173 protein-coding genes, 1 tRNA gene, 1 other RNA gene and 1 riboswitch are annotated in these 214,387 nt (G+C 68.6%); of the genes, 94 read left to right on the plus strand and 81 right to left on the minus strand.

Features of this window, described 5'->3' with window-relative positions; translation table 11 throughout:
• The 7 genes from OSC30_RS09135 to OSC30_RS09165 all read left to right on the plus strand — a co-directional run.
• Positions 1-550, plus strand: a 550-nt coding sequence (locus OSC30_RS09135; protein ID WP_323374207.1) for a UDP binding domain-containing protein, incomplete at its 5' end; no start/stop codon positions are given.
• Positions 551-663: 113 nt separating this feature from the next.
• Positions 664-1,881: a polysaccharide pyruvyl transferase family protein gene (locus OSC30_RS09140; RefSeq protein ID WP_267171535.1), complete on the plus strand. Its 1,218-nt coding sequence runs from the start codon at positions 664-666 to the stop codon at positions 1,879-1,881.
• A 77-nt stretch (positions 1,882-1,958) separates the two neighbouring features.
• Entirely contained in the window at positions 1,959-2,810 is an 852-nt protein-coding gene (locus OSC30_RS09145) for a glycosyltransferase family 2 protein (protein WP_267171536.1), read from the plus strand.
• 4 nt (positions 2,811-2,814) lie between these two features.
• Positions 2,815-3,861: an EpsG family protein gene (locus OSC30_RS09150; RefSeq protein WP_267171537.1), complete on the plus strand. Its 1,047-nt coding sequence runs from the start codon at positions 2,815-2,817 to the stop codon at positions 3,859-3,861.
• Positions 3,862-4,084: 223 nt separating this feature from the next.
• A complete protein-coding gene (locus tag OSC30_RS09155; RefSeq protein WP_267171538.1) occupies positions 4,085-5,596 on the plus strand; it encodes an asparagine synthase-related protein in 1,512 nt (503 codons plus the stop codon).
• Positions 5,581-6,765: a right-handed parallel beta-helix repeat-containing protein gene (locus tag OSC30_RS09160; protein WP_267171539.1), complete on the plus strand. Its 1,185-nt coding sequence runs from the start codon at positions 5,581-5,583 to the stop codon at positions 6,763-6,765. Before OSC30_RS09155 ends, OSC30_RS09160 begins: the two co-directional genes overlap by 16 nt.
• 52 nt (positions 6,766-6,817) lie before the next feature.
• Positions 6,818-7,987, plus strand: a complete 1,170-nt coding sequence (locus OSC30_RS09165; protein ID WP_267171540.1) for a glycosyltransferase family 4 protein — start codon at positions 6,818-6,820, stop codon at positions 7,985-7,987.
• A gap of 223 nt (positions 7,988-8,210) precedes the next feature.
• Here the strand turns inward: OSC30_RS09165 and OSC30_RS09170 are convergent, their stop codons facing one another.
• Complete coding sequence (locus tag OSC30_RS09170) at positions 8,211-9,347, minus strand: right-handed parallel beta-helix repeat-containing protein (RefSeq protein ID WP_267171541.1); 1,137 nt, start codon at positions 9,345-9,347, stop codon at positions 8,211-8,213.
• A 428-nt stretch (positions 9,348-9,775) separates the two neighbouring features.
• Positions 9,776-10,855: a right-handed parallel beta-helix repeat-containing protein gene (locus OSC30_RS09175; protein ID WP_267171542.1), complete on the minus strand. Its 1,080-nt coding sequence runs from the start codon at positions 10,853-10,855 to the stop codon at positions 9,776-9,778.
• A 721-nt stretch (positions 10,856-11,576) separates the two neighbouring features.
• On the opposite strand from OSC30_RS09175, the gene OSC30_RS09180 reads away from it, so the two are divergent.
• Entirely contained in the window at positions 11,577-12,779 is a 1,203-nt protein-coding gene (locus OSC30_RS09180; protein ID WP_267171543.1) for a right-handed parallel beta-helix repeat-containing protein, read from the plus strand.
• Between the two features lie 852 nt (positions 12,780-13,631).
• On the opposite strand, the gene OSC30_RS09185 is transcribed toward OSC30_RS09180, so the two are convergent.
• Positions 13,632-14,699: a right-handed parallel beta-helix repeat-containing protein gene (locus OSC30_RS09185; protein ID WP_267171544.1), complete on the minus strand. Its 1,068-nt coding sequence runs from the start codon at positions 14,697-14,699 to the stop codon at positions 13,632-13,634.
• Positions 14,700-15,364: 665 nt separating this feature from the next.
• Here OSC30_RS09185 and OSC30_RS09190 point away from each other — a divergent pair.
• Positions 15,365-16,468, plus strand: a complete 1,104-nt coding sequence (locus OSC30_RS09190; protein ID WP_267171545.1) for a right-handed parallel beta-helix repeat-containing protein — start codon at positions 15,365-15,367, stop codon at positions 16,466-16,468.
• 199 nt (positions 16,469-16,667) lie between these two features.
• Here the strand turns inward: OSC30_RS09190 and OSC30_RS09195 are convergent, their stop codons facing one another.
• The 3 genes from OSC30_RS09195 to OSC30_RS09205 all read right to left on the minus strand — a co-directional run bounded on the left by OSC30_RS09195 (position 16,668) and on the right by OSC30_RS09205 (position 19,869).
• Positions 16,668-17,642 (minus strand): glycosyltransferase family 2 protein, encoded by a 975-nt coding sequence (locus tag OSC30_RS09195; protein ID WP_267171546.1) that lies wholly within the window; start codon positions 17,640-17,642, stop codon positions 16,668-16,670.
• Between the two features lie 199 nt (positions 17,643-17,841).
• Positions 17,842-18,801, minus strand: a complete 960-nt coding sequence (locus OSC30_RS09200) for a glycosyltransferase family 2 protein (RefSeq protein WP_267171547.1) — start codon at positions 18,799-18,801, stop codon at positions 17,842-17,844.
• 291 nt (positions 18,802-19,092) lie between these two features.
• Entirely contained in the window at positions 19,093-19,869 is a 777-nt protein-coding gene (locus OSC30_RS09205) for a class I SAM-dependent methyltransferase (RefSeq protein WP_267171548.1), read from the minus strand.
• A gap of 299 nt (positions 19,870-20,168) precedes the next feature.
• On the opposite strand from OSC30_RS09205, the gene OSC30_RS09210 reads away from it, so the two are divergent.
• The 7 genes from OSC30_RS09210 to OSC30_RS09240 all read left to right on the plus strand — a co-directional run bounded on the left by OSC30_RS09210 (position 20,169) and on the right by OSC30_RS09240 (position 29,634).
• Positions 20,169-21,677, plus strand: a complete 1,509-nt coding sequence (locus OSC30_RS09210; protein ID WP_267171549.1) for a lipopolysaccharide biosynthesis protein — start codon at positions 20,169-20,171, stop codon at positions 21,675-21,677.
• 147 nt (positions 21,678-21,824) lie between these two features.
• Positions 21,825-22,703, plus strand: coding sequence for a sulfotransferase family protein (locus OSC30_RS09215; protein ID WP_267171550.1), 879 nt, complete (start codon positions 21,825-21,827; stop codon positions 22,701-22,703).
• 26 nt (positions 22,704-22,729) lie between these two features.
• On the plus strand, positions 22,730-23,701 hold the full coding sequence (locus OSC30_RS09220) for a sulfotransferase family protein (RefSeq protein ID WP_267171551.1): 972 nt from the start codon (positions 22,730-22,732) through the stop codon (positions 23,699-23,701).
• A 19-nt stretch (positions 23,702-23,720) separates the two neighbouring features.
• Positions 23,721-24,794, plus strand: coding sequence for a sulfotransferase family protein (locus OSC30_RS09225; RefSeq protein WP_267171552.1), 1,074 nt, complete (start codon positions 23,721-23,723; stop codon positions 24,792-24,794).
• Between the two features lie 125 nt (positions 24,795-24,919).
• Entirely contained in the window at positions 24,920-25,903 is a 984-nt protein-coding gene (cysD, locus tag OSC30_RS09230; RefSeq protein ID WP_267171553.1) for a sulfate adenylyltransferase subunit CysD, read from the plus strand.
• A complete protein-coding gene (gene cysN / locus OSC30_RS09235; protein ID WP_267171554.1) occupies positions 25,903-27,807 on the plus strand; it encodes a sulfate adenylyltransferase subunit CysN in 1,905 nt (634 codons plus the stop codon). The genes cysD and cysN overlap by 1 nt, the downstream gene beginning before the upstream one ends.
• A gap of 387 nt (positions 27,808-28,194) precedes the next feature.
• Positions 28,195-29,634 carry a tyrosinase family protein gene (locus OSC30_RS09240; RefSeq protein ID WP_267171555.1) on the plus strand — a complete coding sequence of 480 codons (1,440 nt, stop codon included), beginning with the start codon at positions 28,195-28,197 and terminating at the stop codon, positions 29,632-29,634.
• A gap of 87 nt (positions 29,635-29,721) precedes the next feature.
• Here OSC30_RS09240 and OSC30_RS09245 read toward each other — a convergent pair whose 3' ends face one another.
• From OSC30_RS09245 to OSC30_RS09275, 7 genes are all read right to left on the minus strand, one after another.
• Positions 29,722-31,053 carry a glycosyltransferase gene (locus tag OSC30_RS09245; RefSeq protein WP_267171556.1) on the minus strand — a complete coding sequence of 444 codons (1,332 nt, stop codon included), beginning with the start codon at positions 31,051-31,053 and terminating at the stop codon, positions 29,722-29,724.
• Between the two features lie 47 nt (positions 31,054-31,100).
• Positions 31,101-32,006 carry an ATP-grasp fold amidoligase family protein gene (locus OSC30_RS09250; protein ID WP_267171557.1) on the minus strand — a complete coding sequence of 302 codons (906 nt, stop codon included), beginning with the start codon at positions 32,004-32,006 and terminating at the stop codon, positions 31,101-31,103.
• 44 nt (positions 32,007-32,050) lie between these two features.
• Positions 32,051-33,394 carry a lipopolysaccharide biosynthesis protein gene (locus OSC30_RS09255; RefSeq protein ID WP_267171558.1) on the minus strand — a complete coding sequence of 448 codons (1,344 nt, stop codon included), beginning with the start codon at positions 33,392-33,394 and terminating at the stop codon, positions 32,051-32,053.
• Between the two features lie 214 nt (positions 33,395-33,608).
• Positions 33,609-34,790 (minus strand): MraY family glycosyltransferase, encoded by a 1,182-nt coding sequence (locus OSC30_RS09260; RefSeq protein WP_267171559.1) that lies wholly within the window; start codon positions 34,788-34,790, stop codon positions 33,609-33,611.
• A gap of 233 nt (positions 34,791-35,023) precedes the next feature.
• Positions 35,024-36,841, minus strand: a complete 1,818-nt coding sequence (locus OSC30_RS09265) for an SLC13 family permease (protein ID WP_267171698.1) — start codon at positions 36,839-36,841, stop codon at positions 35,024-35,026.
• 427 nt (positions 36,842-37,268) lie between these two features.
• Positions 37,269-37,976, minus strand: a complete 708-nt coding sequence (gene trmB, locus OSC30_RS09270) for a tRNA (guanosine(46)-N7)-methyltransferase TrmB (protein WP_267171560.1) — start codon at positions 37,974-37,976, stop codon at positions 37,269-37,271.
• Between the two features lie 104 nt (positions 37,977-38,080).
• A complete protein-coding gene (locus tag OSC30_RS09275; protein ID WP_267171561.1) occupies positions 38,081-40,294 on the minus strand; it encodes a DUF6600 domain-containing protein in 2,214 nt (737 codons plus the stop codon).
• Positions 40,295-40,509: 215 nt separating this feature from the next.
• Here OSC30_RS09275 and OSC30_RS09280 point away from each other — a divergent pair.
• The 5 genes from OSC30_RS09280 to OSC30_RS09300 all read left to right on the plus strand — a co-directional run bounded on the left by OSC30_RS09280 (position 40,510) and on the right by OSC30_RS09300 (position 44,346).
• Positions 40,510-40,583 (plus strand) — tRNA-Gly (locus OSC30_RS09280).
• 119 nt (positions 40,584-40,702) lie between these two features.
• Positions 40,703-41,170: an ATP-dependent zinc protease family protein gene (locus tag OSC30_RS09285; protein ID WP_267171562.1), complete on the plus strand. Its 468-nt coding sequence runs from the start codon at positions 40,703-40,705 to the stop codon at positions 41,168-41,170.
• Positions 41,171-41,190: 20 nt separating this feature from the next.
• Entirely contained in the window at positions 41,191-42,066 is an 876-nt protein-coding gene (gene rimK / locus OSC30_RS09290; RefSeq protein WP_267171563.1) for a 30S ribosomal protein S6--L-glutamate ligase, read from the plus strand.
• Between the two features lie 311 nt (positions 42,067-42,377).
• Complete coding sequence (locus OSC30_RS09295) at positions 42,378-43,064, plus strand: response regulator transcription factor (protein WP_091340102.1); 687 nt, start codon at positions 42,378-42,380, stop codon at positions 43,062-43,064.
• Positions 43,048-44,346, plus strand: coding sequence for a sensor histidine kinase (locus tag OSC30_RS09300; RefSeq protein ID WP_267171564.1), 1,299 nt, complete (start codon positions 43,048-43,050; stop codon positions 44,344-44,346). The genes OSC30_RS09295 and OSC30_RS09300 overlap by 17 nt, the downstream gene beginning before the upstream one ends.
• A 109-nt stretch (positions 44,347-44,455) precedes the next feature.
• Here OSC30_RS09300 and OSC30_RS09305 read toward each other — a convergent pair whose 3' ends face one another.
• The 4 genes from OSC30_RS09305 to ahcY form a co-directional block, all read right to left on the minus strand.
• Positions 44,456-45,373 (minus strand): branched-chain amino acid transaminase, encoded by a 918-nt coding sequence (locus tag OSC30_RS09305; RefSeq protein WP_267171565.1) that lies wholly within the window; start codon positions 45,371-45,373, stop codon positions 44,456-44,458.
• A gap of 60 nt (positions 45,374-45,433) precedes the next feature.
• Complete coding sequence (locus tag OSC30_RS09310) at positions 45,434-45,997, minus strand: DUF4124 domain-containing protein (RefSeq protein WP_267171566.1); 564 nt, start codon at positions 45,995-45,997, stop codon at positions 45,434-45,436.
• A complete protein-coding gene (gene metF / locus OSC30_RS09315; RefSeq protein WP_267171567.1) occupies positions 45,981-46,805 on the minus strand; it encodes a methylenetetrahydrofolate reductase [NAD(P)H] in 825 nt (274 codons plus the stop codon). The genes OSC30_RS09310 and metF overlap by 17 nt, the downstream gene beginning before the upstream one ends.
• Before the next feature lie 268 nt (positions 46,806-47,073).
• On the minus strand, positions 47,074-48,528 hold the full coding sequence (ahcY, locus tag OSC30_RS09320; protein ID WP_267171568.1) for an adenosylhomocysteinase: 1,455 nt from the start codon (positions 48,526-48,528) through the stop codon (positions 47,074-47,076).
• Between the two features lie 49 nt (positions 48,529-48,577).
• Positions 48,578-48,653: riboswitch (S-adenosyl-L-homocysteine riboswitch) on the minus strand.
• A 153-nt stretch (positions 48,654-48,806) separates the two neighbouring features.
• Between ahcY and ppc the strand changes: the two genes are divergently transcribed.
• The 10 genes from ppc (at position 48,807) to OSC30_RS09370 (ending at position 66,980) form a co-directional block, all read left to right on the plus strand.
• Entirely contained in the window at positions 48,807-51,557 is a 2,751-nt protein-coding gene (ppc, locus tag OSC30_RS09325; RefSeq protein ID WP_267171569.1) for a phosphoenolpyruvate carboxylase, read from the plus strand.
• A gap of 140 nt (positions 51,558-51,697) precedes the next feature.
• The gene (locus tag OSC30_RS09330; protein ID WP_267171570.1) at positions 51,698-52,951 is read left to right on the plus strand and encodes an efflux RND transporter periplasmic adaptor subunit; all 1,254 of its coding nucleotides are present in this window, start codon (positions 51,698-51,700) and stop codon (positions 52,949-52,951) included.
• Positions 52,952-53,068: 117 nt separating this feature from the next.
• Positions 53,069-53,833: an ABC transporter ATP-binding protein gene (locus OSC30_RS09335; RefSeq protein WP_267171571.1), complete on the plus strand. Its 765-nt coding sequence runs from the start codon at positions 53,069-53,071 to the stop codon at positions 53,831-53,833.
• On the plus strand, positions 53,830-56,313 hold the full coding sequence (locus tag OSC30_RS09340; protein WP_267171572.1) for an ABC transporter permease: 2,484 nt from the start codon (positions 53,830-53,832) through the stop codon (positions 56,311-56,313). Before OSC30_RS09335 ends, OSC30_RS09340 begins: the two co-directional genes overlap by 4 nt.
• Before the next feature lie 63 nt (positions 56,314-56,376).
• Positions 56,377-58,833 carry an ADOP family duplicated permease gene (locus OSC30_RS09345; RefSeq protein WP_267171573.1) on the plus strand — a complete coding sequence of 819 codons (2,457 nt, stop codon included), beginning with the start codon at positions 56,377-56,379 and terminating at the stop codon, positions 58,831-58,833.
• Positions 58,834-58,838: 5 nt separating this feature from the next.
• The gene (locus OSC30_RS09350) at positions 58,839-61,277 is read left to right on the plus strand and encodes an ADOP family duplicated permease (protein WP_267171574.1); all 2,439 of its coding nucleotides are present in this window, start codon (positions 58,839-58,841) and stop codon (positions 61,275-61,277) included.
• 202 nt (positions 61,278-61,479) lie between these two features.
• A complete protein-coding gene (locus OSC30_RS09355; protein ID WP_267171575.1) occupies positions 61,480-62,865 on the plus strand; it encodes a sigma-54-dependent transcriptional regulator in 1,386 nt (461 codons plus the stop codon).
• Positions 62,855-64,234: a sensor histidine kinase gene (locus OSC30_RS09360; RefSeq protein WP_267171576.1), complete on the plus strand. Its 1,380-nt coding sequence runs from the start codon at positions 62,855-62,857 to the stop codon at positions 64,232-64,234. Before OSC30_RS09355 ends, OSC30_RS09360 begins: the two co-directional genes overlap by 11 nt.
• 255 nt (positions 64,235-64,489) lie before the next feature.
• Complete coding sequence (gene proB, locus OSC30_RS09365) at positions 64,490-65,674, plus strand: glutamate 5-kinase (protein ID WP_267171699.1); 1,185 nt, start codon at positions 64,490-64,492, stop codon at positions 65,672-65,674.
• Between the two features lie 25 nt (positions 65,675-65,699).
• A complete protein-coding gene (locus OSC30_RS09370) occupies positions 65,700-66,980 on the plus strand; it encodes a glutamate-5-semialdehyde dehydrogenase (protein WP_267171577.1) in 1,281 nt (426 codons plus the stop codon).
• Between the two features lie 237 nt (positions 66,981-67,217).
• On the opposite strand, the gene OSC30_RS09375 is transcribed toward OSC30_RS09370, so the two are convergent.
• Positions 67,218-69,083: an ATP-binding cassette domain-containing protein gene (locus OSC30_RS09375; protein WP_267171578.1), complete on the minus strand. Its 1,866-nt coding sequence runs from the start codon at positions 69,081-69,083 to the stop codon at positions 67,218-67,220.
• Between the two features lie 113 nt (positions 69,084-69,196).
• On the opposite strand from OSC30_RS09375, the gene OSC30_RS09380 reads away from it, so the two are divergent.
• From OSC30_RS09380 to OSC30_RS09390, 3 genes are all read left to right on the plus strand, one after another.
• A complete protein-coding gene (locus OSC30_RS09380; protein ID WP_267171579.1) occupies positions 69,197-70,270 on the plus strand; it encodes a glycosyltransferase family 4 protein in 1,074 nt (357 codons plus the stop codon).
• Positions 70,270-72,402 carry an amylo-alpha-1,6-glucosidase gene (locus tag OSC30_RS09385; RefSeq protein ID WP_267171580.1) on the plus strand — a complete coding sequence of 711 codons (2,133 nt, stop codon included), beginning with the start codon at positions 70,270-70,272 and terminating at the stop codon, positions 72,400-72,402. The genes OSC30_RS09380 and OSC30_RS09385 overlap by 1 nt, the downstream gene beginning before the upstream one ends.
• A gap of 236 nt (positions 72,403-72,638) precedes the next feature.
• Positions 72,639-75,518 (plus strand): serine/threonine-protein kinase, encoded by a 2,880-nt coding sequence (locus OSC30_RS09390; protein WP_267171581.1) that lies wholly within the window; start codon positions 72,639-72,641, stop codon positions 75,516-75,518.
• Positions 75,519-75,740: 222 nt separating this feature from the next.
• On the opposite strand, the gene metK is transcribed toward OSC30_RS09390, so the two are convergent.
• From metK to OSC30_RS09430, 8 genes are all read right to left on the minus strand, one after another.
• A complete protein-coding gene (metK, locus tag OSC30_RS09395) occupies positions 75,741-76,952 on the minus strand; it encodes a methionine adenosyltransferase (protein ID WP_267171582.1) in 1,212 nt (403 codons plus the stop codon).
• Between the two features lie 289 nt (positions 76,953-77,241).
• Entirely contained in the window at positions 77,242-78,228 is a 987-nt protein-coding gene (gene dusB / locus OSC30_RS09400; RefSeq protein ID WP_267171583.1) for a tRNA dihydrouridine synthase DusB, read from the minus strand.
• An 86-nt stretch (positions 78,229-78,314) separates the two neighbouring features.
• Complete coding sequence (locus OSC30_RS09405) at positions 78,315-79,256, minus strand: phosphatidate cytidylyltransferase (RefSeq protein WP_267171584.1); 942 nt, start codon at positions 79,254-79,256, stop codon at positions 78,315-78,317.
• Positions 79,253-79,852, minus strand: coding sequence for a lysophospholipid acyltransferase family protein (locus OSC30_RS09410; RefSeq protein ID WP_267171585.1), 600 nt, complete (start codon positions 79,850-79,852; stop codon positions 79,253-79,255). Before OSC30_RS09410 ends, OSC30_RS09405 begins: the two co-directional genes overlap by 4 nt.
• Positions 79,849-80,469, minus strand: a complete 621-nt coding sequence (locus OSC30_RS09415) for a CDP-alcohol phosphatidyltransferase family protein (protein WP_267171586.1) — start codon at positions 80,467-80,469, stop codon at positions 79,849-79,851. Before OSC30_RS09415 ends, OSC30_RS09410 begins: the two co-directional genes overlap by 4 nt.
• A 58-nt stretch (positions 80,470-80,527) precedes the next feature.
• Complete coding sequence (locus OSC30_RS09420) at positions 80,528-81,631, minus strand: PepSY-associated TM helix domain-containing protein (protein ID WP_267171587.1); 1,104 nt, start codon at positions 81,629-81,631, stop codon at positions 80,528-80,530.
• Between the two features lie 2 nt (positions 81,632-81,633).
• A complete protein-coding gene (locus OSC30_RS09425; protein ID WP_267171588.1) occupies positions 81,634-83,754 on the minus strand; it encodes a TonB-dependent receptor in 2,121 nt (706 codons plus the stop codon).
• 133 nt (positions 83,755-83,887) lie between these two features.
• Positions 83,888-85,156, minus strand: coding sequence for a nucleoside permease (locus OSC30_RS09430; protein WP_267171589.1), 1,269 nt, complete (start codon positions 85,154-85,156; stop codon positions 83,888-83,890).
• A 205-nt stretch (positions 85,157-85,361) separates the two neighbouring features.
• On the opposite strand from OSC30_RS09430, the gene rhtC reads away from it, so the two are divergent.
• A complete protein-coding gene (gene rhtC / locus OSC30_RS09435) occupies positions 85,362-85,985 on the plus strand; it encodes a threonine export protein RhtC (protein WP_267171590.1) in 624 nt (207 codons plus the stop codon).
• On the opposite strand, the gene OSC30_RS09440 is transcribed toward rhtC, so the two are convergent.
• From OSC30_RS09440 to OSC30_RS09455, 4 genes are all read right to left on the minus strand, one after another.
• Complete coding sequence (locus tag OSC30_RS09440; protein WP_267171591.1) at positions 85,963-86,574, minus strand: uracil-DNA glycosylase family protein; 612 nt, start codon at positions 86,572-86,574, stop codon at positions 85,963-85,965. The genes rhtC and OSC30_RS09440 overlap by 23 nt on opposite strands.
• Positions 86,575-86,885: 311 nt before the next feature.
• Positions 86,886-88,253, minus strand: a complete 1,368-nt coding sequence (locus OSC30_RS09445; protein WP_267171592.1) for an FAD-binding oxidoreductase — start codon at positions 88,251-88,253, stop codon at positions 86,886-86,888.
• Positions 88,254-88,380: 127 nt separating this feature from the next.
• Entirely contained in the window at positions 88,381-88,737 is a 357-nt protein-coding gene (locus OSC30_RS09450) for a YraN family protein (protein WP_267171593.1), read from the minus strand.
• The gene (locus OSC30_RS09455) at positions 88,737-90,695 is read right to left on the minus strand and encodes a penicillin-binding protein activator (RefSeq protein ID WP_267171594.1); all 1,959 of its coding nucleotides are present in this window, start codon (positions 90,693-90,695) and stop codon (positions 88,737-88,739) included. The genes OSC30_RS09450 and OSC30_RS09455 overlap by 1 nt, the downstream gene beginning before the upstream one ends.
• 85 nt (positions 90,696-90,780) lie before the next feature.
• Between OSC30_RS09455 and rsmI the strand changes: the two genes are divergently transcribed.
• From rsmI to lpxC, 17 genes are all read left to right on the plus strand, one after another.
• The gene (gene rsmI, locus OSC30_RS09460; RefSeq protein ID WP_267171595.1) at positions 90,781-91,611 is read left to right on the plus strand and encodes a 16S rRNA (cytidine(1402)-2'-O)-methyltransferase; all 831 of its coding nucleotides are present in this window, start codon (positions 90,781-90,783) and stop codon (positions 91,609-91,611) included.
• 93 nt (positions 91,612-91,704) lie between these two features.
• Positions 91,705-92,082, plus strand: an RNA gene (rnpB, locus tag OSC30_RS09465) — RNase P RNA component class A.
• A gap of 433 nt (positions 92,083-92,515) precedes the next feature.
• A complete protein-coding gene (gene mraZ, locus OSC30_RS09470; protein ID WP_267171700.1) occupies positions 92,516-92,962 on the plus strand; it encodes a division/cell wall cluster transcriptional repressor MraZ in 447 nt (148 codons plus the stop codon).
• Between the two features lie 47 nt (positions 92,963-93,009).
• Entirely contained in the window at positions 93,010-93,930 is a 921-nt protein-coding gene (rsmH, locus tag OSC30_RS09475) for a 16S rRNA (cytosine(1402)-N(4))-methyltransferase RsmH (protein WP_267171596.1), read from the plus strand.
• Complete coding sequence (ftsL, locus tag OSC30_RS09480; RefSeq protein ID WP_267171597.1) at positions 93,927-94,199, plus strand: cell division protein FtsL; 273 nt, start codon at positions 93,927-93,929, stop codon at positions 94,197-94,199. Before rsmH ends, ftsL begins: the two co-directional genes overlap by 4 nt.
• Complete coding sequence (locus OSC30_RS09485) at positions 94,196-96,001, plus strand: peptidoglycan D,D-transpeptidase FtsI family protein (RefSeq protein WP_267171598.1); 1,806 nt, start codon at positions 94,196-94,198, stop codon at positions 95,999-96,001. Before ftsL ends, OSC30_RS09485 begins: the two co-directional genes overlap by 4 nt.
• Positions 95,998-97,479 carry a UDP-N-acetylmuramoyl-L-alanyl-D-glutamate--2,6-diaminopimelate ligase gene (locus OSC30_RS09490; RefSeq protein ID WP_267171599.1) on the plus strand — a complete coding sequence of 494 codons (1,482 nt, stop codon included), beginning with the start codon at positions 95,998-96,000 and terminating at the stop codon, positions 97,477-97,479. The genes OSC30_RS09485 and OSC30_RS09490 overlap by 4 nt, the downstream gene beginning before the upstream one ends.
• Positions 97,476-98,843, plus strand: coding sequence for a UDP-N-acetylmuramoyl-tripeptide--D-alanyl-D-alanine ligase (locus OSC30_RS09495; protein ID WP_267171600.1), 1,368 nt, complete (start codon positions 97,476-97,478; stop codon positions 98,841-98,843). The genes OSC30_RS09490 and OSC30_RS09495 overlap by 4 nt, the downstream gene beginning before the upstream one ends.
• Entirely contained in the window at positions 98,833-99,915 is a 1,083-nt protein-coding gene (gene mraY, locus OSC30_RS09500) for a phospho-N-acetylmuramoyl-pentapeptide-transferase (protein WP_267171601.1), read from the plus strand. The genes OSC30_RS09495 and mraY overlap by 11 nt, the downstream gene beginning before the upstream one ends.
• Before the next feature lie 2 nt (positions 99,916-99,917).
• Positions 99,918-101,165, plus strand: a complete 1,248-nt coding sequence (gene ftsW / locus OSC30_RS09505; RefSeq protein WP_267171602.1) for a putative lipid II flippase FtsW — start codon at positions 99,918-99,920, stop codon at positions 101,163-101,165.
• Positions 101,162-102,238, plus strand: coding sequence for an undecaprenyldiphospho-muramoylpentapeptide beta-N-acetylglucosaminyltransferase (gene murG, locus OSC30_RS09510; protein ID WP_267171603.1), 1,077 nt, complete (start codon positions 101,162-101,164; stop codon positions 102,236-102,238). The genes ftsW and murG overlap by 4 nt, the downstream gene beginning before the upstream one ends.
• Entirely contained in the window at positions 102,235-103,680 is a 1,446-nt protein-coding gene (murC, locus tag OSC30_RS09515; protein WP_267171604.1) for a UDP-N-acetylmuramate--L-alanine ligase, read from the plus strand. Before murG ends, murC begins: the two co-directional genes overlap by 4 nt.
• Positions 103,680-104,696 (plus strand): D-alanine--D-alanine ligase, encoded by a 1,017-nt coding sequence (locus OSC30_RS09520; RefSeq protein WP_267171605.1) that lies wholly within the window; start codon positions 103,680-103,682, stop codon positions 104,694-104,696. The genes murC and OSC30_RS09520 overlap by 1 nt, the downstream gene beginning before the upstream one ends.
• Complete coding sequence (locus OSC30_RS09525) at positions 104,693-105,424, plus strand: cell division protein FtsQ/DivIB (RefSeq protein WP_267171606.1); 732 nt, start codon at positions 104,693-104,695, stop codon at positions 105,422-105,424. The genes OSC30_RS09520 and OSC30_RS09525 overlap by 4 nt, the downstream gene beginning before the upstream one ends.
• Positions 105,425-105,434: 10 nt before the next feature.
• The gene (gene ftsA / locus OSC30_RS09530) at positions 105,435-106,667 is read left to right on the plus strand and encodes a cell division protein FtsA (RefSeq protein ID WP_267171607.1); all 1,233 of its coding nucleotides are present in this window, start codon (positions 105,435-105,437) and stop codon (positions 106,665-106,667) included.
• A gap of 113 nt (positions 106,668-106,780) precedes the next feature.
• Entirely contained in the window at positions 106,781-107,962 is a 1,182-nt protein-coding gene (ftsZ, locus tag OSC30_RS09535) for a cell division protein FtsZ (RefSeq protein ID WP_267171608.1), read from the plus strand.
• A 407-nt stretch (positions 107,963-108,369) separates the two neighbouring features.
• A complete protein-coding gene (gene lpxC, locus OSC30_RS09540) occupies positions 108,370-109,284 on the plus strand; it encodes a UDP-3-O-acyl-N-acetylglucosamine deacetylase (protein ID WP_267171609.1) in 915 nt (304 codons plus the stop codon).
• A 223-nt stretch (positions 109,285-109,507) separates the two neighbouring features.
• On the opposite strand, the gene OSC30_RS09545 is transcribed toward lpxC, so the two are convergent.
• Positions 109,508-109,987, minus strand: coding sequence for a DciA family protein (locus OSC30_RS09545; RefSeq protein WP_267171701.1), 480 nt, complete (start codon positions 109,985-109,987; stop codon positions 109,508-109,510).
• Positions 109,988-110,015: 28 nt separating this feature from the next.
• Between OSC30_RS09545 and OSC30_RS09550 the strand changes: the two genes are divergently transcribed.
• Both OSC30_RS09550 and secA read left to right on the plus strand, forming a co-directional pair.
• Positions 110,016-110,945, plus strand: coding sequence for a peptidoglycan DD-metalloendopeptidase family protein (locus tag OSC30_RS09550; protein ID WP_267171610.1), 930 nt, complete (start codon positions 110,016-110,018; stop codon positions 110,943-110,945).
• 229 nt (positions 110,946-111,174) lie between these two features.
• The gene (gene secA, locus OSC30_RS09555) at positions 111,175-113,892 is read left to right on the plus strand and encodes a preprotein translocase subunit SecA (protein ID WP_267171611.1); all 2,718 of its coding nucleotides are present in this window, start codon (positions 111,175-111,177) and stop codon (positions 113,890-113,892) included.
• A 311-nt stretch (positions 113,893-114,203) separates the two neighbouring features.
• Here the strand turns inward: secA and OSC30_RS09560 are convergent, their stop codons facing one another.
• The 9 genes from OSC30_RS09560 to OSC30_RS09600 all read right to left on the minus strand — a co-directional run bounded on the left by OSC30_RS09560 (position 114,204) and on the right by OSC30_RS09600 (position 123,466).
• Positions 114,204-115,058: a symmetrical bis(5'-nucleosyl)-tetraphosphatase gene (locus OSC30_RS09560; protein ID WP_267171612.1), complete on the minus strand. Its 855-nt coding sequence runs from the start codon at positions 115,056-115,058 to the stop codon at positions 114,204-114,206.
• Between the two features lie 58 nt (positions 115,059-115,116).
• Entirely contained in the window at positions 115,117-115,500 is a 384-nt protein-coding gene (gene apaG, locus OSC30_RS09565; protein ID WP_267171613.1) for a Co2+/Mg2+ efflux protein ApaG, read from the minus strand.
• A 47-nt stretch (positions 115,501-115,547) separates the two neighbouring features.
• Positions 115,548-116,330 (minus strand): 16S rRNA (adenine(1518)-N(6)/adenine(1519)-N(6))-dimethyltransferase RsmA, encoded by a 783-nt coding sequence (gene rsmA / locus OSC30_RS09570; RefSeq protein ID WP_267171614.1) that lies wholly within the window; start codon positions 116,328-116,330, stop codon positions 115,548-115,550.
• A gap of 25 nt (positions 116,331-116,355) precedes the next feature.
• On the minus strand, positions 116,356-117,348 hold the full coding sequence (pdxA, locus tag OSC30_RS09575) for a 4-hydroxythreonine-4-phosphate dehydrogenase PdxA (protein WP_267171615.1): 993 nt from the start codon (positions 117,346-117,348) through the stop codon (positions 116,356-116,358).
• 7 nt (positions 117,349-117,355) lie between these two features.
• Positions 117,356-118,708 (minus strand): peptidylprolyl isomerase, encoded by a 1,353-nt coding sequence (locus OSC30_RS09580; RefSeq protein WP_267171616.1) that lies wholly within the window; start codon positions 118,706-118,708, stop codon positions 117,356-117,358.
• Positions 118,709-118,827: 119 nt separating this feature from the next.
• Complete coding sequence (locus OSC30_RS09585; RefSeq protein WP_267171617.1) at positions 118,828-121,272, minus strand: LPS-assembly protein LptD; 2,445 nt, start codon at positions 121,270-121,272, stop codon at positions 118,828-118,830.
• A gap of 106 nt (positions 121,273-121,378) precedes the next feature.
• Positions 121,379-122,296 carry a histone deacetylase family protein gene (locus OSC30_RS09590; RefSeq protein ID WP_267171702.1) on the minus strand — a complete coding sequence of 306 codons (918 nt, stop codon included), beginning with the start codon at positions 122,294-122,296 and terminating at the stop codon, positions 121,379-121,381.
• Positions 122,297-122,306: 10 nt separating this feature from the next.
• A complete protein-coding gene (locus tag OSC30_RS09595) occupies positions 122,307-122,867 on the minus strand; it encodes a cob(I)yrinic acid a,c-diamide adenosyltransferase (protein ID WP_267171618.1) in 561 nt (186 codons plus the stop codon).
• Positions 122,867-123,466 (minus strand): hypothetical protein, encoded by a 600-nt coding sequence (locus OSC30_RS09600; protein ID WP_267171619.1) that lies wholly within the window; start codon positions 123,464-123,466, stop codon positions 122,867-122,869. Before OSC30_RS09600 ends, OSC30_RS09595 begins: the two co-directional genes overlap by 1 nt.
• Positions 123,467-123,587: 121 nt before the next feature.
• On the opposite strand from OSC30_RS09600, the gene ubiH reads away from it, so the two are divergent.
• The 3 genes from ubiH (at position 123,588) to OSC30_RS09615 (ending at position 126,898) form a co-directional block, all read left to right on the plus strand.
• A complete protein-coding gene (ubiH, locus tag OSC30_RS09605) occupies positions 123,588-124,808 on the plus strand; it encodes a 2-octaprenyl-6-methoxyphenyl hydroxylase (protein ID WP_267171620.1) in 1,221 nt (406 codons plus the stop codon).
• On the plus strand, positions 124,805-126,043 hold the full coding sequence (locus tag OSC30_RS09610) for a UbiH/UbiF/VisC/COQ6 family ubiquinone biosynthesis hydroxylase (RefSeq protein WP_267171621.1): 1,239 nt from the start codon (positions 124,805-124,807) through the stop codon (positions 126,041-126,043). Before ubiH ends, OSC30_RS09610 begins: the two co-directional genes overlap by 4 nt.
• Positions 126,044-126,115: 72 nt before the next feature.
• Positions 126,116-126,898: a dienelactone hydrolase family protein gene (locus tag OSC30_RS09615; protein WP_267171622.1), complete on the plus strand. Its 783-nt coding sequence runs from the start codon at positions 126,116-126,118 to the stop codon at positions 126,896-126,898.
• Positions 126,899-127,012: 114 nt separating this feature from the next.
• Here OSC30_RS09615 and OSC30_RS09620 read toward each other — a convergent pair whose 3' ends face one another.
• Positions 127,013-130,093: a diguanylate cyclase gene (locus OSC30_RS09620; protein WP_267171623.1), complete on the minus strand. Its 3,081-nt coding sequence runs from the start codon at positions 130,091-130,093 to the stop codon at positions 127,013-127,015.
• Positions 130,094-130,175: 82 nt separating this feature from the next.
• Positions 130,176-131,177, minus strand: coding sequence for a polyprenyl synthetase family protein (locus tag OSC30_RS09625; RefSeq protein WP_267171624.1), 1,002 nt, complete (start codon positions 131,175-131,177; stop codon positions 130,176-130,178).
• A gap of 135 nt (positions 131,178-131,312) precedes the next feature.
• Here OSC30_RS09625 and OSC30_RS09630 point away from each other — a divergent pair, with 135 nt between their 5' ends.
• Together OSC30_RS09630 and ssb are read left to right on the plus strand one after the other, a co-directional pair.
• On the plus strand, positions 131,313-132,512 hold the full coding sequence (locus OSC30_RS09630) for an MFS transporter (RefSeq protein ID WP_267171625.1): 1,200 nt from the start codon (positions 131,313-131,315) through the stop codon (positions 132,510-132,512).
• Between the two features lie 170 nt (positions 132,513-132,682).
• Positions 132,683-133,207 carry a single-stranded DNA-binding protein gene (gene ssb / locus OSC30_RS09635; protein ID WP_267171626.1) on the plus strand — a complete coding sequence of 175 codons (525 nt, stop codon included), beginning with the start codon at positions 132,683-132,685 and terminating at the stop codon, positions 133,205-133,207.
• Between the two features lie 77 nt (positions 133,208-133,284).
• On the opposite strand, the gene ptsP is transcribed toward ssb, so the two are convergent.
• From ptsP to OSC30_RS09695, 12 genes are all read right to left on the minus strand, one after another.
• Positions 133,285-135,033, minus strand: coding sequence for a phosphoenolpyruvate--protein phosphotransferase (gene ptsP, locus OSC30_RS09640; protein WP_267171627.1), 1,749 nt, complete (start codon positions 135,031-135,033; stop codon positions 133,285-133,287).
• Between the two features lie 114 nt (positions 135,034-135,147).
• A complete protein-coding gene (locus OSC30_RS09645; RefSeq protein WP_267171628.1) occupies positions 135,148-135,417 on the minus strand; it encodes an HPr family phosphocarrier protein in 270 nt (89 codons plus the stop codon).
• Positions 135,410-135,802 carry a PTS sugar transporter subunit IIA gene (locus OSC30_RS09650; protein WP_267171629.1) on the minus strand — a complete coding sequence of 131 codons (393 nt, stop codon included), beginning with the start codon at positions 135,800-135,802 and terminating at the stop codon, positions 135,410-135,412. Before OSC30_RS09650 ends, OSC30_RS09645 begins: the two co-directional genes overlap by 8 nt.
• Positions 135,803-135,965: 163 nt before the next feature.
• On the minus strand, positions 135,966-136,883 hold the full coding sequence (rapZ, locus tag OSC30_RS09655) for an RNase adapter RapZ (protein WP_267171630.1): 918 nt from the start codon (positions 136,881-136,883) through the stop codon (positions 135,966-135,968).
• A complete protein-coding gene (hprK, locus tag OSC30_RS09660) occupies positions 136,877-137,779 on the minus strand; it encodes an HPr(Ser) kinase/phosphatase (RefSeq protein ID WP_425474740.1) in 903 nt (300 codons plus the stop codon). Before hprK ends, rapZ begins: the two co-directional genes overlap by 7 nt.
• Before the next feature lie 275 nt (positions 137,780-138,054).
• Positions 138,055-138,378 carry a ribosome hibernation-promoting factor, HPF/YfiA family gene (hpf, locus tag OSC30_RS09665; RefSeq protein ID WP_267171632.1) on the minus strand — a complete coding sequence of 108 codons (324 nt, stop codon included), beginning with the start codon at positions 138,376-138,378 and terminating at the stop codon, positions 138,055-138,057.
• A gap of 117 nt (positions 138,379-138,495) precedes the next feature.
• Positions 138,496-139,938 (minus strand): RNA polymerase factor sigma-54, encoded by a 1,443-nt coding sequence (locus OSC30_RS09670; RefSeq protein ID WP_267171633.1) that lies wholly within the window; start codon positions 139,936-139,938, stop codon positions 138,496-138,498.
• An 87-nt stretch (positions 139,939-140,025) separates the two neighbouring features.
• Complete coding sequence (gene lptB / locus OSC30_RS09675) at positions 140,026-140,745, minus strand: LPS export ABC transporter ATP-binding protein (RefSeq protein ID WP_267171634.1); 720 nt, start codon at positions 140,743-140,745, stop codon at positions 140,026-140,028.
• Between the two features lie 3 nt (positions 140,746-140,748).
• Complete coding sequence (gene lptA / locus OSC30_RS09680) at positions 140,749-141,360, minus strand: lipopolysaccharide transport periplasmic protein LptA (RefSeq protein ID WP_323374208.1); 612 nt, start codon at positions 141,358-141,360, stop codon at positions 140,749-140,751.
• Positions 141,326-141,928, minus strand: a complete 603-nt coding sequence (gene lptC, locus OSC30_RS09685; RefSeq protein ID WP_267171703.1) for an LPS export ABC transporter periplasmic protein LptC — start codon at positions 141,926-141,928, stop codon at positions 141,326-141,328. The genes lptA and lptC overlap by 35 nt, the downstream gene beginning before the upstream one ends.
• Complete coding sequence (locus OSC30_RS09690; RefSeq protein WP_267171636.1) at positions 141,919-142,470, minus strand: KdsC family phosphatase; 552 nt, start codon at positions 142,468-142,470, stop codon at positions 141,919-141,921. Before OSC30_RS09690 ends, lptC begins: the two co-directional genes overlap by 10 nt.
• Before the next feature lie 68 nt (positions 142,471-142,538).
• Complete coding sequence (locus tag OSC30_RS09695) at positions 142,539-143,546, minus strand: KpsF/GutQ family sugar-phosphate isomerase (RefSeq protein WP_267171637.1); 1,008 nt, start codon at positions 143,544-143,546, stop codon at positions 142,539-142,541.
• Positions 143,547-143,702: 156 nt separating this feature from the next.
• Here OSC30_RS09695 and OSC30_RS09700 point away from each other — a divergent pair, with 156 nt between their 5' ends.
• Together OSC30_RS09700 and murA are read left to right on the plus strand one after the other, a co-directional pair.
• Positions 143,703-143,960 (plus strand): BolA family protein, encoded by a 258-nt coding sequence (locus tag OSC30_RS09700; RefSeq protein ID WP_267171638.1) that lies wholly within the window; start codon positions 143,703-143,705, stop codon positions 143,958-143,960.
• A gap of 64 nt (positions 143,961-144,024) precedes the next feature.
• Positions 144,025-145,284: a UDP-N-acetylglucosamine 1-carboxyvinyltransferase gene (gene murA / locus OSC30_RS09705; RefSeq protein ID WP_267171639.1), complete on the plus strand. Its 1,260-nt coding sequence runs from the start codon at positions 144,025-144,027 to the stop codon at positions 145,282-145,284.
• 183 nt (positions 145,285-145,467) lie between these two features.
• Here murA and OSC30_RS09710 read toward each other — a convergent pair whose 3' ends face one another.
• The 3 genes from OSC30_RS09710 to purM all read right to left on the minus strand — a co-directional run bounded on the left by OSC30_RS09710 (position 145,468) and on the right by purM (position 148,024).
• A complete protein-coding gene (locus OSC30_RS09710; protein ID WP_267171640.1) occupies positions 145,468-146,175 on the minus strand; it encodes a DUF3108 domain-containing protein in 708 nt (235 codons plus the stop codon).
• A 37-nt stretch (positions 146,176-146,212) separates the two neighbouring features.
• Positions 146,213-146,878, minus strand: a complete 666-nt coding sequence (purN, locus tag OSC30_RS09715; protein ID WP_267171641.1) for a phosphoribosylglycinamide formyltransferase — start codon at positions 146,876-146,878, stop codon at positions 146,213-146,215.
• A gap of 102 nt (positions 146,879-146,980) precedes the next feature.
• Positions 146,981-148,024, minus strand: coding sequence for a phosphoribosylformylglycinamidine cyclo-ligase (gene purM, locus OSC30_RS09720; RefSeq protein ID WP_267171642.1), 1,044 nt, complete (start codon positions 148,022-148,024; stop codon positions 146,981-146,983).
• Positions 148,025-148,252: 228 nt separating this feature from the next.
• On the opposite strand from purM, the gene OSC30_RS09725 reads away from it, so the two are divergent.
• From OSC30_RS09725 to OSC30_RS09740, 4 genes are all read left to right on the plus strand, one after another.
• Positions 148,253-149,242, plus strand: coding sequence for a DUF2066 domain-containing protein (locus tag OSC30_RS09725; RefSeq protein WP_267171643.1), 990 nt, complete (start codon positions 148,253-148,255; stop codon positions 149,240-149,242).
• Positions 149,243-149,331: 89 nt separating this feature from the next.
• The gene (locus OSC30_RS09730; RefSeq protein WP_267171644.1) at positions 149,332-150,537 is read left to right on the plus strand and encodes an AI-2E family transporter; all 1,206 of its coding nucleotides are present in this window, start codon (positions 149,332-149,334) and stop codon (positions 150,535-150,537) included.
• Positions 150,534-151,229 carry a DnaA regulatory inactivator Hda gene (gene hda, locus OSC30_RS09735; RefSeq protein WP_267171645.1) on the plus strand — a complete coding sequence of 232 codons (696 nt, stop codon included), beginning with the start codon at positions 150,534-150,536 and terminating at the stop codon, positions 151,227-151,229. The genes OSC30_RS09730 and hda overlap by 4 nt, the downstream gene beginning before the upstream one ends.
• Positions 151,230-151,521: 292 nt before the next feature.
• Positions 151,522-153,726 (plus strand): reprolysin-like metallopeptidase, encoded by a 2,205-nt coding sequence (locus OSC30_RS09740; RefSeq protein WP_267171646.1) that lies wholly within the window; start codon positions 151,522-151,524, stop codon positions 153,724-153,726.
• A 192-nt stretch (positions 153,727-153,918) separates the two neighbouring features.
• Here OSC30_RS09740 and OSC30_RS09745 read toward each other — a convergent pair whose 3' ends face one another.
• A complete protein-coding gene (locus OSC30_RS09745) occupies positions 153,919-154,722 on the minus strand; it encodes an inositol monophosphatase family protein (RefSeq protein WP_267171647.1) in 804 nt (267 codons plus the stop codon).
• Between the two features lie 155 nt (positions 154,723-154,877).
• Between OSC30_RS09745 and OSC30_RS09750 the strand changes: the two genes are divergently transcribed.
• Entirely contained in the window at positions 154,878-155,636 is a 759-nt protein-coding gene (locus tag OSC30_RS09750) for an RNA methyltransferase (protein ID WP_267171648.1), read from the plus strand.
• Positions 155,637-155,704: 68 nt separating this feature from the next.
• Here the strand turns inward: OSC30_RS09750 and OSC30_RS09755 are convergent, their stop codons facing one another.
• Positions 155,705-156,304 (minus strand): hypothetical protein, encoded by a 600-nt coding sequence (locus OSC30_RS09755; RefSeq protein WP_267171649.1) that lies wholly within the window; start codon positions 156,302-156,304, stop codon positions 155,705-155,707.
• A gap of 22 nt (positions 156,305-156,326) precedes the next feature.
• On the minus strand, positions 156,327-157,271 hold the full coding sequence (gene oxyR, locus OSC30_RS09760; RefSeq protein ID WP_267171650.1) for a DNA-binding transcriptional regulator OxyR: 945 nt from the start codon (positions 157,269-157,271) through the stop codon (positions 156,327-156,329).
• Between the two features lie 188 nt (positions 157,272-157,459).
• Here oxyR and OSC30_RS09765 point away from each other — a divergent pair, with 188 nt between their 5' ends.
• The 3 genes from OSC30_RS09765 to prmC all read left to right on the plus strand — a co-directional run bounded on the left by OSC30_RS09765 (position 157,460) and on the right by prmC (position 165,353).
• The gene (locus OSC30_RS09765) at positions 157,460-160,141 is read left to right on the plus strand and encodes a M1 family metallopeptidase (RefSeq protein WP_267171651.1); all 2,682 of its coding nucleotides are present in this window, start codon (positions 157,460-157,462) and stop codon (positions 160,139-160,141) included.
• A 303-nt stretch (positions 160,142-160,444) separates the two neighbouring features.
• On the plus strand, positions 160,445-164,536 hold the full coding sequence (locus tag OSC30_RS09770) for a hypothetical protein (RefSeq protein WP_267171652.1): 4,092 nt from the start codon (positions 160,445-160,447) through the stop codon (positions 164,534-164,536).
• A complete protein-coding gene (prmC, locus tag OSC30_RS09775; protein WP_267171653.1) occupies positions 164,529-165,353 on the plus strand; it encodes a peptide chain release factor N(5)-glutamine methyltransferase in 825 nt (274 codons plus the stop codon). The genes OSC30_RS09770 and prmC overlap by 8 nt, the downstream gene beginning before the upstream one ends.
• 271 nt (positions 165,354-165,624) lie before the next feature.
• Here prmC and dxs read toward each other — a convergent pair whose 3' ends face one another.
• Entirely contained in the window at positions 165,625-167,514 is a 1,890-nt protein-coding gene (gene dxs / locus OSC30_RS09780) for a 1-deoxy-D-xylulose-5-phosphate synthase (protein WP_267171654.1), read from the minus strand.
• 129 nt (positions 167,515-167,643) lie between these two features.
• On the opposite strand from dxs, the gene OSC30_RS09785 reads away from it, so the two are divergent.
• Positions 167,644-168,180, plus strand: a complete 537-nt coding sequence (locus OSC30_RS09785; RefSeq protein ID WP_267171655.1) for a low affinity iron permease family protein — start codon at positions 167,644-167,646, stop codon at positions 168,178-168,180.
• Positions 168,181-168,206: 26 nt separating this feature from the next.
• Here the strand turns inward: OSC30_RS09785 and OSC30_RS09790 are convergent, their stop codons facing one another.
• A complete protein-coding gene (locus OSC30_RS09790; protein WP_267171656.1) occupies positions 168,207-168,803 on the minus strand; it encodes an HNH endonuclease in 597 nt (198 codons plus the stop codon).
• A 255-nt stretch (positions 168,804-169,058) separates the two neighbouring features.
• Between OSC30_RS09790 and OSC30_RS09795 the strand changes: the two genes are divergently transcribed.
• On the plus strand, positions 169,059-169,802 hold the full coding sequence (locus OSC30_RS09795) for a SapC family protein (RefSeq protein ID WP_267171657.1): 744 nt from the start codon (positions 169,059-169,061) through the stop codon (positions 169,800-169,802).
• Positions 169,803-170,032: 230 nt separating this feature from the next.
• On the plus strand, positions 170,033-170,380 hold the full coding sequence (locus OSC30_RS09800; RefSeq protein ID WP_267171658.1) for a GFA family protein: 348 nt from the start codon (positions 170,033-170,035) through the stop codon (positions 170,378-170,380).
• Here the strand turns inward: OSC30_RS09800 and OSC30_RS09805 are convergent.
• From OSC30_RS09805 to OSC30_RS09830, 6 genes are all read right to left on the minus strand, one after another.
• Positions 170,377-170,643 (minus strand): hypothetical protein, encoded by a 267-nt coding sequence (locus tag OSC30_RS09805; protein WP_267171659.1) that lies wholly within the window; start codon positions 170,641-170,643, stop codon positions 170,377-170,379. The two genes, OSC30_RS09800 and OSC30_RS09805, sit on opposite strands and share 4 nt — an antisense overlap.
• 70 nt (positions 170,644-170,713) lie before the next feature.
• Positions 170,714-171,187: a GNAT family N-acetyltransferase gene (locus OSC30_RS09810; protein WP_267171660.1), complete on the minus strand. Its 474-nt coding sequence runs from the start codon at positions 171,185-171,187 to the stop codon at positions 170,714-170,716.
• A gap of 310 nt (positions 171,188-171,497) precedes the next feature.
• Positions 171,498-173,453: a CocE/NonD family hydrolase gene (locus OSC30_RS09815; RefSeq protein ID WP_267171661.1), complete on the minus strand. Its 1,956-nt coding sequence runs from the start codon at positions 173,451-173,453 to the stop codon at positions 171,498-171,500.
• Between the two features lie 221 nt (positions 173,454-173,674).
• Positions 173,675-175,060: an alpha,alpha-trehalose-phosphate synthase (UDP-forming) gene (otsA, locus tag OSC30_RS09820; RefSeq protein ID WP_267171662.1), complete on the minus strand. Its 1,386-nt coding sequence runs from the start codon at positions 175,058-175,060 to the stop codon at positions 173,675-173,677.
• 69 nt (positions 175,061-175,129) lie between these two features.
• Positions 175,130-175,984, minus strand: coding sequence for a trehalose-phosphatase (otsB, locus tag OSC30_RS09825; protein WP_267171663.1), 855 nt, complete (start codon positions 175,982-175,984; stop codon positions 175,130-175,132).
• Positions 175,985-176,047: 63 nt separating this feature from the next.
• A complete protein-coding gene (locus OSC30_RS09830) occupies positions 176,048-177,370 on the minus strand; it encodes a hemolysin family protein (protein WP_267171664.1) in 1,323 nt (440 codons plus the stop codon).
• Positions 177,371-177,512: 142 nt separating this feature from the next.
• Between OSC30_RS09830 and OSC30_RS09835 the strand changes: the two genes are divergently transcribed.
• Positions 177,513-178,142: a DUF47 domain-containing protein gene (locus tag OSC30_RS09835; protein ID WP_267171665.1), complete on the plus strand. Its 630-nt coding sequence runs from the start codon at positions 177,513-177,515 to the stop codon at positions 178,140-178,142.
• Positions 178,143-178,152: 10 nt separating this feature from the next.
• Complete coding sequence (locus OSC30_RS09840; RefSeq protein ID WP_267171666.1) at positions 178,153-179,277, plus strand: inorganic phosphate transporter; 1,125 nt, start codon at positions 178,153-178,155, stop codon at positions 179,275-179,277.
• A gap of 15 nt (positions 179,278-179,292) precedes the next feature.
• On the opposite strand, the gene OSC30_RS09845 is transcribed toward OSC30_RS09840, so the two are convergent.
• Positions 179,293-179,697: a hypothetical protein gene (locus OSC30_RS09845; protein ID WP_267171667.1), complete on the minus strand. Its 405-nt coding sequence runs from the start codon at positions 179,695-179,697 to the stop codon at positions 179,293-179,295.
• 81 nt (positions 179,698-179,778) lie between these two features.
• Between OSC30_RS09845 and OSC30_RS09850 the strand changes: the two genes are divergently transcribed.
• Both OSC30_RS09850 and recQ read left to right on the plus strand, forming a co-directional pair.
• Positions 179,779-180,117, plus strand: a complete 339-nt coding sequence (locus tag OSC30_RS09850; protein WP_267171668.1) for an MGMT family protein — start codon at positions 179,779-179,781, stop codon at positions 180,115-180,117.
• A 150-nt stretch (positions 180,118-180,267) separates the two neighbouring features.
• A complete protein-coding gene (gene recQ, locus OSC30_RS09855; protein ID WP_267171669.1) occupies positions 180,268-182,103 on the plus strand; it encodes a DNA helicase RecQ in 1,836 nt (611 codons plus the stop codon).
• 54 nt (positions 182,104-182,157) lie between these two features.
• Here the strand turns inward: recQ and OSC30_RS09860 are convergent, their stop codons facing one another.
• On the minus strand, positions 182,158-182,511 hold the full coding sequence (locus OSC30_RS09860) for an MliC family protein (protein ID WP_267171670.1): 354 nt from the start codon (positions 182,509-182,511) through the stop codon (positions 182,158-182,160).
• 125 nt (positions 182,512-182,636) lie between these two features.
• Between OSC30_RS09860 and OSC30_RS09865 the strand changes: the two genes are divergently transcribed.
• Positions 182,637-183,161, plus strand: a complete 525-nt coding sequence (locus tag OSC30_RS09865) for an FHA domain-containing protein (RefSeq protein ID WP_267171671.1) — start codon at positions 182,637-182,639, stop codon at positions 183,159-183,161.
• A complete protein-coding gene (locus OSC30_RS09870; RefSeq protein ID WP_267171672.1) occupies positions 183,146-184,876 on the plus strand; it encodes a protein kinase domain-containing protein in 1,731 nt (576 codons plus the stop codon). Before OSC30_RS09865 ends, OSC30_RS09870 begins: the two co-directional genes overlap by 16 nt.
• Before the next feature lie 150 nt (positions 184,877-185,026).
• On the opposite strand, the gene OSC30_RS09875 is transcribed toward OSC30_RS09870, so the two are convergent.
• The 4 genes from OSC30_RS09875 to OSC30_RS09890 all read right to left on the minus strand — a co-directional run bounded on the left by OSC30_RS09875 (position 185,027) and on the right by OSC30_RS09890 (position 189,014).
• Positions 185,027-185,953, minus strand: coding sequence for a LysM peptidoglycan-binding domain-containing protein (locus OSC30_RS09875; protein ID WP_267171673.1), 927 nt, complete (start codon positions 185,951-185,953; stop codon positions 185,027-185,029).
• Between the two features lie 17 nt (positions 185,954-185,970).
• Positions 185,971-186,822, minus strand: coding sequence for a PP2C family protein-serine/threonine phosphatase (locus OSC30_RS09880; RefSeq protein ID WP_267171674.1), 852 nt, complete (start codon positions 186,820-186,822; stop codon positions 185,971-185,973).
• A 142-nt stretch (positions 186,823-186,964) separates the two neighbouring features.
• Entirely contained in the window at positions 186,965-187,387 is a 423-nt protein-coding gene (locus OSC30_RS09885) for a DNA polymerase III subunit chi (protein ID WP_267171675.1), read from the minus strand.
• Positions 187,388-187,520: 133 nt separating this feature from the next.
• A complete protein-coding gene (locus tag OSC30_RS09890) occupies positions 187,521-189,014 on the minus strand; it encodes a leucyl aminopeptidase (RefSeq protein ID WP_267171676.1) in 1,494 nt (497 codons plus the stop codon).
• Between the two features lie 91 nt (positions 189,015-189,105).
• Between OSC30_RS09890 and lptF the strand changes: the two genes are divergently transcribed.
• From lptF to OSC30_RS09915, 5 genes are read left to right on the plus strand one after another with little or no spacing between them, the layout of a single operon-like run.
• The gene (gene lptF / locus OSC30_RS09895) at positions 189,106-190,218 is read left to right on the plus strand and encodes an LPS export ABC transporter permease LptF (RefSeq protein ID WP_267171677.1); all 1,113 of its coding nucleotides are present in this window, start codon (positions 189,106-189,108) and stop codon (positions 190,216-190,218) included.
• Positions 190,218-191,315, plus strand: coding sequence for an LPS export ABC transporter permease LptG (lptG, locus tag OSC30_RS09900; protein WP_267171704.1), 1,098 nt, complete (start codon positions 190,218-190,220; stop codon positions 191,313-191,315). Before lptF ends, lptG begins: the two co-directional genes overlap by 1 nt.
• Before the next feature lie 46 nt (positions 191,316-191,361).
• On the plus strand, positions 191,362-191,829 hold the full coding sequence (locus OSC30_RS09905) for an OsmC family protein (protein ID WP_267171678.1): 468 nt from the start codon (positions 191,362-191,364) through the stop codon (positions 191,827-191,829).
• A gap of 5 nt (positions 191,830-191,834) precedes the next feature.
• Positions 191,835-193,010 (plus strand): RHS repeat domain-containing protein, encoded by a 1,176-nt coding sequence (locus tag OSC30_RS09910; protein WP_267171679.1) that lies wholly within the window; start codon positions 191,835-191,837, stop codon positions 193,008-193,010.
• The gene (locus OSC30_RS09915; protein ID WP_267171680.1) at positions 193,007-193,369 is read left to right on the plus strand and encodes a hypothetical protein; all 363 of its coding nucleotides are present in this window, start codon (positions 193,007-193,009) and stop codon (positions 193,367-193,369) included. The genes OSC30_RS09910 and OSC30_RS09915 overlap by 4 nt, the downstream gene beginning before the upstream one ends.
• Positions 193,370-193,440: 71 nt before the next feature.
• Here OSC30_RS09915 and OSC30_RS09920 read toward each other — a convergent pair whose 3' ends face one another.
• The 3 genes from OSC30_RS09920 to OSC30_RS09930 are packed head-to-tail and all read right to left on the minus strand — an operon-like array spanning position 193,441 to position 196,492.
• Entirely contained in the window at positions 193,441-194,160 is a 720-nt protein-coding gene (locus OSC30_RS09920; protein ID WP_267171681.1) for a TVP38/TMEM64 family protein, read from the minus strand.
• Positions 194,157-194,717: a nucleoside deaminase gene (locus tag OSC30_RS09925; RefSeq protein WP_267171705.1), complete on the minus strand. Its 561-nt coding sequence runs from the start codon at positions 194,715-194,717 to the stop codon at positions 194,157-194,159. The genes OSC30_RS09920 and OSC30_RS09925 overlap by 4 nt, the downstream gene beginning before the upstream one ends.
• A gap of 5 nt (positions 194,718-194,722) precedes the next feature.
• Positions 194,723-196,492: a glutamine--tRNA ligase/YqeY domain fusion protein gene (locus tag OSC30_RS09930; RefSeq protein WP_267171682.1), complete on the minus strand. Its 1,770-nt coding sequence runs from the start codon at positions 196,490-196,492 to the stop codon at positions 194,723-194,725.
• A gap of 141 nt (positions 196,493-196,633) precedes the next feature.
• Here OSC30_RS09930 and OSC30_RS09935 point away from each other — a divergent pair, with 141 nt between their 5' ends.
• The 6 genes from OSC30_RS09935 (at position 196,634) to OSC30_RS09960 (ending at position 203,887) form a co-directional block, all read left to right on the plus strand.
• A complete protein-coding gene (locus OSC30_RS09935) occupies positions 196,634-197,557 on the plus strand; it encodes a 2OG-Fe(II) oxygenase (RefSeq protein ID WP_267171683.1) in 924 nt (307 codons plus the stop codon).
• A gap of 70 nt (positions 197,558-197,627) precedes the next feature.
• Positions 197,628-197,903, plus strand: coding sequence for a putative signal transducing protein (locus OSC30_RS09940; protein ID WP_267171684.1), 276 nt, complete (start codon positions 197,628-197,630; stop codon positions 197,901-197,903).
• Complete coding sequence (locus tag OSC30_RS09945) at positions 197,900-198,799, plus strand: DMT family transporter (RefSeq protein WP_267171685.1); 900 nt, start codon at positions 197,900-197,902, stop codon at positions 198,797-198,799. The genes OSC30_RS09940 and OSC30_RS09945 overlap by 4 nt, the downstream gene beginning before the upstream one ends.
• Positions 198,800-198,902: 103 nt before the next feature.
• The gene (locus tag OSC30_RS09950; protein ID WP_267171686.1) at positions 198,903-199,421 is read left to right on the plus strand and encodes an adenine phosphoribosyltransferase; all 519 of its coding nucleotides are present in this window, start codon (positions 198,903-198,905) and stop codon (positions 199,419-199,421) included.
• A 116-nt stretch (positions 199,422-199,537) separates the two neighbouring features.
• Entirely contained in the window at positions 199,538-202,129 is a 2,592-nt protein-coding gene (gene clpB, locus OSC30_RS09955) for an ATP-dependent chaperone ClpB (protein ID WP_267171687.1), read from the plus strand.
• Between the two features lie 141 nt (positions 202,130-202,270).
• A complete protein-coding gene (locus OSC30_RS09960) occupies positions 202,271-203,887 on the plus strand; it encodes an NAD+ synthase (RefSeq protein WP_267171688.1) in 1,617 nt (538 codons plus the stop codon).
• 98 nt (positions 203,888-203,985) lie between these two features.
• Here the strand turns inward: OSC30_RS09960 and OSC30_RS09965 are convergent, their stop codons facing one another.
• The gene (locus tag OSC30_RS09965) at positions 203,986-204,813 is read right to left on the minus strand and encodes an outer membrane protein assembly factor BamD (RefSeq protein ID WP_267171689.1); all 828 of its coding nucleotides are present in this window, start codon (positions 204,811-204,813) and stop codon (positions 203,986-203,988) included.
• A 68-nt stretch (positions 204,814-204,881) separates the two neighbouring features.
• On the opposite strand from OSC30_RS09965, the gene rluD reads away from it, so the two are divergent.
• Together rluD and pgeF are read left to right on the plus strand one after the other, a co-directional pair.
• Positions 204,882-205,850: a 23S rRNA pseudouridine(1911/1915/1917) synthase RluD gene (gene rluD / locus OSC30_RS09970; protein ID WP_267171690.1), complete on the plus strand. Its 969-nt coding sequence runs from the start codon at positions 204,882-204,884 to the stop codon at positions 205,848-205,850.
• A gap of 156 nt (positions 205,851-206,006) precedes the next feature.
• A complete protein-coding gene (pgeF, locus tag OSC30_RS09975; protein ID WP_267171691.1) occupies positions 206,007-206,750 on the plus strand; it encodes a peptidoglycan editing factor PgeF in 744 nt (247 codons plus the stop codon).
• Between the two features lie 134 nt (positions 206,751-206,884).
• Here pgeF and OSC30_RS09980 read toward each other — a convergent pair whose 3' ends face one another.
• Together OSC30_RS09980 and OSC30_RS09985 are read right to left on the minus strand one after the other, a co-directional pair.
• Positions 206,885-208,660, minus strand: coding sequence for an acyl-CoA dehydrogenase C-terminal domain-containing protein (locus OSC30_RS09980; protein ID WP_267171692.1), 1,776 nt, complete (start codon positions 208,658-208,660; stop codon positions 206,885-206,887).
• 99 nt (positions 208,661-208,759) lie between these two features.
• Positions 208,760-209,239 carry a hypothetical protein gene (locus tag OSC30_RS09985; RefSeq protein ID WP_267171693.1) on the minus strand — a complete coding sequence of 160 codons (480 nt, stop codon included), beginning with the start codon at positions 209,237-209,239 and terminating at the stop codon, positions 208,760-208,762.
• 159 nt (positions 209,240-209,398) lie between these two features.
• Here OSC30_RS09985 and OSC30_RS09990 point away from each other — a divergent pair, with 159 nt between their 5' ends.
• Entirely contained in the window at positions 209,399-209,866 is a 468-nt protein-coding gene (locus OSC30_RS09990) for an SET domain-containing protein (protein ID WP_267171694.1), read from the plus strand.
• 204 nt (positions 209,867-210,070) lie between these two features.
• Positions 210,071-210,619, plus strand: coding sequence for a type 1 glutamine amidotransferase domain-containing protein (locus OSC30_RS09995; RefSeq protein WP_267171695.1), 549 nt, complete (start codon positions 210,071-210,073; stop codon positions 210,617-210,619).
• A 294-nt stretch (positions 210,620-210,913) separates the two neighbouring features.
• Here OSC30_RS09995 and fusA read toward each other — a convergent pair whose 3' ends face one another.
• Positions 210,914-212,953 (minus strand): elongation factor G, encoded by a 2,040-nt coding sequence (gene fusA / locus OSC30_RS10000; RefSeq protein ID WP_267171696.1) that lies wholly within the window; start codon positions 212,951-212,953, stop codon positions 210,914-210,916.
• 446 nt (positions 212,954-213,399) lie between these two features.
• Here fusA and OSC30_RS10005 point away from each other — a divergent pair, with 446 nt between their 5' ends.
• Positions 213,400-214,227 carry a hypothetical protein gene (locus OSC30_RS10005; RefSeq protein ID WP_267171697.1) on the plus strand — a complete coding sequence of 276 codons (828 nt, stop codon included), beginning with the start codon at positions 213,400-213,402 and terminating at the stop codon, positions 214,225-214,227.
• Positions 214,228-214,387 lie beyond the last annotated feature (160 nt).

The raw sequence follows: 214,387 nt of genomic DNA on the forward strand, positions 1-214,387 counted from the left end.
GCGCACGGTGGACTACGAGGCCAAGCTGCTGGGCGCGGTGGAGGCGGTCAACCACGCGCAGAAGGGCAAGCTGTTCGAGCTGATCGAGCGGCACTACGGCGGCCAGCTGCAGGGCAAGACCGTGGCGTTGTGGGGCCTGGCGTTCAAGCCCAACACCGACGACATGCGCGAAGCGTCCAGCCGGCGGCTGATGGAGCAGCTGTGGGCGGCCGGGGCCACGGTGCGGGCGTTCGACCCGGAAGCGCGCGCGGAAACCGTGCGCCTCTACGGCGAGCGGTCGGACCTGGTGCTGTGCGAGGACGCGTACGCGGCGCTGGAAGGCGCCGACGTGCTGGCGATCGTGACCGAATGGAAGGCGTTCCGCGCACCGGACTTCGCGCGCATCCGCGAGGTATTGAAGGAGCCGGCGATGTTCGACGGCCGCAACCTGTACGACCCGGTGCAGGTGGAGGAGGCGGGGCTGGCTTATTACGGCATCGGCCGCGGGCGTGCGCTCGCGGAAGCGTCAGCGGGTTTCGAGGCCGCGCCGCGCGTGTCGGCCACCGCCTGACGGCCGCCGCCGCGTGGAGCACGCGGCGGCTCCGGGTCACGGGCGACAGGGCCGGATCCAGCGGCCGCAGAGGTTCCCGTTCCACTTCGCCACACCAGACGCCAGGACGCACCGTGAAACGTTTCTACCTCTCCGGACAGCGCACCTTTCGCAACCGCGGTTGCGAGGCCATCGTGCGCAGCACGGTCGGACTGCTGAAAGACCAGTTCGGGGACGTGGATGTCATGGTGCCCTCGATCAACATCGCCCGTGACAGCGCGCAATGGCCCGATGCCGCCGACCACGGGGTGCGCTTCGTGCGCGCCTACCTGCCGCCTCCGGCGCGCTACTGGGTGCAACTGCAGAGCCTGCCGCTGCCGCTGATCAAGCGTGCCGCCTGGCCGTTCCCGATGCCGCGCTGGCTGCGCCATCAACTGGAGTCGGTCGATGCGGTGCTTGCCGTGGGCGGTGACAACTACTCGCTGGACTACCGCATTCCCTCGCCGATCATGAGCGTGGACAGCTGGGCCATGGACATGGGCAAGCCGGTGATGCTCTGGGGCGCGTCGGTCGGGCCGTTCGAGCGCGAGCCGGAGTTTGTCGAGCCGGTGACGCGGCACCTCGCACGCATGCATTTCGTGGCCGCCGGCGAATCGATGAGCCACGACTACCTGATCCACAAGCTGGGCCTGCGCAACGTGATCCGCATGGCCGAACCGTCTTTCATGCTCGGCAAGGAGCCGGTCGACCTCAAGCCCTTCTGGCCCAAGGGCGAAGGACACGTGCTCGGCCTCAACGTCAGCCGGCTGGTCGAGCGCCACAAGCGTCGCGACAAGGATGTGCACGCGGAACTGGAGGCGTTCATCCGCCACGCGGTGAAGGAACACCAGCTGGGCGTGCTGCTGATTCCGCACGCCGACCCGCTGCGCGGCGATGCCCACGGCGGCGATGCCGAATACATGGCGCCGCTGCTGGCCCGCGTGGCCGACCTGGGCGATGCGGTGAAGATGATGCCCAACACCTTCAACGCGGCGCAGACCAAATACGTCATCAGCTATTTGCGCTTCTTCATCGGCGCGCGTGCGCATCCGGTCATCGCCGCGCTTTCCAGCGGCGTGCCGACCGTGTCGATCGCCTACAGCGTCAAGGCCTGCGGCATCAACCGCGACCTCTTCGGCAGCCAGGAAACAGTGCTGCAGGCGCGCAACCTGACCTCGCGACGGCTGCAGGACTCGCTCGAACGCCTGGCGCAGCGCGAGGACACGCTGCGCCACCTGCTCGAGCACCGCGTCGCCGAGTGGCAAATGGCGGCCAAGGCGGCCACGGCGCGCATCTCGGACTGCCTTTGTTGAGACACCTTGGGAAACCTATGGACAACAGAACCGCATCTGACAAAAGGCAGACCGTCGACTCCCCGTACGTGGGCGCGGTGCCCGCAAGGACGCCCGACGCGAGGGTTGCGCCGGTCAGCGTGGTGGTGCCCTGCTACCGCTGTGCGGACACGGTCGGGCCGGCGGTCGCTTCGGTGGCCGCGCAGCTGCTGCGGCCGGCGGAGGTGATCCTGGTCGACGACTGCAGCGGCGACGATACGCTCGACCGCCTGCACGAGGTGGCGCGTGCGTACCCGCATGGCTGGGTCAAGGTTTTCTCGGTGCCCCGCAACGGCGGCCCGTCGGGGGCGCGCAACCTGGGCTGGGCGAATGCGCGACAGCCCTACGTCGCCTTTCTCGATGCGGACGATACCTGGCATCCGCACAAGCTGAAGATCCAGATGGACGTGCTCGCGTCCGATCCGGGCATCGCCCTGTTGGCCCACCGCATGAACGTGCAGACACGCGATGCGCCCGCGCCGAAGCTGCAACACCGCCAGACGGTCACGGTGGTGCCGCCGAGCCTGCTGATGCTGCGCAGCCCGTTTCCCACCGCGTCGATCATCGTCCGGCGCGATCTGCCGTTCCGCTTCGACGAACAGCGGCGCCGCTCGGAAGACTACCTGCTGTGGGCGCAGATCCTGCTGTCGGGCTACCGCTGCGCGCGGGTCGAGCAGATCCTGGCGTCCTGGCACAAGCCGCCCTTCGGCGCGGGCGGACTGAGCGGCGACCTGGCGGCGATGTACGCCGCCGGCGTGGATGCGCGCCGCGCGCTGCACGCGCAGGGCCTGCTGGGCGGGCCGCAGATGTACATCGTCCACGTACTCGGCCTGGTGCGTTACGCACGCCGCCGCGTGATCACCTACGCGCGCCGGTTCTCCAGCGCATCGCGCTCCCAACGCACGAGCTGAATCCATGGAACAGACGCTACCCCTGGTCGACACCCCGTCCAACACCAACGCCCGGGCCATGCTCGCGCTGATGGTGCTGGCCGCCGTCTGCCTGCTCATGGATCTGGTGGTCGGCTCGCGCAGCATCGATATCGGCACGGACACCTATGTCTACGCCGGCTTCTTCGATGCGCTGCGCCATCACGGGACGGTCAACAGCCGCTTCGAGCCGATCTTCTATTACCTCAGCATGGCGCTCGCCAACACCGGCATGGGGCGCACCGCGTACCAGAGCTGCCTGTTCCTGGTGATGATCGGCACCGTGGTGGTGGCCACGCGCAAGTATTACGACTACCTGCAGAGCGAAGGCAGCTACCTGACCTTCCTTACCGCCTCGCTGATGTTCCTGCTGCTTTCGCCGGTCATGAGCAACGCCTCGATCAATGTCGTGCGGCAGGGCCTGGCCTCGCTGCTGGTGTTCGCGGCCCTGATCGCGTTCTACCAGCGCCAGTGGCGCAGCTACCTGTTCTGGGGGTTGATGGCCACCGGCTTCCACTACTCGTCGCTGCTCTATCTGGCGTTCGCCCCAGTGCTGCTGCTGCGCGAGCGCACCCAGCGGCTGATCGCCATCGGCGCGTTCCTGGCCTATTGCAGCGGATTGACCATGTTGCTGGTGCAGGTACTGGCGCCCCCGGTGTACGCGATCGTCATGAAGTATGACGTGGGAGCGGCCTACCGGACCGGCGTGCGCCTGGATTTCGCGGTGTTCTCGCTGTTCTGGTACCTGCTGCCCTACGGCCTGGCGCCGCTGGTGCACGAGCCGGCGCGGCAGCGGATCAAGGACGGTACGGCGATCTACGCGGTCATGCTGCTGGCCTTCTTCGCGGTCGGCTGGGGCAACTTCTCCAACCGCTACCTGCTTTCCTCGTGGTTGTCGGTATCGCTGGTGCTGGCCGCGATCTGCTGCAACAGCCGCCTGACGCCGCTGCGCAACCCGCTGTTGATTCGCATAGGGCTGATCGCGGCCAGCGGCGTCTTCTATTTGTATGTCAGCCATGGATTCGTGATTTGAACCCGACGCGCCGCCCGACCGAAGGCAACCGTCCGATGCGCCCACTGGTGCAGCGTCCGGATCGGCCTGCGCCGGGACGCGAGCGCGATGGCGAAGGAGGTTTTTCATGTGCGATGGCGATCCACCCACTACAGGCGGCGGACCTTCAATCTGGTCCAGCGTTCCCGTTGCGATACCGGCCGGCGATTCTGGCTGGCAAGCGAACGTCCATGGAGGTGAGGCGATGACATCCGTGCCTGCACAGCAGGCGGCAGCGCCGCCCGCGGAACGCCACGTCCAGCTCGATCTGTCGCCCTACGGCGGCAAGGCGGACCTGTCGGCGCTGGATAGCGAGGGTGACCGCAACGACAGCATCGACGAGGTGTCCCTGGCGGACTTGCTGCGCAATTCGTTCGTGTATCCGCCGCACTCGATCTTCCGCGGCGTGAAGGTCGCCACCACGGGTTTCGATCCGGACCAGGATCTGCACGACCATCCGCGCTTCCATTTCCTGGGACAGGCCGCGGCGGTGACCAACCGGCCCCGCGCCGGCGAGGTGGACGAGGCCACCCTGGTGGACACCTACCATCGCCTGCTCAGCGAGGCGATCGAGCGCAGCACCCATGCCATCCGGGCGCCGTGGCTGCTGCAGAGCGGCGGCAAGGACTCCACCTCGATGGCCATCGCGCTGGCCGAAACGCGGCCGGAAACCACCTGCGTGACGTACCTCGGCGGTACCGAGGAAAACGAGGTGGAGTCGGCGCGGCAGGTGGCGGCGCAACTGGGGCTGAGGCATGAGTCGCTGATATGCGACCCGGCCCGCGCCTACGACCGCTACCTGGCCATGGTGCCGCGGATTCCGCTGCTCACGGCCGACTTCGCCGTGCTGTCCTACGCCGATCTCGTCACCGAGATCGCCTCCGGCGGCGGCGACGGCATCATCGATGCGCTCGGTTCCGACCCGTACTTCGGCGTGCCGCCGCACTGGCAGCAGCGCATGCTCGGGTTGCTGGCGCGCGGCGTGCGCCTTTCCCCGCGGTTGTTCGAGACCGACGTGCTGGGGCGCAACTTCAAGCTGTGCTACGCGCTGGGCACGCTGCAGATGAACGAGTTCGAACGCTTCTACGCCGGCTCGCGGTTCACCGACTCGGAGGTCGATGCGCTGTTCGGGTGCCCATTGGCGCGGCAGTCGCGCGCGCGGCTGGAAGTGTTCCGCGCCGCCATCGCCAAGGCCGAAACGCCCGAGGCGCGCCGCCGCGTGTCGGCCGCCATCGTCGAGGCCGCGATCTTCGGCAAGGGCATGTTCGCCGCGCCGGCGCTGGACCTGCGCCTGGCCTATCCCTATTGCGACGAACGACTGCACGACTGGGTCTTCCGCCACGTGCCGGACGAATACCTGATGGGCCCGGACGGCACCAACAAGGTACTGGTGCGGCGCCATATCGCCCGTCATTTCCGCAAGCTGCCCTACGTCCACGCCAAGGGCTCGTTCCGCTTCGACCTGTGTGGGCTGGCGCGGCAGCGCTTCGACCAGGTGCACGCTTTCGCCGTCCAGGCCAAAACGTTGCTGCCCGGCGCGCCGCGCTGGCTGGAAGTGCACCGCGGCCGGCTGGACAACAAGTACTACGCCTCGAAGTTCTACCTGCTGGCGATCACGTTGCCGTGGTTGCTCAGCCGCGTGCGGCCGGGACAGAACCTGGGCGCGGCCCACACACGCGGACCGAACAGCCAGGAGTCGACATGCGCGGCATCGTAGAGCCGGAACATGACGCGCAAACAGGCCACTGCCAAGCCGGTCCGGCGCCTGTTGCCCAGAGCACGCGGCGGACGTTCCTGCGCCAGGCACTGCTGATGGCACTGGCGCCGTTGGTGGCCTCGCACGCCCGGCCGGCGCACGCGGCGACCACGGGTGCGGCCACCGTCGACGTGCGCGACAAGGGCGCCAAGGGCGACGGCAAGACCGACGATACCTGGGCGATCCAGGACGCGATCGATGCCTTGCCCGAACAGGGCGGCACGGTCGTGGTGCCGGCCGGGCACTACATGGTGGACGCCACCCAGGCGCTGCGGCTGCGCTCCAACATGATCCTGCAACTCGACCCGCAGGCGACCATCGAGGCGATCCCCAATGCGCGCAAGCGCTCGCATGTGATCAAGGTCTGGCGCGCGGCCAACGTGGAGATCCGCGGCGGGCGCGTGGTGGGCGAGCGCGAGGGCCACACCGGCGAAGGCGGCGAGTGGGGATATGGCATCAACATCCAGGCGTCCCACAACGTGAAGGTTTCCGGCACCCACATCTCCAACTGCTGGGGTGACGGCATATGGATCGGCGCGCTGGGCAAGGGTGTCTTCCAGGTGGTCTCCTCGGACGTGACCATCGAGAACGTGGTGTCCACCAACAACCGCCGCCAGGGCATGTCGATCGGGCCGTGCAAGCGCGTGCGCATCATCGACTGCACGTTCAGCGACACCCACGGCACCAAGCCAGAATCGGGCATCGACCTGGAGCCGATGGCGCAGGGTCCCACCCGCGACGTGTTGATCCAGCGCTGCACCTTTACCGGCAACAAGGGCTGCGGCGTGGAGATCCACCACAACGTCGAGGGCGTGATCGTGCGCGACTGCACCATCGAGGGCAACGCCGGTTACGGCGTGTACGGCAAGAACGTCGTCGACCTGTGGATCGACGGCAACCAGATCCTGGACAACGGGCTGGTCGGCATCGCGCTGGTCAAGAAGACGCGCGACGTGCGGATCACCGGCAACACCGTGCGCCGCAACAGCGCCCGCTATGTCCACCACATGCTCAAGTCGATCAAGTCGATCGCCACCGGGAAACCCGACAAGGGCGACGGCAAGCCTCGCACCGAGGTGCGCATCGACGAAACCACCCGGAACGTCACGCTCTCGGACAACACGTTCTAAGCGCCGTGCGCCCGGAGCGCGACGCGGCGTACCCAACAAGGAAATCGTTTCGATGAAGTTCGTCTTCTACGCCAATACCGATTGGTACCTTTACAACTTCCGCCTGTCCACCGCCCGCCGGCTGCAGGCCGAAGGCCACGAGGTGGTGATGCTTTCGCCACCGGGCGAGTTCGGCGGCCGCTTTGCCTGCCTGGGTTTTCGCTGGGTCACGCTGCCGATGGACCGGGCCAGCCTGAATCCCTTGCGCGAGACCGTGACGCTGCAGTACCTGGTGCGCATACTTCGCCGCGAAAAGCCCGACCTGTTGCACAACTTCACCGTCAAATGCGCGGTGTACGGCGGGTTGGCGGCGCGGCTGGCCGGCGTGCCGGCGACGGTCAACGCCGTGGCCGGCATGGGCTACGTGTTTACCAGCAACAGTCTCAAGGCACGCTGCCTGCGTCCGCTGGTTCGCGCGCTGATGCGCGGCACGCTCGACCACCGCCAGTCGCTGCTGATCCTGCAGAACCCCGATGACGAGGGCATTTTCAGGCGCTCGCGGCTGGTGGCGCCGGCCCGGATCGAGGTCATCCGCAGTTCCGGCGTCGACACGGCGCGCTTCCGGCCCAGTTCGATGTCGGGACGCGACGGAAGGCTGCGCGTGCTGCTCGCCGCCCGGCTGCTGTGGGAAAAAGGCATCGGCGAGTACGTCGAGGCCGCGCGGCAGCTGAAAGGGCAAGGCAGGGACATCGAGTTCGTGCTCGCCGGCGCGCCCGACCCCGGCAACCCGCGCTCGGTACCGCACGACCAGGTACAGCGCTGGGCCGGGGAAGGCCTGGTGACCTGGCTGGGCCACGTGGAGGACATGCCGGCGCTGTTCGCCACCATCGACGTGATGGCGTTGCCGAGCTATTACCGCGAGGGCGTGCCGAAGAGCCTGATCGAGGGCGCCGCGGCGGGACTGGCGCTGATCACCACCGATCAGCCTGGGTGCCGCGAGGTGGTGACCCGGCACGGCGTCGACGGCCTGATGGTGCCGCCGCGCAACGCCTCCGCGCTGGCCACGCTGATCGCCCGGCTCGACGACGATCGCGCGCTGCTGCAACGGCTCGGTGCCGCCGCGCGCGAGAAGGCGGTGGCCGATTTCGACGAACGCATGGTGATCCAACGGACGATGGACGTGTACGCACGCCTGCTGGGGGGCGATGCCGCCGGACAATCGCTGGCGAGACCGGTTCTGTAGGGCCTGTCGCCTGGGAAGCTTCGACCAGCCGCAGGCCTGGTCGGTGTACGAGCGACCGTTTTTCGATGTCCCGCAAGAGATTCCGAAATCCCCGAAACGCCGGGCACGCGATGGCCGTGCGCGGATGAAAAACGCCGGGCCAGCCGCCTGGCCCGGCGTGATGCTGCGGTCCGTCCGGCGGCCCCAACGGCGCGCCGGTGCCGTCCTGCCGCTTGCCGCCCGTTTACCGCTTGGGCGAGAGGTGGTTGTCGGATCGCCGGATCCCATAGGTCGCGCGGCCGATCTTGAGATCGCGGGCCCTGCCGCCGCCCATGCGGTTGGGCGACATGTAGCGCGTGCTGTTGTACTGCAGCGTGTTGCCCACCAGCGATACGTCGTGAGCCCGGTCGGTCAGGCCCGCGCCGGCCAGCCCGTTGCGCAGGGCATGGTTGCGCCCGATGTTCAGGTGCGAGGCGCCGCACGAGAGCACACCGAAGCCACGGTTGCCCACCATCCGGTTGCCGACGATGGCGATATCCGAAATGTGCTTGTGCAGCTCGATGCCGTTGCCGTGGTTGCCCTTGAACGTGTTGTTCTCCAGGCGCACCCAACGGGTCGTGCCCTCGTTCTGCGGCTCGATGTCGATACCCGCCTCCGGCAGCGTGCCGCGGGTGTTGCTGAAGGTGCTGTTGACCACGTAGACGTGCCTGGCCGGGGTGATGGACAGGCCCTGGCGCCGGTTGTGGTTGGACACCACGTTCACGATGGTGACGTAGTTGGACGGCTTGCCGTGGCGGGCGCCGATATAGATGCCATCGCCCCAGAAGTTGGAAAGGTGCGTGCCCTTCACCACCACGTCCCTTGCGGCCAGGATGTCGATGCCCATGCCCCACTCGCCGCGGTTGCCCTTGTGCCGGACGCGGTCGCCCTTCATCTGGCCGCCGACGATGCGCACGTCGCTGACGTTCCACACGCGGATCAGCTGCGAGCGGCTGCGGCCGTTGGGGATCACCACCAGCTCGGCGTGGGTATCGAGCAGCAGGCGGGTGTGCGAACGCATGCGGATCGACTTGCGCGCGTCGATCATGTACGTGCCCGCCGGCACCACCACGGTGCCGCCGCTGGATGGCAGCGAGTCGATGGCGGCCTGGAAGGCGGCGGTGTCGTTATGGCGGCCATTGCCCCTGGCGCCCTTGTGGCGAACGTTGACCGTGGCTTTGCCGATGTCCAGTTGCGGGCGGGCAGACCACCAGTGACCGGCGGCAGCCGGCAGCGCAACGGCAGACAGCGCCAGCGTCATCATGGCGAGCATCAGCGGCCGGGTGAACCCGTGCCTGATGCGGGCGGATTTCGCGGAACGCTGGTTGTCGTGCAATTTCATCATCAGTTGTTGACCCTCTCGTCACGTGGAAGTGACAAACACCATGCAAAACCTTCACACCGGCTAACAAGCTCGGCCATTGGCTGGCATTCATGAAGTGGCGGGCTGGCGATGTCTTCCGGACCGCGCCCGAGCGCCGAAGCAGCGCAAGCGCCCGGAAAGTCGCCGTGCGATGGTGTCCGCAACGAGCCATGCCAGCCACGCCCAGGCCCCTGTAGGAGCCCACTGGTGGGCGATGCTCTTGATCGGCACCAGGCCAGGAGCACGCCCACAAGCGGGGCTTCTGCAGACGCGTGGCCTGATGCGCCAGCCGGTCAAGCCCCTTCGGCGGAGCGGAAAAAACCACGAGAAAAGCCGGGGCAGTTGCCTGCCCCGGCTCGGTTTGCCTGCAAAGAGCCGCGGTCGCCGGTTGCGGCCGCGCCTATGCCTCAGCGCTTCGGCGACAGCTTGTTGTTCGCCTTGGTGATGCCGTACGTGCTGCGGGCGATCTTGATGTCGCGCGCCTTGCCGCCGCCGACGCGGTTGGGCGACATGTAGCGGGTGCTGTTGTACTGCAGCGTGTTGTTGCGTACCGACGAGCTATGCGCCTTGCCGGTCAGGCCGACGCCTGCCAGGCCGTTGCGGGCGGCGTGGTTGCCGTTGATGTTCAGGAAGGAGCCGCTCACCGACAGCACGCCGAACCCGCGGTTGCCGGTCAGCTGGTTCCGGGCGATGGTGATGCCGGAAATGTGGTTGTGCAGCTCGATGCCGTTGCCCTTGTTGCCGGTCATCCTGTTGTTCTCGAGCCGGATGTTGGTGGCCTTGCCTTCGTTCTGCGGCTCGATGTCCACACCGGCCTGCGGCAGCGTGCCGTGGGTGTCCTTGAAGGTGCTGTTGACCACGTAGACATGCGAGGCCGGCGTAATCGACAGGCCCTGGCGACGGTTGTTCGAGGACACCACGTTGTTGATGGTCACGTAGTCCGAGCGCTTGCCGTGCTTGGCGCCGACATACAGGCCGTCACCCCAGAAGTTGGACACGTGCACGTCCTTCACCACCACGTTCTTGCTGCCCCGGATGTCGATTCCCATGCCCCACTCGCCGCCGCGGCCGCGATGACGCGAGCGCTCGCCGGTGATCTTGCCGCCAACGATCTTGACGTTGTTCACGCCCCACACGCGGATCGCGTAGTGCCAGGCTTCCTTGTTGGGGATCACGCGCAGCTCGGCGCCGTCCTGCAACTTGAGGCGGGTGTGGGAATGCATGCGGATCGACTTCTTCGCATCGATCATGTAGCGGCCGGCAGGCACCACCACCGTGCCGCCGCTACGGGGCAGGGCGTTGATCGCGGCCTGGAAGGCGGCGGTATCGTTGTGCCGGCCGTTACCCTTGGCGCCCTTGTGGCGCACGTTGATGGTGGTCGAACCGATCGACACATGAGGGTTGGCCGACCACCAGTGACCAGCTGCCGCCGGCAACGCTACGGCAGACAGCGTCAGCGACACGGCGGCAACCATCAAGGGCTTCATGAAGCATTTCCACTTGCGGGGGGCCGGTGTCACCGGAAGCTTGGTGTCGTGCAAATTCGTCATCAGGATTTGATCCTCTCGTCACGTGATAGTGACGGGGACCTTGCGGCACCTTCACAGAGCTAACAAGCTCGTCCATTGGCGGGGGTTCATGAAAAACCCAGGCTGGGGCGGCGCGCGTTTTCCGGCGTGGAAGAAGGCGTGATACCGCCATGGTGGCCGCGTGGCGCATGGCCATGGGACTTGCGGGCGCGCAGGTGAACGATGGCGCCCGCCGGTCGCGGCCGCTTGGCAGACACGCCCTCGGCCGCAAAAAAAAATCGCCGGCCGTACCGCAGCCGTTACAGCGCTGTCGACTTGATGTAAATTTGTCGTCAAGCGCCGCCGGCTCGGGATGAAGCTGCCGTGCAGGCATGTCGCCACTGGCAGCGCTCAAGCCGGCCGACGTCCGGCCGATAAAGTTGTTCGCCACCGCGGAGAATCCCCCGCGACCTGTCTCATGCACAGGCACCTGCACGAGCGCCTTGGTACGGCATCGTGGCCCTCCCTCCCGCACCGGTGAGGGGCAATACTTCCCGGATATGTCGACGTTGTGTGAACACGATCAAGGAATCGTGAAAGCACCGTTCCTGTCGAGCTTGCTTGGCTACGTGAAGGCTGCGCATTGTTTACGTGAGCTTCGCGTGACGAAGCCGCCTTCATGATTTCCTGGGATTCTGCCGTGCCAATTCAAAACCTGTTTGCCAATCAAACCCTTGCCTCGCGTTCGCCCTCCGTCGCCGCCGTGAAGCGCTCGACCGTCGGTGTGAAGAAGCCGTTGATTCTGGCGCTCGCCGCGCTGGCCTTTGCCGCGCCTGCCGTGCCTGCCTTCGCTGCGACCCAGTGGTGGAGCACCAAGCCGAAAGTCGAGATCGGGCACAGCGCCCAGATCAACGTGCGCGACAAGGGCGCGAAGGGCGACGGCGTGCACAACGATACCGCTGCCATCCAGGCCGCCATCAACGCGCTGCCCGCCTCCGGCGGCACCGTGAAGATTCCCGCCGGCCGTTACATGATCGATGCGGAGAAGTCGATCCGCATGCGCTCGCACACCCGCCTGCTGCTCGATACCAACGCCGAGCTGGTGGTCATCCCCAACAGCCTGAGCCGCTCGCGCCTGATCCGCGTGTGGAACGTGACCGACGTGCGCATCGTCGGCGGCAAGATGCTGGGCGACCGCGCCAAGCACAAGGGCACCCGTGGCGAGTGGGGCATGGGCATCGACATCATCGCGTCGAAGAACGTGGTGGTGAAGGGCACCCACCTGTCCGAGTTCTGGGGCGACGGCATCTACATCGGCGCCAAGGGCAGCGGTCGCTACCTGAAGGTCTCGGAGAACGTCACCATCATGAACGTGGTGTCCGACCACAACCGCCGCCAGGGCCTGTCCATCACCCCGGCCAAGCACGTCTACGTGGTCAACAGCACCTTCAGCAATACCCGCGGCACGCTGCCGGAAGCCGGCATCGACATCGAGCCGCAGGTGCAGGGTCCGACCAGCTCCATTCGCCTGGAGAACAACACCTTCGTCGGCAACCACGGTAACGGCATCGAGCTGCACACCAACATTTCCGACATCGCCATCGTCGGCAACAAGATGACCACCAACCGTGGCTTCGGCGTGCTGTCGGTCGGCGCCTCGAACCTGAAGATCCAGCGCAACCACGCCACGCTGAACAAGCTCGCGGCCGTGGGCATCACCCGCGCGGCGCACGACGTGCAGATCGTCGACAACGTGCTGCAGTTCAACAGCACGCGCTACATGTCGGCGACCAAGTCCGGTGGTGGCCTGGACCGTGACCTGCAGGTCGCCAGCGGCACTTACCGGGTGTCGGTGTCGGGCAACACGTTCTCGAACACCAAGTACAACAACTACACCCGCTGAGCCGTTGAGCGGTAAATTGAAAGAGGGGCAGCCATGGGCTGCCCCTTTTTTTGTTCATCGCGTTTCGTGTGAGGCTCTGCTGCTTGTTTCGACCGCCATGGGGCTTCGCTTCTGCAGGAGTGCACCTGCGCGATCGCCAGCCCAATCGGTGCCGCGCGGTCGCGCACAGGTGCGCTCCTACAAGGCGGGGAGCCCCTCGATGGGTATCCGCATATGCCTCCGGACCCGTGCCTTTTTTTGCTTCTGCCCCTTCCCTGTTTGCAGGGGAGGGCTGGGAGGTGTGCTCTTCGCCTGGACGGAAGACCGCAAGAAAAAAGGACGGCCGATCCACCCGCCGCACTGACAAGCACGGGGTTGCGCGGGAAGTTGGCGGCCGCGCGAAAGGCGCTCCGCGCCAGCTTCGATAAAGGGGACAGGCAGCCGCGTTGCGGTTTCCTTCCGCCGCTCGCCAGGAACAGCCGCCGTTCACTTCGAACCCGACGCCAGAGAGGCGCTTCTTTGAAGGCCCATGTCGAGACGAGGCGCATCAATGGCTCATGACGCGCCTGCGCCTGCCGCGCGTATCGCGCAGGGTGGCCGGTTCGTCGGGTAGCCGGGCTGGTGGGCTGAAGCCCACCCTACGATGTTGAGGCCGGGTGCGGGCTTGATGCAGGCAGACGGCTTCCCGTACGCAACCACCTTGCAAGTGCGTACGGGCGCGCTCCTGCAGAAGGCGAAAATGCATGGATGTGGGCGCCAAGGAACTGGGTCATCCCATTCCCCGGTAGAGCGCGATGAACCAAAAAAAGCCGGAGCAGGTGGCCTGCCCCGGCTTCCACGTGGCCATGGCCACGTGCTCTGCGTTCGCGTCGATTACCGCTTCGGCGACAGCGTGTTGTTGCTCTGGGTGATGGAGTAGGTGGTGCTGCTGACCTGGATGTCGCGGGTCTTGCCGCCGCCGGACTTGGTCGGCGACATGTAGCGGGTGCTGTTGTACTGCAGCGTGTTGTTGGCCACCGACGTGTGGTGCGTCTTGCTGGTCAGGCCGACGCCGGCCAGGCCGTTGCGAGTGGCCTGGTTGCCGCTGATGGTCAGGTACGGGGCGCTGATCGCCAGTACGCCGAAGCCACGGTTGTTGGTCAGCTTGTTTTTGGTGATCTTGATGCTCGAGATGTTAGCGTGCAGTTCGATGCCGTTGCCCTTGTTGCCGGTCATCGTGTTGTTCTCGAGGCGGATGTCGGTGGTCTTGCCCTCGTTCTGCGGCTCGATGTCCACGCCCGCCTGCGGGAGGGTGCCGTGGGTGTCGCTGAAGGTGCTGTTGACCACGTAGACATGCGAGGCCGGGGTGATCGACAGGCCCTGGCGGCGGTTGCCGGTGGACACCACGTTGTTGATCGTCACGTAGTCCGATCGCACACCGTTCTTGGCGCCGACATAGAGGCCGTCGCCCCAGAAATCGGAGACGCGCACGTTCTTCACCAGGACGTTCTTGCTGCCGAGGATGCTCACGCCCATGCCCCACTCGCCGCCTTTGCCGCGATGCTGGGCGCGTTCACCGACGATCTTGCCGCCGCTGATGACCACGTTGTTCACGCGCCAGGCGCGAATGGCGTAATGCCAGGCTTCCTTGTTGGGGATCACGCGCAGCTCGGCGCCGTCCTGCAGCTGCAGGCGGGTGTGCGAACGCATGCGGATCGACTTGACCGCGTTGATCATGTAGCGGCCTGCCGGCACCGTCACCGTGCCGCCGCTCTTGGGCAGCGAGTCGATGGCGGCCTGGAAGGCGGCGGTGTCGTCGTGCACGCCATTGCCCTTGGCGCCCTTGTTGCGCACATTGATGGTGGAGGAGCCGATCGACACGCTGGGGCTGGTCGACCACCAATTGCCGGCGGCGGCCGGCAACGCTACGGCAGACAGCGACAACGACGCGGCGGCAATCATCAGGGACCTCGTAAGGAGGTTCCGCTTGGAGGCCGGCTTCGCCGGGAGCTGGGTGTCGTGCAGGTTCGTCATCAGGGTTGGACTCTCGTCACGTGAAAGTGACGCGGAAGATGCAGGACCTTCACGGGGCTAACAAGCTCGACCATTGGCCGGTGTTCATGTAAATCGCACGGGCGCTGCCGGCCCCCGGCTGGGAGCGATCACCGCATGGCAAAAGCCCGCGACGGGCCGGCCGCGCTCCGCGCCTGGTTACCCGTCAAAGGGCCAGGCGCGCCGCGCGTGCCCGTGAGACGCGAGGGCTCGATCACCGGCTGGAAGCCCGCCCGGATGTGACGTCTTCATGCACGCATCATGCGTGGGCAGGCGGCTGCCTGTGTGCCCTGCCAGGCAATCTGTGATGCGCATCGCGCATGGGTTTGCGGCCCTTTCGGCCGTCCCGGGGTGTTTTGCCAACGTGGTCATAAATTCACCAGTTGGGGCTTCTTGTAGAGCTTGCTTAGGTGCGTGACGAAAGCGCATTTTTTGCGTGAGCTTCGCGTGACGAAGTTCTACCCGACAACATTCCGAGACCCCGCTCCATCATGAACATTTCCGCCAACAATCAGAAGCTTGCCGTTGCCTCCCCGCGCGCCGCCCGCGCCCTCGCTTCTGTGAAGAAGCCGTTGATGCTCGCGCTCGCCGCGCTCGCGCTTTCCGCCGTTGCCGTGCCTGCCTTTGCGGCCACCGAGTGGTGGAGCGCTACCCCCAAGGTGAACATCGGCAAGGACGTCACTGTCGACGTGCGCGCCAAAGGCGCCCTTGGTGACGGCGTGCACAACGACACCGCCGCGTTCCAGGCCGCGATCGACTCGCTGCCGGCCACCGGCGGCACGGTCAATGTGCCGGCGGGCCGTTACATGATCGACGCGGAGAAGTCGATCCGCTTGCGCTCGCACACGCGCCTGCAGCTGGACTCGAACGCCACGCTGGTGGTCATTCCCAACAGTGTCGGCCGCTCGCGCCTGATCCGCGTGTGGAAGGTGACCGACGTGCGCATCGTCGGCGGCTCGATGGAAGGTGACCGCATGCTGCACAAGGGCACCAACGGCGAGTGGGGCATGGGCATCGACATCATCGCTGCCAAGAACGTGGTGGTGAAGGGCGTCCGCCTGTCGAACTTCTGGGGCGACGGCCTCTACATCGGCGCCACTGGCAGCGGCAGCACGCTGAAGCGTTCGGAGTACGTGACCATCGTGGGCGTGGTGTCGGACAACAACCGTCGCCAGGGCCTGTCGATCACGCCGGCGTCGCACGTGTACGTGGTCAACAGCACCTTCAGCAACACCAATGGCACGCTGCCGGAGGCGGGTATCGACATCGAGCCGATGACGCAGGGCCCGACCGACAACATCCGCCTGGAGAACAACAAGTTCATCGGCAACCATGCCAACGGCATCGAGATGCACGTCAACATCTCGGACATCGCCATCGTCGGCAACACCATGAGCGGCAACCGCGGTTTCGGCGCGTTGGGCGTGGGTTCCTCGTTCATCACCTACACCGGCAACACCATGACCGAGAACGGCCTGGCCGCCATCGGCATGACCGGTGCCGCGCACGGCAACACGGTCACGGGCAACACGCTGCACTACAACAGCACCCGCTACATGTCGCCCACCAAGGCCGGTGGCGGCCTGGACCGCGACCTGCAGATCGGCGCCAAGACCTACGACATCTCGGTGTCCGGCAACGTGTTCTCCAACCCCAAGTACAACACCTACACCCGGTAAGCCTTACCGGCGTGGTTCTCCCCGGGGCAGCCATCGGCTGCCCCTTTTTTGTGGAGTATCGCCAACGGCCGCGCCCCGCGGTCGCCGCTAGGCATGCCATATCCCGGAACCGCGCACCTGTCGCGCCCGCCATGCCGCACAGCGTCGATCCATCGTGCATCCTGCACGGCACGGGAAGCCGTCGTGGCGTGTGCGCCACTTATCGCGCGACGCCCCATCGCTGGGAGATCGTCTTGTAGAACGCGGCCGGGCGCAGGAAGCGGTCCTTGATCTTGGACGACAGCCGGATCCCCAGGAATGCCGCGAGCAGCGAGGTCATGTAGCTGTAGCCCCTGGCGTTGAAGCCGTAGGACCGCGCCCGTGCCCGCCATTTCATGCCGACCTCGTTCTTGTCGTGCGCGAAGGCATTCCATGCCGTTACGCAGCAGTACCGGCCGAGCGCGTTCCGGTTGCTCTGCTGGATGTCCTTGCGCACGCCCGGGCCGGCCCATGGCTCCAGTTGCCGGAACACCACTTCGGTTGCGTGCAGCAGGTCGTCGATCTTGGCGATGCTGACGCGGTAGGGCGACGGGTGCTGCCAGTAGACGCCGTTGCCGACGCTCGATACCGACACGGCCAGGCCCTTGAGGAAGGCCCTGATCATGATCTCGCCGTCGTCGTTGGTCTTCAGTTGCTGGTCCCAGGCGCCGATGCGCCGCACGCTGGCGGTGTTCCACGCCACGCTGCAGGGCGGAAAAAACACCGGCCGCACCCAGTGGCAGATCCACTCGTCGTTGCTCAGCTTGTCCGGGATGCGCGCCACGCCCCGGCGGCGGCCCTCGCCGTCGTAACGCCACGGCCCGATCGCGATGTCCGAGCGCTCCTGTTCGAGCACGCGAACCAGCCCGCGCAGCAGGCCGTTTTCCACGTAGTCGTCGGCGTCGAGGAACATGACGTACCTGGTCGTGACGAGTTCCAGGCCGGCGTTCCTGGCCGCCGGAGCGCCCTTGTTCGTTTCGTGCGTCACCAGCCTCACGCCCTCGCAGGCGCGCACGACGCTCGCGGTGTCGTCGAACACGCCGTCCTCGACCACGATGATGTTGCCGGGGGCAACACCCTCCGCAATGGCCGAGTCGATCGTCCGTTTGATGGTCCGCTCGGATCGATACGAAGGAATGACGATACTCAGTTCCATGGATTACCTCGGCCCATGCGGCGTGTGGTGGATGTAGGGACCAGGCCCGGCCGGACCCGGCGATACCGCGTGCGCCGGAATGCCCGCGGCGCCGGTTGTCCAGCGGCCGCACGAAGGGGCCGTCCGCGCGTACTGCGCTGAAGCAGGTCGCGACACGGCTGGTGGGAGAACCGGCGCGCGAGGCCGGCGAAGCCGACCGTCATCGCTTGTATCTCAGCTTGTAGAAGATGCCCGAGCGCTCGAAGCGGGCGCGGGCCTTGGACGACAGGCTTACCCCCAGGAACGTCGCGAGCAGCGAGGTCTTGCTGTTGTAGCCCTTGTTGCGAAAGCCGTACGCCCGGGCCTTGGCCATCCACCGCATGCCGCTGTCCTTGCGGTCGTGCGCATAGGCGTGCCACGCCGTCACGCAGCAGTACCGCCCCAACGCGTTGCGGTCGCTTTCGGGAAAGTCATTGGCCGCGCGGGAGCCCGCCCAGGTTTCCAGTTGCCTGAAAATGATGTCGGTGGCGTGCAGCAGATCATCGATCTTCGCGTTGGTGACCCGATGCGGGGAAGCGTGCTGCCAGTAGACGCCCTGGCCGGCGTCCGAGGTCGAAACCTTCAGCCCGCGGACGAACGCCCGGATCATGAGTTCGCCGTCCTGGTTCTTTTTCAACCGCGCATCCCACGCGCCAATGCGCCGGATGCTGTCCACGTTCCACGCCACGCAACATGGCGGGAAGAAACGCAGCCGCGTCCAGGAGAAAATCCACTCGGCATTGCTGAGCCGTTCGGGCGTTCGCAGCATGCCCGGCTGGCGGTCCTCGCCGGCGTAACGCCATGGCCCGATCGCGAGGTCCGAGTGCTGTTGCTCCAGGGCCCGCACCAGGCCCGGAAGCAGGCCGTTTTCCACGTAGTCGTCGGCGTCCAGGAACATCACGTAGCGGGTCGCGACGTTCTGCAGGCCGACATTCCTGGCGTAAGGAGCGCCCCGATTGGTTTCCAGGGTGATCAGCCGGACCCCGGGGCAGTCCGCGACGACGCGTGCGGTGTCGTCGAACACGCCGTCCTCGACGACCACCACGTTCTCGGGGGAAACGCCCTCCGCAATCGCCGATTCCACGGCGCGCCTGACCAGCTTGCCGGATCGGTAGGAAGGAATGACGACACTTAGATCCATACGGTCCCTTTGTCACTGACTGGCCGGCATTTCCGGCCACTCGAGTCGCTCGCGACGCCGGCGGCCACCGCGCGCGGCGGCCGCACCGGATCGCGCTTGCAGCGGGATGGTGCTTCAGGGAACGACAAATCCAGGTAAAAAAAGCCGGTGCCGGTTCCGCATCGGCTGGCGGTGCGCGGGTGGGGCGCCGCGCACGTCGGGCGCCCGCGACGGAGCGCACTGGCCCGTGGCGTAGCGCTGCTCGGCGCCGCGGCGAGGCTCTCGACTACTCCGGCCGGGCTCGTTGCCGGCTCAGGCCTTGATCATCGTTATGGTTTCCACCGGCTTGCTCAACACCACGTAGCAGGCGCTGGTGAGCGTCGGGAACGGATGTTCGACCAGCCACGAGGAAAACCAGCGGTGCAGGTTGCGCATGCCCGGGATGCGCCGGTAGTAGGCGTGATGGCCAAAGAAGCCGATGTACTCGTCGACCACGTATCCCAGGCCCTGCAGGCGCGCGAACTGCCTGTGCGTCGGGCCGCGGCACCAGCTGTAGTAGGCGGGAAACTTGCCCTTGTTGCCGTCCTTTTCGCGACCCGGTTCGAGCCACTGCAGCAGGCGGTCGGCCACCCGCTCGGGCATGAGCCGGTTGGCCACGAACGGCGGTGCGTAAAGCGTGGGGAAATAGTGGATCGCCTTGCCGCCGGGGGCCAGCAGCCGGAACACGTTGCGGTGCATCTGCTCGCCGTTCTTCACGTGCTCGGCCAGCATCTTGCTGAAGACCAGGTCATGGCGCCCCTCGATGCCTTCGAACGCCAGCTCCGCCGCACCGATGTCGCCACAGACCTTGTGGTAGCCGGCCGGTGCCTTGGCCAGTTCGGTCGGGGAGATGTCCAGGACGGTGTATTCCACGCCGTGCTCGCGCAGGAATTCCAGCGGTATCGCGGGGTTGGCTCCGCCTCCCAACTCCAGCACATGCCGCGCTCCGGAGCGGATGATCATGTCCTGCACGTATCCGGGATAGCCCAGCCAGGCGTTCCGGGAGGTTGCGTAATGAACCTGCCCCAATGTTGCCGCCGATCGTTTCATGTCAACTCTCCTCTGGTTGACGGGCGTGAAACGCAAGCTAAGGCTTTAATACATATCTAACCTCCGGTGAAGCAAAGGTAAACCCCAGCTGACTGGCCGGCATGGTGTCCTCAGCCGGCCATCGGAGGCGGTTTGCGGGCGAGCATGGACGCCCGCCGAAACGGCTGGCGACGGCCCGGCTATACGGTCGTTTCACGTGCAGGCGGCCAACGTTTGCGGTCTCGACAATACCGCTCGAGCCTGCTTTTGCTGCGTTCCCGATATCAATGACAACCACGCGTGTACGCGGTGCCCACCGCATGTTCGATATGCAGCACGTCCACCGCGATCTTCGCCGCCACAGCGTGCGTGGCGCGGCCGCGACGCTGCTCAGCCAGGCTGGCCTTTTCTGCATTCAGGTGGTGGGCATGGCGGTGCTCGCCCGCTTGCTGCTGCCGGCGGATTTCGGCGTGTTCGGCAAGACCGTCGCGCTGACCGGCTTCATCACCGTACTCAGCTCGGGCGGCCTGTCGCTGGCCACCGTGCAGCGGGCGGAGATCACCCACGAACAGGTAAGCACGCTGTTCTGGCTCAACCTGGCGCTGGGGTTGGCGATCGGTGCGGCGCTCGCGGCGCTGGGTCCGGCCATGGCGTGGTTCTACCGCGATCCGCGGGTGCTGTGGCTGGTGGTGGCGTTGGCCGGCTCGGTCGTCGTCGACAGCCTGGCAATCCAACACACCGCGCTGATGCAGCGGCAGATGCGCTTCGGCACGATCGGCTCGCTCAACGTCACCGCGCGCATCGTCGGTTTCGTGGCCGCGATATGGAGCGCCTGGATGGGCGCCGGGTACTGGGCGCTGGCCATCCAGGTTTACGGCACCGGCGTGACCCGGCTGGCGCTGACGGTCTGGAGCTGCCGCTGGCTGCCGAGCCTGCCCAGGCGCAAGAGCGGCGTGCGGCCGATGGTGGCGCTCGGCGCCAACCAGACCGGCTTCTCGATCCTCAACTTCGCCAACCGCAACATGGACAACATCCTGATCGGCCGCTACGTGTCCGATATCGCGCTGGGCTTCTACAGCCAGGCCTACCGGTTGTTGCTTTTGCCGGTACAGCAGATCAACACGCCGATCTCCTCGGTGGTGATGCCGGCACTCAGCCGCCTGCAGGACCAGCCCGAGCGCTTCGCCCGCTTCTACTACCGGGCGCTGGGCACGATCACGTTCCTCGGCATGCCGGTGGTCGGCTTTCTGCTGGTGGACGCCCGGGCGATCATCGAAATCGTGCTCGGGCCGAAATGGCTGCCAGTGGTACCGATCTTCCAGGCGCTGGGCATCGCCGCATTCTTCGGCACCTTCAACGTGGCCGGCGGCTGGGTGTACAGCTCGCTGGGTCGCACCGACCGCCAGCTGCGCCAGCAACTGGTGGTCAGCCCGGTCACCATCCTGGCCTTCTTCGCGGGGCTGCCCTGGGGCGCCCTGGGCGTGGCGCTTTCCTACAGCGTGACGCGCGCGCTGATTTCCTGGCCGACCCTTGCCTACTGCTATCGCGGCACGCCGGTGAATACCGGCACCACCTTCGCCACGCTGGTGCGGCCGGCGGTGGCGGCGATCACGGCCGGCCTGGTGCTGTGGGCGATGCACCGGTTCGTCTGGACGGGCTGGCAGGCGAGCTGGGTGCTCGTGGACATGGCGCTCTACGGTGCGACTTACATGGCCCTGTGGTTCGTGATGCCCGGCGGTCGCGAGCGCCTGCGCCAGTTCCGCGAGATCGCGGACGAATTGAAGAACCGTGGAAAGCGCAAAACGGACGCCGTCGCGAGTCCGGATTGACGCATCCCATGCCGGACGCGCTGCAAGGAGAGAGTCAGTGGACATGATCGTATCTTGCCGACACGAGCTCGCCATCCCGGCAACCGGCACGGCCGCAAGCTGGCCGGCGCGGACGCGTCATCACGTCGACACGAGGAGTATCTGCGCATGACATCCACCCTTGCCGCCCCGGGACCGCGCCTGCGACGCTTCGCATGGGTCTGCCGGCAGCGTTATCGCCATCAGCGAGCCCGCGTTGCCCAGCGGCCCGTGATCGTCAGTGGCAACCAGAAATCGGGCACCACGGCGATCGCCGCCCTGCTGGCGCGCGCCACCGGTACCAGTTTCAGCAATGATCCGTTCTGGCAGATCGCACACTTCGACACCGGCACGCAGGTGGTTTCCGAGGTGCTTGGCGGACGGCTTGCGCTGGACCGGGTGATCGATCGCCACCGTGCCTATTTCGCCGCCGACGTCATCAAGGATCCCAACTTTTCCTTCATGCAGCCGCAGCTGCAGAAGCGGTTCCCCGACGCCCGACGCGTGTTCATCGTGCGCGACCCGCGGCAGAACATCCGCAGCATTCTCAACCGATTGCATCTGGACGGCCGCCTGGCCGAGCTGGGGCCGGCGCAGCGGGCGGCGCTGGCGCAGGTGCCCGGCTGGCAGGTGATCCTCGATGGCAGCGACCTGGCGCTTGCGGGCGCCGACCACATCGAAAGGCTGGCGCGGCGCTGGAACCTCGCGGTGGAGAGCTACCTCGCTCACGCCGACGGTGTCGTGCTGGTGCGCTACGAGGATTTCGTCGCCGACAAGCCGGGCCAGATCGCCAACCTGGCGCGCCGGCTGGGCATGGCCGCCACCGTCGACATCCGGTCCGAGCAGGAGCGCGCCTATCAACCGCGGGGCAATCGCAGCGTGGCGCCCGCCGAGTTCTTCGGCGAGCGCAACCTGGGCCGGATCGAATCGCTCTGCGGCCCCCTCATGCGCCGGTTCGGCTACATGGTCGGCGCGAACACGGGCGCGACCGACAGCGCCATGCCATGAGCGGACAGGATCCGGAGGAGTCAGGCATGAACGACACACCGATCGAACACGCGCTCGTCGTGGGCTGCCCGCGCTCGGGCACCACCTTGCTGCAATCGACGCTGGCCGCGCATCCGGACGTGTTCTCCACGCCGGAGACGCACTTTTTCGCGGACGCCATCGGACAGCGTGCCGAACGCCTGTTCGCGCTGCCGCCCAGCGGCTGGCGCGAGCGCCAACGCCGCCGGTTGCGCCAGTGGCGCGCACAGCTCGGTCTAATCCACCCGCGGGGCGCGCGCCGCCGGCTGTGCAGCTTCCTGCGCCACGGCGGCGGGGAAGACCTGTTGTTCCGGGTGCCCCCGATGCCGCTGTTCCTGGCGCCACTGGCACGGTTGTACGCCGAGCTGGGCGACGAACTGGCGCGCCGGGACGGGCGGCGCCTGTGGCTGGAAAAGACGCCGGGTCACCTGCACTACCTGGATGCGATCGAGCAGTACCTGCCGGATATCAAGGTGATCTGCGTGGTGCGTTCGGCGCCGGACAACATCGCCTCGATGTACGACGTGGCGACGCGCTATCCGGACCGGTGGCGCCGCGAATACCGCACCGTCGAGGGCTGCGTCGGCCGCTGGATCGCTTCCGCGCGCGCCGCCGAGGCGCAGGCCCACCGCGGCGGACGCATGTTTCTGGCCTACGAGGAACTGGCCGCGAATCCCGCTGGCACGCTGGAGCGCGTCTGTGCCTTCCTCGGGCTCACTTTCGAGCCGGCGATGATCGAGCAGCGCGGAGCCACCTACGACCGCATCGTGGGTGATCACGAACCGCACAAGCAGAACGTGCGCGAGACCATCGGGTCGCGCAACGGCACCAAGTTCTCGCGGCTGTTCACCCCTTCGCAGCAGGCGCACATCGTGGCCGCGCTCGGCGACTGGCCCGGGCGCATGGAAGCGTTGTGCCGCGGCCATCTCCACACCGTTTCCAACGGCGCACATCCTGCCATCCCGGCCGTGCGCGCCTGACCATTCGCAGGGATCGACGATGACGTACTTCCAGGGGGCCGCCCGCTGCATGCCTACCGCCCATGCCCCAACCGCCTCCGATGACGGCCTGCCGGCCGGCGCCTCCGCCATCGCGCTCGACCCGCCGCCGATATTCCTGCTCGGCTCGCACAAGAGCGGCAGCAGCCTGCTGCGCAGCCTGCTCGACGGCCATCCGTCGCTGGCCGTGTTGCCGAAGGAGACCCACCTGTTCCAGTTCACCAATCACTGGGTGGACTACCGCCGGCGGCGCAACCTGCCGCGGGCGATGGACCGGTCGGAGTTTTTCGATCAACTGCTCGGGCAGATCCGGGAGGACACCCGCGGCCACGACCCCTATGCCGATGCCCCCGGCTTCAGCTATCGCATGGAGATTCTGGAGCCCCGCCTGCGCGCGCTGGATCCGGCCGACATGCCGGCGTTCCTGCTCGGCTACATGCAGGCCGCCTACGAGGCGTCCTTCGGCCAGCCGCCGGCCGCGGGACGGGCGCTGGTGGAGAAGTCGGTCGAGCATGCCGAGTTCGCCTACGTGCTGGCGCGCTATTTTCCCGGCGCGCGCTTCGTCCACATCGTGCGCAACCCCTACGCCACACTGGTGGCGCTGCGCCGCATGCTGCAGAAAATGGCCGGGCGCTTTCCGTACCTGTGGCCGGTCGCCTCGTCGCTGCACAATTCCTACCACCAGCTGTTCACCAACCGGCTGGCGCTGCCCAACTACTTGTGCGTGCGCTTCGAGGACCTGGTGTCCGATACCGCCGCGACCATGCGCGACGTGGCCGGGTTCCTCGGCATCGACTATGACGAGGCGCTGGTGCATCCGACCTCGCAGGGCGAGCACTGGCAAGGCAACAGCACGAGCAACGAGGCGTTCGGCGGCATCTCGCAGCGACCGCTGGAGGCCTGGAAATCACAGATCACCGATTACGAGATCGCGCTGGCCAACCTGGTCGCTGCACCTGTTCTTGACGCTTTCGGCTACGAGCGACTGGAGCCGCGCCATCCGAACCGGTGGATCCGTGGCGAACGGCCGCGGGCCTATGCGGTGAACCGGCTGGCGCTGTGGCTCGGTCCCTGAACGGACGGCGCAAACGCGGGATATTCCGGCCGCGAATAACGCCCGCTTATTGATTTCTTTCACGAGTGCTTACCTAGATTGCACGATCGACGGTGCACTACGCCCTACAGAGAAGGAAAGACATTATGGCCTTGGCTGCTATGCCGGATCCGAACGGCATTCCGCGCAGTGATGCTGCGGACATCGGCAATACGGACGTCCACACTCTTGCCGCTTCCTCGCACCTGAAGCGCCTGGAGGCCGAAAGCATCCACGTCATGCGCGAGGTGGCCGCCGAATTCGCCAACCCGGTGATGCTCTATTCGGTCGGCAAGGATTCCTCGGTGCTGCTGCACCTGATGCAGAAGGCGTTCTTCCCGGCGCCCCCGCCGATCCCGATGATGCACGTGGATACCACCTGGAAGTTCCGCGAGATGATCGCCTTCCGCGACCGCCGCGCGAAGGAAACCGGTTGCCGGCTGATCGTGCACACCAACCAGGAAGGCGTGGCGCAGGGCGTGAACCCCTTCAGCCACGGCGCCAGCGTGCACACCGACATCATGAAGACGCAGGCGCTCAAGCAGGCCCTGGACAAATACAAGTTCGACGCGGCCATCGGCGGCGCGCGCCGCGACGAGGAGAAATCGCGCGCCAAGGAGCGCGTGTTCTCCTTCCGCAACGCCCAGCATCGCTGGGATCCAAAGAGCCAGCGCCCGGAGTTGTGGAACCTCTACAACACGCGCATCCACAAGGGCGAGAGCGTGCGCGTGTTCCCGCTGTCCAACTGGACGGAGCTGGACATCTGGCTCTACATCTATCGCGAGAACATCGAGGTGCCCTCGCTCTATCTCGCCAGGGAGCGCCCGGTGGTCGAGCGCGATGGCCAGCTGATCATGGTCGACGACGACCGCATGCCGCTAGCGCCCGGCGAGGTGCCGCAGATGCGCAAGGTGCGCTTCCGCACGCTCGGCTGTTATCCGCTGACCGCGGCGATCGAGTCGGACGCCGACACCCTGCCGGCGGTGATCCAGGAAATGCTCGTGGCGCGCACCTCCGAACGGCAAGGCCGCATCATCGACCAGGACGCCTCGGCTTCCATGGAAAAGAAGAAGCAGGAGGGCTATTTCTGATGGATCTCGAAACGACCGAAAACCAGTCGACCGCCGCCGTCACCGCGATTGACGATTACCTTCAGCGGCACGAAACCAAGAGCTTGCTGCGCTTCATCACCTGCGGCAGCGTGGATGACGGCAAGAGCACCCTGCTGGGGCGCCTGCTGTACGACACCAAGTTGCTGTTCGACGATCAGCTGGCGGCGCTCGAAGGCGACAGCCTGCGCCATGGCACGCAGAACGGCGAACTGGACTTCGCGCTGCTGGTGGACGGCCTTGCCGCCGAGCAGGAGCAGGGCATCACCATCGACGTGGCCTACCGCTTCTTCAGCACGGACAAGCGCAAATTCATCGTCGCCGACTGTCCGGGGCACGAGCAGTACACCCGCAACATGGCCACCGGCGCCTCCACCGCGGATCTCGCCGTGGTGCTGGTCGACGCGCGCAAGGGACTGCTCACCCAGACCCGCCGCCACACCTATATCTGCGGCCTGCTCGGCATCCGCCACGTGCTGCTGGCTGTCAACAAGATGGACCTGGTCGACTACGCGCAGGGCACCTTCAAGCGCATCGAGAGCGATTACCGCGTGGTGGCGGCGCAGATGGGCATCGAGCACGTCACCGCGGTGCCGCTTTCGGCGCTGCACGGCGACAACGTGTCCAGCCGCTCGCAGTCGATGGGCTGGTACAACGGCCCGAGCCTGCTCGAGCATCTGGAAACCGTGCAGGTGGAGCACGCCACCAGCAAGCTGGGTTTCCGCATGCCGGTGCAATGGGTCTGCCGTCCCAACCAGAACTTCCGCGGTTACGCGGGGCAGGTGGTGGCCGGCTCGATCGCGCCGGGCGACGAAGTCGTGGCCTTGCCCAGCGGGGTGCGCTCGCGCGTGGCGCGCATCGTCACGCCTGATGGCGATCTGACGCGCGCCGTCACCGGCGACGCGGTGGCCATCCAGTTGGAAGACGAGCGTGACATCAGCCGCGGCGACGTGATTGCCGCGACCTCCGCGCCGCCGCAGGTGGCCGACCAGTTCACCGCGCACCTGCTGTGGATGGACAGCGCGGCGCTGCTGCCGGGGCGCCCGTACTGGATGAAGGTCGGCGCGCGACTGGTCACCGCGCAGGTCACCGAGATCAAGCATCGCGTCGACGTGAACACGCAGGAGAAGCGCCCGGCCAAGCGCCTGGAGCTCAACGAGGTGGGGTACTGCAACCTCGGCCTGGACCACGCCATTGCGTTCGAGTCGTACGAGGATTGCCGCGAGCTCGGCGGCTTCATCCTGATCGACCGCCAGACCAACGCCACCGTCGCCGCCGGCACGCTCAACTTCGCCCTGCGCCGCGCCGACAATATCCACTGGCAACACACCGACATCGACCGCACCGCGCGCGCCCGCATCAAGGGCCAGATACCGGCGTGCGTGTGGTTCACCGGCCTGTCGGGCTCGGGCAAATCGACCATCGCCAACCTGGTCGAGAAGCGCCTGCACGCGATGGGTTATCACACCACCATGCTCGACGGCGACAACGTGCGCCACGGCCTCAATCGCGACCTGGGCTTTACCGAGGAAGACCGCGTGGAGAACATCCGCCGCGTGGCGGAGGTGTCCAAGCTGATGGTCGATGCGGGCCTGATCGTGATGGTGTCGTTCATCAGCCCGTTCCGCAGCGAGCGTGGCATGGCGCGCCGGCTCTTCGAGGATGGCGAGTTCCGCGAAGTGTTCGTCGACACGCCGCTGGAAGTCTGCGCGCAGCGCGATCCCAAGGGCCTCTATGCCAAGGCGCGCGCGGGCCAGATCCGCAACTTCACCGGCATCGACTCGCCATACGAGCAGCCCGAGCGGCCGGAGTTGCATCTGGAAACCGAGAAGGCCTCGCTGGACGAACTGGCGCAGCGGGTCATCGACAGCCTGCTCGCCCGCTGATCGGGCGTCGGCCCCTTCCCGCGGGAAGGGGCCAGCGGCAGGCGCGCGCGCCGGTGCTGCGGCCGCGCCAGAGAGCAATTCCTCCCGTCGCGCCATCGTCGCCCGCTGAACCGCGGCGTCAGTGCGCGATCGGCTGTATGGCCGTATGGAAGGCCATCTGAAAAGGCCGTCTCGAGCCTTCATTGCCACGTTGCTTGCGGTTGCCCTTCTTCGGCGACCAGAGCCCGCTTTGGGCGTTCGCCTTGCACACATCGTGCCTACCGACACAGTCCGGCTGAACGCCACGTTGACAGCAAGTGTGTTTCAAGTGTTAAGGCGATGTGTCACGAGTGCGCCTCTGAAGCATCGCAGGTTCCCGCTTTTTTTTGACTTTGTGAGGGATACGCCATGATTTCCCGCCGACGCTTCGTGCAGTCGTCCATGACGGCAGCACTGATTCCCCTGCTACCCAAGGCCGTGCTCACCGCCAGCGCCGCCGGCAGCGGGGACACCCCGGCGATCCGGCAGAGCTGGGAAGAGTTCGCCCAGGGCCCGCACCTGCAGCCGTTCATCGACGCGATCGGTTCGATGCGTGACAACAAGGACGAGACCGATCCCAACAGCTGGTACTACTGGATCAAGACCCACCAGGACCACTGCCCCCACCGCAAGCCCTATTTCCTGGCCTGGCACCGCGGCCTGCTCAAGCGCTTCGAGGGCCGGCTGCGCCGCGTCTCCGGCATTGCCGACTTCCAGCTGCCGTACTGGAACTACTACGCCAATCCACAGGTGCCTGCAGCCTTCCTGGTCGATCACTCGCCGTTGTGGCGCAACAAGCGCACGTCGTCGGACGTCACCGACGCGCTCAGCCTGGCGCCATTCGCCGACGACGTGACCAACTTCGAGCGAGGGCTGGAGGACGCCTTCGAACCGACCCTCGAGACCGCTCCGCACAACCCGGTCCACAATCTCATCGGCGGGGCGATGTCCAACATCACGTTCTCGCCGGCCGATCCGCTCTTCTACGTGCACCACGCCAATATCGACCGGCTCTGGGCCGCCTGGAGCGCGGCCGGCAACGGCCGCGAGATGCCGCCGGAAAACGATCCCTATTGGCAGGGCGACAATCTCGATTACGGCCCGGCGATCCGCTCGATGCCGAAGGTGTGGACCTACTCGACCACCAGCACCTTCCTGGGCTACGCCTACGACGACGAGACCATGCCGGCGAGCCTGCCGAGCTATCCGGCCTCGATGGCGCGTCCGGCCAGCCAGCCGGTGCAGCTGCTTTCGCCGGCGCATCTGGACGCCACGACGAAGCAGCTCGGCGGCACCGGGCAGTTCGCGCTCGACGAGCAATCCACCACCTTCGACATTCCGATGCCGGCCTCCAGCGCCAACCACATCCGCAGCCTGATGATCGGCAAGTCGTCGGCGACCCGTAACGGCGGTCCGCTCGAGCTGGTGCTGGAGAACGTGCGGCTGACTGGCCTCGGCGAGGAGGGCGGCTTCTTCTACAAGGTATTCCTGAACCTGCCCGCATCCGGCTCCGCCATCCGGCGCGAACGCGACTACCTGTTGGGCATGATCGGTCCCTTCGAGATCAGCGTCGCCCAGATGAGCGCACGCATGGCCGCGGGCAAGCCGATGCACGGCTCCATGGATGCCCACGCCAAGGGCCCGGTGCAGGCCACCATGCGCTTTCCCGTCATGGAGTCCCTGCGCCGGATCTGGCCGGCCAACCTGGACAAGCTGAGCGTGTCGCTCGTGCGCGTGGGGCGCCAGGGCCGTGCCGGGCGCGTGATCGTGGTCGACCGGATGCGACTGGAGGCGAGCGAGCCCAGGTAACCCACGTTCGGAGCGGACATGGGACTCTGCGCGAGCATGCTGACCCTCTCCCTGCGGGGAGAGGGAAGGGCCTGCCCTTATCGTCCGCTAGCGTCCTTCGCGCGCCGAACGCAGTGCCTGCGCGGCCATGGACGGATGGCTGAAGGCGTGCTGGTCGTAGAACGCTTCCAGCCGCGCCGTGCAGCCGCGGATATCCATGTTCTCGACCATGTGGCGCCGGCCGTTGGCGCCGAAGCTGCTCGCCAGCTCGTCGCTTTGCAGCAGCGCCCGCAACCCCTCGCGCAGCGCGGCCACGTCCTTCTCGGCGTGGGCGAAACCAGTGCTGCCGTGGACGATGCCTTCGGTGGCCCCGCCGCGCGCGGAGGTGATCACCGGCACGCCGGCGGCCTGTGCTTCCAGCAGCACGATGCCCATGCCTTCGGCGTCGCCGTTGTCGGCGGTGATGCTGGGCAGGCAGAACACGCGCGTCTGGTCCAGGCACTCGCGAACCTGCTCGGCCGGCAGCGCGCCGCGGAAGGTGGCACGCACGCCGCGCTCCCGCGCATAGGCTTCCAGCTCCGGTGCCAGCGGGCCGTCGCCGACGATCATCAGCCGCGATTGGGGGAACTCGTGCTGGATCTGCTCGAAGGCCTGCAGCAGGTAGCGGCAGCCCTTCTTTTCCACCAGGCGGCCCACGTAGAGGATGTCGCGGCGTGCTGCGATCGGGATGGGGCCGGGGGTGAAGCGTGCCGTGTCCACGCCGATCGGACGCACGGTGATCTTGTTCTCCGGAAGGCCGAACTCGATCGCCGATTCGCGGATCGCCTTGGAGACCGCGACGAAATGCACGCGGTGATCCTGCGCCAGCTTCAGCAGCCCGGCGGGGAACTTGCGCATGTGCCGCCCGCCGTTGCCCGCTTCCCACCAGCCGCGGTAGGTGGTGATGTCATAGCCGTGCAGGGTGACCAGCGTGGGCAGGTCGAGCTGGCGCGCGACCGGCCAGATCCGGTAGGCATCGGTGGCAAAATGGATGTGCAGCAGGTCCGCGCGTTCGGCCTTCAGCGCCTTCAGCCGGGCCCACGACCAGATCAGGTAGGGCGATCCCAGGTTGGCCATGCGCCGCGCGAAGCGGTGCCGGTAGCCCAGCACGCGCACGTCCAGGCCATCCAGCGCCAGCCCCTGCTTGACCATGCCGTCGCCCGCCAGGATCCCGCGCCAACCCGAGAGCATGCGCACCTGCTCGCGGATGAAGGTTTCGGAATAGGGCAGCAGGCGTGACTTGTAGACGATCACGGTCGGCCGGTGGCGCGGGTCTTTCGGGGCTTCGTTCATGGACGCGTGTTCGCTCCGGCTGACGGCAGGCTCGCGGGCGCATTCGGGAAACCCGCCGTCCACAGCGGGCGCCACGGCGGTCGCCGGGCGATGGTTCTGCACGATCATCTGACCTTCCTGTGTCATGGTTTGTGCGCTGTTCCAGTCATTTCGGTTCATGGAGCCGCGACGCGGGGCGCCGCCTCCGTCGTCGAGCCGTTGCCCGATGGCAGGCCGCGGGAAGCCAGCGGCTCGGGCCATCCGAACTTCGCGCCGAGGATCTCGTCCCAGCCCTTGGGGTCGAATATGTATCGCCCCGCGCCCGGGGTGAGCGTGAGTTCGCCCACGTAGATGCGTCCCTGGTGCAGGTACAGGTCCACCCGCATGTAGCCGAGCGGTTCGGCCAGCTTGCGCGCGATCTGCAGCATCTCGTCCAGTTGGACGGGCCGCGGCGCCGGCCGGCCGCTGGTCTTCTGGTTGAGCAGGCGGAACGGCGCCGGGCGCCAGTCTTCCTCGTAGAGATCCTGGGTCAGGTATTCGAAGCGTCCCTGCATGTGCTGGATGAAGATGTACGGCTTCTGGCCCGCGCCGGGATTGAACACGTTGAACTTGAAATCGGCCGGCGGGCGGCCGTTGGTCAACAGCGCCTGCTCGAAGATCACGCGGGGGCGGATGAAGCCGTAATGCTTTTCGCGCATCCGTGCCGAGAACTGGGAAGTCATCCAGCCGTTGGCCAGGCGCGCCAGTTCGACCGGGTCTTCGTCGCGCTTGTCCTGGACGATGCGCAGCTGGCTGAAGCTGTGGTTGGCCTTCATCACGAAACTCTCGGGCAGCGCGTCGAAGGTTTCCGGCGTGACATGTTCGGCGACCAGGTGGGCCGGCACGAGAAACTGGGTACCGACGGTGCCGGCGATGTAGCGGCGCACCTCGACCTTGTCCGCCAGCTGCGAAAACAGCGGCGACGGGTAACGCATGCGATGGAAGATCTTTTCCGAGAACCGCCGGGGGCGTTCGAAACGGCACAGCTGTCCGTGGATCCGCAGGTATTTGTAGTGATAGTAGGCGGCGTCGGGCAGTGCCATGACCAACGGCGAATCCACTTCCCTTGGAATTTTGGGTTTGTGCGTCATCTTGCTGCCTGTTGCGTAACTGCGCCTGCTGCCGTGCTTGCGTTGCGGCAGGCGACGATGGTGGCGGCCACGAGGAAAGCGTTCAGCAAGGCTCCGACGATGCAGAATGCGGCTACCGCAAGCATGTCGCTATGGAACCAGTGGAAAGCGCCCCAGATCACCGCGGCGCGCAACGCCACGCTGACCACCTCGAAGCCAAGGAAGAACCGCTGCATGCCCAGGGTCGCGATCGCCGCCACGCTGGGCCGGTTGAGGAAGCCGAAGTAGAGCCAGATCGCCAGCCAGCGTGCGTACTCGCCGGCGACCCGCCAGTCCTGGCCGAACACGAGCGCGAACAGCCAGGGACCAAGCGCGACCACGGCGGCGAACGGAACCAGCCCGGCCGCGGCGAGAAAGCCGGTGGCCTTGAGAATGAGCGAATCCAGCGGTTGTCCCTGGTGGGCCGCCTCGGTGAAACGCGGGTAGAACACGTCGCCCACCGACTTGCCGATCAACCGTATCGGGACCGACATCACCGTGCGGCCCAATGCATAGAAGCCCGCCGCCGCCGGTCCGAAGAAGCTGGCCAGCATCAGCACCGGCAGGCTCTGTGAGGCGGCGTTGAGGCACACCTGTGGCGCGCGGTAGAGCGGAAAGTCGTAATGGGCGCGCGCCAGCTGCGCCAGGCTGCGGCGAGGGGCTTCGTCGGCGTCCGCGGCCAGGGTGGCGCGCATGCCGACGCCGAGCATCAGCGCATACAGGCCGTTGGCCAGGGTGGCCAGCACGACCAGCACTGACGCGAACGGATGAAAGCTGCCGATGCCCACCTTGCCGGTATTGATGAGCACCGATTGCAGCACCGCCACGCGCGCGGTGGTCTTGAATTGCTTCTTGCGGATGCGCCACTGCTCGGCCACCTGCATCCAGGCGGACAGGAACACCGCCAGCGGCAGCAGCATCAGGTAGCCGCGGATGGTGCCCAGCCCGAGCAGGTTCGCAAGCGCATCGCCTGCCAAGCCGAAAGCCAGCATCAGCACGCCCGCGACCACCAGCGCGATCAGCAGCGACAGCTTGGCGATGCCTTTGGCGTCCGCGTCCGATCTGGGCAGCACCATCGCGATCGGATACGTCAGCGAGGCCACCGGCGCGAGCACGCCGAGCGCGGCCATGAACACGCCCAGGACGCCGAAGGCCGCCGGCCCGTACTGGCGCGCCACCACCGGCGCGAACACCATCGTCACCACCTGCGCCGCGGCGGTGCCGCTGGTCACCGCCAGCACGTTGCGCGAGAACGGCCGCCGCGTCAGCTGTGCCAGACGCGAGAACAGGCCGTCCTGCTTCGGGTAGGCGATCGAATTCACGCTTTGGCGGTCTCCACGGACGCGGGCGAAAGGGCATTGTTGGCCGTGCACGGTGGATGGTTCGTGCAGCAGCGCGCTTGCGCTTGGCTGTCCGGGCTAAACGCGTACCAAACCGTCGCGGTGCATGGACAAGGGCGGGCAAGGCGCGCCGCCCGCATGAATGGCGCCGCGCCGGTGACCGGCGGGACGGCGCAATGCCGCCCCGAAGGCAGCGCTACTTGGACGCCGAATTGCGCTTGGGGCCTTCGGTACGCTTGCCGTAGGAAGACAGAAACGTGACCGAGGACTGCAACCGCACCACATTACTGGGCAGTTCGGCCGCCTCCAGCGTGGGGCGTGGTTGCGGCAGCGAGGGTGCCGCCTGCTGCTTCTGCCAGATGCGCCCCATCGCCGTCACGTAGATCACCGTGAGAGCGCCGAAGGCGAGCAGGTTGCTGCCGGGCGCCAGCGAGTGGGTGAGCATGCCGGTCAGCGCCAGCCCGATCGCCAGCATCACCAGCGCCACCAGCGTGGTGCGGGGACCCAGACCAGCACGCAGCATCATGTGGTGGATGTGGCCGCGATCCGGCTTGAACGGGCTCTTGCCCTCGCGGATGCGCCGTACCATCACGGCAATCGTATCGAGCACCGGCAAGGCGACGCACCACAGCACGTCGATGGTCGACAGTTCATGTGTGTAGCGGTCCTGGCTGAGGTGGATCAGCGTCCAGGCCAGGATGTAACCGACCACCATGCTACCCGCGTCGCCGAGGAAGATCTTGCGCCCGACCAGGCCCAGGTTCGCCGCCAGGTAGGGCACCAGGGCGCCGGCCAGCAGCACCAGCACGACCACGCCGGGCCACTGCGGCTGGCCCTGGTACATGATGATCGCGCCGATGCTCACCAGCGCCAGCGTGCCGGCCAGGCCGTCGATGCCGTCCATCATGTTGAACGCGTTGAGCAGCCCGATCACCGCCACGACGGTCAGCGGGATGCCGAACACGCCAAGTTCGAATTCCTTGCCGAACAGGTGGCCCAGCGTATGGATCTGGACCCCGGTGATGGCGACCATGGCCAGTACCGCCGCGGTCTGCACCAGCAGCCGCGCGCGCACGCTAAGGTCGAAGCGGTCGTCCAGCGCACCCACCACCGCCAGCACCGCGGCGGTGGCCAGCAAAACGTTGGTGAACAGGTGCGCCTGCCCGTCGACTAGGGTGCCGGCGATCACGCCGATGAACGCGGCCAGTCCGCCGATCAAGGGGATGTGGCCCACGTGATGCTTGCGTTCATCCGGACGGTCAACCAGACCCCAGGATTCGGCGAAGCGATACAGAATGGCGATCGCCAGCGCCGAAACGCAGGCGGCCGTCAGACATGCAATGAGTATCCGGGAGTACTGCATATTGGCTAGTCCCATCGTCCTGATCAGGCCATGCCGGCAGACGGAACATCCCCGCCGCACCGCACACGGCACCACCTGCACACGCAGGCAAAACCGAATATCCCCGTTCCTTAGGCCTTGGGTGACAAGGCTTCGGCAGAGAGTAGGCAGCCACCAGTGCAATTGACGTCAATGGGAGGCAGGCGCCGGATGCCTGCAAGAAAGGCGCCCGGGTGCCTGTCAGGCTGCGCTGCGGTTCAGGTGAAAAATCAGTGGAACAGCAGGTTGATCATCACCAGCGTGGCCACCAGCATGGCCAGCGTCAGCGGTACGCCCACGCGCAGGAAATCCTTGCCGCGATAGCCGCCGGGGCCGGCCACCATCATCAAGGCCGGATGCCCCGAGCTCAGCAGGAAGGTGTTGGACGCCGACACCGCCACGATCAGCGCATAGGCCGACGGATTGCCACCGGTAGCCACCGCCACGCTGATCGCGATGGGCACCATCATCACCGTGGCGCCCACGTTCGACATCACCTGCGAGAACAGCAGCGTGAGCACCGCCAGGCATCCCTGAAGGATCCACGGCGAGGCGCCTCCGAGGTGATCGAGCACCACCTGCGCCAGCCAGGCGGCGGTGCCGGTGGCGTCCATCGACCAGCCCAGCGGAATGAGGCACGCGGTAACGAAAATCGTCTTCCAGTTGACCGCCTTGTAGGCCTCGTCCATGTTCAGCACGCCGGTCAGCAGCATGCCGATGGCGCCGGTCATCATGGCCACCGAAAGATCCAGGTGCGTGAACAGCGCCAGGCACTTGGCCAGCAGGAAGAAGCCGACCGCCTGCCAGATCTTGCCGGGGCGTTGTTCCTCCTTCGGGATGTCGGTGACGACGACGAGGTCCTTGTCCTCCGAGGCCAGCGCCAGGTCGCGCCAGCTCGAATGCAGCACCAGCGTGTCGCCGGCGCGCAGGCTTACGCCGCGCACATCGTCGCGGAACACCTGCTCGCCGCGATTGATCGCCAGCACCGAGATGCCGTAGCGCTTGCGCAGGCGCAGGTCGCCCACGCTCTGTTTGAGGAAGCGCGAGGAGGGCGGCAGCACCGCTTCGGAAATGCCCGCGCGGGTCGGGTTGAACAGTTCGCCCAACTGGCGCATGCGCGGCGAGACCTTGCACAGTTGGTTGTTGGCGAAGTGGTTGACCTGTTCGCGCGGCGCCAGCACGCCCAGGACCGAGCCGACCCAGATCACGTAGTCCACCGGCGGAGCCATGCGCGAATCGTTGCCGCTCTTGATCGCCAGGATCAGTGGCGCGCCGTGCAACTGCTCCACCTCGCCGATGCTCATGCCGACCAGCGGGCTCTCCGCGGTGACCGTCAGCTCGGCCGTCTCGCCGCCGATGCCGTAGGTCTCGGCGAAGTAGCTCTCGGTGCGGCCGGGAGTGACTTTCAGGCGATCGTCTTCGCGCTCGGGCAGCAGCTTGCGGGTGAACAACCAGAAATAGCCGATGCCCAGCAGCGCCAGCACCAGGCCCACCGGGGTCACGCTGAACAGGCCGAACTTCGGGATCGTGTGCGCGCCGGGCGGCAGGTTGGCATTGGCGCTGGCGATCAGGTCGTTCAGCACGATCAGCGGCGAGTTGGCGATCAGCGTGGTGTTGGTCGCCGTCAGGATGCAGAAGCCCATCGGCAGCAGCAGCCGCGAGATCGGCACGCCGGTGCGCGCGGACAGGCGGCTGGTCACCGGAATCATCAGCGCCGCCAGCGCCTGGCTGGGAATCACCGCGCTGAACAGGCTGGTGACCGAGTTGATCACCACGCCCAGGCGCGATTCCTTGCCCTGGGCCATGCGCATGACGAAGTTGGCGGTCAGCGAGAGCACGCCGGCACGGTCAAGCCCTGCGCCCATGATCATGATCGCGATGATCGCGATCACCGCGTTGCCGGCAAAGCCGTCGAACACGCGCTCGGAGGGAATCAGCCCGGTCAGGCCGATCACCACCACCACCAGCAGCGCCACCATGTCGGCGCGGATCCACTCCAGCACCAGCATCAGCATGGTGAAGCCCACCAGCCCGAGCACCAGGATCATTTCGGGGGTGAGCGCAAGGGCCACTAGCGAGCGTCCAGGAAAGGCTGGTGGTGGAAGCGGATGGGGTTGTGCAGTGGATGCCTCACGCGGCCGGGCCCGTCCCTGTTTGTCCGCAAGTATAAGCGGGGCATTGCAGCGGCTGGTGAATCCTGGTGCTTGCGGCAAGTGATTCTTGAGCTCTCCCATCGGGAGAAGGGAGGAGTGGCGGTCCCGAGGCGAACGCGACCCCTCGCCCGAGCCCCTCCCCGGAGGGGAATTCCGGTTAACCGCTGGCTCGAACCTTTGCAGGAGCGCAGGCTCACGGTCGCGCACGGGTGCGCTCCTGCAGGGGATCGAGCGTTTTCCGGGCGATCCCTGGACTGGCAGGGCGGGGCGGGGCAAGTGCGGCCCTCCTCCCGGGCCTCCTCCCGAAGAGGAGGGAAGGGCGTCAGGCTTTGCGGTAGAGCAGATCCCGGACACCGTGTCCGAGCTTCAGTCCGCGCCGTTCGAAGTGCGTCTCGATGCGCCAGGCCGGCTTCTCGGCGTACTGGCCCGGCGCGATCGCGTTGCGCCACGCCGGCGCGGCTTCCATCACCTCCAGCATGTGTTCGGCATACGGCTGCCAGTCGGTGGCCAGGTGCAGCAGGCCGCCGGCGGCCATGCGCGAGGCGAGCAGGGCGACGAATTTCGGCTGCACGATGCGGCGCTTGTTGTGGCGCTTCTTGTGCCAGGGATCGGGGAACCAGATGCGTGCCTCGGCCAGCGAGGCAGGGGCGATCTCGTGCTCGAGCACTTCCACCGCGTCATGCTTGTAGATGCGTACGTTGCCCGCATCGCGCTCGGCCAGGGCGTTCATCAGGCGACCCACGCCGGGGCCGTGCACTTCCACGCCGATGTAGTCGCGCAGGGGGTCGTGTTCGCTCGCCCAGGCCAGCGCCTCGCCGTTGCCGAAACCGATTTCCAGCACGCGCGACGCGGTGCGGCCGAACCGGCCATCGAGATCCTGCGCGGTGCCGCTGTAGTCGATGCCGAAGCGCGCCCAGTGCGCGTCGAAGGCGCGTTGCTGGGCAGTCGTCATGCGGCCCTCGCGCAGCACGAAACTGCGGATGCGGCGCAGGTGCAGGGAGGTGTCGGGATGCGGGTGCTGGTCGGTCACGGCGTGCGCCTGGATTGCGGGAGACGGCAGCGCGCGCGAGCCGCGCGCCCTGTCACGGGCGGCGCATTGTAGCGGCGGCGCCGGGTGGGCGCCGCCTGCGAGCATCAGTCTTTCCGGTCGAAGCGACGCGCCGACTCGTGCCGCGCACGCGCCGCCGGCGCGTGCGCGGGGGCGGAGTGCGCCCGGCCGGAAGACGGCGCGGGCGCGCGCGGCCTTGGCGCGGCATGCGGCAGCGGCCGGGCCTGGCGGTACTCCGGCGGGCGCGCGGAACGCTGCGGCGGAGACGCGCGGATGGGCCGTGGCGCAGCGAAGCCCGGCGCGCGCAGGTGTGCGGCGCGGTCGTTGCCGCGGGCCGGAACCTGCCGTGGCGGGGTTTGTCGTTGCCGCGCCGCCTCGATGCGCCCGGCGCGGGTAGCTGCCTCGATCTGCGGCGCGCGCAGGCGCGGACGGTTGCCGGCATCCGGTCGGCGGGCCGGTGCGCGGGGCGTGTCGGCAGGTTGCAGGCGCGACACGCGCGGCAATGTCGGCGCGGTCCGCGCCGCCCGCTCGCGGTCGCCTTCGGCGGTGGAGATGAAGCTCACTCCCGGGCGCGGTGGGGTCGCTTCGCGGGCGGCGTGTGCGCGCACGAAACGCGCCGAACGCAGCTCACCCGGGCGTAGTGGTACCTCGCGCGGCACCGGGCGGGAGCGTGCGTCGACGCCTTGCGTCCCGCGTCCACCGCTGCGCACTGCCGCGCGCGGCGCCTCCCTGGTGCCGGCGCGCGGGGCCGGCGCGATGCGCGCGACCGCCGGCAGCGTGTCGCCACGCGGCCGCAGCACGCGCACGTGCGGCGGCGCCGCGTGCGGCCCGGCGTGATGGGCGCGATCGGCGATGCGCACCGCGCGCGGCGCGTGCCGCGCCACCACTTCTCGCCGAAAGCCCTTCGCCGGCAGCGGCCGCGCCTTGGGCGAACGCGGTGGCGCGAAGCTGTGCGGTGTCGGTCGCGGTGTCGCGTTGCGGGTCTGCAGCGAGGCATCCCGGAGCCGGGCGGGATCGATCTTCAGGCGATGTCGCTGCACGCGGTCGGCGCCGACGAAATTGCGCGCCGGCATCGCGGTGAAGCCGCGCGGGCCATCGCGGTGCAGCGCGCGCACCGGCGGGGCGATGCCGCGGTGCCAGTTCCGGTAGCGGTGGTCGACGCGATCGACCACCACCGTGTTGCGCACGTGGATGTTGGTCACGTTGACCTGCGTGTAGTAGCGGTGGCTGCCGCGGTACCACGGGTCGTAGACCTCGCCCGGGCCGAGCGGGTACCAGCCGACCGGCCGGCTGCCCACCGACACGCTCCAGCGGTTGCCGCCGACGAAGGCGACCAGTGCCGGTGCGTACACGGGACGCCAGCCGGTCGGGCCCGGCACCCAGCACCAGCCGCCGCCGCGCCAGGCCCAGCGGCCGTAGTGGTAGGGCGCGAAGCCCCAGGGCGCGTCGTCCACCCAGGTCCAGCCCCATGGGCCGACCCAGGCCCAATGGCCGTTGCGGTAGGGCGCCCAGCCGGTATCGACGTGCGCCGGATACCAGACCTGCCCGTACTCCGGGTCGCTGCGCCAGTCGCCGTAGCGGTCCAGGTCCTGGTAGCCGATCACGTCCTCGGACACGTAGCGGCGCGATTCCGAATCGGCGTAACGGCGATCGCGCTCGTCGTTCCAGGCGTCGAAGTCGTCGCCGCCGGCGATGTCCTGCAGCGTCACGCCCGCGAGCAGGGAATCGGCGAAGCGGTAGCTGCGCCCGGCGATCACCCGCCGTTGCGCGTCGTTCTCGCCGTACACCGTGGCGCTGCCGTCGAAGGCGGTGACGCGGGTGGCCTGGCCGTCGGCATCGACGTCCACCCGGAAACGACCGGGTTGGTCGACCACCAGCGCCACGGTCGGCGTGTCGATCTCGTAGCTCTGGCCTGCATCGAGCTGGCGCACGGCGAGGCTGAGCGTGCCCTGGGTCAGCTCGAGCTGGGCCAACTGGCCGTCGAGCTGCAGGAAGCCGACGTCGGTGCGGCCATCCAGGCGCAGGGTGGCGCTGTCGAGCTCCAGTTCCGCACGCGCGCCATCGCTACTGGAGAGCCGGTCACCGGTGGTCAACGGACGATTGAGGCCGGCCTCGCCCCACTCCTGCGCGCCGGCCGGCAGCAGGCCGACGTCGCCGCCGAGCCAGGACAGGCGGGCGACCCGGTCCGGCGGATCGCCGCTGTCGTCCAGCGTCTCCGCCGGCAGTGCCCCGGCCATGCACAGCAGCACGGTGGCGACGCAGGAACGCCAGGTGAGCTGCCATTTCGAAGGTGCGTGCATGGGGTTTCCTCCGCGGTATCCCCGTTACAGAACGGCCCATGTCATGAGGCGATGACCGATTATGGACCCGCCTTGCACCCGGCACGGCGCCCGGTCGCCAACGGTTCAGCCGGCCGCCATGCCTGGTCCATGCTCCCCGGTGGGCCCGGCGTGCCTCGCCATGCGGCCTGCCCGTTCCCCAACTCCCGCCTCCCGGGTTACCATCCGCGGCGAGCGCGGGTGTAGCTCAATGGTAGAGCTGTAGCTTCCCAAGCTACTGACGAGGGTTCGATTCCCTTCACCCGCTCCATCCTGCAGCATGGTCCACCACCGTTCGTCGCCTCGCGATGGACGGGTCACGTCCTTCACTTTTCATTGAAGGTACGGCCCGCCCACGCTCCCCGGGCCTCCCGCCAGCACCGTGCAGCCATGACAGACCTGATCACTCTCGGTTGGCGGGAACGACTGGCGCTGCCGCAGTTGGGTATCGACATGCTCAAGGCCAAGCTGGATACGGGCGCGCGGTCCAGCTCGCTGCACGTGGATGCGCTGGAGGCCTTCGAGCGCGATGGCGCCACGTGGCTGCGCTTCTGCCTCACCCTGGGGCGGCGACAACGCCGCACGATGCAGTGCGAGGCGCCGGCGCTGGATCGACGCGTAGTGACCGACACCGGCGGGCACGGCACCGAGCGCTGGTTCGTGCGCAGCGACGTGCTGATCGCCGGGCAGCGCTTCCCGATCGACATCAGCCTCACCGACCGGCGGCATATGCTTTTCCCGATGCTGCTGGGGCGCAGCGCGCTGCTCGGCCGCTTCGCGGTGGATCCGTCGCTTTCCTACACCCAGCCGCGTCCGTTGCCTGCTTTCGCCGAACCGGCGGGGCAGGCCTCCCCGTAACGCCACCACGGCCCATCGTCATGAAGATCGCGATCCTCTCGCGCAACACGCGGTTGTATTCGACCCGCCGGCTGGTCGAGGCCGCGCGCGAACGCGGCCATGTGGTGCGCGTGCTCGACCCGTTGCGCTGCTACGTGCGCATCGCGCCCAACAATGTGGCGGTGCGCTACAAGGGCAAGCCGGTGCGCGACATCGATGCGGTGATCCCGCGCATCGGCACCACCGCCACGTTCTACGGCACCGCGGTGCTGCGCCAGCTGGAAATGATGGGCGTGTACACGCCCAATTCGTCCGATGCGGTGCTGCGCGCGCGCGACAAGCTGCGCGCCCTGCAGATCCTGGCTTCGCACGGCCTGGACATGCCGGTCACCGTATTCGGCGACAACCCGGACGACACCAACGATGTGCTGGCGATGCTGGGCGAGCCGCCGCACGTGATCAAGCTCAACGAGGGCAGCCAGGGCACCGGCGTGGTGCTGGCCGAGAAGCGCGGCGCTTCGCAGAGCGTGATCGAGGCGTTCCGCGGCCTGTACGCCAACTTCCTGGTGCAGGAATTCATCGGCGAGGCCAACGGCAGCGACCTGCGCTGTTTCGTGGTCGGCAAGAAGGTGATCGCCGCCATGCAGCGCGACGCCAGCCCCGGCGATTTCCGCGCCAACCTGCACCGTGGCGGCAGGGCCATGAAGGCCACCCTGAGCGCCGAGGAAAAGCGCATCGCCGTGCGTGCCGCGGGCGCGCTCGGCCTGGGCATCGCCGGTGTGGACCTGCTGCGCTCCAGGCGCGGTCCGCTGATCCTCGAGGTCAACGCCTCGCCCGGCCTGGAGGGCATCGAGGGGGCGACCGGCGTGGACGTGTCCGCCCACATCATCCGGCATCTGGAAGATCGGGCCGGCTGAGCTTTCCTTCACGCCGCTTGCCCTAGAACCGGTCGGCCGGGCGCGGCGGTTAACGAGGGCGTCAGTCCGGGTTAACTGCACCGTAACTGCCCGGGCCCTATAAAGGCTCCACTGCAATGTGCTGGCGCCGGCCCCTTGGGTCCGGAACCGGCAGATTCGGTATCGGGGCAGTAAGCTTGGGCCCAGGTGCAGCGACGACGAGTCGGGCATCTGGGCCTTTTTATTGGCCGCGGCCCGAACAGGCCGGCCACCCGATCGCAAGCTTGTTAAGCTTGCTTCCCTTGAACGGCCAGTGGCCTGTGGAGTGGCGCATGCGTGTCCTTGTGATCGAAGACAACAGCGATATCGCGACCAACATTGGCGACTATCTGGAAGATCGCGGCCACGTGGTCGACTTCGCCGGCGATGGCGTTACCGGCCTGCACCTGGCCGTGGTGCACGACTTCGACGTGATCGTGCTGGACCTCACCCTGCCGGGCATGGACGGCCTGGACGTGGCGCGCAAGCTGCGCCACGAGGCGCACAAGCAGACCCCGGTGCTGATGCTCACCGCGCGCGACGCGCTGGAGCAGAAGCTCACCGGTTTCGAATCCGGCGCCGACGACTACATGACCAAGCCGTTCGCGCTGCAGGAACTGGCTGCGCGGCTGGAAGTGCTGGCGCGTCGCGGCAAGGGCCCGCAGAGCCGCGTGCTCAAGGTCGCCGACCTCACCTACAACCTGGACACCCTCACGGTCAGTCGCGACGGCAAGTCGATCCAGCTGAATCCGATCGGCCTGAAACTGTTGCAGGCGCTGATGGAGGCCAGTCCGTCGGTGGTCACGCGGCAGGACCTGGAGCAGCGCGTGTGGGGCGAGGAACTGCCCGATTCCGATTCGTTGCGCGTGCACATCCACGGCCTGCGCGCGGCGATCGACAAGCCGTTCGACAAGCCGCTGATCCACACCCGCCACGGCATCGGTTACCGCATGGTCGAGCCGGATGCTGTCCAGGCGTAAGCTGCGGTTCCGCCTGATCGTCTCCTTCGCGCTGTTCGGCTTCGGCCTCAGCGCGTTGTTTGCGTTTGCGGCACTGAACATCCGCACGCGGGTGGAGGAGCAGCTGGTCAACGCCAGCCTGCTCGACGACGCCAAGTGGGCCAACCAGCAGGCGCGCGAACACCCGAACGAACCCGGCCCCGGCTCGCGCCTGCTCACCGGCGCCATCAAGAGCGAGCGCACGCTCTACAAGCTGCCGATGTCGTGGCAAAACCTCGCCCGGTCCAATGGCGTGCACGACATCTACGAACCGGCCGACGACGGCCAGACCCACCACTACAAGCTTGCCGTGTGGAATGAAGGCGGCGTGATCAGCTTCCTTCGCTACGACGTGTCGCGCGAAGAGCTGGGCAAGCAGCAGTTGCTGATCAGCGTGATCGGCGCGGTGTTCCTGTTCGGTCTGCTCTCGCTGGTGCTGGGGCTGTGGCTCTCGCGCAAGGTGCTCAAGCCGGTCAGTGAACTGGCCGCGCGCCTGCGCGACTTCCGCAAGGCCGGCAAGGCCGAGCCGCTGGCACCGCATTTTGCCGACGACGAGGTCGGCGAGCTGGCGCTGGCCCTGGACGAGTACGCCGCGCGGCTCACCGCCATGGTCGAGCGCGACCGCGAGTTCAACTCCGACGTCAGCCACGAGTTGCGCACGCCGCTGGCGGTGATCGCCAGCACCACCGAACTGCTGCAGGGCTCGCCGGACCTCACCGACAAGCTGCGCGAGCGTCTCAAGCGGATCGAGCGTTCCTCGCGCCAGGCCACCGAACTGATCGAGGCGCTGCTACTGCTCTCGCGAGCCGAGCGGCGCGGCCCCACGCGCGGCGAAACCACCGACGTGGCCAAGGTCGCCGCCGACGTGATCGAGAGCCAGCGCCCGCAGATGCGCGACAAGCCGTTGGACATCGAATTGGCGGTGCACGGGCCGCTCAGCGTCAACGCACCGGCGTCGGTGTTGTCGGTGGCGCTGACCAACCTGATCGGCAACGCGATCAAGTACACGCTGGAAGGATCGGTGCGGGTGCAGATCGGCGAGGGCCGCATCGAAGTGATCGACACCGGCCCCGGCATCAAGCCGGAAGATGCCGAACGGCTGTTCCAGCGCGGTGTGCGCGGCGAGGGCGTGGGCGGCAGTGGCGCCGGCCTGGGCCTGGCGATCGTGCGGCGGTTGTGCGACCTGTATGGCTGGCAGGTATCGATGCGGCCGCGCAACGATGCGAACGGGGCGATCGCCAGCCTGGTGTTCGAACCCGCCTGATCATCCGGCTCTTGCAGGATCCGGTAGGGTGGGCTTCAGCCCACCGTACTCGTTCGCGCGGCGGGTGGATGGTGGGCTGAAGCCACCCTACGCCCTCCGGCGATTTCAATCAGACCGGTTCCAGCCAGCCCCACTGGTCGTTGGTGCGCCCGTCGAACAGCCCGAAATACAGCTCCTGCAAGCGCCGCGTCACGCGCCCGGCGGTGCCGTTGCCGACCTGCTTGCCGTCGATCGAGCAGATCGGTGTGACCTCGGCGGCGGTGCCGCACATCAGCACTTCGTCGGCCAGGTAGAGGTACTCGCGCGGCAGGTCGCGCTCGACCACCTCGATGCCGTCCTCGCGCGCCAGCGCCTTCAAGGTGTCGCGGGTGATGCCGGTAAGGATCGAGGCGCTGGCCGGGGTGGTGTGCAGCACGCCGTCGAACACCAGGAACAGGTTCTCGCCCGCGCCCTCGCTGAGCAGGCCGGTGTTGGCCAGGGCGATGCCCTCGCCGAAACCGAGCCGGCGCGCCTCGCGCGCGATCAACTGGCCGGACAGATAGTTGCCGCCGGCCTTGGCGCCGGCCGGAAGGGTGTTGGGGGCAAAGCGCTGCCAGCTCGACACGCACGCGGTGATGCCCTGTTCCAGGGCCTCCGGCCCCAGGTACGGGCCCATCGGCCAGGCCGCCACCGCCACGTCGATCGGCGTCTCGGCGGACAGCCCGAAACCGCCCAGGCCGCGATATGCCACCGGGCGCAGGTAGGCGGCGGTCAGGTCGTTCTTCTTGATCACCTCGCGGCAGGCCGCGGCCAGCTCGTCCTGCGAGTAGGGCAGCACCATGTCGTAGATGCGCGCCGACTGATACAGCCGGTGCAGGTGGTCAGTGAGGCGGAAGATCGCCGCGCCGTCGGGCGTGGCGTAGCTGCGGATGCCTTCGAACACCGACGAACCGTAATGCAGCGCATGCGACATCACGTGGGTGGTGGCCTCGCGCCACGGCTTGATCGTGCCGTTCTGCCAGATCCACTCGGGGTATTGCTGCGCCATGACGGTTCTCCTCCAGGGGACCGCCCATGATAACCGCTGCGTGCCGTCGCCCGCGCGTGCCTATTCCTGGCGCAACCACAGGCAGCCGGCATGGCGCTCGATGGCGAAGCGCGTCTCGCCTGGGTCGTCGCTGCCATCCGGCGGAACCGTGCGCACCACCAGCGCCGCCGTTCCATCGCTTGCCGAACCGTCATCCGGCAGGTCGATGCCGACCAGCGGCCGTCGCATCAACCCGGCCAATGCGCGGATGTCGGCCACCGCGGCATGCTCGCCGTAGCCGGCCCACAGGATCAGCCCGGCCAGCCGGTTGGCATCGGCGTTGGCGAAGGCGTCGATCACCGCGCCGCGCAGCGCATCCACGTCGGCCGCGCAGGTGACGGCGGGCGGCCGCAGCGAGGGCGCGCTTGCCGAGGCGGCCGTCGCGGGCGCAGCCGTGGCCTGCAGGCTGCTGCAGGGCTGGTCGGTGAACACCGGATGCCCGTCGGCGGCGATGCAATGGTAGATCGGCGACTGCGCGTGACCGGGCAGGGCGGTCAGCGCCAGCAACAGCAACAGGACAAGGCGCAGCGTGGGCATCGGCCGAGCATAGCGGCCCGGCGCGAACGCTTCAGTGCAATTGCGCAAGCACCGCCTGCGTGGCCCTGGCCCGGTTCAGGGTGTAGAAATGCAGACCCGGCGCGCCGCCCTCGAGCAGGCGCCGGCACAATTGCGCCACCACCTCGGCACCGAGCGCGCGGATCGCGTCGGCGTCGTCGCCATGGGCCTGCATGCGCTTGACGATCCAGCGTGGGATCTCCGCCCCGCAGGCGTCGGAAAAACGCTTGAGCTGGCTGAAGTTGGTGATCGGCATGATGCCCGGCACGATCGGCACGGTGACGCCCAGCCGGCGCACGTCGTCGACAAAGCGGAAATAGGCGTCCGGGTTGAAGAAGTACTGGGTGATCGCGCCGTCCGCGCCGGCATCGACCTTGGCCTTGAAGTGGCCAAGGTCGCGCAGCGCGTCCTCGGCCTGCGGATGGATTTCCGGATAGGCCGCCACCTCGATGTGGAAGTGGGCGCCGGAATGCTCGCGGATGAACGCGACCAGCTCGGCTGCATAGCGGAAGTCGCCCGGCGAGGCCATGCCCGAGGGAAGGTCGCCGCGCAGCGCCACGATGCGCCGATAGCCGGCGGCGCGATAGCCGTCCAGCAGCGCGGCAATCTCCGCCCGCGTTCCGCCCATGCAGGACAGGTGCGGCGCCACGGCCAGGCCGTGGCGCCGGTCGAGCCGCGCCACGGTGTCGCCGGTGTAGCTCAACGTGGAGCCGCCCGCACCGAAGGTCACCGAAACATAGTCCGGCGCGTGCGCCTTCAGCGTCTGCGCGGCGCGGTCGAGCTGGGCGCGCTGCTCGTCGGTCTTGGGTGGGAAGAATTCGAAGCTGATCGCGGGCATCGTGGTTTCCTGCGGTGCGTGACGCGCATTGTATACATTCATCGCGATGAAGCGATAGATGTTGGTCCCGACAAGAGCGGCCCTTCATCCCAGCCCTCTCCCCCGCGGGAAGAGCGGGCAAAAGCGGCTTTCCCCGGACGCTTGCATGCACCACGGCCGGGCTCCCTCTCCCCGCCGGGAAGAGGGTTGGGCTGAGGGGCCGGGGCTCGCGGGGAACAAAAAAGGGCCGCATCGCTGCGGCCCTTTATCGTCACGAGGAGCAAATCGCTCAGTACCGGTAATGCTCTGCCTTGTACGGCCCTTCCACCGGCACGCCGAGATACGAAGCCTGCTCGGTCGTCAGCGTGGTCAGCTTCACGCCGATCTTCTCCAGGTGCAGCCGTGCCACTTCCTCGTCCAGCTTCTTGGGCAGGATGTAGACCTTCGGCTGGTAGCTGTCCTTGTGCGCCCACAGCTCGATCTGCGCCAGCGTCTGGTTGGCGAACGAGTTGGACATCACGAAGCTCGGATGGCCGGTGGCGCAACCGAGGTTCACCAGGCGGCCTTCGGCCAGCAGGAAGATGGACTGGCCCTGCTTTCCATCAGCATGTTTGAAGGTGAACTTGTCTACCTGCGGCTTGATGTTGGTGCGCTCGGCGCCGGAGGCGATCAGCGCGTCGACCTGGATCTCGTTGTCGAAGTGGCCGATGTTGCAGACGATCGCCTGGTCCTTCATCGCCCGCATGTGCTCCAGGCGGATCACGTCCTTGTTGCCGGTGGTGGTGACGTAGATGTCGCCGCGGCCCAGCGTGGATTCCACGGTGTTCACCTCGAAGCCTTCCATCGCCGCCTGCAGGGCGTTGATCGGATCGATCTCGGTGACCACCACGCGCGCGCCATAGGCACGCAGGCTGTGCGCGCAGCCCTTGCCGACGTCGCCGTAGCCGCATACCACTGCGACCTTGCCGGCCAGCATCACGTCCATCGCCCGCTTCAGGCCATCGGCCAGCGATTCGCGGCAGCCGTACAGGTTGTCGAACTTGCTCTTGGTGACCGAGTCGTTGACGTTGATCGCCGGGATCAGCAGCTTGCCTTCCTGCGCCAGCTGGTAGAGGCGGTGCACGCCGGTGGTGGTCTCCTCGGACACACCCTTCCAGTCCTTGACCACGGTGTGCCAGAACCCCGGGCGCTCGGCATGCACGCGCTTGAGCAGGTTCTTGATCACCTGCTCCTCGTGGCTGCCCGAGGCGGTGTTCACCCAGTCGCTGCCGTTCTCCAGTTCATAGCCGTTGTGGATCAGCAGCGTCACGTCGCCGCCGTCGTCCACCACCAGCTGCGGCCCCAGGAAGCCACCCTTGCCGTCAGGGAAGCTCAACGCCTGAAGCGTGCAGTCCCAGTACTCCTCCAGCGTCTCGCCCTTCCAGGCGAACACCGGCGTGCCGGAGGCGGCGATCGCGGCGGCAGCGTGGTCCTGGGTCGAGAAGATGTTGCACGAGGCCCAGCGCACGTCGGCGCCGATGTCCTTGAGTGTCTCGATCAACACCGCGGTCTGGATCGTCATATGCAGAGAGCCGGTCACGCGCACACCCTTGAGCGGCGCCTGCGGTGCGTACTTCTTGCGGATGGACATCAGGCCGGGCATCTCGTGCTCGGCGATGTCGATCTCCTTGCGGCCGAAGTCGGCCAGGGAGATGTCGCGGATCTTGTAGTCGTGGTTCTGTTGGGCCTGGATGGCGGCGTTCATGCTTGTCTCCGGTTCTTTGGGGAACCTTGCCGGTGCGGGCGAAGGTCCGCATGGGTGAGCGCCGTTGTTGCAGATGCCTGCCGAGCCTGGCCGTCGCGCGGACGGTCGCAGCGCCCCTCGGCGGACACGAAAGGCGCCCATTATACCGGCCGCGGAAAGCTTCTGTAGGAGCGCACCCGTGCGCGACCGCCTTGCATCCCGACGGCGCACGGGTGCGCTCCTACAAGGGATTCGCGGTCGATTCGCTAGTCTTGGGCCAATCCCCCGGAGAGCCGCCCATGGAAGCGAACCGCGATACCGACTACCTGCCGCACGACGGCCCCCTGCGCGAGGACGTCGGCCGGCTCGGCCGGCTGGTCGGACGGATGCTGGCCGAACAGGGCGGCGAGGCGTTCTTCCAACGGGTCGAGGCCGTGCGCCAGGCGTCCATACAGCGCCGCCACGAGGGCGAGCCGGTGGCTGCGCTGGCCCGTTCGCTCGAGGGCATGGACGCCGATCAGGCCGAAGCGCTGGCGCGCGCCTTCGCCACCTATTTCCACGCGGTGAACATCGCCGAGCGCGTGCACCGCATCCGCCGCCGCCGCGACTACCAGCGCGCGGGCAGCGCGCCGCAGCCCGAGTCGCTGCTGGACGTGCTCGGCCGGCTCAAGGCCGAGGGCGTGGGCACCGACGAATTGCTCGGCTGGCTCGAGCGCCTGTGGATCGAGCCGGTGTTCACGGCGCACCCGACCGAGGCGGTGCGCCGCTCGCTGCTGGAGAAGGAGCAGGCGATCGTGCGCGCGCTGGTCGACGGCTTCGATGCCAGCCGCACGCCGCAGGAGCGCGAGGAGGACGAGGACCGCATCTACATGGCGCTCTCCACCGGCTGGCAGACCGCCGAAGCCTCGCCGGTGCGCCCCACCGTGCAGGACGAGCACCACCACGTCGGCTTCTACCTCGCCAACCCGATCTATCGCATCGTGCCGGCGCTGTACGAAGCGCTGTCCGACGCGCTGCAGTCGACCTACGACGTGCAGGCCCGGTTGCCGCGCCTGCTTGGTTTCGCCAGCTGGGTCGGCGGCGACATGGACGGCAACCCCAACGTCGGTGCCGATACCATCGCCGCCAGCCTGGCTACCCAGCGCGCGCACGTGCTGGAGCACTACATTGCCGACGTCGCCGCGCTGGCACGCCTGCTCAGCCAGACCCAGGGGCGCGTGGCGGTCGGTGCCGAACTGGCCGCACGCCTGGCCGATTACCGCACGCGCTTCCCGCAGGCTGCCGCGCGCATCCGGCCACGCCATGCCGACATGCCTTATCGCTGCCTGCTCACGCTAGTCGGCGCGCGGCTGGAAGCCACCGGCGAAAACGGCCACGCGGAGGGCTACGGCTCGCCTGCCGAACTGCTCGACGACCTGCAACTCATCGACCGCAGCCTGCTCACCCACTGCGGTCTGCATGCCGGCGCGTATGCGGTGCGGCGGCTGATCTGGCGCGTGCGCACCTTCGGTTTCCACCTGGCGCGGCTGGACGTGCGGCAGGATTCGCGCGTGCATGACGACGCACTTGCCGCGTTGCTGGACGATGCCGGGTGGGCATCGCGCGACGAGGCCGATCGCGCGGCGTGCCTGCAGCCCTATGCGGGTGGCCGCACGCGCTTCGCTGCCTGCGACGACGCCAACGCCATCGCGTTGCGCGACGTCTTCGCCACCCTGCGCGACGCCCGCGCGCGCTACGGCACCAACGCCACCGGCCTGTACGTCATCAGCATGGCCCGCTCTGCCGCGGACGTGCTCGCGGTGCTGGCGCTGGCGAGGTATGGCGGCCTGCTGGCATCTGTTCCCTCTCCCCCGTCGGCTAGCCAGGATGGAGGCGGCGAAGCTGAAGGCGTCCCCCTCGACATCGCCCCGCTGTTCGAAACCATCGACGACCTCAAGCAGGCCCCCGCGACCCTGCGCGCGCTGCTTGCCGACCCGGTCTACCGCGCCCACCTGCGGTCCCGCGGCGATCGCCAGTGGGTGATGCTGGGCTACTCCGACAGCGGCAAGGACGGCGGCACGCTGGCCTCGCGCTGGGCATTGCAACGTGCCCAGGTGGAACTGCTGGACGTGGCCGGGTCTTCGGGCATCCATCTGGCGTTCTTCCACGGCCGCGGCGGCTCGGCCAGCCGCGGCGGTGCACGCATCGCGCCGGCGCTGATGTCCTCGCCGCGCGGTTCGGTGGCCGGCGTGTTGCGCGTGACCGAGCAGGGCGAGGTGATCCACCGCAAGTACGGCATCCGCGCGCTGGCCTTGCGCAACCTGGAGCAGACCACCAGCGCCGTGCTGCGCGCCTCATTGCGCCCGCGCGCCACGGATCCGCGCGAGGCCCGGTGGCGCGAACGCATGGAAACATTGTCCGCGCACAGCCGCAGGCACTACCGCGCGCTGGTCGAGCGCGACGGTTTCGTCGATTATTTCCGCAGTGCCACGCCGATCGACGTGGTCGAGCGCATGACGCTGGGCTCGCGGCCCGCCAGCCGCCGCAGCATGCGCGGCGTGCAGGATCTGCGCGCGATCCCCTGGGTGTTCGCCTGGACCCAGTGCCGCTCGATCATCACCGGTTGGTACGGCCTGGGCAGCGCGCTGGAGCAGGGCGCCGCGGACTTCGGCGAAGCGGCGATGATCGAGATGGCGCGCGACTGGCCGTTTTTCGCCAATGCGCTGGACGACGTGTCGATGGTGCTGGCCAAGTGCGACCTGGACATTGCCGAGGCCTTCTCGCGCCTGGCCGGGGAACTGCACGCGCCGTTCTTCGGCATGATCCGCGAGGAGTTCGACCGCACCCGTGGCTGGCTGCTCAAGCTCAAGGGCAGCGATGCGCTGCTGGCCGACAACCCGCGACTGGCCGTATCGATCCGCCTGCGCAACCCCTACGTGGACCCCATGAGCCTGCTCACCGTCGACCTGCTCGGCCGCTGGCGCGCCGGCGGCAGCCAGGAAGAGGCGCTGCTGCGCGCGCTGGTCGCCTGCGTCAACGGCGTCTCGCAGGGCCTGCAGAACACCGGCTGAGGTTGCGGCTTCCCCCCGGACGGCTGTACGCCGGCGGATAGCCGGCATCCGAAAGCGGACGCCATGGCTGCCAGCGCCGTCCCTGCCACGCGGCTTTCATGCGGTTTTCCGGTTGGCACGCCTGTTGCCAACTGTCCTCCATGGATATCGCCAACCCGCAACTGAAACTGCAACGCCGCCGGCGGAGGTTCTGGCTGACCGGGGCGGGCGTCGCGCTGGTCGCGCTGGCCGCGCTGGCGCTGGCGCGGCTGGGGCCTGCGCTGCCGACGGCCGAGCGCGCGAGCCTGTGGATCGATGCCGTGCAACAGGGCGACATGCTGCAGGAGGTGCGCGCCACCGGCACGCTGGTGCCGCGCTCCAGTCGTTGGCTGGCGGCCGCCACCGCGGCGCAGGTGCAGCAGATCCTGGTCTGGCCCGGCGCAACGGTGAAGCCCGATACCGTGCTGATGCGCCTGGCCAATCCTGAAGTCGAGGACGCCCTGCGCAACGCGCAGGCGCAGCTCGCGGCCGCCCGGGCGGAAGTGGCCGCCAAGCGGGCCGAGCTGCACTCGCAACTGCTGGACGAGCGCGCCGCGCTGGCCCAGGCGCAGTCCGACTACGCGCAGGCCCAGGTCAAGGCGCAGGCCGACGCCAAGGCGGTGCAGAAGGACCTGATCCCGCGCGTGCAGTACCAGCAGGGCCTGATCGCACTGAAGCAATTGAAGGCGCGCATGCAGATCGAGCAGGAGCGCGTGGACAGCTTCGCCGGCAGCATGAAGGCGCAGATGGACGCCGCCCAGGCGCGCGCGCTGCAACAGCGCAGCAACCTTACCCTGCGCCAGCGCCAGGCTGATGCCCTGAACGTCACCGCAGGCATCGCCGGCGTATTGCAGGAGGTGGCCGTGCAGGAAGGCGCACGCGTGGCCGAGGGTGCCAGCCTGGCGCGGGTGGCGCGGCCGGACGTGCTGATCGCCCGCCTGCAGGTGCCCGAGGTGCAGGCCAAGGATGTGGCGATGGGCATGCCGGTGGGCGTGGACACGCACAATGGCGTGGTGCAGGGCCGCGTCGAGCGGATCGACCCGGCCGTACGCAACGGCAGCGTGCAGGTGGACGTGGCGCTGGACGGCAAACTGCCCGCCGGGGCGCGGCCGGACCTCTCGGTCGACGGCCGCATCCGCATCGCGCGGCTCGACAACGTGCTCTCGGTCGGCCGCCCCGCCCTGGCCAAGGCCGACAGCGACCTCAGCCTGTTCCGCCTCGACCCGGCCGGCGACACTGCCACGCGGGTGCCGGTGCGCGTGGGTGCCGCCTCGGTCGACCGCGTGCAGGTGCTGCGTGGCCTCAAGGCCGGCGACCGGCTGATCCTGTCCGACACCAGCCAATGGGACGGCTATGACCGCATCCGCATCGAATGAACCCGTAGGGTGGGCTTCAGCCCACCACGCATGCCACCACCCATGCCGCCGTCCTGTGGCAGGGCAGATGGGCTCAAGCCCACCCTACGCGGCGGGACCGCTCTTCCAGGAGAACCGATGAACACGAACGCCAACGTCATCACCCTCGACGCCATCCGCAAGGTCTTCCAGGCCGACGAAGTCGAGACCCACGCGCTGTCCGACGTGCACCTGTCCATCGCACGCGGCGAGTACGTCTCCATCTCCGGCCCGTCCGGCTGCGGCAAGACCACGCTGCTCTCCATCCTGGGGCTGCTCGACACCGCCAGCGACGGCCGCTACGTGCTCAATGGCCACGACGTCGCCGCGCTCAACGGCGCCGAGCGCGCGCGCATCCGCAATGCCGAGATCGGCTTCATCTTCCAGGCCTTCAACCTGATCGGCGACCTCTCGGTGCAGGAGAACGTCGAGCTGCCGCTCACCTACCGCGGCGGTCTCGGCGCCATTGAGCGGCGCGAACGCGTGCAGGAAGCACTGGAGCGCGTCGGCATGGCCCATCGCATGCGCCACTATCCCGCGCAGCTCTCCGGCGGCCAGCAGCAGCGCGTGGCGGTGGCGCGTGCGCTGGTCGGCCGGCCGGCGATCCTGCTCGCCGACGAGCCCACCGGCAACCTCGACTCGCGCAACGGCGAGGCAGTGATGGCGCTGCTGGACGAGCTGCACAAGGGCGGTGCCACCATCTGCATGGTCACCCACGACGCGCGCTACGCGGAACTCGCGCAGCGCAAGGTCCGCCTGTTCGACGGCCGCGTGGTCGACGAGGAAACCTTCGACCGCCTGCGCCGCGAGGACGAGCAGCGGCTGGACGCGCTGATCGGCCAGCGCATCGAGATCGACGCATGAATGTCGGGTTCGCCGAGGTCTGGCACGCCTGGCGCGCGAGCCTGCGTCGGCCCGGCTTCCTGCTATTGGCGGCCGGCGTGCTGGCGCTGGGCGTGGCTGCCAGCACATCGGTATTCGTGCTGGTCGACCAGATCCTGCTGCGACCTCTGCCTTATGCGGCGCCCGAACGTCTGGTGGTGCTCGGCCCCGTGCAGGACGGCGAACTCCAGGGCGTCATGTCGCCACAGCAATACCAGCACGTGCAGTCCATTGACGGGATCGCGTCCATCGGCCTGATCAAGGGCGACCTGCAGGCCGTCAACGTGGCCGGCGACGGCGAGCCTGAACAGGTCGACGCGTTCCTGGCCGATCGAAGCCTGTTGCCCACGCTCGGCGTGCGGATGCGCCTGGGGCGCGGGTTCTCGGCGCAGGAAGACAGCCCCGGCGGTCCCAAGGCGGTGATTCTCGCCGAAGGCTTCTGGCGCCGCCGTTACGGCGGGCAGCCCGTGCTCGGTCGCACTCTGCGGGTCGAGGGCGCCGCGCGCACCATCGTGGGCGTGTTGCCCGCCAGCTTCGACCAGTTCGGCGCAGGCGACATCATGCTGCCGTTGGCATTGCCGCCTCACACCTACGATGACGGCGCCGATTTCCTCGCGATCGCGCGGCTTGCGCCCGCCAGTGTCGTCGCGGCGGTGAACGCGCGGGTGGATGGGGCCATCCACGCCATGTTTGCCGACATGCCCGGCGTGCAACGGGACTATCTTCAAAAGGTGCACATCGGCAGCGTGCCGCTGGCGGCCATGCTGCATCAACAACAACGCCCGGCGATGAGGCTGTTCCTGGCCGGCGCCTTGTGCGTGCTGCTGATCGCGCTGGTCAACCTGGGCAACCTCATGCTGTTGCGCACCCTGTCGCGTCGCCACGATGCGATCGTGCGCCATGCGCTGGGCGCGCCCGCCTGGCGCCTGGCGTTGCCGGCGTGCGCAGAGGGCGTGCTGGTCGGCGCCAGCGGCGCCATCGCGGGCCTCGGATTGGCCGCGATCGGCCTTTCTCTTTTCAGTGGTTATGTTCCGGCCGAGTGGACGCACGGGCAGTCGCTGCACATCTCCGGCCGCGTGGTGCTGCTGGCGCTGGCGATCGCCGTGCCGGGCGCACTGGCCGCGGCGCTGTTCGGTGCCTGGCGAGGGGCCGCCGCAACTTCGCTGCAGGAGGCACTCCATGAAGGTGGCCGCAGCCAGGGTAGTCGCAGCGGGCGCCTGGGCCGGGCACTGGTAATCGCGCAGATGGCGCTGGCGACCTGCCTGATGTCCGGCGCCGGCCTGTTCCTGCATGCGCTCTACGACGCGGCGCGCACGCCGCTGGGGTTTGTCAGCGACCACATCCTTACTTTCGACCTCGCGCCGGTGCGGGCCGACCATCCTGATGGTGCCTCCACGCAGGTTCTCGTGCAGAGACTGCTGCGCAGCCTTCGCGCCGTACCAGGCGTCGAGGGCGTCGCTGTCACCAATGGCCTGCCCGCGGGCACGTTCGAGCAGCAATTCAGCATGGGCGGCATTCACCTCCCCGGCGGCGAATATTTTCGGCCAAGTCCGCAGATACGCGGCGTCAGCGACGACTTCTTCTCGGTGTTCCGCATCCCCGTGCGCGAAGGACGTGCTTTCGAGGCCACTGACGTGGCCGGCAGCGAACCCGTCGCCATCGTGAACCGGACGCTGGCCGAGCAGCAGTATGGCGGCCATGCCGTGGGCAAGGAGATCGTCGTCAACGACTACAGCGGCTACGCGGCCGGCAAGGCCATGGCCGGCGATCCGGGCATGCGTCCGGTGACCGCGCGCATCGTCGGTGTGGTGGGCGACACGCGGCAGTTCGGCCCGCTGGATGGGTACAAGCGCGGGTTTCTCTATCTGCCGCTGGCGCAGGTGCCCGAACACATCGTGCGGGTGTTCCGCTCCTACCAGCCGTTGCGTTTCGCCTTGCGCGTGCAGGGCGACCCCAACCATTACCGCCGCGCCGCCCATGCGGCCGTCGCCGCCGTCGCGCCGGAGCAGCCGATTGCCAACCTGTCGACGATGGACGACGTCGTACGCGCCACCACCGGCGACACGCGCCGCGACCTGTTCCTGATCGGGCTGTTCGCCTTGCTGGCACTTGGCCTCGCCGCGACCGGCATGTATGCGGTCATGACCGTCGCGGTCACCGCGCGCCAGCGCGAATTCGGCGTGCGCATGGCGTTGGGCGCGCCGCCGGCGGGCATGGTCCGGCTGGTGCTGCGTGGCGGCGTAGGCCAGGTCGCGATCGGCATGCTGCTGGGCGTGGGCATCACGCTCGCCCTGTCGCGGGTGCTGGGCGCGGTGCTCGAGGAGATCGGTCGTTCTGTTCTGGATCCCCTCGCGCTGGCGGGCGTATGCGCGGTGCTGGCCGTGGCCGGCCTGCTCGCCTGCCTGTTGCCCGCCCTGCGTGCCGCGCGGGTACCGCCGATGCACGCGTTGCGCGGCGAGTAGGCGCGTCGCCATGACACCTCTGTCCATCCGCGCGCTGCACATCGCCTGCGAAGGGAATCACTCATGAACATATGGTTGGCTGAAATTCTCCAAGCCTGGCGCGCCAGCCTGCGCAAGCCCGGCTTCCTGCTGCTGGCCAGCGGTGTGCTGGCGCTGGGCATCGGCGCCAGCGTGGCGGTGTTCGCGCTGATCCAGCACACGCTGCTGCGGCCGTTGCCGGTGCCGCAGCCGGACCGGCTGGTGGTGGTAGGAAAGCTGTGGGAAGGCAGGGTGGGCGGCGTCTCGCCGCACGAGTTCCAGCAGCTGGACGCGCTCAAGGGCGTGGTCTCGCTGGCGCTCGAACAGGTGGGCATGTCCGCCAACATCGCTGGCGACGGGCAGCCCGAACAGGTGTCGCTGGTGCGCGCCGACCGGCAGCTGCTGCCGACGCTGGGCCTGCGCCCGGTGCTGGGCCGCAACTTCACCGCGCAGGAAGACCGGCCGGGCGGGCCGAAGGCAGCGCTGCTCAGCCACGGCCTCTGGCTGCGGCGCTACGGCGGCGACGCGTCGGTGATCGGCCGGCGCATGCAGGTCGAGGGCACGCCCACCACCATCGTGGGCGTGCTGCCGGCGAGCTTCGACGTGGTCAACCGCTTCGACATGTTTGCCGGTGGCTCCGGCATCGTGGTGCCGATGGCCCTGCCGGCGGTCAGCCACGACTACAACCAGAACGCCCACCTGGCGATCGCGCGCCTGGCCGAAGGAACCCGCGTGGCGGAGGTCGCCGCGCAGGCCGACGCACGCGAGCGCGCGATGTACCGCGACATGGCGATGGGCGGCGACTGGAAACAGCCCTGGTACGGGGCCGGCAGCCTGACCGAGATGCAGCACCGTACCGCGCGGCCGGTGCTGCTGGTGTTCGTCGCCAGTGCCGTGCTGGTGTTGCTGATCGCGCTGGTGAACCTGACCAACCTGATGCTGTTGCGCGCGTTGTCGCGCAACCACGATGGCGCCGTGCGCAGCGCGTTGGGTGCACCGGTGTTGCGGCTGATGCTGCCGGCGCTCGGCGAGGGGTTGCTGGTGGGGGTGTTTGGCGCGCTGGCGGGCATCGCGCTGGGCGCGGCGGGGCTGTCGGTGCTGCAGTCCCTGATCCCGGCGCAATGGCTGCATGGCGACACCGTGCGCCCCGGTCTGGCGGCATGGGGGTTTGCGTTCGCGATGGGCCTGCTGGGCGCACTGCTGGCCGCGCTGCTCGCCCTTTGGCGCAGCCGCGGCAGGGTCACGGTGGATGAATTGCGCGAGGGTGGCCGCTCGGGCATCGGCGTGCGCAGCGGTCGGCTCGGTCGCGTGCTGGTGATGGCACAGGTGGCGCTGGCCGCGATCCTGCTGTGCGCCGCAGGCGTGTTCATGCGTGCGCTGCACGATGCCTCGCAAACGCCGCTGGGCTTCGCCAGCGGCCACATCCTTACCTTCGAGCTGTCGCCGGTGAAGGGTGATCATCCGGATGCCGGCTCGATGCACGACCTGTCCCGGCGACTGGTTGAACGGCTTCGCCGGATCCCGGGCGTGACCGATACCGCGGTGACGACCAACCTGCCGGCGAGCGATGCCGCGTTCGGGCAATTCCAGAACGAGGCGCTCACGCCGGATGGCAAGGAAATGCATGTGCAGCTCCATGGCGTCGGGCCGGGCTTCTTCGAGCTGTTCTCGATCGCGCTGCACGCTGGGCGTGACTTCACCCGCAACGACGTGCGCGGTGCGGAGTTCGTCGCGATCGTCAGCAAGGACCTGGCTGCCACCTACTACGGTGGGCATGCGATCGGAAAGCCCCTTCGCGTGGAAGGCAACGGCGACGAGACCTGGTCCGCGCGCATCGTCGGCGTGGCCGGCGAGACCCGCCAGCTCGGTCCGTTGCAGCCGAGGCAGCCGGTCATCTACCTGCCGCTGGACCAGATGCCAGAACCGATACTCCAGATATTCCACAGCCTGGAGCCGCTGCGGTTCGCGTTGCGCGGCCGCGGCAGCGCGGCCGACTGGCGCGCAGGCATACGGGAGGCCGTCGCCGAGATTGCGCCGAACCAGCCGATCGCCAACGTGCGCAGCATGGACAGCATCGTGCGCCAGACCACGCAGAGCGCGCGCCTGGGCCTGCTGCTGATCGGCCTGTTCGCGTCGCTGGCGCTGCTGCTTGCCGCCGCGGGGCTGTACGCGGTGATGGCGGTGGCGGTCGCCGCGCGCGAGCGCGAGTTCGGCGTACGGCTGGCGATGGGGGCACAGCCGGCCCGGCTGGTGCGATTGGTGCTGCGCGGCGGACTGGTGCAGATCGCGCTGGGGCTGGCCATCGGCGTGGCCGCAGCGCTGGGCCTGGTCCATGCGCTTTCGATGATGCTGGTGGGCATGCTCGGGCGCGGCAGCGCCTTCGATCCGTGGGGCATGCTGGGGGTGTGCGTCGTGCTTGCCGCCGCCGGCCTGCTGGCCTGCCTGCTGCCGGCCTGGCGCGCCAGCCGCGTGCCACCGATGCGCGCGTTGCGAGGGGAGTAGGGACGATGCTGCTGCGAGAACTGCATGCCGCCTGGCGCCGGCTGGCCCGTCGACCAGGCTATGCCGCGCTATCGATCGCCGTACTCGGCGTAGGCCTGGGCGTGGTGGTCTTCCTGTTCAGCCTGATCAACACGCTGATCCTGACCCCCTTGCCGTTGCCGCACGTCGACCGGCTGATGGCGGTGGGCGAACTCAACCGCGGCAACGGCAGCGCCGGCGATACCGGCATCGGCATCGGCGACATCGACACCGACCAGTACCTGCGCCTCGCGGCCTCGCTGCGCGGCGTGGATGCCACCGGTGCTTACCTGGGCGTCGGCGTTTCGCTCGATACCGGCGCCGGCGCCACACGCATGGATGGCGTGCGGCTGACCGCCTCGATGCTGGACCTGATGGACGCCCGGCCGTTGCTGGGCCGCAGCCTGCTTGCCATGGATGACCAGCCGGGTGCGTCGCCGGTGGTACTGCTGGGCGAGGACCTGTGGCGGCACGCCTTTGGCGCGGATCCTCACATCGTCGGCCGCGCCGTCCGGCTCGATGGCGACTGGGCCACCGTGGTCGGCGTGTTGCCGGCAAGCTTCACCTTCATCGGCAACCATCCCCAACTGTGGCTGCCGTTGCGCCTGGACCCGGCGCACGGCACGGACCTCTACATGGTCGCGCGGCTGAAGGCGGGCACCACGCTCGCGGTGGCGCGGCAGGAGTTGTCGGCGCTGGATGCGCGCCTGCGCCGACAGCTGCCGCAATGGCGCGAGCAGCAGCAGCTGGTAATCAAGCCGTTCTCCACCAGCTTCGTGCAGGAGGACACGCGCCACTGGGTCTGGCTGATGTTCGGCGCTGGCGTGCTGGTGTTGCTGCTGGCCTGCGTGAACGTGGCCAACCTGCAGCTGGTGCAGACGCTCAACCGCCGGCGCGAGATGGCGGTGCGCAGCGCGCTGGGCTGTGGCCGCACGCGGCTTATGGCCGGCGCCCTGGCCGAAAGCCTGCTGTTGTGTGCCGCGGCGCTGGCCATCGCGCTGCCGATCGCCTACTACGGCAACCACTGGCTGCTGGCGACCTTCGCCGACAGCGACAAGGCGCCCTCGGCCTTCCTGCGCTTCGGCATCGATGGCGGCGTGCTGGGCTTCGCCGTGGCCGTGGCGCTGGTGAGCACTGCGCTGGCCGGCGTCATCCCCGCCTGGCGCGCCGGCCGCACCGACCTTAAGGATGCGCTGCACGACGGCGGCAAGGGTTCTTCGGGCGGCTTCGCGCGGGTGGCGCGCGCTCTGGTGGTGGCCGAGATCGCGCTGACCGTGGTGCTGCTGGTCGGCGCCGGCATGTTCGTGCGCGCGCTGGACCACCTGCTCACGCAGCCGCTGGCCGGTGCGCAGCATGCCGGGCAGGTGCTCACCGCACGCGTCGCGCTGCCACGCGCGACCTATCCGGACGCCGTCGCCCGCATCGGCTTCCTCGAGCGCGCCGGCGAACGCCTGCGCGTCGACGCCGGCGTGCTTGCCGCGACCGCCACCAACACCGTGCCGGGCGCGCAGCTGGGCAGCCACGAAGCCATCGCCGCCGAAGGCCAGCCGCGGCCGGCGGGCGGCTGGCCGGAAGCGCAGATGGGTATCGTCGATCCGCACTTCCTGGAGGTGTTTGGCGTACACCTGCTCGAAGGCCGCTTCTTCGACGCGCGCGACGTGGCCGGGAGCCCGCCGGTAGCGGTGGTGGACCGCAAGACCGCCGCCGCCCTGTGGCCGGGGCGTGATGCGCTGGGCCGCCATCTGGTGCTCTACCCGGATCGCGAGTTCGCCAGCACCGTCACCGTGGTCGGCGTGACCGAGCCGCTGCAGCTGGACAGCGCGCTGGAGCAGGCGCTGCCCGGCCTGCTCGTGCCGCTGGCGCAATCGGCCGACATGACGCCACTGCAGGCGGTTGGCCTGGCCGTGCGCGTGCGCGGCGCTGCGGCCACTTACTCGCCGCGGCTCGCCGCTGTGGTGCACGGCGTGGATGCGCAGGCCGCGGCCTACGCACTGCACAGCCAGGCCCGTGGCGCGGCGATGGACCGCGTCTATCTGGTGGTACTGACCGAAGTGTTCAGCGCGCTCGGAGTGGTGGCGCTGCTGCTCGCTGCGGCGGGCCTGTACGGCGTGCTGGCCTTCTCGGTGGCGCAGCGCACCCGCGAGATCGGCATCCGTCGCGCGATCGGTGCCGGCCACGGCGCCGTGGTGCGCGCGGTGGGTGGGCAACTGCTGTGGCAGCTCGGCATGGGCCTGGCGATCGGGCTGGCGCTGGCGTGGCCGTGGTCGAACCTGCTGGCCGATCCGGGTCTGCATACGCGGGGGCATGATGCGGCCGTGCTGCTGCCGGTGGTGGTGCTGGTGGCCGGTATCGCGCTGTTGTCTTCGCTGTTGCCGGTGGTGCGTGCGTTGCGCGTCGACCCCGCCGTAGCGCTGAGGTACGAGTAGAACCCTGCTCCCTCTCCCCTGCGGGGAGAAGGTTGGGGTGAGGGGCCAAGGCTGGCCTCGGGTCAGCTCTGAGCGGGTTTCGTTTTAAGGCCTTCACGATGAAACATCATGGCGAGCCCCGACCCCTCACCCCAGCCCTCTCCCCGAAGGGGAGAGGGAGCAAGGGCGGCGCTATGCTGCATCTCTTAAACCAGGCAACTGCATGACCAAACCCGACCCCACCGTATTGCTGGCCGACGACCAGGCCGACGTGCGCGAAGCGCTGCGCCTGCTGCTGAAGTCCGACGGCCTCGCCAGCGTGGCCGCCGATGGGCCGGCCGCGGCACTGGAGGCCTTGCGCCGGCGCGAGTTCGCCTGCGCGCTGATCGACCTCAACTACACCCGCGACACCACCTCCGGCGAGGAAGGACTGCAACTTCTGGCCCGGTTGCGCGAGCAGGCGCCAGACCTGCCAGTGGTGGTGATGACTGCCTGGGGCAACGTGCCACTGGCGGTCGAGGCGATGCGCCGCGGCGCCGCCGATTTCATCGAGAAGCCATGGGACAACGCGCGCCTGCTGCGCGTGTTGCGTGCGCAGATCGCGCTGGGCGAGGGCGCACGGCGGCAGCGCCGGCTGGAGGCGGAGAACGTGCTGCTGCGCGGCTCCACCGACGTGATCGCTCGATCGGCGGCCATGCGCCGCGTGCTGGAGATGGTCGCGCGCATCGCGCCCAGCGACGCCAACGTGCTGGTGCTGGGCGAGAACGGAACCGGCAAGGGCGTGATCGCGCAGCTGCTGCACGAGCGCTCGGCGCGGGCGAATCGCTCGCTGGTCAAGGTGAACATGGGCGGCATCGCCGAGAGCGTGTTCGAGTCGGAGATGTTCGGCCACGTGCGCGGCGCCTACACCGACGCCAAGGGCGAGCGCATCGGCCGCTTCGAGTTGGCCGACGGCGGCACGCTGTTCCTGGACGAGGTCGGCAACGTACCGGCCGCGCAGCAGCCCAAGCTGCTGCGCGTGCTGGAGGACGGCGAGTTCGAGCGGCTCGGTTCCTCCCGCACGCAGCGGGTGGACGTGCGGCTGGTCTCGGCGACCAATGCGGACCTGGATGCGGAGGTCGCCGCCGGCCGCTTCCGCAAGGATCTGCTCTATCGCCTCAATACGCTGGAAGTGCGTCTGCCACCGCTGCGCGAACGCGCCGACGACATCCTGCCGCTGGCCAACGCGTTCCTGGCGCGCAGCGCGCAACGCTACGGCCGCCACGGTCTGGCGCTGGCCCCGTCGGCCGAGCGCGCGTTGCTGGCCTGGCGCTGGCCCGGCAACGTGCGCGAACTGCAGCACCTGATGGAGCGCGCCGCGCTGCTGGCCGAGCGCGACCAGGTGGACGCCGCCGCACTCGCCTTCGGCGCGCCGGCCGAGGCCGCGCAGGACGTCGACGGCATGACCCTGGAACAGGCCGAGGCGTGGCTGGTCAAGCGCGCGCTCGATCGTCACGAAGGCAACCTGCAACGCGCGGCCGATACACTGGGCATCACCCGCCAATCGCTGTACCGCCGGCTGGAAAAACACGACCTGCGTGGCGGCATGGCCGAGGCCGATGTCGACTGAGCCGCTCTCCCGTCGCGCCGGCCGCATGCCGCGCTTCGAGCGGCGCGTGCTCTACGGCAGCCTGTGCGTCGCCGCGCCGGCAGGTGCGGCGCTGCTGGCGATGGCGCTGTGGCCGGAGCCGACGCTGCGCTGGTTGCTGCCACTGGCAGCGCTGGCCGCCACTGCGCTGGCGATGCGTTGGCAATACCGTCGCGTGGTGTTCCCGCTGTACACCCTCGGTGGCCTGCTCGAGGCCCTGCGCGAGGGCGACTACAGCCTGCGCGGGGTGCAGGGCGGCGTGCTCGGCGACGTGGTCTACGACATCAATGCGCTGGCCGAGCGGCTGCAGAAGGAGCGGCTGGAGTTCGAGGAGTCCGCGCACCTGCTGGGCAAGACGCTGGCGGCGCTGGACAGCGCGGTATTGGTGTTCGACGAGCGTTTGCGGCTGCGCCTGGTCAACCCGGCCGGGCTGCGCCTGCTGGATGCCGAGCGCCATCGCCTGTTCGGCCTGAGCGCCGCCGAACTGGGCTTGGCCGGGTTGCTGGAAGGGCCGGCGGCGCAAGTGCTGGCGCATGCCTTTCCCGGCCGCAGCGGACGCTTCGAGGTGCGCCATGCGGCCCTGCGCAGTGGCGGGCGCGGCGGACAGTTGCTGGTGATCAACGACGTCGGCCGCGTGCTGCGCGAAGAGGAGCGGGCAGCCTGGCAGCGCCTGCTGCGCGTGCTCGGGCACGAAGTGAACAATTCGCTGGCGCCGATCCAGTCGATGGCCGGCACGTTGGCGACGCTGGCCGCGCGCGAACCGCTGCCGGCGGACTGGCGCGAGGACTTTCGCGGCGGGCTGGAGGTGATCGGCAACCGCGCCGGCGCGCTGGCGCGCTTCCTGGCCGGCTACAGCACGCTCGCGCGCCTGCCGCCGCCGCACCGGGCGGAGGTGGATGTACCCGCGCTGCTGGGCAAGGTGGCGCGCCTGCCGCTCAGCGCCAAGCCTGCGCCGGGCGCCAAGGGCGCCCGCCCGGACCGGCAGGTCATGCTGGAAGAGGGCGAGCCGCTGCGGATCCTGGCCGACGCCGACCAGCTCGAACAGGCGCTGATCAACCTGCTGCGCAACGCGGTGGAGGCGGCCTCGGCGCAAGTGCGCCTGCGCTGGCGGCGCGAGAGCGGACGCGCACTGATCGAGGTGGAAGACGACGGCCCCGGCCCGCCGCCCAGCGACAACCTGTTCGTGCCCTTCTTCACCACCAAGCCGGGCGGCTCGGGCATCGGCCTGGCGCTGGCGCGGCAGATCGCCGAAGGGCACGACGGTGGCGTGGCGCTCACCGCGCGCGCCGATGGCGAGCCCGGCGCGCTGGCCTGCCTGTGGCTACCCCTCCCCGCCGCCGATCCCTTGTAGGAGCCCACTTGTGGGCGATGCTCCAGCTCTCATCGGCGGAAAAAGCATCGCCCACAAGTGCGCTCCTACGAGGATCGGATCCGGCCGCAGGGGTTGCACTTCGCGCTGAACCCCGTAAGGTAAAAAGGAGAATTCGCCGGTCGCCGCCCTGCCGCGACCGCGCCCCGCTCCCGCCACGCATCCCATCCGCGCGATGCGTCCGGCATTCCAGGAACCTCAGGCATGGCCCCCGCGGCCGACAGCCTGCAAGGACACATGACCGCTTTCCCGTTTCGCGAACAATCCGTGCCCACGTGGCGACGCGCCGTCCTCAAGGTCGGCTCCAGCCTGCTCGCCGCCGAAGAAGGCGGGCTCAGCACCCGCTACGCCCTGGGCCTGGCCCACTTCATCGCCGCTTGCCATCGCGCCGGACGCGAAGTGGTACTGGTTTCCTCCGGTGCCGTCGCGGCAGGCCGCATGCTGCTGCGCGGCCATGCCGGCGAGGACACCTCCAGCGCGCCGCGCCAGGCCATGGCGGCGCTCGGGCAGACCCAGACCATCGCCCTGTGGCAGCGCATGTTCGACCGCCCGCTGGCGCAGGTGCTGCTCACCCACGACGACCTGCGCAACCGCCGCCGCTACCTCAATGCACGCGCCACGCTGAGCGAACTGCTCGTCCATGGCGTGATGCCGGTGGTCAACGAGAACGACACCGTCGCCGTGGACGAACTGACCCTCGGCGACAACGACAACCTGGCCGCGATCGTCGCCGCGCTGATCGACGCCGACATCCTGATGATCGCCACCGACATCGACGGGCTTTACACCGCCGATCCGCGCGGCAACCCGGACGCACGGCCGCTCGACGAGGTGGCCGAGGTCACCCCCGAGATCATGGACATGGCCGCCGGCGCCGGCAGCAGCGTGGGTACCGGCGGCATGCGCACCAAGCTGGAGGCGGCCGCGAAGGCCGCCGCCGCGGGCATCGAGACGATCCTGTTCAACGGGCGCGATACCGAGGTGATGCGCCTGCTCGGCTACGACCGCCTGCGCGGCACCCGCCTGCGCACCACGGCCACGCGGCTGCAGGCGCGCAAGTACTGGCTGAGCCACATGCCCGCCGAGCTGGGCTACATCCGGATCGACGAAGGCGCCGCGCATGCGCTGTGCGACGAGGGCGCCTCGTTGCTGCCCAAGGGCGTGGTCGGCGCCAGCGGCACCTTCCAGCGTGGCGACATGGTGGAGATCGTCACCGGCGACCCGGACGACCTCAAGCTGGTCGCCCGCGGCATTAGCCAGTACGGCTCGGCCGAGCTCAACCGCATCGCCGGCGCGCATACCCGCGAGATCGGTGCCTTGCTCGGCTACAGCTACGGCGACTCGGTGGTCAGCCGCGCCGACATGGCGATGCTCGAGCTGTCCTGGTGCGGCAGCCAGCACCCGCCCATGCATACCAGCTGAGGCAAAAAACCTTGAGGAGTGATCGATGAACAGTTCCGTGCGCGACCACGCGCTCCAGTGTCGCGCCGCCGCCGACCAGGTGGCCGCGCTTTCCACCGACGACAAGAACGCCATGCTGCGCGCGATGGCCGCCGCGCTGGAGGCCGACGCCGACGCGATCCTGGCCGCCAATGCGCAGGACATGGACGCGGCGCGCGAGCGCGGCATCGGCGAGGCGATGCTCGATCGCCTGGCGCTCGATCCAGGCCGCCTGGCCGGCATCGCCAAAGCCCTGCGCGAAGTCGCCGACCTGCCCGATCCGGTTGGCCAGGTCACCGAGGCGCACGATTCGGACAAGGGTTTCGCGATCCAGCGCGTGCGCGTGCCGCTGGGCGTGGTGGCGATGATCTATGAGGCGCGGCCGAACGTTACCGCCGACGCCGCGGCGCTGTGCCTGAAGGCCGGCAACGGGGTGATCCTGCGCGGCGGCAAGGAGGCGGTGCGCTCGAACACGGCGATCGCCGCCAGCCTGCGCCGCGCGATCGCCGCGGCCGGTGTGGCCGAGGATGCACTGGTGCTCATGGACGACCTGAGCCGCGAGGCGATGATGCAGCTGATGCAGCTGACGGACATCGTCGACCTGATCATCCCGCGTGGCGGCGAAGGGCTGATCCGCTTCGTCACCGAACATGCGCGCGTGCCGGTGATCAAGCACTACAAGGGTGTGTGCCACCTGTACGTCGACGCGGCGGCGGACCTGGACCAAGCGCTGGATTTGCTGATCGACGGCAAGACCACGCGTCCGGCGGCCTGCAATGCGATCGAGACGTTGCTGGTGCATGCCGACGTCGCCGACGCGTTCCTGCCGCGTGCGGCGGCAGCGTTGGTCGAACGCGGCGTCGAACTGCTCGGCGACGAGCGCGCGCGGGCGACCTGCCCGGCGATGGGCCAGGCGACCGAAGATGACTACGCCGCCGAGTTCCTCAGCCTCAAGCTCGCCGTGCGCGTGGTCGGCGATCTGGAGACGGCCATCGCCCACATCCGCCGTTTCGGTTCCGACCACACCGAGGTGATCGCGACCGAGGCGCCGGCGACGGCCGACCGCTTCGTCCATGCGCTGCGTTCGGCGGTGGTGATGGTCAACACCTCCTCGCGCTTCTCCGACGGCGGCGAGCTGGGCCTGGGCGCGGAGATCGGCATCTCCACCACCCGCTTGCATGCTTATGGCCCGATGGGTGCCGACGCGCTGACCATCGAACGCTTCGTGCTGCGCGGCAGCGGGCAGGTGCGGCATGCCGGGAGTCACGTCGGCGCGGGTGGAACCTGATTCACCCCGTTGTAGTGCGCAGAGAGGCGTCGAAATGCCTTCGCGCCATGCCCTTGTAGGAGCCCACAAGTGGGCTCCTACAGGGGCGACGCTTCTGGGCCATCTCACGCAAGCCCTGCGGCGCGGTGTTCAGCCCTCCAGCTCAGACCTGTAGGGTGGGCTTCAGCCCACCATGCAAGGCACGAGGAGCGGTGGGCTGAAGCCCACCCTACGGGCCTTGAAAGGCAGGCTGCAGGCTCAGCCTTCCAGTTCACTCCAACGTGCGTAGGCGGTGTCGAGATCGGCCTGCAGTTTCGCCACTGTCTCGTTGGCCAGCACGATGGCGGCGCTGTCCTGCTGAAAGAATGCCGGGTCGTTCATCGCGGCGGTGCGCTGGGCGATGTCGATTTCCAGTTGCTCGATGCGCGCGGGCAGCTGCTCGAGCTCGCGCTGGTCCTTGAAGCTCAACTTGCGCTTCGGCGCTGCCGGTGCCGGTGTCGGGACAGTGGCCGGTTCCGACGTGTTCTTCGCCGTAACGGATGCGGGTGTGACCGGCCGCTGGCGCAGCCAGTCGCTGTAACCGCCCACGTACTCGCCGACCTGGCCGGCGCCCTCCAGCACCAGCGTGCTCGACACCACGTTGTCGAGGAACGCGCGGTCGTGCGAGACCAGCAGCAGCGTTCCCTTGTACTCGGTGAGCAGCTCTTCGAGCAGTTCCAGCGTCTCCACGTCCAGGTCGTTGGTCGGTTCGTCCATGACCAGCAGGTTCGACGGCTGCGCGAACAGCTTGGCCAGCAGCAGGCGGTTGCGCTCGCCGCCGGACAGCCGCGTGATCGGGGCGCGCGCGCGTTCGGGCGAGAACAGGAAATCCTGCAGGTAGCCGATCACATGCTTGCGCTGGCCGCCGAGCTCGATGTACTCGCGGCCCTGCGCCACGTTGTCCAGCGCATTGAGCCGCTCGTCCAGCTGGATCCGGTGCTGGTCGAAATAGGCGATCTGGATGCCGGTGCCGAGCTCCGCCGTGCCGCGCTGGGGTTCAAGTTGGCCCAGCATGATCTTCAGCAGGGTGCTCTTGCCGGCGCCGTTGGGCCCGATGATGCCGATGCGGTCGCCCCGCATGATGGTGGTCGACAGGTCCTCGATCAGCACGCGCCCGCCGTAGGCCTGATGCACGTGCTCGAGCTCGATCACCTTCTTGCCCGAGGCCTGCCCGGTGGCCAGGGTCATCTTCGCGTTGCCGGCCAGCTCGCGCCGTTCGGCACGCTCGCGGCGCAAGGCCTTCAGCGCACGCACGCGGCCCTCGTTGCGGGTGCGCCGGGCCTTGATGCCCTGGCGGATCCACACCTCTTCCTGCGCCAGCTTCTTGTCGAACAGCGCATTGGCCTGGCTCTCGGCGTGCAGGCGCTCCTCGCGCCGGCGCAGATAGTTGTCGTAGTCGCCGGGCCAGTCGGTAAGGGTGCCGCGATCGATTTCGACGATCCGCGTGGCCAGCGCGCGCAGGAAGCTGCGATCGTGGGTAACGAACACGATCGAGCCATCGAAGGATTTCAGGAAGCCCTCGAGCCAGCCGATCGCCTCGATGTCCAGGTGGTTGGTCGGCTCGTCCAGCAGCAGCACGTCGGGCTTGGTCACCAGCGCCTGCGCCAGCAATACGCGGCGCTTCATGCCGCCGGAAAGCGCGGCGAAGTCGGTTTCGCCCGGCAGCTCCAGCCGGGCCAGCACCTCGTTCACCCGGCGGTCAAGATCCCAGCCCTGGCGCGCTTCGATCTCGTGCTGCACCTCGCCGAGCGCATCGAGCTCGCCCAGGCCCAGCAAATGGTGGTATCGCGCCAGCAAACGGCCCAGGTCGCCCAGGCCTTCGGCGACCACGTCGAACACCGAACCGGCGGTGGATTGCGGCACCTCCTGCGCCATGCGCGCCACGATGATGCCGTTCTGCACCCTCACTTCACCGTCGTCGGGCTGCAATTGCCCGGCGATCAACTTCATCAGAGTGGATTTCCCCTCGCCATTGCGGCCGACGACGCACACGCGTTCGCCGCGCTCGATCGACAGGTCGACATCGGCAAGCAGGAGGGGGCCGCCGATGCTGAAATCGACGCGCTGCAATTGGATCAGGGACATCCGCCGATTCTAATCGATGTGGCTTGCTCGATACGGTCCGGCGGGTGCGGCGCGCACCAAGGCCCCCATGTCAACGCGCACGCGGCCTGGAGGCCCCGGGCGCCGAGGTGTCCATGCGCATCGCCCAGATCGCCCCGCTCTGCGAATCGGTGCCGCCGAGGCTCTATGGCGGCACCGAGCGCATCGTCTCCTGGCTGGCCGACACGCTGGTCGACCTCGGTCACGAGGTCACGCTGTTCTCCAGCGCCGATGCCTGCACCCGCGCCGAGCTGGTGGCGGTGCGCGACCAGGCGATCCGGCTCGATCCCACGCCGCACAAGTCCGAACTGGCGGCGCACCTGTCGATGTTGCAGGAGGTGCGCCGTCGTGCCGACGAGTTCGACGTGCTGCATTTCCACGTCGACATGCTGCACTTCCCCATGTTCGAGGACTGCGCCGGCCGCACGCTGACCACACTGCACGGCCGGCTGGACCTGAAGGACCTGGGCGAGGTGTACCGGCGCTGGCCGCATTACCCGCTGGTGTCGATCTCGCATCACCAGCGCCAGCCGCTGCATTTCGCCAACTGGGCCGGCACCGTGCACCACGGCCTGCCGGAGGATTTGCATCGGCCGCATCCGCGGCGGCGCGGCGGCTACCTGGCCTTCCTCGGGCGCATCTCGCCGGAGAAGCGGCCCGACCGCGCCATCGCCATCGCGCGTGCGAGCGGCATGCCGCTGAAGATCGCGGCCAAGGTCGACCTGGCCGACCGCGCGTACTTTCACGAAGAAATCCAGCCGCTGCTGGACGATCCGCTGGTGGAGTTCGTCGGCGAGATCGACGATGCCGCCAAGGAGCAGTTCCTCGGCGCTGCCGCCGCGCTGCTGTTCCCGATCGACTGGCCCGAGCCGTTCGGCCTGGTGATGATCGAGGCGATGGCCTGCAGCACGCCGGTGATCGCCTGGAATCGCGGCGCCGTGCCCGAGGTGGTCGACGAGGGCGTCAGCGGTTTCATCGTCGAAAGCGAGGCCGAGGCGATCCAGGCCGTGCGGCGCCTGCCGCAGATCGACCGCCGGCAGGTGCGCGCCGCGTTCGAGCGGCGCTTCTCGGCCGAGATCATGGCGAGCCATTACGTGGACCTTTACGAACGGCGCTGCCGCGTCGCGCCGGCGCTGCCGGCGTGGCCGGTGGCCTATGAGGCAGGATGATGAGTGAAGCGACCCGGGACGACGAAACCCCTTCGGCCGGCACCTCGCGCGGGCAGTATTCGCTGAAGTTCGGCGACACCTTCGTGGTGTGCGATGCCTATGGCGACATCCGCGGGGATGCCAGCGGCCTGTTCCACAACGACACGCGGATGCTGTCGGTGTTCACGCTCGACCTGGGCGGCAAACCGCCCTCGCTGCTCAGCGCGGCGATCAGCCACGACAACGTGCTGTTCACCGCCAACCTCAGCAACAAGCCGCTGCCCCCGATGGGCGAGCGCGCCACGCCGCAGGGCGTGATCCACCTGCAACGCACGCGGTTCCTGTGGGACGGGCGCCTGTACGAGCGTATCTCCTGCGTCAACTACGACGACACCGAGGTGCGGGTCACCCTGACCCTGCGATTCGGCGCCGACTTCCGCGACATCTTCGAGGTGCGCGGCACGCCGCGAAAGCGCCGCGGCCACACGCATGCGCCGTGCCTGGGCGACGACGCGGTGGTGCTTCGCTACGACGGCCTCGATGGCGTCATGCGCTGCTCGGTGGTCAGCCTTTCCGCGCATCCGGACCGCCTCGAGGGCGACTGCGCCGAACTCGGCCTGACGTTACCGCGGCTGAGCGACACCGAACTCTACGTGGAGGTCGGCCCCGATCATGCCCGCCCCAGCCGCGAACGCTTCCGCGCCGCCGCGGCCAGGGCGCGCTGGGCCATGCGCCGGCGCAGCGGCCATGGCGCCAGGCCGCGCAGCAACGCGCGGCTGTTCAACGCGTGGCTGGAGCGCTCGCGCGCGGACATCGCGCTGCTGGTCAGCGAGTTTCCCACCGGCCCGTATCCGTGCGCGGGCATCCCATGGTTCGCCACGCCGTTCGGGCGCGACGGCATCATCACCGCCCTGCAACTGCTGTGGCTCGATGCCAGTCTGGCCCGCGGCGTGCTTGGCTACCTGGCCGAACACCAGGCGCACGAGACCTCGGCGTTCCGCGACTCGGCGCCCGGCAAGATCATGCACGAGACGCGCAAGAGCGAAATGGCCGACCTGGGCGAGGTGCCGTTCGGCCGCTACTACGGCGGCGTCGACACCACGCCGCTTTACGTGATGCTGGCCGGCGCCTATGCCGAGCGCACCGGCGACGACGTCTTCGTCGACAAGCTGTGGCCCGCGCTCACCGCCGCGATGGGCTGGATCGAGCGCACCTGCGACAAGGACCCGCACGGCTTCCTCAGCTATGCCCAGGGCGAGAAGGGCGGCCTGCTCAACCAGGGCTGGAAGGACAGCGAGGATTCGGTCTTCCACGCCGACGGCACCATCCCGCCCGCGCCGATCGCGCTGGTGGAAGTGCAGGGCTATGTCTATGCCGCGCTGATCGCCATGGCGCGGCTGGCCGAGCGGCGCGGCGACGACGAGTCTTCCGCCGCCTGGCGCCACCGCGCGCTGGTCATGCGCAAGAAAGTCGAAGCGCTGTTCTGGGACGAGGAACTGGGCAACTACGGCATCGCCCGCGACGGCAACGATGCGCTGTGCTGCGTGCGCGCCTCCAACGCCGGCCACCTGCTTTACGTCGGCCTGCCCAAGCTGTGGCGGGCGAAGAAGGTGATCCGCCAGTTCCGCTCGGCGCCGTTCGACAGCGGCTGGGGCGTGCGCACCCTGGCCATGCAACAGGCCCGCTTCAACCCGATGTCCTATCACGACGGTTCGGTGTGGCCGCATGACGTGGCGCTCTGCGCCGCCGGCATGGCGCACTACGGCGAACGCGAGGATGCCGTGCGCCTGCTCGGGGAGACCTTCGAGGCGGCGGTGCATTTCGGCATGCGCCTGCCCGAGCTGTTCTGTGGCTTCGCCCGAGCCACCGGCGAGCCGCCGATCGCCTACCCGGTGGCCTGCCTGCCGCAGGCGTGGGCCGCCGGTTCGGTGTTCATGATGCTGCAGGCCTGCCTGGGGCTTACCGTGGACGGCCGGCGCGGCGAAGTGCGCATCGACCGCCCGCACCTGCCCGATGGCGTCGACCGGCTCACCCTGCACAAGCTGGACGTGGGCGGCGACACCATCGACCTGGGCTTCGAACGCATCGGCTCGCGCACCGTCGCCTTCCGCGCCGGCGGCTCGGTCGACGTGCGGATCATTGCCAAGGTCTGAGGAACCGCAACGTCGGAGTCGACCGTAGGGTGAGCTGAAGCCGCCGTGTCCGGGTCCGGGGCACGGCACGGTGGGCTGAAGCCCACCCTACGGTTGCCGGAGGGTGCAGAGAGAAACGCGCCACCATCCGTGCCGGGGCCGGCAAGGGCGGGCCGACGCCCGCCCTACGTGCCGTGACATGTGATTTCCACGTGAAACCGGGGCCATAATGCCGGTCCGGAATCCGGGGGGATCGTATGGCAGGGCAGCTGACCGATCGCTACGTCGAGGCCAAGCGCATCGCCATGGTGGCGATGGACGTGGATGCGTCCGCGCGCGACGCGCTGATCGACGGGCACGTGGGCGAGGACGCGGAGCTGGCGCGCGAAGTGCGCTGGATGCTCGAAGCGATCGAGCGCACGCATACCGCTACGTTGCCGTTCGCGCCCGCCGCCGAGCCGCCGGACCTGAGCGGCCAGCAGACCCAGGCCACCGCGCCGCGCAACTACCGCATCCTGCGCCTGCTCGGCGAGGGCGGCATGGGCATGGTGTATCTGGCCGAACGCTGCAACGAGGGTTTCTCGCAACAGGTCGCGCTGAAATTCCTGCATGCGGCCAACGAAGGCTCGCCGATCCTGCACGAACGCTTCAGCCAGGAGCGCCGGCTGCTGGCGCGGCTGGAGCACCCGGGCATCGCGCGCCTGCTCGATGGCGGCGTGATGGACAGCGGCCGCCCGTTCCTGGCGATGGAGTACGTCGAGGGCCTGCGCATCGACGAATGGTGCGACGCGCACTCGCTCTCGCTGAACGAGCGCCTCGTGTTGTTCCTGAAGGTGTGCGATGCGGTGGAGTTCGCCCACCGCAACCTGGTGATCCACCGCGACATCAAGCCGGCCAACATCCTGGTCACCGCCGACGGCATGCCCAAGCTGCTGGATTTCGGCATCGCGCGCATCATCGAAGAAGGCGGCCAGGTACTCGCCACCGCCACCGCCGCGCACGCGCTGACGCTGGCCTATGCCAGCCCGGAACAGATCGAGCAGCAGCCGCTGACCACCGGGGCGGACGTCTATTCGCTGGGCGTGGTGCTCTACCAGCTGATTGCCGGGCGCCGACCCTACCAGCACCTGGTGACGCCGCACCTGCTGTCCAATGCCATCGTCGGCGGCCAGGTGCTGGCGCCCAGCCGCACGCTGCGCGAGGCGCCCGCCGACAGGCGCCGGCCGTGGCGTTCGATTCCGGCCGACATCGACGCGATCGTGCTCAAGGCGCTGCGCCGCCAGGTCAGCCAGCGCTATGCCAGCGTCGGCGAGTTTGCCGAAGACCTGCGCTTCTACCTCGCCCGGCGCCCGGTGAGGGCGCGCCGCGGCCGGCAGTGGTACCGGCTGCGCCGCTTCGCCCAGCGCAACCGCTGGCCGCTGGCCGCCGCGGGCATGGTGCTGGCCGCCGCGCTGGCCGGCCTGACCGCGTCGCTGCTGGCGCTGGCGCAGACGCGCGCGGCCCAGCGGTTGGCCGAGCAGCGCCAGCACGACCTCGAGCGCATGGTCGATTTCCAGCAATCGATGCTGCAAAGCGTGGACATCGATGCCATGGGTCATGCGCTGACGCACGACGAGCGGGCGCTGGTGCTCGCGCGCTTCGATGGCGCCGCCGGAAAGACCATTGATCGCACGCAGCTGGAGCAGGCGTTCGCCGGCATCGCCGCCTCCGGACCGGCGCGCGAGGCGCTGGATGCCTACGTGGTCAGCCATGCGCTGGCACGGCTGGACAAGGACTTCGCCGACGCGCCGCTGCTGGCTGCCGACCTGCGCCAATCGCTGGCGCGTGTCTTGCTGACCATCGGCAGCTATGCGCACGCGGCCACGGAGTTGCGCCAGGTGGTGCGGGTGCGCCAGGAGCGGTTGTCCGACGGCGATGCGGCCCTGGTCTCGGCGCGCGTGGACCTGGGCGAGGCGCTGTATCGCGACGGTCAGCTCGAGCAGGCCGCGGCGGTCTACGGCAACGCGTTGCCCGCGGTGAAAAAACTGCCGCAGGCCGATCCGATGCGGGTCGCCGCGCTCTCCGGGCACGCCCGCGTGCTTTCCGCGCAGGGCCACCTGAAGCAGGCGCTGGACCAGCAGCAGACGCTCTACGCCGGCCTGGCTGCGCACCTGCCGGCCACCGACGAGGGACTGCTGCGCCTTCGCCGCGACCGCGTCGAGACGCTGACGCAACTGGGCAAGCGGGATCGCGCGCGCGCAGAACTCGAACAGCTGGTGCCGTTGTACCAGCAGACTTTCGGCATCGAGCACCCGGAAACGCTCGCCACCACCCTGACCCTGGCTTCGCTGCTGTATTCGCAGGACAACGAGTACGAACGCTCGCTGGCATTGGCCCAGGACGTGGCGGCGATCCGCGAACGCCGGCTCGGTTCGGACCACCCGTTGACCCTGCAGGCCCGCGGGTTGGCGGCGTCGAACGAGGTGCGCCTGGCGCTCGACCCGACGACCATGGCCCAGGTGCATGAGCGGCTGGCCGCGCTCATCCGCGCCTACCGGCGCGTGCAGGGGGCGGACAACCGGCACACGCTCGATGCGATGACCGACATGGTGCGTCTGCTTTCCAAGCAGGATCGTTACCCCGAGGCGATCGCGATGGAGCGCCAGATCGTGGCGGGGCGCACGCGCACGTTGGGCGCGGACCACTTCAGCACCCTTTATGCCCGCGGCAGCCTGGCCAGCCTGTTGTGCGGCAACGGCCAGTACGCCGAGGCCAGCGCCGAGGGCGAACGCGTGCTGGCCGCACTACGCCGCCAGTTCGGCGACGATCATCCGATGACGCTGGCCACCTACGACCTGATCGGCCGCATCGAAACGGGTGCCGGCCGCTGGCCGCTGGCACGCGAGGCCCATGCCCGGGCGCTGGAAGGCCGCGCCCGCACGCTGGGCGATACCGACGCGCACACCATCGAGAGCGCCTCGCGGCTGTACGCGGTACTGCTGAAGCTGCACGACGATGCGAGTGCGAAGCACGTGTTCGCCACCTACCTGCAGCCGGTGATTGCCATGGATCCCGGTTCGCTCAACGCCGGCATGCGCAGCGTGCGCGAGGAGGCGCTGGCGGCGGTCGGCCCGCAGGCGACGTCCTCGTTGCGCTGAGCGGTCTCTCCTTTGGATCACGGCCATTCCCCGGCACGCGACGCCCTGTGTAGGAGCGCACCTATGCGCGACCGCGCGGCACCGATCCGGCATGGCGGTCGCGCAAAGGTGCGCTCCTGCAGGCCTGAATATCCATGGCCATCACATCCCCGGTAGAGCACGAAGAACCAAAAAAAAACGGGCCGCGCGAGGCGGCCCGTCGGAGGTACACGGTGGCGCGGCTTACTTGCGCTTGCCGCCCAGCCCGGCGTCGGCGCGCAGCGCCTCGGCCTTGTCGGTCTTTTCCCAGGAGAACGCGGTGAAGGTGGAGCCGTCGGCGGCCTTCATCTCGTAGGGCTGGCGGCCGAAATGGCCGTAGCTGGCGGTCTGCTGGTACATCGGGTGGATCAGGTCGAGCATCTTGATGATGCCGTACGGGCGCAGGTCGAAGTGCTTGCGGATCAGCTTTTCGATCTTCTCGTCCGGAACCTTGCCGGTGCCGAAGGTGGTCACCGAGATCGAGGTCGGCTCGGCCACGCCGATGGCGTAGGAGACCTGCACCTCGCAACGGTCGGCCAGGCCCGCGGCCACCACGTTCTTGGCCACGTAGCGCGCCGCGTAGGCGGCCGAACGGTCGACCTTGGACGGATCCTTGCCGGAGAACGCGCCGCCGCCGTGGCGGGCCCAGCCGCCGTAGGTGTCGACGATGATCTTGCGGCCGGTCAGGCCGCAGTCGCCCACCGGCCCGCCGATGACGAACTTGCCGGTCGGATTGATGTGGAACTTGGTGCCCTTGTGCAGCAGCTTGGCCGGCAGCACGGGCTTGAGGATCTCCTCGCGCACCGCCTCGACCAGGTCCTTCTGCTTGATGCCCGGGTCGTGCTGGGTCGACAGCACGACGGCGTCGATCGCCACGGCCACGTCGTTCTCGTAGCGCAGGGTGACCTGGCTCTTGGCATCCGGGCGCAGCCAAGGCAGCCGCGAGTTCTTCTTCTTGCGGATCTTCGCTTGCTGTTCGACCAGGCGGTGCGAGTAATAGATCGCCGCAGGCATGAAGTCGCGCGTCTCATTGGTGGCGTAGCCGAACATCAGGCCCTGGTCGCCAGCGCCCTGTTCCTCGGGCTTCTTGCGGTCCACGCCCTGGTTGATGTCCGGCGACTGCTTGCCGATCAGGTTGAGCACGCCGCAGGTGGCGCCGTCGAAGCCCACTTCGGAGGAGTCGTAGCCGATGTCCAGGATCACCTTGCGGGTCAGGCCCTCCAGGTCAATCCAGGCGGAGGTGGTGATCTCGCCGGCGACGATGGCCACGCCGGTCTTCACCATCGTCTCGCACGCCACGCGCGCGCGCGGGTCCTGCGCGAGGATCGCGTCGAGGACGGCGTCGGAGATCTGGTCGGCGACCTTGTCCGGATGGCCTTCGGAGACCGACTCGGAGGTGAAGAGGTAGTTGCTCATCGCGGGATATATCCTTCCTTTCGGATACAAAGATAAAGAAGCCGCGCATGATACACGCGGACGCGGCGGAATGCAGGCCAGCGTACTACCGCGGGGTGAAGGTTTCATGCCCGTTCAGGCGCCGGACGGATGGATGGCCGAACGCGCGCCTGGAGCCCTCTTCCGCGAAAAGAGAGGGTCGGGACGAGGGCGCTCGTGCGGAAGTTCGGCGGGCGAGCCGCGTAGGGTGGGCTTCAGCTCACCGCTCCGCGCCAAAAAGGCGGTGGGCTGAAAGCCCACCTTACGCGGCCTACGCGGCGGCACGCCGCGGTTCGGCCAGGCTCGCGAAGTACTCGGCGGTGAGGCGCAACTGCTCGGCGGGGCTTTCGGCCCGGTTGACCACGTGCCGGAACGCCGCGTTCTCCGGCCGGTCTTTCGCATACCAGCCCAGGTGCTTGCGCGCGATGCGCACACCCGCCGGTTCGCCATAGAAGGCGTAGAGGTGTTCGAGGTGACCGAGCAGGATGGCGGCGACTTCGGCCGGGCCCGGTTCGGGCAGTGTCTCGCCGGTGGCCAGGTAGTGTGCGATCTCGCGGAAGATCCACGGCCGCCCCTGCGCACCGCGGCCGACCATCACCGCGTCGGCGCCGGTGACGTCGAGCACGTGGCGGGCGCGCTCGGGACTGGTGACGTCGCCGTTGGCGAGCACGGGAATGCGCACGGCGGCCTTCACCGCGGCGATGGTGTCGTATTCGGCCTCGCCCTCGTATTTGTCCGCGCGGGTGCGCCCGTGCACCGAGAGCGCGGCGATGCCGCTGTCCTCGGCGATGCGCGCGATGTTCAGCGCGTTCTTGTGCTCGCGGTCCCAGCCGGTGCGGATCTTCAAGGTGACGGGTACTTCGACGGCCTCGGCCACCGCCTTGCAGATGCGCGCCACCAGCGGCTCGTCCTGCAGCAGCGCCGAACCGGACCACACGCTGCAGACCTTCTTGGCCGGGCAGCCCATGTTGATGTCGACGATCTGCGCGCCGTTGGCCACGTTGAAGCGCGCCGCCTCGGCCAGCATCGCCGGATCGTAGCCGGCGATCTGCACGCTGACCGGCTCCGGCTCGCCGGCGTGGTCCATGCGGTGCAGCGACTTGCGGGTGTGCCAGAGCTTCGGATCGGCAGTGGTCATCTCCGACACGGCCAACCCCGCGCCCAGCCGTTTGCACAGCAGGCGGAAAGGCTTGTCGGTGACCCCCGCCATGGGCGCGAGCACCACGGGCGGGTCGATGCGGTAGGGGCCGATCTGCATCCGCCCATTGTACGAGGTCCCGTAGGGTGGGCTTTAGCCCACCGCTTTTGCGCGGGTTGGAAGGTGGGCTGAAGCCCACCCTACGATTACATCAGTGCGTAGCGCACCACGTGGAAGAACACCGGCGCGGCGAAGCTGACCGAATCGAGCCGGTCGAGCATGCCGCCATGGCCCTCGATCATGTGCCCCCAGTCCTTCGCGCCCAGGCTTCGTTTGACCGCCGACAGCGCCAGCCCGCCGAGGAACCCGGCGATCACGATGATCAACGACATCCCGGCCGAACCCCAGAACGAGAACGGCGTGATCCACCACAGGCCGGCGCCCACCGCCACGGCGGACAGCCCGCCGCCGAGCAACCCCTCGACCGTTTTGGACGGACTTACCGAGGGCGCCAGCTTGCGCCGCCCGAACAGCTTGCCGAACACGTACTGGAGTACGTCGCTGATCTGCACCACCAGCAACAGGTACAGCAACAGCAACAGGTTCTGCCCCTCGTAGCCGGGCACGTGCAGCAGCAACACTGCCGGCGCGTAGCTGATGCAATAGACGGTCAGCATCAGGCCCCACTGGATCTTGGTGGTGCGTTCCAGGAACGACTCCGTGTCGCCGCCGAGCGCGGTGATCGCCGGCAGCAGCAGGAATCCGTAGACCGGGATGCAGATGGCGAACAGCCCGTACCAGTCGATGCCGATCAGCCAGTACTGCAGCGGGATGGCCAGGTAGAAGCACAGCACCAGCGGCAGGTGGTCGCCGCGGCGGGTGGGGGTGAGCGTCAGGAATTCGCGCAGCGCAAAGAACGACGCCAGCGCGAACAGCACCAGCGTGGCCACGCGCCCGAGCAGGAAACACCCGCACAGGATCGCCACCATCCACCACCAGGCGCCGATGCGGGCGTTCAGATTGGTGACGACCTCGCGCGAGCCGTCGTTGCGCGCGCGGCGTGCCAGCACCCAGCCCAACAGGCTGGCGATCACCAGCAGCGCCAGCACGGCGCCCATCACGGTCCAGAATTTGTGTTGCGGGCTCATGCCAGTTCCACCACCGCCGCGTGGGCGCGTTGCAGGAAGCATTCCTTGTGTTCGCCCTCGGCCAGCCGCAGCGCGCGGCCGAAGCGCACCATGCAGGTCAGCGGCACCGGCAGCAGGCTGCCCTTGGGCATCGCGCGGTGCAGCGTATCGAGGTAGACCGCCACCAGCTCGACCTGCGGATGGCGCTGGGCCAGATGGTAGAGGCCGGCCTTGAACGGCTGCGGCAGCGGCGCGGGGCTGCGCGTGCCCTCGGGGAAGATGATCAGCGAGTCGCCGGCGGCCAGCGCCTCGCACAGCGGGTCCAGCGGATCGCCGTCGCGCCGTTCGCGGTCGCGTTCGATGTACACGGCGCGAAAGCCGTGTTCGGCGACGAACCCGCGCAGGCCGCCGTTGCCCCAGTAATCGCGCGCCGCGACCGGCCGCGTCCGTCTGCGCAACAGCGGCGGCAGCGCAGCCCACAGGGCGAGCGTGTCCAGGTGACTGCTGTGGTTGGCAAAATAGACGCGTTGCACGGGCTTGGGCTCGCAGCCGAGCCAGCGTCCGTGCGCGCCGACCAGCAGGCGCACCAGGCCCACCAGGATGCGCGAAGTGATCATGCGCCCGGCTCCTTCAGCCGTGCGGCGATCGCGCCGGCGCGCGTCACGCAGGTAAGCGCCGAGCCGGCGGTGATGATCGCCGCGGTAGCGAGCAGGATCGGCTGGCGCCACGCCGGCAGCACCGCCACCAGCACCAGCGCGATGCCCAACAGCCACATGCGATGTGGCTTGGCCATCGGCCCACGAAAATCCTGCGCTTGCCCCAGTGCGCCGCCGAGCGCGCGGATGTAGGCCGTGAACGCCGCCAACAACGCGGCCAGCCAGCCCAGCCAGGGCACGGCGACCGCGTAGCCCAGCGCGACCAGGAACAACGAGTCGGCCAGTCGGTCGGGCAGTTCGTTGTACAGCGCCCCGGTGGCAGTGCCCTTGCCGCCTTCCACGGCGACCATGCCGTCGAACAGGTTGCACAGCAGCCGCAACACGATGGCCAGCGCGCACAGCAGCGCGCCGGCCGCGCCGGGCAGGGCGAGCAACGCCCCGGCGCCGGCCAGCGCGAACAGCACGCTGAGTACGGAGATCTGGTTGGGCGTGAGCCGGCTGCGCGCCAGTGCCGCAGCGATACGTTGCGCCCAGCCGCTGCCGCGCACGGCGATGGGGCGTCGATTGGCGTCCTGCATGGTGTGTCCCCCGTGATCAGCGAATGCTAGCGCGGGTACGGGGCGGTGGATGTCGGCCTCAGCCGCGCCGTTTCGTGCGCGCCCGCCAGAACAGAAAGCCGGTCACCAGGAAGAAGGGCGGCAGCAGGCCGGACACGATCACCAGCGTGCGCCAGAGCGGCCCGGTGGTGCCGGCGTGCAGCGCGTAGATCGCGTTGTTCACCTGCACGCCGGTGTCGGCACGGGTCGCATCCACCGTGCCCAGCACGCGTGCCCGGTAGGGATCGATCCAGATCATGCTGCGGCCGGTCGGGTTCCACTCACCGGGCATGCGGGCGCGCAAGGTGACCCGGCCGTCGCGTTCGCCCGGCAGGGAAATCCGGCCGAGCGTCGCGTCCGGCAGCGCCTGGTGTGCGGCGGCCAGCACGGCGGGCCAGTCGATCGGCGCGTCGTGCGGCGCGATGATGGCCGGCTGCGGCGGTTCCGGCGCGTCCAGGAACAGCGTGCGCAATGCCAGCCGCGTGCCGCCGTGGTAGATCATCAGCGTGCCGGTCAGGGTGACCAGCAGCAACAGCGGCAGGCTCAGCGCGCCGAAGCTGCGGTGCCAGCTCAGCCAGCGCCGCACCGGCGGCTGCGTGTGGGGCTTGAGGTGCGCCAGGAAGCGGCCGCGCCCGGGCCACCACAGCACGACACCGGACACCAGCATGAACAGGCTGAACCAGCCGATCACGCCGAGCCAGGTTTCGCCCGCGTGGCCGGCGAGCAGGTGGGTGTGCCAGTCGCGCAGGGCGAGCAGCGCGTCGTTGTCCGGCGTGCGGGTGAGCAGCAGCTCGCCGCTGGCCGGATCCAGATATCGGCGCACGCCGCCGTCGAAGTAAAGCTGCCAGACCGGCAGGTCGGCGTCGGGCAGGTCCGCGCTGCGCAGGCCTTGCGGGGCCCATTCGCGCGCGATGCGCTCGATGACCGCGGCCTGCTGCGCCGCATCGGGCAGCGCGTGCGCGTCCAGTTCCGGATGCATTGCGCGCAACAGCGGCCCCTGCAGTGCCAGCACGCTGCCGCTCAGCGCGACCAGTGCGTAGACAGTGCCCAGGCTCAGTCCCAGCCACAGGTGCAGCTTGCGCAGCCAGTGGCGCAATCCGCGGGTGGAGCGCGCCGGCGCAGCCTGGCGGACGGCGTCGCGCACGCTCAGAACGCCTGATGCCAGGTGAGCGACACGGTACGGCCGCGGCCGGCGAAGTAGGAGTCGTCGTCGCCCACCGTCTGCGAGACGTAGTTGATGTACTGCTTGTTGGCAAGGTTCTGCACACCCAGCGTCCAGTCGCCGGTGGCGCCGGCCTGCCACTTCACGTAGGCGTCGGCGGTGACGTAGCCGTCGAAGTGCGCGGTGCGCTCGCCCAGCGTGGCGAAGTCGCGGCTGGCCAGGCGCGAGATCTGCAGGTAACTCGACAGCACATCGTTCCAGCGCTGGGTCCAGGAAAGGTTGAGGCGGTTGGGCGCGATGTTGGCGCCGTCCAGGTCGGAATCGACCTGGCCGTCTTCGTTGCGATCGGAGCGGCCGTGGTTGACCGCATAGGAGGCGTCCAATCGCGTGCCGGCGCGCGGCGTCCAGCCGGCGCGCGCCTCCCAGCCGCTGATCTCGGTGCGCTGGCGGGCCACGTTGTAGACCTGGTTTGGCGCGTCGAACACCAGCAGCGCACCCAGCTTGGAGGTGGACGTCCAGTAGCTGACGCGGGCGTTGAAGGCGGCACCGGCGTATTCGGCGCCGACTTCGCGGTTGTCCGATACCACCGGCTGGAGGTCGAGGAACTCGCCCACGCGCTGGTTCGGCGCGCTGATGGCGCGCAGCACGCGACCGACGTCGGGCAGGGTGTAGCCCTCGGCGTAACTGGCGAACAGGTTGAGCGCGTCGGTCAGGTACCAGACCGCGCCGATGTTCGGCAGCGTCTTTTCGAAGCTGCGCGAGCCGCCCTCCACGATCACGCCGCCATAGGAAGCGAGCGTGCGGAAGGTCGGCACTTCCAGCCGGCCGTGTTCCTGGCGCAGGCCGGCGTTGATCGACAGCGCCTGGACCGGCCAGTATTCGGCCTGCACGAACGGCGCCCAGCCGGTGTAGGTGCTCTCGGGCACCCAGTCGCGGCCGGTCTGTGCCAGCGACTGGTGGGTACGGTCGCGGTAGGCGTCGGCACCGGCCAGCACCGCCAGCGTGCCGTCGAGCAGCCCGCGACGTCCCCACGACAGCCGCGCGCCATCCTTCACCGATTCGTTCTGCGACTGGTCGAACACCAACGGGCCGTAGGCCGGGTCCTGGAAGGTGCCGAAGGTGCCGCCGCCGAACAGCTCGCGGTTGCGCTGGTGGTAGAGCTGCGCGCGCAGTTCGCCGCCGGCCAGCTGCGGGTCGCGGTAGTCCAGGCTGGTGGTGAGCACGCGGTTGCGCGGCGCCAGCCCTGGCTGCTTCTGGCGCACCGAGGTGGTCGGGATACCGGCGTCCATGTCGCCGGAGACGGCGGTGTAGTCGCCGTTCCCCTCCAGGTCGAAGCGGTTGGCGGTCAGCTGCAGGCGGCGCTCGCCGGCGAAGGTGTAGCCGAGCTTGGCGAAGCCGTCCCAGCTTTTCGAATCCATCAGGTCGCCCTGGGTGCCGTCCACGCCGATCAGGCGGCCGTGCGCGTCCGGATACATGCCGCGCTCGCGCCAGGAGGCACCGGCGACCATGTCGAACGCGCCCGAGCGCGCACCGATCAGCCAGGCCGCGCCATAGCCCAGGCCGTCGGCGCCCTGCGTCGGCGCGCTGGCGTCCAGCGTCAGCTCCTGGCGCACGCCATCCTTCGTCGGCGCCTGCTTGGTGATGATGTTGATGATGCCGCCGGCCGCACCCAGACCCTGCAGCGAGTTGGAACCCTCGACGATCTCGATCCGCTCGATCATCGCCGGGTCGATCGTGTAGCCGTCGCGCGAGCCGTTGCGCAGCGGACTGGACTGCGGCACGCCGTCGATCATGTACAGCGGGTTGCGCCCGCGCAGGGTTTGCCCCCGCACCGAAAGCTTTTGTGTGGAGGGCGCGAACGAGGGCACCAGTGCGCCGATCGCGTCGCCCAGGTCCGAGGTGATCGCCAGCTGGTTGGCCAGGTCCTGGCGGTCGATCACGGTAATCGTCATCGGCAGGGCGCCCTGGCTGCGCGGCATGCGCAGGGTGCTCTCGGAGACATCGACCCGCTCGAGAGTGGTCGCCTGCGGCGCGTCGGCGGCGTGCAGCGGGGCCGCCAAGGCCAGGGTCAGGGCGAGCGCGAGCGGGCGTACGGACGACGACATGACAACCTCCGGTGGGGAAGGCTGCGCATGCTAATGAAAATGATTATCAACAACAAGCAAGCAGTTGTGACGCGCCCTGCGCCTGCCAGAAGAGCATCGCCCGCAAGCGGGCACCTGCAAGGGGCAGGGGCGCTCAGATCCCGGCCTGATGTCCGAGGTTCGCCCGCGCCACGTTCTCCGGGATGTGTTTGTGGCGAAACAGGATCACGAACAGTACCGCCACCACCAGCGCATAGCCGGCGAAGCTCAGCCAGATGCCGTGCCACTGCAGCGCGCCGTCCGCCGCGGTGAAGAAGCGCTCGATCACCAGCCCGCTGATCGAGCTGCCCAGCACCGCGCCCACGCCGTTGGTCATCAGCATGAACAGGCCCTGCGCGCTGGCGCGGATCTTCGGGTCCGCCTGGCCCTCGACGAACAGTGAGCCGGAGATGTTGAAGAAGTCGAACGCCATGCCGTAGACGATGTTCGACAGGATGATCATCCACAGCAGCTCGGCCGGATTGCCGTAGGCGAACAGGCCGAAGCGCAGCACCCACGCGACCATGCTGATCAGCATCACCTTCTTGATGCCGAAGCGCTTGAGGAAGAACGGGATGGCCAGGATGAACAGCGTTTCGGACATCTGCGAGATCGACAGCACGATGTTCGGGTAGCGCACCGTGATCAGGCCCTTGTACGCATCGACCTTGCCGAAGTCGTGCAGGAAGGTGTCGCCGTAGGCGTTGGTCAGCTGCAGCGCTGCGCCCAGCGCCATCGCGAACAGGAAGAACACCGCCATCTTGTAGTTCTTGAACAGCGCGAACGAGCGCAGGCCGAGCACGTCGATCATCGAGGTGTGGCGGGTGTCGCGCGGCGGGCAGGCCGGCAGCGAGAACGAGTACAGGCCCAGCAGCACCGCGGCGATGCCGGCGATGTGGAATTGCTCGGGCGAGGTTTCGATGTGCAGCAGGCTGATCGCCCACATCGCCACGATGAAACCGACCGTGCCCCACACGCGGATCGGCGGGTACACCTTGACGATGTCCACGCCCTCGGTCTTGAGCGCGTTGTAGGCCACCGTGATCGAGAGCGCGATGGTCGGCATGTAGAAACACATGTTGACCAGCATCACCCAGAACAGCGTGGCGGGGTCGTCGATCGTCGGCACGATGAACAGCATCACTGCACCGCCCAGGTGCAACACGCCGTACAGGCGCTCGGCGTTGATCCACTTGTCGGCGATGATGCCGGTGATCGCCGGCATGAACAGCGAGGCGATGCCCATGGTGGAGAAGATCGCGCCGAACTCGGCGCCACCCCATTGGCGGGTCTGGAACCAGTAGGCGCCGATGGTGGTGAGCCATGAACCCCACACGAAGAACTGCAGGAAGTTCATCACGATCAGGCGCAGCTTGATGTTCATGGTGCAAAGTCCCGCATGTGCTTTTCCCCTGCAAAAGCCGCGGGACGAACCCCTGGCCGCAAAGTCCGGCAGGTTAGAGAAACGGCTGCGACCGGGCAAGGCGCGGCGCAGCGCGGCGGACGCCGTGGGCGCGCCATGTCCCGGCGTGTCCCGGATCGCCGGACCGCCTAAACTTCCACGCCTGCTCTGCCGATGGGCCTGCGCCGTGAACCTGTTTCTCACCATCGCCATCGTCCACCTGGTTGCGCTGCTAAGCCCCGGCCCGGACTTCTTCTTCGTCTCGCAGACCGCGGTCAGCCGCTCGCGCAAGCAGGCGCTTTTCGGCGTGCTGGGCATCACCCTGGGCATCACGCTGTGGTCGGCGCTGGCACTGCTCGGCCTGCAACTGGTGCTGTACCGGCTGGCCTGGCTGCAGCAGCTGATCGCGATCGCCGGTGGCCTGTATCTGGCGTGGATGGGGCTGCGCATGTTGCGCGGCGCGCTCGCGCATGCGCCGACGCCACACGGCGGAGCCAGAGCCGCGCCCGGTGGCGATCTGGCGACGCTGCGCGCAGGCCTGCTGACCAACCTGGCCAATCCCAAGGTGGTGGTCTACTTCGGCAGCGTGTTCTCGGCGTTCCTGGGCGACCGCGTGGATGCGGCCACGCGCTGGGGCCTGTGGGCGCTGATCGTGGTCGAAACCTTCGCCTGGTTCGCGCTGGTGGCGGCGTTCTTCGCGCTGCCGGCGATGCGCCGCGGCTACCTGCGGCTGACGCGCTGGATCGATGGCCTTGCCGGCGCGGTGTTCATCGCCTTCGGCCTGCACCTCATCCTCGCCCGCCGCGGCTGATCCCGAGGGCAAGACTGACGCGTTCGCGCAGCACCGGCAGCAGCTCCTCGGCGAACCAGGGATTGCGCCGGGTCCACAACTGGTTGCGCGGGCTCGGGTGCGGCAGCGGCAGCACGCCGCGGGCCAGGTGCGTGCGCCAGTCGCGTACCGTGTCGGTGAGGTTGCTGCCGGCCTGCGCGCCGAGCAGGCCGACCTGCGCGTAGCGGCCGATCGCCAGGGTCAGGTCCACCTTCTTCAACAGCGGCAGCAGGCGCGGATGCCAGGCCGGCGCGCATTCGCGCCGCGGCGGCAGGTCGGCGCCACGTGCGCTGCCGGGGAAGCAGAAGCCCATCGGTACGATCGCGATGCGCCGCGCGTCGTAAAAGGCCGCCTTGTCGACGCCCAGCCACTCGCGCAGACGCTCGCCGCTGAGGTCATCGAATGGCACGCCGCTCAGGTGCACCTTGCGTCCGGGCGCCTGGCTGACGATCAGCAGCTTCGATGAAGCCGAGGCCTGCAGCACCGGACGCACGCCGTGCGGCAGGTGAGCGGCGCAGAGCTGGCAGGCGCGGATCTCGGCGAGCAGGCGGTCGAGCTTGGAAAGCGGCATGGGACGGGGCGGCAAGAAACGAGAGGTATGGTAACCGCTTGGCCCGTGTCCTCCCTGACCTTGTTCAAGGCGGCAGCCCCTGTATTGAACCTCGAAAGACTCCGTAAGCTTCCGGCGACCACTGTAGGAGCCAACTTGTGGGCGATGCCTGTGGCGGAGCGATCAGGCGCAAGAGCATCGCCCGCAAGTGGGTTCCTACAAAGCATCGCGCGTAAGAAGCTATTCGAGGAATCTCTGCAGGAGCGCCCTCGGGCGCGACCGTGGGCATCCGGGTCGCGCCCGAGGTGCCCCTACATGGTGGGTGGCACGGCTCAGGGCAGTACCTTGCCGGGGTTGAGGATCCCGTCGGGGTCGAACGCCCGCTTGATGCCGCGCATCAGGTCCAGCGTGGCCGGCTCCAGCGCCAGGGGCATGAACGGTCGCTTGGTCAGGCCGATGCCGTGTTCGCCCGACAGCGTGCCGCCCAGCGCGATCACCCGCTCGAATACCTCCGCCAGGCAGGCGCCCGCGCGCTCCCGTTCGCCGGCATCGCGTGGCAGCAGGTTGACGTGCAGATTGCCGTTGCCGGCGTGGCCGAAGGTGACGATCGGCAGCGCATACCGTTCGGAGAGCCCACGCACGGCTTCGACCAGCGCGGGCACCTGGCTGACCGGCACCACCACGTCTTCGTTGATCTTGTCGGTGGAGATCGCCCGTTGCGCCGGCGACAGCGCCTTGCGCGCGGCCCACAACGCCTGCGCCTCGGCGGGGTCCGCCGCGGCGCGCAGCTCCAGCAGGCCCGCGCCGCTCGCCGCGCGCGACACCGCCTCCACCGCCATGGCCAGCGTCGCCTCGTCGCCGTCGACCTCGATCATCAGCATCGCGCCGGCCAGCGGCACGACTTCGCCGGCATGGTCGCGGGCCAGTTGCAGGGCGACCGCATCCATGAACTCCAGCGCGCAGGGCGTGACCGGCTGCGCCATGATCCGCGCCACCGCCTGCGCGGCGGCGCCGACGTCGGCGTAGGTGGCGCGCAGCGTGCGGATGCCGCCAGGCATGGGAGTGAGTTTGAGCGTGGCCTCGGTGACCAGCGCGAGCGTGCCTTCGGAGCCGATCAGCAGGCGGGTCAGGTCGTAGCCGGTGGCCTGCTTGGTGGTCTGGCCACCGCAACGGAAACCCTCGCCGGTGCCGGCTACCGCGCGCAGGCCGAAGGTGTTCTCGCGCGGGCTGCCGTACTTGACCGTGCGTGGGCCGGCGGCGTTGCAGGCAAGGTTGCCGCCGACGCTGCACCAGGCGGCCGAGCCGGGATCGGGCGGCCAGAAGAAGCCGTGCTCGGCGAGCGCCGCCTGCAGGTCGCCGTTGAGCACGCCCGGTTCGACCACTGCCACGCGGTTGGCGGGGTCGATGCGCAGGATCCGGTCCATCCGCTCGAAACTGGCCACCACGCCGCCGTTCACCGGCACGGCCGCGCCGGTGGTGTTGGTGCCGCGCCCGCGCGCCACCAGTGGTACGCGGTGTTCGCGGCAGGCGCGCACCAGCGCTTCGACCTGCGCATGCCCGGTGGGGAACACCACCGCGTCGGGCAATACATTGAGACGGGAATCGTCGTAGGCATAAGCGAGGCGTTCGGCGGCGCCGGTTTGCAGGGCGTCGCCGAAAATGGCGTGCAGCGCATCGAGCAGGGAATCAGGTAATGACATGGCTTTTCAGGCCCCTTCTGCCCGGGCGGGGGGGAGGGCGTCCGGGTCAATGGGATGACAGTAGCGCAACCTCGAGGTGCGAGCCCCGCTCCCCACTCCGGAGAGCGCCTCTCACGGGGAAAACAGTTCACTCGGCTTCGAACGCACCCTTCAGCCAGTGCATCCGCGCCACGCCCGCCGGCCCGTCGTAGCTGACCACGTCGAAGCGGCAAGGGCGCTGGGCATGCTGCGCATGCGCGGCCAGCCATAGTTGGGCGGTGCGGATCAGCTTTTCCTGCTTGCTCCGCGTCACCGAGGCGGCCGCGTCGCCGTGGCCGGCGCGCACCCGGTAGCGCACCTCGACGAACACCACCGTGTCGCCATCGCGCATGATCAGGTCCAGCTCGCCATGGCGCGTGTTGTAGTTGCGCGCCAGGGCCTTGAGGCCGGCGCGTTCGAGCTCGCGGCAGGCGCGTTGCTCGAACGCTTCGCCGGTGGCGCGCATCAGTATTCCGCGGGCGGCAGGCCGGTCGAGGTGGCCGGCGGCACACCGGTGGACGTGGCGGGCATCGGCGTGCTGCCACCCTCGCTCGCCGGTGGCGCCGAGGACGGCACGTCGTCCAGTTGCAGACTGCCGGTCAGCGGCCGCGCCAGGCCGTTCTGGAAGCGCGCCCACACCAGCACGCGGCGCACGCGGCCGAACTGGTCGGCGGCAAGCTGGCCGCTGGCGCCGGGCAGGTAGCTGCCGGGGTGGTCACGCAGCCAGTCCAGATAGGGCACCAGGTTCCAGGCGTCCATGCCGAAGGCGAACAGCCGCGCCGAGGTGCCGCGCGCGGAGGGTAGCCTCGAGGCGATCGCGTCGTGGCCGGGCAGGCCCGGTTGGGCGTCGAACAGCCACGGCGCGTCGCAGAATTCGACGCCGTCGAGATCGCGATTGGCGGCCGCGTCGTCGACGCCGGCATAGATATGCGAGGTTGCGAACACCGGCAGGCCGATCTGTGCCACGTGCAACTGCGGCAACAGCAGTCGCGCCTGCTCAGGACGCATGCTGATGAAGATGCCGGTGCCACCGGTGGCCAGCGGTTCCGGAGTGGCCGCGACGCTGCCGGCCGACGCAGGGACCGAGGCGGCCGGGGCCGGTTCCGTGCCTGCCAGCGGCGTGGCCGAAGTCGGCATGTCCAGACCGGCGATGGCATCGGCATAGTCGACCTTGCCGGGCGGCAACGTGGCGACGCCGGCGATGTGCCCGCCGCGCGCCTCGAACTCGGCCTTGAAGGCGCCGGCGGCGCGCTGGGCGAAGTCGTCGTCGGAGGTGACCACGTACGCGCCGTGCAGGCCCCGCTCGACCATGTGGTCGGCCGCCTGCGCGCCTTCGGTTTCCGGCAGCAGGCCGAACTCGGTGGCGCCGGCGGCAGGCAGGCTCTTGTCGTCGGGGTGGTTGAGCGCGAGCGTCGGTACCGGCAGTTGCGGCTGGGCGAATACGGCGGCCACCTCGACGCGGGTGAGCGGGCCAACGATCAGCTGGGCGCCGTCGCCGGCGGCCTGCTGGTAGGCCTTGAGCGCGGTCTCGGCGGTGCCGCCGCTGTCGTACACGCGCACGTTGGCGCGTGGTGCGTTGTTGCGGGCGGCATCGGCGTAGGCGGCGAAGAAGCCCTGGCGGATGGCGCCGCTGGCGCCGGCGAAGTTGCCGCCCAGCGGCAACAGCAGCGCCACGTTCGCGGGCATCCGGTAGCCCTCGCGCACGTTCGCGTCGGCGCCGGGCAGCATGGTGCCCACCGGCTGGTCCAGGTCCGGCTGCGGCTGCGCCACCGGCACGCCGAGCTGGGTCAGCGCCTCGTTGATCCACGGCAGCATGCGGTCGCCGGACTGCATCGCGGCGCCGCGGCGCTTGAGCGGCTCGATGCCCAGGCGGCCCAGCAGATCGAGGATCTGTTTGCGGTTCTGCGTGTGGTCCAGGCCCTGCAGTTGCGGATCCATCTGCACGCGCGTGCGCGCCGCGCCCCACAGGTCGCCGCCGGCCTCCATGGCGCGCGCGCGCAATTCCAGCAGGCGCAGTTCCAGCACCGGCGGCACCGGCGCCGGCTGGGTGGTCAACTGCAGCGCGGTGTGGGCGTCGTGGTGAGCCAGCGCCAGTTCGGCGCGCAGCAGGTCGTAGCGGGCGCCATCCTCGGCGTCCAGGCGCGGGCGGCGCACCTGGTCGAGCAGCGGCGCAGCCTGCTCGATGGCGCCTTCCTCGCGGTACACCTCGGCGGCGAGCACGCGGTAGTGGTCGCTGTCGCCGGTCTGCCGGCCGAGCTCGAGATAGGCCTGAATCGCCTGGTCGAACTGGCCCTGGCTGGCGAGTTGTTCGGCATGCTGCGCTGCAGCCAGTTCCTGCGGCGAACGGGTCACCTTGGTCGGCACGCAAGCGCTGATGGCCAGAGCGATCAGCAGGCCAAGGCCGGCGGCGCGAAGCAGTCGCATGGAGAGTCCCTTGGTCGTCGTCGACATGGTGAGCGATCATAGCCGATCGTGCTGCGAGCCCTTTGCGCGCTGCTTGGAGTTCCAGATGTCCACTGTCCAGCCCGGCAGCCTGTCGGTCGTCGCCACGCCGATCGGCCATCGCGACGACATCTCCGCGCGCGCGATCGCCACCCTGCGCGCGGCTGACGTGATCGCCGCCGAAGACACCCGCCACAGCCGACCGCTGCTGCTTCACCACAACATCGACACGCCACTGGTCGCGTTGCACGAGCACAACGAGCGCGAGGCGGTCGACGGGCTGGTGCGGCGGATGCTCGCGGGGCAATCGGTGGCGTTGATCTCCGATGCGGGCACGCCGCTGGTCAGCGACCCGGGTTTCCGTCTGGTGCGCGCGGCGCGGGCGGCCGGCATCCGCTGCGTGCCGCTGCCGGGCGCCTGCGCCGCGATCGCGGCGCTGTCGGTGGCCGGGCTGCCCAGCGACCGCTTCGTGTTCGAGGGTTTCCTGCCGCCGAAGGCAGCCGCGCGACGCAGCCGGCTGCAGGAACTGGCCGGCGAGCCGCGCACGCTCATCTTCTATGAGTCCTCGCATCGCGTGGCCGAGAGCCTGGCCGACATGCGCGAGGTGTTCGGCGGCGCGCGCGAGGCGGTGCTGGCGCGCGAGCTGACCAAAATGTTCGAGACGGTGATCGGCGAGCCGCTGGCGGAGTTGGCTGCACGCGTGGCCGGCGACCCGGACCAGCAGCGTGGCGAGTGCGTGTTGCTGGTCACCGGCCGCGGCGAGGAGACGGACGCGCGCCTGGCCGAAGGGCAGCGTATTTTTGCGCTGCTGCGCGAGGAATTGCCGCCGGCCAAGGCTGCCAAGTTGGCGGCAGCCATTACCGGTGCACCGCGCAAGAGCCTCTACGAGGCTTCGTAGGCCGGCGTAGGGTGGGCTTCAGCCCACCGTCTGCGATGTGCCGATGGTGGGCTGAAGCCCACCCTACGCCCGTCCTCGGCTAGAATGGCGTGCGGAGTCGGCCGGACAGTCGCGTCGCACGCAAGTGCATCGAGGAAAGTCCGGGCTCCACAGGGCAGGGTGCCAGGTAACGCCTGGGCAGCGCGAGCTGACGGCCAGTGCAACAGAGAGCAGACCGCCGATGGCCCTCACACTTTCGGGTGCCGGGGGATCAGGTAAGGGTGAAAGGGTGCGGTAAGAGCGCACCGCGTACGGGGTCAACGTCGTACGGCACGGTAAACCCCACCCGGAGCAAGACCGAATAGGGGAACGATAACGCGGCCCGCGTTGTTCCCGGGTAGGTCGCTGGAGCCAGGCGGCGACGCCTGGCCGAGAGGAATGACTGTCGCGTCGCAAGACGTACAGAACCCGGCTTACAGGCCGGCTCCGCCTCTTTGGATGGCGCGCCTCGCGGCGTTGCCAGGGAAAGGGCCAGGGTGGCGCGGAGGATCGCGCCGTCCTGGCCCTTTTTCGTGCAGCTTCTCCGTAGGAGCGCCCTTGGGCGGGACCGCGGCGGAGGATTCGCGGCAGGGATGAGCATGGCGGTCGCGCCCAAGGGCGCTCCTGCAGGGAGCTGGGGCTGAACGGGTAGTTCATGCCAGCGCTTGTCCGGACGGGGGAAAGCCCGTGATCTGCCTCACGCCCCGTTTGGAAATTCTCCCTGCTTTCAAGCACCTTGCGTACCTTCCTCTGAAACGGCTGGAAATGCTTCCACACTTCCGCCTTTCTCCTTGATTCACAAGCAAAAATCCCCTTGACGTCTCAAAAGGCGAGACGTATCGTGGGACCCTGTGTGAAATCGTGGGAATCAGTGGAGTCCGCACGGGTGTTCCAGGGCGAAACCGCCATCACCGTTGATGACAAGGGCCGACTGGCCATCCCGACTGCGTATCGGGAGCTGGTCGCGGGCGCCTGCGCCAATCGATTGGTGGTCACCTACAGCCCGTTCGAGATGGGGTGCCTGTGGCTGTACCCCTTCGCCGAGTGGGAAACGGTGCGCGACCAGGTCAATGCGCTGCCGATGGTCAAGGCGTCCCACCGCAACCTGCAGATGAAGCTGGTGGGCGCGGCGACTGTGGTCGAGCCCGATGGCGCCTCGCGCATCCTGTTGCCGGCCAGCCAGCGCGGCGCCGCCGGCATCGAGAAGAAAGCGGTGCTGCTGGGCATGGGCAACAAGTTCGAGCTGTGGAGCGAGCAGGCGCATCTGGCCAAGATCCGCCAGACCCTCGGCGAAGACGACATCACTGACGACATGGCGGACCTGCGCCTGTAAGGCGCGGGTTTTCGGTGCAGGAATTTCGACGGGACGGGAGGTGCGGCGTGGCCGAGTTGCGGCACATCCCGGTGATGCTGGGCGAAGCGGTGGAGGGCCTTGCCGTGCAGGCAGGCGGGCGATATCTGGATGGCACCTTCGGGCGCGGCGGTCACGCTCGCGCGGTGCTGTCGCGCCTGGGCCCCGATGGCCGGCTGCTGCTGATGGACCGCGACCCGACCGCGATTGCCACCGCGCGCGAAGCGTTCGCGGCCGATCCGCGCGTGTCGATCCGCCATGGCAATTTCGCCGAGCTCGGCGAATGGGACGAAACCGCCGCCGGCCTGGATGGCGTGCTGCTGGACCTGGGCGTGTCCTCGCCGCAGCTGGACGAGGCCGCGCGCGGCTTCAGCTTCATGGCCGACGCGCCGCTGGACATGCGCATGGACACCAGCCAGGGCGAGAGCGCAGCGGAATTCCTGGCTCGCGCCGACGAGCGCGAGATCGCCGACGTGCTGTGGACCTTCGGTGAGGAGCGCTTCAGCCGCAAGATCGCCCGCGCGATTCTTGCGCGCCGCGACGAGGCGCCGATCGCGCGCACCGGCGAGCTGGCCGCGCTGATCGAGCGCACCATCGGCCGCCGCGAGCCGGGCAAGCACCCGGCCACGCGCAGCTTCCAGGCCGTGCGGATCCGCGTGAACGGTGAGCTCGATGCGGTGCAGCGCGGGCTTGATGCGGCGCTGGAACGGCTCAAGGTCGGCGGACGGCTGTCGGTGATCAGCTTCCACTCGCTGGAGGACCGTACGGTCAAACAGTTCATCCGCGACCATTCCGGGCGCGTGCAGGGCAGCCGGCGCGGTCCGCCGGTGGCTGCGAAGCCCGCGCGGCTGGCGGCGCTGGGCAAGGCCCGCTTTCCGTCCGACGAGGAGCTGGCGATCAATCCGCGCGCCCGCTCGGCGGTGCTGCGCGTGGCGGAGAAACTCGCATGAAGGCCCTCGGCGGCGTCACGCTGGTGATCCTGCTGCTGGCCATGCTGGCCAGCGCGATCGGCGTGGTGTGGACGCGCCACGAGAGCCGCGTGCTGTTTGTCGAGCTGACCCGCCTGCAGAACCAGCGCGACGAGCTCAACGTCGAGTACGGCCGGCTCGAACTGGAGCAGGCCACCTGGGCCGAGCCGCGCCGGATCGATACCGAGGCTCGCAGCAAACTCGGCATGCTCGCGCCCAAGCCGCAAGACATTCAGCTGGTGCGCCGATGAGTCCGCGTCGCCCGCTCCCGCCGCCTTCTTCCGGCCGCCGCCGTGGCACCGGCCCCAGTCCGCGCAAGCGCATGATGCTGGTGGCCGGCGTGCTGTCGCTGGCTTCGCTGGGGCTGGTCGCGCGCGCATTCGATTTGCAGGTGGTGCGCAAGGAGTTCTACCAGGAACAGGCCGACGCGCGCTTCCTGCGCGAAGTGCCGATCCCGGTGTCGCGCGGCACCATCTTCGACCGCAATGGCGAGCCGCTGGCCGTGTCCACGCCGGTCATGTCGATCTGGGCCAACCCGCCGAAGGTGCTGGAGAACGCCGATCGCATTCCCGCGCTCGCCGCGGCGCTGGGCGTGGACGCCGGCGAGCTGAAAGACCGCCTGGCCCAACGCGCCGGCCGCGAATTCGTCTACCTGCGCCGGCAGATGCCGCCGGAGGCGGCGCAGGCCGTGCTCGACCTGGACATTCCGGGTGTCAACAGCCAGCGCGAGTACCGCCGCTACTACCCGTCCGGCGAAGTGACCGCGCACGTGCTCGGTTTCACCAATATCGACGACCACGGCCAGGAAGGGCTGGAATTGGCCTTCGACGACTGGCTGTCTGGCCAGCCCGGCGCCAAGCGGGTGATCCGCGACCGCATGGGTCGCGTGGTAGAGGACGTCGAGCAAGTGCGTGAGCCCAAGCCGGGCAAGAGCCTCACGCTGAGCATCGACCGGCGCTTGCAGTTCCTCGCCTACAACGAGCTGAAGAAGGCCCTGGCCGAATTCGAGGCCGCCTCCGGCTCGATGGTGATCCTCGACGTGCCCACCGGCGAGGTGCTGGCGATGGTCAACCTGCCGACCTACAACCCCAATGCGCTGGCCGGCAGCAAGTTCTCCGACCGGCGCAATCGCGCCGTCACCGACCTGGTCGAGCCCGGCTCGACGATCAAGCCGGTGCTGATGGCCGCGGCGCTGTCCAGCGGGAAATACACGCCCACCAGTCCGTTGATCGACACCACCGGCGGTCATTGGTACTTCCAGGGCAAGGACATCCGCGACACGCACAACTACGGCCTGCTCACGCCCACCGGCGTGATCACCAAGTCGAGCAACGTGGGCGCTGCGCATATCGCCATGACGCTGGACACGGCGTTCATGTACAACACCTACCGCGCGTTCGGCTTCGGCAACAGCACCGAGAGCGGCTTTCCCGGCGAGTCCTCCGGCCTGCTTCGGATCGGCCGCGACTGGCGTCCGCTGGAGCAGGCGATCATGGGCTACGGCTACGGCCTGAACGTGACGCCGCTGCAATTGGCCAACGCCTACGCGACGCTGGGCGACCACGGCGTGATGCACACGCCGAGCTTCATCAAGGATGCGGGCAACGCGCCCAAGGCGATCGTTTCGCGACAGGTCGCCGACGAGATCGTCAAGATGATGGAGACGGTAACGGCACCGGGCGGCACCGCCACCACCGCGCGCATCGCCAACTACATCGTCGCGGGCAAGACCGGCACGGCGCACAAGGCCAACGCCGGCGGTTATTCGCGCAGCAACTACACGGCGGCCTTCGCCGGGCTGGTCCCGGCAACCCATCCGCGGCTGGTCGGCGTAGTGGTGATCGACGATCCCCAGAAGCGCAGCTACTACGGCGGCACCGTCTCGGCGCCGGTATTCGCGCGGGTGATGGAGGGGGCGCTGCGCCTGCTCGACGTTCCCCCGGACAACATCGGCCGCTGGTACGCCGGCGGGCCATTGACCCCGAACGGCCTGGCCGGCAGCAAGCCGCCGACCGACCGGCCGATCGACGACGTGCCACTGGAGGAGCCGTGACCGCGCGACTTCTCACCCCGTTGCTGGAAGGTTTCGCCGACGCAGGTGCGCTCGGCGATCTTCGTATCTGCGGGCTGACCCTGGACTCGCGCCAGGTGCAGCCGGGCGAGGCGTTCATCGCGCTGCGCGGCACCCGCGCGCACGGCATCGCCTTCGCTGCCGAAGCGGTGGCGCGCGGCGCTGCGCTGGTGTTGGCCGAAGCGCCGATGGTGGCCGGCTTCACGCCGGGCGTGCCGGTCCTGTGGATTGACGATCTGCACGCGCGCCTGGGTGAGATCGCCGCGCGCTTCTACGATCATCCGTCGCGCGCGCTGCGCGTGGTGGGCGTCACTGGCACCAACGGCAAAACCTCCACGGTGCAGCTGGTCACCCAGGCGCTGGCGCGGCTGGGCCATCGCGCGGCCAGCATCGGGACGCTCGGCGCGGGTTTCCATGGCCGGCTGGACGAGGGCGAGCGGACCACGCCCGACGCAATCAACGTGCAGCGCCTGCTGGCGCAGTTCCGCGATCAGGGTGCGCAGTTCGTCGCGATGGAGGTGTCCTCGCACGCGCTCGAGCAGGGCCGCGTGGGCGCGGTGGCGTTCGAGGTGGCTGCGTTCACCAACCTCACCCGCGACCATCTCGACTACCACGGCACGATGGAAGCCTACGGCGCGGCCAAGGCACGGCTGTTCGCCTGGCCTGGGCTGAAGGCAGCGGCGATCAACGTGGACGATGCGTTCGGTCGCGAGTTGGCCGCACGCCTGCCGCAAAGCGTGCGGGCATGGCGCACCAGCGCCGCCGGCGCGTCGGCGGAGGTGACCGCACGCGCCATCGCCACGTCCGCCGAAGGCCTGGCCTTCGAGCTGTGCACGACGTGGGGCGAGCATTCGCTGCGCAGCGCGCTGCTCGGCCGTTTCAATGTCGAGAACCTGCTGACCGTGGTCGCCTGCCTGGGCGCGCTGGGCGAGCCATTCGCGCGCATCGTCGAGGCGGTTGAGGCGCTCACCCCGGTCAACGGCCGCATGAACCGCCTCGGCGGCGACGGTCGCCATCCGCTGGTGGTGGTCGACTACGCGCACACCCCCGACGCGCTCGAGCAGGCGCTGACCGCGCTGCGCGCGCATTGCGCCGGGCAGCTGATCTGCGTATTTGGCTGCGGCGGCGAGCGCGATGCGGGCAAGCGCCCGCAGATGGGCGCGATCGCCGAGCGCCTGGCGGACGTGGCGATCGTCACCGACGACAACCCGCGCGGCGAAGACGGCGACGCGATCGTGGCGCAGATCCGCGCCGGCATGCAGGCGCCGGCGGCGATCGAACGCGACCGCGCCGCGGCGATCGGCCTGGCCCTCGCCCGTGCCGGCACCGACGACGTCGTGCTGATCGCCGGCAAGGGCCACGAAACCTACCAGGAGGGCGCCGCCGGCAAGCGCCCGTTCGATGACCTCGCCATCGCACGCGCCGCGCTCGAACGACCGGCCACGGAGAACCACGCATGATGCGCCTGGGCGAAATCGCGGTGTGGACCGGCGGCCGCCTGCTCGGCGCCGACCTGGAAGTGGGCGGGGTGGCGATCGACACCCGCCGGCTGCAGCCGGGCGAGCTGTTCGTGGCGATCCGCGGCGAGCGCGTCGATGGCCACGACTTCGTGCGCGAGGCCGCGCTGCGCGGCGCCGCGGCGGCACTGGTCACGCGCCGTGTCGACGTGGACATCCCGCAGGTACTGGTCAACGACACCCAGCTTGCGCTCGGCGACCTGGCCAGCGCGGTGCGCGCGCAGCGCGACGTGCGCGTGGTCGGCATCACCGGCTCCAACGGCAAGACCACGGTCAAGACACTGACCGCCTCGATCCTCTCGCGCCACGGCCGCACCCACGTCAACGCGGGCAACTACAACAACGAGCTCGGCCTGCCGCTGACGCTGCTGGCGATGCCGGCCGACAGCGAATATGCCGTGCTGGAGATGGGCGCGGGCAAGCCGGGCGACATTGCCTACCTGGCCGCCATCGCGCGGCCCGATATCGGCCTCGTCAACACCATCGCGCCGGCGCACCTTGAACGCATGGGCAGCCTGGAGGGCGTGGCCGAAACCAAGGGCGCGCTGTACCAGGCGCTGCCGGCGGACGGCGTGGCGATCATCAACGACGACGATGCCTTCGCCGGCTTCTTCGAAGGCCTGGCCGGTTCGCGCGCGACGCTGCATTTCGGCCTCGGCGGCCAGGTCGACGTTGGCGCGACCATTCTCGAGCAACGGGTGGACGGCTCGCGCTTCCTGCTGCGCACGCCCGAGGGCGGGGCCGAGGTGGCGCTGCCGCTGGCCGGACGCCACAACATCGCCAACGCGCTTGCTGCTGCGTCGATCGCGCTGGCGCTCGAGGTGCCATTGGCGACCATCGTCGCCGGCCTGCTGCACGTGCCGGGCGTGGCCGGGCGGCTGCGCAGCGAGGCGATGCCGGGTGGCTGGACGCTGATCGACGACAGTTACAACGCCAATCCTGGTTCGGTCGGCGCCGCGATCGACACGCTGGCGCTGGCTTCCGGCGAGCGCTGGCTGGTACTCGGCGACATGGCCGAGCTCGGTCCCGAAGCGCGCGGGCTGCACGAGGGCATCGGCGCGCGTGCGAAGGCCGCCGGCATCGAACGGCTGTTCGCGGTCGGCGCGCTGAGTGCCGCCGCGGCCAAGGCGTTTGGCCCGGACGCCGAGCACCACGCGGACAAGGCCGCGCTGGCCACCTCGCTCGCGCGCCAGCTGCACGCCGGCGTGACCTGCCTGGTCAAGGGCTCGCGCTCGGCCGGCATGGAGCAGGTCGTGTCGGCGCTCAAACAAACCCACGCCTCCGGAGGCCCCGTCGATGCTGCTTGAGCTGGCCGACTGGATGGCACGGCATTTCACCGCTCTGCACCTGTTCCAGTACATCACCTTCCGCACGATCATGGCCGCGCTCACCGCGCTGGCGATGTCGCTGCTGCTGGGTCCGGGCCTGATCATGCGGCTGGCCGCGCTGAAGGCCGGGCAGGTGGTGCGCAGCGACGGCCCGCAGACGCACCTGGTCAAGGCCGGCACGCCGACCATGGGTGGCGTGATGATCCTGCTGGCGATCGCCATCGCCACGCTGCTGTGGGCCGACCTGCACAACCGTTACGTGTGGATCGTGCTGGCGGTGCTGATCGCCTTCGGCGCGGTCGGCTTCTACGACGACTACAAGAAGCTGGTGCTCAAGGACAGCCGTGGGCTGGCCTCGCGCTGGAAGTATTTCTGGCAGTCGGTGTTCGGCCTGGCCGCGGCGGCGTTCCTCTACAAGACCGCCGCGCTGCCGGCCGAGACCGCGCTGTACGTGCCGCTGTTCAAGCAGGTGGCCTTGCCGCTGGGCGTGTTGTTCGTGGTGGTTGCCTACTTCATGGTGGTCGGCTTCTCCAACGCGGTGAACCTCACCGACGGGCTCGATGGCCTGGCGATCATGCCCTCGGTGCTGGTGTCCGGCGCGCTCGGCGTGTTCGCCTACCTGGCCGGCAACAAGGTGTTCTCCGAATACCTGGGCATCCCCTCGATTCCCGGCGCGGGCGAGCTGTCGATCTTCTGCGGCGCGATGGCCGGCGCGGGGCTGGGCTTCCTCTGGTTCAACACCTACCCGGCGCAGGTATTCATGGGCGACGTCGGCGCGCTCGCCATCGGCGCGGCGCTGGCCTGCGTGGCGGTGATCGTGCGCCAGGAGATCGTGCTGATCGTGATGGGCGGCGTGTTCGTGCTGGAGACCGTCTCGGTGATGCTGCAGGTGGCGAGCTTCAAGCTCACCGGCAAGCGCATCTTCCGCATGGCGCCGATCCACCACCACTTCGAGCTCAAGGGCTGGCCTGAGCCGCGGGTGATCGTGCGGTTCTGGATCATCAGCGTCGTGCTGGTGTTGATCGGTCTTGCCACGTTGAAGGTGCGCTGACGATGTTCGGCTTCGGCTCCAGCCAGGCGATCAAGCGGCACGGGCCGCGCGGCAGCTTCGACCTGCCGCTGCTGGTCGCGCTCGTGGCGCTGGCCAGCATCGGCGTGGTGATGGTCACCTCCAGCTCTATCGCCGTGGCCGACAGCCAGCAGATCGGTGCGTTCTATTACCTCAAGAAGCATCTGTTCTACCTGGCGCTGGGGCTGCTGTTCGCCGGCATCGCCATGCGCACTGAACTGAGGCAGGTGGAGAAGTTCGCGCTGCCGTTGCTGCTGTTCGGCGGCCTGTTGCTGGTGGCGGTTTTCGTGCCGCACCTGGGCATGCGCATCAACGGCGCACGCCGCTGGCTCAACCTGCTGGTGACCAGCTTCCAGCCGGTCGAGGCGGTCAAGCTGATCCTGGTCGTTTATGTGGCCAGCTTCCTGGTGCGCCACCGCGAAAGCGTGGAGACGAAATTCTGGGGGCTGCTGCGGCCTATCCTGGTCGCCGGCGCCATCGTGCTGCTGTTGCTGGCGCAGCCGGATTTCGGCTCGGCCACGCTGATCATCGGCGTCACCATCGGCATGGTCTGGCTGGGCGGCGCGCGCCCGCTGTATCTGTTCCTGATGGGGCTGCCGCTGATGCCGGCGCTGGTGGTCGCGGCGACCAGCGAAAGCTACCGCATGAAGCGGCTGACCTCGTTCATGGACCCTTGGAAGGATCCGTTCAACGACGGCTTCCAGCTGACCCAGTCGCTGATGGCGATCGGCCGCGGCGAGTGGACGGGCGTGGGCCTGGGGTCGAGCGTGCTCAAGCTGTCCTACCTGCCCGAGGCGCACACCGACTTCATCCTGGCGGTGATCGGCGAAGAGCTTGGCCTGGCCGGCGTGGCGCTGGTGATCGGGTTGTTCGCGCTGGTGGTCGGGCGCGGCCTGTACCTGGGCCTGAAGGGCGTGGAAGTGGGCCAGCGCTTTGCCGGCTACGTGGCCTTCGGCGTATCGCTGATGCTGGGCCTGCAGGCGATGGTGTCGATCGGCGTGAACCTCGGCGCGCTGCCGACCAAAGGCCTGACCCTGCCGCTGATCAGCTCCGGCGGCTCCTCGGTGCTGATGACCTGCGCCATGGCCGGCGTGCTGCTGCGCGCCACCTTCGAGATCAACCGCGCGCTGGATGCGCGGCAGATGGCCACGCGCATGCCAGCGGTGGCCGTCGCCGACGCGAACACGGTCACCGCGGCGCCTGCACGCGAGCGCGAGGCGGTGGCCGCATGAGTGCCTCGAAAGCGCCCGTGCTGATCATGGCCGGCGGCACCGGCGGCCACATCTTCCCCGGCCTTGCCGTGGCCGACGTGCTGCGCGCGCAGGGCGTGCCGGTGGCGTGGCTGGGCGCGGCCGGCGGCATGGAGACGCGGGTGGTACCGGCGCACGGCATCGAGCTGCACACCATCACGGTCGGCGGCCTGCGCGGCAAGGGCCTGAAGACGCGCCTGCTGGCGCCGCTGATGCTGGCACGGGCGCTGCTCGCCTCGTTGCGCGTGCTGCGGCGCGTGCGCCCGCGCAGCGTGCTGTCGATGGGCGGCTACGTGGCCGGTCCCGGTGGCGTGGCCGCGCGGCTGACCGGCACGCCGCTGCTGGTGCATGAGCAGAATCGCGTCGCCGGCTACACCAACCGCAAGCTGGCCGGCTTCGCCCGTCGCGTGCTGGCCGGCTTTGCCGATGCACTGCCGGGCGGCGAGTGGGTCGGCAACCCGGTGCGCGCATCCATCGCCGCGTTGCCTTCGCCGGGCGAGCGTTTTGCTGCGCGCGCGGGCCGGACGCAGTTGCTGGTGCTGGGCGGAAGCCTCGGCGCGCGCGCGCTGAACCTCGCCGTGCCGCAGGCACTGGCGCTGATCCCGGTCGGGCAGCGTCCGCAGGTGCGCCACCAGTGCGGCAGTCGCGGCCTCGACGAAGCCCGCGCCGCTTATGCACAAGCGGGTGTCGAGGCCGACGTGGTGCCATTCATCGAGGACATGGCCGGCGCCTATGGCTGGGCCGACCTCGCCGTGTGCCGTGCCGGCGCGCTGACCATCGCCGAGCTCACCGCCTCGGGCCTGGGCGCCGTGCTGGTGCCTTTCCCGTACGCGGTCGACGACCACCAGACCGGCAACGCGCAGGCGCTGGTGGAAGTCGGTGCCGCCGAACTGATCCAGGAACGTGATTTGGACGTACAGAAACTGGCGCAGCGTCTCGCCGCGCTGCTGGCCGATCGCCGCCAGCTGATTGCGATGGCCAAGGCCGCGCGCACGCAGGCCAAGCCCGAGGCGGCCGAAACGATCGCTGCCGCCTGCCTGGAGGTGGCCGCATGACGCCGCGCCGCCTGCTCGCGCATGAAGACCTTATGAGCACCTTCCGCCGCGTGCACTTCATTGGCATCGGCGGCGTCGGCATGAGCGGCATTGCCGAGGTGCTGCACAACCTGGGCTATGCCGTCTCCGGCTCGGATAAGGCCAACTCGCCCACCGCGCAGCGGCTGGCCGCGCTCGGCATCGACGTGCGCATCGGCCACGAAGCCGCGCACGTGGGCGATGCGGACGTGGTGGTCACCTCCAGCGCGATCCGCGCGGACAATCCCGAGCTGGTCGCCGCCCGCGCCGCGCGCATCCCGGTGATCCCGCGCGCGGAAATGCTCGGCGAGCTGATGCGCTTCCGACGCGGCGTGGCGATCGCCGGCACGCATGGCAAGACCACCACCACCAGCCTGGTCGCCAGCGTGCTGGCCGAGGCCAACTACGACCCCACGTTCGTGATCGGCGGCCAGCTCAATGCCGCCGGCGCGAACGCGCGGCTGGGCACCGGACAGTACCTGGTGGCCGAGGCGGACGAGTCGGACGGATCGTTCCTGCTGCTCTCGCCGGTGATCGCAGCGGTCACCAACATCGACGCCGACCATCTGGAAAACTACGGCGGCGACTTCGCCCAGGTGAAAAAGGCCTTCGCCGATTTCCTGCACCGGCTGCCGTTCTACGGGCTGGCCGTGCTGTGCGTGGACGACGAGGAAGTGGCGGCGCTGGCGAAGGACACCACCCGCCGCGTGATGACCTACGGCATCGCCTCGAAGGACGCCGACGTGCGCGCCGCCAATGTGCGTCAGGACGGCTTCCATATGCTGTTCGACCTGCACCTGCCCGGCCGCGCCGAGCCGCTGCTGGTGACACTCAATCTGCCGGGCCGGCACAACGTGCTCAACGCCCTGGCCGCCGCCACCATCGGCTGGCAGCTGGGTGTCGAAGCCGAGGCGATTGCCCGCGCGCTGGAAAATTTCCAGGGCGTCGGCCGGCGCTTCCACCGCCGCGGCGAGATTGCGCTGGAGCAGGGTAGTGCGCTGCTGGTGGATGACTACGGGCACCATCCGCGCGAGCTTGCCGCCGTGTTCGCCGCCGCCCGCGGCGGCTGGCCGGAGCGCCGGCTGGTGGTCGGCTTCCAGCCGCACCGCTACAGCCGCACACGCGACCTGATGGACGACTTCGCCAACGTGCTGGCCGAGGCCGACGTGCTGGTGCTCACGGAGGTCTACCCGGCCGGCGAGGCGCCGATCGCCGGTGCCGACGGCCGCGCACTGGCCCGCGCCGTGCGTGCCCGCGGCAAGGTCGATCCGGTGCTGGTCGAGCATCCGCGCGATTTCAAGGACACGCTGCCGACGCTGCTGCGCGACGGTGACCTGCTGTTGCTGCTCGGGGCCGGCGATATCGGCGCGGCGGCGGTGGAGCTCGCCCAGGCGGGCCAACTCAAGACCAAAGGGGCGGACTGATGCCGAATCCCGAATCCCGACTTGTGAATCCCGGCGCGCAACGCATCAGCGATCCCGCCCAGTTCGGGCGCGTCGCCGTGGTCATGGGCGGCAGCTCCGCCGAGCGCGAGGTGTCGCTGGACTCCGGCCGCAACGTGCTGGCGGCGCTCAGGAGCCGTGGCGTCGATGCTCACGCCATCGACGGTATCCCGGCCCTGCTCGACGCGCTGCGCGCCGGCCACTTCGCGCGCGTGTTCAATATCCTGCACGGCCAGCATGGCGGTGGCGAAGACGGCGTGCTGCAGGGCGCGCTGGAGTCGCTCAACGTGCCTTATACCGGCTCGGGCGTGCTCGGCTCGGCGTTGTCGATGGACAAGGTGCGCTCCAAGCGCGTGTGGCAGTCGCTCGGCCTGCCGACGCCGGTGTTCGTCGCGCTGGAGCGCGGCGCCGACGCGCAGGCGGTGCACGCGGCCGCCAGGCAAGTCGGCTTCCCGCTGATCGTCAAACCGGCCTGCGAGGGTTCCAGCGTCGGCGTGACCCGCGTCTTTGCCGAGGGCGATCTGGACAGCGCCGTGGAACTGGCCGCGCGCTACCCGGGCGATCTGCTGATGGAAACCCTGATCGAGGGCGACGAGATGACCGTCGCCATCCTCGGCGGCCAGGTACTGCCCTCGATCCATATCGTGCCCAAGGGGACGTTCTACGACTACAACGCCAAATACGTCGCCGAGGACACCCAGTACCTCTGCCCCGGCCTGCAGGGCCCGGCCGAAGAGGAGCTGCGCACGCTGGCGCGGCAGGCGTTCGATGCGCTCGGCTGCCACGGCTGGGGCCGTGTCGACGTGATGCGTGACCGCGCCGGCCGCAACTTCCTGCTGGAGGTCAATACCGCCCCCGGCATGACCTCGCACTCGCTGGTGCCCAAGGCGGCGAAAGTCGCCGGCATCGATTACGAAGAAGTCTGCTGGCGCGTACTGGAAACCAGCCTCGGGCGCGGCTTTGCCGAATCCCGCGACTCCGAAGGAGACGCCCGGTGAAAGGTGCCATCCGCCTCGTCGCCTGGTGTCTGGCCGTCGCGCTGGTCGTACTGCCGGTGGTCGGCGTGCTGCGCGGCTGGTTCGCGGCCGATCGCTGGCCGGTGACCCGGCTGACCGTGCAGGCCGAGTTCAAGCACGTGGGCGCCGAGCAGATCCGCGCCGCCGTGCTGCCGCGACTGGGCCACGGCTTCTTCGCGCTGGACCTCGACGCCGTGCAGCAGGCGGTGGCGGCGTTGCCGTGGGTGGAATCGGTCGAGGCGCGCAAGCGCTGGCCGGACACGCTGATCCTGCGTATCTACGAGCGCCGGCCGTTCGCGCGCTGGAACGGCACCCGACTGATCAGCCGCCAGGGCGTGCTGTTCGACGGCGGCGAAGCCGCGGTGGCCGCGCCGCTGCCCGACCTGCACGGGCCGGACGCACAGATGCCCCAGGTGGTGGCCTTCTACGCCGATGCGCTCAAGGCCGTCGCCGGCACTCCGCTGAAGGTCGCCGGCGTGACGCTGTCCGAGCGTGGCAGCTGGAGCCTGGCCACCGACGTGGGCGCCGAAATCGTGCTGGGCGACCGCGTCCAGGCCGGCAAGCGCCTGCGCCGCTTCCTCGACGTTTATCCGCAGGTGATGGCCGGCCATCCGGCCGCCTTCGCTTACGCCGACCTTCGCTACACCAATGGATTCGCCGTGCGCTGGCCCGACGCCGACGCACCTGCCGCGGGGGCGCCCCGCACATGAGCCTGACCCTATGAAGACGCGCAACGACAAGCAGCTGGTCGTCGGCCTGGACATCGGCACCCACAAGGTGACCGCGATCGTCGGCGAGTACGAGCCGGGCGAGGCGATCGAGGTGATCGGCATCGGCTCGCACGTCTCGCGCGGCATGAAGCGCGGCTCGGTGGTGGACATCGAATCGACCGTGCACTCGATCCAGCGCGCGGTGGAAGAGGCCGAACTGATGGCCGGCTGCGACATCCGTTCGGTGTTCGCCTCGATCTCGGGAAGCCATCTGGAAACCAAGAACTCGCATGGCACCGCGGCGATCCGCGACCGCGAGGTCACTCCCGGCGACCTGGAGCAGGTGCTGGAGGCGGCCAGCGCGGTGGCGATTCCGGCCGACCGCAAGGTTCTCTACAAGGAGTCGCAGGAATACCGCATCGACGGCCAGGACGGCATCCGTTCGCCCGTCGGCATGAGCGGCGTGCGCCTGGAAGCCTCCGTGCACCTGGTCACCGGTGCGGCCGCCGCGGTGCAGAACATCTCCAAGTGCATCCAGCGCTGCGGCCTTTCCGTGGACGAGCTGGTGCCCTCGGCGGTGGCCAGCGCCAAGTCGGTGCTGACCGACGACGAGCGCGAGCTCGGCGTATGCCTGGTCGACATCGGCGCCGGCACCACCGACATCGCCATCTATACGCAGGGCTCGATCCGCTACACGAAGTCGCTGCCCGTGGGCGGCGACCAGGTCACCAACGACATCGCCTACGGCGTGCATACGCCGACCGCGCATGCCGAGGAGATCAAGATCAAGTACGCCTGCGCGCTGGCCCAGCTCGCCCACGCCGAGGAAACCATCCAGGTGCCCAGCGTGGGCGACCGCCCGCCGCGCCGCCTCGCCCGCCAGTCGCTCGCGCAGAGCGTGCAGGCGCGCTACGAGGAAATCTTCGAGATGGTGCAGGACGAGCTGCGCCGCTCTGGCTACGACAGCCTGGTCGCCGCCGGCGTGGTGCTGACCGGCGGCGCCTCCCGGATGGAAGGCGCGCTGGAGCTGGCCGAGGAGATCTTCCACAAGATGGTGCGCATCGGCGTGCCGCAGCACGTCACCGGCCTGGGCGAAGTGGTCGCCAATCCGCTGCATTCGACCGGCGTAGGCCTGCTGTTGCATGGCGCGCGCTCCGGCGGCGTGCGCATCAGCCATCCGGTCGGCGGCAGCGTCGGCGGGTTGGTGGACAAGGTACGCGGCTGGATCACCAGGAATTTTTAAGCGCTGGTGCGGAGCGCCAACGCAGGGCGAATGGAGGTTCGCCCACCACCGCAGGCCGGCAGGGAGTCGGACCCGCGGTTACAACGACAACGAAGCTCTACGGAGGACGGGAAATGTTTGAATTGATCGAAAAACTGGCACCCAACGCGGTCATCAAGGTCATCGGCGTGGGTGGGGGCGGCGGCAACGCCGTCGCGCACATGCTCAGCGCCAACATCGAGGGCGTCGAGTTCGTCGTCGCCAACACCGACGCGCAGGCGATGAAGAACTGCGGCTCGCGCACGCATCTGCAGCTCGGCGCCAATGTCACCAAGGGCCTGGGCGCAGGCGCCAATCCGGAAGTCGGCCGCCAGGCAGCACTGGAGGACCGTGAGCGCATCGAGGAGATGCTCGAAGGCGCGGACATGGTGTTCATCACCGCCGGCATGGGCGGCGGTACCGGCACCGGTGCGGCCCCGGTCGTGGCCCAGCTGGCCAAGGAGAAGGGCATCCTCACGGTGGCGGTGGTCACCAAGCCGTTCCCGTTCGAGGGCCGGCGCCGCATGCAGGTGGCGATGAAGGGCATCGAAGACCTGTCCCAGCATGTGGACTCGCTGATCACCGTGCCGAACGAGAAGCTGCTGTCGGTGCTCGGCCGCGAGGTCACGCTGCTCAACGCCTTCAAGGCGGCCAATGACGTGCTGCAGGGCGCCGTGCAGGGCATCGCGGACCTGATCACCGCCCCGGGCCTGATCAACGTCGACTTTGCCGACGTGCGCACGGTGATGTCCGAAATGGGCATGGCGATGATGGGCTCGGGCACCGCCCGCGGCGACGATCGCGCGCAGGCGGCGGCCGAGGCGGCGATCAACAACCCGCTGCTGGAGGACGTCAACTTGAACGGCGCCTGCGGCATCCTGGTCAACGTCACCGCCGGTCCGAACCTGACCATGCGCGAATTCGACGAGATCGGCCGGGTCATCCACGACTTTGCCAGCGAAGACGCCACCGTGGTGATCGGCACCTCGCTCGATGCCGAGATGCAGGACGACGTGCGTGTGACCGTGGTCGCCACCGGCCTGAACCGCGCCGGCGCCCGGCAGCCGGTGCGGCCGGTCGCCGCCGCCACCCAGCAGGTGGAGATGCGCCAGCGTCCGCGCCCGGTCGTGCTGCGCACGGGCACCGGTAACGAGGTGGTCGACTACGCCGCGCCGGACGTGGTTGCCTCGCACCGGGCCGAACCGCCGGCCAAGGGCGCTGACCCGAGCCTGGATTACCTAGACATCCCGGCGTTCCTGCGCCGCCAGGCCGACTGAACGTCTTCACCGGAGAACCTTGCGAAAATTGAACGAAACACCAGATCGACGGGTCAGTGCAGACACGGTCTGACAGGCGGCTACCGCCTGTGTGGATTTCGTGACCGTCCGTCGGGTGATTTCCAGATGAAGACAGCGCGCCGAGGACCGGCGCGCGCACCGGCCGGCAGGGAGCCGCCGGCCTGTCCGTCCCCTTGCGCCGGAAACCCGTCCTCCCGGCGCAGGGGACGTGTCGCGGTAACTGTTTGAGGCGACGGGAAATTAGGCGACTTCGTGATCGCCATCACGTATGAAGGAATTCTGAAGACGCGACCAGACTGTACGGTACGGTTTGCTATTGCTGCAGGTTAAGACTGTGTTAGCATCCGTCCCCTGATTGGCTGCTGCCCACACTGGTACCAATAAAAATGATCAAGCAGCGTACGCTCAAGAACATTATCCGTGCGACCGGCGTCGGCCTGCACACCGGCGACAAGGTCTACATGACCTTGCGTCCCGCCGCGCCGAACACGGGCATCGTGTTCCGCCGTACCGACCTGAACCCGCCGGTCGACATCCATGCGCGACCGGATTGCGTGGGCGACACCCGCCTGTCCACCACCCTGGTCAAGGGCGACGTGCGCGTCTCCACCGTCGAGCACCTGCTGTCGGCGATGGCTGGCCTCGGTATCGACAACGCCATTGTCGAGCTGTCCGCGCCGGAAGTGCCGATCATGGACGGCAGCGCAGGTCCCTTCGTGTTCCTGCTGCAGTCGGCGGGCATCGAGGAGCAGAACGCCGCCAAGCGCTTCATCCGCATCAAGAAGCCGGTGAAGGTGCAGGAGGACGACAAGTGGGCCAGCTTCGAGCCGTTCGAGGGCTTCAAGGTCGGCTTCTCGATCGAGTTCAACCACCCGATCATCTCCAAGCGCACCTCGCGCGCCGAGATCGACTTCTCGACCACTTCCTTCGTCAAGGAAGTCAGCCGCGCACGCACGTTCGGCTTCATGCGCGACATCGAGATGCTGCGCGAGCACAACCTGGCGCTGGGCGGATCGATGGACAACGCCGTGGTGCTGGACGACTACCGCGTGCTCAACGAGGACGGCCTCCGCTACGAGGACGAGTTCGTCAAGCACAAGATCCTGGACGCCATCGGCGACTTGTACCTGCTCGGCCACAGCCTGATCGGCGCCTACCACGCGCACAAGTCCGGCCATGAGCTCAACAACAAGCTGCTGCGCACCCTGATCGCCGATCCCACTGCGTGGGAAGAGGTGGTTTACAAGGACGATCCGGCCGTCTCGCCGATCTCCTACGCGCACCCCGCCCAGGCCATCTGAAGCCTGCGCAGGACGTACCCACGAAGGCCGCCCCGCAAGAGGCGGCCTTCGTCGTTTCTGTGACGCACGCCGCGCGCCGAACACGCCGGGCTTCACGTTGCGGCCACGTACCGGGGTGTACCTGCCGTCCCACCGTGCTATAAACCACTTGCCGCCTCCGCGGCGGCAAGGGGAAATCGGTGCCCGCCGGGCACCTCGCGAAGGCACGGCGCTCCGCGCCTGGTCAGTCCTTGGCGGTCGGGAATTCAGCAGTTTCGGCGATGGACGCCAATTCGAGGAACAGTCCCTTCAGTTCAGGGTCTGTAATGGATGCTGCGGCGGCTTTGAGATGGGCGGCTGCAGCAGGCGAAAGCGGTTTTGACCGATCCGGTTCCGTTGCGACCGGTAGGGGGGGAGCCACTTTCACGGTGACCGAGCTGGCGCTGGTGCCGATGGCACGAGCGGTGGTGAGTATCTGCGCCTGCATCAGGCGCAGGCGCGCCGCCCAAGCCGGTGAGGAAGCCAGAAAGACGAGGCGGCCGTTGCGCAGGTGGGCAAATCGCACCTGCTCGCGCAAGGGCATCGGCAACGTCTGGCGCAGGGCACGATCCAACGCATCCAGCTCACCGGCCTTACGGGCCAGCGAGGCGAACGAACCGCAATCGGCCAGCGGCTTGGGGCCACGGGCGGGGCGGTGGGAGGCGGGGGAACCGGCGCGCTGCATGGCCGTCATCTGAAGTGAAAAAAAAGCAATGCAGATCATACTCGTATCCCGCTCAAGGAAAGTGCCCAAGACGTTCGACTTCAGCCAGCACCGCTTGCGCTGGCGGCTGGCGGGCCTGGCGGTGGCGGCGGTGGTCGGGTGTGGTGTGCTGGGTGCCGCGGTGGCGCTGACCGTCTCCAGCCCGCGCGATCGCGCACTGGCCGAGATCCGCCAGCTGAAGCAGCAGATCCATGATCAGGACTCGCAACTGGCGGGCGTGCGCAAGGACTCCCAGCGTGAACTGGACGCGCTGGCGATCAAGCTGGGCCAGCTCGAGGCCCAGTCCACCCGCCTCAATGCGCTGGGCGAACGGCTGACCGAGGTCGGCAAGCTCGATCCGAACGAGTTCAGTTTCGACCAGCCGCCCGCCCTGGGTGGTCTGGAAGACACTGCCGGCAGCGCCTATGCCCTGCCGCCGACGCTGGACACCGGCATCGACCAACTGGCCAGCCAGTTCGACGCCCAGCAGGCGCAGCTGTCGGCCCTGCAGAGCCTGCTGCTCGATGCCAAGATCGACTCCAATCTCAAGCCGACCGGCATGCCGGCCGCGGGCTACATCTCCTCCTACTTCGGCGTGCGCCCGGACCCGTTCGACGGTCACAGCGCGCGCCACACCGGCATCGATATCGCTGTGCCGTTCGGTACCGGCGTGCATGCGGTGGCCGAAGGCATGGTGACCTTCACCGGCGTGCGCCGCGGTTACGGCAACGTGGTCGAGGTCGATCACGGCAACGGCTACATGACCCGCTACGCGCACAACAGCAAGCTGCTGGTGCATCCGGGCCAGCGCGTGCACGTGGGCGAGGTGATCTCGCGCGCCGGTTCCACCGGCCGCTCGACCGGCCCGCACGTGCATTTCGAGGTCTGGTACAAGGGCCGCGTGGTCAATCCGCTGGCCTACGTGAAGAGCCACCGCTAAGGCAGAACACGCCCGCCCTTTGCAGGAGCCCGCTTGCGGGCGATGCTCCCGGCCAGGCGCCGCAGGAGGGCATCGCCCGCAAGCGGGCTCCTGTCTGTTTCTGGCTCGCCGCCGACCTCTTGAATCCCTCGTCTTTCGCCGCCATCCCGGTCGGCTGGAGCGGCTGTAGTAACATGTCTCCTTTCGCCCGTGGCCGCCGCGGGCTCAAGCCTTCACTGACGGAAGATCGATGTTCAATCGTGCCCTGACCAGCCTTTTCGGCAGCCGCAACGAGCGGGTGCTGCGCCAGCTCTCCAAGACCGTCTCACGCATCAATGCGCTGGAGCCGGAGTTCGAGAAGCTGGACGATGCGGCACTGCGCGCCAAGACCGACGAGTTCCGGGAGCGCCTGGCCAAGGGCGAGACCCTGGACAAACTGCTGCCCGAGGCCTTCGCCGTGGTGCGCGAAGGCGCCAAGCGCGTGCTGGGCATGCGCCACTACGACGTGCAGATGATCGGCGGCATGGTGCTGCACCAGGGCAAGATCGCCGAGATGCGCACCGGCGAAGGCAAGACCCTGGTGGGTACGCTGCCGGTGTACCTCAACGCCCTGGAAGGCAAGGGCGTGCACGTTGTCACGGTCAACGACTACCTGGCCCGCCGCGACTCGGCGCAAATGGGCAAGCTCTACAGCTTCCTGGGGCTGGACGTCGGCGTGGTCTACCCGGGCATGGACCATAACGACAAGCACGCCGCCTACGCCGCCGACATCACGTACGGCACCAACAACGAATTCGGCTTCGACTACCTGCGCGACAACATGGCGCTGTCGAAGGAGCAACGCTACCAGCGCGGCCTCAACTACGCGATCGTCGACGAGGTCGACTCGATCCTGATCGACGAGGCGCGCACGCCGCTGATCATTTCCGGCCCGGCCGAGGATTCGCCGCAGCTCTACGTCGCGGTGAACAAGATCGTGCCGCACATGGTGCGCCAGGAGACCGAGGAAGGCGCTGGCGACTACTGGGTCGACGAGAAGCAGAAGCAGGTGCACCTGTCCGAAGCGGGCATGGCGCACGCCGAGGATCTGCTGCAGAAGGCCGCCGTGATCGAACCCGAAACGGGCCTGTACGATCCGAAGAACCTGGCGGTGGTGCACCATCTCAACGCCGCGCTGCGCGCCAACGGCATCTACCAGCGCGACGTCGACTACATCGTGCGCGACGGTGAGGTCATCATCGTCGACGAGTTCACCGGCCGCACCCTGGCTGGCCGCCGCTGGTCCGACGGGCTGCACCAGGCGGTCGAGGCGAAGGAAGGCGTGCCGATCCAGCGCGAGAACCAGACGCTGGCGACGGTCACCTTCCAGAACCTGTTCCGCATGTACAAGAAGCTGGCCGGCATGACCGGCACGGCCGACACCGAGGCGTACGAGTTCCAGACCATCTACGGCCTGGAGGTGGTGGTGATCCCCACCCACAAGCCGATGATCCGCAAGGACAACCTGGACATCGTGTTCCTCAGCCAGCAGGCCAAATACCGCGCCGTGGTCGAGGACATCAAGGACTGCCACCAGCGCGGCCAGCCGGTGCTGGTGGGCACCACCTCGATCGAGGTCTCGGAGCTGCTGTCCGACCTGCTGACCAAGGCCAAGGTGCCGCACGAAGTGCTCAACGCCAAGCAGCATGAGCGCGAGGCACAGATCGTGGCGCAGGCGGGCGCGCCCGGTTCGGTGACGATCGCTACCAACATGGCCGGCCGCGGCACCGACATCGTGCTCGGCGGCAGCCTGGAGGTCGCGCTTGCGGCACTGCCGGAAGATGCTTCCGAGGTCGATCGCCAGCGCGTCAAGAGCGATTGGAAGAAGCGTCACGAGCAGGTGCTCGCGGCCGGCGGCCTGCACATCATCGGCACCGAGCGGCACGAGTCGCGCCGCATCGACAACCAGCTGCGTGGCCGTTCCGGCCGCCAGGGCGACCCGGGCTCCTCGCGCTTCTACCTGGCGCTGGAGGACAACCTGCTGCGCATCTTCGGCGGCGAAGGCCTGGTGCGATGGATGAAACGTTTCGGCATGAAGGAGGACGATCCGCTCGAGGAGCGCATGATCAGCCGCCAGATCGAGAAGGCGCAGCGCAAGGTCGAGCAGCACAACTTCGACATCCGCAAGCACCTGCTCGAGTTCGATGACGTCGCCAACGACCAGCGCAAGGTGATCTACCGCCAGCGCGACGAACTGCTCGAGGGCGAGGACGTCTCGGCCACCATCGCCGACATCCGCGAAGACGTGGTCGAATCGATCGTGCATCGCCACGTGCCGCCGGACAGCATCGACGAGCAGTGGGACATCCCCGGGCTCGAGCGCTCGCTGGACAGCGAGTTCGGCATCTCCACCGGACTCAAGGGCTGGGTCGAGCAACAGCAGGAGCTCGATGCTGCGGCCATCCGCGAACACGTGCGCGAGGCCATGGACCAGGCTTTCGCCGCCAAGGAGGCGCAGATCGGCGCCGAGACCATGCGCCAGCTCGAAAAGCACGTGATGCTGAGCGTGGTCGACAACGCCTGGAAGGAACACCTGGCCAGCATGGATTACCTGCGCCAGGGCATCTACCTGCGCGGCTACGCCCAGCAGGATCCCAAGCAGGCGTTCAAGCGCGAGTCGTTCGAGCTGTTCGCCGACATGCTCGACCGCATCAAGAGCGAAGTGGTGCAGATGCTCGCGCGCATCCGCGTGCGCAGCGAAGAGGAAGTCGCCGCGATGGAGGCCGAGCAGCAGCGCATGGCCGCGCGCCTGCAGCAGCAGATGCTCGCCAGTGGTGGCGGCGCGCCGGTGAATGCGCTGGGCAACGATGCCCCAGCGCCAGCCGCTCCGGGTACGGTGCAGCACGAAGGTCCGAAGGTCGGCCGCAATGATCCGTGCCCCTGCGGCTCGGGCAAGAAGTACAAGCACTGCCACGGCCAGCTGGCCTGAGGGCGATCGAGGGCGCCCAGCCCCGCCGGGCGCTCTGCTGCAGGGAACCCCGAAACACCCGAAAGCTTCCGACACCCACTGTAGGAGCCCACTTGTGGGCGATGCTTTGGCGGTGCAATCAGGCGTAGGGCATCGCCCATAAGCGTCGCCCGAAAGGGAGTCATTCGTTTCCCTGTACGAGCGCACCCCGTGCGCGACCCGGATGGCGGTCGCGCACAAGGTGTGCTCCTACAGGGAAATTTGCATCGTGACCATCCTGGCGCAGGCCGCAGCCAGCGATGGCTTTCCCGCGCCCCGCTCCGGCACTTGCGTCAATCGCCGCCGCCGGGCGGCCGCTTGCGATGCGGCTCGGCGTTGACCGTGATGTACTGCGGCTCCTCTTCGCCATCCACGCGCAGCGCTGTCAGCTGGCCGCCCCATACGCAGCCGGTGTCGATCGCATGAATGCCCAATCCGGCGAAGCGCCCCAGCGCGGACCAGTGCCCACAAACCATGCGCAACTCGCGCCGGCGCATGCCCGGTACGGCGAACCACGGGTACAGGCCGGGCTTCTGCGTGCCGGGCATGCCCTTGGCCTCGAAATCGATGCGGCCGTTGACGTCGCAGTAGCGCATCCGCGTCATCGTGTTGATCGTGGCGCGGAAGCGGTCGATGCCTTGAAGCCGGCTCGACCAGGCAGCCGGGCGGTTGCCGAAGAGGTTCTTGAGCAACCGCGGGTGGCGCGGGCTGGACAGTTCGCGCTCCACTTCCTGCGCCGCGCGCAACGCCTGGCGCAAGGTCCAGGAAGGCGCCAGCCCGGCATGCACCATGCCCCAGCCCAGCGCCTCGTCATGATGAAGCAGTTTCTGGTTGCGCAGCCACTCGAACAGCACCGGCGCGTCGTCGGCGAACAGCACCTCGCGCAGTTCAGGGTTGACCCGCGATTGCGCATCCGGCTTGCGCTGGGCGATCGCCAGCAGGCTCAGGTCGTGGTTGCCCAGCGTGACCACCACGTTCTCGCGCAGGCCGTGGATCAGTCGCAGCGTTTCCAGCGACTGCCCGCCGCGGTTGACCAGGTCGCCGCAGAACCACAGCTGGTCGCGGGCCGGGTCGAACCGCAGCTTGTCGAGCAGGCGCGAAAGCTCCGGATAACAGCCTTGCACGTCGCCGATTGCATATGTCGCCATTAGAACTCGTCCATCCAGAGCCGCTCCATTGCAGGCGAACCCCCGGTAGTGCGTGCCATCAGTGCAAGGTGCGCGGTATGGACAGCGTGAATGATGGGATCGGTGCGTCGAAGTGCGTGCCGTCGTCGGCCACCATCCGGTAGCTGCCGCGCATGGTACCGACCGGCGTGTCGAGCACGGCGCCGGAGCTGTATTGGTAGCGGTCGCCCGGGCGCATCCACGGCTGTTCGCCGACCACGCCGTCGCCGCGCACCTCTTCGACCTTGCCGTTGGCATCGGTGATCACCCAGTGGCGGGTGAGCAGGCGCGCCGGTACGTCGCCCGCGTTGCGCAGCGTCACGGTGTAGGCGAACACGTAGCGGTCGTCGTGGGGCTTGGACTGGTCGGGAACGAAACGGGTTTCGACCTGCACGTCGATCGTGTAGGAAGCTTTGGGATTCATCCGTCGATTGTACGGCCTGCGCCGGGCCGGCGCGTGTACGTCGCGGCTCAACCCGGAAGCTTGGCGAGCCTCACGAAATCCTGCGGGGAAAGCGTTTCGGCGCGGGTTTTCGGGTCGATCCCCGCGCTGGCGATCGCGTCGCTGCCGAGCAGGGTTTTCAGGCCGTTGGACAGGGTCTTGCGGCGTTGCGCGAAGGCTGCCTTGACGATCGCATGCACGCGCTGCGGATCGGCATCGTGGCGCTCGTGCGCAGCCAGCGGCACGAGCCGCACCACCGCCGAATCGACCTTCGGCGGCGGCCGGAACGCGCCCGGCGGCACGGTGAACAGCGGCTCGACCCGGCAGGCCAGCTGAAGCATCACCGACAGTCGTCCGTACACCTTGCTGCCCGGTTCGGCGGCCATGCGGTCGACGACTTCCTTCTGCAGCATGAAGTGCATGTCCTGGATCGCCGCGGCGTGGTCGACGCAATGGAACAGGATCGGGCTGGAGATGTAATAGGGCAGGTTGCCGGCCAGGCGCAGGCGCGCCGCGCCGAGGCGCTGCGCCAGCGCGGTGAAGTCCACCTTGAGCACGTCGGCATGGACGATCTCCAGGGCGCCGATCGCGGATGCGCGCGCCTGCAGGCCGGGAATCAGGTCGGTGTCCAGTTCGATGGCGGTAAGCCGACCGGCGGCGGCCAGCAGCGGCAACGTGAGGGCGCCTTCGCCGGGGCCGATCTCGACCACGCAGTCGTCCGGGCGCGGCGAAATCGCGCTGACGATGCGCTCGATGTAGCGCTTCTCGTGCAGGAAGTGCTGGCCGAAACTTTTCTTGGGGCGGGCGTTCATGGTGTTTCTCGAAGGCCTTGGCACTTCATGCCGGGGTGCTGCCTGAGCGATTGGCCAGATCCAGCGCCATGCGGGTCGCGGCCACCATGCTCGAAGGATCCGCACGGCCGGTGCCGGCCAGGTCCAGCGCAGTGCCGTGGTCGACCGAAGTGCGGATGAAGGGCAGGCCGAGGGTGAGGTTGACGGTGCGGTCGAACGCTTCGCTTTTCAGGACCGGCAGCGCCTGGTCATGGTACATCGCCAATACCGCGTCGTAGCGCGCGCGCTGCGCGGGCACGAAGGCGGTATCGGCCGGCAGCGGGCCGAGCAGTTGCATGCCCTGCGCGCGCAGCTTCGCAAGCAACGGTTCGATCACCTCCAGCTCCTCGCGACCCAGGTGGCCCGCCTCGCCCGCATGCGGGTTGAGGCCGAGCACGGCGATGCGCGGCGCCGCGAGCCCGAACTTGTCCTGCAGTTCGCGGTGCACGATGCGCAGGGTGCGTTCCAGGCCTGCGGCGGTGATCGCCGCGGGCACCGCGTGCAGCGGCAGGTGCGTGGTGGCCAGCGCGACGCGCAGTTCGGGGCTGGCCAGCATCATTACCACGTCGGCGTCCGCACGGGCGGCGAAGAATTCGGTGTGGCCGCTGAAGCGGATGCCGGCCTCGTTGATCGACGCCTTCTGCAAGGGTGCGGTGACTACCGCGGCATAGCGGCCGGCCAGGCAACCGTCGGCGGCCTCGGCCAGGGTGGTCAGTATGTGCGCGGCGTTGCGAGAGTCGGGCTGACCGGGGCGTTCCTGTACCGCGAGCGGCACGTGCCGCACGTGCAGCCGGCCGGGCGTGTGGGTATGTGGCAGGCCGTCATCGTCGAGCACTTCCAGTGCCACGCCGCAGCGGGCCGCCGCACGCTCCAGCAGGTCGCGATCGGTGATGGCGACGAGCCCGGCCGTCCAGGGCATGGTCGCCAGGCGCACCAGCAACTCGGGACCGACGCCGGCCGGTTCGCCGGCGGTAAGGGCCAGTCGCGGCAGCGCGCTCAAGGCAAACTCAGGTCTTGTCCCGGGCTTCCGGATCCTTCAGGGCCGGAACCAGGATGTTGACGTAGGCATCGGAGCGCAGCTGGCGCAGGAAATCCTCGTAGGCCTGCTCGGCCTTGCGGTTGCCGATCGCCTGACGCGCCTGGTTGCGCTCGGCCTCCTCGGTCACGTCGCTCTTGCGCGTGCCTTCCAACTGCAGGATGTGCCAGCCGGCCTCGCTCTGGAACGGCGCCGACACTTCGCCATCCTTGAGCTGGCTCAACTGCTGGGCGATGGTGGCGCCCCACTGGTCGCGCTGGAACCAGCCCATGTCGCCACCGGCGTTGGCGGTGGTGGGGTCCTTGGAGTTCTCCTTCGCCAGCTTGGCGAAGTCTTCGTGCTTGTCGACGATGCGCTTGTACAGGTCCTGCGCCTTCTGGTGCGCCTGTTCCGGCGTGATCAGTTCGCTCGGGCGGATCAGGATCTGGCGGGCATGGTATTCGGTGACCACCTGGCGGCTGGGCGCGCGCTGGTCGACCAGTTTGATGATGTGGAAGCCGGTCGGCCCGCGCAGCGCGGAGCTGACCTGGCCGGGTTTCATGGCGGCGACGGTGTCGGCGAAGGCCGGCGGGATCTCGTCCATCTTGCGCCAGCCCAGGTCGCCGCCATCAAGCGCGTCCTGGGCGTCGGAATATCGGATTGCCGCTGCCGTGAAATCCATGCCGCCCTTGATCGCGTCGAGCGCCTGCTGCGCCTTGGCTCCGGCCGCATGGATGTCGTCCGCGCTGGCGCCGGCGGGAATCGAGATCTGGATGTGGGCCAGGTGCACCTCGCCGGCCTTGTAGGTCGGACTGGCGAGCAGGTTGTTGATCTCGCTGTCGGTGATGGTCACCGAGTCGCGGACCACATTCTGGTGGAGGCGCTGGACCATCAGCTGGTCGGCCAACTGGTCGCGGAAGGCGCCGAAACTCTGGCCGCTCTGCTCGACCGCCTGTTGCAGCTGGGCGGGGCTCATGCGGTTCTGCTGCGCGACCGTCGCGACCGCCTGATCGACCTCGTCGTTGGACACGCGCACGCCCTGTTCGCCCGCCTTGGACACCTGCAGTTTCATCAGCACCAGCCGGTCGAGCACCTGCCGATCGAGCACGTCGTCGGGCGGCAACTGGCCGGGGCTGTTGGCGTACTGCTGCTTGATCGAGCGCACGGCGTCGTCCAGCTCGCTTTGCAGGATGACGTTTTCGTCGACCACGGCGACGATGCGGTCGATCGGCTGGGTGCCGGAAACCGTGTCGTTCGCCTGTGCCTGGGGCAGGAGCTGGGCCTGCGCCGGCAGGGCCATGGCCGCGGTGAGCGCGAAGAGGAGCAGCGCGGAAAGGTGCTTCATCGGTCGGGAGCCTTCGATCGCCGGCAGGCGATGGTTGGAGGGACGATTATCTGAAGGCCGGTTCGGACCGGCCGAGAACCGTGGATCGCAACGGCGCCGGAAAGTTCGCGGCCAGGCCGTTACTGATAGCCAAGAATACCACGCCGCAACACGTCCTCGGTCTTGCCGTTGAAGGCGCCCAGGCCCTTGAAAACCAGCTCGAACATCAGTGCGTTGTCACTCTCGCCGCGTTCGGAAACCGGTCCGCGGGTGACCACGTAATGGCGCCCGACCACGCGCACGGCGACGCAGCAGCTGTCGTACTCCACGCCCGCCAGTGCCTCGACGGTGCGTTTGTCGCGTACCGAATAGACCCAGCGGCCGAGCAAGCGCCAGCGTTCTGAGATCGGGTAGATGGCGGAGGCGTCGTATTGCTCGACCAGGTTCCGGCGGAAGCGATAGGAGAAGTTGAAGATGCCATCGACGCCGATGCGTCGCTGCAATCCCAGCGTGCCCAGGTTGGTCTTGCGGCTGTTCGGGCTCCACTGGTAGGCGCTGTTGAGCCGCCAGCGATCGTTCAATTGCACGGCCAGCTGGGCGACGTAATCCGAGCGCGTCCAGTCGGTGGCCGCGGCGCTGCTGACCGCGCCGTTGGGCAGTTGCACCCGTTGCGGGGCAAAGTAATGGATCTGCCCGATGCTGGCCGACAGTCGCTCGACGCCTTCGTCGTCCAGCAACCGCGTGGTGACGGCCGCGGTGAGGTTGTTGGCGTTCATCTGGCGGTCGGCGCCCGCGAACTGGTTGGCCGAGAACAGCTGCCAGTAGTCGAACGACATCCGCCGGGAGTCGAACACCGGCAGGTCGTCCTGGTCGCGGTAGGGCACGTACAGGTAGTACAGCCGCGGTTCGAGCGTCTGCGTGTAGGACGACCCGAACAGCGAGGTCTGGCGGTCGAAGATCAGCCCGGTGTCGAGGCTGGCGATCGGCAACGCCCGGCTGGGCGTGCGGTCCTCGAAGGGCGAGGCCTGGGTGCCGGTGAGCAGGCCGCGGTAGCCGTAGCTGGCGTAATTGCTGTCCAGCTGGTAGGCGGTGTAGCGGTAGGCCAGCTTCGGGCGCACGAACCAGGCCGCGCCGCGGAAGTCGGCGGATAGGTACGGATACAGGTCGAGGCGGTCGCCTTCGATGCGCTCGTCCTTGCGGAAGGCGGTGGCCTCGGCGTCGGCGCCGAATTCGAGCCAGCGGTTGACCGGAATGTCCAACCCCAGCCGGGCACTGGGCCAGCGCTTGTACTGCACCACGGTGTCAGGCAGGAAGGGGTCCACGTTCTGGTAGCTGCTGGCGCCGAAAGAGGCGTTCCACCAATCCCCATGGCCGCGCACATAGGCGCTGGATGTGAGCGTGCCTACCGCGGTGGTGTAGAGGTCGTTGCCGAAGTCGCGCAGGTAGCTGCGGTCGGAGGCGCGGTTGATGGAGGTGCCGAACGACCATGGTCCCCACAGGTGGGTGGAGTCGCGGTACTTCAGCAACCAGCGATCGGTGCCCCGGGTCGGCTGGCTTTCGGAGGTGTTGCCGCCGCGGTCGTCGGACAGGTACTCGATGTTGAGCTGGCCGCGCGTGCCCGGCACCAGGTAGCGGAACTCGCTCGCCAGCAGGGCGCCGCGCTGGCTGTAGATGCGCGGCTCAAGCGTGGCATCGTAATTCGGCGCCAGGTTCAGGTAGTACGGAATGGCGAACATCGTACCCGAGCGGCTCGAGCTGCCGAAGGCCGGGTAGAGGAAACCGCTCTTGCGGCGATCGTCGAGCGGAAAAGTGAAGTAGGGCAGGTACAGGAACGGCACGTCCGCGAACCGCATGGTCGCGCCGTGCGCGGTACCCACGCCGGTGTCCTTGTCCATTTTCAGGTTCTTGGCGCGCACTTCCCACAGGTGGTGGCCCACGTCGCAGGTGGAATAGGTCACCAGGCTGTAGCGGCTGTGCTGGGCGTCAAGCAGTTCGCCACGCGCGGCGGTGCCGTTGCCGCGCGACTGCAGCAACTGGTAGCGCACGTTCTCGGCGATGCCGTGGTTGGCCTGGTTGTTGCCGCGCAGGCGGTCGGCGCTGAGCAACTGGCCGGCTTCCTGGTAGCGCACGTGACCCTGCGCGTCGTAGTCGGTGGTGGCGTCGTTGTAGTCGATGCGGTCGGCGCGCAGCAGCTGGTCGGCGCGCTCGATGCGCACGTTGCCGGAAAGCCGGTAGACCGCCTGGTCCGAGCTGTCCACGTGGCTGGCGTCGACCACCGTGTCGGACGTTTCGCGCTGCGCGGGGTCGTGCGGCAGCGTCGGGTCGTAGAAGTCCAGCAGGGCGTTGGGGCGGCACAGCACGAAATTGTCCGGGCGCGGCGGGCAGCGGAACGCACCGAGCGGGCAACTCGATGCGTCGGCGCCGCGGTCGACCGGCGTGGCCATGGTGGTCTCCTCGGGCGATTCCACCTGGCCGGACGCGGCGATGCGGGCATGCACCGGCCCGCCGGACAGGGCGAGGGCGGCGGCGACCGCAAGCAGGCGGCGTGGTGGCAGGTCGCGCAGGGTCGTCGGGCTCGGCGTCACGGAGGGGATGTCGGCGTTCGTCAGGACGCGTAAAACTAGCAGAAAGGCTGCCTGCCCGGCAGGAAACCGGCCGTGCCCTCGCCCGGGGAGGGCACGGCGGACGCGCTCAATCCATCAGCGCGGCGGCGTGCGCGGCAGCGCTGGCAGCCAGGGCCTGGAGGTCGTAGCCACCTTCCAGAGTCGACACGATGCGGCCGCCCGCATGGGCGCGCGCGACCTCGACAAGGCGCGTGGTGAGCCAGGCGTAATCGTCCGCATCCAGGCGCCACTGCGCCAGCGGATCGGCGCGGTGGCCGTCGAAGCCGGCGGAGACCAGCAGCAGTTGCGGCCGGAAGGCGTCCAGGCGCGGCAGCAGGCGATCTTCCCAGGCCTGCCGGAACGCCGCCGGGCCGGTGCCCGACGGCAACGGCGCGTTGACCAGGTTGCCCGCGCCGGTTTCCTCCACGCCACCGCTGCCCGGATACAGCGGCGACTGGTGGCTGGAGGCGAACAGCACGCGCGGCTCGCCGGCGAAGATGTCCTGCGTGCCGTTGCCGTGATGCACGTCGAAATCGGCAATCGCCATGCGCTCCAGCCCGTGTTCGGCCAGTGCGTGCGCCGCGCCCACGGCGACATTGTTGAACAGGCAGAAGCCCATCGCGCGCGTGCCGGTGGCATGGTGGCCGGGCGGACGTACCGCGCAGAACGCGCGGCTGGCGTTGCTGCTCAGCACCGCATCGACCGCCGCCGTAACGGCCCCCGCGGCACGCAACGCGGCCTCGGCGGAAGCCGGCGACATCAGGGTGTCTTCGTCCAGCCGCCGCAGGCCATCGGCCGGGGCGCTGGAGAGAATGCGCGCCACGTACGCCGGATCATGCACGCGCTCGAGTGCCTTGACGCTGGCGCGCGACGCTTCGATCCGGTCCAGTGCGGCGAAGCGGTCGCGGTCGAGCGCGGCCAGTACGGCATGCAGCCGCGCGGGCGATTCGGGGTGGCCGGGGCCGGGATCGTGCTGCAGGCATGCCGCGTGGGTGTAGAGCCGCAGCATGCCGGATTCAGCTCCGCGGACGGCGCTCGTGCTGCCAGATCACCTCGCCATGGCCGCCGGCGCGCGCGAGCACGCGGCAGATCACGAACAACAGGTCCGACAGCCGGTTGAGATAGCGCTGCGGCTGCGGCCGCACCGTTTCGGCACGGGCCAGCGCGATCACCCCGCGTTCGGCGCGACGGCACACCGTGCGCGCGAGGTGGCAACTGGCCGCGGCCATGCCGCCGCCGGGCAGGATGAAGTCCTTCAGCGGGGGCAGCGGTTCGTTGAAGCCGTCGAGTACCGTCTCCAGTCGCGCGATGTCGGCGTCCTGGATCATCGCCATGCCGGGGATGCACAGCTCCCCGCCAAGGTCGAACAGCTCGTGCTGCACCTGCGTCAGTGCCTCGCGCACCTCCGCCGGAACATCGTCGCAGGCGAGCACCATGCCGATCGTGCTGTTGAGTTCGTCGACCGTGCCGTAGGCGGCCACGCGGGCCGAATCCTTCGGCACCCGCGAACCGTCGCCCAGCCCGGTGCTGCCGTCGTCGCCGGTTCGCGTGTAGATCTTCGACAGGCGGTTGCCCATCAGTGCGTCTGGCCGGCGTGTGCGAGCGCGCGGGTGAGTTGGGCTACCAGCACGTGCAGCACCGCGCCCAGGCCGACGTACAGCGCGGTCACCTGCAGGAACGGCAGGTACCAGTCGCCCATGTTCTCGAACCAGGCGGCCAGGCTGCGCGGCGCCGGCACGCTGTCGCTCAGCCAGTAGAAGCTGCCGTTGGAGACCACGAAGCAGACCGCCTCGCTGGCCAGCAGCGCGGCCACGGCCAGGCCGGCGGTGGAAAGTTTCAGGCCGGCCTGGCGGCGGGCCAGCCAGCTGCCGCCCAGCCACAGCGCGCCATAGGCGGCGGCCAGGAACCAGTACGCCGGCGAGACGCAGTAATGGCTCCAGAAATTCAGGCCCTGGCCGGAGATCACCAGATAATCGACCAGCACCGCCTCGGCCATCAGCAGCGGGAACGCCCAGCGGCCGGCGCCGCTCAGCCAGAAACCGGCCAGGAAGAACACGCCCCAGGACGCATCCGGGAACGCCTCGAAATGGTGGATGTGCACCGCACCGCGGGTAAGGCCCATCACCAGGGCGAGTGCCAGGAAGATGCCGAGGCGCTGGGTCTGAGTCATAGCCATGAAGGTGCTCCGTATGCAGGCGGCGAGAGTGGAAAGAGCGTGACAAAAAAACGGACGGCTAGTTTAGCCCAAGCCCGACCGGGCCATGCGACGCCTGCGTGTTCAGCCGTATCATCCGCCCATGACTGCTTCTTCCCCTTCCCGCGGGCCCGTGCTGATCGTCGGTGGCGGCCTGGTCGGCGCCAGCCTGGCGATCGCGCTGGATGCGGCCGGCGTCGACGCGATGCTGGTCGAGGCGGCCGCGCCGCGCACCGACGCACAACCGAGCTACGACGAGCGCAACCTGGCGCTGGCCCGCGCCACCGTCAACGGCCTGGACGCGATCGGCGTCTGGACGCACGCGCGCCGCGACGCCACGCCGATCGAGCACATCCACGTCAGCCGCGCCGGCGAATTCGGCAGCGTGCGACTTCAGGCGAGCGACGCCGGCGTCGACGCACTGGGCTGGACGCTGCCGGCACGCGAACTGGGCGGCGCGCTGCTGCGCCGGCTGGGCGAGTGCAGCCGGCTCGAGCGGCTCGCGCCAGCGACGCTGGAGGCCCTCGAACCGCTGACCGATGGCTGGCGTGCGCAGGTGCGCACCGCCGAAGGGGTGCGTCACGTCGATACGCCGCTGCTGGTAGGTGCCGACGGTACCGGCTCGTTCGTGCGCGATCGCCTGGGTATCGCCGCGGAAACGCACGACTACGGCCAGACCCTGTTCGTTTCCACCGTGACGCCCGAACGCGACCACGCCCATCGCGCTTTCGAACGCTTCAGCGACGAAGGCCCGGTCGCGCTGTTGCCTCTGGCTGGGCGTCGCTGCGGCCTGGTACTCACCGTGCCGGGCACGCAGGCGGGCGCGGTGGCGGCGATGGACGATGCCGATTACCTGGCGCTGGCGCAGCGCCGCTTTGGCTGGCGGCTGGGCCGGCTGGGCCGCCCGGGCAAGCGGTTTCCCTATGCGATCCAGCGCGTCGCCGCCGAACGCCTCACCGCACCGCGCGCGGTGCTGGTAGGCAACGCGGCGCAGACCGTGCACCCGATCGGCGCACAGGGCTTCAATCTGGGCCTGCGCGATGCACTGACCCTGGCCGAGCTGGTGGCCGGCTCGACCGACCCCGGCCACGCCTCATTGCTCGCCAGCTATGCCGCGCGCCGCGCGCCCGATCGCGAAGGCACCATGTCCATGAGCCACGGCCTGGTGCGGCTGGCCTGCCTGCCGCAGCCATTGCTGGGGCCGTTGCGTTCGCTGGCCCTGCTCGCCTGCGACCGCGTACCGCCGCTGAAGGACGCGCTGCTCCGCCGCGGCATGGGGTTCCGCGGCGAGCCGCCGCACGCGGTGCTGGAGCGCACGCCGTGAGCGCGGCCCGTCCGGCATCGCGCCTCCGCGGGTCGCTGCTCGACGTCGCGGTGGTCGGCGGCGGGATGGTCGGCGCCGCCGCGGCACTGGCATTGGCTCGCGCGGGCTTTTCCACCGCGCTGCTGGAAGCCCGTCCACCGGCCCCCTGGCGGGCCGAAGACGAGGTCGACCTGCGCGTGGTCGGCCTGGCGCCCTCGTCGGTTGCCTTGCTTGACAGTCTGGACGTCTGGGCGTCCATCCGCGAACGTCGCGCCGCATCCTACGCGCGCATGCACGTCTGGGACGCACGCAGCGGCGCGGCCATCGAATTCGACGCCACCGCCGAAGGCCGCGCCTGGCTTGGCTGGATTGCCGAGAACAGCCTGGTGCAGTGGACGCTGTGGCAGGCACTGGAGGCCGCCGGCGTACAACGCCACTGCCCGGCACAAGTGACCGGCTTCCAGGCCCACGCCGACCGCATCACCCTCGATCTGGCGGGTGATGGGCTTTCGAATCCCGAATCCCGAATCCCGAATCCCGGCCTTTCAGCCCGCCTGTTGGTCGCCGCCGACGGCGCCGGCTCGCCGTTGCGCCAACTCGCCGGCCTGGAAACGCATGGGCACGACTACGGCCAGCGCGGCGTGGTCGCGCACGTGGCCACCGAGCGGCCGCACCAGCACACCGCATGGCAGCGTTTCCTGCCCGGCGGCCCGCTGGCGTTGCTGCCGCTGGCCGATGGACGCAGCTCGATCGTGTGGTCGCTGCCCGAGGCCGAGGCACAGCGCGTGCTTGCGCTGGACGATGCGGCGTTCTGCGCCGAACTCGGCGTGGCCAGCGATTTCCGGCTGGGACCGGTGCTCTCGACCACCCGCCGCGCCGCGTTCCCGCTCAAGCTGCAACTGGCCGACCGCTACCAGGCCGAGCGCCTGGTGCTGCTGGGCGACGCGGCGCACGCGGTGCACCCGCTGGCCGGCCAGGGCGTCAACTTGGGCCTGCGCGACGTGGCCGAGCTGCGCGACACGCTGGTGGCCGCGCGCGCGGCCGGTCGCGACATCGCCGCGCCGCACGTGTTGCGCCGCTATGCGCGTCGCCGCCACAGTGCCGACACGCTGGATGCCCGTGGCTTCGATGCGCTGGCGCGCATCTACGCCTGGCAGGCGCCACCGCTGGTGGCCGCGCGCGCACTGGGCGTGAGGCTGGTCGACCGCCTGGCGCCGCTCAAGCGCCGGCTTGCCGCGCACGCCGCCGGGCGCTGATACGCAACTGCGGGCCGGATGCCCGTGGAATCCGGCGCGGAGCGCCAGCCCAACCTAACCGGAGCCGCTGCCATGCGTCGCATCCTGTTCGCCTTGCTTTTGCTCTCCCTGGCCTTCGCCGCCTCGGCGAAGATGGTGCACCGCGCGGTGGAATGGACCGACGGCGGTACCCGTTTCCACAGCGTGCTGGTCTACGACGACGCGGCTGCCGGCAAGCGTCCCGGCCTGGTCATGGTGCCCAACTGGTATGGCGTGAATGACCAGGCGATCAGCAAGGCCGAAATGATCGCCGGCAAGAAGTACGTGATCCTGCTGACCGACATGTACGGCCGGGACGTGCGTCCGAGCAGCGACGAGCAGGCCAGGGCGGCGGTCCAGCCGCTTTACGCCGATCGCGCGCTGATGCGCCGGCGCGTGAACACGGCACTGGCACAACTGAAGGCGCAGGCAGGTAGCGCGCCGCTGGATACCGGCGAGCTCGGCGCGATCGGCTTCTGTTTCGGTGGTTCGGCCGTGCTGGACCTGGCACGCAGCGGGGCCGACGTGGCCGCCGTGGTGTCCTTCCACGGCGGGCTGGCCGCGGGCCAGCCGGCGCTGCCGGACAATTTCAAGGCGCGCGTGCTGGCGCTGAACGGCGCCGACGACAAGGGCACCATGCCGGATGCGGATGCGTTCATGGACGAGATGCGCGCCAGCGATGCCGACTGGCAGTTCGTGGTGCTCGGCAACGCGGTGCACTGCTTCACCGAGATGGGTGAGAACTCGTCGGGTTGCAAGTACGACGCCCGCGCCGCCGCACGCAGCTATCGCATGATGCACGACTGGCTGGACGCGGCTTTCGCCAACCGGTCGTAATCGCGCCAGTCGCCGTATGCAGCAGAGTGGGCTTCAGCCGGCCGGCCGTGTTGTGCGGAGCGGTGGAAGAAGTCCGCCCCGCGGCGTCCGGCGCAGCGTCTGCGAGCGCCGTGCCTACGGTGCGGCGGCGACGCGGTTGCGGCCGCTGCGCTTGGCCCGGTAGAGCGCAGCGTCGGCGCGCGCGACCAGTTCGTGCGTGCGTTCGCCCGCCTCCAGTTGCGCGACGCCGATACTGGTAGTCAATGGAAGCGGTGCCCCGGCCCACTCCAGCGCCGCCGTTTCGATGGCCAGCCGCATCGCCTCGGCACGCGGCAGCGCCGCGGCCAGGTCGGTCGCCGGAAGCACCGCCATCAGCTCCTCGCCGCCATAGCGGCCAAGCCTGTCCGCGCCCGTGCACAGTGCCGCCACGCGCGCGGCGGCAGCCTGCAGCGCGGCATCGCCGGCCTGGTGCCCGTGGGTGTCATTGAGTGCCTTGAAGGCATCCAGGTCGAGCATCAGGATCGATAGCGGCGTGCCGTCGCTCAGGGCCCGTTCGCGCGCCAGCTCCACCTGGTGCATCAGTTCGCGGCGGTTGAGCAGGCCGGTCAGCTCGTCGATACCGGCCAGGCGGTTGAGGCGCTCGTTGGCTTCCTGCAACTCGCGCGTGCGTTCCTGCACCAGTCGCGCGAGGCGGTTGGCGCGGGCGAGCAGATAGCGCGTGCGCAGGCGTACCAGCAGGTAGACCAACGCGACACCGCACAGGGCCAGCGCCAGGCGCACCCAGCCGCGCTCATACCAGCGTCCGCGCACTTCGATCGGGATCACGCTCTGCACCGTGCGGGCATGCAGGCCGGGGATGGCCGCCTGCAGCCACAATCGGTAGCTGCCGCCGGGGAGGTTGGTGAACGCGGCGGCCGGCGGCACGCCGGCATCGAGTCCGGTCCACTGCGCGTCGAAGCCATCCAGGCGATAGCGGTAGCGCACGTCGGCGCTGGCGGTGTAGTCGAGCAAGGCGAAGTCCAGCCGCAGCGCGTGCACGCCATCCAGGCGCAGTGGCCGCTGCGCGGTCGGCAGCGCGGCGTAGGGCAGCGGGATGCCGTCGCGTCGGGCCTCGGTCACCGCCAGTGGCGCATCGGGCTGGCGCGGGCGCGCCTGCGGCGCCGGGTCGATCGCGGTGAGGCCGCCGAGGCCGCCGAACAGCAGTTCGCCGGAAGGCCCCAGCGTGGCGGTGCGGTGGTTGTAGAAGCGCGCGGCGAGGCCGTCGCGTTCGCCCAGGCTGCGGATGCGCCCGCGCCCGGGCTCGTAGACGGCCAGCCCGCTGGCGGTGGCGATCCACAACCGGCCCTGGCGGTCGGCCAGCACGCTGGCGACGTTGTCGCTGCCCAGGCCGTCGCTGCCGCGCAGCACTTCGAAGCGGTAGCCGCGGGGGCCGGGCGGCGCGGCCGGGGTGGAGGCAAGCCCGCCGTAGGTGCCGATCCAGATGCGCCCGTGCGCCGTGACGATCGAGCCGGTGTAGTTCTGCGGCAGGCTCTCCGGATCGCCGTCGATGTGCACGAGGTTGTCGAAGCCGTGCGCGCCTGGACGCAGGATGCTGATGCCGCCGCTGGTGGCGATCCACACGCTGCCGTCGGGCAGCGGGGCGATGTTGCGCACCTGGTTGTCGACCAGGCTGCGCGGGTCGCCGGGCGCGTGCAGGTCATGCGTGACCTGCCCGTCGCGGTCGATCCGGTAGAGGCCGTTGTAGGTGCCCACCAGCAATGCATCGCGCCAGCGCGCCAGCGCCAGGATCGGCCGAGTGTCGAGGTCGGCGATCGGCCACGGACGGACCGCCAGCGACACCGGATCGATCGTGACCAGCCCGCGCGCGCCGGCCACGATGCGTCCGTCGGCGAGCGTGGCGATCGCGCGCACGTCCTGGTCCTGCTGCGCGCCGCCCAGGGTCAGCCGGCGGATGCGCCCGCTGCGGGGATCGACCGCGGCGATGCGGCCGCGATTGAAGCCAAGCCAGACCACGCCATCGTGGCCGGTGTGCACGCTGCGCACGTTCTCGTCGAAGCCCGCTTCGGACTGGCCGGACAGCGCCAGGCCGTCCAGCGTATGCACGATGGTCGGGCGCGTGTCGCAGCGCGAGGCGTCGATCTCGGTGGCTGCCCACAACCCGTCGGAGCGGTCCAGGAACAGCGCGCGCACGATGTTGCCGCCTGGCGAACCGGGACGCGCGTTGTCGTGCCGCAGGGTGTTCAGTGCGCCGCTGGCCGGGTCGTACACGGCGATGCCCACACCATCGGTGGCGATCCACATCCGCCCGTCGGCGGTGGCCAGGATGTCGCGGATGGTGCGGTGCTGGATCGCCGGCGCGTCGCCGTCCAGCCCGGCCGGCACGTGCGCCTGGCCGCGCGGGCCGATCACCGCCACGCCGCGGGTGCCACTGCCGACCCACAGGTTGCCGGCCGGGTCCTCGCGCAATGCCCAGATGTCCGCGGCCAGCACGCGCCGCGCCGGCGTGTCGCCGGTGTCGAAGCGGACGAATCGTGCGGCGCCGGCGCGGCGCAGGTACAGGCCCTGGCCGCTACCGACCCACAGGTTGCCGCGGTGGTCCTGTCGTACCGAGAACACGGGCACGCCGGGCGGGGGCAGCCCGGCATCCGGTGGCGAGCGCTCGATGGTGTGCAGGTCCGCGCGCAGATGGCTGAGCCCGTTCTGGTTGCCAATCCAGAAGCCGCCCGCGACGTCCGGCGCAAGCGCCAGGATGCGCGGGCCGGTGCCATGCGCGGGCGATGCGTCGTAGACGTCGAAACGGTTGCCATGCGGATCGAACCGCGCCAGCCCGCCGGAGGACGTGCCGACGATCAGGCTGCCGTCGGCGGCCGTCTGCAGCACGCGGATGTAGTTGTCCGGCGGCCCGCTGTTGTCCCCCGTCTGGCGGAACACCTGCACGCGGTAGCCGTCGTAGCGCACCAGGCCGCCGAAGGTGCCGATCCACATCAGGCCCTTCGAGTCCTGCGCGAAGGCGGTCGTGGTGGCGTGTGGCAGGCCATCACGCACGGTCAGATGCTGGAAGGCGGGGCTGTCCCAGCGCGCCCAGCCGGACGGTGGGGGCGGTGCCGTGGCGGCGCGAAGGGCGCAGGGCGCCAGCAGGACCAGCATCAGCAGCGCGGTGGCCAGGATACTTCGGCTGCGGTGGTGCGGCTGTGGCTTGGTCGGACGGCGAGCCATAGGGATCAGCGGCAATCGGGTAAAGACGCCGCGCCCTGTGGCGGACGTGTCGCGGCGGCCGGTGGCACGCCGCGCATGCGCCTTAAGCGCGGCGCTCGACCGCGTAGGCGGCCAGCGCATCGAGCGCCTCGCGATAGGGCGAGGCGGGCAGGGCGGCCAGCGCGGCGCGTGCGGCGTCGGCGTGCGCCACCGCGCGCTCGTGCGTGCGCTCCAGTGCGCCGCTGCGGCGGATCGTGGCGAGTACGCGGTCCAGTGCGCTGAGGTCGCCGTGCTCGATCGCCTGGCGCATCGCCTGCGTTTCCTCGGCGGTCGCGTGCTTGAGCGCGTAGATCACCGGCAAGGTCGGCTTGCCCTCGGCCAGATCGTCGCCGACGTTCTTGCCCAGGGTGTCGGCGTCGCTGGTGTAGTCGAGCAGGTCGTCGGCGATCTGGAAGGCGTAGCCCAGCTCCATGCCATAGCGGCGCAGCGCGGCGACGCGGTCGGCCGGCAGGCCGCCCAACAGGCCGCCCAGTTCGGTGGCGGCGGCGAACAACACCGCGGTCTTGCGTTCGATCACCGCCAGGTACGCGGCCTCGTCCACGTCGGCATTGCCGATGTTGAGCAGTTGAAGCACCTCGCCCTCGGCGATGGTGTTGGTGGTGTCGGCGAGGATGCGCATCACCCGCATGTCGTCCAGCTCCACCATCAACTGGAACGAGCGCGAGTAGAGGAAGTCGCCCACCAGCACGCTGGCGGCGTTGCCCCACAGGGCATTGGCGGTCTTGCGCCCGCGGCGCAGGTCGGACTCGTCGACCACGTCGTCGTGCAGCAGCGTGGAGGTATGGATGAACTCGATCACCGCGGCCAGCTTGATGTGCTGCGCGCCCGCGTAGCCGGCGGCGCCGGCGGCCAGCACGTGGAGCATGGGGCGCAGTCGCTTGCCGCCGCCGGCGATGATGTGGTCGGCGATCTGGTTGATCAGCACCACGTCGGATGCCAGCCGCGCGCGGATCAGCGCGTCGACGCGCTGCATGTCGGCGGCGGCCAGTTCGCGCACGGCGGCGAAGTCGGCGGTTCGGCTGGCGTCGGCGGGCATCGGTTGCATGGCTGTCCGGGGAGGGCAAGACGGGCGATTATAGGGCCACCGCTTGGCCGAGCGGCGGCGCGACATGGCGCCGCAAGTGAGTCCGTGAGGCGCTACGTATAATGCGCCCATGCCTTTCCGCCCCCCGCCGTCCCGGTGAGCAAGCTCTCGCCCCTCGAGCGCCGCAGTGCGCTGACCCTGGCTTGCGTGATCAGCCTGCGCCTGTTCGGGCTGTTCCTGATCATGCCGGTGTTCTCCCTTTACGCCAAACAGATGCCCGATGCCACCGGCCTGCTGATCGGCCTGGCGCTGGGTGTGTACGGGCTGGGCCAGGTATTGCTGCAGATTCCGCTGGGGCTGCTGTCCGACCGGGTCGGGCGCAAGCCGGCGATCACCATCGGCCTGTTGATCTTCGCGGTCGGCGGGCTGGTGGCGGCGCTGTCGCACACGCTGGTGGGCATCGTGCTCGGCCGCGCACTGCAGGGCATGGGCGCGGTGGCCGGCGCCGGCACCGCGCTGGCGGCCGACCTGACCCGCGAGGAGCAGCGCGGCAAGGTGATGGGGATCATCGGCGTCTCGATCGGCGTGGCGTTCCTGCTGGCGCTGATCCTGGGACCGCCGCTGGAAGCGGTCGCCGGCCTGCCCGGATTGTTCGGCGCCACCTCGCTGCTGGCGCTGGCGTCGCTGGTGCTGCTATGGCTGATCGTGCCCACGCCCGAGCGGGCACGGGCGCCCGCCGCGGCGAACCTGGGCGGGGTCCTGGCGATGCTGCGGGACCGCCGGCTGATGGTACTCAACGGGTCGGTGTTTTTCCTGCACCTGCTGCTGACCGCCAGTTTCGTGGGGCTGCCGCTGCTGCTGGTCGAGCGGCTGCACCTGCCGGTGGAACGGCACTGGGAGCTGTACCTGCCGGTGATGACGATCGCCGCCCTGGTGATGGGGGCCTCAATGCATCGCATGAAGGAGATCGGCCAGAGCCTGCGCATCGCGCTGGTGTGCGTGGCGGCGATCGGGCTGGCGCTGCTGGGATTTGCGCAGTCCGGTGGCCACCTGGCCTGGCTGGGCGTGTCGGCGGCAGCATTCTTTTCGGCCTTCAACCTGCTGGAGGCGGCGCTGCCGAGCCTGGTCTCGCGGCTGGCGCCGGCGCACCTGCGCGGCGCGGCGATGGGGGCCTACTCGACCAGCCAGTTCATCGGCGCCTTCGTCGGCGGCGCCATCGGTGGCATCGCACTGGGCCGGCTGGGGGTCAGCGGCGTGTTCCTGTGCGCGGCTGCCGCCACGCTGCTGTGGCTGCCGCTGGTCGCGTTCGGCGCCAGGCGCATCGCCGCGCTCGATGCCGCCGGGCAGGTCGCCTGACGCCCCGGCGCTGGCCGATTCGCTCAACGCGGCGCGGCGAAGTCTCACAGCGGCCCGCGTGCGCGGCGGGATCGGGCAGCTATGATAGGGGTCGAGCCGCCGGCCCCGCGCCGGCGAACCCATGACAAGGCGGGCGCCCGCGCCGGCCGCCAGCACAGCGAGGAATTCCCATGGCACGCGGCATCAACAAGGTCATCATCGTCGGCAACCTGGGCGCGGACCCGGAAGTCCGCTACACCAGCGGTGGCACCCCGGTGTGCAGCCTCAGCGTGGCCACGTCCGAGCAATGGACCGACAAGCAGTCCGGCGAAAAGCAGGAACGCACCGAGTGGCACCGCGTGAAGATGTTCGGCAAGCTCGCCGAGATCGCCGGCGAATACCTGAAGAAGGGCCGCCAGGTCTACATCGAAGGTTCGCTGCGCACCGACAAGTACACCGACAAGGCCGGCGTGGAGAAGTACTCCACCGACATCATCGCCAACGACATGCAGATGCTCGGCGGCATGGGTGAAGGCGGCGGCGGTGGCGGCGGTGGCGGCTACCGCGAGCGTCCGCAGGGCGGTGGCCAGCGCCAGGGCGGCTACGGTGGTGGCCAGTCGCGCGGCGGCAACGATTACGGCAACGCCCCGCGCCAGAACGCACCAGCGCCGGCCGAGAGCGGCGGCAGCTTCGATGACGACGATATTCCGTTCTAAAGGTCACGTCGGCGCAGATGAAAAGGCCCGCAGCGATGCGGGCCTTTTTCGTCCTGCAACCCCTCGCCAGCAGGTACCTACGAGGGGTCCGTGGCCTGTTCGGCCAGTTGCGCCAGCAGCGCCTCGACGTCCTCGTGGGTGTGGGCGCGGATCAGCCGCGGGGCGTGGCGACGCAGCGTGGCGTGGTCGAGCGTGGCCAGGCGGTCGCGCACGTGCAGGATCTGGCTGGGGTGCATGCTGTATTCGCACAGGCCCAAAGCCAGCAGCAGGGCGGTGAAGTTGACGTCGCCGCCGATTTCGCCGCACAGGCTCACCGGCTTGTTCGCGCGGCGTCCGGCGGCGATGACGTAGGCGATCAGGCGCAGCAGTGCCGGCTGCAGCGGGTTGTAGATGTTTTCCAGGCCGTCGTTGCCGCGGTCGGCGGCAAGCACGTACTGCGCGAGGTCGTTGGTGCCAATGGCCAGGAAGTCGGCGTGTTCCAGCAGCGCACGCACGTTGAGCGCGGCGGCGGGGACTTCGACCATGGCGCCCAGCGGCAGCTTTTCCGGCAGGTCCACGTTCTCGTGCTGCAGGTCCTCGCGGGCCAGCTTGAACAGCGTGCGCACGGCGATCAGCTCGTCCGGCTGGGTGACCATCGGCACCAGCACGCGCACCGGGCCGTAGCAGGCGGCGCGCAGGATGGCGCGGATCTGGGTGGTGAATACCGCCGGGTAGCGCAGCGACAGGCGCACGCCGCGCACGCCCAGCGCCGGGTTGTCCTCGCCGCGCAGGGCCAGGCCGGCGGCGTCGGCCTTGTCCGCGCCCAGGTCCAGCGTGCGGATGGTCACCGGCAGGCCGCCCATGCCCAGCACCAGGTCGCGGTAGGCATTGAACTGCTCGTCCTCGGAGGGCAGCCCCTTGTGCTTGAGGAACAGGAATTCGGTGCGGTACAGGCCCACGCCGTCGGCACCGCGGGCGCGCGCAAGCGCTATGTCGGTGGAGGTCTCGGCGTTGGCGAAAAGCCTGACCGGCACGCCGTCGCGGGTGCGCGTGGGCGCGTTGGCGAGCTTGGCCAGCCGCCGGCCTTCGGCGGCTGCCTCGCGCTGCCAGGCGCGGTAGCGCGCCAGGTCCTGCGCGGTGGGATGGACGATGGTCTCGCCGCGCTCGGCATCGAGCAGGATCAGGTCGTCGTCGTGGATGGTGGCCAGCGCATCGCGCGCGCCGACCAGCATCGGCAGGTCCAGGCTGCGTGCCAGAATCGCGCTATGCGAGTAGGCGCTGCCCGAACTTGCCACCACGCCCAGCAAACCGTTGCCGACCAGGTGTGCCATGTCCGCCGGCGCGATGGTATCGGCGACCAGGATCTCGCCCACGCGCGCGGCGAGCTTGCGCTCCTCGCGGCTGGTCTGGCGCTGTAGCGCCGAGATCACCCGGTTGATGACCTGGTCGACGTCCTCGCGGCGGCTGCGCAGATAGGGGTCGTCCATGGCCTCGAACACCTTGGCCAGACGGTCGCGCTGCTTCTTCAGCGCCACGCCGGCGCGGTAGTGGCCGATGCGGATCAGGTCGTCCAGCCCGCGCAGCAGCTCCTTGTCGTCCAGCAGCAAGCTGTGCGCGTCGATGAATTCGTTGACCTCGCGTGCCAGCGCGCCATGCAGGCGGCCGCGCAGTTCATGCAGTTCCAGCCGCGCGGTGTCGAGCGCGCGGTGGAGGTTGTCCAGCTCACCCTCGATCTCGTCCTCGGCCAGCGGCCGCGTATCGACGAGATAGCGGCTTGGCTGCACCAGCCGCGCGCGTCCCAGGGCCATGCCCCTGGATGCGGCGGTACCGGGCAGCAGCTCTCTCATGGGGTGGCTCGGTGGGCAATGGGATTCGGCAAAGCGGACGGCGGCAACGCCTGCCGGCACCCGCGGCGCACGGCGTCTGCACATCCGGGATCACGAATGCCGGATCCCGTCATCTCACGCGCCCTCATCGAACTTGCGCTCGAACAGCGCCACGACGGCGGCGATGGCCTCGGCCTCGTCGATACCTTCGGCGCGGACGGTGAGCGGGGTGCCCATGCCGGCCGAGAGCATCATCACGCCCATGATGCTCTGCGCGTTGACCTCGCGGCCCCTGCTGACAAGCCACACCGTGGATTTCAGCCCTTGCACCAATTGCACCAGCTTGGCCGAGGCGCGCGCGTGCAGGCCGAGTTTGTTGGAGACCACCAGGTCTTGTTCAAGCATGATCGATGAAGATTCCCCCGCGGCCGCCATGGGCGGCCACCTGTGCAAGTTCGTCCAGCGGCTTCTCGGCGTAGTTGAGCACGCGCAGCAGCATGGGAAGGTTGAGCCCGGACACACAACGCAACCGTACCCCCAGCGCCGTAAGCGACAGGCCGATGTTGCAGGGCGTGGCGCCGTACAGGTCGGCCAGCACCAGCACGCCGTCGCCCTGGTCCAGTTCGCGTGCGTGGTGCGCGGTGAGCGTGCGCATCACGTCGGGGTCGGCGTGCGCCGGCACCTCCACCGCCTCGACCTTGAGCGGCAGCTTGGGCATGACGTGGTGCGCGGCGGAGATCAGTGCCTTGCCGACGGCCTCGTGGGTCATCAGGAGTACGCCGACGCTCATGGGTAGAACCCGGCCGGTTGGGCGGCAACCGTCGCGGCGCCCTTCTGCAGGAACGCACCTGTGCGCAACCGGAATGCGACGGCGCGCCGGGACGCCTGCGCAAAGCCGGCGTGGCGGTCGCGCACAGGTGCGCTTTTGCCGGTGCGTGGGGATGCGGGCGTGTTCATTCGAGCTCGCGGTGGAAGGTCAGCACGCCTTCGCGCTTGGCGCGGAAGTGCCGGGACAGCCGCTCGACCAGGTACACCGAGCGGTGCCGGCCGCCGGTGCAGCCGACCGAGATGGTGACGTAGCTGCGGTCGTCCTGCTCGAAGCGCGGCAGCCAGGCATCCAGCCAGCGCGCGGTGTCGGCGAAGTACTCGCTGACCATCGGGTCGGCCTCGAGGAAATCGCGCACGGGCGCGTCCTTGCCCGAAAGCGGGCGCAGCTTGGGCTGCCAGTGCGGATTGGGCAGGCAACGCGCGTCGAACACGAAATCCGAGTCCAGCGGCAGCCCGCGACGGAAGGCGAAGGACTGGAACATCAGCGTCAGTCCCTCGGTGGCCGCCGCATAGCCGGTGGCGATCATCCGGCGCAGCTGGTGCACGTTGAGGTCGCTCGAATCGATCACCTTCTCGGCGATGCCGACCAGCGGGCGCAGCAGGCGGCGTTCCTCGGCGATGGCGTCGGCCAGCGACACCCCGCGGCGTGCCAGCGGATGGCGGCGGCGGGTCTCGGAGAAGCGCTTGATCAGCACGTCGTCGCGGCAGTCGATGAACACCAGGTGCACGTGTACGCCAGCGTCGGCCAGTTCCGAGAGCACCAGCGGCATGTGCTCGAAATCCTCGCCGCGGTTGCGCACGTCCACGCCCACGGCGATGCGACGGCGGCGGCCGCCGCCGTCCTGGCGCACCGATTGCACGAGCTGCGGCAGCAGCCCGCTGGGCAGGTTGTCGACGCAATAGAACTCCAGGTCCTCCAGCGCGCGCAGCGCAACGGTCTTGCCGCCGCCGGACATGCCCGTGAGCACCACCAGGTGCACCGCGTTCGGGTCGGGCTGGTCGTGGGGAAGGGTCGGGTCGTTGGTGCTCACTGGGTTCACCATGGCGGAAGCCGGCGCATCTGGTGCGCCTGGCGGTCGATAAAGGTCTGTGCGGGATCGATGCCCTTGCTCTTGAGCATATGGTGCCGCACCGCCGCCTCCACCAGTACCGCCAGGTTGCGGCCGGGGGCCACCGGGATGGTGATCATCGGCACCGCCACTTCCAGGATCTCGCGGTGGCTGGTATCGCCGGTCAGGCGCGTCGCCGCGTCGATGTCCTCGCCCTCGCGCAGCGGCTTCAGGTGCACCACCAGGCGCAGGTACTTGGAATGCTTCACGGCGGTGTGGCCGAACATCTCGCGTACGTTGAGCACGCCCAGGCCACGCACCTCAAGCAGGTCCTGCAGCAGTTCGGGGCAGGTGCCGTCGATCACGTCCGGCGCAATCAGGGTGAATTCGGTGGCATCGTCGGCAACCAGGCGATGGCCGCGGCTGATCAGTTCCAGTGCCAGTTCGCTCTTGCCGGAACCGGACTCGCCGGTAATCAGCACACCGATGGAAAACACCTCCAGGAACACGCCGTGCAGGGTGAGCCGCGGCGCCAGCATGCGCGCCAGGTGGTATTGCATCCAGGTCAGCAGTTCATGGCCGCGCTTGGCGCTGATCCACAGCGGCGTGTGGGTTTCCTCGGCCACTTCGCGCAGGTCCGAAGGGATGGTCTGGTCCTTGGTCACGATCAGCGCCACCGGCTGGTAGGCGGCGATCTTGTGCATCGCCTCCCAGCGCTGGCGCGAGTCCAGACCGTCCAGCCAGTTGAGCTCCTCGGTACCGATGATCTGCACCTTGTTGGGGTAGATCACGTTCAGGTAGCCGATCAGCGACGGGCGGCGCGTGGCGGTGGCGCCGGGCTCGATCACGCGCCCTTCGCCACGCATGCCCGACACCCAGCGCAACCCCATGCGTTCGTGGACGCCGTCGAAAAGTTGTCGTGCGGTGAGACGTTCCAAAACCAGCTTCCTGCGAGCGTGCGACAGCGGCATTGTGCCAGCTATGCGGCCGGGGGCGGGCGGCGGCGGCTGGAGGCGGTGTCGCAGGGCCGCCGCCGTCCGCCCGGGCGCGAGCCTTTGGTTCTTTCCCTCGGTAGGTGCGGGGTCGGGGGACCGATGAGCACCTCCCGGCGCGAACAAAAAAAGACCCGCCACCAGGGCGGGTCTCGGTTGCTCCTGTACCACCGTCAGCCGAATTGCCGGGCGTCGCGTGCTTCCTGCGGGTGCTTGTCGGTCACCTTCTCCCGGTGGCGGCGAAGCTGCGCCGCCAGCTTGTCGAACACCATGTCGATGGAGGCATACATGTCGGCCCCGCACGCTGCCGCGTGCAGGGCGGCGCCATTGGTGGTGAGGGTCGCATCCGCACAGTGCTGCAGTTTGTCCAGCGACAGCACCATGCTCAGGCCGGTGCATTTCTCATCGAGGCGGGTCAGGCGATCGAGCCGGGACGTGGCATGCGCACGCAGGGCGGGGGTGACTTCGATCTGCTGGCCGGTGAGTTGGAACTGCATGGTTCGCCTCCTCTGGTACAGGCCGCCGGGGGCGGCGGGTTCGGCGTGCCCCTCTGCTGGCGGCACGTCGGTCTTTCCTTCCTATGGGAGCGTTCTTGCCGGTTCCAAGTCCCCCGTTCAGCCAGCGCGCTGGCGCTCGCTGGAACTAGGGATGCGCAAGGCTTCGCGATACTTGGCAACCGTCCGGCGTGCGACCTGGATGCCCTTGCCGTTGAGTTCCTCGGCCAGGGCCTGGTCGGACAGCGGCTTGCGTGAGTCCTCCGCGTCGATGAGCTTCTTGATCATGGCCTGGATGGCGGTGGCCGAGGCGCCGCCACCGTCCTCGGTGGAAACGCCGCTGGAGAAGAAGTATTTGAGCTCGAAGGTACCGCGCGGCGTGTGAATGTATTTGCGCGTGGTCACGCGCGAGATGGTCGACTCGTGCATGCCGACCTCTTCGGCTACCTCGCGCAGCACCAGCGGATGCATCGCTTCGGGGCCGTAGTCGAGGAAGGCGCTCTGCCGGCGCACGATGGCATCGGCCACCTTCAGCAGCGTCTCGGCGCGCGATTCGAGGCTCTTGATCAACCAGCGCGCCTCCTGCAGCTGGCCGCGCATCCAGCTGGCGTCCTCGCCGCGCGCCTGCGCGATCAGGCTGCAGTAGTGCTGGTTCAGGCCCAGTCGCGGCTGGCAGTCGGGATTGAGGCTGACCCTCCAGCGGCTGCCTTCCTTGAAGGCATAGACGTCCGGGGCGACGTATTCGACCGGCGTGGCGTCGAGCCCTGCGCCCGGGCGCGGGTCGAGGCTGCGGATCAGCAGTGCGGCGGCGGCGACATCCTCTTCACCGGCGCGCAGCTTGCGCGCCAGCTTGGCGATGTCGTTGCGGGCCAGCAACTCCAGCTCGCCGCTGACGATCTGCATGGCCAGCTCGCGCTGCGGCGTGGCGGCGTCGAACTGCTCGAGCTGCACGCGCAGGCAATCGCGCAGGTCGAGGCTGGCGATGCCGGTGGGATCGAAGCGCTGCAACTGCCGTCGCACCGCTTCGATTTCCTCGATGCTGGCATCCAGGTCGGCCGGCAGCGCGGCCAGTACGCCCTCGATGCCTTCGGCCAGGTAGCCGTCGGCGTTGAGTGCGTCGATGATGATGGTGGCGATGAGCCGCTGGCGGGCGCCCAGCGGAGTCAGGTTCAACTGCCACAGCAGGTGTTCCTGCAACGTTTCGGGCGCGGCGTTCTGCGGCTCGAAATCCTCCTCGCCGCGACTGCCCGGGCCGCCGGCGCTGCCGCTGAGCGAGAAGTCGATCGGGGTTTCGACGGGCGTGTCGGCCTCGGCCCAGTCGGCGCCGTCGTCGACGTCGCGTTCGGCCGTGGATGCTTCGGCGGGGGCCGCGGCGAAACCGTCTTCCTCGGCTTCGTCCGCGAGGGTCTCCTCTTCGAACTCGAGCAGCGGATTGCCTTCGGCGATCTGCCGCAATTCCACTTCCAGTTCCAGCTGCGAGAGCTGCAACAGCCGGATCGCCTGCTGCAACTGCGGCGTCAGGGTCAGCTGTTGATTGAGTCGGAACTGGAGCCCGGGTTTCATGCCAGCCGTGGGGAGGGAGTCTGCGGTCATCCTACCCCGGCGGCTGTGATGCGACCATAGTCGCGGCGGGCGCCGGCCCGCCTCGCGTCACAGCTTGAATTCACGCCCCAGGTAGACCTCGCGCACCTTCTCGTCAGCCAGGATGTGCGCCGGCGTGCCGCGCGAAAGCACTTCGCCGTCGTTGAGGATGTAGGCGCGGTCGCAGATGCCCAGCGTCTCGCGCACGTTGTGGTCGGTGATCAGCACGCCGATGCCCCGTTCCTTCAGGTGGCGCACGATGCGCTGGATCTCGCCGACGGAAATCGGGTCGACGCCGGCGAACGGTTCGTCCAGCAGCATGTAGCGCGGCTGCGCGGCCAGCGCGCGGGCGATCTCGACGCGGCGGCGCTCGCCGCCGGACAGGCTGATGCCTTTCTGGTCGGCGATGTGGGCGATCTTCAACTCATCCAGCAGGCTTTCGAGTTGCTCGTTGCGCTGGCGCGCGTCCAGCCCTTCGCGCAGCTCGAGCACCGCCATGATGTTGTCGGCCACGCTCAGCCGGCGGAACACCGACGCTTCCTGCGGCAGGTAGCCGATGCCCATGCGCGCGCGGGCATGCATGGGCAGGTCGGTGATGTCCTGGCGGTCCAGCCGGATGCTGCCGCCGTCGGCCTCGACCAGGCCCACCACCATGTAGAAGCAGGTGGTCTTGCCGGCGCCGTTGGGGCCGAGCAGGCCGACCACTTCGCCCTGGCGGATCGAGAATCCGAAATCGCGCACGACCTGGCGCGAGCGGTAGCGTTTCTGCAGGCCTTCGGCAGCGAGCATCGGTCAGGGCTGCCCGCTGCTGGTGGCGGGTGCCGGCACGGCGGTGCTGGTGGCGGGCGCCGGAGTGCTGCCGGCCGACGTCGCAGGGGCTGGCGCGCTGGCACGCGGCTTGGGTTTGAAAATCATGTGCACGCGGCCGTCACCGCCGCTGTCGCCGGTCATCTCGCTGGTCTGGGTGTTGTAGGTGAGCCGGTCGCCATGCGCTTCGCCGCGCCCCTGCTGGGTGATCGAGGCGTTGCCCTCGAGCACCGCGAAGTCCCTGGCCACCTTGTAGTCGATGCTGGCCGCTTCGCCCTGCATCAGGTTGCCGTTGTCGTCCAGCTGCTGGAGGTGGGCGGGACTGCCGGTGAGCAGCACGCTGTCGATCTCGGCGTTGGCGTCGAAGTGCACCTTGGCCAGGTCGCCGGTGGCCTTCAGCGAGCCTTGCGTGATCACCACGTTGCCCTTGAGCGTGGTGGTGCTGTCGGGCTTGCGGAAGCCGTCGAAGTGCGAAGCCTGCACGTCCATCGGCTGGTCGCGATCGGTGCGCTTGGCCTGGGCCGGCGCCAGCACCAGCAGGCCCAGCAGCGCGAGCGCCCAACTAGCGCGCATGCTGGCGGGGCGGGAACGTGGCATGGACGTCATCGAGCAGCTCCAGGTGTTTGTCGTTGAGGTCGGCACGCATGCCGATCCCTTGGATTCTAGTGCCGCCCTGCACCATCTGCGCCGGTGCCGCGGTCTGCAGGCGGTTCTGTTCGGGCCAGGCCGTCACGTCGGCCGTATCGATCGTGGTGCTGGCGGTGTCGTCGAAGGCCGCCCGCTCCATGTGTACCGGGCCTTGCAGCTTTAGCAGGCTGCCGTTGTGGTTGACCCAGCCGTACAGGGAGTGCCCACGCCAGTCGGGCACGGCCGGCTGGTTCGACGGCAGTCGGAACTGCGGGGCGTTGATGTACAGCGACGCGTCGCCTTCGCGGCGTTCCAGCCGTGGCGCGTCGATCAGGAAGCTCGGCAGGCCGTCGATGCCGTATTGGGTCAGCTTGAAGTCGGTCAGCGTGTAGCCCGAGCGCGGCGGACCGACGATCTGGTTGGCCGTGGGCGCGGGTCCGATCCACCAGAAAAGCAGCTGCGCGGCACCGGCCAGCAGCGCGACCACGACGATAGCCGCCGCCAGGCGGCGGTCGCGCAGCCACTCCCTCACCGCCAGCGTTCCTTTTCGTTGCCGGCCTTGCCCTGGGCATGCAGGATCAGGTCGCAGACCTCGCGCGCGCCGCCCTGGCCACCGGCGCGGCTGGTTGTCCAGTGCGCCCGCTCGGCCACCCACGGATGGGCGTTGGCGACCGCCACGGCAAGCCCGACCACGTGCATGGCGGGCAGGTCGGGCAGGTCGTCACCGACGAAGGCGGCCTGCTCGGGCGCCAGTTGCAGTGCGTCGAGCAGTTCCATCAGGCAGGCGCGCTTGTCGCCCTGGCCCTGGTAGACGTGGGTGATGCCCAGTTCCTCGGCGCGCAGCGCCACCGGATGGCTGATGCGCGCGCTGATGATCGCTACCTGCACACCGTGCACTTGCAGGCGCTTGAGACCCAGGCCGTCCTGCACGAAGAAAACCTTGGTCTCGCGGCCATCCTCGCCGTAGTACAGCCGCCCGTCGGTGAGCGTGCCATCGACGTCGAACACCGCCAGGCGGATGCCGGCGGCGCGGGCGAGGAGGGCGGGGGGAAGGTTGGTGAGGTAGGAAGATGTGGGCACGGTTGGGGACTGTCGTGGAAGAAGGTCAAAAGCGACCTTGCCTGATTTGTCCGATTTGTCGAGACAAATCAGACGACCCTGGCGCGCAGCAGGTCGTGAATGTTCAGCGCGCCGACCACGCGCTGGGCCTGGTCCACCACCAGCAACGCGTGGATCTGGTGCTTCTCCATCAGCTGCGCCGCTTCGATGGCGAGCTTGTCGGAGGTAATGGTCTTGGGGCCGCGCGTCATCAGTGCATCGACGGTGGCACCACGCAGGTCGACGTCCTCGTCGTCCAGCGCGCGGCGCAGGTCACCGTCGGTGAACACGCCGAGCAGGCGGCGTTCGGCATCGACCACCGCGGTCATGCCCAGGTGCTTGCGGGTCATTTCCATCAGCGCTTCGGTCAGGCTGGTGCCCGGCGCGACCATCGGGATGCCTTCGCCGGAGTGCATGATGTCGCTGATGTGCAGCAGCAGGCGGCGACCGAGGCTGCCGGCCGGGTGCGAGCGGGCGAAATCCTCGGCGGTGAAGCCGCGCGCTTCCAGCAGCGCGATCGCCAGCGCATCGCCCATCACCAGCGCCGCGGTGGTGCTGGCGGTGGGCGCCAGGCCCAACGGGCAGGCTTCGCTGGAAATGCTGGCGTCCAGGTGCACGTCGGCCTGGTGCGCCAGCGAGGATCTGGGATTGCCGGTGATGGCGATCAGCGGAATGCCCTGGCGCTTGATCACCGGCAGGATGAACAGCAGTTCATCGGTTTCGCCGGAGTTGGACAGCGCCAGCACCACGTCGTCGGGCTGGATCATTCCCAGGTCGCCGTGGCTGGCCTCGCCCGGATGCACGAAGAACGAGGGCGTGCCGGTGGAAGCCATCGTCGCGGCGATCTTGCGCCCGACATGGCCGGACTTGCCCATGCCGGTGACCACCAGCCGCCCGCGGCAGGCCAGGATCAACCGGCAGGCCTCGACAAAACTGGCGTCCACACGCGGCTCCAGCGCACGGATCGCGGCCGCCTCGGTGGCGATCACCGTGCGCGCGCTCTGGGCGATGGCGTCCGGATCCAGGTTGGCGGCGGGCGGGGCGATGCGTGCGTTCATGGGGTCTCGTCGGGGGCGGCGCGAAGCCGTTGGCATTTCTGTGCCATGGGATTTCCATTACCATGGCATATCCGCATTTTAACGTCATATGGCCGCGCGTTGGATTCATCAAGCGTTGTGGATCCGTACCTCCGTGCGCCGCCGATGGACCTTCCGATGGACCCTTCCCGCATCCAGTCCCTGATCGAAACCGGCCTGCCCGGCGCCAATGCGCAGGTCAGCGGCGACGACGGCGTGCACTTCGAAGCCACCGTGGTGGCCAGCCAGTTCGCCGGCAAGCTGCCGCTGGCGCGGCATCGCATGGTGTACGCCACGCTGGGCGAGCTGATGGGCGGGGCGATCCATGCGCTGGCGCTGAAGACGTTGACGCCCGAGGAAGCCGGGATTCGGGAATCGGGATTCGGGAATCGTTAAAGCGACCCGTCCTGCCCGTACCGCGCCCTTCGAACCCGAATCCCCAATCTCGAATCCCATATCCATGGCCAAAATCCTCATCAGCGGCGGCGAGCCGCTCCACGGCGAAGTCGCCATTTCCGGCGCCAAGAACGCCGTGCTGCCGATCCTCGCCGCCTGCCTGCTGGCCGACGGCCCGGTGACCATCTCCAACGTGCCGCACCTGCACGACGTGACCACCTTCATCGAGCTGCTCGGCCGCATGGGCGTCAACCTGGTGCTGGACGACCGCATGAAGATGCACGTCGATCCGCGTACCATCGAGAGCCACGTGGCGCCGTATGACCTGGTGCGCACGATGCGCGCCTCGATCCTGGTGCTGGGTCCGCTGGTGGCGCGCTTCGGCGAGGCCGAGGTGTCGCTGCCCGGCGGTTGCGCGATCGGCTCGCGGCCGGTCGACCAGCACATCCGCGGCCTGCGGGCGCTGGGCGCCGAGGTGACCGTGGAGAACGGCTACATCCGCGCCCGCGCCAAGCGCCTGAAGGGCGCGCGCATCGCCATGGACATGGTCACCGTCACCGGCACCGAGAACATCCTGATGGCCGCCACGCTGGCCGACGGCACCACGGTGATCGAGAACGCCGCGCAGGAGCCGGAAGTGGTCGACCTGGCCAACTGCCTGGTGGCGATGGGCGCGCGCATCGAAGGCATCGGTACGGCGACGCTGGTGATCCACGGCGTCGAGCGCCTGGAGGGCGCCGAATACGAAGTGCTGCCCGACCGCATCGAAACCGGCACGTTCCTCGTCGGTGCGGCGATGACCGGCGGCAAGGTACGTGCCCGTGGCGCCCGCGCCGGCACGATGGACGCGGTGCTGGCCAAGCTCGACGAGGCCGGCGCGCACATCTGCACCGGCGCGGACTGGATCGAACTGGACATGGGCGGTCGCCGCCCGAAGGCGGTCAACATCGTCACCGCGCCGTACCCGGCCTTTCCCACCGACATGCAGGCACAGTTCACCGCGCTCAACTGCGTGGCCGAGGGCGTGGGCGTGATCACCGAGACGGTGTTCGAGAACCGTTTCATGCACGCGCAGGAACTCAAGCGCCTGGGCGCGGACATCCGCCTGGAAGGCAACACCGCGATCATCCAGGGCGTGGACTTCATGAGTGGCGCGCCGATCATGGCCACCGACCTGCGCGCCTCCGCCTGCCTGGTGCTGGCCGGGCTGGTCGCCCGCGGCGACACCACGGTCGACCGCGTGTACCACATCGACCGCGGCTACGAGAACATCGAGGAAAAGCTCGGCGTACTCGGGGCCAGGATTCGCCGCCTGCCCAACTGAGGGCACGTCGCGAGCTGGAACGGCGCCGCGCGTCCCCGCGGTGCCCCCTGCCTTGCAGGAGTCCACTTATGGGCGATGCTTTTCGGCCCGATGCACTCGACGGAAAAGAGCATCGCCCACAAGTGGGCTCCTGCCGGCTGTTCGGCTCCGTTTCTTTCTACGGTCGCGCGGGCATTGGAGCGGTTATCGCTGGCTGAAGCCGACCAGCTCCATCGTCAGGTCGCCACCATCGTGTTGCGACAACTTCACCGGCAACGGATAGCGCTCGGGTACATACCAGGCACTGAAACCGCGATCGGCATCGCTACGATCCACCCGCACGGCGTCGAAGCTGCCGGCCGGCACGGTGACCTTTTCCTTGCCGGACACCTTGAAGCGCTGAGTCTCGACCTCCTGCTTCACCGCGACCGGCAGCGCGATCTGCGGCTGTCCATGGCGCAGCGCCAGGCCGATCGCCAGCGCCGTGGTGTTGCGCTCGACCATGCCCGGCTTCGCGGGATAGGTGATCGCACCCTTGCCCTCGTCGACGGTCACCTGCCGCTTGGCCCAGTCCACCGTGACATGGCGCCGCTTGCTCTTGATCGCCGCGTCCAGCCGGTAGTCGTAACTGACCGCCTCGGGCACGTCGCCTTTCCAGCGGACGTGCGAAACCTCGTCGAGCTTCGCGCCCAGCATGGCCGCGAGGCCCGAGGTGCCGCGTATGTGCTTGCTGTATTCCCACTGGCCGTTGCCCAACGGTTTCAGGCTCACCGTCGCCTCGCCCATCGGCGAGCCGTCGCGCAGCACGCGGTAGGTGGCAGTGAAGGCCTGGGGCGGCGCGGCGAGGGCGAGGCCACTGGCGCTGGTCAGGACCAGTGCGGCGGCCAGGCGAAGCAGGCGTGGAAGTGTCATGCGATCGAGTCTGCCGGCCATTGGCTGAACCTCGGGTTCAGGCGGATTCCAGCCCCTGCGTGGAGAGCCGCATCGGCGCGCCGAGCGGTGCGCCATCCAGCCACGGGCCGCCGTCGCGCCAGACCAGGCGCCGCTGCGCGACCAACGCGACCACCGCCGGCAGCAGTCGATGTTCCAGCGGCAGCAGGCGCTGGGCCAGGCGCTGTTCGTCTTCGCCAGGCTCGATCGGCAGCACGGCTTGTGCCAGCACCGGGCCGCCGTCCAGTTCCGCGGTCACGAAATGCACGCTGGCGCCGTGCTCCAGGTCGCCGGCCTCCAGAGCACGTCGATGCGTATGCAGGCCGCGGTATTTGGGCAGCAGCGAGGGATGGATGTTGAGCATGCGTCCGGTCCACGGTGCGATCGCTTCGCCGTCGAGGATGCGCATGAAACCGGCCAGCACGATCAGCTCGGCTCCGCTGTCGGCGAGCTTGCCGAACAGCTCCAGGTCGAACGCGCGGCGATCCGGGTAGGCCTTCGGATCGAGTACCAGCGTGGGGATGGCCGCCGCCTCGGCCAGGCGCAGCGCGCCGGCGTCGGGCCTGTCGCTGGCCACCAGCACGAACTCGGCCTTCAGTTCATCACGATCGCGCGCGGTCAGCAGCGCGGCGAGGTTACTGCCGCGTCCGGAGGCGAGGACGGCGATGCGAAGAGGGGAAGGCATATCTGTCTGTGTCGTTCACGCCGAGCGTGGATCCGGGGAACGGAGCCGAAGGCAGCCCTTCGACTTCGCTGCGCTACGCTCAGCGCGAACGGCTGGCGGGTTTCAACCGATGTGGACGCGCTCGTCGCCCTGCGCCGGCACTACCTCGCCGATCACGCGGCTGGCCAGCCCGTGCTTCGCCAGCAGCGCGCCGGCGCCGTCGATCGCCTCGCGCGGCAGGATCACGGTGAAACCGATGCCGCAGTTGAACGTGCGCCACATTTCCTCGCGCGCCACCTTGCCCTCGCGCATCAGCCAGTCGAACACCGGCGGCAACACGATCGCGTCGGCGTCGAGCGCCACGCCCAGGCCCTCGGGCACCACGCGGATGATGTTTTCCTTCAAGCCGCCGCCAGTGATGTGCGCCATGCCGTGCACTGGCTGGCCCTTCAGCAGCTCCAGCATCGGCTTGACGTAGATGGTGGTCGGCGCCATCAGCGCGTCGGCGAGCGTGACGCCACCAAGGTCGAGCTCCAGCCGCCCGTTGTCGGGTGTGGCGCCGGCGCGCTCGAGGATCCTGCGCACCAGCGAATAGCCGTTCGAATGCGGGCCGGAGGAGGCCACGCCGAGGATCACGTCGCCGGCCACGATGGCCTGGCCGCTCATCAGTTGCGATTTTTCCACCGCGCCGACGGTGAAGCCGGCCAGGTCGTATTCGCCGGGCGGGTACATGTCCGGCATCTCGGCGGTCTCGCCGCCGATCAGCGCGCAGCCGGCCAGCTCGCAGCCCCTGGCGATGCCGCCGACCACCGCCACGGTGGTGTCCACGTCCAGCTTGCCGGTGGCGAAGTAATCGAGGAAGAACAACGGCTCGGCACCCTGCACCAGCACGTCGTTGACGCACATGCCGACCAGGTCGATGCCGATGGTGTCGTGCCGGCCCAGCTGCTGGGCGAGCTTGAGCTTGGTGCCGACGCCGTCGGTGCCGGAAACCAGCACCGGCTCCTTGTAGCGGCCGGCCAGGTCGAACAATCCGCCGAAACCGCCCAGTCCGCCCATCACCTCGGGCCGGAAGGTGCGCTTGACCAGCGGCTTGATGCGTTCGACCACGGCATTGCCCGCGTCGATATCGACGCCGGCGGCGCGGTAGGTGAGGGCGTCGGACATGGCGAAGGCAAGCCTGGGGAAAGCGCGCAATTCTACCAGCACCCCCGGTCCGCCAGCACGAAGGGTGGCGGGGCATGGTTGATGCCACCGTGCAGGATCCTTCCTGCACGACCGTTCGCGCTTCCGGAAGCGAACGTTCGCGGCCTGGCGCATCGCTCGCCATGGACGCTGCCGGCCGGATTGGGCAGACTCCCCGGATAACAGAGCCTCCACGGACGATTCCCACCCATGCGCCTGCCACGCCTGCTGACTGCCTTCCTCCTGCTGGGTCTCCTGGCGCCCATGGCGCGGGCACAGGTGCCGGTGCCCGTGCCGAGCTCGCCCTACGAGGTGATCGTGCCAGTGGGCGATACCAGCGAAGCGCTGCGCGACGGGGCCTTCGCCACGGCGCTGGGCCAGGTGCTCGAACGCGTGGCCGGCGGACAGGATCTGCGCAACAAGCCCGGCTACGAGGATGCACTGAAGGGCGCGCCCGGCCTGGTGCAACAGTTCCAGTACCAGCGTGCCGGCAGCGGCATCGTGCTGCGGGTGAAGTTCGACCCGGGCGCCGTGCGCCGCCTGATTGCCCGCATCGGCGTGCCGGCGGCCGGCGTGAAGCCGCCGGTGCTGGTGCTGGTGCGCGGCAGCGACGGCAGCCTGCTCGGCCAGGAGGCGCTCGGTCCGCTGGCGCAAGCCGCCGAGGCGCGCGGCTACACGCTGGCGTGGCCCGATCTCGCGGACGCACCGGATGCCTCGGCGATCGCCGGTGCCGATCCGGCGGCGCTGGCACAGGTCACGCGGCGCTATCACACCGGGCTGATCCTCATCGGCAACCTCAAGGGCGGCAGCGCGGACTGGACACTGGTTTCCGGCGGCAAGCCACTGCCGTGGAGCGACCAGGCCGTCAGCCAGGACGCGCTGCTCGCCGACGCCGGCAATGCCCTGGCCGACCGGCTGGGCAAGCAGCTCAACGTGATCGGCGCCAGCATCAGCAGTGGCAAGCTGTGGGTGGGTAAGGTGGAGTCGGCGCAGGCCTACGCCGACATGCTGGCGATGTTGCGAGCCGATCCGGCCGTGCGTGAGGTGAGCACGCTGGCGGCCGCCAACGATGGCTTTCTGCTCGCCATCAAGGCGAGCATGCCCCCGGCCGCGCTCGCTGCCAGCCTGGCCGCGGGCGGGCGGGTGATCCAGGGCGCGCCGCACGCGGGGGCGGACGCCAGCCTGCAGTGGCTGCACTGAGGGACGACCCTTTAATGCCCGCCGGGGGTGCCTTTCGGCCGGAAATGAGCATCGCCCGCGAGCGGGCTCCTACAAGGGAAGGACGCGCCATGCATCGCTCGAATGAGGCTCCACCCGTGACCCACGACATTTCCCGCCGCTGGCAACTGCTCGCGATCGTGCTGGTGATCGGCTACCTGGTCTGGCTGCTTGCGCCGGTGCTGATGCCCTTTGCCGTCGCCGGCATGCTGGCCTACCTGGGCGATCCGCTGGCCGACCGGCTGGAACGGGTGGGCATGAACCGCACGCTGGCGGTCAGCATCGTCTTTTTCGTGCTGGTGCTGCTGCTGGTAGGCGCCTTGCTGCTGCTGGTGCCGCTGATCTCCGACCAGATCGAAAACCTGGTCCACAACCTGCCACGCTACGTGGACTGGATCCAGCACACCGCGCTGCCCTGGCTGCAGGCCAAGCTCAACCTGGACCCGGATGCGTTCGACACCAGTCGGTTGATGACGGCGATCCGCGGGCACATCGGTTCGATCGGCGCGGTGGCGACGACGGTACTGGGCACCGTGTCGCGCTCGAGCATCGGCGCGGTGATGTGGCTGACCAACCTGGTGCTGATCCCGGTGGTGGCGTTCTACCTGCTGCGCGACTGGGACCGCCTGATCGCCTACATCGACAGCGTGCTGCCACGCTCGGTACAACCGACCGTCGCCCACCTGGCGCGTGGATCGGATGCGGTGCTGGGCGCCTTCGTGCGCGGCCAGTTGCTGGTGATGCTGGCGCTGGGCATCTTCTACGGTACCGGCCTGACGCTGGTCGGGTTGTCGGTCGGTCCGCTGATCGGCATGGTGGCCGGGCTGCTCAGCTTCGTGCCGTACCTGGGCTTCATCGTCGGCTTCGGCGCGGCGATCATCGCCGCGCTGGTGCAATACGGCGACTGGGCGCACCCGCTGATGGTCTGCGGCGTGTTCATCGTCGGCCAACTGCTGGAAGGCTACGTGCTGGTGCCCAAGCTGGTGGGCGACAAGATCGGCCTGCATCCGGTCGCGGTGATCTTCGCGGTGCTGGCCGGCGGCTACCTGTTCGGTTTCCTTGGCGTGTTGCTGGCGCTGCCGGCGGCCTCGGTGATCATGGTGCTGCTGCGTTACCTGCTCGAGCGCTACCGCCTGAGCGAGCTATACACACAAGCGGGGCCGGATGATCCGGTGATTGCCGAGGTCGACGTGACGGTGAATACGTCCGCAGGCAGCGGGCAGGGCAGTGCGAGCGTTCCCGCGCAACAGCCGCCCGGAGGCGACGGGACGCCATGATCCCGCAGTTGCCGCTTGCCTTGCGCTGGCCGCGCAGGCAGCGTTTCGAACATTTCCATGCCGGCGCCAACGCAGCCGCACTGGCGGCCGTGCGTACGCTTGCCGAGACCCCGGAGGCGCCCTGGGTCTATTTGCACGGTCCGGCCGGAAGCGGTCGCAGCCACCTGCTGCTGGCCGCCTGCCAGGCCGCCAGCGCCGCCGGCCGGCGCGTGCAGTACCTGCCGTTGAGCGCCATGCACGAGCACATCGGCGCTCTGCGCGGCGTGGGCAGCAGCGAGCTGCTGGCCATTGACGACCTGGGGATGCTGGCCGGCGAGCGCGCCGCCGAACACGCGCTATTCGACCTGTACAACCAGGTCCGCGCCGATGGCGGGGCGATGCTGTTCGCCGCCGCCTCGGCACCGGCCCAGCTCGGCATCGGCTTGCCGGACCTGCGCTCGCGGCTGGGGGCCTGCACCCAGTTCGCACTCAAGCCGCTGGACGACACCGAACGCCGCGCCGTCCTCAGGGAACAGGCCGCCGCCCGCGGCATCGGCCTGGACGACGCCGTGCTGGACTGGCTGTTCGCCCGCTACGCACGCGATCTGGCCGCGCTGCTCGACCTGCTGGACAAACTCGACCAGGCCTCTCTGGCCGCCAAGCGCAGGATCACCGTGCCGTTCCTGCGGGAATTCCTGCGGGAAACGCACTGAGCCGCCGTTCGGCCGGTCTCGAAAAGCGCATTCACACATGGTGGTTTCCCGCACGACTGGCAGGGCCAGGGGTGTGGCTGCCTGCCTGGCAACCTGGCGGCACATGCATGCCGCCGTCGATCGATTGCGCATCATGTCGCCTGTGCGAAACGGGGTAGCCCATTGGAGCCGTTCCCGGCTTTTGTGCGCTGCTTCGGCTTTACACAAAACGAATACTTAGCCGTGGTCATGCTTTCCCCTGCGCACCGTGCCTGGCGAAACGAGGCACACAAATCATAGACAGGGAGTAGCCATGTCCAGGACGCTGATGTTGGCGATGTTGTTCGCGTCGGGAGCGGTCTTTGCCGCCCCGGTGGTTCCGTTCAATGCGGTAGGTGGCGAAGCAAGCTTCATTCGCGGCACGGATCGCTACTATCCCGTGCAGATCGAGCGATCTGCGCCGCAGGTGGCCGCTGCCGAAGGCGGCATGTGGCTGCCGGAACCAGATGGTGGAAGGGTTTATGCCCGCACGGTCCACGTGACCAAGCAGGCCGGTGGCATCGAGACCTGGTTGGGCAAGGTGTCGGTGCCGGGGGGCGAGGCGAGCGTCGTGATCACGATGGGGCCGGACGCAGCCTTTGGTTCGCTGCTGACTGCCGATGGCAAGCCCTACCGGCTGACCACCCGCAACGGCAAGACTTATCTGGTGCGCAAGGACGCTCGTGCGACGCTGCTCCGCGCTGGCGGCCCGAAGGCGGCTCCGCCGGGGCTGGACTACCGTGTCGCTCCTCACGAGCTGCAAGCCAGCGCGAGCGTCCCGAATTCGCTGGCTGCACAACCGACCGCCAACGCCACTGCGACCTCCTCGACCGTGGACGTGTTGCTTGCATACACGCCCGGCATGGTCACCCGCTACGGTTCGACCTCGGCGGTCAATACGCGACTGAACTATCTCGTCGCCGTGGCCAACAAGGCCTATTCCGATAGCCGGCTGAACTACCGCGTCCGGCTGGCCGGCACGATGGCGGTCAACTACTCGGACACCGGGGCCAACGGACAGGTTCTGGACGATCTGGTCAACACCTCGCCCAGTGGCCGGCTGGCCTCGGTGCGGGCCCGCCGCGCTGCGCTGGGAGCGGATCTGGTGAGCGTGATCCGTCCCTTCACCTCTGCCGGCCAGGGCGGCTTTTGCGGGCTGGCTTATCTCATTGGCGAGAACCAGACGCCCTTTACCACCCAGTCAGCGCCCTACGGCTATTCCACCCTTGGCGACGGCATGGACCCGTCCACCAACGAATACTGCGTGGACACTACCCTGGCGCACGAGATGGGGCACAACATGGGGCTGGCTCACAACAAGGCCGACTCCCCTAACCCGGGCGCCTTCAGCTATGCCTACGGTTATCGACGGACGCTCGCCACGGGCAGCTTCTCCACCATCATGGCCTATACGACGGCCGCCCAGGAGCCGGTACCGTATTTCGCCAACCCGGACATCACATTGTGCAACGGCAACCGTTGCGGCGATCCCACGACGGCCAACCAGACCTTGGCGCTCAACCAGACCATGCCCGTGGTGGCACGGTTCGCCACGGCTCCCGACATGCCACGGTTCGACCTCAATGGGGATCGCCAGGCCGACATCCTGCTGCGCAACAGTACCTCCTTCACCACGATGCTGGAGACGGCCGACTTCCTTCCCGACACCCTGACCCGCACAGCGGCCGCGGGCTACAGCATCGCGGCGACCGGCGACCTGGATGGCAATGGGAGCGCGGATCTGGTCTGGACGAGCAGTGCTAGAGACCTGTTCTTCTGGATGAACGACGGCGCCAATTCCTATCAGTCGCTGGCCGGACCGAGCTACGCCGCCGGCTGGACGCTCGTGGGTACGGGCGACCTCAACGGCGACGGCAAGGACGACCTCGTCTGGCTCAACTCGACCACGCGCCAGCTCATGTACTGGCTGATGGATGGCGCAACCGTGGCGAGCAGCAAGACGACATCGGTCACTGCGGGCTATTACGTGGCCGCCATCGGCGACTTCAACGGGGACGGCCGGGCCGATCTCGCATGGAGCAGCCCGGCGCGCGATCTGTATATCTGGAGTACCAGCGCCAACGGCAGCTTCACCAGTGCGCGGTCGCTGAGCTATCCGGCCGGCTGGCGCCTGATGGGCAGCGGCAAGATGAACGCGGATCAGCGTGCCGACCTGGTCTGGCTCGACGAGGCCGGCCATCAGTTCGCCTACTGGTTGATGAACGGCAGCAAGCGCATCGGCTACCGGATCATCCCGGTCGCGGCCGGGTATTCGATCGCCGCGATCGATCGCTATTCCAGCGCCGGCGATGGCATCCTGTGGACCAGTGCTGCCCGCGACATGTACGTGTGGAGGAACAACGGCGCGGGCGGTTTCGTGTCGAGGAACATTGCGGCCTATCCGAACGGGAGTGGGGGCTACCTGCAGACCTACCCGACCGGCTGGAGCATCCTGTCCAACTTGCCGGTCAGGCCGTAACCCTTAGCCGTTGGAGAAAGAAGAAGGCCGCCGCGCGCCAACCGCGGCGGCCTTTTTTTGCCCGCGACCGGCTTTGCCGCTATGCGGCAGGTTCGCGGCCGATATCCAGGGGTCCACCCAGGTGCGTGGCCATCGCGACGCTGGAAAGAAAAGGGCGCCCGTCGGGCGCCCTTTTCGATCTGCCGAAGCCGCTCAGGCCTTGAGCAGCGCGGGCGTGGCCTGTTCACCGATGGCGTCGGCCATCGCCTTGGCCACATGCAGGTTGCCGGCGATCAGGTTGCCGCTGGCGGGCATGCCGTCGCGGCCGGCGAAGTCGCAGTAGCGGCCGCCCGCCTCGCGTACCAGCAGTACGCCGGCGGCCATGTCCCAGGGCTTCAGGCCGATCTCGAAGTAACCGTCGTAGCGCGCCGCGGCGGTGTAGGCCAGGTCCAGCGCGGCCGAGCCGGAGCGGCGGATGTCTTCGGCCTGCCCAAGCATGGCGCGGGTCATCGCCAGCTGCGCGTCGAGGTGTTCGCGCTGGCGGTAGGGGAAGCCGGTGGCGATCATCGCGCCGCCCAGGTTCTCGCGCTTGCCCACGCGGATGCGCCGGTCGTTCAGATAGGCGCCGTCGCCCTTGCTGGCGGTAAACAGCTCGTCGCGCAGCGGGTCGAACACCACGCCGTAGATCGGCACGCCTTTTTCGACCAGCGCGATCGACACGGAGAAATGCGGGATGCCGCGCAGGTAGTTGTGCGTGCCGTCCAGCGGATCGATCACCCAGGTCAGCGGCTTCTTGCCTATCGCGCCGCCTTCCTCGGCGAGGATGGCGTGGTCGGGGTAAGCGCGGCGAAGTTCCTTGACGATCTCGGCCTCGGCCAGGCGGTCGACTTCGGAGGCGAAGTCCATGCGCTGCTTTTCGACCACGTGCAGGCCGTCGATGCGGTTCATGTAGCGCAGGATCACGTTGCCTGCAGAGCGCGCGGCGCGCGCCGCGATGGTGACGGCGGGTCTTGGCATGGCTTCGGCTTGGGAAAAAGAGCGGGGTCGCGGCCGGCGATTCTAGCAGAGCCGGCCCGTTCACCTGTAGAAGCGCCCCCGGGCACGAGTGCCATGCCCGGAATCCGCAGGACGGCGGTTATCCTTGCCGGCCCGAGTCCGTTCGCCTTTCGCCCATGACCGATACCGCTGATCTCGCCAAGCTGTTCCGTTTCGTACTGGTGCGCACGTCGCATCCGGGCAACATCGGCAGTGCGGCGCGGGCCATCCGCACGATGGGGTTCACCCGGCTGGAGCTGGTCGCGCCCGCCGACTTTCCCAGCCGCGAGGCCGACGCGCTGGCGGCCAACGCGGTGAGCGTGCTGGCCGGGGCGGGCCTGCACGCGTCGCTGGTCGACGGGTTGGCGGGGGCCACCTTCGCGCTGGGCCTGTCGGCGCGCCGGCGCGGCGTGAACCTGCCCGAGCTGACCCCGCGCGAAGGCGCCATGCAGGCCCTGGCGGCGGCGGCGCGCGGCGAGCAGGTGGCGCTGGTGTTCGGCAACGAGCGAACCGGGCTGGAGAACGAGGAGCTTGCGCGCTGCCACGCGATGGTGCGCATTCCCAGCGTGGAGGACTACAGCTCGCTCAATCTCGCCCAGGCGGTGCAGGTGATGGCGTACGAGCAGCGCCTGGCGATGCTGGGCGATGCGCCGGCGCCCGCCCCGCCCGAACACGACGAGCCGCCAGCGGACGCGGCGCGGATGGAGCGCTTCTTCGAGCACCTGGCGCAGACGCTGGACGACATCGAGTTCCACAAGGGCCGCGAACCGACCACGATCATGTTGCGCCTGCGCCGGCTGTTCCTGCGCGCGCAGCCGGACGAGCGCGAGCTGCGCATCCTGCACGGCGTGCTGGCGGATGCGCAGCGGATGGCCTCGCTGGCCAGGCGCCCGTAAGAGCGCTGCCTTCGCTGGTTCCGAACGGCCGGCCAGTCCGATTCCTGTAGGCGCCCACAAGTGGGCTCCTACAAGGGCACCGGCTCCAACGCTTCCACGTACACCAGCTCGCAGGCGCCGTTGCCGGTGTCCTCGCGGGTGAGCGAAGTGCGCCAGCGCCAGCCGTCCGCGCGGCTGGCGTCGACCAGGAAGCCTTCGATGCGCACCAGTTCGCCGGCGCGTACGCGGTCCATCGCGCGACGTACGGCTTCGTCGGCGGGAATCAGGTGCATGTTGGCGCTGGAGGTTTCGATCTCGCGGCGCGGGATCGGGAAGGCGTCCACGTGCCAGTGGTAGAAGCGGGACGATTGCCCAATCTCGATCTGCGACAACACCGCGCTGTCGGACATGCGGCCCCAGCCCAGCGCCAGGTCCGTCGGCGCCAGGTCGGCGCCGGCGTCGAAGCGGTAGTCCTTGCGCGAAAGCACGCGGGCGGTCAACGCGACATGGGCGCGGGTGTGCAGGGTGATGTCGCCGCGCTGCAGCAAGGTGCCCTGGTCCAGGTCCATCTGCGCGGGCGCCTTCGCGGCGAGTACGCCCGGCAGCGGGTGCAGCGGGCGGTGCCGCCACCAGCCCAGCGCGCCCCAGCCCAGCAGCACCAGGAGCGCGATCCACGACCATCGCCGCATCGCCATTTCCCCCTTGGTAGCCTCAGGCGCGCTTGCGCCGCGGATGGGTCGGTGCGCTCAACGCCGGTTCGAACAATTCGGCGGGCAGGCTGCGCATCACCTCGGCGAACCGTTCGAGGAAAGGTCCCAGCGACGAACTCTTGCGCCACACCAGCGCGATGCGGCGGCTCGGCGCATGGCCGGAGAACTCAAGCAGCCGCACGTTGTCGGTGCGTGCCACCGGCGGCTTGATCGCCAGCGTTGGCAGCAAGGTGATGCCGACGTTGGCGGCCACCATCTGGCGCAACGTTTCCAGGCTGGTGGCGCGGAAACCCACCTTCTCGCCGGCACCGGCCAGCTGGCACAGCTCCAGCGCCTGGTCGCGCAGGCAGTGGCCGTCCTCGAGCAACAGCAGGCTTTCGTCCTCGAGGTCGGCGAGCTTCAGGCGCGCCTTGCGGTGGGCCAGCGGATGGTCGTCCGGCACCGCCAGCACGAACGGCTCCTCGAACAGGAACTCGGTATGCAGGCTCTCCTCGTGGATCGGCATGGCGAGGATCCCCACGTCCAGCGTGCCCTCGCGCAGCATGCGGATCACCTGCTCGGTCTTCTCCTCGATCAGCAGCAATTCCAGCCGTGGGAACCGCTGGCGCACCAGCGGCACCAGGTGCGGCAACAGATAGGGCCCCAGCGTGGGGAACACGCCCAGCCGCAGCCGTCCGGCTTCCGGATCGCGCGTGCGCTGGGCGATCGCCCTGATCTCCTCGACCTCGGCCAGCACGCCGCGCGCGCGGCGGGCGATCTCGCGGCCGGTTTCGGTGAGCAGCACCTTGCGCGGCGTGCGCTCGACCAGTGCCACGCCCAGCTCGTCCTCCAGCTTTTTTATCTGCGTGGACAAGGTCGGCTGGCTGACGAAGCTGGCCTCGGCCGCGCGACCGAAATGGCGGTGCTCGGCAAGCGATACGAGGTAGGCGAGATCGCGCAGGTTCACGGCGTGCTCCGATAGGGCTCGCCTATGATTCTGGGGGCGATGATCGATCCGGGCAATGCCGCATGTGCATGCGGCCGGTCCGTCCTTCACGCCGCCAGCAGGCCGGGCCATGCCTTTTGGCACTGTGTCGCAAGTCATGTGCCGCCTAGCTTCGGAATGTCTTCACAGTCCCCTGGGGAAACCAAACCATGCGTCGTCTCGTCAAACCGCTCGTGCTCACCGCGCTCGCCGCCTGTTGCGGCGCCGCCTTCGCCGCTACCGTCGACCAGGTGCCGCACGGCAAGCTGCCGCGCTGGGCGGTGCCGGAGTCCTATTCGCTGTCGTTCAAGGTCGATCCGGCGCAGAAGCAGTTCTCCGGCGCCACCACGATCAAGGTCGAACTCAAGCAGGCTTCCGACCATATCTGGCTGCATGGCCAGGACCTCGAGGTCTCCAAGGTCAGCGTGACCGATGCGGCCGGCAAGACGCACACCGCCAAGTACGTCGAGGCGGCACCGAAGGAAGGTGTGGTGCGGGTCGACTTCGGCGAGACGCTCAAGCCGCAGGAGCTGACCCTGCGTTTCGACTACACCGCGCCGCTCAACATGCAGTTGCAGGGCCTGTACAAGGTCAGCCATGAAGGCGTGCCCTATGCGATGACGCAGATGGAGCCCATCAGCGCGCGCTACGCCTTCCCCGGTTTCGACGAGCCGGACTTCAAGACGCCGTTCGACATCAGCCTGACCATTCCCCAAAACGAAGAGGGCGTCGCCAACACCAAGCAGGTCAAGGAAGTTCCCGCTGGCGACGGCTGGAAGACGCTGACCTTCTCCACCACCAAGCCGCTGCCGACCTATCTGGTCGCCTTCGGCGTGGGCCCGTGGGACATCGTCGCCGGCCCGGACATTTCGCCCGACGCCTACCGCGCCACCCCGTTGCAGCTGCGTGGCATCGCCGCCAAGGGCGAGGGCCATCGCATGCAGCACGTGCTGTCGGAGACGCCGAGCATCATCCACGCGCTGGAGGACTACTACGCCTTCGGCTATCCGTGGGACAAACTCGACCTGCTCGCCGCGCCGGACTTCGCCGCCGGCGCGATGGAAAACGCCGGCCTGGTCACCTTCCGCGACTGGCTGCTGCTGCTCGATCCCGATTCCCCGGCGCGGTACGTGCGCAGCTCGTTCAACGTCAATGCGCACGAGCTGGCCCACCAGTGGACCGGCGACACTGTGACCACCGCATGGTGGAACGACATCTGGCTCAACGAGGCCTTCGCCACCTGGATGCAGCAGAAGGTGACCATGAAGGTGCATCCGGAATACCGCGCGGACCTCGACCGCGTGCGCGGTGCGCAGTATGCCATGGACAACGACAGCCTGGTCACCGCGCGCAAGATTCGCCAGCCGATCACCGGCAACGGCGACATCGCCACCGCGTTCGACTCGATCACCTACCAGAAGGGCGCCGGCGTACTCGGCATGTTCGAGGGCTACGTGGGCGAGAAGACCTTCCGCAACGGCATGCGCCAGTACATCCAGGACCACAAGTTCAGCACCGCTACCGCCGACGACCTGGTGGACTCGATCGCCAAGGCGGCCGACAAGGGCGAGAACTTCAAGCAGGCGTTCAAGAGCTTCCTCAACCAGCCCGGCGTGCCCTACGTGCAGACCCAGCTGATGCAGAAGGACGGCCAGACCGTACTCAAGCTGAGCCAGAGCCGCTACCTGCCGATCGGCAGCAAGGGCAACGCCAACCACGTCTGGGGCGTGCCGGTGTGCGTGCGCTACGGCACCGCCGACGGCAGCAAGGTCAACTGCGAACTGCTGGAAAAAACCCACGGCACCCTTGCGCTGCCGGGCGCCAGCGCCGGCACCTGGGTCATGCCCAACGCCAACGCCAGCGGCTATTACCGCTTCAGCATGGACAAGAACGACCTGGCGCGGCTGGGCGACCAGATCAGCCACCTGACCGACGCCGAACAGCTGGCCTACGCCGACGCGGCCGAGGCGAGTTTCCACCACGGCGACATCGACGCGGGCGACCTGCTGGCCGCGCTCAAGCCGCTGACCGCCTCGCGCGTGCGTGAAGTAGCCACGGCGCCGATGAGCAGCTTCGCGTGGATCAACCGCCACCTGGCCAGCACCGACGCCCAGCGCAACGCGCTCGACGCCTGGGCCAAATCGGCGTACCTGCCGCGCATGGAACTGCTGGGCTATCACCGCAAGGCGGGCGAGCCCGATGGCGACTCCCTGCTGCGCAGCACGCTGGCCGGATTCCTGGCGCTCGACGTCAAGCTGCCGCAGGTTCGCGCCGAACTGCTCAAGCAGGGCGACGCCGCGCTCAAGCGCAAGGCCGATGGGCACCTGAAGCTCGATGCGGCCGATCCGGACCTGCTCGACAGCGCGCTGGCGGTGGCGGTTCAGGAGCATGGCAAGAGCGCGGTCGATGCGCTCATCGCCGAGCTGCCCAAGACCTCGGACCCGGCCCAGCGCAACGCCATGCTGTCGGGTTTGAGCGCGGTCGAGGATCCGGCCCTGGCCGAGCAGGTGCGCAACTTCGCGCTGAACAAGCAGGTCAAGGTCGGCGAAATGGCCGCCCTGCTGCGCGGCAGCCGCGAGACGCGCACCCAGCGTGACGCAATGTGGAAGTGGGCCGTCGGCCACTACGACCAGATCGTCGCCCGCACCGGCAGCTTCGCCGGCGGCCGCCTGCCGAGCCTGATGGGCGGCGGCGGCTGCTCGCAGGCCGAAGCCGATCGCCTGCAGGCGTTCTTCAAGACCCGCGCCAAGGATGTCACCGGCGCCGAACGCGGCCTCGCGCAGACTGCCGAGCAGACCGTGCTGTGCGCTGCGTTGAAGGACAAGCAGGATCCGGAGGCGATCCTGCACTGAAGCCACGGCCCGAAGGCCAGCAAGCAAACGCCGGGCGGCAACGCCCGGCGTTTTTTTCTTTGGAGCGCTGCTCAGAGCGGCGCACGTGAGCCCTCTCCCTCCGGGGTGAGGGGTGGGTGAGGGGCCAAGGCTTGCGGGGAATCTCGCTTTACCGCGCCGTACCCAATGAAGGCACCCGATCGCCATCGTTGTCGCAAGTGTGCGCCCCAAACCAGTCGCCCCCTGATTAGGCACACACCCCACGCGCCCTTCACGTTCCACCTAAACTGTGCCGCGCCCCTCTGGGCGAACAGGGAGAGACGCATGCGGGCTCGATCGGGATGGTGGTGGGTGCTGGGTTTGCTGTTGGCCGCGCCGGCATGCGCACAGCAAGTGCCGCCGCCGCTACGCGACTGGCAGGACTGGGTGCTGCACGACGTGCCGGCGCATGCCTGCCCGCGACTGGTGGATTCCCCTGGCCAGGGCGAGGCCTGGCAGTGCGCCTGGCCCGGTCGGCTCACGCTGAACGCCGATGCGGACGGCGGACGATTCACCCTCGACGCGCACGCCGATGCCCCTTCATGGATCGCCTTGCCGGGCGACGCGCGCAGCTGGCCTGCAAAGGTGCAACTCGATGGCCAGCCGGCCGTGGTGCTGGAGCGGAACGATCAGCCAATGGTACGCGTGTCGCCCGGCGACCACCGCCTGCAGGGCCAGCTGCCCTGGCAGGCGCGACCGGCGCGCCTGCACGTGCCCGACGCGATCGGCCTGGTCGACCTCGTGCTGGACGGCAAACCGGTCGCGCGGGTCCAGCGCGACGGCGAGCAGCTGACCCTCGGCGAAGCCGCCGCCGCCCAGCGCGTGGCCGATGCATTGTCGCTGCGCGTCGATCGCCGATTGGCCGACGGCCTGCCGCCGACCTTGCAGACGCAGCTGCGCTTCGATGTCACCGGCAGCGCCCGCGAACAGCTGCTGGGCCCGGTGCTGCCGGCCGGCTTCGTCGCCACCGCCCTGGATGGCGAACTGCCCGCGCGGCTGGAAAGCGACGGTCGCCTGCGCGTGCAGCTCAAGCCCGGCCGCTGGACCATCCCCCTCGACGCGCGCGCCACCGCCCCGCTCGCGCGCATCGCCATCGAGCTGCCGCCCGCTCCGTGGCCAAAACAGGAAATCTGGAGCTACGCCGATCAACCGGACCTGCGCAGCAGCCACGCCGAAGGCGCCGCCATCGACGCGGCTCAGGCGGGCGTGCCCCGGGCTTGGCGCGAACTGCCGGCGTTCGTGATGGGCACCGGCGCCGCGCTCACCGTGCAGCCGGGCGAGCGCGGGGCAGGGCAGGACGATCGCCTGCGCCTGTCGCGGCGGCTGTGGCTGGACTTCGACGGTAAGCACCTGGGGGTGGACGATCGCCTGCAGGGTGAATTGCACCGTCAGCGCCTGGAAGTGGGCGCGTCCTGGCAGCTGGAGCGCGCGGCACAGGACGGCGAACCCCTGGTGGTCAGCCGCGGCAAGGACGGCCGCAGCGGCGTGGAAGTACGCAGCGAAAAGCTCGACCTGGGCGCCGGCCTGCGCGTGCGTGCGAACGGTGCCATGCCGGTCACCGGCTGGAACGTGCCGCTGGAACGCATCGACGCGACCCTGCAGTTGCCGCCCGGCTATCGCCTGCTTGGCGCCCCAGGCGCGGACCGCTCGCCCGATTCATGGCTGGCGCAGTGGAGCCTGCTGGACGTGTTCGGGGTGGCGCTGATCGCACTGCTGGCCGGCCGCCTGCTCGGCTGGCCGTGGGCGCTGCTGGCCGCCGGTTTCCTCGCGCTGGCGCAGCACGAGGCGGGCGCGCCGCGCTGGACGCTGGCGTTACTGCTTGCCCTGGCGCTGCTGCTGCGCGCGTTGCCGGAAGGCCGCCTGCGCCGCGTCGCCAATGTCGCGGCGCTGGCGGCCTTTGCACTGGTCGCACTGCTGACGTTGCCGTTCCTCGCTGCGCAACTGCAATATGCCTTGCATCCCCAACTGCAACCGGTCGGGACGCACGCGGGTAAGACGTTGTACGCGCCGGTGCGGGAAGCCGCGCCCGTGGGTCCACCGCCCCCGCCTCCGCCGGCGCCCATGGCCCCGCCGCAGGACATGGTGGCGACCGTCCAATCCCTTCCTTCCGTCGCTCCATCGGCCGTCAACGGCTCGGGCGCCGTCAGCCCCGAGCCGTCGATAAGACCTCCGTTCGCCCCAGGCGCGCGGGGCATCGGCGTGCCGGCTTCAAGCCATCCTTCGATGGAAGGTCGCAGCTTGATCCAGGCCGGCACGGGCACGCCCGGCTGGCGCCTGGGAAGTAGCTACCACCTCGGCTGGTCCGGCCCGGTCACGCCACAACAGACCTTGCGCCTGGTGATCGCCCCGGCCTGGTTGGTGAGCCTGCTGCGCGTACTGATGGTCGCGCTACTGGCCGCCTTGCTGGCGCGTTTGCTGCCTGCGCTGCTGGCGCCCTGGCGTGGGCGACAGCAGCGTGGACGGGGCGCTGCCGCGGCGGCGTTGCTGGCACTGGCGCTGATGCCGTGGCATGTCCACGCCCAGGCGATGCCGAGCCAGACGCTGCTCGACCAGCTGCGCGACCGGCTGGTCGAGGCGCCCGTCTGCGCGCCGTCCTGCGCGAGCCTGCCGCAGGCGCGCGCCGTGCTGGCGGGCGACACGCTCGATCTCGCCCTGCAGGCGCATGCCGGCGCCATCGTGGCGCTGCCGCTGCCGGACACCTCGCTGCCGCTGCTTGCGGTGACGGTCGACGGCCGTCCGGCCGTGCTGGCGCGACGCGGCGGCGATCAACTCTGGCTGCGGCTGGAGCCGGGCGTGCACGAACTGGCATTACGCTACCGGCTTGATGGCACCGACAGCGCGCGCCTGCGCTTCGCCCTGGCGCCGCAGCGGGTCACGGTGCAGGCCGAGGGCTGGGCCGCCGATGGACTGGACGCCGATCGCCTGCTCGGCGACAGCCTCGCCTTCGATCGCCAGCGCATCGCTGCCGACGGCGAAACCGCCACGCCCGCGCAGGACTTCCCACCCTACGTGCGGCTCACCCGCCGCCTCGTGCTGGGCAACGAATGGACGGTGTGGAACGAGGTCGAGCGCATCGCGCCGCAGACCGGCGGTTTCAGCGTCGCGCTACCGCTGCTGCCGGGCGAGCATCCGCTGGGCGCCGACGCGCCGGTGCGCGACGGCCACATCCAGCTCGCCTTCAACGCCGGCACGGACAGCATCGGCTGGAGCAGCCGGCTCGACCGCGCGCCCGAACTGCATCTGACCGCACCCGCGCTGGGCGAGCGCGCCGAGGTCTGGGAGATCGACGCCGCGCCGATGTGGCACGTCGAGACCCATGGCGTGCCGGCCAGCGACGGCGACGGGCTGCGTTTCCAGCCACTGCCAGCCGAGCAGCTTTCGCTGGCGATCACCCAGCCGCCCGCGGTCGCCGGGGGCACCCTGGCCTTCGACAGCGTGAACGTGCGCAGCGCCACCGGCGAACGCGCGACCGAAACCACGTTGGTGCTGGACGCGCGCAGCACCCGCGGCGGCGAGCACGCGCTAGGCTTGCCGGCCGGCGCCGAACTGCTGCAGGCCAGCCGCGACAGCGAACGCCTGCCACTGGCCATACGCAACGGCACGGTATCGCTGCCGCTGCTGCCGGGCACGCATCGCTATGAGTTGCGCCTGCGCGAGACTGGCGGCGCCGCGCTGCACACCCGTTCGCCGGCCGTCGCACTGCACGCGCCGGCGGCCAACATCGACCTGATCCTGCAACTGCCGCAAGACCGCTGGGTGCTGTGGACCTGGGGTCCGGGGGCCGGCCCGGCGGTGCTGTACTGGGCGCAGCTGATCGTGCTGCTGATCGCCGCCTGGCTGCTTTCGCGCTATGCGCCGACGCCACTGCGCTTCGGGCACTGGCTGCTGCTGGGGCTGGGCTTCTCCGCCTTCGCCTGGAGCGCCTACGCCGTGGTGGTGGTCTGGCTGGTCCTGCTCGGCCTGCGCGCGCGCGCGGCCACCACCGCGTGGCGCACTGGCGTGTTCGACCTGATGCAGGTCGGTCTGGTGCTGCTGACGGCGGTCGCGCTGGCGGTGTTGGTGGCCGCCGTCCCCGGCGGCCTGCTCGGGCAGCCGGACATGCACATCGCCGGCATGGGCTCCAGCGCCGCGCAACTGCGCTGGTTCGCCGACCGCAGCGCCGACGCGCTCCCGCGCGCCGGTGTGTTCAGCCTGCCGCTGTGGACCTACAAACTGGCCATGCTGGCCTGGGCGCTGTGGCTGGCCAACGCGCTGATCGGCTGGCTGCGGTGGGGTTTCGAGGCCTGGTCGCGCGATGGGTACTGGCGTCGCGACAAGCCACAGCCGGCGATGCCGCCGCAACTGCCCACCGCCACGGAGACGCCACCCGATGCCTGACCTGCGCCAACTGCGCGCCGCCGCCATCGCCCGCCTGGGCGACCGCGTCGAGGCGGACATCCTGCTGGCGCACGCTCTGGGCAAGCCGCGCAGTTGGCTGATCGCGCACGCCGACGACGCGGTCGATCCGGCCGGCGCTTCGGCGTTCGCTGCGCTGGTGGAACGCCGCGCGGCCGGAGAGCCGGTGGCTTATCTCACCGGCCGGCGCGGCTTCTGGACGCTGGAGCTGGAAGTGACGCCGGCCACGCTGATCCCGCGCCCGGAAACCGAGTTGCTGGTCGAGCTGGCGCTGGCGCGATTGCCACAGGACGGCTCGCCGCGCGTGGTTGACCTGGGCACCGGCAGCGGCGCGGTCGCGCTGGCGATCGCGCGCGAATGTCCGCACGCGCGCGTGCTCGCCACCGATGCCAGTGCCGCGGCGTTGGCGGTCGCACGGCGCAACGCCGGCACCAACCAGCTGCGCAGCGTGGCGTTCGCCGAGAGCGACTGGTTCGATGCGCTGACGGGCGAGCGTTTCGACCTCATCGTCTCCAACCCGCCCTACATCGCGGCGGACGATCCGCACCTGGGCCAGGGCGACCTGCGCTTCGAACCGGCCAGCGCGCTGGCTTCGGGCGGCGACGGCTTGGACGACATCCGGCGCATCGCGGGTGGTGCGCGGGCGCATCTGGCGGCCGACGGATGGCTGTTGTTCGAGCACGGCTGGGACCAGGGCGCGGCGGCGCGCGGGTTGCTCGAGGCGGCCGGCTACCGCGAGATATTCACGGCGCGAGACCTGGAGCAGCGCGACCGGGTGAGTGGTGGTCGGGCCGCCTGACGGCGGCGCGATGCTTTTTGCAGGAGCTACTTGTGGGCGTTGCTCTTATGCCTGACCGCACTGCCAAAGCATCGCCCACAAGTGGGCTCTACAGTGTCGTCGGAAGCTTGTAGAGTTATTTCGAGGCCGCCACACGCCGCGCTCCCGCGTCAGCCGCAGTGGCCGATGTACGGATCGCAAGGGTTCCCGAAGACGATCCGCGGTCGCGCACGAGTGCGCTCCTACCGCGTGGCGAACGCCCTTGCAGGAGCACCCTTGGGCGCGGCCGCCGTCAGCCCGCGTTGGCCGCGACGTTCGCCAACTGCGGGAACCGCGCGCGGATCGCGTTGCGGATGCCGGGAAGGTCCAGGCCGGCCATGGAGAGCACTTCGTCGCGGCTGCCGTGCTCCAGATAGGCGTCCGGCAGGCCCAGGTGCAGCACCGGTTTGACGATGCCATGCGCGGCCAGGCACTCGGCCACGCCGGAACCGGCGCCACCGGCGATCGCGTTGTCCTCCAGCGTCACGAAGGCGTCGTGCGTCCGGGCCATCTCAAGGATCATCGCCTCGTCCAGCGGCTTGATGAAACGCATGTTGACCAGCGTGGCGTCCAGTTCGGCGGCCACCACCGCGGCGGGCGAAAGCATGGCGCCGAAGCAGAGAATGGCCAGGCCATGCCCGCGCCGGCGCAGTTCGGCCTTGCCGATCGGCAGCGTGTCCAGTTCCTTGCGCACGGCGGCGCCGGGGCCGGTGCCCCGCGGGTACCGGATCGCCGCGGGACCGGCGTAGCCGAAGCCGGTGCTGAGCATCATCCGGCATTCGTTCTCGTCGGCCGGCGCCATGATCAGCATGTTCGGCAGGCAGCGCAGGAACGACAGATCGAAGCTGCCCGCGTGGGTGGCGCCGTCCGGGCCGACCACGCCGGCACGGTCGATCGCGAAGGTCACATCCAGGTTCTGCAGCGCCACGTCGTGGATCGCCTGGTCGTAGGCGCGCTGCAGGAAGGTGGAGTAGATCGCCACCACCGGCTTGGCGCCCTCGCAGGCCATGCCGGCGGCCAGCGTCACCGCGTGCTGCTCGGCGATGGCCACGTCGAAGTAGCGCTGCGGGTATTCCTTCGAGAAACGCACCAGGCCGGAGCCTTCGCGCATCGCCGGCGTGATGCCCAGCAGCCTTTCGTCGGCGGCGGCCATGTCGCACAGCCAGTCGCCGAAGATGTCCGTATAGGTGGGTTTGGCCGGAGCACCTTTCTTGACCAGGCCGGCGACCGGATCGAACGGACCGACCGCGTGGTATTCGATCTGCGCCTGCTCGGCCGGGGCGTAGCCCTTGCCCTTGGTGGTGATCACGTGCAGCAACTGCGGGCCTGGCAGGCTCTTGACCGTACGCAGCGCGCGCAGCAGCGCCGGGATGTCGTGGCCGTCGATCGGGCCGGTATAGTGGAAACCGAGCTCCTCGAACATCGTCGAGGGCAGGAACATGCCCTTGGCATGCTCCTCCCAGTTCTTGAAGAAGCGGCCGAAGAACGATTGCCGCGGAATCGCCTTCTTGGCCCGCTCGCGCACGGCGTTGAGGCGGCGGCTGGCCATGGCGCGGGCCATCATCTTGGTCATCGCGCCGACGTTCTCGCTGATCGACATGCCGTTGTCGTTGAGCACCACCAGCATGTTCGGCTCGACGTCGCCGCCGTGGTTGAGCGCCTCGAAGGCCATGCCGGCGGTCATCGCGCCGTCGCCGATCACCGCCACCACCTTGCGGTCGTCGCCCTTGCGCTGCGCGGCGATGGCCATGCCCAGCGCGGCCGAGATGGAGGTCGACGAATGGCCGACGCCGAAGGTGTCGTATTCGCTTTCCTCGCGCCGCGGGAACGGCGCCAGGCCGCCCTTTTTCTTGATCGACGTGATGCGGTCGCGCCGGCCGGTGAGGATCTTGTGCGGGTAGCACTGGTGGCCGACGTCCCACACCAGGCGGTCGCGCGGCGTGTCGAACACGTGATGCAGCGCCACGGTCAGCTCGACCACGCCCAGGCCTGCGCCGAAGTGGCCGCCGGAACTGGCAACTGATTCGATCAGGTACTGGCGCAGTTCGTCGGCCACCGCGGGCAACTCGGCGTCGGATACGCGGCGAAGGTCGGCCGGCGCGTCGATGCGGGCCAGGTGGGGGTAGCGGGAAACGTCGATCATCCGCCTATTGTTGGCCCAGCCGAAGGGCGGGGCAAGGGCGGCGACGTGAACGGCTGCGGGCCGCATGCACGCCGGGCATACAGATTGCTGCGCAAGCTGAAGCCCAGTTCGTCTCCTGGGACGCCACCCATGTCCACATTGTCGAAGGCCTTCCGCAACTTCGCCGAGGCGACCGCCCGCCACGCGGGCAGGCCGGCAGCCTTTCTCCTCGCCGCGCTCGTCATCATCGTCTGGGCTGTCACCGGGCCGATGTTCGGCTTCAACGATACCTGGCAGCTGGTGATCAATACCGGCACCACGATCGTCACCTTCCTGATGGTGTTCCTGATCCAGAACAGCCAGAACCGCGACAGCGCCGCCCTGCAGATCAAGCTGGACGAACTTATCCGCACCAGCCGTTCGCACAACGCCATCCTGGACGTGGACAACCTCGACGAGGAGGCGCTCGAGCGCATCCGCGAGAACTACCGCAAGCTGGCCCACAACAAGGAAGAGGAGGCGCGCCAGAGCCGCCGCGCCGGTTCCCGCGCCCGTCGGGAGGACGAGTCGGACGAGGCCTGCGAGGAGGTCAAGGAGATCGACCGCGAGCTGGCCAAGGCCAGCGCCGATCACGCCGAGGCGGAAGGCGCCGAGGCCGGGGAGAAGGACAAGGAAGAGAAAGCCTGAGGGCTGTCGGCAGGGAGGCCGGCCTTTCAGCCCATCGCCCGGCGGCGATCGCGCGGCAAGTGGCTGACCAGGAACTCCATCTGGTCGGCCAGGATGTTGCGGTTGGACAGAATCAGGTGTTCCACCCAACTGGGCCGGTATGGTACCGCCAGCAGCGGCATGTGCGCCTGCTGCGGCGTGCGGTTGGACTTCTTCAGGTTGCAGTTGAGGCAGGCGCTGACCACGTTCTCCCATTCGTCCTTGCCGCCGCGCGAGACCGGTTCGACGTGGTCGCGGGTCAGCTCGCCGCGGGAAAACTGGTTGCCGCAGTACAGGCACAAATGGCGGTCGCGGGCGAACAGCGCGGTATTGGTCAGCGCCGGCGCCGGGTCGATGGCGTGGTCCCGGCAGTGGCCGGTGCTGGCCACGATCGGGTGCAGGTCCAGCTTGCTGCGCTCGCCGCGCGCGCGATTGTGGCCGCCGTGCACGGTCAGGCAGGGGTCGCCCAGGGTCCAGGCCACCGCTTCGCGGACGTAGAGGCAAACGGCGTCCTGCCAGCTGATCCAGTCGAGGATCCGGCCGGCGGCGTCCAGCGACAGCACCCGGGTCGCGTTCAGATCCGGGCGCGGCACTTCCATCAGCATGCGGATTCCTTCAGCCAGTTCGTGAGAATGCGGGCAGAGGCGGGGCAGCGATGCGCTCGTCGGGTCCAGCATAGCCCAACTGTGCCGTGCCGCGCGCGGTAAGCATTTGACGCGCTTGGCAGATCGGTTCCCGCGGCGGCCATTCGCCCGGGCGGGGCAGGCGCTGATATAGTCACAGGTTCGCAACCCGACGCCGGGTTTGGGAGGGGGAGCCAGTGGCGGCGACCCCGGCACGGCGGGGCAGAGGTAAGAGACGTGGCTGAAGTACTTTTCTACGAGCGCCCGGTGCCGCTCAACCGCACCCAGCACAAGGACCTGCGCCTGAAGAGCATGTCCGGCGTGAAGTTCGCGGCGGTCGCGCATTCGGTGCCGCTGACTGGCGCGGAGTTCCCGATGGCCGCACGCGACGTGCCGATCCTGTTCGCCGGCCAGAACATCGAAGACGCCGGCCCGATGGCATTGCTGGGCCTGCGCCAGAACGAGAACCTGCTGGTGGACGAGAACGGCCACTGGGCACAGGGCGTCTACGTGCCGGCGTTCGTGCGCCGGTATCCCTTCATCCTGGCGGAAAAGCCCGCTGGCACCGAAGGCGACGACTTCACCGTGTTCCTCGACGAGGCCTACGAAGGCTTCAGCCAGGACGAGGGCGAGCGCCTGTTCAAGGACGATGGTAGCGACAGCGAGATGCTGGCCAACGCCGTCGGCTTCCTGGGCGAGTTCCAGCAGCACGTGGCGCGCACGCACTGGTTCATGGACCAGTTGCGCAAGCACGACCTGCTCGAGCCGCGCAACGTGCGGCTGGAGAAGGACGGCAACGCGATCAACCTCAACGGCCTGTTCGTGGTCAACGAGGAGAAGCTGCGCAAGCTCGACGAGAAGACCACCCACGAGTTCCTCAAGGAAGGCGTGCTGGGCTGGATCTACGCGCACCTGCTGTCGCTGCCCAACATCGACCGCCTGGCGCAGCGCCTGGGCCAGCGCGAGAGCGCCCAGGCCTGAGGCGACCATGCCCGCCGCCGGGGGCGGCGGGCATCGGAATCCGCGTAATGCACTCTTGAAGGATGGCGCGATGCGCCATCCTTTTTTTCGTGGCGGCTGGGATCTCCGGCTACCGGACGTTGCGCCGCTCCACGGCCGTATCCCGGCTCAAGGGCTCGGCCGGGCGAAGCTTTCGGCCTTTGCATGGGCTGCTGCCCGGACGATACTCGAGCGTCCTCCAGGAGACCGCCATGCGCTACCACGGAAGCTGCCACTGCGGCCGCATCGCCTACGACGTCGAAGGCGAGCTCGACAAAGCGATCGACTGCAACTGCTCGCACTGCAGCCGCAAGGGCTACCTGCTGTGGTTCGTGCCGCGCGAGCAACTCGCGCTGGCCACGCCCGAGCAGGACATGTCCACCTATACCTTCAACAAGCACGCCATCGAACACCGCTTCTGCCCCACCTGCGGCTGCGCCCCGTTCGGCCTGGGCAACGCGCCCGACGGCACGGCCATGGCCGCGATCAACGTGCGCTGCCTGGAAGGGGTGGAACTGGCCGGGCTTCCGCGCGTGCCGGTGGATGGCCGCAGCTTCTAGCCCGGTGAGGCGGGCTTGCCACCGCCGCGTGCCGGTTCGCTGGCCGGGCTGCGCCCGAGCTGCGGGGGCGCCCGCCGTTGCGGGGTGACGACGACATCGCGGGCTTTTCGTTCCTGCGCCCGCCGAAGCTCGTTGGCATGGTGGAACGCCAGCAGCCGGGCGCGGATCTGCGGCGGTGCGTACAGCAGGTCGCAATCGGCCCGCGCGGGACCGGCGGCGGTCAGCAAGGCGGCAAGGGCAAATGTCAGGGGCAGTCGGGACATGGCAGGGCTCCTGCGGGGGATCTGCCATCCTGCGGCTGGCGGACAGCCGTGACCCTCCGGATCCTGCGCGTCAGCGCACCGGCTTGACCATCCGCAACAGGTCGACGCCGTAGCCGGCGGCCTCGTAGATCGCGCGGGCGCGCTCGTTGCCCGGGAACACGGCCAGCGTGACCAGCGCGCAGCGGTGTTCGCGTGCCCATTGCTCCGCGTGTTCCATCAGCGCCTTGCCCACGCCGCGGCCTTCGTAGGCCGGCGCCACGGCGAGGTTGTTGACGTGGCAGTTGGTGCGGCCGGTGAAGAAATCCTGCGTCTTGCGCAGTTCGATGAAGCCGGCCACCGTGCCCTGGTCGTCCTCGGCGACGAACAGGAAGTCGTTGGCGGTGCCGTCCTCCAGATGGCACAGCAGATCCTTGCGGATGCCATCGATGCATTCGTGCCGCTTGCGCCAGGATGGCAGCGGGAAATCCACGAAGCGCGGGACCAGCCCGAGGATGAAATCGTCGTCGTCTTCGGCCAGACGGATCAGGAAGCGGTTGTCGCTCATGCGGCGGTCGTTCGTTGGCAACGATGGGAGCGGTTCTACACCGAGCGGGCGCGATGGGGAAGCCCCATCCGGCGTTCGGCGTCGACGTTCCTGGGCGGCAAGCCAGCTCTTGGGCGTCGCATTCATCACATTCCCTGCGAGCCCCGATCTTTCACCCCGGTCCTCTCCGCGGCCGGAGGCAGAGGCTTTCAAGACCACGCCGTGCTGGACGTGGCCCACCATCGCTCCTATCGCGGCCAGGAGCTGCCGACCGCACCGTAGGCTCTTCCTCAAGTCGACCTGTCTTTCAAGGTGTTCTTGGAGGAAGACCTCAGTCGCTGACGACGGGGAGGGCGATGAAGCTCGCCTTTCCGGGCGCGTGGTAGATGCGCTGGGTCGCCTTCACGTAGTCGGCCGGCTTCGCGTTGAAGATGTTGGGTACGAACGTCTGCGGATTGCGGTCGTACAGCGGGAACCAGCTCGACTGCACCTGCACCATCAGCCGGTGGCCGGGCAGGAACACGTGGTTGGCGTTGGGCAGGCTGAAGCGGTAGTCCAGCGGCCGGTTGGCCGACAGCGGCGCGGGCTTGTCGAAGCCGGTGCGGTAGCGGCCGCGGAAAATGTCCATCGCCACAGCCAACTGGTATCCGCCCATCTCCGGCTGCTCGGCGACCTGGTCAGGATAGACGTCGATCAGCTTGACCACCCAGTCGCTGTCGGTGCCGCTGGTGGAGGCGACCAGGTGCACTTCCGGCGCGCCGGCGATCGCCAGCGGCGCGGTCAGCGGCTCGGAGACGTAGGTCAGCACGTCGGTGCGGCCGGAGGCCTCGCGCTGGTCATCGACCAGCCATTGCGACCAGGTCAGGCCGTTGTCGTAGCCCATCGGCTGGCTCGGGCGGGCGCGGTAGGGCACCGGATGGGCCGGGTCGGCGATGTACTCGTCGTAGGCGGCGCCGCGGGCGGGTGCATCGAAGCCGAGCTTGAGGCCGGGCTCCAGGTACAGCGCGCGGCTGGCCGTGGCGCAGCCCTGCTCGCAGGCGAGCGGCCACCGGTCCAGCCGCTGCCACTGGTTGGTGCCGGTCTGGAAGGCGGTGACCGGAGCAAGGTCGGCGCTGGGCGCGCCATCCTTGAGGTACTGCGCCAGGAACGGCCGCAGGATGTGCTCGCGGAAGTACCTGGCCGTATCGCTGCCGAAGCGGATCGCGCCCAGCGAGCTGCCTTCGGCAATCTCCTGGCCATGGTGCCACGGGCCCATCACCAGCTTGACCATCTGGCCGCCGGTGTCCTTGGACTTGATCGCGCGGTAGACGGCCGGCGCGCCGTAGATGTCCTCCTGGTCCCACAGGCTGTGCACCAGCATCACCGGTACCTTCAGCGGCTGTTTCGCCAGCAGCTTGTCGACGGCCTGGTCCGACCAGAAGGCGTCGTAGGCCGGGTGCGCCACGATCTTGTTCCAGAAACCCAGCTGTTCCATGCCATAGGCGGTGCCCAGCGCCCCGGCCGAGCCGTAGTGCATGAACATGTCGTAGGTGTCGTGGTAGTTCGACCACCAGCGGATCGAGTTGTCGCGGCTGGCCTCCTGCTCGTAGATGTAACTCATGTTCTGCTGGCGGAAGGCGCCGTGGTGGAACCAGTCGTCGCCCATCCAGCCATCGACCATCGGGTTCATCGGCACCGACACCTTCAGCGCCGGGTGCGGGTTGACCAGCGCCATCAGCGGCTCGAAGCCGTCGTAGGAAATGCCCAGCGTGCCGACCTTGCCATTGGATTCGGGGACGTGCTTCACCAGCCAGTCGATGGTGTCGTAGGTGTCGGTGGCATCGTCGACCGGGGTGGGATTCTGCGGACCGTGCACGGGGCGATTCATCACGTAGTCGCCCTCGGAGCCGTACTTGCCGCGCACGTCCTGCACCACGCGGATGTAGCCGTCCTCGACGATCACGTCGGTGGCGTTGTCGTAGCCCTGCAGCATGGGCGCCAGGCGGCCGCTCATGGTGTGGCTGGTCAGCGCGTCGGCGTCGTAGGGCGTGCGGGTGAGCAGGATGCCGGCGTGCGCCGCTCCCTTGGGCACCAGGATCACGGTATGCAGCTTCACGCCGTCGCGCATCGGGATCATCACCACGCGGCGTTCGTAGTCGAAGCTGGCGGTGACGGGCTTGAACTGCGTCGGCGTTTCGCTGGGGTAGGCCGGATACTTCGCCTGCGGCGGTTCGGCGGCGGGCAGGGCGGTGCTGGCGGCGAGCAGCAGGGACAGCAGCGCGGAACGGGCGGCGAGGTGTGGCTTCACGATAGGGCTCCCCTGGGGCGACCGGGCTAGCGTAGCCCGATCGGAGGCGAGGTGCGCGAGCGCAGTCCGGGTCGGAGCCCACGGCGTGAACCCGGATCTGGCGAACGTCCCTTCGGCTCCGGCGCTACTCGCCTGTGCTCACGACGAACGGGACTTTTTCTGCGGTGCGTGGCGCCGAAGTCGAAGCGCCTGCGTCAAGCCTCAACGCTATCGTCGCGGGATCAACTGGTCAGCGCGTGCAGGAACGCATTGCGCCAGGCGGTCAGGTCATGCCGCTGCAACACGTCCATCATCGACCGCCAGCGCGCGATGCGCTCGCGTTGCGGCATGGCCAGTGCGCGCTCCAGCGCATCGGCCACCTCGACCGTGTCGGCGGGGTTGACCAGCAGCGCCTCGGTCAGCTCCTGCGCGGCGCCGGCGAAGCGCGAGAGCACCAGCACGCCGGGGTTCTTCGGATCCTGGCTGGCGACGTATTCCTTGGCCACCAGGTTCATGCCGTCGCGCAGCGGCGTGACCAGGCCCACCCGCGCCACACGGTAATAGCCGGCCAGCAGGGTGTGCGGGAAGGACTGGTTCACGTAACGGATCGGCACCCATTCCGGCGTGGCGAACGTGCCGTTGATGTGGCCAGCGCTGCGTTCCAGTTCGCGGCGGATCAACCGGTACTCCGGCACCGCGCCGCGCGAGGGCGGCGCGATCTGCAGCAAGGTAACCCGGCTGTGCAGCGAGGGGGAGCGCTCGAGCAGGTGGGCGAGAGCTCCGAAGCGCTCGGCCAGGCCCTTGGAGTAATCCAGCCGGTCGACGCCGATGATCAGCGCGCGGCCGTCGAGGCTCTCGAACAGCTGCTTGACCCCCGGCTCGCTGGCCGCGCGGCGCGCGATGTCGGCCACTTCGGCGGTGTCGATGCTGATCGGGAACACGCCGGCACGGAACAGGCGCCCGTTGGCCGCGCGCAGGCGGCCGCCCGGGCGCATCGCGCCGCCGACCTCGTGCAGGAAGTAGTCCTCCAGCGCGCGCAGGTCGCGCGCGGTGTGCAGGCCCACCAGGTCATAGCTGGCCAGCGTCTCGAGCAGTTCGCGGTGCTTGGGCAGCGCGATCAGCAGCGCCGCGGCGGGCAACGGCGTGTGCAGGAAGAAGCCGATGCGGTTGCGCACGCCGCGCTCGCGCAACATCGCGGCCAGGGGAATCAGGTGGTAGTCGTGCGCCCAGATGATGTCATCCGGGCCGAGCAGCTTGACCAGTTCGTCGGCGAAAATCGCGTTGACCCGCAGATAGCCTTCCAGATGGCTGCGCTGGTAATCGACCAGGTCCGGCCGGTAATGGAACAGCGGCCACAGGGTGCGATTGGCGAAGCCGGCGTAGAAGTCGTCATGGTCGGCGCGCGACAGATCGATGGTCACGTAGTCGATCGGGCCATCGGCCAGATGATGCTGCTCCTCGGCGCTGCGGGAAGCGAGCTTGCCGCTCCAGCCGAACCACAGGCCGCCGCGTTCCTGCAGTGCCGCGCGCATGGCCGAGGCAAGGCCGCCGGTCGCGGTCTGCTTGGGCATGGCCACGCGGTTGGATACCACGACCAGCCGTCCCGGCTTTTTGCCGGTGCGGCTCATCGTCCATCCCCGGGGTGGACGCGGTTGCGGCCTGGCCCGACCGTGCGGTCGTCGCCGGTGGCCTCCAGCTCAGCGCTGGCGGGTTGGTGGCTGCCCTCCGCCGTTGTCGGCATCGATGGAAACTCCCTTTGCATTGTCTGGTCCGTGGTCGAACGCATCCCGCACCCGATCCAGCCAAGCCTGGACGGCGGCCGGGCTAGGCAGCGTGAACCGGGCTGCGGTCGGCTCGCGCCAGCCGACCCGCACGCTCAGGCCGCCGGCGCGATTGACCGCCGCGAAAGCGTGCTCATCGGTCAGGTCGTCGCCGAGGTAGACCGGCGTGCGGCCGGTGAAGGGCGGCCGCTGCATCAGTTCCTCCACGACCCGGCCCTTGTCCATGCCGGCCGGCTTGAACTCCATCACCAGGTTGCCCGGTTGCAATTCGTAGCCGTGCAACCCGGCGGCCACGGCCTCGGCCGCCTCGCGCAGAGCGGGCAGGCGGTCCGGGGCGCGCCGGCAATGCAGGGCCATGGCGTGCTGCTTGTCTTCCAGCTGCACGCCGTCCAGCCGTGCGGCCAGGGCCTGCACCGCGGCGCGCATGCGCGCCTGGTCGGCCGGGTCGACGGTGATCCGGCGGACCAGGCCATCGGCGTGGCGCAGCTCGTAGCCATGCAGGCCGGCAAGCGCCCAGGCGGGTGCGCCAAAGAGGCGATCGAGGCTGTCCACGCCGCGCCCGCTGACCAGCGCCAGCGCACCGTCGAGGCGATCGTGGAGCGTCTGCAGCAGCGCTTTCAGCCCGGGCGGGACGAACACCGCGTCCGGATCGTCGACGAACTCCAGCAGGCAGCCGTCCACGTCCAGGAACAGGGCCCAGCGTGAGCCCGCAACGGGCAACGGGGGCGCCGGCAAGGGCGCGTTCACGCGGACGGGCTCGGGCGAAGACATCGGGGCCAAGCCTAGCAAAGGCGGTGTGAAAGCCGAATCCGGACCGGACCCGCAGGGGCGTGGCTACTGTTCGTCGTCGGCCGCTTCGATGCGTGGCGCCGGCGTCACCAGCAGCTTGTCGATGCGGGCGCCATCCAGGTCCACCACTTCGAAACGGATCCCGCGCCAGGCGAACACCTCGCCCACTTGCGGGATGTGGCCCAGCGCCGTCATCACCATGCCGGCAGCGGTGCGGAATTCGTGCTCCTCCTCGCCGGGCAGGCGGTCAAGGTGCAGCAGTTCGCGCAGGTCCTCGGTTGAGAGCGAGCCGTCGATCAGCCAGCTGCCGTCCTCGCGCGGCACGATCGGCGAGTGCTCCTCGTTGCCGCCGTGTCCAAGCTGGCTGGCGCCGACCACCGCGGCGAGCAGGTCGTTGAGTGTGACCAGGCCTTCGATGTCGCCGTACTCGTCGACCACCAGCGCCATCGGCGTTTCGGCATCGCGGAATTCCTCCAGCAGATCCATCGCGCGCGCCGTGGCCGGTACGTACAGCGGCTTGGCGAGCTGGCGGAACAGCTCCGGCGCGCCGCCGCCGATCTCGCCGATCAGGCTCTTGACCTCCAGCACGCCGACCACGTCGCTTTCGTCGCCCTGGTAGACCGGGTAGCGCGAGTAGGGCGTCTCGCGCATCACCGCGATGTTCTCCTCGCGCGGCGCGGCGTGGTCCAGCCAGGCGATGCGCATGCGCGGGGTCATGACGCTGTCGACGGTGCGGTCGCCCAGGCGCAGCACGCGGTTGACCATGTTGTGCTCGTCCGCGTCGAGCACGCCCTGTTCGGCGCTTTCGGCCACCAGCAGGCGGATTTCCTCTTCGGTGACCCGCCCCTGGCCTTGGCGGCGCACGCCGAACAGACGCAGCAACAGGCCGCTGGAGGCGTTGACCAGCCACACGAAGGGCAGGGTGAAGCGCGCCAGCAACAGCATCGGCACCGCCACCACCGAGGAGATCCGCTCGGGCGCAGACAGCGCCAGCCGCTTGGGCAGCAACTCGCCGATCACCACCTGGATGTAGGAGATCACCACGAAGCCCAGCACCACGCCCAGGCCACGCGCGTAGGGCGCCAGCCAGCCCCCCGCGCTGCCCTGCAGCGAGGTGGCGAAGTGCTCGGCCAGGCGGTCGCCGGCCAGCGCGCCGGTGACCAGCATCACCAGCGTGATGCCCACCTGCACGGTGGAGAGGAAATGCTCCGGCGCCTCGGCGTGGCGCAGGGCGACACGGGCCTGCCGGCTGCCCTGGGCCATCTGCTTGAGGCGGCTCTTGCGGGAGGCGATCAGGGCCATTTCCGACAGCGCGAAAAGGCCGTTGAGCACAGACAGCAGGATCACGAGCGCGATATCGGTCAGCATCGCGGCAGGGGTTCTGGGGGAGGCATGGGGGCAAGTGTAAGGCTTGTGACGGGCCAGCCCACAATACGTGGCCGTGCGTGAAGCCGCGGCGCTCCTGTACCATTCCGTCGTTTCCCCTCCATTTTCCCCCGGGCATCCACGCATGTTTTCACTGCAGACCATCTTCGGTAAGGGCGACAAGTTCTACGGCCTGCTCGAACAGAGCGCCGGCGCCGCCCACGAGAGCGCCAAGGCGCTGCGGCAGATGCTGGAGAACACCGATCGGGCCCCGGTGATGGCCGACTTCACCGGCGCCCGCGCCCGCGAGAAGGCGCTGGCCGCGCAGATCAGCGAGGAGCTGGTCAATACCTTCGTCACCGCGCTGGACCGCGAGGACATCGAGGCGCTCAACTCGGCGCTGTACAAGATCCCCAAGACGATCGAGAAGTTCGCCGAGCGCTATTCGATCGTGGCCGAGCGCGTCGCCGACGTGAACTTCGCCCAGCGCGCGTGCGTGCTGGAGGAGTCGGTCAGCGTGGTGGTCGAGATGATCGGCGAACTGCGCCACGGCTTGCGCATTGACCCGGTCAAGAAGCTGCAGGACCGCCTGCAGGCGCTCGAATCGGAAGGCGACCGCATGCTGCTGGCGCCCTACCGCACGCTGTACCTGGAAGGCCAGGACGCGATGAAGGCGATGCTCGCCAAGGATCTGTTCGAGCTGATCGAGAAGGCGATCGACAAGTGCCGCGACGTCGGCAACATCGTCTATTCGATCGTGCTGAAGAACTCCTGAGAGCCTGCTCATGAGCCTCGGCCTGGTCATCGCGGTGGTGCTGATCGCACTCGCCTTCACCTACATCAACGGTTTCCACGACACCGCCAACTCGATCGCCACGGTGGTCGCGACCAAGGTGCTCAGTCCCGGCCAGGCGGTGCTGCTGGCAGCGGTGACCAACCTGATCGGCGCGCTGTGGGGCACCGCGGTGGCCAAGACCATCGCCTCCGGGCTGATCGACACGCAGGTGGTCGATGCCGGGCCGCAGTTCCTGATATGCGCGCTGCTGGCGGCCACCGCGTGGAATCTCATCACCTGGTGGTGGGGCCTGCCCTCCAGCTCCAGCCATGCGCTGGTTGGCGCGCTGGTGGGCGCGGCCGTCGCCGCCAGCGGCGACAACTTCAACTCGGTCATCTGGGCCCAGGGCAGCATCCACTGGTGGGAAGGCAAGGGCGTGATCCCCAAGGTGATCGTGCCGATGGTGGTCTCGCCGCTGGCGGGCTTCATCATCGGTTTCATCCTGATGGGCGCGCTCTATGCGCTGTTCGCCTGGCTGGCCAACCGCAAGGGCTGGATGCAGCGGCTGGGCCGCACGCCGTTCGTCAATGCGTTCTTCGGCAAGGCGCAGATCGCCTCGGCCAGCGCGATGGGCCTGGCCCACGGCATGAACGACGCGCAGAAGAGCATGGGCATCATCGCGCTGGCACTGGCCGGCGGCACCGCGGCGGGGCAGCTCGATAACCTGCCGTCCTGGCTGGGCTTCCTGCGCATTGCCGGTTCCGCCGAGGGCGGCTTCAACGTGCCGGCGTGGGTTGCGGTGCTGTGCGCGCTGACCATGGCGGCCGGTACCGCCGGCGGCGGCTGGCGCATCATCAAGACGCTCGGCCACAAGATGGTCAAGCTGCATCCGATCAACGGGTTTGCCGCCGAGGGCAGCTCGGCCGCGGTGATCCTCACTGCCTCGGCGTTCGGCATCCCCGTGTCGACCACGCACAACGTGTCCGCCTCGATCATGGGCGTGGGCGCGGCCAAGCGCTTCAACGCAATCCGCTGGTCGGTGGTCGAGCGCATGGTGTGGGCCTGGATCCTGACCCTGCCGATCACCGCGCTGCTGGCCTACGGCTTCGTGCGGCTGGCCCAGGGCCTGGGCTGAGGCGATGGCGCTGCGCTACAGGCTGTCGCCCTCGCTGGCGATGATCTGTTCCAGCTGGTCGCCCAGCAGTCCCAGTTCGCCGATCAGCCGTTCCAGTTCGCCGCCGTCGAGGAACTCGTACGGGCGGTTCTCGCACAGGTGCAGGTAGGGCGAGCCGTCCAGGTCGGCCACCGCCAGGAAGCCGGTGCGCTGCTCCCAGTTAAAGCGCAGGCAGCGGCGCGGATCGGTGCCGGCCAGCGGCCCGATCGGGGTGGACAGGCGCAGGTAGCGGCGGCCGCCCTCGTCTTCCAGTTCGGCCAGGTAAATGCCCTGGTGGCGGCCCAGCGGCAGCGCCAGATCGAAGCTGATCAGGTACGGGTCGTTCTGCCGCAGCGCGTACTGGCTGCCGACATGGGAACGCACGGCTTCGAAATGACGCATGGTGGGGCTCCTTGATGCGGGCCCGATGGTAACCTGCCGCCCCATTGCGCCCAAGTGATGGTGCGCCCAGGGGATGGGTCCATGCAGGAAAGCCACGCCCGCGTCTATGCCGCCATCGCCGCGATCCCGCGCGGCCGCGTCGCCAGCTATGGCGCGATCGCGGCGCGTGCCGGGTTGCCCGGCCGTGCGCGGCTGGTGGGCAGGTTGCTGGGCGAAACGCCGCAAGGGATGGAGCTGCCGTGGCATCGCGTATTGCGCGCCAGCGGCCAGGTCGCGCTACCGCCGGGCAGCCGCGGCTTTCGCGAGCAGTGCCGCTTGTTGCGCGCCGAGGGCATCGAGGTGATCAACGGTCGCGTGCCGCTGTCGCGCTTCGGGCTGGACGCGGACCTCGACCGCGCGCTGTGGGGCCTGCCTCCGTAGGGTGGTTTTCAGCCCACCGTTCCCGTGCGGCCATGGTGGGCTCAAGCCCACCCTGCGCACCCGCGTCCTACGTCTGCATCCGGCTTTACCTACCGTTCCCGGCGTCCGTCGCCGACGGCCGTAAGACGCCGCTTTGGTAGCATGCGCACAATGTCCTCCCGCGCCCTCGAACTCCTCCAAAGCGTCTTCGGTTACGCCAGCTTCCGCGACCAGCAGCAAGCCATCGTGCAGGCGGTGGCCGAGGGCAGCGATGCGCTGGTGCTGATGCCCACCGGCGGCGGCAAGTCGCTGTGCTACCAGATTCCCGCGCTGCTGCGGCCCGGCACCGCGATCGTGGTGTCGCCGCTGATCGCGCTAATGCAGGACCAGGTCGATGCCCTGCGCGAGGCCGGAGTCGCGGCGGCCTACCTCAACTCCAGCCTGGCAGCGGAAGACCAGCGCGAGGTCGAGCGCCGTCTGCTGGCCGGTGGGCTGAAGCTGCTCTACGTGGCGCCCGAGCGCTTGCTGACGTCGCGCTTCCTGGGCCTGCTCGAGCAGATCGACGTGGCCCTGTTCGCCATCGACGAGGCGCATTGCGTGTCGCAGTGGGGGCACGATTTCCGGCCGGAGTATCGTGAGCTCGCGGTGCTCCAGGAACGCTTCGGGCAGATCCCGCGCATCGCGCTCACCGCCACCGCCGACCCGCGCACGCGTGAGGAGATCATCGACCGCCTGGGCCTGCACCAGGCGCGCCAGTTCGTCTCCAGCTTCGACCGGCCGAACATCCGCTACCGCGTGGCACTCAAGCACAATCCGCGCTCGCAGCTGATGCAGTTCCTCGACGGCCATCGCGGCGAGGCCGGCATCGTCTATGCGCTCAGCCGCAAGAAGGTTGACGATACCGCCGCGTGGCTGACCGAGGCGGGCATCGAGGCATTGCCGTACCACGCCGGGCTCGATGCCCGCGTACGTGCGGCGCACCAGCAACGGTTCCTGCGCGAGGACGGCGTGGTGATGGTGGCCACGGTGGCCTTCGGCATGGGCATCGACAAGCCGGACGTGCGTTTCGTCGCCCACCTGGACCTGCCGCGTTCGATGGAGGGCTACTACCAGGAGACCGGCCGTGGCGGCCGCGATGGCCTGCCAGCCGAGGCGCTGATGCTCTATGGCCTGTCCGACGTGGTGACGATGAGCCAGATGATCGCCCAGTCCGATTCGGGCGACGAGCGCAAGCGCGTCGAGCGGCAGAAACTCGAGGGGCTGCTCGCCTTCGCCGAGGCCACCCGCTGCCGCCGCGAACTGCTGCTGGGCGCCTTCGGCGAGGACTACCAGGGCCCCTGCGGCCATTGCGACAACTGCATCGAGCCGCCGAAGACCTGGGACGCCACCGTGCCCGCGCAGAAGGCACTGTCGGCGGTCTACCGCAGCGGGCAGCGATTCGGCGCCGGGCACGTGATCGACGTGTTGCGCGGCGTCGAGGGCGAACGCATGCGGCAGCTTGGCCATGATCGGCTCACCACCTTCGGCATCGGCGCTGACATGGACGAGAAGGGCTGGCGTTCGGTGTTTCGCCAGTTGCTCGCCGCCGGGCTGCTGGAGGCCGACGCGCAGGGCTATGGCACGCTGCGCCTGAGCGCCGCCAGCCGCGCGGTACTGACCGGCGGCCAGCGCGTGCTGCTGCGCGAGGATGCCCGCCCCGTGCGCAGCACGCGCCGACGCCGCGACAGCCAGTTGATCACCGGCGCCAACCTGGGCATCGAGGCCTACGAACAACCGTTGTGGGATGCCTTGCGCGCGCTACGTACGCGGCTGGCCAAACAGCAGGGCGTGCCGCCCTACGTGGTGTTCCACGATGCCACCTTGCTGGCCATGCTGCGGGCGATGCCGGCCAGCGAAGAGGATCTGGCCGAGGTCAGCGGCGTGGGCGAGGCCAAGCTCAAGCGCTACGGGCGCGATTTTCTGGCGGTGATCAACGCGGTGGACGCCGTGCCGGACGACGCCGCCTGACCGGCCGCGGCCTGTTGCCATTTTGATGCGGCTTTCACGCATACGGACGCGGGCTTACGTCGCGCCGGGTGGCGCGCTCGCGTCCCCTGGCGCCTGGCAGGCCACGCCGGAGGCTGAAGCGATGGTTTCCCCGGCCCCCAGCGGCGCCAGCCAGGCCTCATGCATGCCCTTGGTCCACCACTGCCAGCCGTCGCCCACGTAGCGCGCTCCGCTGGCGGAGAGGGCAATGGTCAGGCGGTAGGGCTTGCCGGCCATGACCAGCAGGGCATGCTCGCTGTCCGGATAGCTCGCCTGCACCACCCGGCCGTCGGCGCAATGGTAGGCAAACCCGGGCGCTTCCGGCCGGAGCGGCTGGCAGGCCGCCGGCAACAGGGCGGCAGCGGCCACGAAAAGAAGGCAATGGCGCATCGGGTTCTCCTCGGGTGTGTGAAGGCGGTCTCGCTCTGGCCCGGCTGCGGCACCGAACGCGCGTCCCCATGCCTTGATGACGAACGCTTGGTTATAGTGCGCGGATATCCCACCGAGGCCTTTCGATGGACAGCCCAGGCCAGACCACCGTACTTAGCCCCGGCAAGCGTGTCGCCGGACCGCAGGGAACCCGGCTGTTTTCCGCCGAGGAACTGCGCCAGGTGGCCCGCGAGGCCGCCCCGGTCCTGCTCGGCCGCGCCAGCGCTTCCACCCCGGTGCTGGAAGGCGCCAATGGCGACCTGCAGGGCCAGCGCCTCTCGCTGCGGCCCGGCCGGCAGACGATCGGCCGGCGTGGCGACAACGATATCGTGCTGGACGATCTCAGCGTGTCGGCGTCGCATGCCTGGATCGTGAACCAGCAGAACCACTACGTGATCATGAACACGCTGTCGACCAACGGCACGTTCGTGAACGGCAAGCGCATCCACGAGACGACCTTGCGCCACGGCGACCGCGTGCGTTTCGGCCAGGTGGAGTTCACCTTCCTTACCCGCGAACGCGGCACGGGCGGCGTCGCCCGGCCGGGCTGGCTGGCGCTGGGCGCGGCCACGGTGGTGGCCATGGGAGTGGCGGCATGGTGGCTGGTCTGATCCCAGCCGCGGACGAACGGGTAATCCCGCCGACGGTGGGACGCTACCGCATAGAAGGCATGCTCGGCGCCGGCGCCATGGCCGTGGTCTACGCCGGCTTCGACCCGGAGATCGAGCGCCGGGTGGCGATCAAGTGCCTGCGCAATGCGGTCGCCGCCGACCCGGCCTATCGCGCACGCTTCATCACCGAGGCTCGCGCGGTGGGCCACCTGACCCATCCCCACATCGTCACCCTGTTCGACGTGGGCGAAATGGAAGATGGCCGCCCCTACATCGCGATGGAGCGGCTTTCCGGCGACACCCTGGCCAGCCGCGTGGCGCGCGAGGGCCTGCCTGCGCTGCCGCTGGCCATCGGCCTGGTCGAACAGATCGCCAGTGCGCTCGATTACGCCCACGCGCAGGGTGTGATCCACCAGGACATCAAGCCGGAGAACATCATGCTCTCCGATGGCTGGCAGCATGCCAAGGTCAGTGACTTCGGCATCGCCGAACGGCGCGACCTGCGCGGGTCCGGCAAGCCGCGCGGCGAGATCGGCGGCACGCCGGCCTTCATGGCGCCGGAGCACCTGCGCGGCGAGCGCACCGACGCGCGCAGCGACCTGTTTTCGCTCGGCGTGGTGCTGTTCTGGCTGTTGAGCGGCAAGCTGCCGTGGGAAGAAACCGGGGATGTGCGGCGCCTGCTGGCCGAGCGCCAGCGCCTGCCGCAACCGACGCTGCAGCCACGCGACCCGTTCACGCCCTCGATCCTGCTCGACATCGTGCAGACCCTGCTGGCCCCGGCGCCGCAGGATCGCTACCAGCGCGGCTCCGAGCTGATCGACGACCTGCGCCTGGCCTTGCGCGAGTACGAACGCCTGCACGACAAGCCGATCACCACGCGGCTGATCTCGCTGCGACTGCGCTGGGCCGGCATCCTGGCGGCCGTGCTGAGCCTGACCCTGCTGATCGGCCTGGCCGCGATCTACGCCCGGCAGAACACCGCGGTCACCGGATTGGCCCAGGATTTCGGCCGCTCGCTGGGCCGTATGGTGGCCAGCGAGGCGGCGGAGAACCTGCTGCTGGACGACCGCGCGGCCACCCGCGCGCTGGTGCAGGACATCTCGCGCAACCAGCAGATCTATTACCTCGCCGTGGCCAACCGCTACGGCGAGGTGATCGCCAGCACGCGCAAGGACGAACTGGGCCAGCCGCTGCCGGTACGCACCAACGAGACCTACCTGCCGGGTGCGGGCGACATCGCCAGCTACCGCGTGCGCCTGCCCGATGGCGACGACCCCGGAGAAATGCTGGTGTTCGATGTGCCCGTGCATTACCAGACCGCCAAGGTCGGCCAGTTGCGCCTGGGCATCAGCGACGCCCCGCTGCGCGCGGCGCAGAAGACCACGCTCAAGGCGATCGTGGCGGTGCTGCTGGTGACGCTGGCGGCGGTGACCGGCGCCGCCTACTGGCTGTTCCGGCGCCTGCTCGGGCTGCTGGACGTGCTCGGCGAGGCGATGCTGCGGGTCGGTCGCGGCGATTTCCGCCATCGCATCCGGCTGGTCCGGCACGACGAACTGGGCCGCCTGTTCACCGCCTTCAACCTGATGTCCAACGCGCTGCAGGCCCGGGAGCGCCGGCCACGCCGGACCGCCGCCAAGCCGACGGCGCCGCTGGAACTGCCCACCCGCATCCTGCCCACGGAGGAGCGGGTGGAGGACAAGGCCATCCGCGACTGAGAGGCGCGCTGCCCGCGAGAGGCGCGGACGCCGGATCCCTTGTAGGAACCCACTTGTGGGCGATGCTTCTGGTGGTATGCCGGAAAAGCATCGCCCACAAGTGGGCTCCTACAGGTTTTTTCGCAAGGCGGCCGGCCAGAGCCGGCATCTTCAATACTGCTTCAGGCGCTGCTTGAGCTCGAGCGCCCGCGCACGATAGACCGTGGCCGGTTCGAAATCCGGCTGGATGGCCAGTACCCGGTTCCACAGCGAAATGGCCTGGTCCAGCTGCTGGTCGCGATAGAGCACGATCGCACGCTGGTGGTAGACCGACACCAGCTGCTTGCGCAGCGCCCTGGCGTCGGCATTGGCCGGGGGCAGCCGTGGGTCGACGTCGAGCGCCTGGTCCATTCGCTGCAGCGCCTCGCTGCGCTGCCCCTTCTGCAGCAACGCCACGCTTTCGGCCTGCAGCCGGCGTGCCTTGGTCGCATCCGGAGCATCGGCCGCAGATCGGCCGGGAGAGGTCTCATGCCGGTCTGGCGCGGGCCCTTCCGGCGGCGTGGACGCCAGGCCGGAGGCGGGCAGGCGCAGGGTCTGTCCCACCCGAAGCATCGAAGGGTCGGTCGAGCCGTTGTAGCGCGCCAGGATCAGGAAGCGCGCGCCGTCGCCCAGGTAGCGGGCCGCCAGCGTGCTGTAGGAGTCGCCCGGGCGCACCACGTACCGCCGCGAGGCATGGCCCAGCGCCTGTTCGGGATCCACCGTAAGCTGGCGCAGCACCGCCTGCGCCGCGGGGTCGCCCGGATGGGCACGCAGGTAGCGGCGCAACTGGTACTCGCCTTCCTTGTAATGGCCCAGTTGCAGTTGCTTGTTGATGATCTCGGCCAGTGATGCGGTCGGCGTGTCCGGCTCGAGCGGCGCATGCGCCACGGACGGCGCCGGACGCGTCACCACGACGCGTGCCGGCGTTTCGTGGCCGGTCACGCGCGCCTTCAGTTGCCTGAGCTGGGCGCAGCCGCCCAGGCCGGCGGCCAACATGCCTGCCAGCACCAGCGGCATCCACCGGTAACGACCCTGCGCCGCGACGTGCGCGATTCCCATGTTCTGCACGGATTCCCTCATAGCTGTCGAACACCCGCTTCGGCCTGGCCGCCCGCGGCGCGGCCGGCCAGCTTCGCCCAGAGCCCCCGCCCGCGAGCGCGCCACCATTGCACCCAGCCTATCCGGGCGAAGATCAAGGAGACATTGTCGCCGTCCGCGCCGCCACGCTCCAGCGCGCGGCCGAGCGCTTCGTGCAGCGCCCGGCGCAGGTTGCGCCGACGTGCCAGGTCACCCAGTTCGTCGGTCGCCAGCCGTTCCCACACGCCGTCGCTGCACAGCACGAAATACTGGCCCGGGCCGAGGGTGGCGAAACCGTGTTCGACCTGCGGTGGCCGCGGCCCACCCAGGCCGCGCAGCAGCATGTGTTGGGTGGCGTCCGTGCCCATCGCCTCGGCCTGCAGTTCGCCGCCGGACACCTTCAGTTGCGCCACGCTGTGGTCCTCGGTGCGCCCCAGGCAACGGCGGCCATGGAAGCGGTACAACCGGCTGTCGCCCACGTGCGCCCAGCAGGCGCGCCGCCCGCGAATCAGCAGCGCCACCACGGTCGAATGCGGTTCGGCACCTACCAGCCCCTGGCCGCGCCGGCGCAGCTCGGCATGCGCCGACTGGCACAGGGTTTCCAGGAACAGCGGGCCGGGTTGCTCGCGCCACGCACCCTGCTCCCACAGCCGGCGCGCGATATCCACCACCCCGGCAGCGGCCATTTCGCCGGCGCCGTCGCCGCCCATGCCGTCGGCCAGCACCAGCAGCCGCGCATCGGTGGTCGGATCGTGCAGGCAGACGAGTTCGTCCTGTTGCGTGGGCCGCCCGCCGCGTGCCCGGCCGGCCGCCACCGATGGCATCGCATGGCTCTCGATCCCCTGATCCATCGTCCGGCCCCATCCGAAGATGAACAGAGCATAGCGCCTGGATCGATGGAAACGTGACGCTGGATGCCTGCCGCAGGCCGCCGGCGGTCGAGGTGGTGGTTCCGGAACGCCCGGGACAAAGGCAGCGCCCGCAAGCGGGCTCCTACATGTCGAACTTGGCCAGTTCGAACCCGCGTTGCTGATACTCGCGCCAGCGATCGCGCGAGCCGGTGCGCTCGGCCTTTTCGGCGGCCACCACTTCGAGCACGCGCTCGAAACGTCCCGCCGGACAGGTTTCGCGCAGGTTGATCAGCAGCGGCCGGTCCGCGGTGTCGATGCCCGGCGGAACGATCAGCACCGCGGTGCTGGCATCGTCATCGTCGCCGGCGAGCTGGTGCGGGATGAAGGCATCGGCATCGAAATCCCAGAGCAGTTCGTCGACCGCCTCGGCCTGCTCGAAATCGCGGGTAAGAATCAGCGTCGGCTGCTGTGCCGCGTAGGCGCGGCGCGTCAGCTCGCACACCAGCAGCAGCGGCTGCTCGCGGAATCGCGGTTTGTCGATCAGGTAGAAGTCGGCGCGGGGCATTTGGGGGCAGGGAGTCGGGATTCGGGAGTCGGTGTTTAGGTTCGGCTTCGGCTTCGGGTTCGGGTTCGAGGTCCTGTTCGGAGCCGGCCGGCGGCGGCCGCCAGGCGCTGCTCTTGCGAATCCCGAATCCCGTTCAACCGACCCTATCGATCAGCCACTGCGCCAGCAGCGGCACCGGGCGCCCGGTGGCCAGGCCCTTGCGGCCCTCGTCCCATGCCGTGCCGGCGATGTCCAGGTGGGCCCAGCGCTGGCCCTCAGTGAAACGCGAAAGGAAGCAGGCGGCGGTAATCGCGCCGGCGCTCTTGCCGCCGATGTTGGCCACGTCGGCGAAGCCCGATTCCAGTTGCACCTGGTAGTCGTCCCACAACGGCAAGCGCCAGGCGCGGTCGAGCGCCTCCTCGCCGGCGTCGAGCAGCTCCGCGGCCAGGTCGTCGTGCTTGCTCATCAGGCCGGTGGCGTGCTTGCCCAGCGCCACGACGCAGGCGCCGGTAAGCGTGGCCGCGTCGACGATCGCCCTGGGCTGGTAGGTCTGCGCGGTCCAGGTCAGCGCGTCGCACAGGATCAGGCGGCCCTCGGCGTCGGTGTTGAGCACCTCGATGGTCAGGCCCGACAGGCTGGTGAGCACGTCGCTGGGACGATAGCTGTCGCCGTCGGGCATGTTCTCGGCCGAGGGCACCACGCAGACCAGGTTGAGCTTCAAGCCCATCTTCACCGCGGCGACGAACCCGCCGAGCACGCCGGCGGCGCCGCCCATGTCGAACTTCATCTCCTCCATGCCGGCGCCAGGCTTGAGGCTGATGCCGCCGGAGTCGAAGGTGATGCCCTTGCCGACGAAGGCATAAGGCTTGTCGCCAGCGTTGCCGCCGTTGTATTCCAGCGCGATCAGGCGGGGCTTGTTGACTGAGCCGCGGCCCACCGCCAGCAGCGAGCCAAAGCCGAGCCTTTCCATTTCTTCGTGGTCGAGGATGCGGCAGTTGACGCTCTCGTTGTCGTCGGCGAACGCCTGCGCGCGGGCCGCGATGTAGGACGGGTTGCAGATGTTCGGCGGCAGGTTGGCGAGCTCGCGGGCAAAGCGCACGCCTTCGGCGATCGCCAGCGCCTGGTCCAGGCCCGCCTGTGCGTCGTCGCCGGCGGCGAAGGCGACCGACGCCAGCTGCGGCTGCGCGCTCTTCTCGCGCGGCTTGAAGGTGGCGGTGTAGCGGTATGCCGCGTGGTCGGCGGCCAGCGCCGCGGTGCGCACGCGCCAGGCCGCGTCGCGGCCGGGCACGTCCACGTCGGTCAGGAACGACACCGCCGACTCGACCGGCAACTTGCCCAGCGCACGGGCGGCCTCCAGGTTGATCTTCTGGAAACGCGCCGCGTCGAAGTTTTTCTGCGCACCCAGGCCCACCACCAGCACGCGGCGCGCGGCCACGCCGGCCGGCGCGAACAGCACGGTGACGCTGCCGGCCTTGCCGGTCACGTCGCCGCTTTCCACCTGGCGCTTGATCGCACCTTCGCTGGCGCCGTCCACGCGGGCGGCGGCGCTGGTCAGCAGGCCGTTCTCGTAAACGCCCACGACAAGGCAAGGCGTCTCGACGGATTCGGGCGACGTGCTGGCCGCGACCAGACTGAACTGAAGCGTCATCGGATAGGTCCTGCGAGGTAAGAAACGGAGCGACCGGCTAGACTTGACGCTTCAGCGCCGGCCTGCGGTGCGAGACCCTCAATCCTATCGCATGCTGAGCATCCTCGACCGATACTTCCTGCGCGAGCTGGCCCAGACCGTGGCGGCCACGGCGATCGTGCTGGTGGCGATCATCACCGGCACCACCTTTGCCAAGGTGTTGCAGCAGGTCGCGGGCGGCAGCTTTCCGGCCAGCGTGATGTTCCCGGTGCTGGGCCTGCGCACGCTCGACGGGCTGACCAACCTGCTGCCGCTGGCCGGCTTCCTGGGCGTGATGATGGGCCTGGGCCGCATGTACCGCGAAAGCGAGATGCACGTGCTGGCCTCTTCGGGCATGGGCCCGCGCGGGCTGCTCAAGCCGGTGGCGATCCTGGCCGGCGCCATCGTGCTGCTTACCGGCGTCGTTTCGCTGTGGCTGGGGCCGTGGGCCGTGCGTACGTCCGATGCGCTGGTGGCGGAGGCCAACCGCTCGGTGATCGCCGCGGGCCTGGACGCCGGCCGCTTCACCGAACTGCCGGGCAAGGGCGGCATCATCTTCGTCGATTCGCTGAGCCGCGACGGCAGCTTGCTGGGCAAGACCTTCATTGCCACCGAGGGTGAGGACAACGACGGCGTGCGGCAGCTCAAGGTGGTCACCGCCACCGGCGGGCAGCTCTACCAGGAGAGCAACGGCGAGGGCCGCTTCATGGCCCTGAGCAAGGGCTGGCAATACAAGATCCCGCTCGGCCGCGACGACTGGTGGCGCATGCAGTACGCGCGCAACGACGTGGCCCTGTCGAGCGTGCAGGCCGACGAGGAAGAGGATCCGGCGCACTCGCAGGGCACCCTGGCGCTGGCCACGTCGGCCGCGCCCGATGCACGCGCCGAGTTCGCCTGGCGCATCCACGCGCCGCCGATGGCTTTCGTGCTGCTGATGCTGGCGCTGCCGCTGTCGCGCCAGAGTCCGCGCGAGCCGCGCTACGGACGCATCCTGCTGGCGCTGCTGGGCTTCTATTTCTATTACCTGCTGCTGGCGCTGGGGCGCGCGCAGATCGGCAAGGGCCATTGGGCCAATTCGATGCCGCTGCTGCTCGTGCACCTGCTGGCGCTGGCGCTGGCCGCGTGGCTGTTCTGGAAGCAGTACGCGCCGCGCAAGTCGCGCCGCGCGCCAAAGGCGGTGCCCTGATGCGGCTGGCGATCAAGCGGGTCGACCGGCTGGTCGGCATGACCGTGCTCGGCTCGCTACTGACCACCTGGCTGGTGCTGACCGGCTTCGACGTGGTGACCCAGTTGCTGCGTCAGCTCGGTTTCGTGGGGCGCAACGGCTACACGACCTTCGACGCAGTCAGCTACGTGCTGGTGACGGTGCCGCGACGGCTGTACGAGTACTTCATCTTCGCCGCGGTGATCGGCGGCCTGATGGGGCTGGGCAGCCTGGCCGGCAATGGCGAACTGACCGCGCTGCGCGCCGCCGGTATGTCGCGGCTACGCATCGCAGGGTCGGCGGCCGGCGTGGTGGCGGTGCTGATCGTGGGCGTCACCCTGCTGGGCGAGACGGCCGCGCCTTGGGGCGACCAGAAGGCGCAGGCGATCCAGCTGCGCATGAAGGCCAACCACCTGGGGCTTTCCGGCAACACCGGCCTGTGGGCCAAGGATGGCAACCGCATCGTCAACGCCAAGGCCACGCTGATCAAGCAGGTGCAAGGCCACAACGTGGTGCAGCTGGCCGACGTGCGGGTGTTCACGCTGACGCCTGATGGCCAGGTCAGCCGCTTCGACTGGGCGCAGTCGGCACAGAACGACGGTCGCCAGTGGGTGCTCGAGGGCGTGCGCACCACCACCGTCGACGCCAAGGGCACGCACACCTCCACCCAGGCGCACGAGCGCTGGGATTCGCGGCTCAACCCGCGCGTGCTGGAGCAATCGGTGATCCAGCCGCAGTACCTGCCCATGCGCGACCTGTACCGCAACATGGGCTACCTCGAGCGCAACGGGCAGAACCCGGGCATCTACGCAGTGACTTTCTGGGGCCGCGTACTGTATCCGTTGAACGCTCTGGTGCTGGTGCTGTGCGCGATGCCGTTCGCCTTCGGTGCGCTGCGCTCGGGCGGTCTGGGCAAGCGCATTTTCGTGGGCATCCTGCTGGCGATCGGCTGGTACTTCCTGCAGAAGGCGCTGGTGAATTTCGCCACCATCTATGGCGTGCCGCCGCTGCCGGCCAACCTGCTGCCGGCGTGCGTGCTGGCGTTGGGTGCGTGGCTGTACTTCCGCAGGCGCAACTGACGCTCCTGCCGGCGTTCCGGCCAGCGTCCAACCACAGGACATGGGCATGAGCAAGCACACCGCCGAACTGACTTGGGTCCGCGAGGGCCAGCCCTTCCTGGACAATCGCTACAGCCGCCGGCACATGGCACAGTTCGACGGCGGCGAACGGGTGCCGATGTCATCCTCGCCCGACGTGGTGCCGGCGCCGATGTCCGACCCTTCGGCGGTCGACCCCGAGGAAGCCTTCGTCGCCTCGCTGGCCAGCTGCCACATGCTGTGGTTCCTGGGACTGGCGGCGCGCCAGGGTTTCCGCGTCGACAGCTACCGCGACGCGGCGGTCGGCACGATGGGCCGCGATGAGCGCAACCGCATCGCCATGCGGGAGGTACTGCTGCGCCCGCGCGTGGATTTCTCCGGCGAGGCGCTGCCCAGCCGCGAGCAGGTCGAACGACTGCACCACGATGCCCACGAGGCTTGCTTCCTGGCCAACTCGGTCCGTTGCGAGGTGCGCTGCGAGCCGGTGTTCGGTTAGCCAACATGACAATCAACGGCTGGCTACTTCGCCCAATGAGTGAATGGTTAAGACAGTGGCAACTAGGCTTACTTGACGATATCAATAATTTACGAATCAATTCTCTGTGCCGCCTCACACATAGAGGCGCTCACAGGGGAAGAGTAATGTCGTTGCCAAAGGGACGCTTGGCTCATATTCATCCGCCTTTGTCTCATATCATGTCGTATGGCGGTGACCGAAAACCGTCATCTTCACTCCTTGTGGCGAACCGGGCTTTCCATTGGCCGAATCATCGACGGCAGAAGAAAAGCGCCTCAGTCAAGCGGGTGATCCATTGGCTGGTGTGGCTGACGTTGTTGTGCGTGGTGGCAGCGCAGGCGGCCGAGACCACCACCTACGTGCTGACAGATGATCAGGGGACGGTGCTAGCAAAGACCGATGCACATGGAAATATTATCGCACGGTACGACTATCGACCTTACGGAGCGCCAGTGTCTGGCTCGCTACCGGGTGGACCGGGCTATACCGGCCATGTGAATGACCCGGATTTGGGTCTCGTTTATATGCAGGCGCGATATTACGATCCGATAGGGCACATGTTGAGCGTGGACCCAATAAGATTGGCGCCAGGTAATATCTTCAAATTTAATCGGTACGCTTATGCCAACAATAATCCTAACCGGTTTATTGATCCGGATGGAAGGAACGTAGTAACGGCGCTCGGCGGTGTGGCGACCGAAACCTGGAATGCGCTTAATGGCCGGGGGTTCGATGGCCCAATGGTCATGGGCGCATTAGCGGATGGCTACAACGGCGAAGGGGACGGCTTTGCATCAGCTGCCTTTCAGGATGTAACTACGCTAGTTCCCACTGGCGCTTTGGCGGGGACGGCGATAAAGGTTTCGCGCCTTACTTATAAGGCAGTCAAGGTTGCTAATGTGGCGAGAGCTAATAAGATCGTTCACATTTTTTCTCAGTCAAGACACAATCTTGCGGGTCTTGCTAAGGCGCTTGGCGGCGAAGGTAAGGCTTTTAAAGCAATCGAGAAAGCCACAGGAAAAGCGGTAGACACATCGAAGGCGGGCAGGTTTGAGACGACCGTCAAGGTTGGCGGGGAACAGGTCACGGTGAGGGGTAGTGTTGTCGATGGCAAGGTTAAAATTGGCACGGCGTTCATCAAGGAAGAGCTTAAAAGATGACCATCGACGTTTTGCCGAGCATTGAACGGGACGCCTTGATTTTGCTGCTTTCAGGCACCGACGCTACTTGCCGTGAGCTTCACTCTCAACTGGCGCATGTGGTCAAGGTTGAGAGGAACGAGACCGGTGCTGGGGTATATGCAGTATTTAGATTGGATGGCGATGTTAAATCTCTGAAGGATGGTGGAACGTTTCAGTTGTCAGGGGTGTTCGCTGTGAGCGAAAAGTGCGGTGAGATAGGTTTTCTGCTATACGTCAAAGACGGCTTGATTGATTGCTTGGAGGCGTATGTTTACGAGGATACCTATCCCCGTTATTCGGATTGTGATTTCAAGCTCGAGAGTGATCGCAAGAATTAAGAGTTGGAATTAAGCTCCGCACGCTGCCGCTTCGGCGATATGATCGAATGCCGATTACTCGGGGCGCTGGCCTAACCGTCGTTGTCGCGCTGCGGGCGGCGCCGGTGGCGGGTGAAGTGGCCGATCAGCAGCGGCAACAGCGCGAGCAGGGCGATCGCGCCCAGCGGAAGCAGCACCTCGCGATGCATGAAAAGACCGACGCCGATGCGGTCGCTGTGCCTGAGCGCCTGGCCCAGTCCGGCGCCGATCGACGTCTCGAAGATCAGCGCCACGGTACCGCCCAGCCAGGTGGCGCCCAGGAACAGCCACAGCGGGCAGCGCAGCCAGGCCAGGCAGACGGTGATCAGGCCGAACGGCGCCACCGGGACGAAGCGCAGGAACAGCGTGTAGCTCACCGGATGGCGCTCGAAGCCGTGGTGCAGCCTGGCCACGAGCGCCGGCGGATGGCGGCTGCCGGCACCGAAGGCATAGCGGCTGGCCAGGAACAGGATCAGCGAGCCCAGGGTCAGGCCGACCGAGGAATACGTCGTCCCCTCGACCACGCCGAAGGCGAAACCGCCGGCAAAGATCACGATCACCGTGCCTGGGATACCGGTGGCCATCGCCAGCGTCAGCAGGCCGATATAGGCGAGCCGGCTGAGCCAGGGGTTGGCGGTGATCTGCGCGTGCAGCTCACCCTGGTGTGCCACCAGTTGCTCGGGATGGAGCCGGTCCAGCGCGCCGGAGGCGAACAGCACCAGGCCGGCGGCCACCAGCAACACCAGGGGCAGCGCGGCGCGCAGCCGGGTCAATAGTGCGCTCCGCCCTGGCCGTAACCGGCCAGCACCTCGCGCGCCTCGTCACGCAGGATGTCGCGGCGCACGGCAATGCCGCGGCGTTCGAGCTGGGCCACCCAATCGGCCGGCAGCGGGCCTTCGTCGAAGGTGGTGAGCGCCTCGACGTCCTCGCCGCGGGCGCCGATCAGCAACTCGTCGATGCCGGCCCACACGGTGGCGCCATAGCACTGGCAACAGGGCTGCGCGCTGGTGGCCAGGATGTAGCGGCCGTTGCCGTCCGCGTTGAGGCGGAAACTCGACAGCCGCTGCTGCGCCAGCATGTAGGCCATCATCTCCGCGTGCGCCACCGAGCAGGTCTGTGGCACCACGCGGTTGATGCCCGCGGCGACCAGCCGGCCGTCCTCGTGGAACACCGCCGCGCCGAACGGCCCGCCGTGGCTGCGCCTGACGTTCTGGCGCGCCAGCTCGATCGCCAGGCCCACGCGTTCCTCGTCGCCGAGGTAGCGCCGGCCGGTGTCGGCCACCTCGGCGACCCACGGCGGCAGGGTGAGATGGAGTTGCAGCGGCAGCAGCATGCTCAGCGCTTCGACCAGGTATCGCGCAGCGTCACCGTGCGGTTGAACACCGGTGCGTCCGGCCGGTGCTCGACGCGGTCGGCGACGAAGTAGCCCAGCCGTTCGAACTGGAAGCGCTGCTCCGGCTCCGCGGCCGCCGCCGCCGGTTCCAGCCAGCCGCGCCCGATGCGCTTGGCCTCCGGGTTGATGTGCTCGATCCAGCTCTTGCCGTCGCTCTCGTCGTCCGGCGCGGCCGCGTCGAACAGGCGGTCGTAGAGGCGCACCTCGGCGACCACCGCATGCCGCGCGCTGACCCAGTGGATGGTGCCCTTGACCTTGCGGTCGGCACCGGGCAGGCCGGCGCGCGACTCGGGATCGAGCGTGCAGCGCAGCTCGATGATGTCGCCGGCGGCATCCTTCACCACCTCCTCGCACTTGACGATGCCCACGCCGCGCAGGCGCACCTCGCCATCGGGAACGAGGCGTTTGAAACCCTTGGGCGGTACCTCCGCGAAATCCTCGCGCTCGATCCATACCGTGCTCCCGAAGGGCACTTCGCGCGCGCCGAAGCTTTCGTCCTTGGGGTGGTTGGCGAAACGCAGGGTTTCCTCGTGGTTGCCCGGCAGGTTGGTGATGGTCAGCTTGAGCGGATCGAGCACCGCCATGCGCCGCGGCGCGGTGGCGTCCAGGTCTTCGCGCACGCAGTTCTCGAGCAGGGCGTAGTCGATCACGCTGTTCTGCTTGCTGATGCCGAGCCGCTCGATCAGCAGGCGCAGGCCCGCCGGCGTGAAGCCGCGCCGGCGCAGGCCGCGCAGGGTGTTCATGCGCGGGTCGTCCCAGCCGTCGACCAGGCCCTCATTGACCAGTTGCGCCAGCTTGCGCTTGCTGGTGATGCAGTAGGACAGGTTCAGGCGTGAGAACTCGATCTGCCGCGGCTTGGCGGGCTTCGCTTCCAGCCCGGCGTCGACCACCGACTGCCACAGCTGTGGATGGCCGGCCAGGTCCACGTTGTCCACGCACCAGTCGTACAGCGGGCGATGGTCTTCGAACTCCAGCGTGCACAGCGAGTGGGTGATGCCTTCCATCGCGTCGGACAGCGCGTGCGCGAAGTCGTACATCGGGTAGATCGGCCAGGCGTCGCCGGTGTTCTGGTGGGCCACCTTGCGGATGCGGTAGATCGCCGGATCGCGCAGGTTGATGTTGCCCGAGGCCATATCGATCTTCGCGCGCAGGGTCTTGCTGGCGTCGGGAAACTCGCCCGCGCGCATGCGCTTGAACAGGTCCAGGTTTTCCTCGATCGAGCGCTTGCGGTAGGGCGACGGGCGACCCGGCTCGGTGAGCGTGCCGCGGTATTCGCGCATCTGCTCTGGCGTGAGGTCGTCGACGTAGGCCTTGCCGTCCTCGACCAGTTTGAGCGCGGCACGGTAGAACACCTCGAAATAGTCCGAGGCGTGGCGCAGCTCGTGCCAGTCGAAGCCCAGCCAGCGCACGTCCTCCTTGATGCCGGCGACGAACTCGGGGTTCTCCTTGCCCGGGTTGGTGTCGTCCAGACGCAGGTTGCACCAGCCGCCGAACTCGCGAGCGATGCCGAAATTCAGGCAGATCGCCTTGGCATGGCCGATATGCAGGTAGCCGTTGGGCTCGGGCGGGAAACGCGTGCGGATGGCGACGTGCTTGCCGCTGGCCAGGTCCTCGCGAACGATCTGGCGCACGAAATCCCGTTGCACGTCCGTCCGCTGCACGTTGTCGGCGGTGCCTGGGGCGTTTTCGGCGGCGGGGTTTTCGATGGGCATGGGTACGGCTCGGGCGGGGCAGGGTGGAAGCGGAGAAGTTTACCCTTAACTCGCGCGGGCCTCCCCGGATGGCGCCCGGGGGCGTTCAGCGCCGGGGCCGCCCGCTACAATCGGCCACTCCGATTCCGACAGACCCACCCGATGCCCGCAGCCGGCCTTTCCATCCTTGATCCGCGTGTCCTCGGTGCCTCGGAGACGCACCGCGCCGGGTTCACCTCGGCCGTGCCGTTCCCGCACGTGGTGATCGAGAATTTCTTCGAGCCGGGTTTCGCCGCCGAGCTGCTCGCCACGTTCCCGGCGTTCGAGCGCGGCAACAGCGTGGGCGACGATGGCACGCCGGGCGGAAAGTCCACGCTCGACCGCATCCGCGGGCTCGGGCCGGCCTACCAGCGGCTGGACGATGCCATCAAGAGTCCGGAGTTCCTGCGCGCCATCGGCGCGCTTACCGGCATCGATGGGTTGATCTACGACCCCTGGTACCTGGGCGGCGGCACGCACGAGAACCGCAACGGCATGGCGCTCGACCCGCACGTGGATTTCAACTTCCACCCCAGCGAGCGCTGGCACCGGCGGCTGAATCTGATCGTCTATCTCAACCCGGAATGGGAGGCCGCGTGGGGCGGCTGTCTGGAGCTTTTCCGTGATCCCTACGCCGATGCCCGGCCGGCCAGCTCGGTGGCGCCGGTGTTCAACCGCTGCGTGATCTTCGAGACGTCCGAGCGCTCCTGGCATGCGTTCGACCCGATCCGCCTGCCGCCGGAACATGCCCACCTCACGCGCCGCTCGATCGCGCTGTACTTCTATACGAAGGACCGCCCCGCGGAAGAAACCGCGCCGCGGCATACCACCTACTACGTCAACCGCCAGCTTCCCGCGTACATCGACGAAGGTCGCACGCTCTCGCGCGCCGACGTGGCGGACATCAGGCAACTGATGGAGCTGCGCGATGCGCACATCCGCATGCTGTATGCGGAAAACACCGCGCTGCGCCAGGCGCAGGATCGCGGGCTCACCGGCCATCTGCTGTATCTGGCCAAGCGCGCCTACGTGCGCTTTCGGCGCTAGCCGCCGCGGTGGCACCCGCGGCCCGCGCGCGGGACTTGCCGCCCTCGGGGCCGCGCAGTAGCGTGGCCGCATGCGCATCGCCTACCGAGCTCAAAGCCTGATCGACGCCCACCTGGTGAAGGATGCGCTGGAACGCGAGGAGATTCCCGCGTTCATCTCCGGCGAGTACCTGACCGGCGCGGTCGGCCAGTTGCCGGCGATCGACTACGTGGCGGTGATGGTGCCCGAGTCGTCGATCGAGGCCGCCGACACCATCGTGCGCCAGGTCGAGGCGCAACTGGCCGAGGCGCGGACCGCGGTCGATGACTGGGACGGCGACGCGCAACTGGCGACCGACACACCGTGACCTCACCGGTTCCTGCCGCGGCGACGCCCCTGGCGCCGCCGGCGTCGGTCGGCCGCATGGCGCTGGGCGCGATGTTGCTGTCCACCACCAGCATTTTCGTGGTGCTGGCGCAGGTGGCGCCGACCGTGTCGGCGTTCTACCGCATGCTCTTCGGCGGCGTGAATTTGCTGGCCTGGGTGGCGCTTCGGCGTCGCTGGGCCCATGTCGGCTGGCGCGACCTCGGCCTGGCGCTGGTGCCGGCGCTGGGGTTCTCGCTGGACCTGATCTTCTGGCATCGTTCGATCCTCTGGGTGGGGCCGGGCGTGGCCACGCTGCTGACCAACTTCCAGGTGTTCCTGATGGCGCTGGTCGGTTGGTGGGTCTATCGCGAGCGACTGGGACGCTGGTTCGTTCCCGGCCTGCTGGTGGCGTTGGGCGGTTTGTGGCTGCTGGTCGGCGCGCACTGGTCGCTGTTCGATGTGCGGCACCGGCTGGGCGTGTGGTTGGGGTTGGCCAGCGGCGTGGCCTACACGGCGTACCTGCTGAGCTTCCGCCGCGCGCTGTCGGGACATACCCGGCTTTCGGCGGCGCAGTTCCTTGGGGTGATGAGCCTGCTCAGCGCTGGGCTGCTGCTGTGCTGGGGGCTGGTCGAGGGCGACACGTTTGCGCTGGTCACCGTGCGCAGCTGGAGCGCGCTGCTGGCGTTGGGTTTCTTTGGCCAGGTGGTGGCATGGCTGCTGATGGTGCGCGCGATGCCGCTGCTGCCGGCGTCGCTGGTGGGGCTGTTGCTGCTGTTGCAGCCGGCGCTGGCGTTCGTGCTGGACGTGGTGCTGTTCAGGCGGCCTACCGGCGGGGGCGATTGGCTGGGGCTGGCGTTGGCACTGGCTGGCATCCTGCTGGGGACGCGCAAGAAGTAGGTCGCATGGGTGGAGAAGCACTTTGTGCATGCCTGCGCGGCTCGGGGTGACACCGCGGTCGCGCACAGGGTGCGCTCCTACAGGTTTCCACAAGGATCAGGCGATGCACGATTTTGAAACGCTCATTCGCGCGGTGCCCGGCTTTCCGCAGCCGGGTGTCGTTTTCCGTGACGTCACCCCGCTACTGGCCGACGCCGGCGCCTTCGCCCGCTGCATCGATGCGCTGGCCGAACCCTGGCTGGGCGAAGGCGTGCGTGCGGTGTGCGGGATCGAGTCGCGCGGTTTCATCTTCGGCGCCGCGATGGCGCAGAAGTTGAACGCCGGTTTCGTGCCGCTGCGCAAACCGGGCAAGCTGCCGCCGCCGGTGGTCGGCGTCGACTACGCGCTCGAATACGGCCACGACCGATTGGAGCTGGGCGCCGACGCGGTGCAACCGGGCGAGCGCGTGCTGCTGGTCGACGACGTGCTGGCCACCGGCGGAACGCTGGCCGCGGCACAGGCGTTGCTCGAGCGGCTCGACGTCGAGCTGGTGGGCGCCGCCGTGGTGATCGAACTGGAGGCGCTCGGGGGCAGGGCGCGCTGGCAGGGTCAGACACCGCTGCGCGCGCTGTTTCGCTACTGAACGCGGCACGGCGGCCACCGGCCGAGCCGGGCCTGCCGTCTTGAAGGGTGCTGAGACGCCCCTATCTCCTGCGCATGGCGGCGGGGGCCGCCCCCGATTCCCGAGGAATCCACACCATGCGGATGGACAAACTCACCTCGCGTTTCCAGCAGGCGCTGGCCGACGCGCAATCGCTGGCCGTGGGCCGCGACAACAACATCCTGGAACCGGCGCACGTGATGGCGGCGCTGCTCGACCAGCAGGGCGGCTCGACCGCGCCGTTGCTCACCCAGGCCCAGGTCAACGTGCCGGCGCTGCGCCAGCGCGTGAGCGACATGCTCGAGCGCCTGCCGCAGGTGCGCGGGCAGGAGGGCAACATCAGCGTCGGCAACGACCTGACCCGCCTGCTCAACCTCACCGACAAGCTGGCCCAGCAGCGCGGCGACCAGTTCATCGCCAGCGAGCTGTTCGTGCTGGCGGCGCTGGAGGACAAAGGCGAGCTTGGGGCCGCGCTGAAGGCCGCCGGCGCTGGCAAGGCCAGCCTGGAGGCGGCGATCGAAAAGCTGCGCGGCGGCGAAAAGGTGCAGAGCGAGAACGCCGAAGAGCAGCGCCAGGCACTGGAAAAATACTGCGTCGACCTGACCTCGCGCGCCGAAAGCGGCAAGCTTGATCCGGTGATCGGCCGCGACGAGGAGATCCGCCGCACCATCCAGGTGCTGCAGCGGCGCACCAAGAACAATCCCGTGCTGATCGGCGAACCGGGTGTGGGCAAGACCGCCATCGTCGAAGGGCTGGCCCAGCGCATCATCAAGGACGAAGTGCCCGAGGGCCTGCGCGGCCGCCGCGTGCTCGCGCTGGACATGGGCTCTCTGATCGCCGGGGCCAAGTTCCGTGGTGAATTCGAGGAGCGCCTGAAGGCCGTGCTCAACGACCTGGCCAAGCAGGAAGGCCGCGTCATCCTGTTCATCGACGAGCTGCACACCATGGTCGGCGCCGGCAAGGCCGAGGGTGCGATGGACGCGGGCAACATGCTCAAGCCCGCGCTGGCTCGCGGCGAGTTGCACTGCATCGGCGCCACCACCCTGGATGAGTACCGCAAGTACATCGAGAAGGACGCCGCGCTGGAGCGACGCTTCCAGAAGGTGTTCGTGGGCGAGCCTTCGGTGGAGGACACCATCGCCATCCTGCGTGGGCTGAAGGAGCGCTACGCGGTGCACCACGGCGTGGAGATCACCGATCCGGCCATCGTCGCCGCGGCCACGCTTTCCAACCGCTACATCACCGACCGCCAGCTGCCGGACAAGGCGATCGACCTGATGGACGAGGCGGCCAGCCGCATCCGCATGGAGATCGACTCCAAGCCGGAGGAACTGGACCGGTTGGAGCGGCGGCTGATCCAGCTGAAGATCCAGCGTGAAATGCTGAAGAAGGAGACCGACGAGGCCTCCAGGAAGCGCCTGGCCGACCTGGAAAGCGACATCGAGAAACTCGAGCGCGAGTTCTCCGACCTCAACGAAATCTGGAAATCCGAAAAGGCCGCGCTGCAGGGCGCGACCAGGATCAAGGAACAGATCGAGGCGGCGCGACTGGAGCTGGAAGCCGCCCAGCGCCGGCAGGACTACGCGAAGATGAGCGAGATCCAGTACGGCCGCCTGCCGGAACTGGAGAAGCAACTCGCCGTCGCGCAGGCGGCCGAGAAGCAGGAATTCAAGCTGGTGCAGGACCGCGTCACCGACGAGGAAATCGCCGAAGTGGTCTCGCGTTGGACCGGCATTCCGGTATCCAAGATGCTCGAGGGCGAGCGCGAGAAGCTGCTGCACATGGAGCAGGCGCTGCATCATCGGGTGGTCGGCCAGGACGAGGCCGTGCGCGCCGTGTCCGACGCCATCCGCCGCGCCCGCGCGGGCCTGTCCGACCCCAACCGGCCGTACGGTTCGTTCCTGTTCCTGGGGCCCACCGGCGTGGGCAAGACCGAGCTGTGCAAAGCGCTGGCCCAATTCCTGTTCGACACGCAGGAAGCGATGGTGCGCATCGACATGAGCGAATTCATGGAGAAGCACTCCGTCGCCCGCCTGATCGGCGCGCCGCCGGGCTACGTCGGCTACGAGGAAGGCGGCTATCTGACCGAAGCGGTACGCCGGCGGCCGTACAGCGTGATCCTGCTCGACGAGGTGGAGAAGGCGCACCCGGACGTGTTCAACATCCTGCTGCAGGTGCTCGATGACGGCCGCCTGACCGACGGCCAGGGCCGCACGGTGGATTTCCGCAACACCGTCATCGTGATGACCTCCAACCTGGGTTCCCAGATGATCCAGGACGCGGCCGAATCGGGTGGCGATCCGGAGGAGCAGTACACCAAGATGAAGGCGGCGGTGATGGGCGTGGTGCAGGCGCACTTCCGGCCCGAGTTCATCAACCGGCTGGACGAGCTGGTGGTGTTCCGGCCGCTGGAGAAGAACCAGATCCGCGCCATCGCGAAGATCCAGCTGGCGTACCTGGAGAAGCGGCTGGCCGAGCGGGACCTGAAGCTCGACATCGGCGACGACGCGCTGGCCCTGCTGGGCAACGTGGGCTTCGATCCGGTCTACGGCGCGCGGCCGCTGAAGCGCGCGATACAGCAGCAACTGGAAAACCCGCTGGCCCGGGAGATCCTGGAAGGCCGCTTCACGCCCGGCACCACCATCCACGTCGATGCCGAAGGCGGGCAGCTGACCTTCAAGGCGGCCTGAGGACCCCGCATTCTCCCCGCGGAAGCGGGGAGAAGGCGGGCCGTCGAGAAAGCGCCAGTGGCCTTGCTGCCGGCGTCATCCGGAGCCTCGCGCTCACATCCGCTCGCTTATCATGTGTGCTCCCCACCACAACGCTCCCCGATGACCACCCAACTCCGCCTGGCCCTGGCCCAGTTCGACTTCCCGGTCGGCGCCGTCGCCGCCAATGCCACGAAGATCCGCGAGCTGATGACGCAGGCGCAGGCGGGCGGCGCGCACCTGGTGGCCTTCCCCGAACTGGCGCTCAGCGGCTATCCGCCCGAGGATCTGCTGATCCGCCCCAGCTTCCTGCAGGCCTGCAACGAGGCCATCGCCGCGCTGGCCGAAGGCACCGACGGGCTCGCCGCGCTGGTCGGCTTTCCGCACAGCGAGGGCGAGGTCTACAACGCCGCCGCTTTGCTGCGCGAGGGCCGCGTCGAATGCGTCGCGCACAAGCAGGCGCTGCCCAACTACGGCGTGTTCGACGACAAGCGCTACTTCCGTCCCGGCCATGCCAGCGCTACCGGCATGGTCAACGGCGTGCGCGTGGGCTTCCTCGTCTGCGAGGACATCTGGGAACCCGAACCGGCCGCGCAGGCCGCCGCCACCGGCGCGGAGCTGATCGTGGTGATCAACGCCTCGCCCTGGGACGACGCCAAGCAGTCCGCGCGCGAGGAACAGCTCACCACGCGCGCGCGGGAGACCGGCTGCGCCATCGCCTACCTCAATCTGGTGGGCGGCCAGGACGAAGTCGTGTACGACGGCGCCTCGCTGCTGGTCAACGGCGACGGCACGGTGGCCGCGCGTGCCCCTGCGTTCGTCGATGCGCTGCTCTGGGCCACGTTCGACCCGGACCGCCGCACCCTGGTAGCCGAGCAGTGGCCGGTCGCCGCCGACACGCGCCCCGAGGCGGTGTTGTACGCCGCGCTCACCCGCGGCATTCGCGACTACATCGACAAAAACGGCTTCCCCGGCGTCTTGCTCGGCTTGTCCGGCGGCATCGACTCGGCACTGACGCTCGCCCTGGCGGTCGATGCCCTGGGCGCCGAGCGGGTCACCGCGGTGATGATGCCCACCCGCTACACCTCCGGCCTCTCGCTCGATGGCGCGCGCGAGCAGGCCGAGCGGGCGGGCGTGGCCTATCACGTGATCGACATCGAGCCGACCTTCCAGAGCTTCATGGCCGCGCTGGAGCCCGCCTTCGAGGGCAAGCCCGCCGACACCGCCGAGGAAAACCTGCAATCGCGCACCCGCGGCGTGATGCTGATGGCGCTCTCCAACAAACACAGCCACCTGTTGCTGGCCACCGGCAACAAGAGCGAGATGGCGGTCGGCTACGCAACGCTGTACGGCGACATGTGTGGGGCCTACGCGCCGCTCAAGGACGTCTACAAGACAGAGGTGTACCGGCTTTCGCGCTGGCGCAACGAGGCCAGCCCGGTGATCCCGCCCGCGGTGATCGACCGCCCGCCCTCGGCCGAATTGCGCGAGGACCAGACCGACCAGGATTCACTGCCGCCCTACGACGTGCTGGACGCCATCCTGCAACGCTTCATCGAAGGCGAACAATCGCAGGCCGAGATCGCCGCCGCCGGCTACGACGCCGACATCGTGCGCCGCGTCGCCGGCCTGGTGCTAGGCAACGAGTTCAAGCGCCGCCAGGCGGCGCCCGGCCCGCGCGTGACCACCCGCGCCTTCGGCCGCGAACGCCGCTACCCGATCACCTCCGGCTGGAAGTGATCCGGTAGGAGCGCATCTGCGCGAGATCGCCATGCCCCACGGTCGCATGCAGGCGCGCTCCCACAAAAAGAAAGGCCGGCGCTTGGCCGGCCCTTCTTTCAATGATGCCCCGAGAACGGAATCATCTTGCGCAACGTCGATGGCGGATGCGGCCACTTGGAGTCGGTCAGGTACGGATGGTCCGGATAATTGGCCGCCAGCACCTTGCGCACGTTCTCGGCCTGGCCCTTCTGGTTCAGCGCCAGATAGCTGCGCGCCAGGATCGCCAGCGCGTCGCCGGTCTGCGGCGCCTGCTGGTAATGCTCCACCACGTACTGGGCGCGCTTGGCCGAAGCCACGAACGCCTCGTTGCGCAGATAGAACTTGGCCACGTTGATCTCGTACTGCGCCAGGATGTTGCGCAGGTAGATCATGCGCTGGCGCGCGTCGGTGGTGTAGGCGCTGTCGGGGTAGCGGCGGGCCAGTTCGGAGAAGTCGTCGAACGCCTGCAGGTTGTACGCCTGGTCGCGGCGCGCCTGCGAGCTGTTGCGCGGGAAGAAGCGCTCGATCACGCCGCTGGTGCGATCGAAATTGATCAGCCCGCGCAGGTAATAGGCATAATCGACGTGTTTCTGCCTCGGAAAGGTCTTGATGAAGCGGTTGACCGTCGAGTAGGCGTCTTCCGGCTGGTTGTCCTTGTACTGCGAGTAGGCCAGTTCCAGCTGCGACTGCTCGTTGTAGTCGCCGGAAGGAAAGCGCGCGATCAGGCGCTGGTAGGCCTTGATCGCCGCGGCGTAATCGCCGTTCATCAGGTCGTCGTGGGCGGTGGCGTAGAGCTTCTCCACCGACATGGTGTCGATGGTTTCGCGCTTGGAACCGAACATCGAGCAGGCGCCCAAGGACAGGCCGATGACCAGCACGGCAAGCAATTTGAAGAATACGCGCATTGGGAATTTTGTATGGATGTGATCGTGGGGATGATAGCCCAAACCGCCGGACACCCGTGGAGGGTGGCATGACCGTCATCCGGCACGAGGCGCAGGTGCCCCTGTCGGCGGCCGGCAGGCGTTTCGACCAGGCATTGGCCGGGATGTTCCCGGACTATTCGCGCTCGCGCCTGTCCGGCTGGATCAAGGCCGGCGCGGTCACGCTCGATGGCGTCGTGGCGCCGCCGCGCCAGTTGCTGCGCGGCGGCGAACGGGTACGGCTGGAGGCCGAGCTGGTCAACGAGGTCGAAAGCGCCCCGGAGGCGATCCCGCTGGCCATCGTGCACGAGGACGCCCACCTGCTGGTGCTGGACAAGCCGGCCGGGCTGGTGGTCCATCCGGGCGCCGGCAACCCCGCCGGCACCCTGCTCAACGCACTGCTGCATCACGATCGGAAGCTGGCCGAGCTGCCGCGTGCGGGCATCGTGCACCGGCTGGACAAGGACACCTCGGGCCTGATGGTGGTGGCCAGATCGCTGGCGGCACACACGGCGCTGGTCGAGATGCTCTCGCGCCACGCGGTGGAGCGGCAGTACGAGGCGGTCGTGCTGGGCACGCTGGTGGCCGGCGGCACCGTCGATGCGCCGATCGGCCGGCACATGGGCGACCGCCTGCGCCAGGCCGTGCGCGACGAGGAGGACGGCAAGCACGCGGTCACGCACTACCGCCTGCGCGAGCGCTTCCGCGCGCACAGCCTGGTCCAGTGCAACCTGGAGACCGGGCGCACTCACCAGATCCGCGTGCACATGGCGCACATCCAGCATCCGCTGATCGGCGACCAGCTCTACGGTGGCGGCTTGCGGCTGCCCAAGGGCGCGACGCCGGAACTGATCGCCGCACTGCGCGGGTTCCGGCGGCAGGCGCTGCATGCCGAGCGGCTGGCGTTCGAACATCCGGTGACAGGCGAGGCAATGGCGTTCGAGGTGCCACGGCCGCAGGACCAGCAGGCCCTGCTCCAGGCGCTGCGCGCGGACGCCGCCACGCACGCCGAGCCCTAAGCCCTGATCTGCATCGGCGCACCTGTACGTGACCTGGTGGCGGTCGCGCGCCGGTGCGCTCCTGAAGGAGACCTGCGCTTCCGCGGCGGCCGACTCGTTCGGAGGGTCAACGGCGGCGCGCGCTATGCTTGCCGTTCCCCTCGTGCCCGAATTCCCATGACCGAGCCCTGGATCCTCCCCGACTGGCCCATGCCGCGTGGCGTACACGCAGCGGTCACCACCCGCCACGGGCCCGGGATTTCGAGCGGCGCCTACGAGCGCTTCAATCTGGGCCTGCGCAGCGGCGATAGCGCCGAGGCGGTGGCCAGCAACCGCGATGCACTGCGGCACGCGCTCAACCTGCCTTCGGCGCCGCGCTGGCTGCGTCAGGTGCACGGCACCACGGTGGCCGAACTCGGACCGTTGCCCAGCGCCGACGAGCCCCAGGCGGACGCGGCCGTCGCACACCTGCCGGGCACGGTGCTGGCCATCCTCACCGCCGATTGTCTGCCGGTGCTGTTCTGCAGCGAGGACGGTGCGCGCATCGGCGCCGCGCATGCCGGCTGGCGCGGGCTGGCTGGCGGGGTGCTGGAAGCGACCATCTCGGCCATGGACGTACCCGCGGCGCGCCTGCTGGCCTGGTTGGGGCCAGGCATCGGCGCGGCGTCCTATGAGGTGGGCGAGGAGGTGCGCGCGGCGTTCGTGGACCACGACGAAGGGGCGGCGGCCTGCTTCTCCGCCACCCGTCCTGGCCATTGGCACTGCGATCTCGCAGGACTCGCGCGGCGTCGGCTGGCGGGCTCCGGTGTGGCGCGCGTCAGCGGAGGCGGTTTCGACACGTTCACCGACGCGTGCTTCTATTCCTACCGCCGCGACGGGGCCAACAGCGGTCGTTTCGCCAGCCTCATCTGGCGCGATTGACCCGGTAGGGTGGGCCTCAGCGCACCGTAGCGGCAGGGTGGGCTGAAGCCCACCCTACCCGAGCCCGCCGGCGCTCCATGTGGGACACCCTGTGCGCTACCGCGCGGCCGCCCGCCACGGGTCCCCAGCGAATCTCAGCCAATCTCTGGAATGCTCGCCACGCCGGCCTCGATCGCTGCGCGATGCATCGCGCAGCGCGGCAGCAACCGGGCGAAATAGAACCGCGCGGTATCCCGCTTGGCCTGCTTGAACGCCGCCGACTGCGTGCTGTCATCGGCGCACGCCACGCTACGCGCCCACATGTACGCCAGCGCCACGTAGCCGGAGTAGTAGAGGTAATCGACCGCCGCCGCGCCCAGTTCCTCGGGATTGGCCTGCGCGCGCTCGGCCAGCGCTATCGTCAGCGCCTGCCACTCCTTCGCCGCCTTGCCCAGCGGTGCGACGAACTCGCCCAGCGCCGCGTTGCCTGCCTGCTGCTGGCAGAAGCCGCCGATTTCCTCCAGGAAATGCCGGAAGCCGGCGCCCTTGAGCTGCATGATCTTGCGCCCCAGCAGGTCCATCGCCTGGATGCCGGTGGTGCCCTCGTAGAGCGTGATGATGCGGGCGTCGCGGACGAACTGCTCCACGCCGTTCTCGGCGATGTAGCCGTGCCCGCCGTAGACCTGCACGGCCTCCTTGACGCTCTCCTGCGCCAGTTCGGTCAGCACGCCCTTGACGATCGGAATCAGGAACGCCACCAGTTCGCCGGCCCTGGTGCGCGCGGTCTCGTCGTCGGAGCGATGTTCGACGTCCAGCTGCAGCGCGGCATAGAGCATCAATGCGCGGCCACCCTCGACGATGGCGCGCTGAGTCAGCAGCATGCGGCGCACGTCCGGGTGCACCAGCAGCGGGTCGGCCGGCTTGTCCGGTTGCACCGGACCACTCAGCGCCCGGCCCTGCAAACGCTCGCGCGCGTAATTGAGGCTGTTCTGCAGCGCGCGCTCGGCCAGGCCGATGCCCTGCACGCCGACCGCCAGGCGCGCGGCATTCATCATGGTGAACATGCCGAACAGCCCCTTGTGCGGCTGGCCGATCAGCCAGCCTTCGGCGCCGTCGAAATTCATCACACAGGTCGGCGAGCCGTGGATGCCCATCTTGTGCTCGATGGCACCGGCGGCCACTGCGTTGCGCTCGCCCATCGTGCCGTCGCGGGCGACCTTGAACTTGGGCACCACGAACAACGAGATGCCGCGGCTGCCGGCCGGCGCGTCCGGCAGGCGGGCCAGCACCAGGTGGATGATGTTGTCGGTAAGGTCGTGCTCGCCGGCCGTGATGAAGATCTTGGTGCCGGTGAGCCGGTAGCTGCCGTCGCCGGTCGGTTCGGCCCGCGTCTTGAGCAGCCCCAGGTCGGAACCGGCCTGCGGCTCGGTCAGGCACATGCTGCCGCACCAGCGACCCTCGACCATCGGCTTGAGGAACACGTCCTTGTGCCAGTCGTCGCCGTGCAGCTGCAGCGCGTGGGCGGCGCCCTGGCTGAGCAGGGGGTAGTTGCCCCAGGCCAGGTTGGCCGAATCGAGCATCTCCTTCATCGCCACGCCGACGACTTCCGGCAACGCCTGGCCGCCCATCGCCTCGGGCATGGTCAGACCCGCCCAACCGCCCTCGACGTACGTCCGGTAGGCCTCCTTGAAGCCCTTGGGCGTGGTGACCGTGGCGGTGGCCTTGTCGAAGTGGCAGCCCTCGGTGTCGCCGGAGGCATTGAGCGGGGCCAGCACCTGTTCGTTGAAGCGAGCGGCTTCCTCGAGCACCGCATCGAGCAGGTCGCGGGTGTGGCCCTCGCCACCGGCGAGCGGGGTCAGCGTGGCTTGCGCGCCGAACAGGTCGTGCAGCACGAAGCGCATGTCATCGAGCGGGGCCTTGTAGATCGTCATCGGTGTTTTCCTTGAAGCGTAGGGTGGGCTTCAGCCCACCGGCACGAATGCGAAAGGGAAAAAGATCGGCCTGGACCACCGTGCGTTCGCGCGGAAAGCTCATCGCCAAGTGTTGGCAATGCCCGGCACGGGGGACAGCCAGTCCTTGCCGGAGAAATCGAACTCGCGCGGGTCCTTGTCCTGTTCGGGGGTGGCCTGCACGCTGCCGGACAAGGTGTAGGGCAGGGCGCCGGCACTGCCCTTGGCCGCACTGGCCGCGAGCGCCCTGGCCATCGCAGCGGTGGGCAGCACATCGATCTGCACCACGTCGCCGGCGAAGGCGGGAATGTCGCGGTCGAAGCTGCCGTGCACGCGGACGGGCACGCCTTCGCCCATCGCCAGTTGCCCGTCGAGCGCACTGAAAGCCATGCCGCCGTAGCTGTTGTTCTGGATACGCACGGTCAGCCGCCAGGCGCCGCCGGGTTGCAGCTCCAGCTGCTGGATATTCACCGAGGGCGGAAACACGCTCTTGCGCGGTGGGCCGCAGGCAACCAGGGCCAGGGCCAGCGAGAGCGGGACGATCCAGCGAAGGAAGCGCATCGCGGGGTTCTCCAAACGATCGTTCGAATTGCCCGATTCAACCACAGGAAGGCGGTCCGCGTCAGCCGCCGCGGCAAGCGGCCGCCGCGATTGGTGCGGTTTCGCCGGGCGCGGCGAACGGGCATCATCGACGTCTTTCGTTCCCAAGGTCGCCCCCGCATGCCACGCCGCTACGTCGCCCGCCGTTCCCCCATCCACGGCAATGGCGTGTTCGCCACCGCGCCGATCAAGAAGGGCGAAGAGATCGTCGAGTACAAGGGCACGCTGATGACCCACGCCGACGCCGACGTGATGTACGGCGACGGTGGCGAGACCGGCCACACCTTCCTGTTCACGCTCAACGACGACTACATCATCGACGCCAACCGCAAGGGCAACACCGCGCGCTGGATCAACCACAGCTGCGCGCCCAACTGCCGCGCGGTGGTGGAGGAAAGCCAAAGCGGCGATCCGCGCAAGGACCGCGTGCTGATCGAGGCCATCCGCAACATCAAGCCGGGCGAGGAGCTGACCTACGACTACGGCATCGTGCTGGACGTGCCCTACACCGCTCGCCTGAAGAAGCTGTGGCAATGCCTGTGCGGTTCGCCCAATTGCACCGGCACGCTGCTCAAGCCCAAGCGCTGACGTCTCATCATGTAGTAGCCCACTTGTGGGCGATGCTCTGGATTTCGACCCTGCTGGAGCCCTTCTGGAGCAAAACATTCTGGAGCAAAACATCGCCCACAAGCCGGCTCCTGCAGGCTGTACTAACAGCCGGATGACATGAGCAAGACGCCTTGCGCATGCGCAAGGCCCCATCCTCCCCGCTCCACTCGCAGGAGGATCGCCATGACGTCATCGAAGAAGCTCAGCGGCCGCGCCATCGCCGTACTGGCCACCGACGGGTTCGAATATTCCGAACTGACCGAGCCCAAGCGCCTGCTGGAGGAAGCCGGCGCCGACGTCCAGGTGGTGGCGCCCGGCGATGCCAAGGAGATCAAGGGCTGGAAGGGTGGCGACTGGGCCGGCAGCGTACCGGTGGACATGAAGCTCGAGGACGTCGACGCCGCCGACTTCGACGCGCTGGTGCTGCCCGGCGGCGTGATCAATCCCGACAAGCTGCGCACGCAACCGGCCGCGGTCGCGCTGGTGCAGGCCTTCGCCAAGGCGGGCAAGACGGTGGCGGCGATCTGTCACGGTCCCTGGACATTGATCAACGCCGGGCAGGTGAATGGGCGCAAGGTCACCTCGTGGCCGTCGCTCAGGCAGGACCTGGAGAACGCTGGCGCCCAGTGGGAAGACCGCGAGGTGGTGCGCGACGGCAACCTGATCACCAGCCGCAACCCGGGCGACATTCCGGCATTCGCCAACGCGGTAATAGAAGCACTGGCGGCCTAGGCTTTTGCCCCATTTCCCCGGCTCCCCCGGGAGGCCTCGGAACCGTAGGGTGGGCTTCAGCCCACCAAGCCCTTCACGGGAGAGCCGGTGGGCTGAAGCCCACCCTACGGTTGCTTCGTCTGATGCGTGGCTTTTCTTGCCGTGCAGTCGGCTCCGAAATACGCCTCCCCGCAAGCCTTGGCCCCTCAACACCAGCCCTCTCCCCGGAGCGGAGAGGGGACTGTATTGGAGAGGTGGAAAGTGCCGGGCTCCTTGTTCGGCGAGGTGGTCGGCGCTTGCGGCCTGGCGCGGAGTTCAGTCTTCTTCCGCGTGCGGTTTCCACGCGTCGCTCAGTTGCCTCTGCACCGGCGGCGGCACCGGCTCGTAGTGGGACAGATCCAGGCTGTAGCGCCCCTGCCCGCCGGTCATCGCCTTGAGCTCGGTCGGGTAATCGACCAGTTCCGCCAGCGGCGCCTGCGCGCGGATCATCAGCTCGCCGCCGCGCTGCGCGTCGGTGCCCATGATCCGTGCGCGCTTGCCGGCGAGGCTGCCGGTGACGTCGCCCACGCTGTCCTCGGGAATGGCCACCTCCACGTCCACGATCGGTTCCAGCACGATCGGCCGCGCCTTGCCGACGGCGTCCATGAACGCCTTCTTCCCGGCGCTGACGAACGCCACCTCCTTCGAATCGACCGGGTGGTACTTGCCATCGAACACGGTCACGCGCAGGTCCTGCATCGGGTAGCCGGCGATCGCGCCCGATTCCATCGCCTGGCGTACGCCTTTCTCGATCGCCGGCAGGAACTGGTTGGGGATCACGCCGCCCTTGACCGCGTCGACGAATTCGAAACCCGCGCCGCGATCCAGCGGTTCGACGCGCAGGAACACCTCGCCGAACTGCCCCGCGCCGCCGGTCTGCTTCTTGTGCCGGTGGTGGCCGTCGGCGTGCGCGGCGATGGTTTCGCGGTAGGCGATGCGCGGCGGATGGGTCTCCACTTCCACGCCGTAGCGCTCGCGCATGCGTTCGAGCACCACCTTCAGGTGCAACTCGGACAGCCCGCGCACCACCGTCTCGTTGAGCTCCTTGTGGTGCTCGGTGCGCAGGCACGGGTCTTCCTCGGCCAGCCGCGCCAGCGCCTGCGAGAGCTTCTGTTCCTGGCCCTTGTGCTTCGGTTGCAGCGCCAGGCCGAACATCGGCTGCGGGAAGTCCACCGGCGCCAGCTGGATACCGTCCTCTTCGTGCGAGTCGTGCAGCACCGCGTCGAAGTGGATCTCCTCCACTTTGGCCACCGCGGCGATGTCGCCGGGTATCGCCTGCTCGATCTCCACGTGCGCCTTGCCGTTGAGGCGGAACAGGTGGCCTACCTTGAATGGCTTGCGCGAATCGTCGACGAACAGCTGCGTGTCGCGCCGGATCGTGCCCTGCCACACGCGGAAGACGCCGAGCTTGCCGACGAACGGGTCGTTGACGATCTTGAACACATCCGCGATCACGTGCCTGGCCGGATCGCCGTCGACCGTGATCGCCTCGCCCCGGCCGTTGGCGAACGGCGGCGGATTGCCCTCGGCCGGGTTCGGCAGCAGCCGGTCGGCCAGCTCCAGGAACTCGGCCACGCCCACGCCGGTGCGCGCGCTGACGAAGCAGATCGGCACCAAGTGGCCTTCACGCAGGCACTGCTCGAACGCATCGTGCAACTGCTCGCGGCCGAGCGCTCCCTCGCCCTTGTCGAGATAGGCACCCATGGTGGCCTCGTTGATCTCCACCACCTGGTCGAGGATCTGCTGGTGCGCCGCGCCCAGCGATGAGAAGTCCGTGGTGCCTTCGCCGTGGAAGAAGCAGTCGAGCACCCGTTTGCCGCTCTGCGCGGGCAGGTTCACCGGCAGGCATTCGGGGCCGAACTCCTGCCGCAGCGCATCGACCAGTATCCCCAGCCGCGCGCCCTCGAAGTCGATCTTGTTGACCACCAGCACGCGCGCCAGGCCGCGTGCCCGCGCCCGCTCCATCATGCGCCGCGTGCCGTGCTCGATGCCGTTGATGGCGTTGACCACGATCGCCACCGTTTCCACCGCGGCGAACGAGGGCAGCGTCCCGCCACGGAAGTCGGCGTAGCCGGCGGTGTCGATCAGGTTGATGTGGCAGCCGTCGCGGTCGATGCTGGCGATGGAGCTGTCGATGGAATGCCCGCGCGCCTTCTCCTGCGCATCGGTATCGGACTGGGTGGTGCCGCGCTCGACCGAGCCCTGCGCCTGGATGGCGCCGCCGGCTTGCAGCAAGGCTTCGAACAGGGTGGTCTTGCCGCCGCCGGCATGGCCGGCGAGCGCGATGTTGCGGATGTTTTCCGTGTTGTACGACACGAGACGTCCCTCCTCTGGGCAAGGCGCGGGACTCGCGTCGGCATGAACGGCGCCGCACGAGGCCGCGCTCAGGCGGCTGACGATGGCGGGCCGTCATGGTCGTCCTGGGCGTCGCGGGGCGGCGCGGGCGGGGCGGTCATGGCGGGGTGCGGCGGGTGCCGCCCGCGTAGCCTTGTGCGATCCGGCCGCGTGGTCAAGCTGCAATGCGGGGGAACCTCGCGATGACGTGAGGGTCTTGCGAAGGTGGGCACGATGATGGCCCGCTTTCCCCACGCAAGGAGCTTCCCATCGTTTCCCCGCCGCAGGTCGAGCCCCACCGTTGGCAACCCCCCGAGCCGGCACACCGAGGCCTGGCGACGCTGGACGACGACACCCGCGCACTGCTGCGTGCGTGGCGCGATCGCCCGGCCCCGCGCGAGCCGTGGCGGTGGCGCCTGGCGCTGGGCGTGGTGTTGGCGCTGCACGGCTTGTTCGGCGTCATCGTCTGGTGGGAGATGCAGCCCCGGCCCGCGCCCGAGATCGTCCACACGCGGCTGGACCGGGCCCTGCAGGTGCGCTTCATCGAGCGTCCGCGCGAGGTGGCGCCGGCACCGCCACCGGACGTGCCGCCCGCACCGGCGCCCGCCACGCCTCCACCGGTGCGCGAACGGCCGGCGAAGGATGCGATGACCGTCAGCCTGCCCGCGTCCGCGGCCTCGGTCGCGCGGCCGGCGCCGGCGCCGCGACTGTACGACCGCACCGGCCAGCCACTGCTGCCCGCCGAGGCGGGTACCGCCACGGCGCAGATGCCCGGCTACATCCAGCGCATGCCACAGGGCGACAGCCAGGTCATGCGCCACGACAGCCCGGTCGGCTACCAGCCCACGCGCTTCGAAGACGATTTCGCGTCGCCCGACGAGACCATCGTCGGCCAGAGCGTGCGCCGCGCGCTCGATGTCACCCACACCGGCGAGCACAAGCCGGTCGACCTCGGCCACGGCATCCATCTTCAGTGCAGGACGCTGTTCGGCATCCCCACGCCCATGTGCATCATGCCGCCCGCGCCACCGTCGAAGAAGGACGGCGACGAGCGCCTGAACATGGCCCCGGCTCCGCTGGCCAGGGAGCTGGCGCCGCCGGGGCGCAAGCTGTCCGAATGCATCGCCATCTACCGCGCCGGCAAGCCCTTGCCCCACGGCTGCCCGGTCGACACACCCAACCGCGCCATCGACGCCGAGTGCGACGAAGCCCGCAAGGCCGGCGACCCTCTGCCACCCCATTGCCGCAAACCCTAACTGCGGATGGCGCGCCCCAACCCTGCCTCCAACTGTAGATACTCTGTTACCGGTCAACCCCTAGCGAGGTGGCAGGCGCTGAACAACTTGGTGGGATCGAAGGTCTCGCCGCGTTGCATGCAGGCCCACAGACCGGTGAGGTACTTGCGCATGACTGCGG

Source organism: Frateuria hangzhouensis (assembly GCF_026410505.1).
GTDB lineage: Bacteria > Pseudomonadota > Gammaproteobacteria > Xanthomonadales > Rhodanobacteraceae > Frateuria_A > Frateuria_A hangzhouensis.

Bases quoted from the DNA above. Each gene is read 5' to 3' on its own strand.
- OSC30_RS09250 (WP_267171557.1), bottom strand. From the start codon at position 32,006: ATGGCACTGCCCGACGCCGCCTACTATCACTACAAATACCTGCGGATC.
- ftsZ (WP_267171608.1), top strand. From the start codon at position 106,781: ATGTTTGAATTGATCGAAAAACTGGCACCCAACGCGGTCATCAAGGTC.
- OSC30_RS09985 (WP_267171693.1), bottom strand. From the start codon at position 209,239: ATGCGCTTCCTTCGCTGGATCGTCCCGCTCTCGCTGGCCCTGGCCCTG.
- OSC30_RS09810 (WP_267171660.1), bottom strand. From the start codon at position 171,187: ATGAGCGACAACCGCTTCCTGATCCGTCTGGCCGAAGACGACGACGAT.
- OSC30_RS09210 (WP_267171549.1), top strand. From the start codon at position 20,169: ATGTTCGATATGCAGCACGTCCACCGCGATCTTCGCCGCCACAGCGTG.
- rapZ (WP_267171630.1), bottom strand. From the start codon at position 136,883: ATGGTGAACCCAGTGAGCACCAACGACCCGACCCTTCCCCACGACCAG.
- OSC30_RS09175 (WP_267171542.1), bottom strand. From the start codon at position 10,855: ATGAAGCCCTTGATGGTTGCCGCCGTGTCGCTGACGCTGTCTGCCGTA.
- OSC30_RS09625 (WP_267171624.1), bottom strand. From the start codon at position 131,177: ATGCAACCGATGCCCGCCGACGCCAGCCGAACCGCCGACTTCGCCGCC.
- OSC30_RS09155 (WP_267171538.1), top strand. From the start codon at position 4,085: ATGACATCCGTGCCTGCACAGCAGGCGGCAGCGCCGCCCGCGGAACGC.
- OSC30_RS09840 (WP_267171666.1), top strand. From the start codon at position 178,153: ATGAGCCTCGGCCTGGTCATCGCGGTGGTGCTGATCGCACTCGCCTTC.
- OSC30_RS09915 (WP_267171680.1), top strand. From the start codon at position 193,007: ATGACCATCGACGTTTTGCCGAGCATTGAACGGGACGCCTTGATTTTG.
- OSC30_RS09870 (WP_267171672.1), top strand. From the start codon at position 183,146: ATGGTGGCTGGTCTGATCCCAGCCGCGGACGAACGGGTAATCCCGCCG.
- OSC30_RS09850 (WP_267171668.1), top strand. From the start codon at position 179,779: ATGCAGGAAAGCCACGCCCGCGTCTATGCCGCCATCGCCGCGATCCCG.
- OSC30_RS09260 (WP_267171559.1), bottom strand. From the start codon at position 34,790: ATGGGACTAGCCAATATGCAGTACTCCCGGATACTCATTGCATGTCTG.
- OSC30_RS09940 (WP_267171684.1), top strand. From the start codon at position 197,628: ATGCGCATCGCCTACCGAGCTCAAAGCCTGATCGACGCCCACCTGGTG.
- lptB (WP_267171634.1), bottom strand. From the start codon at position 140,745: ATGCTCGCTGCCGAAGGCCTGCAGAAACGCTACCGCTCGCGCCAGGTC.
- OSC30_RS09455 (WP_267171594.1), bottom strand. From the start codon at position 90,695: ATGCGACTGCTTCGCGCCGCCGGCCTTGGCCTGCTGATCGCTCTGGCC.
- OSC30_RS09160 (WP_267171539.1), top strand. From the start codon at position 5,581: ATGCGCGGCATCGTAGAGCCGGAACATGACGCGCAAACAGGCCACTGC.
- apaG (WP_267171613.1), bottom strand. From the start codon at position 115,500: ATGAATCCCAAAGCTTCCTACACGATCGACGTGCAGGTCGAAACCCGT.
- OSC30_RS09485 (WP_267171598.1), top strand. From the start codon at position 94,196: ATGAGTCCGCGTCGCCCGCTCCCGCCGCCTTCTTCCGGCCGCCGCCGT.
- pgeF (WP_267171691.1), top strand. From the start codon at position 206,007: ATGACCGAGCCCTGGATCCTCCCCGACTGGCCCATGCCGCGTGGCGTA.
- metF (WP_267171567.1), bottom strand. From the start codon at position 46,805: ATGCCCGCGATCAGCTTCGAATTCTTCCCACCCAAGACCGACGAGCAG.
- OSC30_RS09375 (WP_267171578.1), bottom strand. From the start codon at position 69,083: ATGTCCCTGATCCAATTGCAGCGCGTCGATTTCAGCATCGGCGGCCCC.
- rsmA (WP_267171614.1), bottom strand. From the start codon at position 116,330: ATGAACGCCCGCCCCAAGAAAAGTTTCGGCCAGCACTTCCTGCACGAG.
- OSC30_RS09830 (WP_267171664.1), bottom strand. From the start codon at position 177,370: ATGCTGACCGATATCGCGCTCGTGATCCTGCTGTCTGTGCTCAACGGC.
- OSC30_RS09385 (WP_267171580.1), top strand. From the start codon at position 70,270: ATGAGTGAAGCGACCCGGGACGACGAAACCCCTTCGGCCGGCACCTCG.
- cysD (WP_267171553.1), top strand. From the start codon at position 24,920: ATGGCCTTGGCTGCTATGCCGGATCCGAACGGCATTCCGCGCAGTGAT.
- OSC30_RS09725 (WP_267171643.1), top strand. From the start codon at position 148,253: ATGCGCCTGCCACGCCTGCTGACTGCCTTCCTCCTGCTGGGTCTCCTG.
- OSC30_RS09875 (WP_267171673.1), bottom strand. From the start codon at position 185,953: ATGGGAATCGCGCACGTCGCGGCGCAGGGTCGTTACCGGTGGATGCCG.
- OSC30_RS09190 (WP_267171545.1), top strand. From the start codon at position 15,365: ATGCTCGCGCTCGCCGCGCTCGCGCTTTCCGCCGTTGCCGTGCCTGCC.
- OSC30_RS09370 (WP_267171577.1), top strand. From the start codon at position 65,700: ATGAACAGTTCCGTGCGCGACCACGCGCTCCAGTGTCGCGCCGCCGCC.
- OSC30_RS09410 (WP_267171585.1), bottom strand. From the start codon at position 79,852: ATGATCACTTCGCGCATCCTGGTGGGCCTGGTGCGCCTGCTGGTCGGC.
- OSC30_RS09695 (WP_267171637.1), bottom strand. From the start codon at position 143,546: ATGAACGCACGCATCGCCCCGCCCGCCGCCAACCTGGATCCGGACGCC.
- OSC30_RS09755 (WP_267171649.1), bottom strand. From the start codon at position 156,304: ATGCGGCGATGGTCGTGGATCGCGCTCCTGGTGCTGCTGGGCTGGGGC.
- OSC30_RS09205 (WP_267171548.1), bottom strand. From the start codon at position 19,869: ATGAAACGATCGGCGGCAACATTGGGGCAGGTTCATTACGCAACCTCC.
- dxs (WP_267171654.1), bottom strand. From the start codon at position 167,514: ATGATCGACGTTTCCCGCTACCCCCACCTGGCCCGCATCGACGCGCCG.
- dusB (WP_267171583.1), bottom strand. From the start codon at position 78,228: ATGCAGATCGGCCCCTACCGCATCGACCCGCCCGTGGTGCTCGCGCCC.
- OSC30_RS09425 (WP_267171588.1), bottom strand. From the start codon at position 83,754: ATGTCGTCGTCCGTACGCCCGCTCGCGCTCGCCCTGACCCTGGCCTTG.
- OSC30_RS09670 (WP_267171633.1), bottom strand. From the start codon at position 139,938: ATGAAACCCGGGCTCCAGTTCCGACTCAATCAACAGCTGACCCTGACG.
- recQ (WP_267171669.1), top strand. From the start codon at position 180,268: ATGTCCTCCCGCGCCCTCGAACTCCTCCAAAGCGTCTTCGGTTACGCC.
- OSC30_RS09990 (WP_267171694.1), top strand. From the start codon at position 209,399: ATGCCACGCCGCTACGTCGCCCGCCGTTCCCCCATCCACGGCAATGGC.
- OSC30_RS09305 (WP_267171565.1), bottom strand. From the start codon at position 45,373: ATGGCGCAGCAATACCCCGAGTGGATCTGGCAGAACGGCACGATCAAG.
- OSC30_RS09860 (WP_267171670.1), bottom strand. From the start codon at position 182,511: ATGCGCCATTGCCTTCTTTTCGTGGCCGCTGCCGCCCTGTTGCCGGCG.
- OSC30_RS09405 (WP_267171584.1), bottom strand. From the start codon at position 79,256: ATGAGCCCGCAACACAAATTCTGGACCGTGATGGGCGCCGTGCTGGCG.
- OSC30_RS09450 (WP_267171593.1), bottom strand. From the start codon at position 88,737: ATGCGCGCCACCGGCGAAGCGTTCGAGCAACGCGCCTGCCGCGAGCTC.
- clpB (WP_267171687.1), top strand. From the start codon at position 199,538: ATGCGGATGGACAAACTCACCTCGCGTTTCCAGCAGGCGCTGGCCGAC.
- OSC30_RS09350 (WP_267171574.1), top strand. From the start codon at position 58,839: ATGCTGCTGCGAGAACTGCATGCCGCCTGGCGCCGGCTGGCCCGTCGA.
- ppc (WP_267171569.1), top strand. From the start codon at position 48,807: ATGGAAGCGAACCGCGATACCGACTACCTGCCGCACGACGGCCCCCTG.
- rluD (WP_267171690.1), top strand. From the start codon at position 204,882: ATGACCGTCATCCGGCACGAGGCGCAGGTGCCCCTGTCGGCGGCCGGC.
- OSC30_RS09440 (WP_267171591.1), bottom strand. From the start codon at position 86,574: ATGCCGCTTTCCAAGCTCGACCGCCTGCTCGCCGAGATCCGCGCCTGC.
- OSC30_RS09355 (WP_267171575.1), top strand. From the start codon at position 61,480: ATGACCAAACCCGACCCCACCGTATTGCTGGCCGACGACCAGGCCGAC.
- murA (WP_267171639.1), top strand. From the start codon at position 144,025: ATGGCCAAAATCCTCATCAGCGGCGGCGAGCCGCTCCACGGCGAAGTC.
- OSC30_RS09885 (WP_267171675.1), bottom strand. From the start codon at position 187,387: ATGCCCCGCGCCGACTTCTACCTGATCGACAAACCGCGATTCCGCGAG.
- OSC30_RS09950 (WP_267171686.1), top strand. From the start codon at position 198,903: ATGCACGATTTTGAAACGCTCATTCGCGCGGTGCCCGGCTTTCCGCAG.
- OSC30_RS09745 (WP_267171647.1), bottom strand. From the start codon at position 154,722: ATGCCAAGACCCGCCGTCACCATCGCGGCGCGCGCCGCGCGCTCTGCA.
- OSC30_RS09495 (WP_267171600.1), top strand. From the start codon at position 97,476: ATGATGCGCCTGGGCGAAATCGCGGTGTGGACCGGCGGCCGCCTGCTC.
- OSC30_RS09560 (WP_267171612.1), bottom strand. From the start codon at position 115,058: ATGGCGACATATGCAATCGGCGACGTGCAAGGCTGTTATCCGGAGCTT.
- OSC30_RS09805 (WP_267171659.1), bottom strand. From the start codon at position 170,643: ATGTCCCGACTGCCCCTGACATTTGCCCTTGCCGCCTTGCTGACCGCC.
- OSC30_RS09645 (WP_267171628.1), bottom strand. From the start codon at position 135,417: ATGCTTGAACAAGACCTGGTGGTCTCCAACAAACTCGGCCTGCACGCG.
- metK (WP_267171582.1), bottom strand. From the start codon at position 76,952: ATGAGCAACTACCTCTTCACCTCCGAGTCGGTCTCCGAAGGCCATCCG.
- OSC30_RS09340 (WP_267171572.1), top strand. From the start codon at position 53,830: ATGAATGTCGGGTTCGCCGAGGTCTGGCACGCCTGGCGCGCGAGCCTG.
- OSC30_RS09710 (WP_267171640.1), bottom strand. From the start codon at position 146,175: ATGACACTTCCACGCCTGCTTCGCCTGGCCGCCGCACTGGTCCTGACC.
- OSC30_RS09520 (WP_267171605.1), top strand. From the start codon at position 103,680: ATGCCGAATCCCGAATCCCGACTTGTGAATCCCGGCGCGCAACGCATC.
- OSC30_RS09980 (WP_267171692.1), bottom strand. From the start codon at position 208,660: ATGACGATCTACAAGGCCCCGCTCGATGACATGCGCTTCGTGCTGCAC.
- rsmI (WP_267171595.1), top strand. From the start codon at position 90,781: ATGTCCACTGTCCAGCCCGGCAGCCTGTCGGTCGTCGCCACGCCGATC.
- ubiH (WP_267171620.1), top strand. From the start codon at position 123,588: ATGACTGCTTCTTCCCCTTCCCGCGGGCCCGTGCTGATCGTCGGTGGC.
- OSC30_RS09200 (WP_267171547.1), bottom strand. From the start codon at position 18,801: ATGGATCTAAGTGTCGTCATTCCTTCCTACCGATCCGGCAAGCTGGTC.
- purM (WP_267171642.1), bottom strand. From the start codon at position 148,024: ATGTCCGACGCCCTCACCTACCGCGCCGCCGGCGTCGATATCGACGCG.
- OSC30_RS09800 (WP_267171658.1), top strand. From the start codon at position 170,033: ATGCGCTACCACGGAAGCTGCCACTGCGGCCGCATCGCCTACGACGTC.
- OSC30_RS09380 (WP_267171579.1), top strand. From the start codon at position 69,197: ATGCGCATCGCCCAGATCGCCCCGCTCTGCGAATCGGTGCCGCCGAGG.
- OSC30_RS09415 (WP_267171586.1), bottom strand. From the start codon at position 80,469: ATGCAGGACGCCAATCGACGCCCCATCGCCGTGCGCGGCAGCGGCTGG.
- OSC30_RS09150 (WP_267171537.1), top strand. From the start codon at position 2,815: ATGGAACAGACGCTACCCCTGGTCGACACCCCGTCCAACACCAACGCC.
- OSC30_RS09740 (WP_267171646.1), top strand. From the start codon at position 151,522: ATGTCCAGGACGCTGATGTTGGCGATGTTGTTCGCGTCGGGAGCGGTC.
- OSC30_RS09595 (WP_267171618.1), bottom strand. From the start codon at position 122,867: ATGGGCAACCGCCTGTCGAAGATCTACACGCGAACCGGCGACGACGGC.
- lptA (WP_323374208.1), bottom strand. From the start codon at position 141,360: ATGCCACGTTCCCGCCCCGCCAGCATGCGCGCTAGTTGGGCGCTCGCG.
- ahcY (WP_267171568.1), bottom strand. From the start codon at position 48,528: ATGAACGCCGCCATCCAGGCCCAACAGAACCACGACTACAAGATCCGC.
- OSC30_RS09430 (WP_267171589.1), bottom strand. From the start codon at position 85,156: ATGAACATCAAGCTGCGCCTGATCGTGATGAACTTCCTGCAGTTCTTC.
- OSC30_RS09185 (WP_267171544.1), bottom strand. From the start codon at position 14,699: ATGATTGCCGCCGCGTCGTTGTCGCTGTCTGCCGTAGCGTTGCCGGCC.
- mraY (WP_267171601.1), top strand. From the start codon at position 98,833: ATGCTGCTTGAGCTGGCCGACTGGATGGCACGGCATTTCACCGCTCTG.
- otsA (WP_267171662.1), bottom strand. From the start codon at position 175,060: ATGAGCCGCACCGGCAAAAAGCCGGGACGGCTGGTCGTGGTATCCAAC.
- murC (WP_267171604.1), top strand. From the start codon at position 102,235: ATGACGCCGCGCCGCCTGCTCGCGCATGAAGACCTTATGAGCACCTTC.
- OSC30_RS09890 (WP_267171676.1), bottom strand. From the start codon at position 189,014: ATGACGCTTCAGTTCAGTCTGGTCGCGGCCAGCACGTCGCCCGAATCC.
- OSC30_RS09360 (WP_267171576.1), top strand. From the start codon at position 62,855: ATGTCGACTGAGCCGCTCTCCCGTCGCGCCGGCCGCATGCCGCGCTTC.
- OSC30_RS09170 (WP_267171541.1), bottom strand. From the start codon at position 9,347: ATGAAATTGCACGACAACCAGCGTTCCGCGAAATCCGCCCGCATCAGG.
- OSC30_RS09935 (WP_267171683.1), top strand. From the start codon at position 196,634: ATGCCCGCAGCCGGCCTTTCCATCCTTGATCCGCGTGTCCTCGGTGCC.
- OSC30_RS09785 (WP_267171655.1), top strand. From the start codon at position 167,644: ATGTCCACATTGTCGAAGGCCTTCCGCAACTTCGCCGAGGCGACCGCC.
- OSC30_RS09750 (WP_267171648.1), top strand. From the start codon at position 154,878: ATGACCGATACCGCTGATCTCGCCAAGCTGTTCCGTTTCGTACTGGTG.
- OSC30_RS09650 (WP_267171629.1), bottom strand. From the start codon at position 135,802: ATGAGCGTCGGCGTACTCCTGATGACCCACGAGGCCGTCGGCAAGGCA.
- ptsP (WP_267171627.1), bottom strand. From the start codon at position 135,033: ATGAGAGAGCTGCTGCCCGGTACCGCCGCATCCAGGGGCATGGCCCTG.
- ssb (WP_267171626.1), top strand. From the start codon at position 132,683: ATGGCACGCGGCATCAACAAGGTCATCATCGTCGGCAACCTGGGCGCG.
- OSC30_RS09390 (WP_267171581.1), top strand. From the start codon at position 72,639: ATGGCAGGGCAGCTGACCGATCGCTACGTCGAGGCCAAGCGCATCGCC.
- OSC30_RS09545 (WP_267171701.1), bottom strand. From the start codon at position 109,987: ATGCAGCGCGCCGGTTCCCCCGCCTCCCACCGCCCCGCCCGTGGCCCC.
- murG (WP_267171603.1), top strand. From the start codon at position 101,162: ATGAGTGCCTCGAAAGCGCCCGTGCTGATCATGGCCGGCGGCACCGGC.
- lptG (WP_267171704.1), top strand. From the start codon at position 190,218: ATGCGGCTGGCGATCAAGCGGGTCGACCGGCTGGTCGGCATGACCGTG.
- OSC30_RS09550 (WP_267171610.1), top strand. From the start codon at position 110,016: ATGCAGATCATACTCGTATCCCGCTCAAGGAAAGTGCCCAAGACGTTC.
- OSC30_RS09730 (WP_267171644.1), top strand. From the start codon at position 149,332: ATGCATCGCTCGAATGAGGCTCCACCCGTGACCCACGACATTTCCCGC.
- OSC30_RS09275 (WP_267171561.1), bottom strand. From the start codon at position 40,294: ATGCACGCACCTTCGAAATGGCAGCTCACCTGGCGTTCCTGCGTCGCC.
- OSC30_RS09240 (WP_267171555.1), top strand. From the start codon at position 28,195: ATGATTTCCCGCCGACGCTTCGTGCAGTCGTCCATGACGGCAGCACTG.
- hprK (WP_425474740.1), bottom strand. From the start codon at position 137,779: ATGGGGTTGCGCTGGGTGTCGGGCATGCGTGGCGAAGGGCGCGTGATC.
- ftsA (WP_267171607.1), top strand. From the start codon at position 105,435: ATGAAGACGCGCAACGACAAGCAGCTGGTCGTCGGCCTGGACATCGGC.
- OSC30_RS09765 (WP_267171651.1), top strand. From the start codon at position 157,460: ATGCGTCGTCTCGTCAAACCGCTCGTGCTCACCGCGCTCGCCGCCTGT.
- OSC30_RS09965 (WP_267171689.1), bottom strand. From the start codon at position 204,813: ATGCGCGTATTCTTCAAATTGCTTGCCGTGCTGGTCATCGGCCTGTCC.
- OSC30_RS09345 (WP_267171573.1), top strand. From the start codon at position 56,377: ATGAACATATGGTTGGCTGAAATTCTCCAAGCCTGGCGCGCCAGCCTG.
- OSC30_RS09905 (WP_267171678.1), top strand. From the start codon at position 191,362: ATGAGCAAGCACACCGCCGAACTGACTTGGGTCCGCGAGGGCCAGCCC.
- OSC30_RS09880 (WP_267171674.1), bottom strand. From the start codon at position 186,822: ATGGATCAGGGGATCGAGAGCCATGCGATGCCATCGGTGGCGGCCGGC.
- OSC30_RS09330 (WP_267171570.1), top strand. From the start codon at position 51,698: ATGGATATCGCCAACCCGCAACTGAAACTGCAACGCCGCCGGCGGAGG.
- OSC30_RS09220 (WP_267171551.1), top strand. From the start codon at position 22,730: ATGAACGACACACCGATCGAACACGCGCTCGTCGTGGGCTGCCCGCGC.
- OSC30_RS09910 (WP_267171679.1), top strand. From the start codon at position 191,835: ATGACAATCAACGGCTGGCTACTTCGCCCAATGAGTGAATGGTTAAGA.
- OSC30_RS09225 (WP_267171552.1), top strand. From the start codon at position 23,721: ATGACGTACTTCCAGGGGGCCGCCCGCTGCATGCCTACCGCCCATGCC.
- OSC30_RS09620 (WP_267171623.1), bottom strand. From the start codon at position 130,093: ATGGCTCGCCGTCCGACCAAGCCACAGCCGCACCACCGCAGCCGAAGT.
- cysN (WP_267171554.1), top strand. From the start codon at position 25,903: ATGGATCTCGAAACGACCGAAAACCAGTCGACCGCCGCCGTCACCGCG.
- secA (WP_267171611.1), top strand. From the start codon at position 111,175: ATGTTCAATCGTGCCCTGACCAGCCTTTTCGGCAGCCGCAACGAGCGG.
- OSC30_RS09600 (WP_267171619.1), bottom strand. From the start codon at position 123,466: ATGGCTATGACTCAGACCCAGCGCCTCGGCATCTTCCTGGCACTCGCC.
- OSC30_RS09265 (WP_267171698.1), bottom strand. From the start codon at position 36,841: ATGATCCTGGTGCTCGGGCTGGTGGGCTTCACCATGCTGATGCTGGTG.
- otsB (WP_267171663.1), bottom strand. From the start codon at position 175,984: ATGTCTTCGCCCGAGCCCGTCCGCGTGAACGCGCCCTTGCCGGCGCCC.
- OSC30_RS09615 (WP_267171622.1), top strand. From the start codon at position 126,116: ATGCGTCGCATCCTGTTCGCCTTGCTTTTGCTCTCCCTGGCCTTCGCC.
- lptF (WP_267171677.1), top strand. From the start codon at position 189,106: ATGCTGAGCATCCTCGACCGATACTTCCTGCGCGAGCTGGCCCAGACC.
- ftsW (WP_267171602.1), top strand. From the start codon at position 99,918: ATGTTCGGCTTCGGCTCCAGCCAGGCGATCAAGCGGCACGGGCCGCGC.
- OSC30_RS09790 (WP_267171656.1), bottom strand. From the start codon at position 168,803: ATGCTGATGGAAGTGCCGCGCCCGGATCTGAACGCGACCCGGGTGCTG.
- OSC30_RS09215 (WP_267171550.1), top strand. From the start codon at position 21,825: ATGACATCCACCCTTGCCGCCCCGGGACCGCGCCTGCGACGCTTCGCA.
- OSC30_RS09165 (WP_267171540.1), top strand. From the start codon at position 6,818: ATGAAGTTCGTCTTCTACGCCAATACCGATTGGTACCTTTACAACTTC.
- ftsL (WP_267171597.1), top strand. From the start codon at position 93,927: ATGAAGGCCCTCGGCGGCGTCACGCTGGTGATCCTGCTGCTGGCCATG.
- OSC30_RS09245 (WP_267171556.1), bottom strand. From the start codon at position 31,053: ATGATCGTGCAGAACCATCGCCCGGCGACCGCCGTGGCGCCCGCTGTG.
- OSC30_RS09195 (WP_267171546.1), bottom strand. From the start codon at position 17,642: ATGGAACTGAGTATCGTCATTCCTTCGTATCGATCCGAGCGGACCATC.
- proB (WP_267171699.1), top strand. From the start codon at position 64,490: ATGACCGCTTTCCCGTTTCGCGAACAATCCGTGCCCACGTGGCGACGC.
- OSC30_RS09865 (WP_267171671.1), top strand. From the start codon at position 182,637: ATGGACAGCCCAGGCCAGACCACCGTACTTAGCCCCGGCAAGCGTGTC.
- OSC30_RS09445 (WP_267171592.1), bottom strand. From the start codon at position 88,253: ATGTCATTACCTGATTCCCTGCTCGATGCGCTGCACGCCATTTTCGGC.
- OSC30_RS09285 (WP_267171562.1), top strand. From the start codon at position 40,703: ATGACAGACCTGATCACTCTCGGTTGGCGGGAACGACTGGCGCTGCCG.
- lpxC (WP_267171609.1), top strand. From the start codon at position 108,370: ATGATCAAGCAGCGTACGCTCAAGAACATTATCCGTGCGACCGGCGTC.
- OSC30_RS09770 (WP_267171652.1), top strand. From the start codon at position 160,445: ATGCGGGCTCGATCGGGATGGTGGTGGGTGCTGGGTTTGCTGTTGGCC.
- OSC30_RS09300 (WP_267171564.1), top strand. From the start codon at position 43,048: ATGCTGTCCAGGCGTAAGCTGCGGTTCCGCCTGATCGTCTCCTTCGCG.
- OSC30_RS09930 (WP_267171682.1), bottom strand. From the start codon at position 196,492: ATGCCCATCGAAAACCCCGCCGCCGAAAACGCCCCAGGCACCGCCGAC.
- OSC30_RS09995 (WP_267171695.1), top strand. From the start codon at position 210,071: ATGACGTCATCGAAGAAGCTCAGCGGCCGCGCCATCGCCGTACTGGCC.
- OSC30_RS09335 (WP_267171571.1), top strand. From the start codon at position 53,069: ATGAACACGAACGCCAACGTCATCACCCTCGACGCCATCCGCAAGGTC.
- hda (WP_267171645.1), top strand. From the start codon at position 150,534: ATGATCCCGCAGTTGCCGCTTGCCTTGCGCTGGCCGCGCAGGCAGCGT.
- OSC30_RS09700 (WP_267171638.1), top strand. From the start codon at position 143,703: ATGGACCCTTCCCGCATCCAGTCCCTGATCGAAACCGGCCTGCCCGGC.
- OSC30_RS09835 (WP_267171665.1), top strand. From the start codon at position 177,513: ATGTTTTCACTGCAGACCATCTTCGGTAAGGGCGACAAGTTCTACGGC.
- OSC30_RS09580 (WP_267171616.1), bottom strand. From the start codon at position 118,708: ATGAAGCACCTTTCCGCGCTGCTCCTCTTCGCGCTCACCGCGGCCATG.
- hpf (WP_267171632.1), bottom strand. From the start codon at position 138,378: ATGCAGTTCCAACTCACCGGCCAGCAGATCGAAGTCACCCCCGCCCTG.
- purN (WP_267171641.1), bottom strand. From the start codon at position 146,878: ATGCCTTCCCCTCTTCGCATCGCCGTCCTCGCCTCCGGACGCGGCAGT.
- prmC (WP_267171653.1), top strand. From the start codon at position 164,529: ATGCCTGACCTGCGCCAACTGCGCGCCGCCGCCATCGCCCGCCTGGGC.
- OSC30_RS09960 (WP_267171688.1), top strand. From the start codon at position 202,271: ATGACCACCCAACTCCGCCTGGCCCTGGCCCAGTTCGACTTCCCGGTC.
- OSC30_RS09295 (WP_091340102.1), top strand. From the start codon at position 42,378: ATGCGTGTCCTTGTGATCGAAGACAACAGCGATATCGCGACCAACATT.
- rimK (WP_267171563.1), top strand. From the start codon at position 41,191: ATGAAGATCGCGATCCTCTCGCGCAACACGCGGTTGTATTCGACCCGC.
- OSC30_RS09845 (WP_267171667.1), bottom strand. From the start codon at position 179,697: ATGCGTCATTTCGAAGCCGTGCGTTCCCATGTCGGCAGCCAGTACGCG.